The 230686-nt window shown below is 70.8% G+C and carries 191 protein-coding genes, 2 pseudogenes, 3 CRISPR repeat arrays and 2 riboswitches (1 of these 198 cut by a window edge); of the genes and pseudogenes, 104 read left to right on the forward strand and 89 right to left on the reverse strand.

Going from position 1 to position 230686, the window contains the following annotated elements; translation table 11 throughout:
• Positions 1-154: 154 nt before the first annotated feature.
• Positions 155-1501, forward strand: coding sequence for a hypothetical protein (locus ABZX96_RS02825; protein WP_355536721.1), 1347 nt, complete (start codon positions 155-157; stop codon positions 1499-1501).
• 171 nt (positions 1502-1672) lie between these two features.
• On the opposite strand, the gene ABZX96_RS02830 is transcribed toward ABZX96_RS02825, so the two are convergent.
• A complete protein-coding gene (locus ABZX96_RS02830) occupies positions 1673-2170 on the reverse strand; it encodes an acyl-CoA thioesterase (protein ID WP_355536724.1) in 498 nt (165 codons plus the stop codon).
• 449 nt (positions 2171-2619) lie between these two features.
• A riboswitch (cobalamin riboswitch) is annotated at positions 2620-2845 on the reverse strand.
• Positions 2846-3090: 245 nt separating this feature from the next.
• Positions 3091-3684, reverse strand: coding sequence for a TetR family transcriptional regulator (locus ABZX96_RS02835; RefSeq protein ID WP_355536727.1), 594 nt, complete (start codon positions 3682-3684; stop codon positions 3091-3093).
• A 98-nt stretch (positions 3685-3782) separates the two neighbouring features.
• Here ABZX96_RS02835 and ABZX96_RS02840 point away from each other — a divergent pair, with 98 nt between their 5' ends.
• The 6 genes from ABZX96_RS02840 to ABZX96_RS02865 all read left to right on the forward strand — a co-directional run bounded on the left by ABZX96_RS02840 (position 3783) and on the right by ABZX96_RS02865 (position 12783).
• Positions 3783-5999, forward strand: a complete 2217-nt coding sequence (locus ABZX96_RS02840; protein ID WP_355536730.1) for an MMPL family transporter — start codon at positions 3783-3785, stop codon at positions 5997-5999.
• A gap of 527 nt (positions 6000-6526) precedes the next feature.
• Positions 6527-6749, forward strand: a riboswitch (cobalamin riboswitch).
• Positions 6750-7174: 425 nt separating this feature from the next.
• Positions 7175-8053, forward strand: a complete 879-nt coding sequence (locus tag ABZX96_RS02845; RefSeq protein WP_355536733.1) for a hypothetical protein — start codon at positions 7175-7177, stop codon at positions 8051-8053.
• On the forward strand, positions 8050-9072 hold the full coding sequence (locus ABZX96_RS02850) for a cysteine synthase family protein (protein WP_355536736.1): 1023 nt from the start codon (positions 8050-8052) through the stop codon (positions 9070-9072). Before ABZX96_RS02845 ends, ABZX96_RS02850 begins: the two co-directional genes overlap by 4 nt.
• 133 nt (positions 9073-9205) lie before the next feature.
• Positions 9206-10516, forward strand: coding sequence for an ATP-grasp domain-containing protein (locus ABZX96_RS02855; protein ID WP_355536739.1), 1311 nt, complete (start codon positions 9206-9208; stop codon positions 10514-10516).
• Between the two features lie 148 nt (positions 10517-10664).
• Positions 10665-12065 carry an MFS transporter gene (locus ABZX96_RS02860; protein WP_355537386.1) on the forward strand — a complete coding sequence of 467 codons (1401 nt, stop codon included), beginning with the start codon at positions 10665-10667 and terminating at the stop codon, positions 12063-12065.
• Positions 12034-12783, forward strand: a complete 750-nt coding sequence (locus tag ABZX96_RS02865; protein WP_355536742.1) for a class I SAM-dependent methyltransferase — start codon at positions 12034-12036, stop codon at positions 12781-12783. The genes ABZX96_RS02860 and ABZX96_RS02865 overlap by 32 nt, the downstream gene beginning before the upstream one ends.
• Before the next feature lie 641 nt (positions 12784-13424).
• Here the strand turns inward: ABZX96_RS02865 and ABZX96_RS02870 are convergent.
• Both ABZX96_RS02870 and ABZX96_RS02875 read right to left on the reverse strand, forming a co-directional pair.
• Complete coding sequence (locus tag ABZX96_RS02870) at positions 13425-14420, reverse strand: ferric reductase-like transmembrane domain-containing protein (protein WP_355536745.1); 996 nt, start codon at positions 14418-14420, stop codon at positions 13425-13427.
• Positions 14421-15011: 591 nt separating this feature from the next.
• A complete protein-coding gene (locus tag ABZX96_RS02875) occupies positions 15012-16535 on the reverse strand; it encodes a nucleobase:cation symporter-2 family protein (RefSeq protein WP_355536748.1) in 1524 nt (507 codons plus the stop codon).
• A gap of 564 nt (positions 16536-17099) precedes the next feature.
• Here ABZX96_RS02875 and ABZX96_RS02880 point away from each other — a divergent pair.
• On the forward strand, positions 17100-17954 hold the full coding sequence (locus ABZX96_RS02880; protein WP_355536751.1) for an alpha/beta hydrolase: 855 nt from the start codon (positions 17100-17102) through the stop codon (positions 17952-17954).
• A 196-nt stretch (positions 17955-18150) separates the two neighbouring features.
• On the opposite strand, the gene ABZX96_RS02885 is transcribed toward ABZX96_RS02880, so the two are convergent.
• Positions 18151-18825 (reverse strand): pentapeptide repeat-containing protein, encoded by a 675-nt coding sequence (locus ABZX96_RS02885; protein WP_355536754.1) that lies wholly within the window; start codon positions 18823-18825, stop codon positions 18151-18153.
• Between the two features lie 237 nt (positions 18826-19062).
• Here ABZX96_RS02885 and ABZX96_RS02890 point away from each other — a divergent pair, with 237 nt between their 5' ends.
• Entirely contained in the window at positions 19063-20013 is a 951-nt protein-coding gene (locus tag ABZX96_RS02890) for a RimK family alpha-L-glutamate ligase (RefSeq protein WP_355536757.1), read from the forward strand.
• Between the two features lie 184 nt (positions 20014-20197).
• Here the strand turns inward: ABZX96_RS02890 and ABZX96_RS02895 are convergent, their stop codons facing one another.
• The 4 genes from ABZX96_RS02895 to ABZX96_RS02910 form a co-directional block, all read right to left on the reverse strand.
• A complete protein-coding gene (locus ABZX96_RS02895; protein WP_355536760.1) occupies positions 20198-21331 on the reverse strand; it encodes a methyltransferase domain-containing protein in 1134 nt (377 codons plus the stop codon).
• Complete coding sequence (locus ABZX96_RS02900; protein ID WP_355536763.1) at positions 21328-22212, reverse strand: radical SAM protein; 885 nt, start codon at positions 22210-22212, stop codon at positions 21328-21330. Before ABZX96_RS02900 ends, ABZX96_RS02895 begins: the two co-directional genes overlap by 4 nt.
• A gap of 136 nt (positions 22213-22348) precedes the next feature.
• Entirely contained in the window at positions 22349-22609 is a 261-nt protein-coding gene (locus ABZX96_RS02905; RefSeq protein WP_355536766.1) for a hypothetical protein, read from the reverse strand.
• A 17-nt stretch (positions 22610-22626) separates the two neighbouring features.
• Entirely contained in the window at positions 22627-22824 is a 198-nt protein-coding gene (locus tag ABZX96_RS02910) for a hypothetical protein (RefSeq protein WP_355536769.1), read from the reverse strand.
• Positions 22825-23238: 414 nt separating this feature from the next.
• Here ABZX96_RS02910 and ABZX96_RS02915 point away from each other — a divergent pair, with 414 nt between their 5' ends.
• From ABZX96_RS02915 to ABZX96_RS02930, 4 genes are all read left to right on the forward strand, one after another.
• Positions 23239-24066 carry a helix-turn-helix transcriptional regulator gene (locus ABZX96_RS02915; protein WP_355536772.1) on the forward strand — a complete coding sequence of 276 codons (828 nt, stop codon included), beginning with the start codon at positions 23239-23241 and terminating at the stop codon, positions 24064-24066.
• Positions 24063-24278 (forward strand): DUF397 domain-containing protein, encoded by a 216-nt coding sequence (locus tag ABZX96_RS02920; protein WP_355536775.1) that lies wholly within the window; start codon positions 24063-24065, stop codon positions 24276-24278. The genes ABZX96_RS02915 and ABZX96_RS02920 overlap by 4 nt, the downstream gene beginning before the upstream one ends.
• 59 nt (positions 24279-24337) lie before the next feature.
• Complete coding sequence (locus tag ABZX96_RS02925; RefSeq protein ID WP_355536778.1) at positions 24338-24556, forward strand: DUF397 domain-containing protein; 219 nt, start codon at positions 24338-24340, stop codon at positions 24554-24556.
• Positions 24557-24686: 130 nt separating this feature from the next.
• A complete protein-coding gene (locus ABZX96_RS02930) occupies positions 24687-25895 on the forward strand; it encodes a helix-turn-helix domain-containing protein (protein WP_355536781.1) in 1209 nt (402 codons plus the stop codon).
• Between the two features lie 394 nt (positions 25896-26289).
• On the opposite strand, the gene ABZX96_RS02935 is transcribed toward ABZX96_RS02930, so the two are convergent.
• Together ABZX96_RS02935 and ABZX96_RS02940 are read right to left on the reverse strand one after the other, a co-directional pair.
• Positions 26290-28317, reverse strand: a complete 2028-nt coding sequence (locus ABZX96_RS02935) for a non-reducing end alpha-L-arabinofuranosidase family hydrolase (RefSeq protein ID WP_355536784.1) — start codon at positions 28315-28317, stop codon at positions 26290-26292.
• 618 nt (positions 28318-28935) lie between these two features.
• The gene (locus tag ABZX96_RS02940; protein WP_355536787.1) at positions 28936-30534 is read right to left on the reverse strand and encodes a sigma-70 family RNA polymerase sigma factor; all 1599 of its coding nucleotides are present in this window, start codon (positions 30532-30534) and stop codon (positions 28936-28938) included.
• A 127-nt stretch (positions 30535-30661) separates the two neighbouring features.
• Here ABZX96_RS02940 and ABZX96_RS02945 point away from each other — a divergent pair.
• From ABZX96_RS02945 to ABZX96_RS02970, 6 genes and pseudogenes are all read left to right on the forward strand, one after another.
• Positions 30662-30850: pseudogene (locus tag ABZX96_RS02945) on the forward strand (hypothetical protein); the annotation flags it as partial.
• Between the two features lie 997 nt (positions 30851-31847).
• A complete protein-coding gene (locus ABZX96_RS02950; protein ID WP_355536790.1) occupies positions 31848-33821 on the forward strand; it encodes a fatty acyl-AMP ligase in 1974 nt (657 codons plus the stop codon).
• Entirely contained in the window at positions 33818-34819 is a 1002-nt protein-coding gene (locus ABZX96_RS02955; protein WP_355536792.1) for a beta-ketoacyl-ACP synthase 3, read from the forward strand. Before ABZX96_RS02950 ends, ABZX96_RS02955 begins: the two co-directional genes overlap by 4 nt.
• Positions 34820-35217: 398 nt before the next feature.
• The gene (locus ABZX96_RS02960; RefSeq protein ID WP_355536795.1) at positions 35218-36033 is read left to right on the forward strand and encodes a 3-oxoacyl-ACP reductase family protein; all 816 of its coding nucleotides are present in this window, start codon (positions 35218-35220) and stop codon (positions 36031-36033) included.
• Positions 36034-36142: 109 nt separating this feature from the next.
• Complete coding sequence (locus ABZX96_RS02965; RefSeq protein WP_355536798.1) at positions 36143-37873, forward strand: alpha/beta fold hydrolase; 1731 nt, start codon at positions 36143-36145, stop codon at positions 37871-37873.
• A gap of 270 nt (positions 37874-38143) precedes the next feature.
• A complete protein-coding gene (locus tag ABZX96_RS02970) occupies positions 38144-39073 on the forward strand; it encodes an alpha/beta fold hydrolase (RefSeq protein WP_355536801.1) in 930 nt (309 codons plus the stop codon).
• A gap of 540 nt (positions 39074-39613) precedes the next feature.
• Here ABZX96_RS02970 and ABZX96_RS02975 read toward each other — a convergent pair.
• The 3 genes from ABZX96_RS02975 to ABZX96_RS02985 form a co-directional block, all read right to left on the reverse strand.
• On the reverse strand, positions 39614-40018 hold the full coding sequence (locus ABZX96_RS02975; RefSeq protein WP_355536804.1) for a four-helix bundle copper-binding protein: 405 nt from the start codon (positions 40016-40018) through the stop codon (positions 39614-39616).
• A 131-nt stretch (positions 40019-40149) separates the two neighbouring features.
• Entirely contained in the window at positions 40150-40572 is a 423-nt protein-coding gene (locus tag ABZX96_RS02980) for a hypothetical protein (RefSeq protein WP_355536807.1), read from the reverse strand.
• A gap of 118 nt (positions 40573-40690) precedes the next feature.
• Complete coding sequence (locus ABZX96_RS02985; protein ID WP_355536810.1) at positions 40691-41323, reverse strand: molybdenum cofactor guanylyltransferase; 633 nt, start codon at positions 41321-41323, stop codon at positions 40691-40693.
• Between the two features lie 401 nt (positions 41324-41724).
• Here ABZX96_RS02985 and ABZX96_RS02990 point away from each other — a divergent pair, with 401 nt between their 5' ends.
• The 8 genes from ABZX96_RS02990 (at position 41725) to ABZX96_RS03025 (ending at position 49253) form a co-directional block, all read left to right on the forward strand.
• The gene (locus ABZX96_RS02990) at positions 41725-42198 is read left to right on the forward strand and encodes a diadenosine tetraphosphate hydrolase (RefSeq protein ID WP_355536813.1); all 474 of its coding nucleotides are present in this window, start codon (positions 41725-41727) and stop codon (positions 42196-42198) included.
• Positions 42199-42515: 317 nt separating this feature from the next.
• A complete protein-coding gene (locus ABZX96_RS02995) occupies positions 42516-43730 on the forward strand; it encodes a hypothetical protein (RefSeq protein ID WP_355536816.1) in 1215 nt (404 codons plus the stop codon).
• Positions 43731-43791: 61 nt separating this feature from the next.
• Entirely contained in the window at positions 43792-43923 is a 132-nt protein-coding gene (locus ABZX96_RS03000; protein ID WP_355536819.1) for a hypothetical protein, read from the forward strand.
• Between the two features lie 347 nt (positions 43924-44270).
• Positions 44271-45827: a glycoside hydrolase family 3 N-terminal domain-containing protein gene (locus ABZX96_RS03005; RefSeq protein ID WP_355536822.1), complete on the forward strand. Its 1557-nt coding sequence runs from the start codon at positions 44271-44273 to the stop codon at positions 45825-45827.
• Positions 45824-46579 (forward strand): DUF1796 family putative cysteine peptidase, encoded by a 756-nt coding sequence (locus ABZX96_RS03010; RefSeq protein ID WP_355536825.1) that lies wholly within the window; start codon positions 45824-45826, stop codon positions 46577-46579. The genes ABZX96_RS03005 and ABZX96_RS03010 overlap by 4 nt, the downstream gene beginning before the upstream one ends.
• A gap of 108 nt (positions 46580-46687) precedes the next feature.
• Positions 46688-47443 (forward strand): PIG-L family deacetylase, encoded by a 756-nt coding sequence (locus ABZX96_RS03015; protein ID WP_355536828.1) that lies wholly within the window; start codon positions 46688-46690, stop codon positions 47441-47443.
• Positions 47440-48258 (forward strand): ABC transporter ATP-binding protein, encoded by an 819-nt coding sequence (locus ABZX96_RS03020; protein ID WP_355536830.1) that lies wholly within the window; start codon positions 47440-47442, stop codon positions 48256-48258. Before ABZX96_RS03015 ends, ABZX96_RS03020 begins: the two co-directional genes overlap by 4 nt.
• Positions 48255-49253 (forward strand): ABC transporter permease, encoded by a 999-nt coding sequence (locus ABZX96_RS03025; protein WP_355536833.1) that lies wholly within the window; start codon positions 48255-48257, stop codon positions 49251-49253. Before ABZX96_RS03020 ends, ABZX96_RS03025 begins: the two co-directional genes overlap by 4 nt.
• A gap of 1564 nt (positions 49254-50817) precedes the next feature.
• On the opposite strand, the gene ABZX96_RS03030 is transcribed toward ABZX96_RS03025, so the two are convergent.
• Together ABZX96_RS03030 and ABZX96_RS03035 are read right to left on the reverse strand one after the other, a co-directional pair.
• Entirely contained in the window at positions 50818-52512 is a 1695-nt protein-coding gene (locus tag ABZX96_RS03030; protein ID WP_355536836.1) for a SpoIIE family protein phosphatase, read from the reverse strand.
• A 503-nt stretch (positions 52513-53015) separates the two neighbouring features.
• Positions 53016-53450 carry a thioesterase family protein gene (locus ABZX96_RS03035; protein WP_355536839.1) on the reverse strand — a complete coding sequence of 145 codons (435 nt, stop codon included), beginning with the start codon at positions 53448-53450 and terminating at the stop codon, positions 53016-53018.
• A gap of 238 nt (positions 53451-53688) precedes the next feature.
• Here ABZX96_RS03035 and ABZX96_RS03040 point away from each other — a divergent pair, with 238 nt between their 5' ends.
• From ABZX96_RS03040 to asnB, 4 genes are all read left to right on the forward strand, one after another.
• The gene (locus ABZX96_RS03040) at positions 53689-55176 is read left to right on the forward strand and encodes a cytochrome P450 (RefSeq protein ID WP_355536842.1); all 1488 of its coding nucleotides are present in this window, start codon (positions 53689-53691) and stop codon (positions 55174-55176) included.
• Between the two features lie 10 nt (positions 55177-55186).
• Entirely contained in the window at positions 55187-55606 is a 420-nt protein-coding gene (locus ABZX96_RS03045; protein ID WP_355536845.1) for an acyl carrier protein, read from the forward strand.
• The gene (locus tag ABZX96_RS03050; RefSeq protein ID WP_355536848.1) at positions 55603-56820 is read left to right on the forward strand and encodes a beta-ketoacyl-[acyl-carrier-protein] synthase family protein; all 1218 of its coding nucleotides are present in this window, start codon (positions 55603-55605) and stop codon (positions 56818-56820) included. Before ABZX96_RS03045 ends, ABZX96_RS03050 begins: the two co-directional genes overlap by 4 nt.
• Positions 56821-57044: 224 nt before the next feature.
• Complete coding sequence (asnB, locus tag ABZX96_RS03055) at positions 57045-59018, forward strand: asparagine synthase (glutamine-hydrolyzing) (protein ID WP_355536851.1); 1974 nt, start codon at positions 57045-57047, stop codon at positions 59016-59018.
• Positions 59019-59270: 252 nt separating this feature from the next.
• On the opposite strand, the gene ABZX96_RS03060 is transcribed toward asnB, so the two are convergent.
• The 7 genes from ABZX96_RS03060 to ABZX96_RS03090 form a co-directional block, all read right to left on the reverse strand.
• On the reverse strand, positions 59271-60380 hold the full coding sequence (locus ABZX96_RS03060; protein ID WP_355536854.1) for a hypothetical protein: 1110 nt from the start codon (positions 60378-60380) through the stop codon (positions 59271-59273).
• 152 nt (positions 60381-60532) lie between these two features.
• A complete protein-coding gene (locus tag ABZX96_RS03065) occupies positions 60533-61885 on the reverse strand; it encodes a methyltransferase domain-containing protein (protein WP_355536857.1) in 1353 nt (450 codons plus the stop codon).
• 594 nt (positions 61886-62479) lie between these two features.
• Positions 62480-63535: an ABC transporter substrate-binding protein gene (locus ABZX96_RS03070; RefSeq protein WP_355536860.1), complete on the reverse strand. Its 1056-nt coding sequence runs from the start codon at positions 63533-63535 to the stop codon at positions 62480-62482.
• Positions 63536-63537: 2 nt separating this feature from the next.
• A complete protein-coding gene (locus ABZX96_RS03075; RefSeq protein WP_355536863.1) occupies positions 63538-65505 on the reverse strand; it encodes an ABC transporter permease subunit in 1968 nt (655 codons plus the stop codon).
• Positions 65506-65827: 322 nt separating this feature from the next.
• The gene (locus ABZX96_RS03080; protein ID WP_355537389.1) at positions 65828-67087 is read right to left on the reverse strand and encodes a glycine betaine/L-proline ABC transporter ATP-binding protein; all 1260 of its coding nucleotides are present in this window, start codon (positions 67085-67087) and stop codon (positions 65828-65830) included.
• A 152-nt stretch (positions 67088-67239) separates the two neighbouring features.
• Positions 67240-68886 carry a GMC oxidoreductase gene (locus ABZX96_RS03085; RefSeq protein WP_355536866.1) on the reverse strand — a complete coding sequence of 549 codons (1647 nt, stop codon included), beginning with the start codon at positions 68884-68886 and terminating at the stop codon, positions 67240-67242.
• Positions 68887-69366: 480 nt separating this feature from the next.
• Positions 69367-70875, reverse strand: a complete 1509-nt coding sequence (locus ABZX96_RS03090; protein ID WP_355536869.1) for an aldehyde dehydrogenase family protein — start codon at positions 70873-70875, stop codon at positions 69367-69369.
• Between the two features lie 714 nt (positions 70876-71589).
• Here ABZX96_RS03090 and ABZX96_RS03095 point away from each other — a divergent pair.
• The gene (locus tag ABZX96_RS03095) at positions 71590-72498 is read left to right on the forward strand and encodes a zinc-binding dehydrogenase (protein WP_355536872.1); all 909 of its coding nucleotides are present in this window, start codon (positions 71590-71592) and stop codon (positions 72496-72498) included.
• A 415-nt stretch (positions 72499-72913) separates the two neighbouring features.
• Here the strand turns inward: ABZX96_RS03095 and ABZX96_RS03100 are convergent, their stop codons facing one another.
• Complete coding sequence (locus ABZX96_RS03100; RefSeq protein WP_355536875.1) at positions 72914-73087, reverse strand: CsbD family protein; 174 nt, start codon at positions 73085-73087, stop codon at positions 72914-72916.
• A gap of 340 nt (positions 73088-73427) precedes the next feature.
• Here ABZX96_RS03100 and ABZX96_RS03105 point away from each other — a divergent pair, with 340 nt between their 5' ends.
• Positions 73428-73628 carry an antitoxin gene (locus ABZX96_RS03105; protein WP_355536878.1) on the forward strand — a complete coding sequence of 67 codons (201 nt, stop codon included), beginning with the start codon at positions 73428-73430 and terminating at the stop codon, positions 73626-73628.
• 131 nt (positions 73629-73759) lie between these two features.
• Here the strand turns inward: ABZX96_RS03105 and ABZX96_RS03110 are convergent, their stop codons facing one another.
• Positions 73760-74713, reverse strand: a complete 954-nt coding sequence (locus ABZX96_RS03110) for an erythromycin esterase family protein (protein WP_355536881.1) — start codon at positions 74711-74713, stop codon at positions 73760-73762.
• Between the two features lie 343 nt (positions 74714-75056).
• Here ABZX96_RS03110 and ABZX96_RS03115 point away from each other — a divergent pair, with 343 nt between their 5' ends.
• The 5 genes from ABZX96_RS03115 to ABZX96_RS03135 all read left to right on the forward strand — a co-directional run bounded on the left by ABZX96_RS03115 (position 75057) and on the right by ABZX96_RS03135 (position 79332).
• On the forward strand, positions 75057-76637 hold the full coding sequence (locus tag ABZX96_RS03115; protein WP_355536884.1) for an AAA family ATPase: 1581 nt from the start codon (positions 75057-75059) through the stop codon (positions 76635-76637).
• Entirely contained in the window at positions 76634-77698 is a 1065-nt protein-coding gene (locus tag ABZX96_RS03120) for a tetratricopeptide repeat protein (RefSeq protein WP_355536887.1), read from the forward strand. Before ABZX96_RS03115 ends, ABZX96_RS03120 begins: the two co-directional genes overlap by 4 nt.
• 248 nt (positions 77699-77946) lie before the next feature.
• On the forward strand, positions 77947-78435 hold the full coding sequence (locus tag ABZX96_RS03125) for a glutathione peroxidase (RefSeq protein ID WP_355536891.1): 489 nt from the start codon (positions 77947-77949) through the stop codon (positions 78433-78435).
• A 130-nt stretch (positions 78436-78565) separates the two neighbouring features.
• Positions 78566-78757: a hypothetical protein gene (locus ABZX96_RS03130; protein WP_355536894.1), complete on the forward strand. Its 192-nt coding sequence runs from the start codon at positions 78566-78568 to the stop codon at positions 78755-78757.
• Positions 78758-79020: 263 nt separating this feature from the next.
• Positions 79021-79332 carry a hypothetical protein gene (locus ABZX96_RS03135; RefSeq protein ID WP_355537392.1) on the forward strand — a complete coding sequence of 104 codons (312 nt, stop codon included), beginning with the start codon at positions 79021-79023 and terminating at the stop codon, positions 79330-79332.
• Between the two features lie 248 nt (positions 79333-79580).
• Here the strand turns inward: ABZX96_RS03135 and ABZX96_RS03140 are convergent, their stop codons facing one another.
• The 3 genes from ABZX96_RS03140 to ABZX96_RS03150 all read right to left on the reverse strand — a co-directional run bounded on the left by ABZX96_RS03140 (position 79581) and on the right by ABZX96_RS03150 (position 82956).
• Complete coding sequence (locus ABZX96_RS03140; protein WP_355536897.1) at positions 79581-79967, reverse strand: hypothetical protein; 387 nt, start codon at positions 79965-79967, stop codon at positions 79581-79583.
• A gap of 520 nt (positions 79968-80487) precedes the next feature.
• Positions 80488-80752: a CRISPR direct-repeat array (repeat unit 21 nt; unit sequence CCCCGCATGCGCGGGGCCGAC).
• A 1162-nt stretch (positions 80753-81914) separates the two neighbouring features.
• Positions 81915-82400 (reverse strand): ATP-binding protein, encoded by a 486-nt coding sequence (locus tag ABZX96_RS03145; RefSeq protein ID WP_355536900.1) that lies wholly within the window; start codon positions 82398-82400, stop codon positions 81915-81917.
• Entirely contained in the window at positions 82393-82956 is a 564-nt protein-coding gene (locus tag ABZX96_RS03150; protein ID WP_355536903.1) for a hypothetical protein, read from the reverse strand. The genes ABZX96_RS03145 and ABZX96_RS03150 overlap by 8 nt, the downstream gene beginning before the upstream one ends.
• A 471-nt stretch (positions 82957-83427) precedes the next feature.
• On the opposite strand from ABZX96_RS03150, the gene ABZX96_RS03155 reads away from it, so the two are divergent.
• Together ABZX96_RS03155 and ABZX96_RS03160 are read left to right on the forward strand one after the other, a co-directional pair.
• Positions 83428-84423: a hypothetical protein gene (locus tag ABZX96_RS03155; RefSeq protein WP_355536906.1), complete on the forward strand. Its 996-nt coding sequence runs from the start codon at positions 83428-83430 to the stop codon at positions 84421-84423.
• Positions 84423-84989, forward strand: a complete 567-nt coding sequence (locus ABZX96_RS03160; RefSeq protein WP_355536909.1) for a GNAT family N-acetyltransferase — start codon at positions 84423-84425, stop codon at positions 84987-84989. The genes ABZX96_RS03155 and ABZX96_RS03160 overlap by 1 nt, the downstream gene beginning before the upstream one ends.
• A 119-nt stretch (positions 84990-85108) precedes the next feature.
• Positions 85109-85686: direct repeats of the CRISPR family, unit length 29 nt; unit sequence GGGACCACCCCCGCGTGCGCGGGGACGAC.
• A gap of 283 nt (positions 85687-85969) precedes the next feature.
• Here ABZX96_RS03160 and ABZX96_RS03165 read toward each other — a convergent pair.
• Complete coding sequence (locus tag ABZX96_RS03165) at positions 85970-86542, reverse strand: GntR family transcriptional regulator (RefSeq protein ID WP_355536912.1); 573 nt, start codon at positions 86540-86542, stop codon at positions 85970-85972.
• Between the two features lie 128 nt (positions 86543-86670).
• Here ABZX96_RS03165 and ABZX96_RS03170 point away from each other — a divergent pair, with 128 nt between their 5' ends.
• From ABZX96_RS03170 to ABZX96_RS03185, 4 genes are all read left to right on the forward strand, one after another.
• Complete coding sequence (locus ABZX96_RS03170) at positions 86671-87126, forward strand: NUDIX domain-containing protein (protein ID WP_355536915.1); 456 nt, start codon at positions 86671-86673, stop codon at positions 87124-87126.
• 346 nt (positions 87127-87472) lie between these two features.
• Positions 87473-88150 (forward strand): hypothetical protein, encoded by a 678-nt coding sequence (locus ABZX96_RS03175; protein ID WP_355536918.1) that lies wholly within the window; start codon positions 87473-87475, stop codon positions 88148-88150.
• A gap of 38 nt (positions 88151-88188) precedes the next feature.
• Positions 88189-89315: a CRISPR direct-repeat array (repeat unit 29 nt; unit sequence GGGACCACCCCCGCACGCGCGGGGACGAC).
• A gap of 514 nt (positions 89316-89829) precedes the next feature.
• The gene (locus ABZX96_RS03180) at positions 89830-90789 is read left to right on the forward strand and encodes an AraC family transcriptional regulator (protein ID WP_355536921.1); all 960 of its coding nucleotides are present in this window, start codon (positions 89830-89832) and stop codon (positions 90787-90789) included.
• Between the two features lie 124 nt (positions 90790-90913).
• On the forward strand, positions 90914-91363 hold the full coding sequence (locus ABZX96_RS03185; protein WP_355536924.1) for a GNAT family N-acetyltransferase: 450 nt from the start codon (positions 90914-90916) through the stop codon (positions 91361-91363).
• Positions 91364-91409: 46 nt separating this feature from the next.
• On the opposite strand, the gene ABZX96_RS03190 is transcribed toward ABZX96_RS03185, so the two are convergent.
• Positions 91410-92387 (reverse strand): alpha/beta hydrolase, encoded by a 978-nt coding sequence (locus tag ABZX96_RS03190; RefSeq protein WP_355536927.1) that lies wholly within the window; start codon positions 92385-92387, stop codon positions 91410-91412.
• Between the two features lie 506 nt (positions 92388-92893).
• On the opposite strand from ABZX96_RS03190, the gene ABZX96_RS03195 reads away from it, so the two are divergent.
• Complete coding sequence (locus ABZX96_RS03195; RefSeq protein ID WP_355536930.1) at positions 92894-93964, forward strand: helix-turn-helix domain-containing protein; 1071 nt, start codon at positions 92894-92896, stop codon at positions 93962-93964.
• Between the two features lie 35 nt (positions 93965-93999).
• Here ABZX96_RS03195 and ABZX96_RS03200 read toward each other — a convergent pair whose 3' ends face one another.
• Positions 94000-95343 carry a helix-turn-helix domain-containing protein gene (locus ABZX96_RS03200; protein ID WP_355536933.1) on the reverse strand — a complete coding sequence of 448 codons (1344 nt, stop codon included), beginning with the start codon at positions 95341-95343 and terminating at the stop codon, positions 94000-94002.
• 435 nt (positions 95344-95778) lie between these two features.
• On the opposite strand from ABZX96_RS03200, the gene ABZX96_RS03205 reads away from it, so the two are divergent.
• Positions 95779-98997 carry an AAA family ATPase gene (locus ABZX96_RS03205; RefSeq protein ID WP_355536936.1) on the forward strand — a complete coding sequence of 1073 codons (3219 nt, stop codon included), beginning with the start codon at positions 95779-95781 and terminating at the stop codon, positions 98995-98997.
• Between the two features lie 200 nt (positions 98998-99197).
• Here the strand turns inward: ABZX96_RS03205 and ABZX96_RS03210 are convergent, their stop codons facing one another.
• Complete coding sequence (locus ABZX96_RS03210; protein WP_355536939.1) at positions 99198-102773, reverse strand: AAA family ATPase; 3576 nt, start codon at positions 102771-102773, stop codon at positions 99198-99200.
• Positions 102774-103485: 712 nt separating this feature from the next.
• On the opposite strand from ABZX96_RS03210, the gene ABZX96_RS03215 reads away from it, so the two are divergent.
• Together ABZX96_RS03215 and ABZX96_RS03220 are read left to right on the forward strand one after the other, a co-directional pair.
• On the forward strand, positions 103486-104412 hold the full coding sequence (locus ABZX96_RS03215; protein ID WP_355536942.1) for a hypothetical protein: 927 nt from the start codon (positions 103486-103488) through the stop codon (positions 104410-104412).
• A gap of 264 nt (positions 104413-104676) precedes the next feature.
• Complete coding sequence (locus ABZX96_RS03220; RefSeq protein ID WP_355536945.1) at positions 104677-105840, forward strand: low temperature requirement protein A; 1164 nt, start codon at positions 104677-104679, stop codon at positions 105838-105840.
• A gap of 120 nt (positions 105841-105960) precedes the next feature.
• On the opposite strand, the gene ABZX96_RS03225 is transcribed toward ABZX96_RS03220, so the two are convergent.
• Positions 105961-106908, reverse strand: coding sequence for a helix-turn-helix domain-containing protein (locus ABZX96_RS03225; RefSeq protein WP_355536948.1), 948 nt, complete (start codon positions 106906-106908; stop codon positions 105961-105963).
• A gap of 70 nt (positions 106909-106978) precedes the next feature.
• On the opposite strand from ABZX96_RS03225, the gene ABZX96_RS03230 reads away from it, so the two are divergent.
• Complete coding sequence (locus tag ABZX96_RS03230; protein ID WP_355536951.1) at positions 106979-107317, forward strand: cupin domain-containing protein; 339 nt, start codon at positions 106979-106981, stop codon at positions 107315-107317.
• Positions 107318-107448: 131 nt separating this feature from the next.
• Here the strand turns inward: ABZX96_RS03230 and ABZX96_RS03235 are convergent, their stop codons facing one another.
• On the reverse strand, positions 107449-108168 hold the full coding sequence (locus ABZX96_RS03235) for a type 1 glutamine amidotransferase (protein ID WP_355536954.1): 720 nt from the start codon (positions 108166-108168) through the stop codon (positions 107449-107451).
• Positions 108169-108396: 228 nt separating this feature from the next.
• Complete coding sequence (locus ABZX96_RS03240) at positions 108397-109740, reverse strand: aminotransferase class I/II-fold pyridoxal phosphate-dependent enzyme (protein WP_355536957.1); 1344 nt, start codon at positions 109738-109740, stop codon at positions 108397-108399.
• Positions 109741-110061: 321 nt separating this feature from the next.
• Between ABZX96_RS03240 and ABZX96_RS03245 the strand changes: the two genes are divergently transcribed.
• Positions 110062-111060 carry an aminoglycoside phosphotransferase family protein gene (locus tag ABZX96_RS03245; RefSeq protein WP_355536960.1) on the forward strand — a complete coding sequence of 333 codons (999 nt, stop codon included), beginning with the start codon at positions 110062-110064 and terminating at the stop codon, positions 111058-111060.
• Between the two features lie 126 nt (positions 111061-111186).
• On the opposite strand, the gene ABZX96_RS03250 is transcribed toward ABZX96_RS03245, so the two are convergent.
• Positions 111187-111828, reverse strand: coding sequence for a hypothetical protein (locus ABZX96_RS03250; protein WP_355536963.1), 642 nt, complete (start codon positions 111826-111828; stop codon positions 111187-111189).
• 292 nt (positions 111829-112120) lie between these two features.
• Here ABZX96_RS03250 and ABZX96_RS03255 point away from each other — a divergent pair, with 292 nt between their 5' ends.
• Positions 112121-112444: a putative quinol monooxygenase gene (locus tag ABZX96_RS03255; RefSeq protein ID WP_355537395.1), complete on the forward strand. Its 324-nt coding sequence runs from the start codon at positions 112121-112123 to the stop codon at positions 112442-112444.
• A gap of 116 nt (positions 112445-112560) precedes the next feature.
• Here the strand turns inward: ABZX96_RS03255 and ABZX96_RS03260 are convergent, their stop codons facing one another.
• From ABZX96_RS03260 to ABZX96_RS03275, 4 genes are all read right to left on the reverse strand, one after another.
• Positions 112561-113310 (reverse strand): SDR family oxidoreductase, encoded by a 750-nt coding sequence (locus ABZX96_RS03260; protein WP_355536966.1) that lies wholly within the window; start codon positions 113308-113310, stop codon positions 112561-112563.
• A 196-nt stretch (positions 113311-113506) separates the two neighbouring features.
• Entirely contained in the window at positions 113507-113929 is a 423-nt protein-coding gene (locus tag ABZX96_RS03265) for a cupin domain-containing protein (protein WP_355536969.1), read from the reverse strand.
• A 471-nt stretch (positions 113930-114400) separates the two neighbouring features.
• Complete coding sequence (locus ABZX96_RS03270; RefSeq protein ID WP_355536972.1) at positions 114401-115963, reverse strand: hypothetical protein; 1563 nt, start codon at positions 115961-115963, stop codon at positions 114401-114403.
• Between the two features lie 346 nt (positions 115964-116309).
• Positions 116310-117467 carry an FAD-dependent monooxygenase gene (locus ABZX96_RS03275; protein WP_355536975.1) on the reverse strand — a complete coding sequence of 386 codons (1158 nt, stop codon included), beginning with the start codon at positions 117465-117467 and terminating at the stop codon, positions 116310-116312.
• 544 nt (positions 117468-118011) lie between these two features.
• Between ABZX96_RS03275 and ABZX96_RS03280 the strand changes: the two genes are divergently transcribed.
• Positions 118012-118761 (forward strand): dienelactone hydrolase family protein, encoded by a 750-nt coding sequence (locus tag ABZX96_RS03280; protein ID WP_355536978.1) that lies wholly within the window; start codon positions 118012-118014, stop codon positions 118759-118761.
• A 71-nt stretch (positions 118762-118832) separates the two neighbouring features.
• Here ABZX96_RS03280 and ABZX96_RS03285 read toward each other — a convergent pair whose 3' ends face one another.
• From ABZX96_RS03285 to ABZX96_RS03300, 4 genes are all read right to left on the reverse strand, one after another.
• Positions 118833-120200, reverse strand: a complete 1368-nt coding sequence (locus ABZX96_RS03285; protein ID WP_355536981.1) for a cation:proton antiporter — start codon at positions 120198-120200, stop codon at positions 118833-118835.
• Positions 120201-120645: 445 nt separating this feature from the next.
• Positions 120646-122133: a cytochrome P450 gene (locus ABZX96_RS03290; protein WP_355536984.1), complete on the reverse strand. Its 1488-nt coding sequence runs from the start codon at positions 122131-122133 to the stop codon at positions 120646-120648.
• Positions 122117-123475 carry an alpha-hydroxy acid oxidase gene (locus ABZX96_RS03295; protein WP_355536987.1) on the reverse strand — a complete coding sequence of 453 codons (1359 nt, stop codon included), beginning with the start codon at positions 123473-123475 and terminating at the stop codon, positions 122117-122119. The genes ABZX96_RS03290 and ABZX96_RS03295 overlap by 17 nt, the downstream gene beginning before the upstream one ends.
• Positions 123472-125103: an NAD(P)-binding domain-containing protein gene (locus ABZX96_RS03300; RefSeq protein WP_355536990.1), complete on the reverse strand. Its 1632-nt coding sequence runs from the start codon at positions 125101-125103 to the stop codon at positions 123472-123474. Before ABZX96_RS03300 ends, ABZX96_RS03295 begins: the two co-directional genes overlap by 4 nt.
• Positions 125104-125437: 334 nt before the next feature.
• On the opposite strand from ABZX96_RS03300, the gene ABZX96_RS03305 reads away from it, so the two are divergent.
• Positions 125438-127120: a fatty acid--CoA ligase family protein gene (locus tag ABZX96_RS03305; protein WP_355536993.1), complete on the forward strand. Its 1683-nt coding sequence runs from the start codon at positions 125438-125440 to the stop codon at positions 127118-127120.
• Positions 127121-127333: 213 nt separating this feature from the next.
• On the opposite strand, the gene ABZX96_RS03310 is transcribed toward ABZX96_RS03305, so the two are convergent.
• The 4 genes from ABZX96_RS03310 to ABZX96_RS03325 all read right to left on the reverse strand — a co-directional run bounded on the left by ABZX96_RS03310 (position 127334) and on the right by ABZX96_RS03325 (position 130959).
• The gene (locus ABZX96_RS03310; protein WP_355536996.1) at positions 127334-128656 is read right to left on the reverse strand and encodes a cytochrome P450; all 1323 of its coding nucleotides are present in this window, start codon (positions 128654-128656) and stop codon (positions 127334-127336) included.
• Positions 128657-128946: 290 nt separating this feature from the next.
• Complete coding sequence (locus tag ABZX96_RS03315) at positions 128947-129807, reverse strand: hypothetical protein (protein WP_355536999.1); 861 nt, start codon at positions 129805-129807, stop codon at positions 128947-128949.
• 25 nt (positions 129808-129832) lie between these two features.
• Positions 129833-130192, reverse strand: a complete 360-nt coding sequence (locus ABZX96_RS03320) for a peptidase inhibitor family I36 protein (protein ID WP_355537002.1) — start codon at positions 130190-130192, stop codon at positions 129833-129835.
• 407 nt (positions 130193-130599) lie between these two features.
• Positions 130600-130959: a peptidase inhibitor family I36 protein gene (locus ABZX96_RS03325; protein ID WP_355537005.1), complete on the reverse strand. Its 360-nt coding sequence runs from the start codon at positions 130957-130959 to the stop codon at positions 130600-130602.
• A gap of 630 nt (positions 130960-131589) precedes the next feature.
• Between ABZX96_RS03325 and ABZX96_RS03330 the strand changes: the two genes are divergently transcribed.
• From ABZX96_RS03330 to ABZX96_RS03340, 3 genes are all read left to right on the forward strand, one after another.
• A complete protein-coding gene (locus ABZX96_RS03330) occupies positions 131590-132303 on the forward strand; it encodes a DUF2993 domain-containing protein (protein WP_355537008.1) in 714 nt (237 codons plus the stop codon).
• Between the two features lie 599 nt (positions 132304-132902).
• On the forward strand, positions 132903-133352 hold the full coding sequence (locus tag ABZX96_RS03335; protein WP_355537011.1) for a hypothetical protein: 450 nt from the start codon (positions 132903-132905) through the stop codon (positions 133350-133352).
• 656 nt (positions 133353-134008) lie between these two features.
• Entirely contained in the window at positions 134009-134443 is a 435-nt protein-coding gene (locus ABZX96_RS03340) for a hypothetical protein (RefSeq protein ID WP_355537014.1), read from the forward strand.
• Between the two features lie 427 nt (positions 134444-134870).
• Here ABZX96_RS03340 and ABZX96_RS03345 read toward each other — a convergent pair whose 3' ends face one another.
• A complete protein-coding gene (locus tag ABZX96_RS03345) occupies positions 134871-135662 on the reverse strand; it encodes an SDR family NAD(P)-dependent oxidoreductase (protein WP_355537017.1) in 792 nt (263 codons plus the stop codon).
• A gap of 560 nt (positions 135663-136222) precedes the next feature.
• Here ABZX96_RS03345 and ABZX96_RS03350 point away from each other — a divergent pair.
• The gene (locus ABZX96_RS03350; protein WP_355537020.1) at positions 136223-137443 is read left to right on the forward strand and encodes a lactonase family protein; all 1221 of its coding nucleotides are present in this window, start codon (positions 136223-136225) and stop codon (positions 137441-137443) included.
• A 948-nt stretch (positions 137444-138391) separates the two neighbouring features.
• Here the strand turns inward: ABZX96_RS03350 and ABZX96_RS03355 are convergent.
• The 7 genes from ABZX96_RS03355 to tgmA form a co-directional block, all read right to left on the reverse strand.
• Complete coding sequence (locus ABZX96_RS03355; RefSeq protein WP_355537023.1) at positions 138392-139354, reverse strand: trypsin-like peptidase domain-containing protein; 963 nt, start codon at positions 139352-139354, stop codon at positions 138392-138394.
• 450 nt (positions 139355-139804) lie between these two features.
• On the reverse strand, positions 139805-140845 hold the full coding sequence (gene sph, locus ABZX96_RS03360; RefSeq protein WP_355537026.1) for a sphingomyelin phosphodiesterase: 1041 nt from the start codon (positions 140843-140845) through the stop codon (positions 139805-139807).
• Positions 140846-141208: 363 nt separating this feature from the next.
• A complete protein-coding gene (locus tag ABZX96_RS03365; protein WP_355537029.1) occupies positions 141209-141673 on the reverse strand; it encodes a cupin domain-containing protein in 465 nt (154 codons plus the stop codon).
• A gap of 540 nt (positions 141674-142213) precedes the next feature.
• Entirely contained in the window at positions 142214-143179 is a 966-nt protein-coding gene (locus tag ABZX96_RS03370; RefSeq protein WP_355537032.1) for a hypothetical protein, read from the reverse strand.
• 340 nt (positions 143180-143519) lie between these two features.
• Positions 143520-144737 carry an ATP-grasp peptide maturase system methyltransferase gene (gene tgmC, locus ABZX96_RS03375; protein WP_355537035.1) on the reverse strand — a complete coding sequence of 406 codons (1218 nt, stop codon included), beginning with the start codon at positions 144735-144737 and terminating at the stop codon, positions 143520-143522.
• Complete coding sequence (gene tgmB / locus ABZX96_RS03380; RefSeq protein WP_355537038.1) at positions 144727-145689, reverse strand: ATP-grasp ribosomal peptide maturase; 963 nt, start codon at positions 145687-145689, stop codon at positions 144727-144729. The genes tgmC and tgmB overlap by 11 nt, the downstream gene beginning before the upstream one ends.
• Positions 145686-146183 (reverse strand): putative ATP-grasp-modified RiPP, encoded by a 498-nt coding sequence (tgmA, locus tag ABZX96_RS03385; protein WP_355537041.1) that lies wholly within the window; start codon positions 146181-146183, stop codon positions 145686-145688. Before tgmA ends, tgmB begins: the two co-directional genes overlap by 4 nt.
• 478 nt (positions 146184-146661) lie before the next feature.
• Here tgmA and ABZX96_RS03390 point away from each other — a divergent pair, with 478 nt between their 5' ends.
• Positions 146662-147444 (forward strand): FAD-binding protein, encoded by a 783-nt coding sequence (locus ABZX96_RS03390; RefSeq protein ID WP_355537044.1) that lies wholly within the window; start codon positions 146662-146664, stop codon positions 147442-147444.
• 55 nt (positions 147445-147499) lie between these two features.
• On the opposite strand, the gene ABZX96_RS03395 is transcribed toward ABZX96_RS03390, so the two are convergent.
• From ABZX96_RS03395 to ABZX96_RS03415, 5 genes are all read right to left on the reverse strand, one after another.
• Entirely contained in the window at positions 147500-148981 is a 1482-nt protein-coding gene (locus ABZX96_RS03395; protein ID WP_355537047.1) for an alpha/beta fold hydrolase, read from the reverse strand.
• A 305-nt stretch (positions 148982-149286) separates the two neighbouring features.
• Positions 149287-149514 carry a DUF397 domain-containing protein gene (locus ABZX96_RS03400; protein WP_355537050.1) on the reverse strand — a complete coding sequence of 76 codons (228 nt, stop codon included), beginning with the start codon at positions 149512-149514 and terminating at the stop codon, positions 149287-149289.
• A gap of 18 nt (positions 149515-149532) precedes the next feature.
• On the reverse strand, positions 149533-149757 hold the full coding sequence (locus ABZX96_RS03405; RefSeq protein WP_355537053.1) for a DUF397 domain-containing protein: 225 nt from the start codon (positions 149755-149757) through the stop codon (positions 149533-149535).
• A gap of 229 nt (positions 149758-149986) precedes the next feature.
• Entirely contained in the window at positions 149987-150952 is a 966-nt protein-coding gene (locus tag ABZX96_RS03410) for a terpene synthase family protein (RefSeq protein WP_355537056.1), read from the reverse strand.
• Between the two features lie 485 nt (positions 150953-151437).
• Positions 151438-151659 (reverse strand): DUF397 domain-containing protein, encoded by a 222-nt coding sequence (locus ABZX96_RS03415; RefSeq protein ID WP_355537059.1) that lies wholly within the window; start codon positions 151657-151659, stop codon positions 151438-151440.
• Between ABZX96_RS03415 and ABZX96_RS03420 the strand changes: the two genes are divergently transcribed.
• A complete protein-coding gene (locus ABZX96_RS03420) occupies positions 151601-151798 on the forward strand; it encodes a hypothetical protein (RefSeq protein ID WP_355537412.1) in 198 nt (65 codons plus the stop codon). The two genes, ABZX96_RS03415 and ABZX96_RS03420, sit on opposite strands and share 59 nt — an antisense overlap.
• 98 nt (positions 151799-151896) lie before the next feature.
• Here the strand turns inward: ABZX96_RS03420 and ABZX96_RS03425 are convergent, their stop codons facing one another.
• Genes ABZX96_RS03425 through ABZX96_RS03435 form a run of 3 tightly spaced genes read right to left on the reverse strand, consistent with a single transcriptional unit; the run spans position 151897 to position 153249 of the window.
• On the reverse strand, positions 151897-152139 hold the full coding sequence (locus ABZX96_RS03425; RefSeq protein WP_355537062.1) for a DUF397 domain-containing protein: 243 nt from the start codon (positions 152137-152139) through the stop codon (positions 151897-151899).
• Positions 152139-152372 (reverse strand): DUF397 domain-containing protein, encoded by a 234-nt coding sequence (locus ABZX96_RS03430; protein WP_355537065.1) that lies wholly within the window; start codon positions 152370-152372, stop codon positions 152139-152141. Before ABZX96_RS03430 ends, ABZX96_RS03425 begins: the two co-directional genes overlap by 1 nt.
• A gap of 1 nt (position 152373) precedes the next feature.
• Positions 152374-153249 (reverse strand): helix-turn-helix transcriptional regulator, encoded by an 876-nt coding sequence (locus ABZX96_RS03435; RefSeq protein ID WP_355537068.1) that lies wholly within the window; start codon positions 153247-153249, stop codon positions 152374-152376.
• A 235-nt stretch (positions 153250-153484) separates the two neighbouring features.
• Between ABZX96_RS03435 and ABZX96_RS03440 the strand changes: the two genes are divergently transcribed.
• From ABZX96_RS03440 to ABZX96_RS03450, 3 genes are all read left to right on the forward strand, one after another.
• Positions 153485-153985 (forward strand): ATP-binding protein, encoded by a 501-nt coding sequence (locus ABZX96_RS03440; protein ID WP_355537071.1) that lies wholly within the window; start codon positions 153485-153487, stop codon positions 153983-153985.
• A gap of 331 nt (positions 153986-154316) precedes the next feature.
• Complete coding sequence (locus tag ABZX96_RS03445; RefSeq protein ID WP_355537074.1) at positions 154317-154514, forward strand: hypothetical protein; 198 nt, start codon at positions 154317-154319, stop codon at positions 154512-154514.
• A 207-nt stretch (positions 154515-154721) separates the two neighbouring features.
• Positions 154722-154910: a hypothetical protein gene (locus tag ABZX96_RS03450; RefSeq protein ID WP_355537077.1), complete on the forward strand. Its 189-nt coding sequence runs from the start codon at positions 154722-154724 to the stop codon at positions 154908-154910.
• Between the two features lie 501 nt (positions 154911-155411).
• Here ABZX96_RS03450 and ABZX96_RS03455 read toward each other — a convergent pair.
• Positions 155412-156893, reverse strand: coding sequence for an RICIN domain-containing protein (locus ABZX96_RS03455; protein ID WP_355537080.1), 1482 nt, complete (start codon positions 156891-156893; stop codon positions 155412-155414).
• Between the two features lie 648 nt (positions 156894-157541).
• Between ABZX96_RS03455 and ABZX96_RS03460 the strand changes: the two genes are divergently transcribed.
• Positions 157542-158198 (forward strand): hypothetical protein, encoded by a 657-nt coding sequence (locus ABZX96_RS03460; protein ID WP_355537083.1) that lies wholly within the window; start codon positions 157542-157544, stop codon positions 158196-158198.
• Between the two features lie 260 nt (positions 158199-158458).
• Here the strand turns inward: ABZX96_RS03460 and ABZX96_RS03465 are convergent, their stop codons facing one another.
• Positions 158459-158761, reverse strand: coding sequence for a hypothetical protein (locus ABZX96_RS03465; RefSeq protein WP_355537086.1), 303 nt, complete (start codon positions 158759-158761; stop codon positions 158459-158461).
• Between the two features lie 251 nt (positions 158762-159012).
• Here ABZX96_RS03465 and ABZX96_RS03470 point away from each other — a divergent pair, with 251 nt between their 5' ends.
• Positions 159013-162036 (forward strand): XRE family transcriptional regulator, encoded by a 3024-nt coding sequence (locus ABZX96_RS03470; protein ID WP_355537089.1) that lies wholly within the window; start codon positions 159013-159015, stop codon positions 162034-162036.
• Between the two features lie 104 nt (positions 162037-162140).
• Here ABZX96_RS03470 and ABZX96_RS03475 read toward each other — a convergent pair whose 3' ends face one another.
• Positions 162141-162458, reverse strand: coding sequence for a hypothetical protein (locus ABZX96_RS03475; protein ID WP_355537092.1), 318 nt, complete (start codon positions 162456-162458; stop codon positions 162141-162143).
• 274 nt (positions 162459-162732) lie between these two features.
• Entirely contained in the window at positions 162733-163275 is a 543-nt protein-coding gene (locus ABZX96_RS03480; RefSeq protein WP_355537095.1) for a helix-turn-helix domain-containing protein, read from the reverse strand.
• 70 nt (positions 163276-163345) lie between these two features.
• Here ABZX96_RS03480 and ABZX96_RS03485 point away from each other — a divergent pair, with 70 nt between their 5' ends.
• A complete protein-coding gene (locus tag ABZX96_RS03485; protein WP_355537098.1) occupies positions 163346-164281 on the forward strand; it encodes an alpha/beta hydrolase in 936 nt (311 codons plus the stop codon).
• 76 nt (positions 164282-164357) lie between these two features.
• On the opposite strand, the gene ABZX96_RS03490 is transcribed toward ABZX96_RS03485, so the two are convergent.
• The gene (locus tag ABZX96_RS03490) at positions 164358-164780 is read right to left on the reverse strand and encodes a hypothetical protein (RefSeq protein ID WP_355537101.1); all 423 of its coding nucleotides are present in this window, start codon (positions 164778-164780) and stop codon (positions 164358-164360) included.
• A 619-nt stretch (positions 164781-165399) separates the two neighbouring features.
• Here ABZX96_RS03490 and ABZX96_RS03495 point away from each other — a divergent pair.
• Positions 165400-165579, forward strand: a pseudogene (locus ABZX96_RS03495) (transposase family protein); the annotation flags it as partial.
• 20 nt (positions 165580-165599) lie between these two features.
• Complete coding sequence (locus ABZX96_RS03500; protein WP_355537104.1) at positions 165600-166313, forward strand: hypothetical protein; 714 nt, start codon at positions 165600-165602, stop codon at positions 166311-166313.
• A gap of 581 nt (positions 166314-166894) precedes the next feature.
• On the opposite strand, the gene ABZX96_RS03505 is transcribed toward ABZX96_RS03500, so the two are convergent.
• The 4 genes from ABZX96_RS03505 to ABZX96_RS03520 are packed head-to-tail and all read right to left on the reverse strand — an operon-like array spanning position 166895 to position 167865.
• A complete protein-coding gene (locus ABZX96_RS03505) occupies positions 166895-167305 on the reverse strand; it encodes a hypothetical protein (protein ID WP_355537106.1) in 411 nt (136 codons plus the stop codon).
• 16 nt (positions 167306-167321) lie between these two features.
• Positions 167322-167492: a hypothetical protein gene (locus ABZX96_RS03510; protein WP_355537109.1), complete on the reverse strand. Its 171-nt coding sequence runs from the start codon at positions 167490-167492 to the stop codon at positions 167322-167324.
• A gap of 8 nt (positions 167493-167500) precedes the next feature.
• On the reverse strand, positions 167501-167668 hold the full coding sequence (locus ABZX96_RS03515; RefSeq protein ID WP_355537112.1) for a hypothetical protein: 168 nt from the start codon (positions 167666-167668) through the stop codon (positions 167501-167503).
• A complete protein-coding gene (locus ABZX96_RS03520) occupies positions 167665-167865 on the reverse strand; it encodes a tyrosine-type recombinase/integrase (RefSeq protein ID WP_355537398.1) in 201 nt (66 codons plus the stop codon). Before ABZX96_RS03520 ends, ABZX96_RS03515 begins: the two co-directional genes overlap by 4 nt.
• Positions 167866-168865: 1000 nt before the next feature.
• On the opposite strand from ABZX96_RS03520, the gene ABZX96_RS03525 reads away from it, so the two are divergent.
• From ABZX96_RS03525 to ABZX96_RS03545, 5 genes are all read left to right on the forward strand, one after another.
• Positions 168866-170137 (forward strand): MFS transporter, encoded by a 1272-nt coding sequence (locus ABZX96_RS03525; RefSeq protein ID WP_355537115.1) that lies wholly within the window; start codon positions 168866-168868, stop codon positions 170135-170137.
• A complete protein-coding gene (locus ABZX96_RS03530; protein WP_355537118.1) occupies positions 170134-170436 on the forward strand; it encodes a sulfurtransferase TusA family protein in 303 nt (100 codons plus the stop codon). The genes ABZX96_RS03525 and ABZX96_RS03530 overlap by 4 nt, the downstream gene beginning before the upstream one ends.
• 361 nt (positions 170437-170797) lie before the next feature.
• Entirely contained in the window at positions 170798-172135 is a 1338-nt protein-coding gene (locus tag ABZX96_RS03535; protein ID WP_355537121.1) for a radical SAM protein, read from the forward strand.
• 71 nt (positions 172136-172206) lie between these two features.
• On the forward strand, positions 172207-173331 hold the full coding sequence (locus ABZX96_RS03540; protein WP_355537124.1) for a crosslink repair DNA glycosylase YcaQ family protein: 1125 nt from the start codon (positions 172207-172209) through the stop codon (positions 173329-173331).
• Positions 173332-173422: 91 nt separating this feature from the next.
• Positions 173423-173878 carry an NUDIX domain-containing protein gene (locus ABZX96_RS03545; RefSeq protein ID WP_355537127.1) on the forward strand — a complete coding sequence of 152 codons (456 nt, stop codon included), beginning with the start codon at positions 173423-173425 and terminating at the stop codon, positions 173876-173878.
• Between the two features lie 416 nt (positions 173879-174294).
• Here the strand turns inward: ABZX96_RS03545 and ABZX96_RS03550 are convergent, their stop codons facing one another.
• Positions 174295-175149: a methyltransferase domain-containing protein gene (locus ABZX96_RS03550; protein WP_355537130.1), complete on the reverse strand. Its 855-nt coding sequence runs from the start codon at positions 175147-175149 to the stop codon at positions 174295-174297.
• A 521-nt stretch (positions 175150-175670) separates the two neighbouring features.
• Positions 175671-176318: a TetR/AcrR family transcriptional regulator gene (locus ABZX96_RS03555; RefSeq protein WP_355537133.1), complete on the reverse strand. Its 648-nt coding sequence runs from the start codon at positions 176316-176318 to the stop codon at positions 175671-175673.
• A 192-nt stretch (positions 176319-176510) separates the two neighbouring features.
• Between ABZX96_RS03555 and ABZX96_RS03560 the strand changes: the two genes are divergently transcribed.
• The 7 genes from ABZX96_RS03560 to ABZX96_RS03590 all read left to right on the forward strand — a co-directional run bounded on the left by ABZX96_RS03560 (position 176511) and on the right by ABZX96_RS03590 (position 183295).
• A complete protein-coding gene (locus tag ABZX96_RS03560) occupies positions 176511-177974 on the forward strand; it encodes an MFS transporter (protein WP_355537401.1) in 1464 nt (487 codons plus the stop codon).
• Between the two features lie 181 nt (positions 177975-178155).
• A complete protein-coding gene (locus ABZX96_RS03565) occupies positions 178156-178650 on the forward strand; it encodes a GNAT family N-acetyltransferase (RefSeq protein WP_355537136.1) in 495 nt (164 codons plus the stop codon).
• 206 nt (positions 178651-178856) lie between these two features.
• The gene (locus ABZX96_RS03570; RefSeq protein ID WP_355537139.1) at positions 178857-179546 is read left to right on the forward strand and encodes a DUF6882 domain-containing protein; all 690 of its coding nucleotides are present in this window, start codon (positions 178857-178859) and stop codon (positions 179544-179546) included.
• A 574-nt stretch (positions 179547-180120) separates the two neighbouring features.
• Entirely contained in the window at positions 180121-180909 is a 789-nt protein-coding gene (locus ABZX96_RS03575) for a S1 family peptidase (RefSeq protein ID WP_355537142.1), read from the forward strand.
• Between the two features lie 425 nt (positions 180910-181334).
• Positions 181335-182075: a class I SAM-dependent methyltransferase gene (locus tag ABZX96_RS03580; protein WP_355537145.1), complete on the forward strand. Its 741-nt coding sequence runs from the start codon at positions 181335-181337 to the stop codon at positions 182073-182075.
• A gap of 183 nt (positions 182076-182258) precedes the next feature.
• Positions 182259-182405: a hypothetical protein gene (locus tag ABZX96_RS03585; RefSeq protein WP_355537148.1), complete on the forward strand. Its 147-nt coding sequence runs from the start codon at positions 182259-182261 to the stop codon at positions 182403-182405.
• 8 nt (positions 182406-182413) lie between these two features.
• Entirely contained in the window at positions 182414-183295 is an 882-nt protein-coding gene (locus tag ABZX96_RS03590; protein WP_355537151.1) for a methyltransferase domain-containing protein, read from the forward strand.
• Between the two features lie 324 nt (positions 183296-183619).
• On the opposite strand, the gene ABZX96_RS03595 is transcribed toward ABZX96_RS03590, so the two are convergent.
• A complete protein-coding gene (locus ABZX96_RS03595) occupies positions 183620-184345 on the reverse strand; it encodes a dienelactone hydrolase family protein (protein WP_355537154.1) in 726 nt (241 codons plus the stop codon).
• 1149 nt (positions 184346-185494) lie between these two features.
• Between ABZX96_RS03595 and ABZX96_RS03600 the strand changes: the two genes are divergently transcribed.
• Both ABZX96_RS03600 and ABZX96_RS03605 read left to right on the forward strand, forming a co-directional pair.
• Positions 185495-186508: a hypothetical protein gene (locus tag ABZX96_RS03600; RefSeq protein ID WP_355537157.1), complete on the forward strand. Its 1014-nt coding sequence runs from the start codon at positions 185495-185497 to the stop codon at positions 186506-186508.
• Between the two features lie 466 nt (positions 186509-186974).
• Entirely contained in the window at positions 186975-187964 is a 990-nt protein-coding gene (locus ABZX96_RS03605) for a terpene synthase family protein (protein WP_355537160.1), read from the forward strand.
• 126 nt (positions 187965-188090) lie between these two features.
• Here the strand turns inward: ABZX96_RS03605 and ABZX96_RS03610 are convergent, their stop codons facing one another.
• Positions 188091-189677 (reverse strand): methyltransferase domain-containing protein, encoded by a 1587-nt coding sequence (locus ABZX96_RS03610; RefSeq protein WP_355537164.1) that lies wholly within the window; start codon positions 189675-189677, stop codon positions 188091-188093.
• A gap of 94 nt (positions 189678-189771) precedes the next feature.
• On the opposite strand from ABZX96_RS03610, the gene ABZX96_RS03615 reads away from it, so the two are divergent.
• Positions 189772-190563 carry a hypothetical protein gene (locus tag ABZX96_RS03615; RefSeq protein WP_355537167.1) on the forward strand — a complete coding sequence of 264 codons (792 nt, stop codon included), beginning with the start codon at positions 189772-189774 and terminating at the stop codon, positions 190561-190563.
• A gap of 102 nt (positions 190564-190665) precedes the next feature.
• Here ABZX96_RS03615 and ABZX96_RS03620 read toward each other — a convergent pair whose 3' ends face one another.
• The gene (locus ABZX96_RS03620) at positions 190666-191466 is read right to left on the reverse strand and encodes a methyltransferase domain-containing protein (protein ID WP_355537170.1); all 801 of its coding nucleotides are present in this window, start codon (positions 191464-191466) and stop codon (positions 190666-190668) included.
• Positions 191467-191784: 318 nt separating this feature from the next.
• On the opposite strand from ABZX96_RS03620, the gene ABZX96_RS03625 reads away from it, so the two are divergent.
• Complete coding sequence (locus ABZX96_RS03625; protein WP_355537173.1) at positions 191785-193062, forward strand: glutamate--cysteine ligase; 1278 nt, start codon at positions 191785-191787, stop codon at positions 193060-193062.
• 148 nt (positions 193063-193210) lie between these two features.
• Here ABZX96_RS03625 and ABZX96_RS03630 read toward each other — a convergent pair whose 3' ends face one another.
• Positions 193211-194113 carry a LysR family transcriptional regulator gene (locus ABZX96_RS03630; RefSeq protein ID WP_355537176.1) on the reverse strand — a complete coding sequence of 301 codons (903 nt, stop codon included), beginning with the start codon at positions 194111-194113 and terminating at the stop codon, positions 193211-193213.
• Positions 194114-194287: 174 nt separating this feature from the next.
• Between ABZX96_RS03630 and ABZX96_RS03635 the strand changes: the two genes are divergently transcribed.
• On the forward strand, positions 194288-195289 hold the full coding sequence (locus tag ABZX96_RS03635) for an NADP-dependent oxidoreductase (RefSeq protein WP_355537179.1): 1002 nt from the start codon (positions 194288-194290) through the stop codon (positions 195287-195289).
• 80 nt (positions 195290-195369) lie between these two features.
• Here ABZX96_RS03635 and ABZX96_RS03640 read toward each other — a convergent pair whose 3' ends face one another.
• Positions 195370-196515, reverse strand: a complete 1146-nt coding sequence (locus ABZX96_RS03640; protein WP_355537182.1) for a hypothetical protein — start codon at positions 196513-196515, stop codon at positions 195370-195372.
• 300 nt (positions 196516-196815) lie between these two features.
• Positions 196816-198006 carry a cytochrome P450 gene (locus ABZX96_RS03645; RefSeq protein ID WP_355537185.1) on the reverse strand — a complete coding sequence of 397 codons (1191 nt, stop codon included), beginning with the start codon at positions 198004-198006 and terminating at the stop codon, positions 196816-196818.
• Positions 198007-198205: 199 nt separating this feature from the next.
• Here ABZX96_RS03645 and ABZX96_RS03650 point away from each other — a divergent pair, with 199 nt between their 5' ends.
• The 8 genes from ABZX96_RS03650 (at position 198206) to ABZX96_RS03685 (ending at position 206995) form a co-directional block, all read left to right on the forward strand.
• Positions 198206-198865, forward strand: a complete 660-nt coding sequence (locus ABZX96_RS03650) for a helix-turn-helix domain-containing protein (protein ID WP_355537188.1) — start codon at positions 198206-198208, stop codon at positions 198863-198865.
• Positions 198866-199031: 166 nt separating this feature from the next.
• Positions 199032-200006 carry a tetratricopeptide repeat protein gene (locus ABZX96_RS03655; protein ID WP_355537191.1) on the forward strand — a complete coding sequence of 325 codons (975 nt, stop codon included), beginning with the start codon at positions 199032-199034 and terminating at the stop codon, positions 200004-200006.
• Between the two features lie 350 nt (positions 200007-200356).
• Positions 200357-200629 (forward strand): 2Fe-2S iron-sulfur cluster binding domain-containing protein, encoded by a 273-nt coding sequence (locus tag ABZX96_RS03660; protein ID WP_355537194.1) that lies wholly within the window; start codon positions 200357-200359, stop codon positions 200627-200629.
• A gap of 504 nt (positions 200630-201133) precedes the next feature.
• Positions 201134-202429, forward strand: coding sequence for a cytochrome P450 (locus tag ABZX96_RS03665; RefSeq protein ID WP_355537197.1), 1296 nt, complete (start codon positions 201134-201136; stop codon positions 202427-202429).
• A gap of 201 nt (positions 202430-202630) precedes the next feature.
• Positions 202631-203857 carry a cytochrome P450 gene (locus tag ABZX96_RS03670; RefSeq protein ID WP_355537200.1) on the forward strand — a complete coding sequence of 409 codons (1227 nt, stop codon included), beginning with the start codon at positions 202631-202633 and terminating at the stop codon, positions 203855-203857.
• A gap of 470 nt (positions 203858-204327) precedes the next feature.
• Complete coding sequence (locus tag ABZX96_RS03675) at positions 204328-205041, forward strand: tRNA-dependent cyclodipeptide synthase (RefSeq protein ID WP_355537203.1); 714 nt, start codon at positions 204328-204330, stop codon at positions 205039-205041.
• Between the two features lie 41 nt (positions 205042-205082).
• Positions 205083-206333: a cytochrome P450 gene (locus ABZX96_RS03680; protein ID WP_355537206.1), complete on the forward strand. Its 1251-nt coding sequence runs from the start codon at positions 205083-205085 to the stop codon at positions 206331-206333.
• A complete protein-coding gene (locus ABZX96_RS03685) occupies positions 206330-206995 on the forward strand; it encodes a class I SAM-dependent methyltransferase (protein ID WP_355537209.1) in 666 nt (221 codons plus the stop codon). Before ABZX96_RS03680 ends, ABZX96_RS03685 begins: the two co-directional genes overlap by 4 nt.
• A gap of 296 nt (positions 206996-207291) precedes the next feature.
• Here ABZX96_RS03685 and ABZX96_RS03690 read toward each other — a convergent pair whose 3' ends face one another.
• Positions 207292-207630, reverse strand: coding sequence for a hypothetical protein (locus tag ABZX96_RS03690; RefSeq protein WP_355537212.1), 339 nt, complete (start codon positions 207628-207630; stop codon positions 207292-207294).
• 454 nt (positions 207631-208084) lie between these two features.
• Between ABZX96_RS03690 and ABZX96_RS03695 the strand changes: the two genes are divergently transcribed.
• Positions 208085-209029 carry a class I SAM-dependent methyltransferase gene (locus tag ABZX96_RS03695; RefSeq protein WP_355537215.1) on the forward strand — a complete coding sequence of 315 codons (945 nt, stop codon included), beginning with the start codon at positions 208085-208087 and terminating at the stop codon, positions 209027-209029.
• Positions 209030-209287: 258 nt separating this feature from the next.
• Here ABZX96_RS03695 and ABZX96_RS03700 read toward each other — a convergent pair whose 3' ends face one another.
• Complete coding sequence (locus tag ABZX96_RS03700; RefSeq protein ID WP_355537218.1) at positions 209288-210004, reverse strand: 5-formyltetrahydrofolate cyclo-ligase; 717 nt, start codon at positions 210002-210004, stop codon at positions 209288-209290.
• 159 nt (positions 210005-210163) lie between these two features.
• On the opposite strand from ABZX96_RS03700, the gene ABZX96_RS03705 reads away from it, so the two are divergent.
• The 3 genes from ABZX96_RS03705 (at position 210164) to ABZX96_RS03715 (ending at position 213204) form a co-directional block, all read left to right on the forward strand.
• Positions 210164-210304, forward strand: a complete 141-nt coding sequence (locus ABZX96_RS03705) for a hypothetical protein (protein WP_355537221.1) — start codon at positions 210164-210166, stop codon at positions 210302-210304.
• Positions 210305-210345: 41 nt separating this feature from the next.
• Positions 210346-211218: a methyltransferase domain-containing protein gene (locus ABZX96_RS03710; RefSeq protein ID WP_355537224.1), complete on the forward strand. Its 873-nt coding sequence runs from the start codon at positions 210346-210348 to the stop codon at positions 211216-211218.
• 459 nt (positions 211219-211677) lie between these two features.
• Positions 211678-213204: a chitinase gene (locus tag ABZX96_RS03715; protein ID WP_355537227.1), complete on the forward strand. Its 1527-nt coding sequence runs from the start codon at positions 211678-211680 to the stop codon at positions 213202-213204.
• A 544-nt stretch (positions 213205-213748) separates the two neighbouring features.
• Here ABZX96_RS03715 and ABZX96_RS03720 read toward each other — a convergent pair.
• Complete coding sequence (locus ABZX96_RS03720) at positions 213749-213940, reverse strand: (4Fe-4S)-binding protein (protein WP_355537231.1); 192 nt, start codon at positions 213938-213940, stop codon at positions 213749-213751.
• Positions 213941-213978: 38 nt separating this feature from the next.
• Entirely contained in the window at positions 213979-215199 is a 1221-nt protein-coding gene (locus ABZX96_RS03725) for a cytochrome P450 (protein ID WP_355537234.1), read from the reverse strand.
• A gap of 205 nt (positions 215200-215404) precedes the next feature.
• Between ABZX96_RS03725 and ABZX96_RS03730 the strand changes: the two genes are divergently transcribed.
• Positions 215405-215977, forward strand: coding sequence for a TetR/AcrR family transcriptional regulator (locus ABZX96_RS03730; protein WP_355537404.1), 573 nt, complete (start codon positions 215405-215407; stop codon positions 215975-215977).
• Here the strand turns inward: ABZX96_RS03730 and ABZX96_RS03735 are convergent.
• Positions 215974-216147 (reverse strand): hypothetical protein, encoded by a 174-nt coding sequence (locus tag ABZX96_RS03735; protein WP_355537237.1) that lies wholly within the window; start codon positions 216145-216147, stop codon positions 215974-215976. The two genes, ABZX96_RS03730 and ABZX96_RS03735, sit on opposite strands and share 4 nt — an antisense overlap.
• A 260-nt stretch (positions 216148-216407) precedes the next feature.
• Here ABZX96_RS03735 and ABZX96_RS03740 point away from each other — a divergent pair, with 260 nt between their 5' ends.
• The 3 genes from ABZX96_RS03740 (at position 216408) to ABZX96_RS03750 (ending at position 220920) form a co-directional block, all read left to right on the forward strand.
• A complete protein-coding gene (locus ABZX96_RS03740; protein ID WP_355537239.1) occupies positions 216408-216875 on the forward strand; it encodes a GNAT family N-acetyltransferase in 468 nt (155 codons plus the stop codon).
• Positions 216876-218203: 1328 nt separating this feature from the next.
• Positions 218204-219652, forward strand: coding sequence for an FG-GAP-like repeat-containing protein (locus tag ABZX96_RS03745; protein ID WP_355537242.1), 1449 nt, complete (start codon positions 218204-218206; stop codon positions 219650-219652).
• Between the two features lie 227 nt (positions 219653-219879).
• On the forward strand, positions 219880-220920 hold the full coding sequence (locus ABZX96_RS03750; protein ID WP_355537245.1) for an NAD(P)H-binding protein: 1041 nt from the start codon (positions 219880-219882) through the stop codon (positions 220918-220920).
• A gap of 431 nt (positions 220921-221351) precedes the next feature.
• Here the strand turns inward: ABZX96_RS03750 and ABZX96_RS03755 are convergent, their stop codons facing one another.
• The 3 genes from ABZX96_RS03755 to ABZX96_RS03765 form a co-directional block, all read right to left on the reverse strand.
• Positions 221352-222953: an FG-GAP-like repeat-containing protein gene (locus ABZX96_RS03755; protein ID WP_355537248.1), complete on the reverse strand. Its 1602-nt coding sequence runs from the start codon at positions 222951-222953 to the stop codon at positions 221352-221354.
• A 596-nt stretch (positions 222954-223549) separates the two neighbouring features.
• On the reverse strand, positions 223550-225523 hold the full coding sequence (locus ABZX96_RS03760; RefSeq protein ID WP_355537251.1) for a protein-arginine deiminase family protein: 1974 nt from the start codon (positions 225521-225523) through the stop codon (positions 223550-223552).
• Positions 225524-225957: 434 nt separating this feature from the next.
• On the reverse strand, positions 225958-227013 hold the full coding sequence (locus tag ABZX96_RS03765; RefSeq protein WP_355537254.1) for a protein kinase family protein: 1056 nt from the start codon (positions 227011-227013) through the stop codon (positions 225958-225960).
• A gap of 147 nt (positions 227014-227160) precedes the next feature.
• On the opposite strand from ABZX96_RS03765, the gene ABZX96_RS03770 reads away from it, so the two are divergent.
• The 4 genes from ABZX96_RS03770 to ABZX96_RS03785 form a co-directional block, all read left to right on the forward strand.
• Entirely contained in the window at positions 227161-227694 is a 534-nt protein-coding gene (locus ABZX96_RS03770) for a GNAT family N-acetyltransferase (protein WP_355537257.1), read from the forward strand.
• Between the two features lie 497 nt (positions 227695-228191).
• A complete protein-coding gene (locus ABZX96_RS03775) occupies positions 228192-228695 on the forward strand; it encodes a hypothetical protein (RefSeq protein WP_355537260.1) in 504 nt (167 codons plus the stop codon).
• Between the two features lie 86 nt (positions 228696-228781).
• Entirely contained in the window at positions 228782-229921 is a 1140-nt protein-coding gene (locus ABZX96_RS03780; protein WP_355537263.1) for a hypothetical protein, read from the forward strand.
• Positions 229918-230686 carry the 5' portion of a hypothetical protein gene (locus ABZX96_RS03785; protein WP_355537266.1) on the forward strand. It continues 488 nt past the right edge of the window, so only the first 769 of its 1257 coding nucleotides appear in the window; its start codon is at positions 229918-229920; its stop codon lies off the right edge, out of view. Before ABZX96_RS03780 ends, ABZX96_RS03785 begins: the two co-directional genes overlap by 4 nt.

Genomic DNA, 230686 nt, shown 5'->3' on the forward strand with positions numbered 1-230686 from the left:
CACCCCCACCCCGGGCCCCGCCGCCCTTCTACTCCTCCAAAAAAAACCCACCACATTTCGCCTTACATTTTAATTTTGTTTTTACCTTCCTGGCGGGGCCCGCCCCCCCCCCCCCACCACTTGGCCACCCGGCCACTTCCCCCTGGGAGAAGACATGAGACCCGTCTCCGTCCGGCGCTCGTTGCGCCTCGGAGCATGTGTCACCGCGGCGGCCGGCCTGCTCACGGCCGGTTTCGTCGCACCCGCGTCCGCGGCCACGTCGCAGACCGACCAGTTGTGGGTCGCCGCGCCGTCGGAGCTGGCGCTGCCGCTCGGTACGGACGGCGGCGAGCCGCGGAGCCGCACGCTCGCGGTCGGCCTGTACCACGACAACGGCAACTTCACGGTGACCGACGGCAAGGTCACCGTGGACATCTCCGGCGTCGCCGACATCGCCAAGGTGACCTGGCCGCGGAACTGCGCCCCGACCGGCACGACCGCGGTGTGCGACGTACCCGGGATCCCGCTGGGCGGCGGCGACCTCGGGGAGCAGGTCCCCCTGACGGTGCGCGCGGCCGACGGCGCCGCGTCCGGGGCCCAGGGCAGGATCACCTACGAGGCGACGGCCGTCGGCGGCCCCGACGGCACGCTCACCGCGCCCCGCGACAGCTTCTCCACCACGCTCACGGTCGGTTCCGGACCCGACCTGGCGATCGCCGACATCCCGCGGATCGAGCACGCCACCCCCGGCGACACCAGGACGATCCCCTTCAAGCTGACCAACAACGGCAACGAGAGCGCGCACGGCTTCACGGTGAAGCTGATGTCCACCTACGGCCTGCGGAAGCTGACCGAGTACGACGCGTGCACGTCCACGCCGCGTGACGGTGGCGACGTGTCGCCGATCTCGCACACCACCTGTTCCTTCGACCGGGAGCTGGCGCCGGGTGAGTCCTTCGAACTGCCCGCGCCCCTGCGGGTGGAACTCGCCCGGCACGCGCTGAACGAGCGGCTCGACATCAGCGTCGAGCCGGGCGCGGGCGCCCAGGACCTCAAGTCCGAGGACAACTACAGGTCGGTGCTGATCGACGCGGACAACACCGCGGACTTCTCCGTGACCGGCGCCCCGGTCTCCGGCGCGGCGGGCGAGACGGTCACGGCCCGGGTCACGTTCGCGAACAACGGCCCGGGGTGGGTGGGCAACCTCGGCTCCGGCGACGCGGTCGCCACCCTCAGCCTGATCGTTCCCAAGGGCACCACGGTCACCGGCGTCCCGGAGGGCTGCGAGCCGCGCACCCTCTCCGGCGGATTCCTGTCGCGGCCGACGGGCGCCCCGCGCTACGACTGCGACCTGCCGTACTGGGTGCTGGAGAACACGAAGCGTTCTTACGACTTCTCGTTGCGCGTCGACACCGTGGTGCCCGGCGCGACCGGTTCCGTCAGCCTCCTGCCGCCCTTCGGCGAGAAGCTCCCGCACGACCCGAATGCCGCGAACAACACGGCGGTTGTGACGGTCAACTGACCGCCTCTGAACGGCAGTAGATATGGCCGAGCCGTCAACTGGCGAGGCCGGGCCTCGTGTGAGTGCGGACGGGGCTTGAAGGCGGGGCGGGGCTTGGCAGCGGGCCGGGGCGGGATGGGCGGGGCGCACCACGAAGACCGAGCGCCCTGGAACGCGTCCCGCCCCATCCCCTCACCCCGCGGCCGTCCGCTGCTCCGTGCGGAGGGAGCGGCGCCGCACGGCCCGTAGGTACCGCTGGTGGTCCTCGGGGGTGACCGGGCGCAGTTCGGGTACCGGCCGGGGCGAACGGTCCTCGTCGATGGCGACGAACGTCAGGTGCGCGGTGACCACCTCCACGGTGGGCCCGGAGGCGTTCCACCGCTCGGCGGTCACCCGCACCCCGACGTCCATCGAGGTGCGCCCCGCGTACTCCACCGACGCGTGCGCGCTCAGCAGGTCGCCGGCGTGGACGGGGGCGAGGAAGGACATCCGGTCCACCGAGACCGTCACGGCGGGGCCGTCCGCGTGCCGTCCGGCCGCGGCAGCGGCGGCGTCGTCGATGAGCTTCATGATGACGCCACCGTGGATGGTGCCGTACAGGTTGGTGTCGTGCTCGCTCATGATGTGGGCGAGGGTGACGCGCGAGTCGGCCGGGGCCTTGTGGGCCGGGCCGGTGGTGATGCTGTCCACGGGTGACGTTCCCTCAGTTCTGGGCCGGGTGCGGCGTGCGGGCGGTCGTTCGGGAGGCCGCCGACGTTGGACGGGCCGTTGGACGGGCTGTCGGATGGGCCGCCGGGTGCGTCGTTGGCCGGGGCGCCCCGGCCAGTGTGGGCATATGCCAGCCCCCGGCGGTGGCCCGTTCCCGGCGCTGTACGGGCCCGAGGCGGACGGGCCCGGGGAGGACGAGCCCGAGGCGGACGAGCCCGGGACGGTCGGACACAGGCACTGTGCAGGGGGGAGTGAGGGGACGTTCGGCCACGAGACTCTCCTTCGCGCATCGCGGGGACGATCCCGGCGTGTGTCCGAGGACGAGGACGCGGACGCGAAGGAGCGGCGCACACGGGCGGACACATCGCCGCGCGCGTGTCCACCCGTCGTCGCCGGCCCTCCCGCGAGGCCGCCGAGATCACCGCACGCACCGGTGGCGTACGGGCAGTGGCAGGTCTTCGGACTCGCGGGCGTGCCTGCCGGTCTCCCGGCGGGCACCTACTGGCCGTCGCTTCCCGGGCCCGTCGCCGGGCCCAGTGCGTATGACGGCGGTCGTTCCCGCTCACCGCTGCGGGGCAGTCCCGGATTCCCACCGGGTTCCCTCTTGCGACGCATCCCGCCTGGTGGACGGGGCGAACCGCTGCGGAGCCAGCCTACCCGCCGATTCGAACACGACCGGTCCGGGACGGTGCGCCTCCGTGAATTCGGGACGGCGCGCTGCCGTGAGGCCGGGGGTGGTGCGCTTCCGCGAGGGCCCGGGACGGGCGCGCTTGCGCGAGGGCTGGGACGGCGCGCTGCCGTGAGGCCGGGGGTGGTCCGCTTGCGCGAGGGCGAGGGCGAGGGCGGGGGCGGCGCGCTTCCGTCAGCCCGGGGCGGCGCGCTTCAAAAGAGGCGAAGGCGCTTCAGCCGGTCTCGGTCCCGGTCCCGGTCGCGGAAGGAAGCGCCGCGACGCCGGCCCGCAGGAAGGCCATGGCCACATCGACGTCGGCCTCTGTCGGGCGGGGGCCCAGTTCGTAGATGACGGCCGCCGCGGCAGCCGCCGCCATGCGCGGGCCGAAGTCCCCCAGGGTGCCGCCCTTTTCCTCGGCGAGGATGCGGGCGCCTTCCTCAAGGACGTCGGCCATGCGGGCGAGGCAGGCGGACTTGAGCTGGGGGTTGAGGTCGAACATCCGGTCCATCAGGTCGTCGAGCGCGTCACGGCGGGCGAACTCGTCGCGCAGCCAGTCTTCGAGCGCGTCCACGGTGCTCCGTCCGGGCTCCCGTTCGCGCAGGGCGGTGGCGAGCCGGGCCGTGCAGGCGTCGAAGTGGGCCATCGCCAGGTCGAGCTTGGACGGGAAGTAGAGGGTGACGGTGCGCCGGGAGACCTCCGCGGCCTCGGCGATGTCCGTGATCGTCGTCGCCTCGAAACCGTGGTCGGCGAACAGCTCGTACGCGGCCCGCAGGATCGCCTCCCTGCGCCGGGCCTTGCTGCGTTCCCGCAGACCTTCCACCACCATGCGGGCAATCTAGCACCTGTAGCGAATTTACACTCGGGTGCAATAACGCCATAGAGTGTAAGCCCATACGATGGACGAGCTCTGGAAGGAAGGCGCACATGGCGTCACGCCTGTACGCATGGGCACGGTGGGTGGTGCGCCGCCGCGGCCTGGTCATAGGGGTCTGGCTGTTGCTGCTGGCCGTCATCGGCGGCCTCGGCATCACCCTGCACGGGAAGCCGACCACCGAGTACTCGGTCCCGGGGATCGAGTCGCAGCAGGCACAGGACCTGCTCAAGGAGAGGTTCCCGCAGGCGTCGGGCGGGGTGGCGCGCGTGGTGTTCGCCGCCCCCAAGGGCGACACGCTCACCGACCCCAAGGCCCAGCGGGTCATCGCCGCCGGCCTGAAGGAGGCCGCCGGCACCGAGGGCGTCGTGAACGTCTCCGACCCGCTCAAGACCGGCACCGTCTCCCGGGACCGGACGATCGGCTACGCCGACGTGTCCTTCAAGCAGGGCGCCTCCGACGTGCCGCAGTCGGCCAAGGACGCGCTGTCCCGCGCGATGGACCCGGCCCGCGACGCCGGTTTCCAGGTCGAGTTCGGCGGCTCGGTCATGACGCCGGAGATCGAGGTCGGCGGGCCGGCGGAGATCGTCGGCGTCGTGGTGGCCTTCGTCGTGCTGGCCCTGGCCCTGGGGTCGCTGGTCGCGGCCGGACTGCCGCTGATCACGGCGGCCGTGGGCGTGGCGATCGGCGTGCTCGGCGCGCAGTTCGTCTCCCGCTTCATGGAGATGACCGGCACCGCCACCGCGCTCGCCCTCATGATCGGGCTCGCCGTGGGCATCGACTACGCGCTGTTCATCATCGCCCGGCACCGCGAGCAACTCGCCGATCCGGACGCGGACGTGAACGACTCGATCGCCCGCGCCGTGGCGACCGCCGGCAGCGCCGTCGTCTTCGCCGGCGCCACGGTGATCATCGCGCTGGCCGCGCTGTCCGCGACCGGTATCCCGTTCCTGACGATCATGGGCCTGGCCGCCGCCGTCACCGTCCTGCTCGCCGTGCTCGTCGCCATCAGCCTGGTCCCGGCCGTGCTCAGCCTCTTCGGCGAGCGGCTGCGCCCGCGTCCGCGCCGGCGCTCGCGTCCGGGTCGCGCCGAGCGTGCGCCCGGCGCGTGGGGCATGGCCTGGGGGCGCGCCGTCACCCGCGCGCCGGTGGTCGTCCTGTTGGTCGGCGTCCTCGGCCTGCTGGCGCTCGCGCTGCCGGCCCGCGACCTGCGCCTGGGCCTGCCCGGCAACGCCGCGCAGCCGACCGACACCACCCAGCACAAGAGCTACGACCTGCTGAGCCAGGGCTTCGGCCCCGGCTTCAACGCCACGCTGACCGCCATCGTCGACACCGACGGCATCCCCGCCGAACGGCGCGCCCAGACGGTCAAGGAACTGGGCGCCGCCCTTTCCCACGACCGAGGCGTCGCCGCCGTCGCCCCGCCGATCGCCAACCCCGAAGGCACCCTCGCCGTGATCGGCGTGGTGCCCACCACCGGCCCCGACGACCAGGCCACCACCGACCTCGTCCACCGGCTCCGCGAGCACGCGCCCGACGTCGACCGGGCGGGCGGCACCCTGTACGTCGCCGGTGCGACGGCCGCCGCCATCGACGTGTCCGCCAAGCTCTCCGACGCGCTGCCGCTGTTCGTCGCCATCATCGTGATCCTGGCCCTGGTCCTGCTGGCCCTCGCCTTCCGGTCGCTGCTGGTGCCCCTCAAGGCCGTTCTCGGGTTCCTGCTGTCGATCGCCGCGGCGCTCGGCGCGACCACATGGGTCTTCCAGGACGGCCACCTGGCCGACGCCCTCCAGGTTCCGGCGGCCGGACCGGTCGTCGCCTTCCTGCCCGTCCTGCTCATCGGCGTGCTGTTCGGCCTGGCCATGGACTACGAGGTCTTCCTCGTCAGCCGCATGCGGGAACACTACGAGCACACCGGCGACGCGGCCGGGGCCATCACCCACGGCGTCGCCAGCAGCGGCCGGGTGGTCTGCGCCGCCGCCCTGATCATGGCCGCGGTCTTCGGCGGCTTCATCTTCAACCCCGACCCGATCCTGAAGTCCATCGGCTTCGCCCTGGCCATCGGCGTGGCCATCGACGCCTTCGTCGTACGGATGACGCTCGTCCCGGCGGCCCTGGCCCTCCTCGGCCGCCGCGCGTGGGCCCTGCCCCGCTGGCTGGACCGCGCCATCCCGCACATCGACATCGAAGGCGCCCGCCTGCCGCAGGCCGCTCCCGCCGGACGGGGCGAGGAGCAGGGGCAGGGGCAGAAGGTGGTGGCCGCTCGGTGACGCGGTGACGTGCGCTGACGCGGTGACGCACGCTGATCCGCCGATGACGCGGTGACGCACGCCGATACGGCGGCGGGGCGGGCGCGGGCGACCCCTGTACGGGGGCGCCGGGCGCTCGCCCTGTTGCTTTGCGCGGCTTCCGGCCGCGTGCGTTGCGGCTACGTGCGTTCTGGTGGTGCGCCTTCCGGTTACGCGCCTTGGCGGTTACGTGCCTTCCGGGCATATGGCTTCCTTACGTGCCTTCCGTGACGGTGGACGCGGTTCGGCCCGAGAACGGCAGGGTTGTCTTGATTCTTTCCCCAAGGAGGGGCAAAGTCGGAATCAGGTCCCGAAGTGCCGATGAAAGCCGGAATCGGGCCCCGGAGCGCCGACCAAAACCGGACACGCCCTTCGCAAGCCCGTCGGACATGCGCGTCACTGCCCCGGTCAGCCATCACCGTCCCGGCCGGGCGCCCCGTCTCCCCGAGCGAACGGTCATAACCGGACAACGGTTGGTGCTCATCTGTCGCATGGGGAGCGGTATCTCTACGCTGATGAGCGCAGTTGGTTCGCGCCACAGGGGGGTGGCGCGTCGTAAGAGGGAATCCGGTGCGAATCCGGGACTGCCCCGCAGCGGTGAGTGGGAACGACCGCCGTCAACGGCACTGGGCCCCATCCAGGGACCTGGGAAGCGACGGCCAGTAGGTGCGTGCCGGAGGCCCGGCACCGGGCCCGCGAGTCCGAAGACCTGCCATGCTGCGCGCGTGCGCGTCCGCACGCGCTGTTCACGGTGACCTTCGAGGGCTGGGTCGGCGGTGCTGGCGGAACGACGCGCGTACGCGGCGCGCCGTCCAGCCACGTCACGTCCCCGTCGTCCTCGGAAGTGGGATCGGGATGACGAGGGAGGACGCGTTCGTGACCAGAGGAGCGACCGGAGGAACGGCCGGAGAAGCGACCGGAGGAACGGCCGGAGGAACGGCCGGAGGAACGGCCGGAGGATTCCGGCGTCGTGGGGGAGGGTTCCGCTTCCGTACGGGAGGGCCCGGGCCCCGGCTTCGTACGGAAGGCCACCGGCTCCGTACGCGAGAGCCCCGCCCGCGTGCTACCGCCCCCGCCATTTCCTTCAGGGCCAGGGCCAGGGCCGAAGTCCAAGCCGGAACCGCCCGGTTACGCCCGTCGCCGGCCCTCCCGGCCTGATGTCCCCCCAAGACCGCGTGCCGCGCCCCGCCTGCGGCGTCTGCCACGGCACGTTGGGCGAGCTCTACCAGGGCCCGCTGCGGGCCGGGCCGCGCCCGGACATCGCCCTCGTCTCGTTCCCCGTGGACCGCCACTCCTGGGTCTACTTCACGCCCGGAACCGGCCCGCCCGATCCCCTTCCCCCCGGCGAGAAGTCGGCCACCGCCGCCCGCCTCTTCCTGGACCGTTACGGGCTCACGCTGCCGCCCGGCCGCTGGAGCACCCACTCGGACCTGCGGGTCGGGGTGGGCATGGCCAGCTCCACGGCGGACATCGTCGCCACCCTGCGCTGCCTCTTCCACGTCTTCTCCCTGCCGTACGACCCCCAGGCGGTCACCGGCATCCTGGCGGCGATCGAACGCGCGGACAGTGTCTTCCTCGACGAGTTCGCGCTCTACCTGAGCGCCCGGCACCGGGTGGTGCGCCGCCTGGGCACCGCCCTCGGCTTCCACACCGCCTACATCACCGAGCCCGGGACCGTGGACACCACCGCCGTCACCCCCCTGCTGCTGCGCCAGTACCGCCGGCGCGCGGAGGAGTACGAACGGTGCCTGACGGACCTCCTCAAGGGCTTCTCCGCCGCCGACCCGGCCGCCGTGGCCCGGGCCGCGACGACCAGCGCCGTCCTGTCCCAAGAGGTGCTGCCCAAGCGGACCTTCGACGCCGTCCTGGCGCACCGCGAGGAACTGGGGGCCGACGGCGTCTTCGTCGCCCACACCGGGTCCTTGGTCGGCTACCTCTTCGTCCGCCGTCCCACCCCGTCCGCCAAGGACGACATCTCCGCCTTCTTCCACTCGCTCGGCCACCAGTGCTCTTTCGCCCAGGGAGGCTACGGGTGATACACCCCCATATCGCCGACGCCCTCAAGATCCCGGATCTCGTCCGTCTGACCGACGGCATGGTCCTGGTCCGGTTCGAGTCCATGAAGATCTATTCCGCCCTCGCCGCCGTGCGCCACCTCCTCGCCCGAGGCACGGTCCGCCCCGGACAGACGCTCGTCGACAGTTCCAGCGGCATCTACGCGTACGCGCTGGCGCTGGCCTGCCACCGTTACGGAATGCGGTGCCACATCGTGGCGTCCACCACCGTGGACGCGACCACCCGCGCCCAGCTCGAAATCCTCGGCGCCACCGTCGAGCAGGTCAGGCCGTCCCGGAACCTCAAGCTCGACCAGGAGTTGCGGGTGCGGCGGGTCCGCGAATTCCTCGCCGGGCGGCCCGACGCCCACTGGATGCGCCAGTACCACGACGACGTCCATTACCTGGGCTACCGGGAGGTCGCCGACCTCATTGCCGCGCACGTGCCGGACCGTCCGCTGACCGTGGTCGGCGGTGTCGGCTCCGGGGCCTCGACGGGCGGGCTGGTGGAGCACCTGCGCCGCCGTGATCCGTCCGTGCGGCTGGTCGGCGTCCAGCCGTTCGGCAGCGTCACGTTCGGCAGCCAGGACCACCACGACCCCGAGGCGATCATCGCGGGCATCGGCTCGTCGATCGTCTTCGACAACGTCCGCCACCACCTGTACGACGCCATCCACTGGATGGACTTCACCCACGCCATGTCCGGAACGGTCGCCCTCCTGCGCGACCACGCCGTCTTCGCGGGCCTCTCCACCGGCGCCGCCTACCTCACCGCCACCCACGAGGCCCGGCGCCACCCCGACCGCCTCCACCTGGTGATCGGCGCCGACACCGGCCACCGCTACGTCGAGCGCGTCCACGCCCGGCACGCGGAGGCCCTGGACCCGGCGGCCCTCAAGCCGGTGGAGGTCGGCTCGCCGGAGGAGATGGCCATGCCCTGGTCGACGATGGCGTGGAACCGGAACCCTTGCCCGGCGGGCTGGAAGGAGTCCGTGGCGTGACGACGGCTTGCGGCCGGGCTGCTTGCTTGGTGGCGAGCGGCCGGGCTTCTCGCTTGGTGGCTTGCGGCCGGGCCCCCGGCGCGGCTGCCCGGAACCGGACTTCCCACCCTCTGCACTGGAAGGAACCCGCCGCGTGACCGTGGCCTGCCTGGAATCACTCACCTTCGGACTGGGACACCTGGCGCGCGCCGCCGACGCCCTCGGCGAGCGGCTGCTCCTGCTGACCCGCGACCCGTCCTACTACACCTACGAGTTGGAACGGCTCCCCGCGAACGCCGCCCTGGATGTCGTCGAGATCGACACCTTCGACACGGACGCGGTGACGGCCCGGCTCCGCCAGGTGCCGGACCTACGCGGACTGATCAGCTCGACCGACACCTGGACGCTGGTCGGCGCCGAGCTGACGGCCCGCTTCGGCCTGCCCGGCCTCGCCCCCGAGATCCTGCGCCTGACGCGCGACAAGGCCGCCGTACGCAACCGGCTGTACGCGACCGGGCTGACGCGGGCGGGCGCCGTCGAGGTCGCGGCCGGGGCGGCCGAGGCATCGGAACTCGTCCTCAAGGAGGCCGGCCTGCCCGCCATCCTCAAGGACACGGCGGGCACGGGCAGTCAGAACGTCTGGCTGGTCCGCGACGAGGCGGAACTGGACGCGGCGCTGCGCGAGGCCGCCGGGCGGCGGCTGACGGGCCGCCTGTTCGCCGAACCGTACTTCTCCGGCCCGGTCTACAGCGCCGAGACGCTCACTTGGGAGGGACGGACCCGGCTGCTGGGCGTCTCCAGCCGCCTGATGTCGCCGGAGCCGCACTTCCGCGAGGAGATCACCGCGTTCCCCGTCGCCTTCCCCGAGGCGCGGCGGGCGGCGCTGGAGGACTGGCTCGACCGGGTGCTCGCGGCCGTCGGGTACACCGACCGCTTCGCACACGTCGAGTTCGCCCTCACGGCGGCCGGTCCGGAGGTCGTGGAGATCAACCCGCGGATCGGCGGCGCCCTCGTCGGCGAGGGCCTGTGCCGGTCGCTCGGCGTCAACGTGTACGAAGCGATGATCGAGACCGCGCTCGGCCGCCGCCCCGGCCTCATGGACGCCGAGTTCCCCGGCGGACCGGCCGTCGCCTTCGTCCTCGGCTATCCGGAGCGCCCCGGCGCGTTCACCGGCGTCACCGGGCTCGACCGGCTCGCGGACATGCCCGGCGCCCCCGCCTGGTACCCCATCAAACGGACCGGCGACCCCATCGAGCACCTGGGGGACAGCCGGGGGTACGCGGGCATCGTCTACGCGGAGGCCGAGACCGCCGAGCTGGCCACCCATTGCGCGGTGGCCGCCGCGAACGCGGTGCGGGTGCTGACGGTGCCTTTCGAGGACGAGGGGAAACGGGCCGGCGAAGCCAAGCGTGCCGGCAACGGGCTAGGACAGGTCAACGGGACGGATCGGGCGGCCGGTGGCTGAGCGGACCACCGGTTCGAGCGCCAGCGGTCCGGACGGCGCCGGGCCGGGCACCAGCAGTCCGGACGGCGCCGGTCCGGGCGCCAGCGGTCCGGACGGCGCCGGCCCCGGCACCAGCAGCCCGGCCGCCCCCGCCCCTCGAACCCCCGGGCTGCGCACCGCCCTGGGATCGCTGAACGGTCCCCTGCGCTTCCTCCTCCTCAGCTCGTTCCTGATCCCGCTCGGCAGCTTCATGGTCCTGCCGTTCATGTCGGTGTTCCTGCACGAACGGCTGGGGATGGGGCTGGGCGCGGTCGGGGTGGTCCTGGCGGTGGCGTCGCTCGTCCAGTTCTCGGGCGGGATCGTCGGCGGGGCGCTCGCGGACCGCTTCGGGCTGCGGCGCACGATGGTGTGGGCGCTGGTCATCCGTACGGCGGGGTTCGTCGGGCTGCTGCTGGCGCTGCGCTGGCCGCCGCTCGCGGTCGGCGCCCTCGTCCTCACCTGCTGCGGCGCGGCCCTCTACCTCCCGGCCAACAAGGCGTACCTGGTGCACGGCGTGGACGAGGACCGGCGCCCGGCCTTCCTGTCCGCCGGGAACGCGGCGCTCAACGCGGGGATGGCGGTCGGCCCGCTCATCGCGGGCCCGTTCGTCCTGTCGTCGCCCGGCGCGCTGTTCGTCGCGGTGACGGCACTGTTCGTCATCGTCCTGGCGGGGCACGCCCGGTTGCCCGAGCTGGGACGACGCGAGGGGAACGAGGCGAACGAGGCGAACGGCGCGAACAACGCGAACGAGGCGAACGGTGAACAGCCGACCACCGGGGCCGCCCGTACCGGTACCGGCCTGCTGACCGGCGTGGCCGTCCTCCCGTTCGCCGCCAACGCCCTGGCCTTCTACCTCTACTTCCACTTCCAGCACTACCTGGCGGTGTACGCGGTGGAGCGGGCCTCCAGCGAGTTCTACAGCCTGGTCCTGCTCGTCTGCTTCGTCCTGGTCATCGTCCTCCAGCCGCCGGCGTCCGGGCTGATCCGGCGGCTGCCGTACGGGACGGCGCTCGCGGCCGGTTTCGCGGGGCTGGCCCTGGGGCTGGCGGTCCTGGCGATCGGCACCCGGTGGGCACTCCTGGTGGGCGGCGCGCTGATCACCCTCGGCGACATCGTGCTGTTCCTCAAGAACGACCTGGAGGCCCTGCGCCGCAGCCCGCGCTCCGACGCCGTGGTCTTCGGCCAGCAACGGCTCGCCGCGGGCCTGGGCGCCGGCGCGAGCGGCGTACTGGGCGGCCAGCTCTACGGATGGGGCGAACAGACCGGGAACACCGGCCTCTTCTGGCTACTGGCCGCCGCACAGTGCCTGCTCCTGCCGCCTCTCCTCCTCTTACTCCGCCGTAAGGCCGCGACGCACCTCCACGACGACGACACGAACGACATCAATGACACGAACGCGAACGAGCCGCACACGAACGAGTCGCACACGAACGAGTCGCACACCAACGGCATTGGCCAAAAGAAACACCCGAACCGCACAGAAAGGACACCGGCGCGCGATGACGCACACGGGCGGGTTCCAGGACGATGACTTCTGGAACGAGTTCTACGACTTCCTCTTCTCCGAACAGCGCTTCACCCAGGCCGAGGAATTGCTCAGCACCTCCCCCCTCCTGGACTTTCCGAGCGGCACGCGGGTACTGGACCTGTGCTGCGGCCCGGGCGTCTTCACCGTCCCGCTCGCCCGCCGCGGCCTGGAGGTCACCGGCGTCGACCGCAGCCCGGCCATGCTGGACCGCGCCCGCAAGCTGACGGCCGAGGCGGGCCAGACCGTGCGCTACGTGTACTCCGACGTGCTGGAGTACACGCAGCCGGAGTCCTTCGACACCGTCCTGAACATGTTCACGTCCTTCGGCTACTTCGAGGACCCGGCCGACAACCTCCGCGTCCTGCGGACCATGCACACCTGCCTGACGCCGGGCGGAACCCTGATCCTGGACGTGGCCGGAAAGGAACTGCTGGCCCGCAAGGTCGTCCCACCCAAGGTCGTACAACGCGGCGACGATCTCCTCGTCCAGACCGACACCGTGCTGGACGACTGGGCGCGGCTGCGCAGCGACTGGGTGCTGGTCCGGGGCGACCGGGTGACGCGGGCCTCGCTGGTGTGGTTCGTCTACAGCGCCGTCGAACTGCGGCGGATGGCCCAGGAGGCCGGGTTCGAACGCGTCGAGATCTTCGGCGGCTTCGACGGCCGCCCCTACGACCAGGACGCCGAACGGCTGGTGCTGCGGGCGGTCCGCAGGGAGTGAGTGGCGAGTGAGCGGAGGATGAGTGGGGGTGCGGGCGCGCGGCTCGTCCGCACGCCCCGCACATCAATGGGCGGCTGGTGATCCAGGGCGAGGAAGTGGGCGGGGTTCGCGAAATCGAGCCTGTCCGGCGTTTGAGGACAGTTGGTGACGGGTGGACCGTCTGACGTTCGGGGAAGGAGGCGGGTGGGTCTCGCGATATCCCGCCCGTCCGGCGTTTGAGGACAATCGGTAACCGGTGAACCGCCCCACGTTCGGGCAAGGAAGCGGGCGGGGCCCGCGAAATCGAGCCTGTCCGGCGTTTGAGGACGATCGGTAACGGATGGATCGCCCCACGTTCGGGCAAGGAAGCGGGCGGGGCCCGTGAATTCCAGCCTGTCCGGCGTTTGAGGACGATCGGTGGCGGGCGGATCGCCCCACATTCAGGCAAGAAAACGAGCAGGGCCCGCAAAATCCAGCCCGTCCGGCGCTTGAGGACAACGCCCCCGGCGTTCACCGGCACCCAGAAGCCCCCCGATGACCCCCGACGCGCCCCCGCCGCCCCCCGACACTCCCCCGCCCCCGGAAGCGAACGAGGCGCAGGGACGCTCAGCCCCGGCCGACGCCGCCGCCGACCAGCCCACCCGCGCCCATCCGCACCGAACTCACCCCGACTCCTCCGCATCCGCATCCGCATCCGCATGCGCATGCGGCGCCTTCGCCGGCGCCTCCGCCGGCCGGGCCCGTCCACCGTCATGCCCGGACAGCACCACCACGAGAAGGCCGACGACCACGGCCGCGGCGGCGAGCCGCCCCACGGCCCGTACGGACCAGCCCAGCAGCGGGCCCTCCCCCCGACCGGGCGCCCCCAGCCGCTCGGAGCGCCGCGCAGGCCGCAGCAGCCGGACCAGGAGCAGCACGGCGACGGGCAGTTGCAGCAGCCACAGCACGGTGCGGGGCCACTCCCCGTACCAGACGTTGGTGCCGTACAGCAGCGTGTGCCAGACGCTCAGGACGTACACGACGATGACGAACCGGTGCAGCCGCCGCCACATACGCGGACTGATGCGGTGCCGGACGTAAAAGAGCAACCCCAGGGGAATGGCCAGGTACAGGGCCCCCTGCCCGATCGGGATGGCCAGCTTGCCGGTCCCGGAGTCGTAACCGCCGGGCACGAACGTGTCCACGAACGCGGACCACCCGCGCGTCACCCACGGCTTGCCCGCCGCGTCCCGCACGAGTTCCGCGGCGAACATCAGCGCGTGGGCGAACATCAGGGCCATGGTCGTCAGGCTGGTGGTGCGATGCCAGCGCTCCAACACGACCCGGGAGACCGGCAGCCGCCCCGGCCGCGGCCCCGACAGCAGCAGCCCCAGCATCACCGTGCCCCACGCCCACAGCAGCCCCGACCAGCCGAACGCCTGGCTGAGCAGGTACATCCAGTACGTGTTCGGGTCGGACATGAACGGCATGACCGAGACCGTGGCGGAGTCGCCCGACCGCATGCGCGCGTAGAGGAACACGAACACGGCGGCCGTGACGCCCAGCGCCGCGGCGGCGTCGGGCAGCGCGGCGCGCAGGTCGGCACGGAGCGGGATCCGGCCGGCGGTGGGCTGGTCCCGAACGGGCGAGGGGCGCGTACCGTCCCGGTTCTGCGTCACGGTCGGATGCCTTCCTGGGCCTCGTCGGCATGGGTGACCGACGGCGGTGGTGCGGAGCACCAGCGTGACGGAAGAAAGGGAAGTTGCCGAGGGGGAATCCGGCCAGAAAGTCTGTACCAGGTTATGGACGGGTTACGAGCAGGCTGCGGCCGTGCGGAGCGGGCCGCCTGTCCCGCCGTCCAGCATCGCCACGGCAGGCACGCGAGCCGCAGCCGGAAACCGGGCCGGGAGGCGAGCCCGTCAGGAAGGAGTGCGGTCGATGTCGGTGGCCGGAGGGGTGCTTCTGGGTGCCGGTGAACGCCGGGGGCGTTGTCCTCAAACACCGGACGGGCTGGGTTTTGCGGGCTGTGCCTGTTTCTTCGTTTGGAGGTGGGGTGGTCCACCCGTCACCGATCGTCCTCAAACGCCGGACGGGCTGGAAATTGGGCGGCACCCCCGTCCACCACGTACGGGACCGGCGACCACACCCCACTCCAGCGCATCGCAGCGAGAGAGGAACGGGAGAAGATGGGAACGGCCTTGCACGGAGATCACCCCTAAAAGGGTTCGGGGGCGTCGCCCAAAGACAACGCCCCCTGGAATTCGCCGACATCAATGGGACAGCACCGGCTCCTCCTGCTCCCCGACCCGGGCACCCTTCCTGCCGAAATGATTGAAGACGAGATTCAGGGCGACCGCCAGAATGCAGCCAGTAGAGATACCGGACCCGAGGATGATCTGCGCCCAGTCCGGGAAAGCGGCGTAGAACCCGTCGGAGAGCGAGGGCGCGAGCCCGGCGCCGAGGGTGACGACGACGATCAGGGCGTTGTCGCCGCGGTGCAGGTCGGCCTGGAGCAGGGTCTGGATGCCGCTGACCGCGATGGAGCCGAAGAGGAACAGGCTCACGGCGGCGAGTACGGGCATCGGGACGACGGAGACGAGCGCCGCGGCGGCCGGGCTGAGGCCGATGAGGACGAGGATCGCGCCGCTGAGCGCGACGACGAACCGGCTGCGCACCTTGGAGATGACGACCAGTCCGATATTCTGCGCGAAGGCGCTGGCGTGGAAGGCGTTGAACAGGGGGCTGAGCGCCGATCCGAGGCTGTCGGCGCGCAGGCCGCGGGCGATGGTCTTCTCGTCGGCCTCACGCCCCACGATCTTCCCCAGCGCGATCATGTCGGCGGTCGACTCGGTGAGGATCACCAGCATCACCACGCACATCGAGACGATCGCCGGAAGCGAGAACTGCGGTGCGCCGAAATGCAGGGGATTCGGCACGCCGAAGAGATCCGCCCCGCGCAGCGCGGAGAAGTCGGCCAGCCCCATGGGCACGGCGAGCAGCGTCCCGCAGACCATGGCGATGAGCATGCTGACCTGCTTGAGGAAGCCGCGGGTGAACCGCTGGAGCAGCAGCATGATCAGGATGGTCGCCCCGGCGAGCCCGATGCTCCGTGGCTCGGCGGTGCCGCTGGGGGACTCGTCCACGATCCATCGGTAGGCGACGGGGACGAGGGACACCCCGATCAGCGTGATTACGGAACCGGTGACCACTGGCGGAAAGAACCGCACCAGACGGGAGAAATAAGAACTCACCAGGAAGCCGAAAAGACTCGACACGATGATCGCGCCGAAGACGACGGGCATGCCCGCCTCGATGCCGCCCTGCGTGGCGATGATCGTCAGCATCACGCCGACACCGGCGAAGGAGACGCCGTTGACGAACGGCAGCCGCGAACCGATGAAGTTGCCGATGCCCAGGGTCTGGAGCAGCGTGGCGATACCGGCCATGAGCAGGCTGCCGCCCATGAGGACGGCGGTGTCCCCGGGGGACATCTTCGTCGCGACGGCGACGACGAGGGGGACGGACACCGCGCCCGCGTACATGGACGCGACGTGCTGGAAGCTGGCGAGCAGCATCCGTCCCGGGGGGAGGATCTCGTCGACGGGGTGGACCTTGCCGGTGGTACGGGCCGCGTCGGTGGAGTGGACCTTCTCGGTGGTACGGGCCGCGTCGTCGGCGGGGCGGTGTGCGGGATCGCTCGGCGAGTGTCCGTCCTGGGCCGGTACGCCCGTGAGCGCGGCGGCCTCGCCCGGGGACTCGGACGGCGCTGCGGGGTCGTCGCGATCAGATTTCATGGTGGCGCTTCTTCCGTCTCGTGACGTCCGCGTGAGGTCCGCGTGACGTCGGTGGTTCACCCCACGGGCAGGGCAAGCCCAAGCCCAAGCCAGGAGCATTCGACCGGAAAATAACTTCCGCCATACGGATGACGGCGCTCGTGACGTTACGTCAGGACACCCCTGCCACGGAAGACCCGCGCCCCAAGACCGCTGAGGGTTCCGGCGGGGGAACCGGCTGTTGGGATCGCCCGCCACGGTTCGAATCGGAGCCGCGCCCCCGTGCCGGTGACGCGCGTTTCGGGGGAGTGAGATTTCGCGGGCCGTCGCATCACGGGTCACGCGCGGGGCCGGGGTGAGGCGGCATCACCTGGTTCCAGCTCAGATATCCGCAAAGGCGCGCGTTCGTGTGGCGGTAGCCCCTCTGGTGGCTTGTCCGGCCGAGGCCGAACATGGTGCGCTGTACCGGAACGTGCGCTCAGTTCGTCGCTCACGCACGGGGACAAGGCATCCGTCTACGACGTAGAGGTGCCCACCGCGAAAGGCCGGCTCGCGAAAGGGCCGCCCGAAAGGAAGGTGTCCGGAATGCAGACCCAGACCGCGCAGGTGGAAACGGCCGGAGGCCGCATCGACCTACGGCACATCGGGCAGGGCAAGACCTTGTTGTTCGTGCACGGCCTGATGGTCAACGGGCACCTCTGGGACCCGCTCGTCTCGGGACTGCGCGACCGATTCCACCTCGTGCTGCCCGACATGCCGTTAGGGGGCCACCGCACGCCGCTCGAACCGGACGCGGACTGTTCCCTGGAGGCGCACGCCGCGCGTGTCGTGGAATTGGCCCGGCAGCTTCCCGGGCCCGTCGTACTGGTGGGCAGCGACACGGGCGGTGCCATCTCCCAAATCGCGGTGGCGCGTTCCCCGGAACTGTTCGACCAACTGGTGCTCCTGCCTTCGGACGCTTTCGACAACTGCCCGCCGAAACTTCTTGTCCCGATGCGTGGCCTGATCCGCGTACCCGGGACTATGCGTGTCTTGGCACGGTTGCTGCGGGTGGGCCTTGTGAAGCGCGCGTTCATGACACTGGTGTCGCGCAGCAAGATACCGGTGGAGAGCATCACGAAAATGCTGGGTGAACTTCCGAGCAATAGTGGCGTGCAACGGGACTTCGCCAAGCTTATGAACGGTCTGCGGCCCGACGTCACCAGAGCGGTGGCGAAGGAGCTGCATCGGTTCAAGGGACGCGTACTCATCGTGTGGTCCCGAAAGGACCCCCTCTTTCCCTTCGACCACGCACGGAAACTGGCAGCGTGTTTCCCGAACGGCTCGGTCGCCATCGCGGAGCATTCACGTGCCTTCGTATCGCTCGACGAGCCGGACTGGCTCGTCGAGCGTCTTCTTGAATTCATCGGCGACGGTGAACCGTCGCAGGATGCCACGTGATAAGGAGGGATTCATCGCACCCGACAACTTCGTGGTAGAGGAACTATCCACTGCTGAGGGCTTGAGGGCTTGAGGGCTTGAGGGCTTGAGGGCTTGAGGGCTTGAGGGCTTGAGGGCTTGAGGGCTTGAGGGCTTGAGGGCTTGAGGGCTTGAGGTCCTAAGGGCCTGTGGGTCCGTGGCAGCCGCTCGCAGGAGTTCAGCCGTCGCCGAAGGTGACGCCGAGGTCTCCCACCAGGGCTTCCGCGAGTTCGGCCTGCTGCCCGTGATCGATCCGGATGCCCGAGAGATTCGCGACGCCACGGATCGCCGAGAGGCTGGTGCCGCGCAGGCTGGTGTTCTGGTAGCGGCCGGTACCGAACTCGGTGAGCCCGAGCTCGCACTCGGCAAACACCACGTTGCTCAAATCGCACCAGGTGAAAGTCGCTTCGTTGAGGACGCAGTTGGAAAACACGACGGGGCCGACGGCACGAATCTTCTCGAACGCCGAGTAGTCGAACTTGCAATTCTCGAAGAGGACATCGTCCAAGACGAGAACATGCAACGCAGCGCCCATCAGCTTGCTGTCACGGAATACGACTCGCCTCAGTTTGCTGTCGCTCCAGTGAGCCGACCCCAGGTCACACCTGGAGATTTCGACTCCGTGCAGGTTCAGTTCCTCGAACCGCACGCGCTTTGAGCTAATGCGGGCAATGCGGCCGGTGACGAGCCGAGTATCGGCGAGGTCCAGGGACCGAACTTCCTTATCTCCGTACGTGAAGTCCTGAACCATGCCACGGGGGCTGTCGAGAGTGTCCACATTCGACAGGTAAAGGCCCGGCTCATCGAGATCGGGGGTGGTGACGGTGACGCGGTCAAAAGTGCGGGTGCCCATAGGTCGCTCCGTTCTTGGTGGTGCCGGGTGGCCTTGCAGTCGACTGGGACGCCGTGTCCGTATGGGCTACCGCACCGCGCAGGATGCCCACGCCCACGGTCCATGAGGGTGAGGAGGAGCGCGGCCTTGAGGGATGTGCTGGCATCCGGGCGGTCCGTGAGGCACAGTCCGGTGGCAGCCGAAAGGCGCCGCCGGGGCCAGCCGTTCTGGAACGAGAATCCACGTAAGGAGCCCATTGTGACCGCTGATGTATGGCTGCTGTGGGGAACTGTTCCTCCATACGAACGGCCGGCTTCCGACGTGCGTGCTGCTTTGGCGGAGGCGTTCGCGGGGACCTTCGGTGATCGGTGCCGGATCGTCGAGTCGGCGGATCTGCGGATCGGCTTTCGCGCGGGGAGCCCGACCCTGCACGATCGGAGCGGCGAATCAGTGGAGCCACCGAAGGTTGTTCATCACCGGTTTCCGCGCATCGTCACCGATCAGTCCATCCTCCTTCACCACCTCCAGCTCATGGGCTCCGAACTCCTCAACGATGCCGCGGCCTCTGTCCTGGCCGAAAACAAATTCTGGCAACTCCAGCGCCTGGCGCTCGCCGGCCTGCCCTTTCCGGACACCGCCAGCTATGTCGATGCCGACGTGCGCGACGTCGTCGATGACCCACAGCTTCCCGAGCCGTGCGTGGTCAAAGAGGTGCGGAGCGCGAATGGGCGTGGAGTCTTCCTCGCCCCGGACCTTTCCGGCCTCAAAGACATGGCGGGCTGCCTGAGGGCAGATGCTCCCTACCTATTCCAGAACTACCTGGCCACCACGCGTGGCCGCCACTTGCGGGTGACGGTGCTCGACCACACCCCCATCGCCGCAGCCGTACGCACCTCAGCGGGTACTTTCAAATCGAATATCGCGCAGGGGGCGACTCAGCAACGCGTCCTCGGACGCTACCCGGCGGCCGAGGACATGGCGGTCCGCGCCACCGAAGCGGTCGGCCTCAATTGTGCCGGTGTCGATCTCCTGTTTGTTACCGACGAGGATTTCGTCATCTGCGAGGTCAACCAGCAGGGAGGGTGGGTGCCGAAAGAGTTCCCGGAGATCGGCCCCGCCATCGCAACGGCCTGTGCCAAACGCCTTGCCGCACAACAGCCGCGGCATGATGCCTCTACAGGCTCTGAGACCGGAGTCGCGAGTAGGTAAATAGGTTGGTTCGTCGTTTGCCCGGCTGCGTCAGTTTTCGCGGAGGGGCTCAAAGTTCGTCATCGGGAGAAGATCCGCGCCCGTTCCAAGACGGCCAGGGGCCCTGGCCCGCCCGACTCGCCGCCCCACGAAGAGGCCCCGCCCGCGCGCCACGGGAAACGCACGGGCGGGACGGTCGCGGGGGTCAGCGGATCGTCGCCGACCAGTGCCCCTGGGTCAGGTGGCAGGTGCCATCGGGTTCGATGCGGACGTCGGCGCCGTACAGGGCCACCGTTCCCTCCGTGTTCAGCCGGTGCCGGATGCGTTCCAGTCGGTCCCAGAGGCGTCGCGGTCCGCTCTGGTGGACGGTGGGCGGGTTCATCCAGTGGGCTTCGGCGCGGGCCCAGGAGCCGTCCTCGTGGAGGAGCCAGGAGCGGCGGTGGGTGCCGGCGCTTTCGAAATGGGACTGGATGCCGGGTACGGCCAGCGTCAGGCGCGTCATGACCTCCCACGCCTGCGACACGTCCAGAACGGGGTACCGGCCGGTGCCGACTTCTTCACCCTCCTGGTCTCGCGCATGGGGCATCTGGAGCATGAGACGCGGCGGGTAGTCCGGGCCGTGCCGGACGCCCATGAATCCGGCCCAGTCGCGTTCGACGCGCCCGACCGCACCGCCGTCGTCCTGCTTCTGAGCCCCGATGATCAGTGAGGTGCCGGTGATCGTGGTGACGAGTCGGCCACCCGGCCGCAAGGCGGTGAGCCACGACGCGGGGATGCGGGGGACGGAGACGGACGCGATGACGCGGTCGTACGTCGCGGGCAGCTCGCCCGTGGCGTCCAGGGTGAACACCTGGGGCCGGTACCCGGCCTGCTCCCATCGGCCCTGTGCCGCCTCGGTCAGGTACGGATCCACGTCCACGCTGGTGACGCGCCGGTCGCCGAAACGGTGGGCCAGCAGCGCCGCCGAGTAGCCGGACCCCGTGCCGACATCGAGCAGGTCCATACCCGCGTCCGGGCGCGCGTGGCGGAACATCTGTACGACCAGGGAGGGGAGGGTCGAGGACGACGTGGGGCACCACCCGGGGTGGTCATCCGGCCCGGCGTGGTCGGCGTGGAGTCCGGCCAGGCTCGTGACCATGGTGGTGTCGCTGTACGCGACGCGCAGCCACAGTTCCGGGTCCCCTTGTCCGTCCGCCAGGAGCGCCCCGTCCTTCTCGTTCCACCACCAGCGCGGGACGAACGAATGACGGGGGACGGACCGCACGGCGTCGCGCCACCGGGACTGCGGGTGGGTCACCTCGTCCGCGAGCCGTGCGGCGGAGTCCTGCCAGGCGATCACCGGGCGCCGCCCTGGGGCGTGTGAGGGAACTTGGGCAGACAAGCCGGTTGCCCGGGTTGGCAGCTCTGGTCATTGGGGTCGCACCCCCCGGCTTCGCGGGAGGGGACGAACCCGATGGCCGCTCGCCATGGCTCGCTGCCGATGAGGTCGGGGAGACGGCGTGTGTGAACGTTGCCGACCGGCATGAAGCGGGCCAGGACGCACAGTACGAGGTCGCCGTTCGGCAGGACGGCGGCGCGTTCGCGACCGCAGCGCCCGCACAGTTCGGATACGCCCGGGGGCATTCTCCCGGCCGCGCGGCCGACTGCTCGCACGCGATCGGTGGTGACGTGCCGGACGCCCAGAGCCGCGAGCTCGTCGCGGGCCTCCGCCGTGCGCTGCCCCTCGTGGGTGTGGACGATGCCGGCGCGGAGCGGAACGCCCAGCCGGACGGCCTTTTCGATGTTGGCGCGAGTGCGGTGGTAGCTGCCGATCCTCGTGGTGATGGCGTCGTGTTCCTCGGCCCGGTCGCTGTAGTAGCTCGTGGCCAGGCTGACGCCCTTCCGGCGGAAGACCTGCCACCAGGCGTCATGGACGCGGTAGAGGTTGCTGTACACCTCCACCGTCCGCCCCAGGTCAAGGGCCGTGTCCACCATCTGCCGCCACGCGGGGTGGAGTGTGGGCTCCCCGCCGATGAGCTGGACGCGCGGGATCTCCAGACGTGCCGCGTCGGAGATCACCTGGAGCCAGTCGGCCGTCTCCATGGTGCCGTGGGTGCCCTGCGGGCCGGAGTCCGCCAGGCAGTGGACGCACCGGAGCTGACAGCCTTCTGTGATCTCCAGCTCCAGCGACTGGAGCATTCCGACGGGTGGGCGTTGGGGGCTTTCGACGACTGCGGTCATAGCGGACCGCCTTTCTGTGTTTCCTGTGTTTTCTGTGGGGGGACGTGCGGTGGTTGCCCGTCCCTGCCGGGATTCCGGGAGGCCGTGGGGGACTCCTCGGGGCGTCCGGCAGGGACGGGGGTGGGAGGTGGGCCGGTCACAAGCACCGCAGGCGCTGCTTGTGGAGCCTGGCCAGGGCTACGAGTTGGCGTTCCTCGTAGTCGGTCGCGGGGCGCACGCGCCGGTAATGCGCCCGCCACTCGAAGCCGGTGGGGCGCCGCAGGAGAACGAAGATCCCTTCGGTCCCGGCGACGGTGGCCACCATCTCGTAATCCCGGTCGAACACGATCGCGTCCGGGACGACCTCCGCGACCGACTTGTAGAACGAGTTCCGACGCACCGCCCGTGGGCGTGCCATGGCGGGGACGCGCGAGGTCACCGGACCTCCCAGTACGGATGCGGGTGGTTCTGCAACTCGGCGTTGCACGAGCGCACCACGTCCAGGCGGCCGGTCTTGTGGGCTTGCTCGCGGTCGCGGACGAGTGCCCGGCACACGTCGCACCCGTCCATGGGGACGGGCTCCAGGGGCGGGTTTGCCAATGGCGGGACGAATCGGTCGTCGGGCAGGCTCATGCGGACAACCGCCTCAGTCCCGCTTCGACCCGGCGCAGGAGGTGGCGGGTCGGCCGGGCGTACGGACCGCGCGGGACGTCAGGGTGCGGGGGCATGTCCCGGGCCAGCCACGTATCCAAGGGGACGAGACGCGTGAAGCGTCGTCGTTCGATCGTCCGCCGGGCCGTCGCCAGGGCGATTACAACCGGATCACCCGGTGGTTTGCGTTTCGGTAGCGACCGCGCCGTGGGCTCCGGGGCGGCGAAAGTGAGCAGGACATCCGGGCTGCCCATATGCCAATACCTCCTGGGTGGTTCGGTTGAGCCGTGCGATCTGTAGCTCAATTACCGTGTGCGCCAACATGGTTGCTCTTTGGCGGTACGCTGGGCAGGCCAGGAGTCTTTAAGACCGAGATTTAAGAATCGGTGATCTTCCTTGGCAGGCAAGGAGCTGGATCCGTACGCGAGCCCGGAGGCGTTCTTCGGGGCCGAGGTACGGAATCGACGGGAAGCGCGCGGGTGGAGCCAGGCTAAATTGGCGAAGATCGCCAACATGTCTGAGAGCCGTATCGCTCAGATCGAGGGTGCGCACTTCCCCGCCACACTGGACAACGCGACCGCCTTGGATGTGGCGCTGGAGACGGGGGGCATGTTTGCGCGTCTATGGCGTTTCATCAACATGCTGCCGATCTTCCCGGACTGGGTGCAGCGGTATATGGCGCTGAAGATAGTCGCATCAGCCATCTCCTCGTACGCCCCGATCCTGATTCCGGGACTGCTGCAGACAGAGGAGTACGCCCGAGCCATCCTGCGAGCGGGCCGTCCGCGGGATACGGAGGAAGAGGTGGAGCGTCGGGTACAAGCGCGCATCGCGCTGCAGGAGATCATCAGCCGTAAGCGGCCTCCGGCCCTGTGGTTCATCTTGGAAGAGGAAGTGCTGTGCCGCCCGGTGGGTGGGCGAAAGGTCATGGTGGGCCAGCTTGAACGCTTGGCGGACCTGGCGAGCAATCCCTCCGTGGTGATCCAGATTCTCCCGACGAACGTTGGCGCTCACGCCGGATTGGGTGGAGTCATCGATATCCTCGATCGCGCCGACGGGCCTCAGGTGGCGTACGTCGAGGGTCCCTTTACGGGCCAGCTCTTCGAGGACACGGACAGGGTCACGGAATGCGCTGTGGTCTACGATCTGTTGCGAACCCGCGCTTCCAGTCGGGAAGAGTCGGTGCAAATGATCCATACCGCGTTGGAGTTCATGAAGCGATGACGGCGCACCGCCCCGAGCTGGGCCTCTCCCAGCGGCACAAGTCAAGTTACAGAAATGGCTGGGGCGGAGTTTGCCTGGAGATTGCCGATGGTTTTTCCGGCATCGTCCCCGTCCGCGACCCAAAAAACTCCGCAGGTCCTTCCGTGGTGTTTCCTTGGGATACTTGGTCGTCGTTCGTCACAGGAATCAGGTCAGGGAATCTCTCCGCCTGATCCCTCCAAGTCGGAGTCGGCACCGCTTGATCCGTACCGTGGTGGAGGAACGTGAAGAAATGAGCACTACCGTTCGCCCCGAGTTGGGCGTAGCCCAGTGGCGTAAGAGCACCTACAGCGACGGTAATGGGGGCGCCTGCCTAGAGGTGGCCGATAACTTCCCGGGCATCGTCCCCGTCCGGGACTCGAAGGTCCCGGACGGACCGGTCCTCATGCTGGGCTCAGCAGCCTGGACGGAGTTCGTCGCCGAAATCAAGGTGGACTGGTTCGCAGCCTGACCATTGAGGGTCGCCATCGACCGCCTTGGCCGTAACTGTCCTCCATAAAGCGACCGGCTTTCACCAACGTGCTGTTGGTGAGAGCCGGTCGCCGTTTCGGGGCCGCATAAAGTGGAAGAAAGTGAACCGTATGACCACCGCCCCACCCGACGGAGAGAACACCCCCGCCGCAGCAGGCGAGAACATCGCGGTGCTGCGCAAAGCTCGCGGCCTCGATCAGAGGAAGCTTGCGCGGCAGACGCAGATTTCCGTCTCATATCTGACGAAGATCGAAACAGGGCTGCGGCCGGCCACTCCACCGGTCGTGGCGGCCCTCGCCAAAGCTCTGCATGTGTCCACTGCTCGCATTTACGGGCAGCCGTTTCTCCACCCGTCCGAGCAGGCTGATCTGCTGAACGATCTCAGGGCCGCCGTCCGGCGCCACACCCTTCCCCAGGAGGACGTTCCGGAGCTGGCGGCTCTCCACGCGTCCCTGCGGAACGCAGCCGAGCTGCGAGCGGAAACGAAGTACCTGGAGCTGCTGCGGACCCTGCCCGCGCTTCTGGGGCAGGTCACCGCCGTGGCCCTTGCGGCAGACGGTGACGCGACCGCTTGGGGCAACGTGGCGGACGTGTACGGGTGCGCCTACGCGGTGGCGCACCGGGTCGGGCAGCCCGACCTTGCCGACATGATCGTCTCCCGGCAGCAGTGGGCCGCCCGGCAGACGTGGAACCCCGTCGCGGAGGTGGGGGCCGCTTGGAATCTCGCTGGGACGTTTCAGTCGGCGGGCCAATACGAAGAGGGCCTGGCCACCATCGACCAAGCCATTGTCCAGTTCGAGCGGGCCCGCACCGAGGGTGCCGACCGTGTCCTGGCTCTGGGCTCTTTGCATCTCCGTGGGGTCGTCCTGGCCTCTCGTCACAAGGACCGCAACGCCACGATCGCGCACGTCGAGAAGGCCAAGGCGTTGGCGGAGGAGCTACCGGTGTCCCATGACCTGCTGCGGCACAACCTGACCTTCGGCAAGGGGAACACGGCCCTGTACGAGCTGGCCGCGTTCGTCGAGCTCGAACAGCCGCGGAGGGCCGTCGAGATGGCCAACCCCTTGCTGGGTCGGCCGCCCGCGGGGCTGAAGGCGTCCCGGGTCGGACGCCTGTACATCGACACGGCGAGGGCCAAGCTGGCGGTGAACGATCACGTGGGTGCCGAAGAGGCTCTGAATCTGGCGTTCTCGGTGGCCCCTCAAATGGCGGAGATACACCCCATGTCTCGTGAGGTGCTGCGGGTGCTCTTCGTCAGCCATCAGAGGAGCAAGCCGGATTTGCTGAAGATGGCGAAGCGGTCCGGGTTGATTGACTAAGGGTTTGCAGGTCATCAACGTGTTGCTTCCCGTTCTGAGGCTCGTGCCCAACTGCCCGGGAGGTGCGCGGTGTTGTTCCCGCATCACGGAGAGCGGCGGCGACAGCGCCGCACCCCCGAGCCATCTTGAACAACCGCCCGAGAACGCCCCGCCGGAGCAAGCCGGCGGGGCGTCCTCGTATCAGGTCCCCGTCTACGCGGAATTCCCGTCGGAGCGCGGCGACAGAAGCACCTCATGTGTCACGGGTGTGTCACCAATCCTGTGGATGCTCTCGCGCCACAAGGCTCCATCCCGGACGTGCCCACTCATCCTGGACCACGTGGACGGACGCCCCTGGACGGCTTCTGCGACATGGGGTGGTGTTCTCCTTGCGTATCGCCGTGGGCCGGGCGGGTCAGCGCTGCAGAGTGAGGAGACCCGGCCGGTAGGGGAGTCGTTCGTAGGGGCCGCCCGCTGTGGGGGACTTGCCCTGGTAGAGGAATTGCAGGTTGCAGGGGTCGATGGTCATGGTCTGGTCGGGGTTGTTGCGGACCAGGTCACCGTGGCTGATGTCGTCGGTCCAGGTGGCACCGCTGTTGGCCTTGCCCGCGAAGGGGTGGCGTTCGTCGGCGGCCTGCGGGGTCCACGTACCGTTCAGGCTGGAGGCCGTGAACGAGCGGAAGTAGCGCGTCTGGTGCGCGCCCTTTGCCTCGACGATCATGAGGTACTGGTTCCGGCCTTGCACCTTGTAGACCTGCGGTGCCTCGAACAGGTTGTCCGGCGTGTCGCTCATGACCGTCGTGTACGAGGAGCCGAAGTTGCCCGGGAAGTTCCCGATCGGCATGCTCGCCCGGTAGATCTTGCCGTTGTCACCGGCGAAGAACAGGTACATGTTCTGTCCGTCGGCGATCAGGGTCTGGTCGATCGGGCCGGTGGGGGAGAGGGCGCGGGGGATGCTGCCGGTGAACAGCGGATGGGGCGCGGACCAGCCGTTCGGGTTGGTGGGGTCGCTCGACGTGCGGTAGATGAAGGGCCACGCACCCCACTGGTACGCCAGCACCCAGATCCTCTTGGGGGCGAAGTAGAACAGGGTGGGCGCCACCGCGGCCTGATTCATGCCGGTCTGGCGGGCCGACGCCATGTCCGACCAGTTCGTGAAGGGGCTGAAGGCCATCGAGCCGTACGAGGTCCCGGTCGCGCTCGTCCCGTAGACCACGTGCTTGCCGTTGTGCACCACGTTGGTGAAGTCCTTCACCGCGGCCCACCCGTTCGAGGGCTGCGCGAGAGGACCCGTCGATTTCCACTTGTACGTCGAGGGAAGAGCACACGCGCCGCCGCCCGCCCCGGACGGGGCGGGCCACTTCTGGCCGGTACCGCCGGCCGTCGTGGCCGGGGTGGTACCGGGACCGGAATGGAAAGCGTTCATGATGGCGGTGTACGCGGGCTTCGGCCTGCCGTTGTCGTCGAACAGCAGGGGGCGCTCGTCGCGGCGCCAGGAGTCGCTGTCACGGATTCCCCACACCGTGATGCCGGTGCACCGGGCCACGGGCAGGCAGGCCCTGACCGTGTTCGCGTAGTGGACGGGTGATGCCTGGGCGATGTCCAGCTCGGTGATCTGGACGTCGACGCCCAGGGCGGCGAAGGCGGCCAAGGTGGTCTTGAAGCTCGCCGGCGGGCCGCCCGTCCCGAAGTGGCTCTGGAACCCGACGCAGTCGATGGGCACGCCGCGGGACTTGAAGTCCTTGACCATGCGGTAGACGCCCTGGGTCTTGGCGTCCGGCCAGTTCTCGATGTTGTAGTCGTTGTAGCAGAGCTTGGCCGAGGGGTCGGCCGCACGGGCGGTGCGGAACGCTTCCTCGATGTGGCCGTCGCCCAGCAGGTCCTGGAACTTCGAACCGCGGTGCTGGGAGGAGCCGTCGGCGAAGGCTTCGTTGACCACGTCCCAGGCGTAGATCTTGCCCTTGAAGTGCTTCATCTCGGTGGTGATGTGGTTCTTCATCGCACTGCGCAGGGTGTTGGCGTCGGTGATGGACTTCACCCAGCCGGGCAGCTGTTTGTACCAGACCAGGGCGTGGCCGCGTATCCGCTGTCTGTGCGCGGTGGCGTGGCCGACGATCCGGTCGGCCGGGCCGAAGGTGAAGGTGCCGCGGGAGGGTTCGGTGGCGTCCCACTTCATCTCGTTCTCCGGGGTGATCATGTTGAATTCCCGGTCGAGAATCGTGGAGTACGTCGGGTCTCCGAGCCTTCCGGCAGCCACGGCCGTGCCGAAGTACCTGCCCGAGGGGGCCGCCTGCGTACTCAAGGGCGCGGCTCCGGCGGAGCTGGGGGCCGCGGCTCCGGCGGAGCTGGGGAGGAACGTCACGACTCCGGCCGTCATCACCGCGGCCGACAGTCCTGCCGTCAGTGTCCGGCGGCTCCGGCGGAGCCGGTGCAGGCGCTTCACGATTCTCCTCGGGGTTCGCGGGTCATCCGGGGGGCCGTGTTCGTGCGCGCACCGGCCGGTGCGGCCTGACCTGCCGCGGGGTGGGTGCGGTGCGGGACGTGGGGCCGTCCCTGCCTGTCGGCCACCCGGGGTTGGCGGGTGTGTCGCGTCATGAGGTCCGCTTTCTTCAGGGGATACGTCAACGGGATGTGGAGGAGACCTGCCACGCCGGCGCCTCATGGCGAGCGGCGGGAAGGGCACCCCTGAAGTGGAGGCTTTCGAACACGCGGCCCCGTAACAGAAAAGTCGCGCCGCCCGGACGATTGCCCAGTGATGCATCTCGCAGGCAGAAAGCGTTATGCCGAGCCCCGTGATCTGGTCGTCCCCGTAGAGAGGGCGTGGCGCGGTGATCAACGGCGAAGGTTGTGGAGTGACGGCGGTGGCGGTCAGGCCGGTCACGGCGGGGCAGCCGTCGATGAAACGCGGGCCGAAGCTGGACGCGGCGCAGGCCCCGGCTCACTACCGCGCAGTGCTCGGCTCACTGCGGAGGGGAGAGAGAAAGACGTGGCGCGGGCTCGTTGCCGAGGGCACACCGGCTGTCACCGAGTGACCCGGCCCAGGATGCTCAAGGAGCGGTTCTCAGGCCCGGGCCCCGCGCGTGATGAAGGAAGCCTGACCGGCGAAGGCCCGAGTGCCGTCGGAGCCGTCGAGCCAGATGCCGCCGTCGCGGTGGCGGAGGACCGACCCGGGATAGTTGTGCGCGTGCAGGGTCACCGACCCGGCGACCGCCCCGGGGCGCGGACAGAAGGTGGCGTCTTCACGGAACAGTCCGCTGCCGTCGTTGGTGCTCAGCCGTAGCCGCAGGTACTGGTGGCGAAGGTACCGGCCGTCCGCCGCGCGGAAGGTGACGCACCGTGTGTCGGCCAGTCCCCCGACGACCGTGAAGGTGACCCGTCGCGGTGCCTGCGCGCCGCTGGGCGCGGATTCTCGGCCGCCGAGTGTCGCGAAGTCCCCGGCATACGTGACGAACAGACCGGGTTGGTCCACGGACTCCAGCGATTGTGCGCCCAGCGGAATCGTGCCTGCTACGGCGGACGGACTCGCCGGGGAAGGTTGAGGTGACGTGGTGGTGTGCGACGGGGTCGGTTGGGGTGACGTGGTGGTGCGCGACGGGGGCGGCGTGGAGGTGCGGGACAGGGTCGGCGTGGGGGTGCCGACCGTGGAGGGGGCGATGGCGGCGGGCACCCGAGGCGCCGGTTCGGGCCAGGCCGCGTAGGTGGCGGTCCCGGCTATGAGCACCGCGCCGGTGGCGAGGCTCACCATCGGATGAGCGGTCACCACGTGCAGTTTCCCGATCAGCGAGCCGTGCAGACCGCTTCCCCCCGTCGCCGTGCCGACGGTGACGTGTGCCGCGGCCAGCCCGGCGCTGCCTGCGGCAGCCGCTCCCGACAGCAGACCCTTGGCGGCCAGCGCGGCGAGGAGCGCGGCCGGGACGGCCAGCGGCGCGATGTCGAGAAGCAGCAGTTCGGCCGGAACCCGTTCGGTCGTCGTGCAGACCGGGCAGTCGCGGGTGTGCCGCGCGATCCGCTTGCGCCACACAGACGTGGGGATCCCGTCCCAGCCGGCGACGGTCTCGTTCAGCCCCGGACAGCGCGGGTCCGCCTCCAGGGCGGCGACGATCGTCCGGCTCAGTTCCAGTTGCTCGCGCATACGCTGCAGGCGTACTCCGGCGTGGGCGGCGCTGAGCTCCATCGCGTCGGCGATGTCCTGACGGCTCAGCAAGCCGGCGCATTCCTGCCACCACAACGACAGCAGCACCCGATGGTCCGGGTCGAGCCACCGGCCGGCTTCGACCACCTGACGGCGCTCGTCCGACATGTGCAGACGCAGGATCGTCACGTCCTCAAGCGCGGCGCCGACGCGCGGTGTCCGGAGTGCCTCGTCGATGACCGTGGTCCGGTCGGCGAGAGTGCGTTGCCGGTGCCAGTGCGTATTGATCTGGCGGAGCGTGATCGAGACCAGCCAGGACCGGAAACTCTCCGGGGCACGCAGGTCCGGCAGGTCGCGCACCACGCGCAGCAGGGTCTCCTGGACGACGTCGTCCACGTCGGCATGTCCGCTCAGCGCCCGCCCGACGATGTTGTAGAGCAATGGCAGGTACGCGGCGATCAGCTTCTCGCGCGCCCGGTCGTCACCCGCCTGCGCCGCGACAACCAGCTCCGCGTGGCCCGCGTCCATGAGCCCCATCCCACCTTCATCAAGGGAGCGATCCGCCGAGTACGGCGGCATACATTAGCGTTGGCAAAGGTGAACGGCCAAAGCCTGCGCCTTGAGGGCTGTCCCGTGAGTGCTGGTCGCGGGTGAGATGAGCTTGTCGTGGCTGGCGTATCACGGTGTCGGAGCCGTCCCGTCCTTGGCAGCCCCGTTCGCCGGGCTGGGCCCCCGGCGGTTCGGCAAGCTGATCACCGCGCCGCAGCGTGAGGGGGCCGGTTCGGTGCGCAAGGGCCGGTTCTGGAGTCTGCTGCTGGGGGGCCGGGTCCTGCTGGTCGCGGCCCGGCTCATCGCCGCCGGTCGGCCGGTCCCCGGCAACCGCGACGACCGCACGGTGTGGGAACTGCCGGGGCGAAGGGCGCTGTGGGCCGCACCACCGTCATCGCCGACGGCGGGTGCCGGGGCGCCGGTCTGGCCATTGACATTCGCGGCCTGGCCATTGGCGATCGTATTCGTCCGCCCGGCCGCAACCGATCGCCATAAAGAACATAAGCAACCGGCGCTCACCAACACTCCGTTGGCGATGGCCGATTGCTTTCCCGGCACGCGGCGCTGGCGGTAGGTCTCGGATACGAGGGGTCGGCTCCCGTCGGCATTCCACCAGCGTGGCGCCGGTTTTCCCTCGGGCTGCCCCACCCCGAGGAGACGAGGAACCGTGGTGCCCTCCGCTCGGCGGCCCCTTCGCCGGGTCGGGCACTCGTCCAGTGCACTGCCTTTCGCCGGGCGGGGCAAGCCCGCAACACCGGCGTGCGGGAGCCCGGTTGGGACGGCTCGGTTGACGGCCGCCCCCTGTGCACGGCGCATGGGTCTGCTGGAGGCGGTTTCGGGGGCGGTGGAGCGCACGGGGCGCCGCCGCCCGTTCTCGGGAAAAGCCGAGAAAAAGGGCATGTTGGGCGGCGGTGGGGGAGGTGCGGGGCGGGCGTGAACGCGTGGAAGCTCTGCGATCCCAGTGCTTCGTCCGCCCCGATGGTGGCCGTTTGGCACCTCCGCCCAAAGACGCAAAAGTCCATAGAACGAGCATGAAAGCGGGCAGTCGTTGCCCCGCGGCACGGCCGCTTCGGAGGGCGGCCCAAAGAAATCCCCCGATTCTCGATCGCCCACCGCGCATGCCGACCAGGCCGGCGCGCTTCGGTCCGACAGGCCGATGTCGTCGTCGCTCGGCGCTACAGGGGCGGTCACCCACCCGCATCACCAGCCAAGCAAGGGCCGACGCGTTCCTCCGTGTCGCGTGGCCCCGGCGTGCACTGCGCCATTGCTCGACACCCTTCCAGGAGGGACCCGTGAATCTGCCGAGTGGAACTGAACTGCTGACCACCGTGCTGCGGCAGTTGACGAAACCATCCGCCGCGACGGCCGGCGGGACGATCGTGCGAGACATCCGGTCGGACGTGGCCGAGGCCCGGCAACAGGAGGAAACCGTGATGAGTGTCGGGACGTCCGGCGCGGCCCCGGAGGAGGTCGCGACAGTGCTGGAGGCCTTGGGCAGGCAGGTCGGTGAACAGCCCGACCGGACCGCCTACGTGTTCCTGCGCGATGGGGAGGAGGTGTCGGAGACGGTCACCTACCGGCAGCTCGACGAGGTGGCCCGGATGCGGGCCCGGCGGCTGCGCGCGGCCGGGTTGGGGGATCGCAGGGCGTTGCTTCTGTATCCGGCGGGCCTGGAATTCGTACGGACCTTGGTGGGCTGCATGTACGCCCGGGTGGCGGCCGTCCCCGTGCCGGTGCCGCACCGGCAGGAGGCCGTCCGGGCGCTGCGGTGCATCGCGCACGACGCCGGGACGACGACCGTACTGACGACGGCGGAGGTCAAAGCCGAGTTGGAAAATCGGTTCGCCCAACTCCCCGAGCTGCGCGGACTCACTCTGGTGGCCACGGACAACGGCGCCCCGGCCCTGCGGACGGCCGGGGAGCTGCCCGAGGTGAACGGCGGTGACCTGGCGCTGCTGCAGTACACCTCGGGCTCCACCGGCGTCCCCAAGGGGGTCATGGTCAGCCACGCGAACCTGCTGACCAGCGCCGCGCAGACCGAGCAGCGGCTGCCCCTGGCCGCGGACGGCGCGATGGTGAGCTGGCTGCCGCACTTCCACGACATGGGGATGATGTTCGGCATCGTCATGCCGCTGTACGCCGGGGTGCCCGCGTATCTCATGCCTCCGCAGGCGTTCATCCGCCGCCCGGCGCGCTGGCCCGAGGCCATGGCCCGCTTCGGCGCGACGCACAGCGCGGCACCGAGCTTCGCCTATGAACTGTGCGCCCGTGCCGCCGCCGTGGGGGAGATGAGCAAGGTCGGGGACCTGTCCCGGTGGCGGTACGCGGCCAATGGCGCCGAACCGGTGCGGCTGGCGGCGATCGACGCGTTCGCGGCGGCGTTCGCGCCCTACGGGTTCGACCGGCGGGCGATGTGCCCGGGCTACGGGCTGGCGGAGAACACCCTCACCGCGACCGTCACCGTGGGCGGCCGGGGCCCCGGGGTGCTGTGGCTGTCCGCCGCCGCCCTGTGCGAGGGCCGCGCCGAGCAGACCGCGCCGCACGCCGCCGACGCGACGGCCCTGGTCAGCAGCGGCCCACCGGTGCGCGGTACGGAGGTGCGCATCGTCGATCCGGTGACACGGCACCCGCTGCCGGAGGGGACGGTGGGTGAGATCTGGGTCAGCGGACCTTCGGTGACGGCCGGTTACTGGAACAAGCCGCTCGCCACCGAGGACACCTTCCGCGCCCGGCCGGCCGACCAGCGCCGGACGCCGCTGGGACGCAAGGACGCCGAGCACGCCCCCGTACGGGCCGCGTCCGCGTACCTGCGCACCGGTGACCTCGGCTTCCTGCACGCCGGAGAGCTGTACGTGGCCGGGCGGCTCAAGGACGTCATCATCCACCAGGGACGCAACCACTACCCGCAGGACATCGAGCTGTCGGCCGAGCGCGCCGTCCCCGGGCTGCACCCCAACGCGGCGGTCGCCTTCTCGGTGGACGACGGTGAACGGGAGCGCCTCGTCCTGGCGGTGGAGGCCGACGGCCGGGTGCTCAAGAGGATCGGCGCGCAGGGCGTGCGCGAACGGGTCAGCCGCGCCGTGCGCGACGGGCACCGGCTGTACGCCGACGAAGTCCTGGTCGTCCGGCGGGGGACGCTGTCGCGGACCACGAGCGGGAAGATCCAGCGCCAGGCGTGCCGACGCGCGTACGAGGCCGGGCTGTTCGCCGGCGCGGAGGACAAGCCCCGTACGGCGGCGGCTCCCAGGAGGGACGAGGCCTCATGACCGTGCCGCGCACTACCAGGCGCCGCGCCGGATCGCGGATCGTCGGCGTGGGGGCCTACCGGCCCACCCGCGTCGTCGACAACCACGAGATCGGCGCCCGCATCGGCGTCAGCCCGCAGTGGATCGAACGCCGCTCGGGCATCGTCACCCGCCGGTTCGCCGGGCCGCAGGAGACGGTCGTCAGCATGGCCGTCGACGCGGGACGCAAGGCGCTCGCCCAGGCCGGGATGAACCCGGCCGACGTGGACACGGTGCTGCTGGCCACCACCTCCTTCACCGGCCAACTCCCCACCGCCGCACCACGGGTGGCCAAAGGGCTGGGAGCCGCCCCCGCCGCGGCCTTCGCCGTGCACGCCGCCTGTGCCGGTTTCTGCTACGCCCTCGCCCAGGCGGACTGCCTGATCCGCTCCGGCGAGGCCGAGACCGTCCTCGTCATCGGCTCGGAGAAGATGACCGACATCGTCGATCCGCACGACAACAGCACCGCGTTCCTGTTCGCGGACGGCGCCGGCGCCGTCGTCGTCACGGCCGGTGACACCCCCGGCATCGGGCCGGTGGCCTGGGGGTCCGACGGCGCACGCCACCGCACCATCGGCATGGGTCCCCGGTCCGCGACCGTGGCCGGCGATCCCGGTACGGGGCCGCCCGTCCTGCGGATAGACGGGCTGGAGCTGTACCGGTGGGCTGTCACCACCCTGCCCGAGGTCGCCCGCGAGGCGGTGCGCACCGCCGGACTGCGCACCGAGGACCTGGCCGCCTTCATCCCGCACCAGGCCAACGCCCGCATCATCGACACCCTCACCGCCTCGCTCGCCCTGCCCCCGTACACCGTGGTGGCCAGGAACATCACCGAGGCGGGCAACACCTCGGCCGCCTCCATCCCTCTCGCCGTCGACGATCTCCTCGCCCGGGGGCTGGCCGCTCGCGGGGACCTGGCTCTGCTCGTGGGGTACGGGGCGGGGCTGGCCTACGCGGCGCAGGTCATCTCGTTGCCCTGAGGAGATCGGGGGCGTCCGCCCCTGCCGTGTCCTCTGCCCCATCCCGTGTCCTCTGTTCGACCTCGGCTGACTGTCCGCCCCCTGCTGACTGTCCGACCTCGGCTGACCGTTCCCTGTCGGCTGACGGTCCCTCCGTTGGCCGACAGGCCCCTTCGGCCGGCTGTCCCGTTTCGTCCTCTGTCCCCCTTCGTCCTCTGCCCCCTTCGTTCCGGATCCCGAGGCCCCGGGGCCCCAACCTCCCGGGGCCCAAGCCCCCTGGCCCCCAAGGCCCCTACCCCCAAGCCCCCAAGCTGCCTGGCCGCCAAGGCCCGAGCCTCGATCCCCCGAGGCCTCAAGTCCTTCGGCAAGCCGCCCGCACTGCCCCGCTCGTCCCACCTCCAGTCACCCAGGAGACCCCCATGCACACGCTCCAATCCGCTCAGCCGCCCGCCCGAACCGACCTCTCCGGCAAGGTCGCCCTGGTCACCGGCGGGGCGGGCGGTATCGGCCTCGCCATCTGCCGGGAACTGATCCGGGCGGGGGCCGCCGTCGCGGCGGGCTACCACTCGTCCGCGGAGGCGGCCGAGGTGGCCGCCGAGCGGTTCGCCCGGCTCGGCGCCGACTTCTCCCTCCACCGCGCCGACGTGTCCCGGGCCGAGGACTGCTACCGCCTGACCGCCGAAACCCTTGAGCGGCACGGCCGCGTCGACATCCTCGTCAACAACGCCGGCATGACCCGCCCGGCGATGGCCACGGACGTGCCCGACAAGGACTGGGACCAGATCCTCGCCACCAACCTCTCCGGCCCGTTCTACCTGGCCAAGCGCCTGCTGCCCGGGATGATCGAGCGCGGGTCGGGCCGGATCGTCAACCTGTCCTCCGTCGTCGGACAGACCGGGACCATCGGCCAGGCTCCCTACGCCAGCGCCAAGGCCGGTCTGATCGGCCTGACCACGTGCCTGGCCCGGGACGCGGCCGTCCTGGCCGCCAAGGCGGGCACCCTCAGCGACACCGGACCGGCCGTGACCGTCAACGCCGTGGCGCCCGGAATGATCGACACGCCGATGACGGACACCATCCCACCCCGCATCCGCACCCGCCTCCTCGCCGGCATCCCCCTCGGACGGGACGGGGCTCCGCACGAGGTCGCCCGCGTCGTCGTGTTCCTGTGCCAGGACGCGTCCTCGTACATCACCGGACAGGTGTGGTCCGTCAACGGCGGCATGCACATGTGAGCACGGGCCGGCGGTGGCGACCACCGTCACCGTCGGCCCCACCGCCCGCGCGTCCCGGGGCGGCGATCCCCTTCCGCCCCAGGCCCACCCCCGCCCGAAGGAGTCCGGCGTGACATCGACACCCCACCCCTTCTTCACGGCCGACGACCGGGAACTCCTCGCCCGGCCCGGCACGCACCTGTCGCGCACCGCACGCCAGGCCGCGCTCGCGGCACGCTGGTTCGCCACCTCCCTCGCGCCGGTCCGGCAGGGCCTGGCCGACCACTGGCCCCAGGCCGTCCACGCCGTCCTCCGAGCGGCGGGCGACAGCGCGACCGCCGCCTCCTCCACCCTCGCCTACGGCGTCGATCACCCGTCCGCCACGCTGGCCGTGCCCGACAAGGGCGACCGGCGCTTCCGCGACGAGGCCTGGCGCACCCACCGCTACTTCCACCTCTTGCAGCAGCTCTACCTGCTCGGTGACCGGCTGGCACACGACCTCGTGGACGTCGCGAACCTCTCCGGCCGGGAGCGCCACCGGGCCCACCTGGCCGTCCAGTTCCTGATGGAGGCCCTGTCCCCGACCAACACCGTGCCGGGCAACCCCGAGGTCCTGCGCCAGGCCGTGCGCAGCCGCGGCGCCAGCCTCGTACGCGGCGTCCGGACCGCCCTGGCCGACCTCGCGCACCACCACGGCCGCCCCCGCCAGGTCGAGCCGTCGGCCTTCACCGTGGGCCGCGACCTGGCCACCACTCCCGGCCGGGTGGTCCTGCGCACCCCCCTGATGGAGCTCATCCAGTACCAGCCGCAGACCCCCACCGTGCACGCCGTCCCGCTGGTGATCAGCCCACCGTGGATCAACAAGTACTACGTGCTGGACCTCGCCCCCGGCCGCAGCCTCGTCGAATGGGCCGTCCGCAACGGGCACACCGTCTTCTGCCCCAGCTACCGCAATCCCGACCGCGACCTCGGCCGCGTCACCTTGGGGGACTTCATGTGCGAGGGGCTGCTCACCGCCTGCCGGGTGACCCAGGAGATCACCGGGTCACCCCAGGTCAACCTCCTGGGCGTCTGCAACGGCGGCACGCTGGCGGTCATGCTCCAGGCCTGGCTCGCGGCCGGCAAGGACGACACCATCCGCAGCACCACCCTGCTCAACACCTACATCGACTTCGCGGACAAGGGCGTCTGGGGCGCCCTGTGCGACGAGGCCACCATCGCCGACGCGGAACGCCTCACCGGCGAACGCGGCCGGATCGACGGGCACGCCCTCGCCCTGCTCTTCGACCTGCTGCGCGGCAAGGACCTGTTCTGGCACCACTTCGTCCGCACCTGGCTGATGGGAGAACGACCCCCCGCCTTCGACCTGCTGTCGTGGAACAACGACGTCACCGACATCCCCGCCGACGCCCACCACGAGTACGTCCACGACCTCTTCCTCGGCAACAAACTGGCCGCGGGCACGCTCACCACCGAAGGGCGCCTCCTGCGCCTGGACCACTGCCACGAGGACGTCTTCGTGGTCGCCGCCCAGAACGACCACCTCGTCCCCTGGTGGTCCGCCTACCAGGGAGCCCGCAGGCTCGCCGGAGACGTCCGCTTCATCCTCTCCTCCGGAGGCCACGTTGCCGGAGTCGTCAACCCGCCGTGCCCCAAGGCGGCCCACTGGTCCCTCCCCGGCCCCCTCCCGTCCGACTCCGATCAGTGGCTCGCCTCCGCGCGGCACCACCGCCTGTCCTGGTGGCAGGCGTGGGCCGACTGGCTGGCCGAACGGTCCGGCGACCGCATCTCCCCGCCGCCCATGGGCAACGACCGCTACCCGGCCGGGGATCCGGCACCGGGGAGGTACGCCCGCCGCTGACGACGTCCCCGTCGGCCCGGGACGCGGGCCCGCCGCTGAGGACGTCCCTGTCCCTGTCCCCGTCCGTGTCCCCGTCCCTGTCCGTGTCCCCGTCTGTGTCCCTGTCCGTGTGCCCGTCCATGTCCCCGTCCCCGCGCCGAACTCCAAGCGGCCGGCCGTCCACCTTCGCCTTCCGCCGACAGCACGCCCCCCCGCGACTCCCGCGACCCCCGCACCCCCCCGCGACCCCGCACCGTGACCGAGGAAGAACCCAACCGAGAAGAGGAAGACATGTTCCCGTTCCCCACACCGACTCTCCCCATCCGCCGGCCCGAACGGGCCGGGCACCGGGTCACCGTGCAGGGCCACTCCACCCTCTACTTCGAGGCCGGCCAGGGGCCCGCCGTCCTCCTCATCCACGGCAACACCGCGACCCCCCGGACCTGGTGGCGGACCATGCACGACCTGTCCACCACCCACCGGGTCATCGCTCTGGCGCTGCCGGGTTACGGCGACACCAGCCCGCTGGAAGAGCCGGAGCACCACGCGATGGTGTCGTTCATCACCGCCTTCCTCGACGAACTGGAGGTGGAATGCGTCGCCGTGGTGGGCGACTCCCTCGGCGGCCTGTACGCCGGAGAACTCGCCCTGGCCCACCCGCACCGGGTCTCCCGCCTGGTGCTCATCGACTCCGCCGGGCTCGGACGCGCGATGAACCCGCTGCTCATCGCGGAGGCCCTGATCCCCCCGCCGATCGGCGAAGCGCTCGTCAACCTGCTCAGCCTGCCAGGCTGGGACATCGGCCGGGTCCTCACCTACGCGCTGATCACCCGGCAGCCCTGGCGGGTCCGGTGCCACATCTGGGCCACCCAGCTGCGGATGTCCCACTCCCGGACCTTCCTGCGGACCTCGCTGCGCGCCGTCCAGCTCAACGGCGGCCCGATGGGTCAACGCCACGTCCTGACCGGCAGGCTCCCGGACATCCGGGTGCCCACGCTGATCATCTGGGGCCTGACCGACTTCGAGTTCCCCGTGTACCAGGCGTTCCTGGCCGCGCGCCGGCTGCCGGACGGTCGCGTGGTCGTCATCCCCGGCGCCGGGCACGGCAGCGTCCTGGACTGCCACGAAGAAATCATGGACGCCCTCGGCCCGTTCATCCGCGACTGGCACCGGCAGGACGGACCTGCGCCGACCGACGAGGAGGGCGACGCCGCCGCCTAGAGACGGGGCACCGTCGCGTCGGATGAGGGCGCCGTCGCGTCGTTGAGGGGCGCTCGCGGTGCGCGGGTGACGATGGCTTCGGCCGGAGGTCGCCCGGTACGGCAGTCATGTCCCTGCGGTGCTGTCCCCGCGGTTCTGCACCTACGGTTCTGCACCTACGGTTCTGCACCTACGGTTCTGCACCTGCGGTTCTGTCCCTGCGGTTCCGCACCTGTTCCTGTCCCACCTGGGGTTCGCGGGTGGGACAGGGCTCGTGGGCGGGGGCGTGCCTCGGGTGGGGGACGTGCCTCGGGTGGGGTGACGGCGGGCCTGCGGGACGGGGGTGGGATCGGTGGTGGTGCCGGGTGGAGCGGGTGACTGGGGCCCCGCTCTGCCCGGCCTTTCGCTGCCGGGCGCGTTCCCCGGCCTTCCCCGGCCGGGCTTGTTCCCTGCCCTTCCTCCGGCCGGGCGCGTTTCCCTGGCCTTCCCCGGCCGGGCGCGTTCCCTGCCCTTCCCCGGTCAGGCGCGCGTCACGCACGGACAGCGCTGACGGGCAGGCAGTCAGCCCAGTGCCCGCAGCAGCTCCGCGCACGCCTGCGCGCAGCTCCGGCACGCCTCGGCGCAGACGGCACAGTGCTCGTGGGCCTGCGCATGCCGCCGGCACTCGTCCGCACAAGCACGGCACATCGCCGCGCACGCCTCCACGGCGGCCCGCCGGACCGGGCCGCCGACGGCTCCGCGGGACAGCACCCGGGCCGTCGCCTCGCAGACGTCCGCACAGTCCAGATCCGTCCGCACGCAGACGCGCAACTCCGCCACCCGCTCCTCGAACAGACAGGCATCCGCACACGCCGTACACGCCTGCGCACACACGAGACACCGCTCCACACAGGCGGCGATCAAACCCCGCTCGACGTGCCCCGGCTCTTCGGGGTGGGCGCGCAGCATCCGCTCGGCCGTGGACATCGTCACTCCGTTCCGGTGAGGACATGGGGCGGGGGTGGGGGAGAGGGGAAAAGCAAAGGGATCGGACCGGCGGGCCTCGGAGTCCGCCGCAACGGTTGCCGTGAAACTGGCACATATCCTTGCATTTATCGTCAACCGGGCATGCGTGCGACACGCCGCAACCAGCAGCTTCGTCGTATGAACGAGTTGCCGCACGGGTCGAACACGCCACAGGGGCTGACGCCGGACTGGTGGCGGGAGACGGGCGTGGTGGTCTCGATGCCGGTCTCCACGCCCCCGGCGGCTGGACGCGGCTGGAGGTGGCCAAGGAGACCGAAGCCGTCTTCCGGCTCGTCCGGATCATCGAGGACACTTTCGCCCAGCAGAGCCGCCACCTGCGGGTGCGATGTGTCACCGCCCTGGCCAATCAGGTCGTGGCCGGATCCAACTACGCTCTGGGGCTGCACGCCGAGGAGAACGGCACCACGGTGCGGCACGACGCGATCGTCTTCGACCAGCTCCGGACCGATGCCTCCGAGCTGACCGCCTTCGACGGGCGGCGGTTGAAGGGCCACTGGGACGGCACCACTTCGTCCCGGTCGTTGTTCGCGACCTTGGCCGACCAGCGGACGGCCTCGTCCCACGGGCGCGCGCTCAGGGGACGAGGGACCACCGGACCCGCCGGCCCGCCGGTCACCCGTCCGGCACCGCTGCCCACAGCTCCGCGCGGGAGCCGTTCGGTCCCGGGCCTTCGCACCGCCGCCCCGCGGCCAGGCAGGCCCGGGCCAGGGCGACCGCCTCCCACGTGTCGCAGTCGAACGACACGCCGTGGACGTCCGGCACGTACCGCAGTGCCAGACCGCCCGTCAGCGAGCGGATCGGCAGCCCGGTCAACGCCCCGTACCGCTCGGTCAGCGACGCGATCCCGCGACGGAGGGCGTCGGCGCGGTAGGCGGCGAACAGCGGGTTGTCCCGGCCCTGCGTCTCCCACATCACCACCCCGTCCGCGCCCGACTCCACCACCTGCGCCGGCAACTGCTCGACCGCCTCCCGCCGCACGAACGGCAGGTCCGCCGCCAGTACCACGACCAGCGGCGTGTCCACGGCGCGCATGCCGGCCGCCAGGGCCGCCAGCGGCCCGCCGTGAACCGGCTCCTCCCGTACGTGCCGCACCGGCCGGAGGGTGGGCCGGGGCGGCCCCACCACCACCGTCGTCCGCGCCCCGGAGCACGCCAGCACGGCGTGATCGAGCAGCGTTCTGCCGCCGACCGGGACCAGGGGCTTGTCCGCCCCGCCCAGCCGCCGCGCGCGCCCTCCGGCGAGCACGACGGCGTCGTAAGGCTCGGGACGGGTCTTCGCGCCCGGCCGCGCGGTGCGTTCCCTTCCGGCGGTTCCGACCCTTCCGGCGGTCTCGGGAACGGGGACAGGGACGGAAACGGGGACGGGGACGGGACCGGACGCCGACCACGCTCCCGCGCGCCGGCTGCGGTGCTGTCTGGCGTGCGCCTGCCTGGGAAACATGCGTCGACCTCCTGGGCCTTCGGTGAGGAGGGAGAGGAGGGAAGAGACATCGGTGCGGTGCGCGGGGAAAGAGCGACAGGAGTCCACACCGCGGAGTCCTTCCTATGGGGCTATTCCCTGAGGCCGGGGCACGGCACCCTGCCGTCGGTGACGAGCGCGGAATGCGCGCGGCCCGCCCTGACCGGGGGTGTGTACGGTCGTTGGCCATGACTGGTGACTGGCGCGAGGACCGGATCGGCAGTGCGCTCCGGGGCGAAAACCCGACGGTCCTCCGGAGGCTGGAGGCGGCGTTCGCGGTGATCGGGGACGTGCAGTTCCTGCCGGGGTACTCGGTGCTCCTGGTGGACGACCCTTCGGTGCAGCGGCTTTCGGAGCTCCCGAAGAGCAGGCGGCTGGCGTTCCTGTCCGTCATGGACGCGCTGGGGGAGGCCGTCGAACGCGCCTGTAGGCGGCTGGACCCGGCCTTCCGGCGGGTCAATCTGGAGATCCTGGGGAACACCGACCCCTTCCTCCACGCGCATGCGTGGCCGCGGTTCGACTGGGAGCCCGCCGATCTCGTGGGGCGGCCGGTGTGGTTGTACCCGCGCGCGCGGTGGAGCGACGAGGAGTACGCGCTCGGCCCGCGGCACGATGCGGTGCGTGCGGCGATCGGTGAGGAACTGGACCGCCTCGTCTCCTGACGCGTTCGGGGTGCTGAGCGGTAGCCGAGGGGAACCTACGGGCGGGAGCGAGGCGGGGATGGGGGCCCGTCCTCGCGCGGACGGCGGGTCCGTTCCCCGCACGGACCGATCGGCCGGGATCCGGCTTTCAGCAGGGCGGACGACCGTAAGTCGACGATCAACTGGTCTGGACCACGGCAGGTCTGACCGTTATGGTCCTCTCGGACGGGCGCACCGTGCGACGCCGTTCCGTCCACGGCCGGGCAGTGCTGCCCGGACCGCACGTTCGCCCCGCTCAGCCCCCCACCCCCTTGCCAGCTCTGCCCCTGGGACCGTCCGTGATCGATGTCGTGGTGGTACTCCGGGTCGAGGACGCCGTCCTCGACTTCCTCTCCGTCCTTCTCGACACCAGCGGTGACCGTGATGGTCATCTCGGTGACAACGATGTCCATGTAGTGATCGCCGAACGTGCCGAGACCTGCGTCCTGCCCGCAGGTGCCGACGCCGCCGAACGGCTCGCCCCGCTCGCGTCGCGGGTGGGCCCGATCGACGAACGCGCCGCCTCCCCAGGCCCGGCCGTGCTCGCCGACCTGATACGCCGGGCCGCGGCCGGGCGGCCCGCCCGCGTCTGGACCCACTCTCCCGCCGACAACCGCCGCAGCCGGGGCCGGGTCGGCCGGGACACCGCCCTCGCCTGCGCGCCACCGCAAGACCCGGATGCCGGCACGTCCGCGCCGTTCGAGGTGTGGCACGCCGTCGGGTACTCGCCCTACCTCCAGTTCGTCAGCGACCTGGACCGGCCGCTGGACCGCGCGCGGATCGCGGCGAAACTCGACTTCGTCAACGGCGCCTGCGAGCACCTGCTCACTGCCGCGTCGCCCGAGTTCGTGGTGCAGACGCCCCGTATTCCCGCCATCGAACGGTTCTTCGCCGCCGACGCCGAGGAACGGGAACGCCTCTTCGCCCTGCTCGCGAGTCTGGACGACGAGGCGGCGCTGGTCGCCGACCCGTGGGAGTTCCACGACTCCCCGTACGAAGCGCGGCGGCTGGACGCCACCGCCGCGTGGGTGCTGCGGCACTGCCCTCCCGCCACGGGGCCGGTGGTGGAAGTCGGCGCCTGCGAAGGGGCCTTGACGTCGCGGTTGGCGGCTCAGGGGCACCTTGTCCACGCCACCGAGCCCAACGCGCACTTCCGGTCCCGGCTGAGCGCCGCGCTGGGCGGCGCGGAAGGCGTGACGATCGGCTCCGAGGACCTTGCCGAGCTGGCGAAGGAATCCGGCTCCCGCGCCGCCGGCTACCTCCTGATCGAAATGCTGTATTACGACCAGGACCTGTCGCTGCTCGACGCCCTGCCCACCGATCTCCTCTTCCTCGCGCTGGAGCCGGAGGCACTGGAGAGCCGGGTGCGTCCCTGGCTGGCCGGGAGCGCGGTGTGGCGGGTCGCCGAGGAAGTGCCGCTGGTGGCCCCCTCGGTGGAGACGGTCTGCGGAGGCCGCGCCTATCTGAGCAAGCGGGGGAGCACCGGGGTGCTGCTGCGGCGTGCCGCTGCTTGAGCCGTGCGAGGCGTTGATCCGTACGAGGTGTTGAGCCGTACGAGGTGCCCGTTCCCACGCGGTGCCCGCGTCGGTGCCCGCGCCGGTGGGCGGGCCCGGCTTGATGGTGCGCGATGGTGACGAGTCGGTGGTGCCGGATGGTGACGAGCCGGTGGTGCCCGATGGTGACGAGTCGGTGGTGTCCGGGCGGTGAGACGGCCGGAGCTCCCGGATCCGACCCCCGTGCGGGCGCCGCCGACGGGCCTACCGGGCGGCCGTACGGTTCCCGTCCTCGTCCTCCGTCTTCGCCTCACGTCCTCGTCTGCCTTCCTCATTTCCCGTCCTCGTCCGCAGGTTTCCCCTTCTCTCCCTCTCCCTCTCCCTCCCCCTTTCCCGAGCTCCCGCCGTGCCGTTTCGCACGCGTCCCCGCTGCCCGGTCCGCCCCGCCCCGTCCCGCGCGTGAAACCCGTACGGAACGGGGGCGCGTACGGGGAAAGCGCTGATGAGCGCTTTCCCCGGCACGGCACCGCCCCACCCCCGCCCCCTCACGGAAGGCTGCCGATGCGTGCTGCCGTCTCTCTGGTGAACGCCTGTCTGATGCCTGCCTACGCGGGCCGGACGCCCCCCGAATGGATTCTGCGGGCCCTGGACCAGGGGCTGGCGGGAGTGGGGCTGTTCGGTACGAACTTCCCGGCCGCCTCGGGGTCGGTCCGTGAGGAGATCGCCGACCCGCTGCGCGCCGTCCGGCCCGACCTGCTGATCGCGCTGGACGAGGAGGGCGGGGACGTCACCCGCCTCGACTACCACCGCGGCAGCGTCTACCCGGGCAACCACGCGCTCGGCGCCGTGGACGACCCGGCGCTGACCCTGCGGGTCAACGCCGCCATCGCCCGCGACCTGCTGGCGGCGGGCGTCAACCTGTGCCTGGCGCCCTGCGCGGACGTCAACTCCCGTCCGGACAACCCGATCATCGGGGTCCGTTCCTTTGGCGACCGGCCCGACGTCGTCGCCCGGCACACCGCGGCGGCGGTGCGCGGGCTCCAGGAGTACGGCGTCGCGGCGACCCTCAAACACTTCCCCGGGCACGGTGACACCCGTACCGACTCGCACAGCGCTCTGCCGGACATCCCACGGGACCTGGCGGCGCTGTCCGCCGTCGAGCTGCCCCCGTTCGCGGCCGGGATCGCGGCCGGGGCGAAAGTGGTGATGACGGGACACATCCGGCTCGGCCTCCTCGACGACCTGCCCGCGACGCTCAGCCGCCGCGTCGTCACCGGACTGCTGCGCGAGGAGCTGGGCCACGAGGGCGTGGTGATGACCGACGCGCTGGAGATGGCGCCGATCGTGGACCGCTGGGGGTACGGCGGGGCCGCGGTCGCCGCGCTGGCCGCCGGGACCGACCTCGTCCTGCTCGGCGCGACCGACGGCGAGGAGCTGCTGCCACAGATCCACGAGGCGGTCGCCGCCGCGTTGCGCGACGGCACGCTCTCGGCGGACCGGCTGGAGGAGGCCGCGGCCCGGGTCGCCGCGCTGCGTGCCTGGGCCGATCCGACCGGGCGGCCGGTGCCGGGGCGCCTGCCGGTGCCGGGGCGCACGGGCGCGGCCAAGGACATGGACGCGGACGTGGACGCCGTCGGGCTCGTCGCGGCGCGCCGGGCGCTGCTGGCGCACGCGCTGCCGCCCGCCACCGGGCGCCCCGTGCACACGGTGCGGCTGGCGGCGCACGTCAACCTGGCGGTGGGGGAGGCTCCCTGGGGTCCGGCGGCGGCGCTGAAGGACCTGGACGCGCTCGCCTCCGCGCTGGACGTCGCACACGGCACCGACGCGGCGGACATTCCGCTGCCCTCCGGCGGGCCGCTCGCGGTGGTCGTCCGCGACGCCGCCCGCGATCCCTGGCAGCTCGCCACGCTGGAGGCGCTGCGCGCCCGCCGCCCGGACCTGATCACCGTCGAGATGGGCCTCGGCCTCCCGCTGCCGCCGGACGCGCCGCCGACGCTGCTCACCCGCGGCGCCGGGCTCGCCAACGCCACCGCCGCCGCGGAACTGCTCGCGGGCCGCGATCGGAGTGGTCGGAGTGGTCGGAGTGGTCGGCCGCGGGTGAGGGGAGTCGCGTCATGACCGGGCTCGTCACGAAAGGGCTCGTTACGAAAGGGCCGGTCACGACCGGGATCGTCAGGGCTGGTGACGGAGGAAGCCTCGGCGGTGGGTACGACGCCTGTGTCGGCCTGGGCTACCACTGCGAGTCCACCTACCAGATACGCCGCATCACCGGACGGGACCGCGCGCACTTCTTCGACTGGCTGGACCTGGACTTCGAGTCGGTGGTCGAGACCATCGAGGCGGACTTCGCCCAGGTGCTCCGCCCGGGCCTCGTCGAACCGTTCAGCGACGGCCTGTGCGCCCTCGACCGGGGCGCCGACATCCGCTTCTTCCACGACTTCCGTCCGGCCGTCCCGGGAACCCCGCTCACCCAGGCGGACATCGACGAGCAACTGCCCGCCGTGCGCGCCAAGTTCGCCGCGCTGGCCGACCGCTGGCGGGCGCTCGCCGGGTCCGGTGCGCGGGTCCTGTACGTGCACCACGACGCGTTCGACGAGCTGACCGCGCGGGACCTGCGCCGACTGCGCGCGGTGATCGCGGCCCAGCACCCGGGGCACCGCTTCGACCTGTACTGGCTGCGCCGCACGCCGCCGCCGGACGCCGACACCCTGCCGCCGGACATCGGTTGGGGCACCGTCGCCGCCGCCCCCGGCCGCTGGGAGGGCGACGACGCGGAGTGGGACGCGGCGCTCGGCCCGTATCTGGCCCCCGATGCGGTGGGCCGTCTTTCCGTTCCGGTCGGTCCGGTCCCTGCCGTTCCGATGCCTTGACGCACGTCCAGTGACGAACGTCCGGACGCCCCCTTATGAACGTCCGAATTCCCCCGATGCTCGCCCCTTACCTACCGCCCCTTGACGTACGTACGAGAGAAGCTCGCGATGTCTGATCCCACCCCGCCCCGCACCGTCATCCTCTCCCCGCATTTCGACGACGCCGCGCTTTCCCTGGGCGGCCTGATCCCCATCCTGCCCGGCCCCGTCACCGTCGTGACCGTGTACGGCGGCGCCCCCGCGCCCGGCCGCCCCGTCTCCTGGTGGGACAGCACCTGCGGCTTCTCCACCGCCGCCGAGGCGCACGGCGCCCGGCTGGCAGAGGACGCCCGGGCCTGCGAACTGCTCGGCGTCCGGCGGGTGGTGCTCGACCACCCCGACGGCCCGTACGGCGACGGCGAGGAACTGACCGGCATCGACGCCTACCTGCGCACGCTGCCGCCGGAGACCACCGTCCTGCTCCCCCTCGGCACCAACCAGCACGACCACGGGAAAGTGCGTGACCGGGCGCTGCGCGTGCTGGCCGAACTCGGCGCGCCGCTGCCGCTGATCTACGCCGACCTGCCCTACACCGGGCACCTGCCCGAGTGGGCCACCGACGGCGCCGACGACGCGCTGTGCGGCAACGAAACCTACGGCCTGGCCTACCAGGACGTACGCCACCGCTACCGCACCACCGTGGCGTACGAGCTGTCGCTGACGGACGAGCAGTGGGCCCGCAAGCGCGCGGCCGTCCTCAGCTACGCCTCCCAGCTCGCGCCGCTCGCCGCCGATCACGGCAGCCTGGCGGCGCGCTCCGGCCCGCTGCGTGCCGAGCGCGTCTGGTCCCTCGCGCCGCTCGCGTCCCCCGGGGATCCGTCGTGAGCCCCCGGCCGGTCCTCCAGGCTCGCGGCCTGGTGAAGGACTACCGGCGCGGCCGGGTCGTGGACGGTGTCGACCTCGTCGTCCACGAGGGCGAACGGGTGGGCCTGCTCGGGCCCAACGGCGCGGGCAAGACGACCACGCTGCTGATGTGCCTGGGCGCGGTCGAACCGGACGCCGGGGAGGTGACCGTCCTGGGCCACCGGCTGCCCGCGGCGCGCTCCGCCGCCATGCGGGGCGTGGGTTTCGTGGCGGGTTACCTGCCGCTGCCGGACCGGCTGAAGGTCCGCGAGTACCTGCGCCTGTACGCCGATCTGTACGGGCTGCGCGCGCCGAAGGCGTCGGTCGCGGCGGCCCTGGAACGGTTCGGGATCGGCCACCTCGCCGACGCCATCGGCACCGAACTCTCCAGCGGCCAGCGCACCCTCGTCGGCATCGCCAAGGCGACCCTGCACGCGCCCCGGCTGCTGGTCCTGGACGAACCGAGCGCCGCGCTGGACCCGGACGTCGCGCTGCGGGTGCGCACCGGACTGCTGGAACTGGCCGCGGAACAGGGCACCGCACTGCTGGTGACCAGCCACGACATGACCGAGGTGGAGCGGCTGTGCGCCCGGGTCGTCTTCCTGGCGGCCGGCCGGGTACGGGCCGACGGCACGCCGCGGGAGATCGCCGGGCGGTACCGGCAGCAGGACCTGGAAGGCGTCTTCCTGCACTTGGCGCGGGAGCGGGCCGGGGCCGGGACGGAGGCAGCCGGGGCCGGGACGGAGCGGGCTGGGTCTGGGACACAGCGGGCCCGATCCGGGACGGATGCGGCATGAGCGCTTCGGCTTCCGGTGATGGCCGGATCGTTTCCGCTGCCGGTGATGGCCGGGGCGCCTCCACTACCGGTGACGGCCTGGCCGCTTCGGCTACCGACGACGGCCGGATCGCGCCCGCCGGCGACGGCCGGGCCGTGCCCGCCGGGCCGCCGTCCTCGCCGCACGGCGGGCTGCGTGGCCCGGTGTCCGCGAGCGCGCACCGTGTCGGCGCGGTGGCGCGGCGGCACTGGCACGTTCTGCGCCGCAGTCCGCATCGTTTCTTCGACGTCCTGGTGTGGCCGGTCGTGGACACCCTCCTCTACGGCTCGATCGGCCTGTTCGCCGCGCAGGCCGCGGACGCGGCCGGGGCGCGGAGCACCGGTACGGCCGTCGCGGTGTTCCTGCTCAGTGGCACGGTCCTGTGGCACCTGGTGCATCAGACGCAGATCTCGCTGGCCACCGGGTTCCTGGAGGAGACCTGGTCGCGCAACCTGCTGGGGCTGCTCGCCACGCCGCTGCGGGGCTGGGAGTACCTGGCCGGGATCGGCCTGTTCGCCCTGGTTCGTACGGCGCTGAGCACCCTGGCGGTGGCCGCGCTCGCCTTCGCCGCGTACACCTTCGACGTGACGACGCTGGGCGTGGGGCTGCTGCCGGTCGCGGCGCTGCTGCTGGCGTGCGGCTGGGCGGTGGCGCTGGCGGTGGTCGGCCTGGTGCTGCGCTACGGCAGCGGGGCCGAGGCGCTGGCCTGGGGCGCGCTGTCGGTGGTGATGCCGCTGTCCGGGGTGTTCTATCCGGTGTCCACGCTGCCCGGTGTGCTGCGCCCGGTGGCGGAGGTGCTGCCCACCACCCACGCCTTCGCGGCGGGCCGCGCGCTGGCCTCCGGGCAGGGGATGCCGTGGCGTGAGCTGGGGCTGGCGGCCGGTGGCACGGCGGTGCTGCTGGTGCTGGCCCTGGTCTTCCTGGGCCGGATGCTGGCCGCCTTCCGTCGGCGGGGGCTGGTGACGCGGTACTCGTGACGCGCGGGGGCCGCGTCCGACGGGGGAGGGGACGGTCCGGGAGCCGTGGCCCGCGCCGTCGTGGGACGCTCGCGAAGCGGGGATGGGGCGGTGGGGCCGGACGCGCGGGTCCGTTCCGGGTCCGTTCTTCGGGGATGACTCTGACGAACGGGCCCGCGCGGCCGTCTCCTGTCCCGCTGTCACCGCTCATCGGTCGCGTCGGTGCGCCGATGTGACGACGATCATCGGTCGCGTCGGTGCGCCGATGTGACGACGATCATCGGTCGCGTCGGTGCGCCGACGTGACGACGATCATCTGTGAGCGGCCCGCAAGGTCACGATTGCGATCGCGTCTTTTCCTGGTCCCGTGCGAGAGACAAGATCACACAATGCGATGGATGAAGCGGCGCACGCCCGTCACCCCCTGCCCCCGCTGTGCCGAAGGCGTCCTCCGGTGGGAGGGCGACGAGGACGGCGTGCCCGCCGCGTACACGTATCCGGTGCTGCGCTGCACGGCCTGCCGCACGGAGTACGACCAGGACGAGGTGACCCCCGTGTACCCCGCTCCTGTCGGCGCTCCTGTCGGCCGGGAAGCGGACGACGCGTCCATACGGGCGGACGCGTCGGGTTCGGAGTCGATATCGGCGACTGTGCCGATACCCGCAGATATACCAGGACCTGTGCCGATACCGGCGGACGTGCCCGGCCCCGCCCCGACCTCACCGCCGGTGGTCCCGGCTCCGCCGGCACAGGCTCCGGCTCTGCCGCCAGAGCATCTTGTGCCCCCTTCAGGTGCACCCGTTCCAAGGCCGGAGGTTCCTGCCGCCCCGAGACCGGAGGCCCCGGCCCCGCCTTCGGGCGCTCCCGCCCTGCCCCCGGAGCCCCCGGCTCTGCCACCCGAGGCCCTGACGCCGCCACCCGAGGCCCCGGCGCCGCCTCCGAGCGCCCCCGTCCCGCGACCAGCTCCCCCGGCCTTGCCACCCGCGCCGCCGGCCCTCCCCCAGGCGGCCCCCGCCTTGCCGCCGGACGCGCCCGTCCTGCCACCGCCGCCGCGACCGGCGCAATGGCCGCCCCCGCCACCCGTCCCGGCCGCCGAGGCGCCCCGGGCCGCCGTCACCGCCGCCGAGCAGGTCATGCACGCCCGTGGGCTGGCCCCGCTCGTTCCCTGCCCGGGCCTCCACGAGCCGTGGCCCGCCATCTGCCGGCAATGCGGCCGGCAGGTGGCTCCCACCTACTACGCGATCAAGTCGGGGGCGCCCGCCGGGTGCGGCTGCACCGCGCCTCGCGGCCGTCGCCGCTGACTCCACCCGCACGTCCCCGTGGCGCCCCGCCGGTCGGTGAACCAAAGACCCGGCGGCGGGGCGCGACACCACCTGGCCGCGGGCACCCGGCGCGGCACCGTCCCAGCCGCAGGCACCCGCGCGGCCTCAGCGGCGCTAGTGAGCGCTCGCGGACGCTCGTCAGCACTCTGCGATGCCGACGGGAAGCACCGAAGCACACCGAAGCACAACGAAGCACACCGAAGCACACCGAAGCACACCGAAGCGCACCGAAGCACACCGAAGCCCCCACCCGGCCTTCGGACTCAGCCGGGCACGCGTATGGCCAAAAGGGCGACGTCATCCTCGTTGTCGGCCGGGCGGGTCCGCTCCAATAGGCGGTCGGTGAAGGATTCCAAGGGGCGGTGGGCCAGGGCCGCGGCGTGCTGGCGCAGTCGGTCCAGTCCTTTGTCGATGGAGTGGCCCGGGGATTCGACCAGGCCGTCGGTGTAGAGCAGGAGGGTGGACCCGGGCGGCAGGGTCAGGGTCGCGTTGGGGCGCGGCTCGTGGGTTGCGGTGCCGAGGAGGATGCCGTGGCCGTCGGTGAGGTAGTGGGTCACGCCTTCATGGGTGACGAGGAGGGGCGGCGGGTGGCCGGCGTTCGTCCAGGTCAGGGTGAACTGCCCGTCATCGTCCTCGGTCATCCGGGCGAAGACCATCGTGGCCATGGAGACCTCGGCGATGCGCAACGAGGTGTCGTCCAGCCACTCGACGATCTTGCTCGGGGACTCCTGCCGTGACCAGGCGTGGGCGCGGAGCATGTTGCGCAGCTGGGCCATGCCGGCCGCGGCGTCCAGGTCGTGGCCGACGACATCGCCGATGGCCAGGGCCGTGGTGCCGTCGGTGAGGGTGAAGGCGTCGTACCAGTCGCCGCCGACCTGCGAGGCGTCGGGCGCGGGGAGATAGCGGGCGGTCATGCCCAGCCCTGGGACGCGCGGCAACTGGGGCAGCAGATGACGCTGCATGGTCTCGGCGACCTTGCGTTGCTGCTGGTAGAGGCGGGCGTTGTCCAGGGCCAGCCCGGCCCGCCGCGTGATGTCCTCCAGCAGGGCGATGTCCTTCGCCGTGAAGCGTTCCGGTCGTTCGGCACGGCCCAGCGTCAGGGCCCCCAGCACGTCCCGCAGGCCGCGGATGGGGGCGATGGCCGCCGAGTGCATTCCGGTGGCCTTGAACAGATGGCGCTGCTCGACCGCGATCCCCGAGTCCGGTGGCCCTTGGTAGGTCTCGGGCCCGGCCAGCGAGGAGGCGGCGCCGCGCAGCGCGCGGGACAGGGGCATCGGGGACTCCTGAGGCACCGGCGGCATCGGCCCTTGAAGGTCTTCCCGTTCCACCAGTTTGTCGTTCTCCGCGTGGACGACGGCGGAGCGCACCACCTCGTCGCGCTCGGTGATCAGGTCGATGACGGCCCAGTCCGCGAGGCGCGGCACCACCAGGCTCACCAGTCGGCGCAGTGCCTCGTCGACGTCCAGGGTGGAGGTCAGCAGCGTGGTCGTCTCGGCCAGCAGCGCCAGCCGCTCCCGTTCGGAGAGGGCGGTGGTGGCCGGCTCGGCGTCGTCGATCGGGTGGAAGACCACGAGGGTGGCCATGGAACCGTCACCGGTGTCGCAGGTCGTGATCAGCCACGACACCGGCAACAGGGAGCCGTCGCCGCGCTCCATCCACTCGCCCGTCCCCTGGTCGGTACGTCTGGCCAGCGAGGTCTCCCGGATCCGGCACTGCGTCCGCGGGACGGGCTCCCCGCGGCGGTTGCGGTGCAGCAGATCGTGCGCGTCCCGGCCGACGAGTTCCGCGGCAGACCTGAGCAGCAGTTCCTCCGCCCGGGCGTTGACGGCGATGACGCAGCCCTGGTCGTCCGCCGCGTAGGCACCGGTGCCCAGGGTGGCCAGGGTCTTGGCGAGCGCCTCCGGAGCAGGGCGCACAGGCCGTTCGTCCACCGTGTCGGCCGCATCGGCCTCTGTCATTACCTGCCTCCCCTGGCCGCGGGCGCGCCTGCGGCCGGCTTCTGTTCCTGTCGACTTGCCGTTCCCCGATGTGGGGAACTGACACGTGCGGGGGCGCAGGATGACCGATTTTCTTCGAAAGGTGAAGATGAGGGGAGGGGTGGGCGAGGGCTGGGCGCCGCGCGCCGTGACCTGAGGGGCGGCCGGTCTGGATGCCTGCCCCCGAAGCTCGGCCTCGGACCGCCGAACGTCGAACTCCAGATCTAAACATCACTCGTTGTCATTACGCTGATTCCATTGGTCATGTTGATGCGAAAAATGGAAATGCTTTCTTTGGAGTGGATGTCGGTTCGGACGGATTCAGGGCGGATCGGAATCTTCTCCTTGATTTCCCTTCCTTGATTGTCGCTATTGTCGCGCGGCGATTTCTTGTTGCCGGCGGGCTGGGCGCGCCGGGGCGCGGTGCGGTTACCGCTGTGCGGTTATCGCCGTGCGGTTATCACCGTGTGGTTATCGCCGTGCGGTCATGGCGGTTCGGGCGCCAGGTATTCCATCAGCGAGTCACGCTGAAAGGGGGTGATCAAGTGGGGGCGTCGTCGCGAGTTGTGCCAGCAGACCGTCAAGACGCGTGCTCGGGCGAAGGGGCGGTCCACGGGGCCGACGGTGGCCAGCATTTCCAAGGCCGCGAGTCGTATGCGGAGCACGCTCAGGGACACCGTCAGAGGCCGCGCCTGCCATCGCAGGGGCTTGAGGTAGTCGATGCGCTGGCGGAGGGTCAGATGGACGAGCTGCGGCCCCGGGCCCTCCCGGTCTTCCCGCCCTTTCGTCGCTTCGTCGATGTGCCGGATGAAGGCGGCTCGCGCGTCTTCGACGTAGGACACCATGGCCGCATCGCCGACGATTCCGTAAGCGTTCATGTCGGCCCAGCGCATGGCCGCACCGTACATGAACGTTTTCATGGCGACATTCCTTTTCCTGGTTGATTCGGATCGGCTCCCCGGTCGCGGGGATTTCCCGGTCGAGTCGGGTTACCGGGCGAGTCGGATTCCCGGCCGAGCGGGTTCCCGACCGAGTGAGCGGGTTCCCGACCGAGCGGATTCCCCGGTCCCACCCGCTTTCCGACCGCCCTGATGCCGACTGCCCATGGCTACCCGTCGTACATCGGTCCATCCCGGATACGCGCCCGCTGGAGGCGACATGCCTGCACATGACGAGGGACGGATCCGCCTTGCGGTGCGGGAACTGGCGCGCTTCCTGGGGGCGGACATGGACGACCCGGAATTCCTCGCGGACCCCCACCGGTATCTCACCCCGGCGCACCGCCGGGCTCCACTGCACCGATTGCCGGGCGGAGCCGTGGCCGTTCTGGGCCACTCCGCCTGTACCCAAGTGCTGCGCGACCCGCGGTTCGGCCACGGCGCCGACGCGTTGTACGACCCGACCTTGCTGGGGGTGCCCGCGCGGTCCTTCCTCCAGTTGGACGGCCCGGAGCACACCCGGCTGCGCGGGCAGGTCGCGGGCCGCTTCGGCGCGCGCGGGGTCCAGGCGCTCGGCGAGGACGTCACCCGCTACAGCACCGGCCTGGCGCGCGGCTGCGCCGGGCGCCAAGGGGACTTCGTCGGTGACTTCGCCGAACCGTTGGCGATGGCGGTCATCAGCGACGTGCTGGGGGTGCCGGCCGAGGAACGTGCCGCCTTCCGGCACGACGCCCGGCTGGTCATCCACGGCCTGGACCAACCGGCGCGGAGCACGGGGGAACGGACCGTGGAGGAAGGAAGCACAGAGGAACAGGCCGTGGAGGACCAGGCCGCAGAGGAACAGGTCGTGGAGGACCAGGCCGGGGAGGAACGGACCACGGAGGAAGGAAGCGCAGAGGACCAGGCCGAGGAGGAACGGACCTCCGAGGACCGGGCCACGGAGGAAGCCACCGCCCGGGCCCGCTTCCGGCTCGTCCGCTTCTTCGGCCGCCAGGCGCGGGCGCGGCGCGGCACCGCGCGCGACGACCTGGTGAGCGCCCTGCTGCACCGGCCGGGTGACCGCCTGCCCGACATCCGGGAACTGGTGACCACGTGCAGCCTGCTGCTGAGCGCCGGGTTCGACACGACGGTCGGCCTCTTGTCGTACGCCGTCCAGGAACTGGGACGGCTCCCGGAGGCGGACGGGTGGGCCCTGGCCCGCGATCCGCGGACAGTGGGCGCGGTGGTGGAAGAGGCGCTGCGCTGCCAGCCACCCGTCCAGGTCGCGCCGCGCGCCGCGGTGTGCGACGCGGACGTGGCCGGGCTGCCGGTCCCGCGCGGCACCGTCGTGCTGCCGCTGCTCGGGGCGGCCAACCGTGACCCGGAGGTCTTCGACGACCCCGAGGCCTTCCGCCCCGGCCGCCACCTCGCCCGGCCGGGCCCGCCCCCGGCACCACCCCGCGTCCGGCACCTGTCCTTCGGGGCCGGGCCGCACTTCTGCCTGGGCGCGGCCCTGGCCCGGCTGACCGCGCACCGCGCGCTGACCGTCCTGGCCGCCTGCCCGCCACGGTTGCGCGCGGCACCACCGGCCCACCACAAGAGCCTCGTGGTCCGCGGACTGCGCCACCTGCCGGTCTCCTGGCCCCTCCCGCGCACCGACCCGGAGCCCGGGCTCCCGCACACGGCCGTCGCCCACAGTGCGTCGGCATGCCCCTTCTTCCACCCGTAAGGAGCGCCACATGACGAGCAGCCTCTTCCCACAGGTGGTCGGCGAACTGGAGCGGTCCTTCGACATCGACCCAGGCACCGCCACGCCCGACACGACGTTCGAAGCGCTGGGCCTGGACTCCCTGGCCCTGCTGGAGCTGGTGACCCGTTACGAGGACGAGCACGGGGCCGAACTGTCCGACGACGCGCAGGACCGGCTGAGCACCACCTCCACGCTCGCCGACGTCTGCGCCGTCCTCGAACAGTGCCTGCCCGGCAGCGGTGGAGCGGCCACGGGTGGCGGGTCCGCCGGTGGAGCGGCCACGGGTGACGCGCCCACCGGTGCTCCGGCCACGGGGGACGCGCCCACCGATGGAGCGTCCACGAGCGACGCGCCCACAGGCGAAGCATCCACCGCCCGCGCCGTCCCGCCCACAGGTCGGACCTCGTGACCGCCCCCGTGGCCGTCACCGGCCTGGGGCTGCTCACACCGGCGGGTACGGGGGAGCGGGCGATGTGGGACTGCCTGTGCCGGGCGCGCTCGACCGCGCTGCTCGACCCCGCCCTCACCGACATGCCGGTGGACTTCTCCTGCCGTGTGCCCGCCTTCGGCCTGGGCAGCGTCCAGAAGATCGCGTGGCGGACCAACCGCTTCATCCAGATGGCCGTGGTGGCGGCCCGGATGGCGGTCGTCGACGCCCACCTGACGCCCGGGCGGTGGGACCGCCGGCGCGTCGGCGTGGTGATGGGGGTGGGCGCCGCCAGCATGGAGCACTGGCCCGACGAGGTGGAGAAGCTGCTGCGCGGCCGGTTGCGCGCGGTCTCCCCGCTGTCCCTGCCGCGGTCCATCCCCAACATGGCGTCCGGCGAGATCGCCATGGACCTCGACGTCGCCGGCCCGAACCTGGTGGTGTCCACCGCCTGCGCTTCGGGGGCCAGCGCTCTGGGGGTGGCCAAGGACCTGCTGGCCGCCGACCGCTGTGACGTCGTACTGGCGGGCGGGGCCGAGTCACCGCGTGCCTCCGCGCTGGTGGCGCTGTGCTTCGCGCGGATGTCGGTGCTCTCCCGGCGGCGCCACGACCCGCCGGGCGCCTCGCGGCCCTTCGACGCCGACCGCGACGGTTTCGTGCTGGGCGAGGGCGCCGCCGTCCTCGTCCTGGAGAAAGCCGAGCACGCCCGGAGCCGCCGGGCCGCGGTGCGCGCCTGGCTGTCCGGCTACGGCGCTTCCGCCGACGCCTACCACCCCACCACCCCGGACCCGGAGGGGAAGGGCGCCATCGCCGCCGTCGGCGCCGCCCTGGACGACGCGGGACTGCGCCCCGACGACATCGACCACGTCAACGCCCACGGCTCCTCCACCCTCTTCAACGACCTCTACGAAGCCCGCGCCCTGAACCGGGCCTTCGCCCACCCCCCACCGGTGACCGCCAACAAAGGCGCGCTGGGACACGGGGTCGGCGCCGCCGGAGCCATCGAAGCCGCGTGCAGCGTCCTGGCGTTGCAGCACCAGCTCATCCCGCCCGTCGCCAACTTCGCCCGCCTCGATCCGCGGATCGACCTCGACGTCGTCGCCGGCACGCCCCGCGCGCACCGCATGGAGGCGGTCGTCAGCGATTCGTTCGGGTTCGGCGGGCAGAACGCCGTACTCGTCTTCACCCGGGCCTGACCCGTCCGCCGGTCCGCCGTCTCCCAGCGCCCTCGATCCCCTGCCCGCCGGGCGTCCCGGCCGTGGGCCACGTCCCGGCCGCGGGGCACGATCTCGCGTCGTCAAGCCGCCAACCGCCGTCAACTGCCACCAACAGCACTGCAACAGCACTGCAACAGCACTGACATGCCATCAACGCCCGCCCCCCACACCCCACACCCCCACCCCCCGACGGAGACAACACCATGTGCGGAATCACCGGCTGGGTCGCCTACGACCGCGACCTGACCGGCGGCGTGGAGCGCGCCGCCCTCGCCGCCATGACCGCCACCATGCGGTGCCGAGGCCCGGACGCCGAAGGCGAGTGGGTGAGCCCGCACGCGGCACTGGGCCACCGGCGCCTGGCCGTCATCGACATCCCGGGCGGCGGCCAGCCGATGAGCGTCACCGACGGCGACCGCACGCTCGCCGTCCTCACCTACAGCGGAGAGGTCTACAACCATCGCGAGCTGCGCCGCGAACTGGAAGCCCGCGGCCACCGGTTCCGCACCGCCAGTGACACCGAGGTCGTCCTGCGCGCCTACCTGGCCTGGGGCGAACGCTTCGTCACCCGCCTGAACGGCATGTACGCCCTGGCGCTGTGGGACCCGTCCGCCCAACAACTGCTCCTGGTGCGCGATCGCATCGGCATCAAACCCCTGTACTACTGCCGTACCGGCGCCGCCACGGTGCTGTTCGCCTCCGAACCCAAAGCGCTCCTGGCCCACCCGGCCGTCGCCCCGGCCGTCACCGCCGACGGGCTGCGCGAACTGCTCTCCCTGGTCAAGACCCCCGGTCACGCCGTCTACGCCGGTATGCGGGAGGTACGGCCCGGTCACCTCGTCAAGGTCGGCCGCGCGGGCGTCCGCGAGGAGCGCTACTGGGCCCTGCACGCCCGGGAACATCCCGACGACCTGCCCACGACCGTCTCCACCGTGCGCCGCATGCTGGAACACATCGTCACCCGGCAGACCGTCGCCGACGTCCCCCTGTGCTCCCTGCTGTCGGGCGGACTGGACTCCAGCGCCCTCACCGCCCTCGCCGCCCGCTCCCACGCGGAGGCGGCGGGGGACGGCACCCCGTCTCACCAGGGGTCGGCGGGGGACGGCACCCGGTCCCGTCCACGGTCGGCGGGGTTCCATCCACGGTCGGCGGGGGACGCCGTCCGCTCCTTCTCCGTCACCTTCGACCACCATGAACGGGACTTCGTCCCCGACCTCCTGCACGTCGACTCCGACCAGCCCTACGTGCGCGCCCTGGCCGAACACGTCGGCACCGACCACACGGACGTCACCCTGGCCACCGCCGGCCTGATGGACCAGGATCACCGCCGCGCCGCGCTGCGCGCCCGCGACCTGCCCTCCGGACTCGGCGACTTCGACATCTCCGCGCTCCTGCTGTTCCGGGCCGTCCGCGCGCACTCGACGGTCGCCCTGTCCGGGGAGGGCGCCGACGAACTCTTCGGCGGCTACTTCTGGTTCCACGACCCGCGGACCATTCGGGCCGACACCTTCCCCTGGCACGCGGCCATCGGCGTCTACGCCGAGGCCGGCCTCGGCGACGCCCCACTGTCCACCCGCCTGCTCGACCCCGCCCTGGTGACGAGCCTCGACCTACCCGGCTACCGGCACGAGCGGTACCGCGAGGCGCTCGCCGAAGTACCACACCCACAAGCACCGCGCCCGCAGGGCGTCGGCGATCCCGAACACCGCATGCGCGAGATCGGCTACCTCCACCTGACGCGTTTCCTGCCGATGCTGCTCGACCGCAAGGACCGCATGAGCATGGCCACCGGCCTCGAAGTCCGCGTGCCGTTCTGCGACCACGAACTGATCCAGTACGTCTACAACACCCCGTGGAACATGAAAACCTTCGGCGGACGGGAAAAGAGCCTGCTGCGCGCCGCCGTCGCCGACCTGCTGCCCGAAGCGGTCCTCAAACGCCCCAAGAACCCGTACCCCACCATCCAGGACCCGCACTACACCCGTTCCCTGCGCGCCGCCCTCGCCGCCGTCGCCGACGACACCGCGGCTCCCGCCCACGCCCTGCTGAACCCGGCCGCCGTCCGCACCGCCCTCGACGCCGGCACCCCCGCCCAGGACGTGCGCTACGCCGCCGAACTCGTCCTGGATCTGAACACATGGCTGCACGACTACGGCGTCCGCTTGGAGCTCCCGTGAGCGTCCCCTGCTCCCCTGCCCATCAGGACGGCGACGGGCCGGGCGCGCCGAGGGAGCGGTGGGGCCGCTTCGTCATCAGGCATCGCCGCTGGACCGGCGCCGCGCCGGGGAGCCGGTCAGGTACGAGATTCAGTGACTCACGGGTCCCGGTCACATCCGGCACCCGGTCATGAACGGGACTTGGTCACGTACGGGACTTGGTCACGTACAGGACTCGGTCACGTACGGGACTTGGTCACGAACGTGACCCGGTCACATCCGGGGCCCGGTCACGAACGGAGCCAAGGCCGTCTCATACGACGTCGGCTCGGTCGTGCGCTCACGTTCGTCCCCCTTGGCGATCCGCGCCATCTTGGGGCACTCGGGGCTGTCGTCGCCGGCGACCTCGACGCTGCCGACCTTGCGGTGGGTGCGGGACTCGTAGACGTCCACCCGGTAGCGGCCCTGGTAGTAGGCGAGCGTGACGCCGCCCGTGTACGTGCAGGTCTTGAAGGGGCTCTCCGACATCCGGCCGACGGGGTGGCGGCACGCCACGAGTTGCACCGCGCCCGGATCGGGGGCCGGGGCGTCCTTCTCCTGTGCGCTCGTCCGGGCCGCGCCGCTGGTGGAGAAGGACGTCATGTCGTACTTGACCTCGCCGTTCTCCTCGACGTCGAAGAGCACCAGAGGACGCGGCCCGTCGACGCGGTAGTAAGCCGCCCCGCTGAACCTGGCGCCGGCGCCCTCGCAGGCCCGGGCGAATCCGCCCAGCTCGTCCGGCCGGCCGTCCACCGTGGCGGTGACCACTTGCGGCACCACCACGACCCACGCCGACAGCGCGACGACCGCCACCACGACGCCGGACACCACCACCCGCCTGACCACCCGCACCGGCTGGGGCCCACGCGCCCGCACGGCCGAGAACAGGTCGCCACGGGCGCCGACCGTGGGGACGTACACCTCGCTGGGCACCCCGTCGTCGGCGGTGAACAGCAGCCTGGACTCCAGCCGCCCGCTGCCCCCGAAGCCCACCGGTTCGATGCCCTCGACCGCGTCCCAGGGGATCACGGCGAGCTCGCCGTTCCGCTCCGACCACAGCAGCAACCCGTTCTCGCAGACGACGAACCGCCAGCGGCCGTCGGGCGTCGCGATCGGCGCCCAGTAGGCCCACGCGAGTCCGGCGACCACGACGAGGAGGGGCACCAGCAGACAGAGCACCCAATGACCGGACGAGTACAGCCACCCGGCGCCGACGACGGTCGCGACGCCGACCAGCCCGGCCAACCTGGCATTCCAACTCCGCCACTGCCGGTGCACCCGCCGAACGCCCCCCAGCCCGGCACCCTGCGCCCGTTCCTCCAGAGTGCGCTGTAACCCCGGCATGCTCACCCGACCCCCCTGACTCGTGCGTCCCTCCAACATGCCGGATGGTACGGCGAGTTGATCGATTTGACGAGGTTCGCGCGGTGGTGAGGAAGTCGGAGGCGAGGGGCGTCGGTGGGGGAGTGGGGGAGTGGGGGAGCCTCAGTGCTCCCTCACGGGGAGGAAGGCGGGGAGGAAGGCGAGGACGGGGAAGGCGCTGATGACGGTACGGGCCGGGGATCAGCCGCCGCTCGCTGTGGCGGCAGGGGCCAGCGGGGGCCGGTGTCCGCGTTCCGGCACCAGACGTACTGGGAGTGCTCGGTGACGGTCATCCCGAAGTCGTACAGGGTGGGCGCGCCGTCGGTGAGCCACTGGTCCCAGGCGTCCTCCAGGGCGTCGGCCAGGCGGTGCGGGCCGCCTTGTTCGACCGTCGCGGGGCCGGTCCGCGGGGCGCGTAGCCGGGACCAGGAGGCGTCCCCGTCGTGGAGCCAGACGGTCAGCCCGTCCTCGTCCCCGTCCTGGGTGGTGACCTGTACGTCGGGGAGCGCCACCCGCAGCGCGAACAGCAGGTTGCCATCGGTGTGCAGCGGGCGCGGGTCGCGCTCCAGCCGACGCCGGGAGCGGGGCGGTCGGTCGCCGTGGACCTGGTGGAGCAGGCGGCCGGGGGAGGTGCCGCGGGCCGGCATGAACGTCGCCAGACCCTGTACCCAGCCGGTGGCCGAGCGGCCGTCGGCGGACACCGTCAGGGCCACGTGTCCCAACCGGCCCCAAGGGGTGACGATCCGGCCGCCCGGCCGGGTCTGCGCCACCCACGACCAGGGCACCGTCTCCACCGCGTATGTGCAGACCACCCGGTCGTACGGGGCGCGGGCGGGACAGCCGGCCGTGCCGTCCCCGACCACCACCGCGGCCTCGGCGCGGACCGCCGCCAGCCGCCCGCGCGCGGCAACGGCCAGCCCCGGATCCACTTCGACGCTGACCACCTGGCCGGCCCCCGCACGCCAGGCCAGCAGCGCCGCGTTCCAGCCCGTCCCGGCGCCCAGCTCCAGGACCCGGTGCCCCGGCTCCAGCATCAGCGCGTCCAGCATGTCCGCCACCACCGCCGGACAGGACAGGCTGGAGGACGGCCGCCCCTCGGCGAGCTGGGTGACGGCGGCCTCCCCGGGCCCGGCGTGGACCAGCTCCGCCCACCCGCGCGGGTCCGTACGGCGGTCCACGGCCGTGTACCGCCGGCCGTCCCAGTGCAGGACGAGATCGGGGGCGAAGAGGTGCCGGGGCAGTTCCTGCATGGCCTGCCGGGTCCAGGTGGAGCGCCGGGGCCACCAGCCGCCGGCGTCCATGGCCGCCGCCAGGGCCGCGCGGCACTCCGCCAGCGCGTCGGTCGGAGGGTCGGTGTTCGGAGAGTCGGTGTTCGGAAAGTCGGTGCTCGGAAAGTCGGTCGGAGGGTCGGTCGACGCGTCGTTCAGTGGAGCACCCAGCGGGGCGTTCAGAGGAACGTTCAGAGGAGCTTTCAGCGGGTCGTTCATTTGCGGTGGGTGCCCGACGGCGGGGGTGGGGGCGGTACCTGCCCGTCGGAGTTCCCCGGTGGGGGGTCGCCCTTGTCCAGATCCGGATCCGGCTTCTTGTGCTCGCCCATGGTGCACCCCTCTCGCGTGCCAACACCCCGCACCGAGTACCTGGCCCGCCCGCCGCCCCGGCACGCCGGCGCACGGGAGCACTCCGGTTTGCGAGCACGAGCCCCCTGGGGGCGGCCCCGAGTTTTACGGCCGTAAAACTCGGGGCTGGTTCGCGGGAACGGACGACGGGTGTTCACCGTGCGCGACGAGCTTGGACGGAGGAGCGGCACGGGGGTGCTGCTCGTGCGGTCGGAGCCAGGAAAGTGACATGACGACAGCCTAGGGAGCACCACTGACAGTGGCGCTCCCGTCGAACGGTCTCCACGCCACCGACGGCGAGGCGGCACAAAGCCGAAGCGGCATGAAGCCGAAGCGGCATGAAGCCGAAGCGGCACGGCAGCGCGGAGCCGAAGCGGCATGACGTCGCAGCCGCACGAGGACATGACGTCATGACGGCACGGCGACATGACGGCACGGCGTCACAGCGGCACGACGAAAAGACCGTCACTCGTGCTTCGGCAGCCACTTCCTCCACACGTCCGGATGCTTCTCCACCCAGCGCTTGCCCGCCTCGTCGGCGGACAGGCCCTGTGCGGCGATCATCTCGGACACCTCGTTCTGGTCCTCCTTCGACCAGGCGAAGTTCTTCAGGAAGGCCGAGGCCGTGGTGCCGCTCTTGGCGAACTCCGTGTTGAAGAACTTCTGGAGCGGAGTGGTGGGGTAGGCGCAGTCCACGGCCCCCGGGTCCGCCTCGCCCTTTTGCGCGCAGGCGTCGGTGTACGGGGGAAGGCGCACCTCGACCATCGGCACCTGATTGAACAGCCACTGCGGCTCGTACCAGTACGTCAGGAACGGCTTCTTCTGCTTGGCGAACTGCTGGATCTGGGTGATCTGCGCCGCCTCGGAACCGGCGAAGACCACCTCGTAGTCGAGCTTGAGGTTCTTCACCAGGGCCTTGTCGTGGGTGACGTAGGACGGGGAGCCGTCCAGGAGCTGGCCCTTGTTGCCGCTCTCGGAGGTGCGGAGCTGGTCGGCGTACTTGTTGAGATTCTTCCAGTCGGTGACGTCCGGGTGGCGGTCGGCCCAGTACTTGGGGACCCACCAGCCGATGTGGCCGGTGACGCCGTTGCCGCCGCCCGCCGTGATCGTCCCCTTGTCCCGGATGTAGCGCTGCTCCTGGTCGGGGTGGCCCCAGTCCTCCAGGATGGCGTCCACCCGGCCTTGGCTGAGCGCGTCCCAGGCGGGGATCTCGTCCACCTGGACGGTGTCGACGTGGTAGCCCAGCTCGTGTTCGAGCAGGTACTTGGCCACGGCCACGTTCGCCTGCGCGCCGACCCAGGTCTGTACGGAGAGGGTGACCGACTTGGTGGCCTTGGCCGCCGCGAAGGGGGAGGCCTGTTTGGTCATGTCGGCCTTGCCGCAGCCGGAGAGGGCGAACAGGGTCGCCCCGGCCAGCAGCGCCGCGCCGATGGATCGCGTGCGCCGCCGAGTACGGACACGGGCGTGCGTACGAGTACGGGTACGGGTTCGGGTACGAGTATGGGTACGCGTACGGGACATCGTCAGGCTCCCTTCCCTCCGGCGCGGCGTTCCGTCGGCTGGGTGATCCGGTCGAGCACCAGCCCCAGGCAGACGATGGCGACGCCCGCCACCAGTCCCAGCCCCAGATCGCCGGTGGCCAGGCCCGTCACCACGTCGTAACCGAGCGCGCCGCCGCCCACCAGGCCGCCGATGATGACGACCGACAGGACCAGGACGACGCCCTGATTGACGGCGAGCAGCAGCGCGGGACGGGCGAGGGGGAGTTGCACCTGGCGCAAGGTCTGCCACCGCGTGGCGCCCAGCGAACGGGCGGATTCCATCGCGGCCGGGTTCACTTCGCGCAGGCCCTGGGTGGTGATGCGGATGACGGCGGGCAGCGCGTAGACGACGGCCGCGGCGGCGGCCGGGGCGCGGCCGACCGCGAAGAGCGCGACCACCGGGATCAGGTACACGAACTGCGGCATGGTCTGGAGGACGTCCAGGACCGGGCGCAGGGCCTTCTCCAGGCGCGTGCTGCCCGCGGCCAGCACGCCGATGCCGACGCCCAGGACCAGGGTCACCACCAGGGCGGCGAGGACCTGGGAGAGGGTGTTCATGGAGGGCTTCCACACGCCGAGGACGCCGATGGCGGCGGTGGCCAGGCTCGCGGTGAGCGCGGTGCGCCAGGTGCCGATCAGCCAGGCCAGGGCGGCGACGATCAGCAGCGCGCCCCACCAGGGCAGCGCGGTCAGGCCGTCGCGCAGCGGGTCCAGCACCCAGGAGGTGAAGCGCGCCGCCCAGTCGGCGGTGCCGCCGACGACGGGCACGCCGGAGTAGAGGTGGTCCACCATCCACTCCTTGAAGTCGTTGACCGGGCGCGCGATGGCCACGGTCCACGAGGACGGCCACTCAGCGGCACCGGCCAGCCGCCCGATCACGGTGACGACGACGGTGGCGAGGGCCACGCCGGGCCAGATCCACCGCTCTCGCGGAGTTTTGGTCCCGCCCGCGCCCAGCCGTTCCCCGGCCGCCGCCGTCGTCCGGTCCATGACGATGGCCAGCAGCACGATCGGGATCGCGGCGGCCAGCGCGGCGCCCACGTCCACGGAGGCCAGCGCCTGGTAGACGCGGTCACCGAGACCGGCGGCGCCGATCATGGAGGCGATCACGGCCATCGACAGCGCCATCATGATCGTCTGGTTGAGGCCGAGCAGCAGCTCCTTACGGGCCAGCGGCAGCCGGGCGCTCAGCAACCGCTGCCGGCCGGTGGCGCCGAGCGACGTGACGGCCTCCAGGACGCCCGGATCGGCGCCGCGCAGCCCGAGGGCCGTCAGCCGGGCCATCGGCGGCGCCGCGTACACGACGGTGGCCAGCAGCGCGGCCGGCACCCCGATGCCGAAGACCAGCACCACCGGCAGCAGGTACGCGAAGGCCGGCAGCACCTGCATGGTGTCCAGGACCGGCCGCAGCAGCCGGAACAACCGCTCGGAGAGCCCGGCGGCCAGCCCCAGCAGCGCACCCACGACGACCGAGGCGAGCACCGCCACGATCATCAGCGCGAGCGTCTGCATCGTCGGCACCCACATCCCCAGCGCGCCGCTGACCAGGAACGACGCCAGCGCGACGACGGCGACGCGCGCCCCCGCGACACGCCAGGCGACAAGGGCGGCGCCCGCGGTCACCCCGGCCCAGCCGAGCGCGAGCAGCAGCAGGTAGACGCTGCGTACGGACAGGACCACGGCGTTGGAGAGGTGGCCGAGGACGTAGACGAACAGCGGGTGGCTGTCGCGGTTGTCGATGATCCAGTCGCTGGTGCGGTCCAGGGGGCCCGAGACGTCGACGGTCAGTTCGGCAGGCCAGGTGCCGCTGGACCACCGGGCGTGGGCCAGGGGGACGAGGACCGCCGCGGCGACGGCGAGCAGCGCGATCTTGCGCAGGGCGGGATGGCGCAGGGCGGTGTGCACGGGGCTCGGGGTGCTCGTAGCGGTGATGGGGGCGGTCGTGGTCATGCGCGCCCCCGCTTCGCCGTGCCGGCGGGTATCTGGGCGGCGGCGGCCCGTTGCGCCTCGCGCCAGCGCCGCAGTAGGGCGGTGCGCAGGCGGTGGGGGAGGGGGACGGGGGGTACGCGGACGAGTGATGTCCGCGGGGAACGCCGGTTCGCGGGGCGATGCCACGCGACGGTGAGGGTCGGGTGGGCGGTGTCGGGGGACGGTGGCCGATGCCGCGTCACCGTCGCGGACGGGGACGGGTGGGCGGTGCCGGGGGACGGTGGCCGGTGCCACGTCACCGTGGTGGACGGGCGGCCGGTGGCGGGATACGAGGACAGCGGCATCAGGCGGACACCTCTTCCTGGCCCGATTCCTGGCCTGGGTCCCGGCCCGTTCCTTGATTCGTTTTCTGGCCTGCTGTGCGGATCTTCTCCTGGCCCGTTTCCTGGCTTGCGTTCCGCCCCGTTTTCCGCCCCGTTTCCTGGCCCGCGCCTCGCCCCGAGCCCTGGCCTGCGCCTTGGCTCGTTTCCCGGCTTGGTCCTCGGCCCTCCTCCGGGCCCGCGTCCAGTTCCGTTTCCTCAAGTCTGGCGACGACTCGGAGCAGGCACGCGTGGTCCACGACGCCCAGGCAGCGACCGCCGTCCATGACGCGGGCCGCGCCGCCGCTGCGGGCCACGGCCTCGATCGCGTCCGCGATCAGTGTGTCCGGGGCCAGCACCGGACCGTTCGCGGCGCCTTCGGCCTCGTCACCCTCGGCGGCCGGACGCATCGCGCGCCGTACCGTCAGCACCTGTTCGCGCGGCACCTCGCGGACGAAGTCCCGTACGTAGGCGTCGGCGGGCGAGCCCACGATCTCCTCCGGCGTGCCGAGCTGGACGATCTTCCCGTCCCGCATCAGGGCGATCCGGTCGCCGATCCGCAGCGCTTCGGCGAGGTCGTGCGTGATGAAGACCATCGTGCGGCCCTCGTCGCGGTGCAGCCGAATGACCTCTTCCTGCATGTCGCGCCGGATGAGCGGGTCCAGGGCGCTGAACGGCTCGTCGAACAGCAGGACCTCGGGGTCCACGGCGAGCGCGCGAGCGAGCCCGACGCGCTGCTGCTGGCCGCCGGAGAGCTGGCCGGGCCGACGGTGTTCCAGGCCCGTCAGGCCCACCTTGGCGACCATCTCGGCGGCGCGGGCCCGGCGTGCGGCGCGGGGCACGCCCTGGATCTCCAGCCCGTAGGCAACGTTGTCCAGGACGGAACGGTGCGGCAGCAGGCCGAAGTGCTGGAAGACCATGGCGGCGCGGTGCCGGCGCAGCTCGCGCAGCGCGGCCCGGTCCATGCCGAGCACGTCCTCGCCGTCCATCTCCAGCACGCCGGCGGTCGGCTCGGCGAGCCGCGTCAGGCAGCGCACCAGCGTGGACTTGCCCGAGCCGGACAGGCCCATCACGACGAAGACCTCGCCCTTGCGCACGTCGAAGGACACGTCACGGACGGCGGCGGTGCAGCCGGTGCGCTCGCGCAGCTCCGGCGCGGACAGCGCGGCCAGTCCGGGATCGGCGGGCACGCGCTCGGGTTTGGGGCCGAAGACCTTCCACAGGTGGCGTACGGAGAAGACCACGTCCTGGTGGCCGTCTTCGGCGCCGGCCGACGGGTCGGTGGGCGGGGCGGCCGATGGGGTGGCCGGTGGGGTGGTCGGTGGGTCGATCGGTGGATCGGCCGGGATGCGGGGGCGGGGGATCGCCGGGGTGCCGGTGTCTGGTTCGGCGGCCATCAGGCGTCACCTCCCGGAGCCGGGGATTCCGCTCCCCGGGCCGGGGAACCTGCTCCCCGGGTCGGGGAATCCACCTCCCGGGCCGGGGAATCCGCTCCCCGGGCCGGGGAATCCACCTCCCGGGCCGGGGCATCCACAAGCAGCTCGGCGCACTTCTCCCCCACCATCAGGACGCCGATCATCGGGTTCACGGCGGGCATGGTCGGGAAGACGGAGGCGTCGGCGATGCGGATGCCGGACAGGCCGCGGATGCGCAACTCGGGGTCGACGACGGCGAGTTCGTCGTCGGCGGCGCCCATCTTGCAGGTGCCGGCCGGGTGGTAGACGGTGTGCGCGGCCTTGCGCGCCAGTTCGCCGATCTCCTCGTCGTCGGTGACGTGCGGGCCGGGGAAGACCTCGCGCTTGAGCCACTTGGCGAACGGCTCGGCCTGCGCGATCTTGCGGGCCAGCTTGATGCCGTCCACGAGGGTCCGGCCGTCGTAGTCGTCCTCGTCCTCGAAGTACCGGAAGTCGAGCGCGGGCTTGGCCTCGGGGTCGGCGGACGTGAGGTAGAGGCGGCCCCGGGCACGGGACTTGGGGATGTTCGGGGTCATCGACACGCCGTGCTCGGGGCGTTCGTAGCCCAGCCGCTCGGGGTTGTCGGTGAAGGGGATCTGGTAGAAGTGGAACATCAGATCGGGTCCCTTGTGCTCCGGGTCCCGCTTGACGAACAGGCCCGCGTCGGAATCCATCGCGGAGTTGCCCGGTATCGGACCGTTGGTCTCCCAGACGATGACGGACTCGGGGTGGTCGATCAGGTTCTCGCCGACGCCCGGCAGATCGAGCACGCACGGCAGGCCCAGCGCTTCGAGGTCCTTCTTCGGACCGATGCCGGAGTGCAGCAGCAGCCGGGGCGTGTCCACCGCGCCGGCGCACACCAGCACCTCGCGCGCGGCCTCGACGTAGATCTCCTCGCCGTCCTTGGTCCGGACGTGCACGCCCTTGGCCGTCGTCCCGTCCAGTTCCAGCCGGTACGCCCAGGTCTCCAGCATCAGGTGCAGGTTGGGGCGGTCGCCGGCCTCCATGTGGGGGTGCAGGTAGGCGACGGAGGCGGAGGAACGCTTGTTGTTCTCCGGGTGGTACGCGAGGTCGAAGAAGCCCACGCCCTCCTCGAACGGCTTGTCGTTGAAGCCGACGACCTCCGGGACGCCCAGCGCGCTCTTGGCGGCCTCGACCCAGTCGGTGGCGATCTGGTTCTGGTCCTTCTTGGCGACCCGCACGATGTTGTTGCGCAGCTTGCCGAAGTAGGGGTCCATGTCCTTGGCGCCCCAGCCGGTGGCGCCCGCCGCCTCCCACTCGTCCCAGTCGGACGGCAGCGGCTTGAAGGAGATCAGCGTGTTGTGCGACGAGCAGCCGCCGAGGACCTTGGCGCGGCTGTGCAGGATGTGCGAGTTGCCGCGCGGCTGCTCGGTGGTCGTGTAGCCGTAGTCCAGCTCACCGCCGAGCAGCCCGAGCCAGCGGCGCAGGGTGAGCACGTCCTCGCGGTCGATGTCGGAGGGGCCGCCCTCGATGACGGCGACGGTGACGTTCGGGTCCTCGGTGAGCCGGGAGGCGATCACGGAGCCGGCGGTGCCACCGCCGACGATGACGTAGTCGTAGACAGGCATGGGGTTGGTGCTCCTTTGTCGGATGTCAAGGTGCGTGCGCCGGGGTGTGGGCGCGTGATGGGGGGTGGGGGTGGTGCGCGTGTGCTGGTGCTTGCGCGTGCGGTGATGCGTGCGCGGTGGTGTGCGTGTGACGGGAATGTGTGCGCGTGCGGTCTTTCGGGTGCTCGGGTGCTCGGGTGCGGGGTGGTGCTTGGGCGCGGGCCGGTGCTTGGACGCGAACGGGTACTCGGACGCGAACGGGCGCCCGGGGTGCTTGGCTCCGGCCCATGAGCAAAACACGACAAAACGCGATAAGTCGTGCGTGGTGGTTCGTAGTTCGTAGCCCATGGCCCGTGGCCCGGTCAGCCCACGAACCGGCAGGCCGTCCCGATGCGGCGACCGGCTCCCGGGCCCTCCCGGAGCTCGGCCCCCGGGGCCCCGAGCAGGAGCCCCGGCCGCGTCGTCTTGCTCAGCCGCTCAGCCGCTCAGCTGCTCAGCCGCTCAGCCGGCGAACCAGCGGACCGCCTCGGGGCGGAGGTTCTCGTAAATGTGCTTGCTCTCGCGGTACTCGTCCAGACCCGCGGGACCCAGTTCCCGTCCGATGCCGGACTTCCCGAAACCGCCCCACTCCGCCTCGGGGAGGTAAGGGTGGAAATCGTTGATCCAGATGGTGCCGTGCCGCAGGCGGGCGGCGACGCGCCGCGCGCGGGCGGTGTCGGCGGACCACACGGCGCCCGCGAGGCCGTACTCGGTGTCGTTGGCCAGCGCCACGGCCTCGTCCTCGGTGGCGAAGGTCTCCACCGTCAGGATCGGGCCGAAGGTCTCCTCGCGGACCACCCTCATCCCGCGGTGGCAGCCGTCCAGAACGGTCGGCGCGTAGAAGTAGCCGGTGGCGGGCCGCACGTCGCTGGGCTCGGGACGCCGTCCACCGCAGCGCAACCGCGCGCCCTCTTCGAGCGCGGAGGCCACATACGCCTCGACCTTGTCGAGCTGCTGCTGGGAGACGAGCGGGCCGCACTCGACGCCCTCGGCAGTGCCCCGGCCGAGTTTGATCTTCTCGGCGCGGCGGGCCAGTTCCGTGACGAAGCGGTCGCGCACCGACTCCTCGACGATCAGGCGCGAGCCCGCCGAGCAGACCTGGCCGCTGTGGATGAAGGCGGCGTTCAGCGCCTGGTCCACGGCGGTGTCGAAGCCTTCCTCGGTGGCGCAGGCGTCGGCGAAGACCACGTTGGGGTTCTTGCCGCCCAGCTCCAACGCGATCTTCTTCGCGTCCGCGACGGCCGCCGAACCCGCCTTCGTCCCGCTGACCAGGCCACCCGTGAAGGAGAACATGTCCACGTCCGGGTGCTCGGCCAGCCGCTGCCCGACGGGTACTCCGGCGCCGGTCACCAGGTTGGCCACCCCGGCCGGCAGCCCGGCCTCCACGAGCAGCTTGATCAGGTGCACCGTGGAGAGCGGGGTGACCTCGCTGGGCTTGACAACGAAGGTGTTGCCGGCCGCGAGCGCCGGGGCGATCTTCCAACTGGCCTGGAGCAGCGGGTAGTTCCACGGCGTGACGAGAGCGCACACGCCCACCGGCTCGTGCACCACGACGCTGTGCACGTCCGGGCTGCCGGCGTCCACGACCCGGCCGCCGCTCTCGTTCCTCACCAGGTCGGCGAAGTAACGGAAGGCCCTGGTGACGTCGTCCACGTCGGCCCGGCCCTCTTCCAGCGTCTTGCCGGTGTCGCGGCTCTCGATGAGGGCGATCTCCTCGCGATCGCGCTGGAGCAGATCGGCGACCCGGCGCAGCAGCGCGGCGCGCTCGGCCACCGCCGTGCGGGGCCAGGCGCCCGCGCCACCGTCGAAGGCGCGACGCGCGGCCTCGACCGCGGCGTCCACATCCTCGGCACCGCCTTCGGCGACCACCTGGAGCGTCTTCGCATCGGCGGGGTCGAGGACTTCCCTCGTGGCGCCCGACATGGCGGCGCGCCACACCCCGTCTACGTGAATCGTCTCGCTTGCCGACACGTCTGCTCTGCCTTTCGGTCACCGATGTACTGCCGCTGGTCCGACGCTTGTCCCACGCTGATCCGCAGCGCTGTTCCGTAACGCCGCATCAGGGCGTCGGCGTGCGGCGCTCGTTCGCAGCGTTGGTCCACAGCACTGGTCCACCAGCATTGGTCCACAGCACTGGTCCACGGTGCTGATTCACAGCGCCGATTCACACCAGCAACGATGAGCCCTCCCCGGAACTCCTGTACCTATGCCGAAAACTTCACGGAAAGTGGTCTGTCTCACAAAACAGGGGGTTTGTGAGGGCGAAATCGGGTGGACGACCTTCCTCCCGATCGATGCGATGGGCCTTTGACCGCCGTGCTCGTCCGCTCGCGGGGAGAGTCGCGCGGCTTGTCCCTCGTCCGTCACATGACAGCCATGTGAACGCGGTGTCAACGGCCTCCCGGAACGGAATGCCCGCACCCGCGCGGAAGTTGGTGCCTTTTACCTGGCCTCGACTGGCCTCGACCGCACCCGGGGGGACCCTGGTCGAGCACGTGGACAGGCGCCGCGGGCGGGCACTGCGGACGGACAGCGAGAACTCCGATCCGACGGCACCAGAACCGACCGACCGACCGACCACCTTTGAGTGACTGGCCGACCAACCGACCAAATCTGACTGACTGACCGGCCGACCAAACGGCCAGCCAGCCGACCAGCCGACCAACCCTACGGAAGGACTTCCCCATGCGTGCTCTCGTTGTCGACCACTCCGTGCCGGGGCGCCTCGCGCTGGCCACCGTGCCCGACCCGGTCCCCGGACCGGATGACGTGCTCGTAGAAGTCGCCGCCGTCTCCCTCAACTTCGGCGAGCTGCCGAAGAATGACGGCGACGCGTCCACCGGCCCGGTCCCCGGCTGGGACGCCGCTGGCGTGGTCAAGCGCGCCGCCGCCTCGGGGGAGGGACCCCAGCCCGGTGACCGGGTGGTCACCTGGGGGTGGAACGGCGGCTGGGCCGAGCTGCGCGCCGTTCCGGTGGGGGAACTCGCCGTTCTCCCTGACGAGGTGGAGTTCCCCCAGGCGGCGGCCCTGCCGGTCGCCGGGCTCACCGCGCTGCGCGCGCTGCGCCGCGCAGGCGTCCGCCCCGGTCACCGGGTCGCCATCACCGGGGCGTCCGGTGGTGTGGGCCGCTTCGCCGTGCAGCTCGCGCATCTCGCGGGGGCCGAGGTGCACGCGCTCGTCGGCAGCCCGGAACGCGGCGAAGGCCTGACCGAACTCGGAGCGGCCTCCGTGATCACCAGCCCCGCCGACCTGGGGGCACCCGTCGACATCCTTCTGGACAACGTCGGGGGTCCGCTGCTCGCCGAACTCCTCGGTCATATCGCCGAGGGCGGGACGGCCGTGACGATTGGCGCCGCCTCGGGCGAGCCGACAGCGCTTGACCCATACCGCCTCGTCGCCAATCGGGTCACCCTGACCGGCTTCCTCGAAAGCGGCGATTCGGCCGCCGACCTGGCCTACCTCGCCCGCCTCGTCGCGGACGGCCGACTGAGCGCCAGCGTCGACCGCGTCGAAAGCTGGAAGAAGATCGGCGAGACGGCGGTGGCGCTGCTCGAACGCCGCATACGGGGGAAAGCCGTCTTGACGATTGACTGAGGGCGGTTGAGGCCCTTACCGAGGATCCCCGCGTGATGTCGCGTGGCGGTTGCTCTCCACCGCAGGTCAGGACGCGCGCAGCACACCGGGCGGCACCCACGCCGTGAGGCTCGGTAATGGGTGGGCGTCGGCCGTGCGCCGCTGCCGGGGCGCCGGGGCCGGGAGGCGGGATCGCGTCACGCCCGCCCCGGCCCCGGCCTCTTCGCCCCGGCTCTTCGCCCCGGCTCTTCCCGGAAAGAACATCGCGTTTCCGGGACGCGATCAGCGACTGCCGGTGGTCGGCGCTGTTGGTCGGCTGCCGGCGGTCGGCTGCCGCCGGTCAGGTGCCGCCGGTCAGGTGCCGGTGGTCGGCAGCCGGTGGTCGGGCGCCGACGCGCTCAGCCACTGACCGCACAGCGGCTGTGGGGCAACGAGGTCAGTGGCGGAAAGTGTCCTTGACCTTCTCGCCGGCCTGCTTGGCGTCCCCCGCTATCTGGTCGGCCTTGCCCTCCCGCTCCAGTTCCTTGTCGCGGGTGAGCTTGCCGGCGGCTTCCTTCGCCTTGCCCTTGATCTTGTCTCCGGTGTTGGTGGCCTTGTCCGAAGCACTCATGGCAACCTCCTTGAGATGACGGGGACCTGTATGGCCCCGAAGGTGTTACTCCTCCCGCTTACCCTGCGTTCCGCAAGTAATGCTCCTTTTATTCTCCGGGGCTGGCTGGCGGGCACGGGCAATGCCTGGCTCCTTACCGACGCCCCGCCCCCTCGGGGGCGACCTGGCACGCTCGGACGGACCCACGTCCGGGACGGCTTCGACTTCGTCCCGTCCCGTCCCCTCCCGGCTCGGTTCGATTCGGCTCGGCCTCGTCACTCGTCACCGTAAGATCATCTTTGTTGCGCAAGGCGGCAAGGGTTGCCGTCGTGCGGTGCCGTGAACGTTGGAGGAGTGCGGAGTGTTCGAGGCCCTGAAGAACCTCAAGGACAAGGCGGCCGAGATCGCCGATGCCCACGGGGAGGCGATCGGCGAAGGGTTGGAGAAGGTGGCCGACTTCATCGACGACAGGACCGACGGCAAGTACAGCGACAAGCTCGACACCGGAGTGGACAAGGCCCAGGACTTCATCGAGAAGCTGGGCGACCGCAAGTCCGACTGACGCCGCAAGTCCGACTGACGCCGCAAGTCCGACTGACGCCGCAAGTCCGACTGACACCGCAAGTCCGACGGACGCCGCCGCCCCGGGACGCCCCGCAGCCAAGAGGGCGGCGTCTCTGCTGGGACGCCGCCTCAGGCGAACGGGGCCACCGGCGCGACAGGAGTGATCGTCCGTACATGGATGAGCGCGTCGAACTGTGCGGCGAGGGAAGCGCCCGTGAGGTGGTGGGCGGCGTCCTGGCGCCGATCGTCACCAGGACCGAGGAACCGCAGGCGCGCCGGCGAGGTCAGCCAGTCGCGTACGGCCGTGGGAAGGGCCTCGGCGCCGGTGCCGGGCGCCCACGTCAGCGCGTACGCGTCCGGTTCGGCACCGTCCAGCACCACCTCTGCCGAACCGGCCGGCGGGGCGGGCACGGGGAGTGCGGCGGACCCGTGATGGAACGTCATCCCGACCGAGACGAGCCCGGCCCCGAAGCGTGCCCGGAGACGTGAACCGGCGTTGTGGTGCGTGATCGGAGACCCGGCGGGGGTGAGCGTGCGCGGATCGCGGACGGCGGTGTGCGCGATGCCGCCCCAGTAGACGATCCGATCCCCGGTGTGCTCGTGCCAACGGACGGTGTCCTCGGCCAGCCGCCGCTCGATGGCGGGGAGGCCGTCGGCGAGGGTGGGCACCGGGCCGAACGGTTCCGCGAACCGCACGGGATCGTCCGGGTGCCGGAGGTTGTACGCGCGCATCCACCGGACGATCGCCAGGGCCTCCTCCGTCCGCCAGAAGGAACGCGCGGCGCTCAGGAACGCCCTCGGATCGCCGTCCCCGGTGCGTACGTATGCCGCGAGTCCGAGGCGTACGGGGTCGTCGCCTTCCCATGCGAGGGAACGGAAGCCGTGCCGTTCCACCAGGTGACGGACCATCCGGAAGGCGAGCGCGGACAGCTCATGAGAGACCCGGGTCGTCGCCCCCAGGGTGACGACCGCCGCGTTCCGCACGGTGGTGTCCAGTGGCCGCAGGTCCGTGGTGTCCGCCTCCGGCGCGGTCGCCAGCGGGTGCGCGTGCTGCCGCAGCCAGGTGTTCAGAGTCCCGTTCATGTCCGCACCGTCCTCGGTCTTTTCTTGGCTTTTCGTGACATATGCTTAGCTTTTGCTGTATGTGCGCCGGGGTGGCGTCGGGCATTCCTTGCGGCCGCGAACGCCCTCGGGAGAAGCCTCGGACATCAACCAAGGTTGAGATCAAGCGGGCGGGGGAGCGGGACGGGCGGGCCGGGTTCCTTACGGCGCGGTCCGGCGCGGCGCGGTGCGATCCGGCTGGGCCCGGCGCGGCGCGGTGCGATCCGGCTGGGCCCGGCGCGGCTCGGTGCGGCCTGGCCCGGTGCGGTGCGCGTGCCCAGGGCCGTCTGCGGGCGCCGATTGACGCGTACATAAAGTAGGGCGCATGCCGGAGGAAACACCCCTGATCAAAAGCTTGCGGATCGCCGTCGCCGCGACTCCCGACGATGTGCCGTTGCGGCTGCACCTCGCGGAGCTCCTTCTGGAGGCCGGACAGCACGACGCGGCCGTCACCGAGGCCGCCGTGGCGCTCCAGCACGCGCCCGGCGACACACAGGCCCGGGAACTGATGACCCGCGCCATGGGCTTGCCGACGCGGCCGGAGCCCGCCCCGGGGCCCGCCCCGGGGCCCGGCGGCGGCACGCGGGAGCAGCCTTCCTCCCATCCGTACGAGGACCAGCCTTCGTCCCGTCCGCACGAGAACCAGCCTTCCCCGGCTCCCGAGTCGCCCGCATCTGCGCAGGTCGCGGCGTCTCCGCAGCTCGCGCCGTCTCCGCAGGCAACGACCCAGCAGACACCGCCGCCCTCCGGAGCCCCAGCGGCCGGCACCCCGTGGTCAGGGGCTCCCTCCCCCGGCACCCCGCCCCCCAACGCACCGTTCCCCGGCGCACCATCTCCCAACGCACCGTCCCCCGGCACCCCGTCCCCCGAAACACCCCCCGACGCTCCCTCCCCCGCAACACCACCCCCCAACGCCTTCGACTGGCAGGCAGCCGAAGGCCAGGTCAAAGACGTCCTCCCGCCCCGCTTCGTCGAGAGCCCGCTCACCGTCGACGGCAGCGGCGACCCGGGCGAGGCCGCGGCCTGGGACGTGGACGCGCCCGGCACCGTCCGACTGGCCGACGTCGGCGGCATGCAGCAGGTGAAGGACCGTCTGGAGGCCGCCTTCCTGGCCCCCATGCGCAACCCCGAACTGCGCCGGCTGTACGGCAAGAGCCTGCGCGGCGGTCTGCTGCTCTACGGGCCGCCGGGCTGCGGCAAGACCTTCATCGCCCGCGCCGTGGCCGGGGAACTGGGGGCCTCCTTCCTGTCCGTCTCGGTCAACGACGTGCTCGACATGTGGATCGGCAACTCCGAGCGCAACATGCACGAGATCTTCGCCACCGCCCGCCGCCAGGCCCCCTGCGTGGTCTTCCTGGACGAGCTGGACGCGCTCGGCGGCAAGCGCAGCCGCACCCAGAACAGCGGCATGCGCAACACCGTCAACCAGTTGCTGACGGAGCTGGACGGCATCGACGCCACCGCCAACGAGGGCGTCTTCGTGCTCGCGGCCACCAACGTCCCCTGGGACGTGGACATCGCCCTGCGCCGCCCCGGCCGCCTGGACCGCACCCTCCTCGTCCTGCCGCCCGACGCCCCGGCGCGCGAGGCGATCCTCCGCTACCACCTGCGCGGACGGCCCATCGAGAACGTCGACCTGGGCAAGCTCGCCAAGGTCACCGACGGCCTCTCCGGCGCCGACCTGGCCCACGTGTGCGAGTCGGCGGCCGAGACGGCACTGCTCGACTCGGCGCGCACCGGCACCGTCCGCATGATCGGGATGAAGGACCTGCTGGGCGCGGCCAAGGCCGTGGTGCCCTCCACCGAGGCGTGGTTCGCGTCCGCGCGCAACGTGGCGATGTTCGCCAACGAGGGAGGCATGTACGACGACCTGCTCGCGTACCTGAAGAAGAGGCGCAAGCTGTGAGCCAGCACCCCCAGGTCGCGCGGGCCGAGGCGCTGGTCGACCTCGGCCGGTACGACGAGGCCAAGGCCGTCCTCGCCGCCCGGCTCCAGGAGGACCCGACCGACCTGCCCGGCTGGCTCGAACTCACCCGCTGCCACCTGGCCGCCAAGGAGACCGACCAGGCCGTCGAGGCGTCCGAAGAGGCCCTGAAACTCGCCCCCGAGGAATACGCCGCCCTCCACATGCGCGCGCGGGCACTGCGCCAGGCGGGACGCATGGAGGAGACGGGCGCGGCGCTGCGCCAGGCGATCCGCGTGGACCCGCACCGCTGGACGGCGTACGCGACGCTGGCCGAGATCCAGCCGTGGCTGTCCGACGGCGACCGCCAGGAAGGGCTGCGCTTCGGCCGGGAAGCGGTGCGCCTGGCCCCCGAAGAACCCCTCGCCTACGAGTCCCTCTACAAGGCCGCGCTCATCGCCGGCGACCACGAAGTGGGCCGATGGACGCTGACGGAGCTGCGCCGGCTGGACCCCACCAACGCCCTCGCCGTCGTCATGCAGACCGACGACGCCGTGCGCTCCCCGGGCGTGAAGGCCGCCGCCGCGGCAGACCTGTACGCGGACGCGCTCACCACGGTCCCGGACTCGCCGTGGCTGCGCGGCGGTCTCGACGGGGCCACCTACCGGCTGCTGCGCGGTACCCGCTGGCTGGCACTCCTGTGCGTGGCCGCGGCGGGCGCCATGGTCGACGTCTTCCCCAAGGAAGGCGAGGTCCCCCGGGAGCTGCCGATCCCGCTCGGCAACCGGCTCTGGGTACTCGTCGTCATGGCCGCCATCTGGGCCTTCGGCGCCTGGCGCCGCTACCGCAAGCTCCGCGCCGGCGTCCAGCTCAACGTCCGCTCCCTGATCCGCCGAGGCCGCTGGTCCCGCATCGTCCTCGCCCAGGCGGCCTGGGCCATGCTCTGCGCCCTGCTGATATCCCAGGTCCCGTGGACGACGCGAACCCCATCCCAGGCGCTGTTCTGGGCGGGCATCGTGCCGACACTGGCCACCATCTGGTTCGACCGCAAGAAGAAACGGTGAGGTGAGGGGGCGGTCAGTGGGCCGGGGTCGGTCGGTGGCCGCGGCCGGTCGATGGCCGGCGCCGGTCAGCGGGCCCGGGCTGGTCAGCGGGCCGGAGGGTCGGGGGAAGCCCGCGCGGAACCGGGCGGTACGGTGCCTCATGCCCGGACGAGCCGGGTGCGTTCTGTAAGGCCCAGGCACCCCACAAGGGCCGTACGGGACGAGGAACGGTTGCCCTGATCACGCAGGAGCGAGGAACGAGGAGCAGCATGTCCATCCACGACGTGGAGATCGGCGCCCTGACCGGCGGCCCGGCGAACCTGGCCCAGTACCGCGGCAAGGCCGTCCTGATTGTCAACGTTGCCTCCAAATGCGGCCTGACCCCGCAGTACGCCGCCCTGGAAAAGCTGCACGAGCAGTACGCGCCGCGCGGCTTCACCGTGCTGGGCGTGCCGTGCAACCAGTTCATGGGCCAGGAACCCGGCACACCGGAAGAGATCGCCTCCTTCTGCTCGACCACCTACGGCGTGACCTTCCCCATGACGGAGAAGACCGACGTGAACGGCGACGACCGCCACCCCCTGTACAAGGAACTCGTCGAAACTCCGGACGCGGAAGGGTACACAGGCGACATCCGCTGGAATTTCGAGAAATTCCTGATTCATCCCGACGGAACCGTAGCCGCCCGCTTCAGCCCCCAGACCGAACCGGACTCCCCCGAGGTCACCGCGGCCATCGAGAAGGCCCTCGCGGCCTGACCGCCGCATAGCGTTGTCATGTCATGGGCCGGGCAGTGATTGTCCGGCCCATGGGATGTCCGGGGGCGCGCGGTCGGCTTGTGAGTTGTTCGGGGCCCCCGCGGACGGGCCGTCACCGACGATTATCGCTTTGTGCGTCTGCTTCCACCCCGCCGCCCAGCGGGCGCAACTGAATCCGGGCGCCGACGCGTTCCATGACGATCCGGACACCGGGGAAGCCGTCGTGCAGGGGCCACCGCTGACCGATCCCGCCAACCTCGCCCAGCTCCGGCACTTCGTCGCGGCGGAGGTGGCCGCCGCCGAGCAGAAAGGCGTGCGGTGAGCGCGGATTACGGATTGCCAGCAGGCACGGGCGGCCTCCGAAGCACCACTGCGGGAACTCCGCCTGTCCTGCCCCGACGGCCGGCTCACCGGCGTACACCTGGTCGGACTGCTCAGACTCAAACCCAGACTCAGCACGGTTTGGCAACTCGGACGATGCAGACGTTTGGAGCACATGATCCCGCGTGTGAAAATCAGGCCGCATATGCCTACGGACGGTGCTTGCACGCGAATCGCCCGCAGGGGCAAGGAGAAGCGTTGGAGATGTTCGCTGGGGGAACCGCGCGGCTACTCGTCGGAAACGACGGTGAAGCGCCGCTGCGGCTGACCGTGGAACCGTGGGCAGAGACCTACCGGATCCTGCCGGGTCAGACCTGCGTTGTCGTCACTCACTCGCCGACAGAAGACGGTTCTTGGTCCGGGACGACGCGTGCGCACGAGCCCTTCCAGGTCGGCCATCGGCGGGATTCGATCACGGTGTGGGCCAACGGCAATTGCTTCCACCTCAGTGATACGGCGGGCCATGCGATCGACGCGGCCGACTGGCAGTGCCCTGCCCAGGACCCGAATTCCTGAAGGCAGCTCCGAGCGGCGACCGATCACGTGCCGAACGGTTTCCCGACGCGGGACGGAGAGACGTAGAGGCGCTCGACCCCGGCCTGATGGCCCCAGCGGCATCGATGCCGAAGCCGCCCCCAAACGCCGGGCCCTGATCGGCAACGGTGCTCCCTATACCTGTCAGCCCCATCACGTGCGCCGCGAACGCCGTCGTCTCCTTTCCTTTCGCGGTCTCACCGCCTGATCAGAGCCTGCGCAGCATGAAATCACGACCGCTGCCGCCGAGGTGGCGACGCGGAAATGTCCTGCCCGATCGCCCGCAGGACGTCTGCGAGCCACACCAAGTGGTAACCCACAATGCGATCCTCATCGGCAAGCAGATTCCGCAAATGCTGCCAGGATTCAGAGAGTTGCCCGATCATCAGGTCGACCGGCTCCTTGGAAACGTCATACAGCTCATCGGCCGGGACAGACCAGAAATGGTCCTGGTTCATGACGACGGCATCGCCCGCTGCCACGGCTTCGACATGACGCAGCAGCAGGTCAACCGATCTGCGCAGTTCAGCCAGAGACACGCGCAAGGGCTCACCGGTCACGTCGGCATCCCGGTCTTTCGGAATACCGAATGTGGCTGACTTCTCTGCGCTGGACATAATTCACGATTTTATCCGAGAGGTTCCCAACGAGGGCTACCTCACCACCCCAGCGCTGTTCCGACGACCACAGCGCTGCCTCGACAACCCCAGCGCAAACCGTCGCCGCAGTCGTCCCGCACCCACTGGTATCGGCCGCCCAACTGGACCGGCTGGCCGGCGCGATCGGCCTGGACTCCGTCGAACCCGGCTTTGTTCCCTTGAACACCCCCTCGAAGACCCCGCAGCAAACGGCTTCTGGTTCCTGGACGACCGCCTGGTCATCACGGAGGAGCGGACTGGCACGCCGAACCGTATAGGTGGATGACGCGGAGACCATCGCGCTGTACCGGAGGGTCTCGATTACCTTGCGAGATTCCGCCGACTGGGGGCGAATGGGACCGATGCCCAGCACGTGCCTGATCAGCTGCGTTCGGCAGGCGCGCAGGTAGCTGTTTCTTTGCGTCGGAGCTGCCATTGACGGGGTTTCGGCGTGCACAGGGAGGACGAAACGCGGCTGCGGGCGAGTTCGGGGGAGGACCCCCGCGTGCGCGGGGCCGGCAGCGGCTACGGGATCAGTTTCGCGTTCGAGCCGGGACCACCCCCGCATGCGCGGGGCCGACCCGTCCGTGCCGAGCGTGAAGCCGTCGAGCGGGGGACCACCCCCGCATGCGCGGGGCCGACTTGCCTTCGGTGTACCTGGCGTTACCGGAGACGGGACCATCCCCGCATGCGCGGGGCCGACAGATCGTGGAGGCCACGGTCCGGCCTACGACGGGGACCATCCCCGCGTGCGCGGGGCCGACAGGCCGCGACCTGCCCCTTTAGCGCGGCAGGAAGCGGTTTTTACTTACTTCCAAGGAATTTCCCATAACGGTCACTCCGTAAGTTTCCAGGCCGCTATGCCGAATCAGCACTGCGGCTCAACCGTCGGCAGGAGCGGCACCCGATGCTGAGTATGCCGAACCAGCACGGAAGGTGATGCATGACCTGCTACCGCGTGGCTGCCAGAACGACGGAAGGGGCCCCGTCTCCGGCTTGGCCCTTGAGCTCTCGGTATCAAACGAGGGCGCCGCTGCGGTCCGCGAATGTGCGCACGCCGGGGAGGCTGCCGTAGTGACGTAGCAAACCTGCGGTCAGAACGCGCACCGATGGGCGGCGTACCTCCTGAGGGACGGCATTCTCGGCGGCCAGCAGGGCGCGTTGGGTGGGTTCGGGCTTGCCCCACTGGTCGAAGGTGCGGGCGATGTCGATCCAGTAGCGGCTCGGCGTTCAACGGTCGGCAGAGGCGGTGTCGGTGGCACGGGCGTAGTGGCCCGCGCCAGCCAGGCGCTGGAGACCATGCGATGGGCCTCGGCAGTGACCAGGGGATCGGGACCGGCCTGTGCGGTGGTCAGGGCGTGGCCCGCGGTTATGGCGGCCAGCGCGTTCCCGCCGAGCTTGGTGCACAGTCGGGTGGCCAGGCTGTACAGCTCGGCGGTCCGTGTGGCGGCCAGGCCAGGCCAGGCCAGGGTGCGTGCCGGCCGGAGCCTGCGCCAGCGCGAGGCGGGAAGGCAGGACGCGGGCCAGGGTGTCGTATCGACAGGTGCCGAATTCGCGGCGGCAGGCGCCCACCGCCACCGCGACCGTTGCGGGCGTGGGGTCGGGGCCATCTGCCAGAGCGGGCGGCTGATGGAGCAGGAGGTCTTCCAGGCCGGTGAGGCCGGGGTGGGCCGTGGCGGCGGGGAGGGGGCCGACGACGGTGTGGGCGGTGGCCCGACCAGACCGATCAGGAGCTTGCGGCGTCGCAACGAGACCTTCTCACCCCCTCGGGCATGCGCTTCCCACCCTGACGGCGGCGATGGAACGGGGCCGGAGAGTGAGAGCGGGGTGAAGGCGAGGGGTCATAAGCGGGAGGGGAAGCCGCACGACAGGAGGAGCGCCGCGCGGCGCGGACCACGGCGCACAGCACTTGTCCGTTACGGGTGTTCATCCGGTTTCGAGCTCGGACCAGACTCGTTTCCCCCAGCGCAGCACGTCGACGCCCCACCGAACCGACAGCGCGTCGACCATGCGCAGGCCACGGCCATTCGTGTCGTCCGGGCGGATGTCTCGGAGGACAGGCAGGACGGGGTCCTTGTCGACCACGGCGATGCGGACCCGTCGCTCCCCCACGCGCGTCACTGTTACCCGGATTACGGCACCACGGGCGTGGATGGCCGCGTTGCCCACCAGTTCGCTGACGACGGTGGCCGCCGCGTCATTCAGGACGGACAGGTCCCAGGTGCCCAGCGCGGTCGTCGTCAGCTGCCGGGCCGGGGCTGCCGCCTGTGGGGTGCGAAACAGCGTCTCTGTATACGCCGCCGCCCCGCGTGAGGATGGCTGCGTAGCGATCCTCACGCGGCGGCTCCCCACACCGGAGGTGTCGTCCACCTCACCGTCCGGCCGGAAGGTGCCGGGCCGCTCCTCACGCACGGGATTCCTCCAACGGAGTGAGCCGGGCCGACACCGTGGACCGCGCACCGAGGATCCCGCCCGCGATACCCAGGCGCACGACGAACTCGGGCCTGCACAGCGTCCCGGGGCTTTCCACGGGGACCACCCAGTGGGCCCGGGTTACTCCGGACTGGCGGATGCGGACGCTCGGCACACCCACGTAGCCCCCGAACCCCAGGCGCTCGGTGTTCGGCAGGCACCAGCCGAGGGTTCCGGCGCTCCTCGACGTGAGCAGGTAGTACCGCTTCGCGTAGCGGTCCAGAAAGGCCGGCTCTCCTTCGAGGGCCGCGTTCAGGCAGGCGGCGACAGCCTCCGGCGTCTCCGTGCCGGCCGCCTGGTGTACGACCGAGGCGGAGATGCGAATCGCCGAGAAGGTGCTCCCGCACCGCAGCAGCGCCACGCCGTGGGAAGCCCATTCGGCCCGGGCGGTCTCCGCGTCCCGTGCAGCCGACAGGAGCCAGTGTTCAACGGTGAGTTCCCGCTCTGCGTGCGCGGTCATCGTCCCGCTGACCTCGGATGCTCGTTCTCCGATCATGGCGCATTCCCTTCGCTGATCTCTCTTCACCCAGCCAACTCCCGGCGAATAGGACCCGCCGGACCTACCACCGGACTTTCCGCCGGACTTTTGGCCGGGACCGGTCTTTCCCTCACCCGGGGATCGCTACGGTCGGTACACGACACGGAGCACCGGAGGCGCGAAGTGGCCGACCCGACCCCCTTCGAGCGCGAGTGCCTGAACCGAGGCTGGGGCAAGCCGGGGCCTTTCCTCGCAGCGTTTGTGCAGGCCGCAGCAGTGATCGGCGAGGCTGTCACTCTCACGGACCGCCAATACAGGCGGTGGCGCCTTCCGTCACCGCCTGCTCCCCGGGCGGGCGCCTGGCGCGTCCTGCACGCGATGTTCGGCATGGATCCGGTCGATTTGGGATTCCCCGGGCCTCCACCAGGTGCCACCGTGGGGAGAGCATGGCCACTCCCCGCACCGGAAGGCATCAGCGTGGACCGACGGATGTTTCTCACCGATTCCCTCGGCGCAGCGGCAGCGACCGGTTTGCCCCCGGCGCACCGGTACACACCGACCGGTCCCCCGTCCACCGTCGGCACCGACCATCTGCGCGAACTGCGCGCCGGACTCCGGAGCCTCTACCACCTCGACGACGCCTATGGCGGGGACGACGTGCGCCCCCTGGCCCTACGGCATCTCCGCCGCGTCCGCCGCGTCATCAACGGGAGCGCCTACCCCCCAACGATCGGCCGACAGCTCCACCTCCTCGCCGGGGAGACGGCCGAGCACTGCGGGTGGCTCTACTTCGACGCGGACGACCAGGGCACCGCCCGCCGCTACTGGGGCGAGGCCCTCACCGCGGCGACCATGCTCCGCGACGACAGCCTCGAACTGCTCGTGCTTGCCTCGCTGAGCATGCAGGCGAGCCATGAGGGCCGACCTCGGGACGGATACGAACTCGCTCGCGCCGCCCAGGAGCGCGCCCGAAAGTATGGCTCGCCAACCATCCAGTCCCTCCTCGCCGTGCGGGAGGCGCGGGCCCTGTCCTTGATGCGGGACGAAGCGGGCGCGCGCAAACGCCTGACGAACGCCATGCACCTGGCCGACCGAGCGTGCCAGGGGCGCCCCTGCCCCGGGTGGGCCGCGTTCCACGGCCGAACCGAGCTGGACTATGCGCAAGGGCTGCTCTACACCGAGACCGGGCATCACCAGGCCGCGGTCACCTTCATGCGTGCCGCGCTTGCCCACCAGGACCGGACCTACGGCCGGAACCGTGCCCTGTACCGGCTCACACTCGCCCGCACCCTGGTCAGGGCCGGGGAGGCCGAAGAAGGCGCGGCCTACGCCGTAGACAGTCTGGAGCACCTGGCCGAGGTCGAATCCGGGCGCGTCACGAAGCGGTTGAACGAGGTGACTGCCCTGCTCCGCACACAGGACACCACCGCCGCCCGCGACGCGGCCGAGGAACTGACCTCGTACACACATCACCAAGGGATCTGATGTCCGACGTGGAGTTCAAGCGCTACGAGGGACGGGAGGCGGCCCACCGGCTCGACGCGTTCCTTGCGGCGTACGAAGAGATCTACGCCGAACCGCCGTACCGCGAAGGGCCGCGCGATGTCGCCGACTTCATCGACCGCTACCGGGTCCAGGCACAGCGCCCCGGCATGCGGCTCGTTCTGGCCCGCGATGCCGCTGACGGCAACGCGATCGGCTTCGCCTTCGGGTACCTTCTCTCTGCCGACACGCAGTGGTGGCAGAACATGCAAGAACCTTTGCCGGAGCACTTCACGAGCGAGGACGGCACACGCACCTTCGTCATCATCGAGCTCGCCGTACGGGCGGCCTGGCGGCGCCGCGGTGTCGCCACCGGCCTCCACACCACCCTCCTGGACGGCCTGACCGTCGAGCGGGTCACACTCACGATGCGGCCCGAGCCCGAAGCCGAACCCGCGCAGGCTGCCTACGCGGCTTGGGGATACGAAAAAGTCGGCGTTTCCCATCCGTGGGAAGAAGCGCCGTACTACGACGCGATGGTGCTCACTCTGCCCTCTGCCGCCCGCTAATCCGGGGGAATGAAGGGCGGCACTGTCGGGAGCTGTGAACCCGTTGGCGCTATGTCAAACCAAGGGGTCTGTACGCGTCTTCTTTTGGCTCCAGCAGGCGCACGTCTCCGTCTTTGGGGGCCACCACCCCCGGGTGCGCGGGGACGACCCGCCGCCGTCAACCTCGTTGTGGGTGTCGCGGGGACCACCCCCGCGTGCGCGGGGACGACGGAATCCTGACCGGCGTGACGTTCTGGGAAGAGGGACCACCCCCGCGTGCGCGGGGACGACCGGCTACGAAGCGGCCAAGGCGCACTGTGCCAGGGACCACCCCCGCGTGCGCGGGGACGACCGGCTACGAAGCGGCCAAGGCGCACTGTGCCAGGGACCACCCCCGCGTGCGCGGGGACGACGTGAGGAGGGGTTGGCCGTTGATGCGGACTTCGGGACCACCCCCGCGTGCGCGGGGACGACAAAGTGGCTGGGCTGGTGGGCTCCTGTGTGACGGGACCACCCCCGCGTGCGCGGGGACGACCAGGACACCACCTGTGCATCCACCTGTGCCCGGGGACCACCCCCGCGTGCGCGGGGACGACCTGCTCCTGGCGTGTACGACGTGCAACGGCTGGGGACCACCCCCGCGTGCGCGGGGACGACAACCGCGTGGCGTTCAGGGACAGCTCGGCGTTGGGACCACCCCCGCGTGCGCGGGGACGACAGGCCGCGACCTGCGCGTTTAGTGCGGCTGAAGGCGGATTTTACTTACTTCCGCGGACTCGCTCATAACGGTCACTCCGAATTTTCGTGTCGATAATGCCACACCGGGTCACTGGCCCCGCCGACGACAGGTGTACCTGGTGCCGAGTATGCCGAACCGGCACGGGGGTGACGCGCGGCCCGGCAACGGCGAGGTGCGTCCGACAGAACGCACCCGTCCCCGGCTGGGTTTGCCCGCCCGGTACCGTGCGCTGTCCGCGGATGCGGACGGTACCGGGCAGGTGTCAGTCCCGGGGCCGCCGGAAGGTGTACAGGGAGTACCGGTCGCCGGGACTGAGGTACTCGCCGTACTCGATCACCCTTCCCTCGGCGTCGAACAGGCTGTTGTAGCCGACGAGGTACCAGGACGTGGACGAGGAGACCGGGGTGTCGCCGTCGTAGGTCACCCGGTGCCGGCGGATGACCCGCTCGCCCTCTTTCGTGCCGAGGGCGAGGGCGAGGGCGACCCGGGCCGGGGCCGGGACCAGTCCGGCGGACAGGATCTCCGCGTGCTGGCCGGGCGGGTAGATGCGCCCGGTGGTCTCCATGCTGCGGAAACGGTCTGCCGGGGAGTGGTGCAGGCGGGCGCGGGCCCGGACCACGCTCCCTCGGCCCTGCTGGGACTCGATCAGATTTTCATGGCGCAGCTCGGAGAGCACCTTGGCCGCGGTGCCCCGGGAGATGCCCCAGTCGGCGGCGAGCTGGCGTTCGGAGGGAACGGTCTCGCCCTCGGCCAGACGGCCGCTGACGATCTCTTCGCGCAGATGGTTGAACACCTGCATGTAGGGCGGCAGGGAGCGGACGATCTCGGGAGCCATGGTGATTCCCTTCCACACGCTGGATTAGGCCACCTGGGGTATGTCAGGGATACGCTGCGCATTTGGCCGATTACCCGCGATGCGCCATTGTGATCCGCCTGACCCGACTTCCGGAAGGCAGGCATCCGTTGAAGAAGATCATTGCCCGGTTGTGGCGGGGCATCCGGGGCCCGATGCAGTGGCGCGTCCTGTGGCTGGCCCACGCGAAGTTCATGGTCGGCGTGACCGGCGTGGTCCGCGATGGGCAGGGGCGCGTGCTCCTGCTCAAGCACCGGATGTGGCCGCCGGAACGGCCCTGGGGGCTGCCCACCGGATACGCCGTCAAGGGCGAGGAGTTCCCGCACACCATCGCCCGCGAGGTGAAGGAGGAGACCGGCCTGGACGTGAAGGCCGGGCGCCTGGTGCACCTCAAGAGCGGCTACAAGCTCCGGCTGGAGGTGGCTTACGAGGCCGTCTGCACCGGAGGCACCCTCAAGATCGACACCTTCGAGATCCTGGAGGCACAATGGTTCTCTCCGGACGCTCTGCCCGACGGTGTTCAGGAGTCCCACCGGGCCCTGATCCATGGGAAACCGGCGGACTGACCGGTCAAGTGCTCGCCCCCCACGAGCACTTGGTGGAAATCGGACGCGAGCCCCCTGCTGGACGCGCTCACCCGCCTGCGCGGCGATGACGGGATCGACGATGTCACCGCGCAGCACCCCGACCACATCTTCCTGCCCCTGCCACAGGCACTGGCACGCTGGCGGGAAGCCGGAGTGGACGTCAGTCCCTTCGCCACGGGCATCGACCTGCTGCGGCCCCGGTACGCCGCCCTGGGCCTGTGGCCACCTGCTGCCCTGGGAACGAGTCCACGTCGCCGTACACTCGCGGCGGCCAGGCGCCTTCGGCGGCTTCCACCACCCCAACCAGGGATACCGCCACCTCCAGATGCGCGCCCTGGTCACCGCGTACGGTGACCTGAACCGGGACGCCCCGGCGCATCCGGCCCTGACGGTCCTGGACCTGCTGCGCGGATACGCCCACGACTGCCTGCACTACGGGTCCTACCGCAGCTACCAGCTCAGCGGGGGCGAGGTCGTCCGGACGCACTACGGCGTCAACTTCCGTCGCGGCACCGGCCGCAGCTACTCGCCTCCCGATGCCACGAACTCCCCCACCACCCACAACCTGGGCACGGTCATGGAGGGCGCGTGCGACCGGGAGGCCCGTTCACTCACCCGCCAGGCCGCCGCCCTCCACGGCATCACCGCCAGGACAGGCCGCGGAACCACCGACCGCTTCGCGTTCCGCGATGTCACCGGACAACTGAACGCCGTGGATACCGCGGCCCTGGGCTCCGCCTCCCCCGAGGCAGGCCCGGACTGTGCGGCGTATCTGGCCGCGATGGGCCGGTACGAGACCGGCGTGAACACCCGGTACGGCGCCTTCCTGGACGAGATCGGCCGGGCGGAAGCCACGGGCCTGCACGCGACGATCCTGCATTCCGTGATCAGCGGTGACACCGCGACCCTGTGCGCCTGGCTGAACCGGCGCCACGGACCGGGCGCGTTCACCGCACTGTTCCTGGCCCGAGACAGCTTCGGGCTCCCACAACCGGCGGCCTGACGCCGCGCGCCCGGGTTCCGCAGAACAGCGGCGGGACCCGGGCGCTCCCCGCGTGCGCGGGGACGACGAATCCCGCATGGCCAACAGCGCGGAAGTGAGGGGACCACCCCCGCGTGCGCGGGGACGACGGACCGGCAGGTTCGGAATGATGCTCATCCTGGGGACCACCCCCGCGTGCGCGGGGACGACATCGGCTACCTCGGCGGTGTGGACCCAGCCGCGGGACCACCCCCGCGTGCGCGGGGACGACCACCCCCGCAGCCTGCCCGAAATCCGGGAGCTGGGACCACCCCCGCGTGCGCGGGGACGACATGACGTCGAAGGGTGGGCCGATGCCCTGGCGGGGACCACCCCCGCGTGCGCGGGGACGACGCCGGTACGTCACTGAAAGTGATGTTGCAGCGGGGACCACCCCCGCGTGCGCGGGGACGACAACAAGGGAGATCGTTCCGAAAAACATCACAAGGGACCACCCCCGCGTGCGCGGGGACGACCGCCTGGCGCGCCTCATCAAGCGCGGGCAAGCCGGACCACCCCCGCACGCGCGGGGACGACGGTGCCGAGGCTGAGGGCGGTGGTGCCGTCGGGGGACCACCCCCGCACGCGCAGGGACGACCAGGTGATGGTGTACTCACGGCCGGTCGTCTGGGGACCACCCCCGCACGCGCGGGGACGACTCCAGCCGGGGAAGGGCGATAGGCGGGGCGGCGGGACCACCCCCGCACGCGCGGGGACGACCGCAAGGACAACGGGGGGCTGTAGGGCATGTAGGGACCACCCCCGCACGCGCGGGGACGACGAGGCGCAGGTCCTGCGGGATGCCGGTGAGGCGGGACCACCCCCGCACGCGCGGGGACGACACGAGGAGTTGGGCTAGTTGGCTTGTCAGCTAGGGACCACCCCCGCACGCGCGGGGACGACGGGGACGCAAGGGGGAACGCGCGGGTAGACCTGGGACCACCCCCGCACGCGCGGGGACGACGGCGTGGACGGTGCAGGTCAGGCGGGCGGCGAGGGACCACCCCCGCACGCGCGGGGACGACAGCCAGAGGCGCTCCTCCCGTTCCCCGTTCTCGGGACCACCCCCGCACGCGCGGGGACGACGAGGAGGAGGCCGCCGAAGAGGGCGGCCGGTGGGGACCACCCCCGCACGCGCGGGGACGACAGGCCGTGACCTGCGTGTTTAGCGTGGCAGGAAGCGGTTTTTACTCACTTCCAAGGAATTGCCCATAACGGCCACTCCGTAATTTTGCGGCAAACATGCTGAAACTGGACTTCGGCTCGGCTGTCGGCGTGAGCGCGTCCGGTGCCGAGTATGCCGAACCAGTATCGGAGGTGGTGCGCGGCCCCCTCGTGCGGGTGCTGGGACAATGGCACCGAGTCCGTCTCCCGTTGGCTCCTTGAACGCTGCGTTACCGGATGCAGGGCAGGCTCGGGACAGCGAACAGCGGAGAGCGGACAGCCCCAGGCTCCCGCACCCAGTGATCTGACGCCGCACCCGCCAAGATTCCGCAGCACCGCAACGAGTCCCGGCCGCGCCCCCATCCGCCTCGGACTCCTCTCCCCGCCCGCCCGAGCCCCCATCTCCGTCCCCGTCCCCGCCCCCACCCGACGCGGAAATCCGCCCCCGTCACCCATAAGGCAAAATGACGGCCCGTCAGTCCCCACAGGAGGCCCGTGTGCTGTTGCTCGATCTTGATTCCGTGGCGCCGCGTGAGCGGGCGGAGGCGTTTCACTACTCGTTGACGGATTCCTCGGTGCCGAATGATGTCGTTCACGAGGAGCCGGATTCGGGTATTCACGCGCGTATGGAGGGGTGGCGGGTGGGGGATCTGGATCTCTTTGCCACTCGGAATTCCGGTTTTCATGTGCGGCGGACGGAACGGCATGTGCGTCACCACAGGAGTCATCCTGTGGTCTCCGTCTCGCTTCAGCTTTATGGTGCGCACCGTGCCGAAGTCGCGGGGCGGCGGTATCTGCTCGGGCCGGACGATCTCTGCGTCTTTCACGAGTTGTCTCCCCGTGTGTACGGCTGGACCGGTGACGGGGCCTCGCAGGCGATGATGTTCGATATGGAACGCTTGGGTGTGCCGGTGGATGCGGTGGTGAAGGCTTCGTCTCGGTTGCGGGCCAGTCCGTTGCACGACCTGTTTCTTCGGCACCTGCGTGGGGTGTGGCGTGATCCGGAGCGGCTCGCGACCGATCCGGGGGCTGAGGCGCTCGCGAACGCCACCACGGAGCTGTTTCGCGCGCTGCTCTTGTCGGCCGCGCACGCGGAGGAGGACACCACGGTCCGGTCGGCCATGGACGAGACCCTGCTCGCGCGGGTCATGGCCTACGCGCGCCGTCACCTGGCGGACCGTGAGCTGACGCCCGAGCGGATCGCGGCCGAGCACGCGGTGTCGGTGCGTCGGCTCTACCTCCTGTTCAGTGAGGAGGGCATCAGCCTGGAGCAGTGGCTGATCACCGAGCGGATCGGGAAGGCGCGGCAGATGCTGGCCTCCTCCCGTTACGACCGCCTTACCATCGCGGCGATCGCCGCGCGGTGCGGGTTCGGCAGCCCGAGCCATTTCAGCCGCCGGTTCCAGGCGGCGTACGGCATGGCGCCGAGCGAGTGGCGGCGGAACAGGACTTGTTGAGTGGTGTGGCTTCCGGGGTGTGTCGGGGACGGGGCGGGGCGGGCCAGGCATGTTGTCCTGAGTATGGACAGGCGGTTTGTCCAACGGCGTTGACGTTCGGGCTGCCCTCGGGTCTTCTGCTGCGATGTCTGACCTTCGCTTCCGGCCGCCGGCCGATGACGACACGCTCAAGGACTGGCAGTATGTCCACAATGTGATCATTCCTACCCGCCCTCTCTCCTTGGACGAGGTACGAGAACGCGCCCGGCGCGATCACCTGGAGGTCGCGTATCTCGATGGCGCGCTCGTGGGCTGCAGCACGGTGCGTCCGCCGACGGACGAGTCGCGGGCGGCCACCGTCATCGTCCGGGTACTCGTCGCCTACCGCCGGCGGGGGTTCGGCGAGGAGCTTTACGTGCGGGGGCTCCATCGGGCGCGGGAGCTGGGTGCCGAAGTGATCGAGACCGTCGTTCTGTCCTCCAATGAGGACGGGCTGCGTTTCGCGTTGCGGCACGGGTTCGTCGAGACGGAGCGGTATCTGCTGCCCGGGGACACGATTCCTTGGATCGACTTGCGGCTTTTTCCTAAGCCTTGAGTGAGGATGCCGAAGACGGTGCGATTCAGGCGGCGCGAGGTGCGGTTCAGGCGGCGTGGAGGGCCGCGTGCAGGGTGTCCATGACCTGGATGCGGGCCGCCTTGGAGGCATCCGTGCCGCGGAGCAGGTCGAACAGGACGAAGGCGTGGATCGTCCCGTGGTAGCGGACCGAGACGACCGGCACGTCCGCTTCCCGCAGGCGCGCCGCGTACGCCTCGCCTTCGTCGCGGAGTACGTCGGCCTCGGCCGTCAGGATGAGCGCCGGTGGCAGGCCCCGGAGACCGCGGGTGGGGGCGCGCAGGGGGGACACGGTGCCGTGCGAGCGGGTTCGCGGGTCCGGTGCGTACTGCTGCCAGTAACCGTGCATCACGGACCGGCCCAGGAAGAACCCGTCCGCGAACTGGCGGTAGGACGGGGTGTCCATCGCGGCGTCGGTCACCGGGCAGACCAGCACCTGGTGGCGGAAGTGCGGCGCGCCGCGCTCCCGCGCCACGAGGGTGAGGGCGGCCACGTGATGGGCACCCGCGCTGGCGCCCACGACCGCGATCCTGGTGCCGTCCAGCCGGCAGTCCGTGCCGTGGCGGGCGATCCAGCAGGCGACGGTGTAGGCCCGCTCGACGGCGTCCGGGTGCCGCGCGTCGTCCGGCACGTCGTACTCGGGGATGACCACGGCGGCGTCCGCCCCCAGCACGAGGTCCGCCACCAGCTTGCGGTGCGCGTAGGCGTCGGTCAGCATCCAGCCCAGGCCGTGCAGGTACAGCACCACCGGGAGGGGTTCGTCGCTGCCGGCCGGGCGCAGGATGCGTACCCGGATCCGGTGGCCGTCGCCCGCGGGCAGGGCCAGCCACTCCTCCTCGACGTCGGGTTCGTCGCGGCCGTCGCCGTTCCAGAGGGACGCCATGCGCGCCCGGGAGCCCGTCACGTCGATGTCCCCGGAGGTGGGGCACGCGTACTGCCGGACGAAGGCCCGCGCCTTGCCTTCGAGGACAGGCGTCGCCCGAAGGGCCAGAACGTCTTCTTCCACGGGAACTCCTGCGCGAGGGGCGGGTCACGGGCCGTTCGAAAGAGCGGCCCCACACCCACGGTCGGGCAGACAGGCGCTCGGTGCCGGAAGCGGCTCTGCCGGCACCGGGTACTCACCCTATGGGTCCGGATGCCGGACGCGGACGGGGGCACCGTACTCAGCCATGCCGGTGCGTGCACAGTTCAGGCGTCGGCGGGTGTCGGCGGGGGTCGGTGGGGGTCGGTGGGTGTCGGTGGGGGTCGGTGGGTGTCGGTGGGTGTCGGTTGGGGTCTTCGGCGCTACTGGGGCGTTCGGGCCTGGAAACGCGTGTCCTGGAGTGCGTGCATGGGCGTGCGTGTCTGGGCGTGCGTGTCTGGGAGTGCGTGTCTGGGAGTGCGTGACGCGAAATGCAGTCATATGACTTAACTGTTTCGCGGCTCGTCCCCGCAGACTCGGTAACGGGTGAGTGAGGCGACGTCCCCCTCCCGCACCGTGCACTGATTCCGGGACGGCTGGAGGGAACCCTCGTGAGCGCTCGCCCCGGGACGGCCGTGACGCCGGGCATCGACGCGTCCACCGACGCGTCCACCGAGGTGGCGGACGCGGTCTCGCGATGGCTGGCGCCGGTCCGGGAGGCCATCCGGCAGGACGGCTCGGCGTCCGGGGTCGTGACGGCGCGGCATTTCGGCTACGTGCGCCTGGTGGCCTGCGAGACCGGGGCTCCGCTGCGCCTGAGGAGAGGCCCGCGCTCGATCGCCCAGGACCCCGCGGACGCCATCGCCCTGCTGGTGCCGCAGGAGGGGACCGTCCGGCTGGCCCAGGACGGCCGTGGCGCCTCCGTGGAGAGCGGGCAACTGGCCCTGGTCGACCTGCGCCGGGCGTTCTCGGTCGAGCAGCGGGGCCCAGCCCGGGTGCTCTTCTTGCGCCTGCCCGTCCACGCCCTGCGCCTCCCCGCGGCTCACCTGCGTTCCGTCACCGCGCGTGCCCTCGCCCCGGCGGGCGGGGTGGCCGCCTTGCTGGCGCCGTTCCTGCTGGACCTGGACGCGTCGGCCTCCCGGATGCCCGCGGCGGTGGGCGAACGGATCGGGGGCATCGTCACCGAGATGGTGGCCGCCCTGGTCGACGAGCTCACCGAGGACGTGCGCGGCACCGCGGAGGCGGAACGCCATCCGCTGGTCGTCACGATCCGCCAGTACATCGACCGGCACCTCGGCGACCCCGAACTGTCCGCGGAGCGCATCGCCGGGGCGCACCTCATCTCGGTCCGCTACCTGCATCGGCTCTTCGAAGGTGAGGGAATCACCGTCGGCAAACTCATCCAGCGGCGGCGGGTCGAGCAGTGTGCGCGGGAACTCTCCCGGCGCGGACGCGTGAGCCCGTCCATCTCCGTGGTGGCGTCCCGCTGGGGCTTCCGCAGCACCGCGCACTTCAGCCGCGCCTTCAAGGCCGCCTACGGGCACGCGCCGAGGCAGTGGCGGCGTGCGGTGACGGGAGCGGGGGAGGGCGGAGCGCAGGGAATCCACGGAGTCCACGGGGTTCATGGAGTCCCCGGAGACCACGGAGTCCCCGGAGACCATGGAGTGACTGACCCGGCTTGAGCAGGGGGAGCTGCCGGACCGGTTGGGCGGGCCGTTCACCTGCCCGGTGCCTGCGGTGCACGGGTCCGGCCGTCGCGCCAGTCGCTGGGTGACACGCCGTAGGCGGCGCGGAAGCTGCGGCTGAAGTGCGCCGCCCCGGCGAAGCCCCACCGGCCCGCGACCGTGGACACGGTGGTGTCGTCCCGCCCCGGCCGGGCCAGCTCCCGCCGTGCCTCCTCCAGGCGGCGGTGACGGATCCACCGGCCGACCGTGATGCCGTTGCTCTCGAACAGTTTGTGCAGGTAACGGATCGAGATGTGCTGGGCCGCGGCGACGGTCGCGGGCGTCAGCCCCCGGTCCCAGAGGTGCGCGTCGATGTGGGCGCGCAGCCGCCGGATCAGGGCCTGGCGGCCGGGTGCGCCGTCCTGCGGTTGTCCGTGCGCGTGGCGATGAGCGTCCTGCGGTTCGGGTTCGGCCTCGTCGACGGCCAGCAGGGCGACCAGTTCGGCGACGGTGCCGGCCAGGTGGAGCGCGGTCCGCGGCGCGTACTCGGGCGCCGCGCGGACGAGTTCCCGCAGGAGTGGGACGAGCAGCGGTGCCACCGGGCCGTCGGCGAACGGGGCCCGGCCGCTCAGCTCCCGCGCCTGGCGATCGGTGAGGGTGAGCGCGTAACGCGGGACCCGGATCAGGTGCAGGGTGAAGTCCTGGGCCTCGTGGAGGACGAAGGGCTCCGCGCCGTCCGAGACGAAGAGGTCGCCGGGGCCGCAGGCCGCGTCGGTGCCCTGGCGGACGAGGGTCGCTCGGCCGGAGGTGTGGAAGCCCAGCAGCAGGTGCGGGTCGGTGGGGTCGGGGGTGAGGCCGACGGGGTCGGCGGGGCTGGCGGGGTCGCGGGTGAAGGGCTGGGCCGTTCCGCGCACGGTGTGGATGTGTAGGAAGCCCAGGGATCGGGTCTGTATGTCCGCTGCCGGGGCGGTGGGGCGGGCGGTCGGACGGGTGGTGGACTGGGCGGTGGGCCGGGCGGTGGGACCGGTGTGGGTCGGGGGCGGGGGGAATGCCTCCGTCGGTGCGGTGCCGATCGTGGGTGGGGTGCTCGTGCGGCTGCTGGGCGCGTTCGCGTCCGTTGGCTGCTCGTCCGTTGGCTGCTCGTCCGTTGGGCGCTCGTTCGTCGGGTGCGCGTCTGTCGGGTGCGCGCCCGACGTGCGGTCGCGGGTGGCGGACCTGCTGGTTGTGGGCTCGTCGGTCGGCATGTGCTCGTTGGCCGGTGTGGGCTCGTCGGTCGGCATGTGCTCGTTGGCCGGTGTGGGCTCGTCAGTCGGCGTGGGCTCGTCGGTGTCGTCGGTAGCGCGGGTGCCGTCCGTGCCGGGGGTGCTGCCGGGTGCGGAGGTCGGGTTCAGGTTCATGCGGCCCCTTGGGCGTGGCGTTCGTTCGGGTGCCGGGACGGGACCGGCGTGGGGGCGTCACGCGGCGAGTGGGCCCACGGGGACCAGCCTGAGCGGTCCCGGCGGGGCTGGGGAGACGATCCGGCGATCTCTGCGCGGAGGGGCACGAACCCTGCACGGTGGGGCATCGCGGCGTCGCCAGGAACCCCCGGCGACGCGGGCCGACCGGCGCGGTGGATACGGTGAGGGCCGTTGACGGACAGTCGGCGGACGGTTGACGGGCGGACTGCGCCCCGAAGCCGCCGGGCGGGCGGTGGAGCGACCCGTGCTCCTCATACGGACACGCGGAAGCGTCGAATCACACGGACACGCGGAAGCGTCGAAACGGATACGCGGGGCGGAAGCGCCGAGACAGAACGCGGGCGGGACGAACCACCCGCCGGCACGGGGGGAGCCGTGGAGAACGGACTGGCCGGCGGCGTATACGGCGGCAGCGATCGCGTCGGCGACGAACACGGCGGCGGCGATCGCGGCGGCGACGAACACGGCGGCAGCGAACACGTCGGCAAGGAGCTCATCGGCAAGGAGCTCATCGGCCGCCAACGCGAACGCGCCCTCCTGGAACGCGTACTGGAAAGCGCCCGCGCCGGAGCCTGCGGCTCGGCGACGGTGCTGCGGGGCGAGGCCGGTATCGGGAAGACCGCGTTGCTGGACTGGGCGGCGGACCGGGCCGCGCGCGAGCGGTTCACCGTCCTGCGGGCCGGGGGGAGCGAGGCGGAGACCGGGCTGGCCTTCGGGGTGCTGCACCAGGTGCTCCGGCCGCTGCTGGCGCACTCGCGCGCGCTGCCCGCCCGGCAGCGGGCGGCGCTGGAGAGCGCCCTCGGACTGCGTGACCCCTCGCCCTCCGACGGCTTCCGGGTCGGCGCGTCCGCGCTGGCCCTGCTCGCGGAGGAGGCGCGTCACCGTCCGGTGCTCGTCCTCGTGGACGACCTGCACTGGGTGGACTCCTCAAGCGCCGCCGTCCTCGCCTTCCTCCGCCAGCGGATCGCCGATCTGCCCGTGGCCATGGTGTGCGCGAGCCGTCCCGTGGACTCGGCGCCGGAGGGATGGCCCGTGCACCCGGTGGACGTCGAGGCGCTGACGGGTGAGGACTCCCGCGCTCTGCTGCGCCGCTGGCACCCCGAACTGGCGGCCACCACGGCGCGGCGGGTGATGGACGAGGCCGCGGGCAATCCGCTGGCCCTGGCCGAGTTGCCGGGCCAGCTGGGGGACGAGCATCGCAGGGGCGTCCTGCCGCTGCCGGAGCGGCTGCCGTTGGGGCAGCGGCTGGAGGAAATCTTCGCCCGGCGGATCCGTTCCCTCCCCCCGGAGGTGACGAGGGCGCTGCTGCTCACCGCGCTGGACGGCGCCGGCGCGGCCCGGGGCGACGCCCTCGCCGGGCCGCTGCCCGGCCAGGACCGCGCCGAACGGATCCTCGTCCCCATCGAGGCCAGCGGACTGGCCCGCCTGGACCACGCCGGTTGCCTCGTCTTCCGGCACCCTCTGGTGCGCAGTGCCGTGATCGCGTCCGCCTCGGAGGCCGAGCGGCGGGCCGCGCACCGGACGCTGGCGGAGCGGCTGCGTGCGGACGACCCGCGTCGGCTGCTGCACGAGGCCTCCGCCGCCGAAGGACCGGACGAACGGCTCGCCGCGCGGCTACAGGAGGCCGGGACGCGCATGGCCCTGCGCGGCGGTGACGCCGAGGGGGCGTTGCTGCTGGTCCGCGCGGCGTCCCTCAGCGCCGGTGCCGACAACCGGGCGCGGCGGCTGACCTGGGCGGCCGTGATGTCGGCCCGCGGCGGGCGCCTCGCGTACGCGGCGAAGCTGGTCGCGGAGCTCCAGCGGGCGCGGGTGCCGGAGGACGTCGCCCCGTTGCTCGCCTACGCGGTCGTGTACGTCGACCAGAGCCACCACGTGGACTTCGGCTCGTCGTTCGCCCTGCTGCCTCCGGCCTTGGCCGCGCTGACGGCGTCCGAGGAAGCTGGTACCGAAGTCGCCGGGGCACCCAGTACCGACGCCTCAGATATCCCTGTCTCCGGCGTCCCTACCTCCGAGGCCCGTGCCTCCGGCGTTCCTGTCTCCGACGCCCGTGCCTTCGGCGTCCCTGTCTCCGGTGCTCCCGCTTCCGGCGTTCCTGCCTCCCACACCCTCGCCTCCGACATCCCTGTCTCCGGTGCTCCTGTCTCCGACGGCCCCGCCTCCCACGCCCCCGCCTCCCACACCCCCGCCTTCGAAGACCTCGTCGAGCAGATGTTCTTCAAGCTGCTGCTGGCCTCCACGTACACGGACGATCCCCGGGGATGGGAGACGCTGGAGCGGTACCGGGAGCACGTGTCTCCCATGGCCCGGCTGTGCCACCGCGCGTGGGCGGACCCGCCGCGCACGGCGCACGGCGCGGAGGACGAACTGCGCAGCCTGGTGGCGCACCGGGCGGCGCGGCAGGAGACGGGCCACGCCTGGTTGCTGCTGTGGGCCGCGTCGGCGGTGGACAGCGCGGACGCGGAGCTGTGGTGGCTCTCCGGAGGGGAGCACGCCTACGCCACCCAGGGTTCCGTCGCCAAGGCGCGGTGCCACCAGGACTTCCTGCGGGGCCGCTGGGACGCCGCGCGGGACTGCCTGCGCGAGGCGGACACCGCCGAAGAACTCGGCTACCACTGCAACGCCCTGCTGTTCCGCCACTACCACGCCCACTTCCTGGCGGGCCGCGGGGACGAGCGGGGACTGCGCGAGGCGCGGGCACGGATCGAGCCGGCGGCGCGGAAGGCCCGGATGCGCTTCGTCACCGACCACCTGGACCATCTCGGCGCGCTCGTCGCCCTCGCGCACGGTCGGTACGAGGACGCGTACGCACGCCTGCGCCAGATGATGACCCCCGGCGACCTGCCGCGTGGGCTGCCCTGGTTCCACCTCCCGTTCTTCGACTTCGTGTACGCGGCCCAGCACTGCGGCCGACGGGCGGAGGCGCGCGCCCACGTCGCCGCCGGGCGCGCGGCACGGATGGGGGACATCTCCGCGCACCACGCCTTCCTGCTGGCGGCGGCGCACGCGATGACGGCGGACGGCGACACGGTTGACGACGACGTGGCGGACGAGGAGACGGCCGAGGACGAAGCGGTCGGTGACGAAGCGGTCGGTGACGAGGTGGCGGACGACGACGCGCCCGATGACGACGCACCCGATGTGGACGCGCCCGATGACGACACGATGGACGCGGCCTATGAAGCCGCTTACGCCGTGCCGGGTGCGGACCGGTGGGTCTTCGACCTGGCCCGGCTCCGTCTGGCGCACGGTTCCTGGTTGCTCCGCCGGGGACGGCGTACCGAGGCGGCTGACGTGCTGCGGGCCGCGGGTCGCGCCTTCGGTGAACTGCGCGCCGAGCCCTGGGCGGAACAGTGCCGGTCAGCGCTGCGCGCCGCCGACCGCGCCCCGGACCTCGCGGTGGCCGGCCCCGGCGCGCTCACGCCCCAGGAAATGCGCATCGCCCGTCTCGTCGCCACCGGGCTGACGAACAAGGAGGTAGGTGCCGCGCTGCACCTGTCCCCCCGCACCATCGGGGCGCATCTCTACCGGATCTTCCCCAAACTGGGCATCACCTCCCGGGCGGCTCTGGCCAGGGCGCTGCCGGGTGACGGCTGAACTCCCGGTCGTACGTTACGTACGTTACGTGCGGTCGAGCCGCCCGGATCGATCGGAGCGTCAGAAATCGACCGGAGCCGTGAGGTACGGACCGGGGCCGTGAGGTACCGACTGAAACCGTGAGTTACGGACTGAAGCCGTGAGGTACGGATTGAAGCCGTGAGGTATGGACCGAAGCGGGGCCGGTCCTGATCGGCAGGTCACGCCCCCGAGCGTTCCTCGGCCGTTCGCGTCTCCTCCAGGGCCCGGGCCACTCCGGCGCGGGTCGTGATGCCCAGCTTCGGGAAGATCTTGTAGAGGTGCGTACCGATGGTGCGCGGTGAGAGCCCGAGCCGTTCGCCGACCTGGCGGTTGGTCAGGCCTTGCGCGACCAGTTCGGCGATGCGCGACTCCTGGGCCGACAACAGGGGGTGCCGCCCTCCCGTTCCCCCGCTGGGTTCGCCGGTGCCCCCGCCGGTTCCGCCGCTGCCTGCCGACAGGGCGTCGAGTTCCCGTGCGGCCTGCTCGGCCCAGGGCGCCGCGCCGAGCCGGGTGAAGACGGTCAGCGCGGCCCGGCAGTGGGCGGCGGCCGACTCGTTACGGGAGCGGCGCCGGAGCCACGCGCCGTGGGCCAGCCGGACCCGGGCGAGCGGAAAGGGCCACCTCTCCGCGTCCGGGAGGGCGTACACGGCCTCGTAACGCCGTTCCACCCGCTCGTCATCGTCTCCGTCGTCATCGTCCTCGTCATCAGCGCCGCCGTCGTCATCCATGTCCGTACCGCCGTACTTGGAGGCGAGCGCCCCAGCGGCAAGGGCGTTGGCCGCAATCGCCTCCGCCGCGGCGACGAGGAAGGCGTGGTGGGCCGACGCGTGGGCGATCCCGGAGGCCCGGATCGCCCGCAGCAGGCGCCGGGCCTCCGCCCGCCGACCGCTGCCGACCGCCGCCTGCACCCAGTCGAGGAGCGACAGGTGGAACCAGGGTGAGCGAGGGGGGACGGCGCCAGGAGGTATCAGGCGCCGCGCCAGTTCCCACGCCTCGTCGGTCCGGCCGTGGCCGAGCGCGCACAGCACTTCGAGGCCCCGCAGGCGCTCGGTGACCGAGCGCGGGAGCCGCGCGCCCGCCGAAGCGCGGAGGGCCGGTTCCAGTGCGGCGAGACCCGCGCGGTCCCCGCGGGCGGCGAGGACCTGCCCCACGTTGTGCAGGAACAGCCTCTCGTGGAAGGCGTAGCCGACGGCGGCCGAGGTCTCGGCGCCCTGGCGGGAGGCGGCGAGCGACGCGTCCCAACGGCCGTGCAGGAAGTCGTCGTGCGCGCGGACGAGGTCGATGAACGCCTGGGTGGCGTACGCGTGGCGGCGCGCGAAGCGGCTCCACAGCGCGTCGTGCTCGCCGACGGCGCCGATGGCGGCGGCCGTCCACAGCAGGAGCCAGGCGGCGGCCGTCTCCCGGTCCGCCGGGAGGGCCGCGACCGCCTCCCGCAGCCGACGGGACACGTCATGGCCGGGACGGAACGGACCGGCCCAGGCCCGCCAGGCCAGCGCCGCCAGTTCGGAGGCGCCCGCGGCGTGGCGCTCGGCGGCGGCCCACGCCCGCTCGTCCCCGGTGTGCACGGCGACGACGATGAGCAGGAAGAGCATCGGTTCGAGCAGGGCGGCGCGCTGGTCACCGGCCGTCGGCGACACCGGCGTGTCGGGTGCCGCGGGCAGGAGGCCGGTCGAGGGCGTGGGTTCGCCGTCGAACTCGTTCGAGGCCGTGGGTAGGAGGTCGGCCGAGGGAGCGGGATCGCTGACGAACTTTTCCGAGGCCCCGGGCCGCAGGTCGACCGCAGGTGTGGGATCGCCGACGAACTCGTCCAAGGCTGCGGGCAGCAGATCGACCGCGGATGTGGGATCGCCGACGAACTCGTCCAAGGCCGCGGGCAGCAGATCGACGGCGGGTGTGGGATCGCCGTCGAGCTGTAGCCGGGTGTAGGCGACGACGAAGGCGTACAGCGCGGCGGGTTCGGGTCTTCCCGGGCACACTTCCGCCTCGGCCGCGGCGACGAGTTCCACCGCCAGGCGCAGCCGGCCGCCCCGCGCCGCCATGGCCGCGGCGGTGACCAGGCGCGCGGCCCGGGTCGACGCCGCCGCACTCAGACCGGCGGCCCGCGCCATCATGCCCGCCGCCTCGGCGTCACCGCCCCGCGCGGCCACGTCCTCGGCCTCCGCGTGCAGGAGCGCGGCCAGTTCGTCGTCCGTACCGAGGGTGGCGGCGGCCCGGTGCATGATCCGTCGCGGGCTGCCGACGGGCAGGGCGTCCGCGAGCAGCCGGTGCGCCGCGCGGCGTTCCGCGGGCGAGGCGCTGTGCGTCAGAGAGGCGCGCACCAGCGGGTGACGGAACGTCAGGCGGTCGGTCTCCGGGTCGACGCGCGCGAGGCCGGAGGTTTCGATGTGGTGCCGGATCTTCGTCCAATTCATCCAGGGCGTGGGCGTCTCGGGCGGTTCGGTGCCGTGCTCCGGGATGTCCCGTAGGTCGGTGACGTGCTGCGCGATGTCCTGCAAGACGGTGACGTGCTCCGCGATGCCCTGCGGAACGGTGATGCGCTCCGCGATGCCCTCCAAGACGGTGACGCGCTGGGCGAACGAGCCGCCGAGTGCCGCCACCAGCAGGAGGTGCCGAGCGCCGTCCGGCAGGGCGCGCACCCTGTCCTCGTACAGGCGCCCGAGACGTTCGCCCAGGGGCAGCTCGTCAAACAGATCGGCGATCTCGGGGTCGCAGTCGTCGGGGTCGCAGTCGTCGGGGTCGCAGTCGTCAGGGTCGCAGACGTCGGAGTCGCAGTCGTCAGGGTCGCAGTCGTCAGGGTCGCAGTCGTCGGGGGTGGTGTTTCCGGGGGCGCGGTGGTCCGGGCTCGCGTTCTCCGGTTCGCGGTCGTCGGTGCCGACGTTCCCGGGTGCGCGATCGTCCGGGCCCGCGTTCTCGGTTGACGTGTGAGGGGTGGCGCCGAGAGCGTCCGTCGTACGGGGCTCCCCGGGGAATGCCGGGTGTTCCGCGGACGGGCAGCGCATCCGGGCCGGGAGTTCGCGCAGTGCGAGAGGGTTGCCGCCGGCGGCGCGCAGCACCCGGCGGCGCGCCCGTTCGGGAAGGCACGGGTGGAGAGCCCGGAGCAGCCGTTCGGCCTGCCGTTCGTCCAGGGGCTCCAGGTCGATCACCCGGCCCGGCAGGCCGTCGATGTCGTCGTCATCCCCCAGGACCGTGGCGGGTCCGCCCCGGCGAACGGTCCTCGCGTACCGCGTCGCGCCGATGACGACGACGGGCAGCGGGGCCAACCGCCGTTGCACGTACCCGAACACGTCGATGCTGGACGGGTCCGTCCACTGGAGATCGTCCAGGAGCACGACGACGGGCTGGCGCGCGGCGGCCTGGGCGAGGAGGGTGAGGGCGGCGCCCGCCACCGCGAACCCTTCGGGCGGCGTTCCGGCGCGTACGCCCAGCGCGCACTCCAAGGCGTCCCGCTGCCCGGCGGGCAGCGCCCGGGTGTCGTCGAGCAGCGGCCACAGCACCTGATGGAGGGCGGCGAACGCGAGACCCGACTCCGCCTCGGCGCCGGTCATCCGCAGGACGCGGAACCCGGCGCGACGGGCCATGGTCTCGGCCACCTTCAGCAGCGCGCTCTTGCCCATGCCGGGGTCACCGCGCAGGACGACGGACGTCCCCGTGGAAGCGATGCCCGCCAGCGCCGACTCGATGACCGCGATCTGCGCGTCCCGCCCCGCCAGGACCGGCACGGCCCACCGCCCCCCGGGCACGCCCACGCTGCTCATGACCTGCCCGCCCTTCCCGCCGTCCGACCCGAGCCGTTCGTTGCTCGGCCGCCTGCTCGTCCGCCCAGTAGATCAGACGCGGGTTCGAGGAGGAATTCGTCATCGCAGGTGAGCGGGGTTCTGCGGGGCGTCGGACGGGTCCGGGGAGGGGGGCGGGAGGGCGTCCGCTGAGGGGTGGTTTCCGGGGCGCGGCGCGAGGTCGTGGGGGAGGGCGGACGGGCGTCCGCTACCTCCCGCCGGACCGGCGCGGCCCCTGTGCACCTACGGGCAAAGGCTGTGCAGTCAGCCGCGACAACGGGCGTCCCGCGCCGCATAGCGTCACGCCGTACCCCTCCACCACAGGAGTGCTCCGATACAGGGTTCTCCACCTCACAGGGGCGCTCCTATACAGGGTTCTCCACGGCAGCGACGCTCCACGGCAGGGGCGCTCCGATGCAGGGGCGCTTCGACGCAGGGGTGCTCCGCCCCGACACACTCCACTCTCCACACGAACAGGCCTGACCATGACCGAGCGGACCCCCGCGAAAAAACCGCGCGCGGCAGGCGCCCCGGCGACCGCCGTGCGGCGCCAGGGCACCATCCATGACCTCGTGATACCCGACGGGGTGCGGGGGACGGCCCCCGCCCAGCCGCTCATCGAACCGGCCGTCGCGACGCCGCGTCGGTCCTTCACCTCGTGCCCGCCCGCGAGCCGCTCCCTGGGAGGCAAGCCGTGACCACAGCCGAACTCCCCGAGGCCGGACAGCGCTCCGAGCACCTTGAAGCCGGACAAGGCTCCGATCTTTCCCAGGTCGGGCCCCCCGAGGATCTTTCCCAGGTCGGGCCCCCCGAGGCCGGGCAGCCGGACGCACGGCACACCGAGCCTTCCGGCGCGGGGCAGCCGGGCACACGTCCCTCCGAACTCCCCGAGGCCGGGCAGCGCTCCGCGCTCTCCCAGGTCGGGCCCCCCGAGGCCGGGCAGCCGACCGGACGACATTCCGAGCCGGACCTGCGGCAGATGACCCGCATCCACCTGCGCCCCATCGCCTCGCCCATGCCCCTCGGTTTCTTCGCGGTGGCCATCGCCTCCGTCGTCGTCGGCTGTTCCCAAGTCGGGCTTTTCCCGGAGGGGGCGGGGCAGGCCGTGGCGCTGGCCATCGTGCCGGCCTTCCTCCTGCAATTCCTGGTGGCGGCGCTGGCGTTCGGCGCCCGGGACGTGCTCGCGGCCACGCTGATGGCCTGCTTCTCCGGTCTGTGGCTGGCGAGTGCGCTCGTCCTGGCGCTCCAGCCGACCGGCGGCGGCCGGGTCCTCGGGGTGCTGAACGCCGTCTTCGCGGCGTTCGCCCTCATGATGGCGAGCGTCGCGGGGCGCAAACGCGCCATGTGGCTCGTCCTGTGCGCGGCGGTGCCCCGCTTCACCGTCGGCGCCCTGGCCGGCCTCACCGACATCGCCTGGATCGGCCGGGTCTCCGGGTGCCTGGGCCTGCTGCTCGCGCTGGTCGCGGCGTACACGGCCTTCGCCCTGATGCTGGAGGACATGCGGGGCACGCAGGTCCTCCCCATCGGGCGCAGCGGGCCCGCCCTCCACGCGGTGGAGGGCAACCTCTCCGTCCAGCTACGGGACATCGAGCGTCAGGCGGGCGTGCGCCGCACCCTCTGAAGGCGTCCGGTGAAGGCGTCCGGCGTAGACATCGGATGTATGCCGTGACCGCGCATACATCCGACATCCGACATCCGATGTATGTCACGCCCCCGCCGATCACGTACCAGCCGCCCCTGCCCGGCACCAACCGGTCACCGAGACAACAAGAGGAGCCCCTGTGGCCGCCTTCCCCCTCGACAACGCCACGGCCGCCCCGGCCCGGCCTTGCCCACACCCGGCAACGCGATGACGCACACGGCCGGAAGACCGCTGAGGCGCGTCATGCGGGCCAGGGATCCCGAGGAGCCGCACCGGGCCGCCACACCGCTGGAACTGCTCTTCGACCTGTGCTTCGTCGTCGCGGTCGCCCAGGCGGGCGAGCACCTCCGCGACGCCCTGGCCGAGGCCCACTACGCCGTGGGGCTGCTGAAGTTCGCGATGGTCTTTTTCGCCATCTGGTGGGCCTGGATGAACTTCACTTGGCTGTCCTCCGCCTACGACACGGACGACCTCCCGTACCGGCTCGTGGTCTTCGTCCAGATCACCGGGTCCCTGATCCTCGCGGCGGGGGTGCCGCAGGCGTTCCGGGAGGACGACCTGAGCCTCGTCACCGCCGGTTACGTCGTGATGCGCACCGCGCTCGTCGCGCTGTGGCTGCGGGCCGCGCGGTCCGACCCGGCCCGACGGGGGACCGCCCTGCGCTTCGCCTGCGGGGTGATGGCCTGCCAGGCGGGCTGGGTGGCGCTGCTCTTCCTGCCGGAGGGGGCGCGGCTGCCGGGGTTCGCGGTCATGGTGCTGGCCGAGGTCTCCGTCCCCGTGTGGGCGCAGTCCGCCGGGATGACGACCTGGCACCCGCACCACATCGCCGAGCGCTACGAACTGTTCACGCTGATCGTGCTCGGCGAGTCCGTCGCGGCGGCCACGGTCGCGGTCCGCAACGCCTTCGACGAGGACGGCGGGGCCACCGTGTCGCTGTACGCGGTGGCTGCGGGCGGACTTTTGACGTGCTTCGCCATGTGGTGGCTGTACTTCGCCAAGCCCGCGCACACCTTGCTCGCCACCACACACCGGGCGCACGGCAAGCGGTTCGCCTGGGCCTACGGCCACTACCTGGTCTTCGCCTCGGCGACGGCCGCGGGAGCGGGGCTCGCGCTGAGCGCAGCCCGCGCCGCCCGTGACGACACCGGGATCCCCGCCGTGGCCGCCGGCTGCGCGGTCGCCGTCCCCGTGGCCGTCTTCCTGCTCACTGTGTGGCTGCTGCACATCCGCCCCCACCAGAAGGGGGCCGTGGAGCAAGCCCCGTTCCCGCTCACGGCCGCCCTCGTGCTCGGGTCCGCCTTCACTCCCGCTCCCGCCCTCGTCTCCGGGCTGCTGCTGGCGGCGCTGACCGGTGTCACGGTGGCCCGCGACGTGCGGGCGGGGGAGCGGTCGGCCGCCTCGCGGTGATGGCGTGGCAGGCCGCGTCGCGGTGAGCGGTGGACGGCTGGCGGTGAGCGGTGGACGGCCCGCGGGTCACTCTCGTCATGCGTCGTCACCTGGCGTGCGTCGTCACCTGTCATTGCGTCATCACGTCTCCGCCCGGAACGCCCGGCGGTAAGCGCCCGGCGTCGTGCCCAGTGCGCGGACGAAGCGCCGGCGGAGGTTGGTGGCCGAGGAGAGGCCGACGCGGCGGGCGATGGCGTCCAAGGAGAGGTCGGAGGTTTCCAGAAGTTCGCGGGTCGCGGCGATGCGTTGGGCGAGCAGCCACTGTCCCGGGCTGGTGCCGAGCTGCTGGGAGAACCGGCGGGCGAGTGTGCGCGGGGAGAGGCCGGCGTGCGCGGCCACGTCCTCGATCGCCAGCGGTTCGGCGAGGCGCCCGGTCATCCACTCCAGCAGCGGCGCGAGGGAACCCTCGATCTGGGCGGGGTGCGGCGGCGCCGCGTACTGCAACTGCCCGCCCTCGCGGTGGGGCGGCATGACCATGTGCCGGGCGACGTGCGCGGCGTACCCGGCGCCCTGGTCCGCGCGGACCAGGTGCAGGCACAGGTCGATGCCGGCCCCGGAACCCGCGCTGGTGGCCACGTCGCCCTCGTCCACGTACAGCACGTCCGGATCGACCCGGACGGCCGGGAACGCGGCGGCCAACTCGCCCACCCGCGCCCAGTGCGTGGTCGCGCGCCGCCCGTCCAGCAGCCCGGCGTGCGCCAGCGCGAAGGCGCCGGAGCAGATGCTGACGACCCGCGCTCCGCGCTGGTGCGCGCGGCGCAGCGCCCGGACGACCGTGGGGGAGGGCGGCTCCTCGATGGGCAACCACCCCGGGACGAGCACGGTGTCCGCCCGGTCGAGCGCGTCCAGTCCGTCCGCGACGAGCATGTTGTACCCCGCGAGCGTCGCGACCGGCCCCGGGTGTTCCGTGCACACGCTGAACGTGTACCGCGCGGGGATCCCTCCTCGCCGGGTCCCGAACACGTCGGCCGCACAACCGAGTTCGAAGGACGCCTGCGGCGGTCGGACCAGCGCTACCACACGATGCATGACAGGAAAGTACCTCAGGATGTCATTCCTGACACTCGGCCGGGCGTTCATGATCGGAGAGGCTGGCCTCATGACGACAGAGCAGAAGCAGAACATGTCCGGCTATGTCTGGTCCTCCGTGCAGGACGCTCCCGTCCGCGAGATCTTCCCCGGCATACGGTTGCGTTCGCTGTGGAGCGGGGACAACGGCGCGACGGCCCACGTCCTGGAGATGGACCCCCACACGTGCTGGGAGGGCATCGACGTCCACGAACCGGGCCCCGAGGAGGTCTTCGTGGTGTCCGGCACCTTCAACGACGGCGAACGGGACTATCCCGCCGGTTCCTTCATCCACGCCCCGGCGGGTTCGTCCCACGTCCCGCAGACGACGACGGGGTGCACCTTGTTCGTCTTCTATCCGGAGGGGTAGGGCGCGGTCGGCTGCGGGGTGGTGGTGGGTGACTGGACGTCCGGGGGCGGCGCCCGTCCGTGGTGCCCGTCCGTGGTGCCCTCGGCGCACGTGCGGGTTCGTGTGCGGATGCGTGCGCGGGTTGGTGCCGGTCAAGCCCCCAGGTAATCCGCCTGCAACCGGTCCAGGAACGTCCTGAGCGTCGCGTTCATCGCCTCGTAGGAATTGCGCCGCAGTTCCTCGGGCTGCTGGACGAACCGGTGGTCGGTCAGCGTGGCCAGCTCCTGTGCGGAGTGCTCGATCAGGGCGCCGACGAGCCGGTGGTTGAACTCCAGGTGGCACTGGAAGCCGTACAGGAACCTGCCGTAGGCGACGATCTGGCGCGGACAGCCCTCGCTGGTGGCGAGTACGGTCGCGTTTTCGGTGAGGCCGGGCATGTCGCCGTGCCAGTGGCCGACCTCCAGGGTTCGGCCGAAGTCGGCGAACAGGCCGTGTCGCAGGCCGTCTTCGGTGAGGGTGATCGGGAAAGATCCGATCTCTTTCTCGGGGCTGTGCTCGACGGGGGCACCGAGGGCTTCGCCCAGCAACTGCGCGCCCAGGCAGACGCCGATGACGGCCTTGCCCGCCTCGGCACACGCGCCGATGAGGGCCTTCTCCGCGGCGGCGTCGAAGTGGGGGCACTCCTCCTGAGTGGTAGCCGGGCTCTGGGGGCCGCCCATCACGATGAGCAGGTCGATGCCCTCGACGGTCTCGGGCAGGGCCTCGCCCGCGTACAGCCGCGTGGAGGTGACCTGGTGGCCGCGCTCGGCGGCCCATTCCTCATAGGCTCCGGGACCCTCGAAGGTCTCGTGTATGACGAAGTGCGTGCGCATGGGTGGGTGGTGCCTTTCGGGTGTTTCCAGGGGGGTGCGCCGGGTCGACGTCAGGGTCGGCGTTGGGGGCAACGTCCGGTTGGGCGTCCGGTTCGGCGTCGGGTTCGGCGTCGGGTTCGATGTCCGGTTTGGCGTCCGGTTCGGCGTCCGGCGCGATGGTCAGGGACGGTGGCTCACCGGCCGGTGGTGGAAGGGCCGGCTCACCGGCCGGAGCAATAGGACGGTGGCTCACCGACCAGCGCGCAGGACGGCCGCCACGGACCCCGCCACAGCCCCGGCGAGCCGTTCGATCTGCTCGTCATCGAGATCGCTCGGCGTCAGGCGCAGATGGCTCCGGCCGACGCCGGGGGACAGGGCGAAGACGTCGCCGGTCCGCGCCAGCCAGCCGCGGCGCATGAGCTGGGCGGAGACGGCACCGGCGTCGGCGCCGACGTCCACCCACAGGTTGAGCCCGTCCGCCGCCCGGGCTGCCAGGCCCTGCGCGCGCAGCGCCCGGGCCAGGGCGGCGTTGCGCTCCTGGTAGTGGGCGCGGGCGGCGGCGATCGTGGTCTCGCCGTCCGGTGCGGCGAGCAGTTGGTGGACGGTGTGCTGGAGCAGGTGGGACACCCAGGTGAGGCCGGGGCCGAGCCGGGTGTGCAGGCGCGCGGAGGTGGCGGGGTCCGAGGCGATGAAGGCCAGGCGCAGGTCGGGGCCGAGGAATTTCGAGACGGACCGCACCAGGGCCCAGCGCGGGTGCCCGGCCGGGATGATCGAGTGGTGGCGGACGGCCGACAGGACGGAGAAGTGGTCGTCCTCGATGACCAGCACGTCGGGGTGGTCCGCCAGGAGTTCCCGCAGGCTGCGGGCGCGTTCGGGGCTGAGGCTCGCGCCGGTGGGATTGTGGGCGCGCGGGGTGCAGACCACGGCGCGCGCCCCGGCCTTGAGCGCCGCGGCGAGTCCGTCCGCCGTCATGCCCTGGTCGTCGACCGGGACGGGGACGGGACGGTAGCCGGCCTGTCGGACGGTGTTGATGCTGGCGAGGAAGCACGGGTCCTCCAGCGCGACCGCGTCCCCTCCGATCAGCGAACCGGCCAGCAGCCGTTCCACGCCGTCGACCGCCCCGTTCGTCAGGGTCAGAGCCGTCTCGTTCGTGAGGGTCGGCGCCGTCGCGGGCGGCTGGTCGGGGAAGAGCCGGGTCCGCGCGAGCGCGGCGAGCGCCGGGGCGATCTGCGGTTGCCCGTACAGGCCCGGCGTGTGATCGGCGGGCGGGGCGACCGCGTAGGGGTTGGGCAGGAGCCGCGGGCAGGGGTTGCCGCTGCCGACGTCGATCAGCGCGCTGTCGGGGGTGAAGCCCTCCTGCTCGGCGATGCCGAACGGGTCGGCGACGACCGTCCCGGCCCGGCCCCTGGTGCGGGCGATACCGGAGGAGACGAGGTGCCGGTAGGCGGCGGCGACGGTGTTCCGGTTCACGCCGAGCTCGTCGGCGAGCTGCCGCATGGGGGGCAGGACGTCACCGGCGCGGAGGGTGCCGGAATCGACCAGCCCGCGGATGCTGGCGGCGATCTCCGTCGCGCCCTTGCCCTGAATGTTCATCCGTGTCTCCTCCCGGGGCCGTGCATCCGTTTCCGGGGGCCGTGTGTTTGTTGCCCGAATTCGCGCATTCGTTTCCGGGGTCGGCGCATCCGTTTCCGGGGTCCGTGCGTCCGTCGCCCGAATCCGCGCATCCGTCTCCCGGGTCCGTGCATCCGTTTCCGGGATCCGCGTGTCCGTCGCACGAACCCGTGTATCCGTCTCCCGGGTCTGCGCACCTGTCTCCCGAATCCGCGCCTCTTTTGGCATAGGACAAACATATCCTACGGGCCAGGCCAAAAAATTCGGCGCCCGGAGAGCCGGGCCGGGCTACGCTCCAGCGCCATGCCTCCCACCCCTGACGCCCACGCGGTCGCCGACGCCTTCGGTCTGGCGGCCCCCACGGGCCCCTTGGTCCCCGTCCGCCATGTCAGCAGCGAGACCTGGCGGCTCGACACGCTCCGGGGCCGGTACTTCGTCAAGCGTCTGGTCTTCGGCGACTGGCGCGACCAACTGGAAAAAGCCATGGCCGTCGAACTGCGGGCACGCGCCGCCGGGCTCCCGACCCCCCTCCCCGTCGCCCCGATCGATCCCGCCTGGGGCCTGGCCGCCGACCTCGGTGACGGGTGCGGTGTGCTCCGCGTGCACGCCTGGCTCGACGGCGCCCCGCTCGCGCCCGGGACCGACCTGAGCCACTGGTACGGCACCACCCTCGCCGCGCTGCACAGTCTGCAACCGGCCGGACCGCAGCGCATCGATTCCATGTGGCCCCTCTGGTACGGCGTGTACCCACCCGGTACCTGGGACGACTGGCTCGCCACCGGCCTGCGCCAGGAACGCCCCTGGGCGCCCCTCCTCAAAGAACGGCTGCCGCTGATCACGGACCTGGCCGCCCGCATCGAGGCCGCCTACGACGAGGTCGGCGACTACGTCCTGACCCACCGGGACGTGGTGCCGCACAACGTCCTCATGGCAACCGGCGGCGGCCCCGTCCTCATCGACTGGGACGGCGCCGGCCCCGACAGCGCCACCCTGGAGACCGCCGCCGCGGTCTTCGACCACGCGCGGCACACCACCACGGGGGACCCGGACCCCGCCCGCATCGCCTCCGCGCTCGCCACCTACCGCGACCACGGCGGAGACCTGCGCCCCTGCGGCTTCCTCCTCGCCCGACGGCTGGGTGTCCACCTCGCCCGCTGCGCCGAACGGATCCGGACCTCGCTGGGCCGCGAGACGGGCGGCTCCCCCGACCCCGCCGACGCGGACGCCCGCACCGCCCGCCAACTCGCCGCCCTGCCGGAATTCTCGTCCCTGCTGCTCGACTGGTCGCGGCGGATGGGGTGAGGGTGCCTTGCGTGGGTGGCGTGCGGACCGCACGTGTGAGGCCGCCCTGTGCCGGTGGCGTACGGGCGCACGCGTGGGGGCGTCCCGCGTGGGGGCGTTCCGCGTCGGTTGGGGATCAGTGGGCTCTCACCACGGTTCGCAGAAGGTGATGCCGAGGTGCCGGTACAGCCCTTCGCGCTGTTCGGCTGTGGCCAGGACCATGATGTCGTCGACGCTCCCGGGAGGATTCTCCGGGCCGTTGTCGACGCAGCGGAAGGAGCGCGGGTCGTCGTCGGGACTGAGCGCTTCGATGGCGGCCTGCGCGGCGCCCATGTCGAGGTAGTCGTTCGACTCCTGCTCTATGAGGAAGGAGAGTTCCTCGCCGTTGCGGTCGAAATACAGGACCCCGCGGCCGTCCTCCTCGTCCTCCTCGTCTTCCTCGGAGTCATCCTCGTCGCCCTCGCCATCCTCCGCTTCCTCCTCCTCGTCGTCCCTCACGAAGCGGAAGTTTCCGACGGTGACTTTTCCGCCGGTGAGAGCCGCGGCTTCGGTGAGCAGCCACGGGTAGTGCTCGTCGGCGAAATCGACGTCGTCGGCGTGGATACTGACGGCCACGCCGAAATCTTCGAGGGCGCCGGCTATGTGATGGGGCGGATCCAGTGCCTCGTGCGCGAGTGCGGGTTCATGGAACGAGTCCAGGACGCTTTGGGCTTTCTCCTGGGTGACCATTCCGAGTTCGGCGAGGACTTCCGCTATTCGTACGTACGTGATCGGTTGAGGCGTGGGCATGGCGTCATCCTGCCAGCCGGATGATCGGACTTGAGAGGCGACGGGAAGTGCCTCCCGACCTCCCGACCTTGCGCCTCCTGCCTCCTGCCTCCTGCCTCCTGCCTGGTCCGGGTCATCGACGTGGCGTCGCCCGCACCGAAGAGGCGGATCGCGGATGAGGCGGACCATTGCAGGAGGCGGACCACGGATGAGGCGGACCACGGATGAGGCGATACCGCCGCTCAAGAACTGCGCCGCGCCGAGCCGAAGGCCGGTTATGGAGGAACGTACCGGGGCGTCTAGGATGAAAAGCATGATTTTTATTGTCGTGAAATTTCCCGTGAAGCCCGAGTTTGCGGACGAGTGGCCGTCCCACGTCGATGCCTTCACCCGTGCCACCCGCGCCGAGCCCGGCAACCTGTGGTTCGAATGGTCGCGCAGTGTCGAGGACCCGAACACCTACGTTCTGGTCGAGGCATTCCAGGACGACGCCGCCGAGGCGCACGTCAATTCCGACCACTTCCGCGCCGCGATGGAGACCATGCGGCCTCTGGTGCGCCAGGCGCCGGACATCGTGAGCACCACCATCCCGGGCTCGACCGGGTGGGACAAGATGGGCGAGATCGGCCTCGACTGACGATCCGACCGGCGGGCCGAACGGCCTGCCGGGCATCGTTTACGAGGGTGGGTCGCCGACTCACCGCTTATGAGGGTGAGTCGCCGACTCACTGCTTTTGAGGGCGAGTCGCCGACTCACCGGGAGCGGCGCAGCCAGTCCTCGAAGCGGGTTTCGGCCAGTCGGGCGCGGCCTTCGTCGGGGACGAGGCTGCGCTCGTCCAGCTCGGAACCGAAGTAACGGGCGTGCGGATCGGCGATGACCGTGCGCGGGTCGCGCCACGCGCGCAGGGCCTCGGCGACGAGCTCGTCGAAGCGGAACAACTCGGGCCCGGCCACCTCGGTGGCGCCCTTCAGCGGGGCGTCCACGGCGGTCCGGGCCACCGCTTCGGCCACGTCGTCGGCCGCCATGGGCTGGAAGAGGACGGGCGGCACGCGCACGGTGCCGCCGTCGGTGGCGTTGTCGGCGATGCCCTTGACGAACTCGAAGAACTGCGTCGCCCGGACGATCGAGTAGGGAACCGGCCCCCGTTTGATGAGCTGCTCCTGAGCCGCCTTCGCCCGGAAGTAACCGTTGTCGGGCAGTCCGTCGATGCCGACGATCGACAGCGCCACATGGTGCGTCACACCCGCCGCCTCTTCGGCGGCCAGGAGGGTGCGGGTGGAGGTGGTGAAGAAGTCCAGGACCGCCGAGTCCTCGAAGGAGGGCGAGTTTGCCACGTCCACGACCACCTGAGCCTCGGCCAGCGCGGCGGCGAGGCCCTCGCCGGTGAGGGTGTTGACGCCCGTGCCGGGCGCGGCGGGCACGGCCTCGTGCCCACGGCGGTTGAGCTTGTCGACCACGTTGCGGCCGATGAGGCCGGTGCCTCCGATGACCACGATCTTCACGTCGCGTGCTCCTCGCTGGGGTGGGGGTGCCGGGGCGGTGATGCTGGGGTGGCGATGCTGAGGTGGCGATGCTGGGCTGGGGATGCTGAGGTGGCGATCTGACGCGGGGTTGGTGCGTTCCGAGGCGGGGTGGGGCTGGCGCGTTCTGAGGCGGCCGGGTGGGTTTCGGTGCTGTCGATCTGACGACGCGAACGCGTCAGGACGGCCGGGGCGCCCGCAGGTGCGCACGCTGCTTCAGCTCGTCGTCGTCGACCAGGACGAGCATGGGCTGTCCCGGCACGCAGACCATGGTGACGAGGAAGCGCACGGGCGTGTCGGTGCGGGCGTTGCCGTCCTGGTAGTGGATGACGTCGCCGCCGGGCTCCCAGAACGTCTCCCCGGCGCGGACGATCCGCTCCGGCTCGCCTTCCAGCTCGAAGCGCATCTCGCCCTCAAGCACGTAGCCGAAGGCGGGTCCGGAGTGGCGGTGCGGCGGGGCGCCCGGGTCGCCGGGCGGGTAGGCGACCTGGACGGTCATCACGTGCCCGCCTTCCGGGATCGCGGGCGGGGTGACCTCCTGGAGCACGGTCAGCGCGGTCTTCCAGGCCTCCGAACGCGGCTGTTGGTCAGGGACGGGCATGGCGGTCTCCTCCCGTGGTGCCGGTGCTGGTGCGGGTGCCGGTGTCGGTGTCGGTCGAGGTGTACGGGCTACGGGGCCGGCGCCCGTGTGCCGCCGTCCGTGCGCTGCCGAGGGCGGTGGGCATCTGCGCGGGCTGCTGCGGCACGGTCCCGTGGCCGCGCGGTCGAGCTGGGTCACTTGTTTCGTCCGGGCCGCTCGGACCGACACGTCGTTACGTCGTTCGCGGACGACGCGACCCGGCGGGCAAGGGAGCGTCCCCTCGGGACACGAGTCCTGGGGGGAGTCGACTCGATCGGCTCGGTTCCTCCCGCGCCGCCCCCGGGAGGAGTTCCATTGTTCAGAGCGCCCGGACGCGCGGTGAGCGGCAAACCGGACACATCCCGGGCACATCCCGCACATATCCCGGACGCATCCCGCACGCGCCCCGGACGCATCCCCGACGCGCCCCGGCCCTCGCGCGGGGACGGCCCGTCAGTCGTCCGCCCCCGCGCGAGGCTTCGCTCCCGCCCCCGCCCCCGGCTTCGCGCACAGATACGGACGTGCCAGCAGCAGGCCGGTCCCCGTCAGGACGATGCCGAAGTAGACGGGTGCGAGGTGCAGGAAGTCCGTGTAGTGGATCAGGCCGTGCACCACGACGGCCGGGAGGAACCCGGCGCACGCCGCCACGGCCAGGGACCAGAACACCCAGCTCTCACCACGCCGCCAGCCCCACATGCTGAGCAGGGTGATCGCCACCGCGGCGGCCATCAGGGCGCCGCCGAACCCCGCGCGGTCGTGGGCGATGAACGGCACCAGGTGGGAGTTCAGGCCTTCCAGCGTCTGCCGGTCGGTTCCCAGGAAGGTCAGGTCGGACGGGACGAAGACGCCGGTCAGGCCGACCACCGAGATCACCGTTCCGCCGACGAACAGCCCCGCTCCCGTCACGATCAGGAGCAGTTGGCCGACCAGCGCCCGCCGTCGCTCCGGCTCCGGCCCCTCGGGGGCCAGGTGCCACCGCGGGTCGTGCGGGGTCCGCCGGACCCCGGCCACGAACATGGGGAACAGCACGACGGCGGTGGCCGTGTGGAGGGGTTCCACGAAACCGGTGGCCAGGAAGTAGAAGAGGGTGGGGAAGCCGATCGCCCCCGAGAGCAGGTACACCTGGCGGGCCCATGGCCAGCCGCGTCTGATCCCGCCCACCGCGAGGCCCGTATAGAGAGCGCCTATCGCCACCATGGTGCCCGCCATGGTGATCCGGTCGTGTCGCAGGAAATGCACGAGGTGGTGGTTGAGGGCGTGCAGTTCGTGCAGCCCCATGCCCAGGTAGTCGCGGTCGTACCAGAGCAGCACCGGCCCGAGCGTGATCGCCGCCGCGCCGAGTCCGGCACCCGTCATACCGAGCCCGACGAGCAGCGCCCACCACCAGGCGGGCCAGCGCCGGGGATCGCGGCCGAGGTCCCGGAGCACCGGAGCGGGCGCGGTGGGCGTGGCCGCTTCGGTGACCCGCGCGAACCAGCCGGGACCGGCTTCGATCAGCACCCCGGGCCGGGCGAGCACGACGGCGTCCGGTTCCTCCAGCGCGGCAGCCGCGGCGGTGACCGACGGATCGGACACCTGGAGCACGTGCGGGTCGTCGCCGCTGGTGAAGCCGTCGACATGGGGTTTGAGGGATGCCTCGGCCTCCGGGTCGCCGGTGCGGACGACCAACGGGATCGAGCGGCCGGCGGCGGCCTCGCGCACGGTCTCCACGTCGGCCGCCGAGACGGGCGCCACCTCCACGACACCGGCCCCGAGCGGGTGCATGGCACGTACCGCTTCACGGGCGAGCGCGGGCGGGACCGATATGCCGAGGCGGACGGTCACGGGCACCCCGGCGATCTCACCGGCGAGCCGCTGTGGTGGGTGACGGTGCCCGAACCCCCGGGCGATCAGCCGCGCGCCGGACGGACGGGAGCCGATCGCGGCCAGCAGTCGCAGGGCGGTCCGCTGCGAACGGCGCCGACCGAGAACGGCGGCGGCGGTGCCGCGCAGCGGGTGATATGTCCAGTCCGGCATCGATGGTTCTCGCTCTCGCTCTCCGTGGCGGTCACCGGGGCGTCCGGGCCGCGTGGTCCCTGGGTGTTTGGGGTGTGGTCCCCGGTCGTCCTGGGCGGGGTCTCCGGGCGTCCCGGGCGGGGCCCTGGGGTATCCCGGGGGTAGTCACCGGGGCGTCCCGAGCATGGCCCCGGGCCTCAAGCGTGGTCACCCGGTTGTCACGGCCGCGGCCCCTGGTCGTCCGGGCCGCGCGGTCCCCGGTCGTCCCTAGCGTGGTCACCGGGTTGTCCCGGCCGTAGTCACCGGCGTATCCCGGCCGTGGTCACCGGCGCGTCCCGAGCCGTGGCCCCGGCCGCCCCAGGCGTGGTCACCCCGTCATCCCCGGCGCGTTCCAGCCGAGCACGGGCGTCATGGAACGCAGCGTCGCCCGCATCGGCGTCAGGCGGGCAGCCGTGTCCCGCAGCAGTACCGCGGGTGGCCACGACAGTTGGCCGACGGTGCCGAGGCGGGCCGAGCGGCGTGTGATGGCCTGGGCCCGGGGGCGGCGCAGCAGGTCGTAGGAACGCAGCGCGGCGGCCACGTCCGGGGAGCCGTCCAGGCAGTGGGCGAGGGTGACCGCGTCCTCCAGCGCCTGGCACGCGCCCTGGCCCAGGTTGGGGGTCATGGCGTGGGCCGCGTCGCCCAGCAGCGCGACCCGGCCGCGGACGAAGGAGGGCAGCGGCGGCAGGTCGTACAGGTCGTGCCGGAGCACCGCGTCCGCGGGGACGGCGGCCAGCAGGGCGGGGACGGGGTCCGGCCAGGAGCCGAACCGGCGCAGCAGTTCGGCGTACTCGGACGAGCGGGCGGGCGTGCCCGCCGGCAGCGAGACGGTCGCGAAGCAGTACATCCGCCCGCCCGGCAGCGCGGTGTAGCCGAACCGCGCCCCGCGGCCCCAGGTCGCCGCCCCCTCGGAGGGCGGCTCGGCGAGGGGTTCGGTGACCGCGCGCCAGGAGGTGTAACCGGCGTACCGGGGGCCGGCCGCGTCGGGCCACAAGGTGCGGCGCACCACACTGCGCAGCCCGTCCGCGCCGACCACGAGGTCGGGCCGAGACGCGCCCCCACGGTGTTCGACGATCAGACCGTCGCCGTCGTCGCGAACCGCGTGCACCTCGCTGCCCGGCCGCAGGCATTCGGCGGGCAGCGCCTCGGCGAGCACCCGCAGCAGGTCCGCGCGGTGCAGGAGCACCATCGGGTGGCCGAAGCGGCGCGCCAGCTCCGCGTTGTCCGTACGGGACAGCCAGCGGCCCCGGCGATCGCGCACGCCGCCGATGGCCTCGACGGCACCGAGCGCCCGGACGGCGTCGGCCAGACCGAGCGCCTCCAGTGCGCGCAGCGCGTTCGGCCACAGGGAGATGCCGGCGCCGATCTCGGTGAACTCCGGGGCGCGTTCCAGCACCTCGACGCGCCATCCCCGGCGGTGCAGGGCGATGGCCGCCGCGAGCCCGCCGATCCCACCGCCGATGATGGTCGCGGTGCGCTGCGGCATGGGTCCTCGCTTCGATTCGGGGGCACCGCCCGTGGTCATGTGGCCGTCGATGCGGTGCCCGAGCGGCATGTGACGTGGTGCGGGCCGGGCCGACCAGCGCCTCGTCGCCTCATGTTGACAGATGCCTGCCAACGGGCCGAGGGCGACCCGGGCAGCGGTGATCGGGCGGGATATGCCGTTGTGTCCATGGGGGCGGCGCCGTTGGATGGGGTGGGGGCGCCGGGGAGTCGTTCGTCTGGGGCTTGTGCGACTCGGGCGTCACAGGGATTCGCGCGGCTCTTCTCGTCACCATCGCTTGTTCCGGGACGGGACGGGACGGGACGGGACGAGTCGGGGCGGGGCGGGGTGGCCGGGACAGGCTGGGGCGGGACGAGGCCCCGCCGCGGGTCGGGTGCGAGCGATGCGGTGGCCATTGTGTTGGATGACGTCCGATCCGCTTCGATGATCGACTACGGAGCTGCTACGGAGTCGACCACGAGATCGACCACGACAGCAACCACGAGATCGACCACGAAAACGACCGCGCAAAGGAAGGAAGACCGCCATGCCCACCAAGACGTTGCAGATTCCCACCAAGGACGGCCAGGCCGACGCTTTCGCCGCGTTCCCCGACGGCGGCGGGCGGCACCCTGGCGTGCTGCTGTACCCGGACGCCTTCGGCGTGCGGCCCGTGCTGCGGGAGATGGCGCGCGAACTGGCCGGGCACGGGTACTACGTACTCGTCCCCAACGTCTTCTACCGGCACGGCCCGGCACCGGTGATCGATCTCCCCGAGTACATCGGGGAAGAGAACCGGTCCGCGATCTTCGCCCAGCTGATGCCCATGGTCGAGGGGTTCACCACCGAACGTGTCCTGGACGACGCCGACGCCTACCTCACGTTCCTGACCGCCCAGCCCGAGGTCACCGCCGGACCGGTCGGCGCGATCGGCTACTGCCTGGGCGCCGCCCTGGCGATGCGCGCCGCGACGGCCCACCCCGACCGGGTGGCCGCCCTCGCCGGATTCCACCCCGGCTTCCTGGTCACCGACGCGCCCGACAGCCCGCACCGCCTGGCCTCCCAGCTCACCGCCCGGGTACACCTCGGCCTCGCCGAGGGCGACCTGACGCCCGAAGCCCTCGACGAGCTCAACAAGGCCCTGGACGCCGCGGGTGTCGAGTACACCACCGAGGTCTACCCCGGCAGCATCCACGGCTTCACCATGTCCGACACCTCCGCCTTCAGTGCCTCGGCGTTCCAGCGCCACTGGGACCGCCTGCTCCCCCTCCTCGACCGCGCCTTGGGCGACCACTGAGGGTCCGGCCCGGGAACCCCGCCTGAAGTGCGCCGTTCGGTACGCGGCCTGCGGAGCCCTCACCCGCTGCCCTACCTGTCCGCCGTCCGATCCGCCGACCCGGGCTCCGGAACGTGGGCAGCGGGCGGGGTGGCGGTGGGGGCGCCGGACGTGGGTGTGGAGGTGTCGGACGTGGGTGTGAGGCGGGCGTCGGACGTGGTGGGGCTGGTGGCCGCCCTGCGGGCGTCCAGGCGGTCCCACAGGCTCAGCAGCGGGGTCGCCATCACCGTCGTCACCAGGGCGACCACCACCAGGACGGCGAACAGCGGGCGGGAGACGATGCCGGCCGCGAGGCCGACGTTGATCGCGATGAGCTGCATCAGGCCCCGGGCGTTCATCAGGGTGCCGACCCGCACCGCCACCGCCTTGCTCTCGCCCACCAGCCGCGCCGTCAGCCAGCACGCGCCGAGCTTGCCCACGATGGCCATGACCAGGCAGCCGACGGCGAACAGCAGCACGCCCGGGTCGGCCAGCAGCGCGAAGTCGGTGTTCAGGCCCGAGTAGGTGAAGAACAGCGGCAGGAAGACGATCCGGCTGATCGGCGCGATGGTCTCCACGGCGCGGTCGATCGGAGCGGAGCGCGGGAAGACCACCCCGAGGCTGAACGCGCCGAAGACGGCGTACAGGCCGATGGTGTCGGTGAACCACGCGGCCAGGAACAGCACCACGATGGTGATCAGCAGCAGGTCGTCGGGGGTGCGGCGGGCGGCCGTCGCCGCCAGCCGCCCGGAGGACCGGGCCAGGACCACCAGGACGGCGACCAGCACCAGCGTCCCGCCGAAGGCGAGCGCGAACGGGCCCGCGCCGCCGCCCGCCATGGACAGCACACCGGCGAGCAGCACCCAGGCCACCCCGTCGTCCACCGCCCCGGACGCCAGGGACAGGGAGCCGAACCGGGTGCCGGTCAGGCCGCGTTCGGTGATGATGCGGGCGAGCATCGGGAACGCCGTGATGGCGAGGGTGACGCCGACGAACAGGGCGGAGACCCCCAGCGGTACCCCCTCGGGCGAGATGGGGACCTGATCGTGCACGGCCAGTGTCAGGCCGATGCCCAGGGCCAGCGGCACGAGGATGCCGGCCACCGAGATCAGTGACGCGGGCCTCGCCACCTCCCGCAGGCGAGCGGTGCGCAGCTCGTACCCGGACTGGAACATGAACACCACCAGTCCGATCTGCCCGACGACATACAGCACCGGCCGGACCTCCTGCGGGAAGAGGGACTCCTCCAGGCCGGGTGCCAGCAGCCCCAGCACCGACGGGCCGAGCACGACGCCGGCCACCATCTCGCCGACGACGGGCGGCTGTCCGATGACGCGCAGGATCCTGGCCACCAATCGGCAGGTGAGCAGGATGACGACGACGGCCAGGAAGAAGACCGGTCCGAGCTCTGTGGCGGTCATGGGTGGGCTCTCCTTGCTGCGGGTCTTGTGGGCTTGGTGGGCTTGGTGTGTCTGGTGGACCTTGTGGAGGGGGAGGGGTTTTTGGGCATGGCGGGGTTTCCCTTGGCTCAAGGGCAGGGCGGCACCGGCGGCGTGGAGTAGGCATGACAACGGGCGGGTGCTCTCTGCGTGTCCGCGCCCGCGCGTTCCCGTCCTCGCGCTGCCGTCGTCCCCGTCCCCGCCCCCGCGTCCTCGTCCCCGCGTCCTCGTCCCCGTCCTCGTCCCCGTTCGCGATCGACGGCGTACGCGCGGGCGTACGGACGAACCGTGCGCCCGCGCGCGAGCGGACTGTTCCTGCCGTCCGGACATCGCCACCAGGTTGCTCGGACGCCGCCAGCAGGTAGTAAGGGCACCGCCACCACGTCCGTACGCGCCGCCCCGCGGTGGACGGGCGCCGGACCGGCGATCAGCCCGTGTGCCGCCCCGAGAACGGGCAACGCTCGGGGGCAGGGTTCTGCGGGCCGACGTGCTGCGGGCCGGCGTGCTGCCGCAGCGGACGGCCTTGGGTGTCGTGCGTGGCGAAGTAGGTCTCGGCCGGGCGGACGCGTCGGGCGTCCAGGACCATCCAGGTGCCGAAGACGAGCTGGGCCAGGCTGCGCCAGACGTCCTCCCAGCGGTCCCGCACCCGCAGGAAGGCGCGGGCGGCGAGGATCCGGTGCCGGGGCAGCGGGTGGGAGCGGCGTTCGAGCAGGCACGGGGCGCGGTGCGGGATGGACCGGGTGTGGGTGACGCCGGAGTGGAGCCGGAAGCGGCGCAGCACCTCCCCGGTCACCGCCCGCATGACCAAGGGGGACAGCCGCCAGGCGGGGCAGGGGCGGTTGGCGGCGATGCCGAAGGGGATGTGGTGCTGGTCCTTGGCCACCAGCCGGTCCCAGCGGGCGGGGTCGAAGGTGGTGGGGTCGGCGTAGCCGGTGGCGTGGTACTCGGGGTAGTTGAAGCACAGGACGGAGCCCGTGGGCAGCACGGTGTCCGGGCCGAGCCGGATCTCGTCCGTGCTGATGCGATGGGCCACGCCGAACAGCGGGTACAGCCGCAGGGTCTCGTTCAGGACGTGGGAGAAGTACCGCTCGTCGTCGGGGCGTTCGGCCAGGGTGTGCTGGACCTCCGGGTGCTCGGCCAGCGCGAGCAGGAGGTGCGCCATGCCCTCGGAGAGCTGCACCACCGCCGTGTTGAAGAACGTGCCCTGGAGGTAGTGGGCGTGCTCCCGGGGGGTCAGGCCCTCCGGCAGCTCGTGCGGGACGTCGCCGGCGGCCAGGCGGCGGCGGAGGTAGCGGGTGAGCCGGGCGCGGCGCCGCATGTGGCGCGGGCGGGTGCACTTCAGTGAGTTCACCACGTCCTCGGCGTTGTCCACGATGAGCCGCCGGGCCCCGGCCGGGCAGGGTTCGCGGAAGACCAGTTCGTAGAAGAACGCGGCCCACACCGGCATCATCAGGTCCCGCAGCCGGACCAGGGAGGCGGTGCCGGTGACCGTCTCGTCGAGCACCTTGGCGGCGCACCGCGCGGCGGCCTCCGCCAGCTCCCGGCTGCCGCCGGCCAGCACCGTGGCGGTGGTGCGCGCGACCGCGTCGTAGCGCGGCCCGGCCTCCAGGTGCTCCTGGTGGACCTCGGGGCCGGGCGAGAGCCAATACCAGAAGAGGTCCGAGAGGGCGGCGCCCTTGCTGCGACCGCCCGCCGCCGGGTGGGAGTAGACCTCCTGGAAGCGATCCGGCCCCACGGTGGCGTTGGGGAAGGAGATGCCCTCGTCCCCGTTGATGGCGGCGAACAGCTTCATGCGCAGCGCGACCACCGACCGGGGCAGCCAGTACGGCGTGCCGCCCACCGCCGCTGCCACGGCGAGGGCCTTGGCCGCCGTACGGACCGCCGACCCGGACCGCGGATTACGTGTCACGGTCATGATCGTTCCTTGTCTCTCCTGTCATCACGGATGTCGTGGCTTCGTGGGGCGCGGGGTCTCGGTCGGAGGCGGCGTCTCCGTAGGGCGCGGGGGCTCCGTCGGATGTGGTGTCTCCGTCGAACGTGGCGTCTCCGTAAGGCATCGCGTCTCCGTAAGGCATCGCGTCTCCGTAAGGCATCGCGTCCCCATAGAGCGCGGCGTGCCCGTCCGGCGCGGGTCCGCGAGCACCGACCCGCGCCGCCCCGACATCCCCCGCCCCGCCACCCCGCGGCACACCCCCGCGCACCACCACATGCCCCGGCCCCAGATCACCCGCCCGCCCGCAACAGCACATGGCCAACGCGTGATCGAACTCCTCCCGCAGCAGCTCCAGGACATGCCGCACCCCCGCCTCGCCACCCGCCGCCAGGCCCCACAGCACGGGCCGCCCGACGCCCACGGCCCGCGCGCCCAGCGCGAGGGCGAGCGCCGCGTCCGAGCCCCGGCGGATCCCGCCGTCCATGAGCACCGGTATCCGGCCGCGGACCGCGGCGGCGACGGCGGGCAGCGCCTCGATGGTGGCGGGCGCCGCGTCCAGTTGCCGGCCGCCGTGGTTGGAGACCAGGACGCCGTCCATTCCCTCGGCGACGGCCCGTTCGGCGTCGTCGGGGTGGAGCACGCCCTTGAGCACCACGGGCAGGTCGGTGCGCTCCCGCAACCGCCGCAGGTCGTCCCAGGACAGCGCGGGCCACATGGCGATGTCGCGCGGGCGGTCGTCCGGGGCGCCGGGCAGGCCGCGCATGTTCTCGGCGGCCAGGCCCTCGGGCAGGTCGTGGAAGCCGTTGCGGGCGTCGCGGACGCGCAGGCCCAGCAGCGGCGAGTCCACGGTCACCACCAGGGCCGTGCAGCCGGCCCGTTCGGCGCGGCGGATCAGGGCGGCGGTGACCTGCTCGTCGGGCTGCGGATAGAGCTGGAACCAGACGGGCGCGTCGGGACGCACCGCGCGGGCGGCGGCGGTGACCTCGGCCACCGCCACGGTCGAGGCCATCCCGGTGACGAGGACGGTGCCGGCCGCCGCCGTGGCACGGGCGGTGGCCAGCTCCCCCTCGGGGTGGGCGAGGCGATGGAACGCGGTCGGGGAGACCAGGACGGGCATCGACAGCCGGTCGCCGAACAGGGTGACGGCGCTGTCCCGCACCGCGGCGCCGCTCAGCACCCGGGGGAGCAGGGCGAGGCGGCGGAAGGCGTCCGTGTTCTCCCGGACCGCCGCCTCGTCCCCCGCGCCCCCGTCGATGAAGTCGCACGTCACGGGGTCCAGGCGGGCCCGCGCCCGCGCGTGGACCTCTGCGAGCGTGGGGATCACGGACGGCCCGCCGGCACCTGGTCGTGATCGTGGCCGCCGAGCCGGCCGTGCAGGAACCGCTGCTCACTCAGGAACCGCAGCAGCGGCTGCCGGTGCACCTCCTCGCTGTCCCACTCGTTTTCGAGGTTCTCGGTGATGTGGTGCTCCGCCTGCGCCTCCTCCCCTCCGCCCGGCGTGTGGAGGCGGACGACGGGGTGGAGGTAGCGGCCGTCGAGCCCGGCCGTGCTCTGCTGGGAGACGCGCCCGGCGGTGATGTCGAAGGGGTCGACCTTGTCGTGGTCGGCGCCGTATTCGAGGGTGACGGTCAGGTAGCGGGCGACGTCGCCGAACCGGCCGTCGGCCACCGCCGTGTGCAGGTGGTCCAGCGGGACCTCGTCGCAGTAGCGGACGCCGCCGTCCCCGTCGACGAGCACGGCGTCGCCGAGGAACCCGAACATCTGCCACAGCGCGGAGGTGCGGTTGACCCGTTCGATCACGGCCTCGGCGACGCCATCGGGCGTGGCGTCCAACGTGCGGGCCGGCCAGGGCGTTCCGTGGTAACGCCGCTCCAGGATGCGGTGCAGCGCCCGTACGCCGTAACGGAATCCGTGGATGAACCCGCTGGTGGACTTCTTGAAGTCGCGGACCTGGGTGATGGTTCCGGCGAAATACAGGTCCGGCACGTTCGTGGACTCCCAGGCGTCGGTCTGCGCCGGGAACCGGTCCTTGATGGTGAGTTCCGGACGGCATTCCGGCTCGAATATCGACGCGTCGAAGCGGAATCCGGTGGCCAGGATGACCCGGTCGTACCGTATTTCCTTGACCACCTCCTGAACCCGGGAGAAGGACACCGCGACAGAATAGGAGGAGTCGTCGTTCCGCCGGATGTACTCGATGTTCCCGTCCAGCAGCGCGTTCTGTGATTTCAGCTGGTAGGTGTCCAGGAAATTGTTGTTGACCGCCCGCAGATGGCCGACGAAATGCGTGCGCCAGGCCAGTTTCAGCGAACCGGGCCCGGCGACGTGAATGACCGACGCGGTTTCGATGAGGTTGTCGGCGGTTTCGAAGGCGGAGTTGCCGCGGCCGATGATCAGCACGCGCTGCCCGGTGAAGTCGGCCGGGTCGACGGACACCTCGTCGTACCGCGCGGCGTGCTCCACGCCCTCGATGGGGGGAATGTACGGCCGCGAGACGCCGGTGGCCACGATCATCCGCTTCGCGCGGAAGGTGCTCCCGTCCTCGGTGCGGGCCACGAAGTCGTTATCGGGACGCGAGATGGAGGTGATGCGGGTGTTATAGCGGACGTGCAGGTCGTGGGTGGTGGCGAAGTCGGAGAGGTAGCCCAGCATGTCCTCCGCCTCCGGGAAGTACCGGCTGCTGTGGTGGGAGAACAGGGGCGTGCTCTCGTCGGAGAGAAGGGAGTTCCAGTCGGTGCGGAGATTGAGTTCGGGATCGTCCCACCCGGTGTGCACCTTGTTGATCGAAATCAGCTTGCGGTGCCGGGGGAAGCGAGTGAAGAACGTTCCCGGGATCGATCCGGCTTCCACGATGACATAACTCCGACCGGCCTTCTGCAGGTAATAGCCGGCCTGTAATCCCGCCGGTCCGGCGCCGACGACGAGGTAATCGATCGATTCGTCACGAGCCATGGTTTTCTCCTGACTTGGGAGAGTGGGGGTCGCATGACATGGAGAAGGGGGATGGCACGACCTGAGATAGAGGGGGATCGCAGCGAAACGGTACTTGAGTATTGAAGAAGCGCACCATGGCAAGCCTAAGTGATCTAAATCACACAGGGTGGTGGATTGGTGGATGATTTTCCTGGCAAGATCTGGAAATCGAGCGAGCACATTGCCCGGAGCGCCCCCGCCGCATGGAGATCCGCACACCGCCGAGGCGGCGCGACGGTGCCCACCTCCGTATTCGCGGACGCATTCCCGCCGCACCCATCCCACCGTGCCCATCCACCGGAACGGATTTCACGTGGACGAACGAAACGGAACAGAATCCCCCTTCCCGCAGGCCCTCGTCGACGCCTTCCGCGCACACCCGGACGTACCGGCCTTCGAGTACCGCTCCCGGCCCGTCACCCGAGGCGAGGTACTGGACCTGATCGGCCGCTGCGTGACGGGCCTGCGGGCCGCGGGACTCGGCCCCGGATCCTCCGTGGCGCTGGCCACCGACGTCACGCCGGAGGGCTTCGCCGTGCAGCTCGCGGCCTTCGTCCTGGGCTGCCGGGTCACCGGCCTGCGGCCCGGCCTGACGCCCGAACACCTGGGCCAGGTGCTGGCGGACGACATCGACGCCGTGGTGACGGATGATCTGGCGGGGCGGCTGGGGGACGTGGTGGCCGGCGGGCTGGGGCCCGCTGTGACCGGTCGCGGCACCGGCCCCGGACGCGGCACCGAGCCCGGCCGCGCCACCGTGCCGCGGCCGGGCTCCGACTCGCCGGACGCGCCTGCGGCCACCGTCCTGCGTCTGCGCCCCGACCTCCCGGACGCGCCTCCCGTCACCGTGCTGCGCCTGGGTCCCGACCTGCTCGACGCGCACCCGGCCGCGGACGACCTCTCACCCCAGGGCCGCCCCGACGACATCGCCCTCGTCACGCTGACCAGCGGCAGCACCGGGCAGCCGAAGGGATGCGCGCAGACATACCGCAGCATGACCGCGCACTGGTCGTGGCAGCCGGCCCGCTGGACCGACCGCACCACCGCCCTCGCCACGGCCTACGCGCGCTACCTGCTCTTCGGCACCCTCACCAGCGCCGTGATATTCGAGCACCTCGGGCTGTGCCTGCTCGGCGGCGGCACCGCCGTCATCCCCGACCCGCCCCTGAACTTCCCGCACGTCTTTGCGCAACACCGCATCAGCGCCTGCCTGATGACGGTGCCCCGGCTCTACCGCGTTCTGGACACCCTGCGCGAAGAACGCGTCGACACCAGCAGCCTGCGCGCCCTGGTGGTGGCCGGTTCCCCGCTGCCCCCGCACCGGCTCGCGCTGGCCCGCGAACGGCTGGGGCCGGTGGTCTACCAGGGTTACGGGCAGACCGAGGCCGGCATGCTCGCCCTGCTCACCCCCGACGACCTGGCCCGGTGGCCCGAGGAGGCGCTCGACTCGGTCGGCCGTCCCTGGGTCGGCGTGGAGATGGAGATACGGGACGCCGAGGGCCGCCCGGTGCCCAGCGGGGCGAGCGGCGAGATATGGGTCCGCACCGCCACGGCGATGTCCGGCTACTGGAAGGACGAGGAGCGCACCCGCGAGGTGCTGCGGGACGGCTGGATACGCACCCGCGACATCGGCCGGCTGGACCGGCACGGCTTGCTGCGGCTGACCGGCCGGGCGCGCGACGTGATCATCATCAACGCCGTGGTGCACTACGCCGGCGCGATCGAGCGGGCGCTGACCGGACACCCGGACGTCGACGAGGCGTACGTGGTGGGCGCGCCGGACGAGCAGACCGGCGAGGCCGCGCACGCCTTCGTCGTCCCGGCACCGGGACGCACCCCCGACAGCGAGGTCCTGCGCGCCCACGTCACGGCACGGCTGGGCGCGGGGAGCGCTCCGGCCACGGTGACCGTGGTGCGGGATGTTCCGGTGGGGCAGACGGGGAAGCCGGACAAGGGGGCGCTGCGGGCTCGCCTTGACGGCGGGGGAAAACGGCGCTGAGGCTGCGTGGCTGGTGGTGTGCGTCCTGCGCGGAGGAAGGCGGACGCTGTGGGCGCGGACGACAAGTACGGCGAGTACGGAGGGCACGGCGAACATGCGGGCAAGCCGCTGAACCGCTATCCCAAGCCCCGCTGACAGCTCATGAACTGCTACCGCCGGACCCGCGAACAAGCCATACCGCTACCCCAACCCCCATAGCCAAGCCCCCAACCGCTACCCCCGCCCCCGCGAGCTCACGAACATCCGGATGTCCTCGGCCGCCCACATGACGAACCGCTCGATCGGCGTCACCCGATGCCCCGGCACGGCCCGGAACCGGAAGCGCTTGAGCAGGACGGCCAGGACGAGTTCGGCCTCGACCATGGCGAGAGTGGCGCCTTCGCAACTGCGCGGCCCGATCCCGAAGGGGATGTAGGCCAGTTTCGGCCGCTTGGCCACCTCGTCCGGGAGGAACCGTTCGGGGAGGAACTTCTCGGGTTCCGGCCAGTGGTCCGGGTTCATGTGGACGGCCCAGAACGGATAGAAGATCGTCGTCCCGACAGGGAGCTCGTAACCGCCCACGGTCAGGGCCTCGGTCGTCTCCCGCGCGCCGTACGGGCCGGGCGGGTACAGCCGCATCGATTCCTTCAGGACCATGTCCAGGTAGGCGAGCTGCCGCAGTTCGGCGTACTCGGGCGCCGGGCGGTCACCGAGCACACGGTCCAGCTCGTCGGCGACGCGTTCGGCCACCTCGGGATGGCGCCCCAGCAGGTGCAGGGTCCAGGAGACGGCCACTCCGGTGGTGTGGTGGGCGGCCAGCATCGTCACCATGACGGTGTCGCGGATCCGCGCGGGCCGCTCACCGGCTTCGACGAGCGCCCCGATCAGGTCGCTCCGGTCCGCGCGGCTGCCGGGGCGGTGCGCCGCGACCACGCGGTCGACCGTCGCGCGCAGGTAGGCGAGCGCCTCCGACGACCGCTCGGCACGTTCCTCGGGCGTGCCGGGGACCGGCACCTGGTAGAGCCGTCCCAGGTGTTCGGTCAGCACCTCCTCGAAGGCGGCGATGACGCCGTCCGGATCCGCGGCATCACCCCCCAGCGCGTACGCGCAGATCATCCGCAGCGACAGCGCGGTGAGATCCTTCTGCAACGCGACGGGCTCGTGGTCGGCCCGCGCGGCCCAACGGTCCGCGAGCGCCACCGCCAACTCGGTGAACCGCGCGAAGTGCCGCTCGTGGGACGGGCGCCCGGCCAGCACCGACAGCAGCACGCGCCGCCAGGGGACGTGCTCGTCGGCCGGCATCACCTGGAGGTTGCCGGCCTCGCACAGCGGGTCCAGAAACGCGAAAAGCCGCTCCGGGCGCTTGTCGATGTGCGCCGTGGCCTCCAGGAGCACGGGATCGGCGATCGACACGGCCGTCTCCGCGCCCGGGAGCTGGAACCGTACGACGGGCCCGTACTCCGCGTGCAGCCGCAACTGGTAACGGTGCAACCCGCCCGCCGCCGCGACAGCACCCACCCCACCGTCCGACCGGGGCTCGGGACCAGGGATTCGCATGGGCACGCCTCCTCGCCGACAGCCGAGGCACCCCATTTTCCCAGTCCGCTGCGGCCCGTCACCCTTCCCTGTCCGTCACCCTTCCCTGTCCGTCGGCCTTCTGTGCCCGTCGCCCGGCTTGTCCTCGTCCGTCGCCCTTCCCTGTCCGTCGCCTCGGCTCGTCCGCGTCCGTGGCCCTTCCCTTCCCATCGCCTCGGCTCGTCCGCGTCCGTTTTCCCTCCCCGCCCGTCGCCCCGGCTCGTCCTCGTCCGACCCGCTTCACCGCCTGTCACCCGGCTCGTCCGCGTCCGTCATCCCTCCAGCGCCCGGGCCCGCAGCGAGGTCAGCGTCGTGGCGTGCCGCCGGGAGCGTTCCGGCAGTGCGGCCTCGACGCGTTCCTGGGCCGCGCGACTGGCCTCGGCGAGGCGGCTCTCCCGCTGGCAGGTCGCGTCCCGGCCGGCGAGCTTCAGCTCCCGGAGCCCGATGCGCCGCAGGGCGGAACGGTCGCGGCCGGCCCGGTCGACGGCGTTCTGGATCTCGCCGCGTGCCTGCTGGGGGGTCGTGGCCTTCTCGCCCTTCCCGCGCATGCACGCCGCCCACGTCCGCTGTGCCGCGACGAACTCCTTGTCGGCGGTGACTCGCGTGATCACCGTGGCATTGAGGCCCTCCACGGTGAGTTCGGTCTGCTCCCACGCGCCGCCGTACAGGTCCCGCCGTGCGAGATAGACGCAGCCGTCCGTCTTGACGTGCAGGGACGGCATCCCCGGCGCCGTCAGCGTGCGCTCCTTGCGCCCGGTCCCGGTCAGGGCCTGCTGCCAGGCCGTACGGCGCGCGGCGTCCATCCGGTCGAGGAGCTGCCGGTTGGGGTCGGCGGGCGGGCCGGCCAGCGCCGCGGAGGTGAGGCCGTACCCGTCCGTGGCGGCCCGCGCCTCGGTGAGCAGCCCGTAGGGGTTCTCGGCTGCGGGGCGGTTCGCCGGGACGGGGCGATAGGGGAACCCGCGGCGCTTCATACAGGCGGCGACCGCCCGCTCCTCCGCGTCGTGGAGGGCCCGCGCCTGCACGGGGGAGGCGACCGCGGCGCCGCCGAACGGGGCGGGCAGCGCGTCGCCGTCCCGGCGAGCGGGTGCGTCGGCCGCGCACCCGCTCACCGCCAGCAGACACAGAGCGATCATGACCGCTGGTCGAGGACGCACCTGATCAGCACCAGTGGTTCGAGGCGACGTTCTTGTAGAACGCGGTGCCCGACAGGTCCCCGATGCCGTAGCCGCGCGGGATGTTCTGGGAGCTACCGGTGAGGTTCTTGCCGCTGTAGATCCGCACGCTGCACTGGGTCCCGGAGTTGGACACCGAGACCGCGTTGTTGAACTTGTTGTACTGGAGCAGGTTGTTGTTGTTGCCGTACACGGTGCCCGGGTCGCCCGAGTAGTTCTTGGACAGGTAGGCACACAGCGCGCCCGAGGGACAGGCGTCCGCCGCCGCGGGCGTGGCGGCGGTAGCCCCCAGGCCCAGGGCGACCACCGCGACGGTGGCTCCACCGGCGATCAGCTTCTTGAACATGTCGTTTCTTCCTCCCGTTGTGTGGCCGCCGGACGTACGGGACGCCGGCCCGTGGAAGCCGCCTCGCGTCGGCGGGGTCACGCCGTGGTGGTGGGCTTCCTCGTCTACGGCCCGTGCGCCCGGCTCTCCGTCCCCTTGGCCGGAGCGGGGACGATCCTTGAGGAAGTTACTGACGTGTACAAGTCAAAATCTGGCCACTCGGGTACGAGTGCGCTGTTCAGGGCCGTATGAGCTCCAAGCTCCTGTCGGGTACGGGGGCGTCGTTCGCAGCGGGATGGACTGGGGCGGCGCGGGGGGCAGAGGGTGCGGACGGGCGTATGAACGGGGGCCCGGGAGTTCCGGAACTGTGGACGGGTGCGGCGGCACGGGCCCTTGGACGGGGGCGTACGGCGCGGGAGTGCGTCCGCTCAGCAGAACCTGGCCGAGGCCACGTTCTTGTGGAAGGCGCTGCCCGTGAGGTCCGGGATGCCGGAGCTACGGGGGATGGTCGCCCGAGCGCCGGTGTAGCCCTTGCCGGTGTAGATGCTCACGGAGCACTGTGTCCCGGCGTTGAACACGGACACCGCGTTGTCGAACTCGTAAATCCGGAGCAGGTCCCACAGATCTCCCCGCGCCACGCCCGGCTCGCCCCCGTAATGGGGGAGGACGTACGCGCACAACGACCCGGTGGGACACGGCGTCGCGGCGGCGGTCGCCGTCGGGCTCACGGCGAGGGCCAGCCCCACCGCGACGGCCGCGGCCCCGCTCATGGCCTTTCTGTTCGGCATGCGGATTCCTCTCCTGGACTGTTGGTGGCGGCTCGGCGAGGTGCGTATGAGGCGTCGTACGGGTCGGACGGAGCGCGTTCCGGGGCCGGACGAAGTGCTTCCCGGGAGCGGACGATGTGCTTCCCGGGACCGGACGATGCGTGTCCCGGGACCGGACGAAGCGCCGGGAGGACAGTCAGTCGCAGCACCCGGGGATCGATCAGAGCGCTCGGACCGGGCGGCTCGTCACCCCCGCCCCTGGCGGCTCGTCACCCCCGCCCCTCCCGTCCGGTCGTGCCGCCGGACGGTTCCCAGCGGTCCCACGGCCAACGAGCGCAACGAGGCCAGCGAGAGCAACGGCGGCATCATCCGAGAAGCCACGGCACCGGAACAAGGCGCTATCGCGCCACTCGCAGCCGACGGGGGAGTCGTCGGGTAAGCCGACCGGAGAGCCGAGGGGGAGCTGATCGGAGAGCCGGCCGGTGGGGGCTTCGGTCGGCCGAGCACGCTGCCCTCCCTCCCTCCCTCTCCGAACCGCAGCTCCCGCACGCCCCCGCACGCACAACGCCTCGAAGCGGGAGCCCGGCTACGGACCGAGATGACATGGTTGGATCAACCAGCAAGATCACCCCACCCCCGGAAGGCCCCGTCGTGAACCGCAGTGCCCGCAGAATCCTCATCACCCTCGCCGTGCTCGCCGCTGTGGCGGTGGGCGCGGACGTGGGGGCGAGGTGGCTTGCCGAGGGCATGGCCGCCGACAAGATCGCCTCGCGCATCGTGTACGGCGCGGTGCTGACGAACGACACGAAGAAGGCCGAGGTGGACATCCGTGGTTTTCCGTTCCTCACCCAGGTGGCCGGCGGGCACATCGGCGAGGTCGGTGTGCGGCTGACCGACATAGTCAACCCGTACGGCGTTGGGAACTCCTATCTCACCCTCGACGCGATCGACTTCACCGCGTACGGCGTCACGCTGGAGGGCACGAGCCGCGCCGTCGCCGAACGCGTCGAGGGCACCGCCGCCGTCGACTACCCGACGCTGAGCAAGGTGCTGGGCGCGCAGACCCACACCGACCCCGCGACCGGGCGCGTGAGTACGGACCCGGTCACGGTCGCCCCGGCTCCCGGCGGGCGGGGCGACCGGGTGCGCATCACCCAGGGCAACGCGACGGTGGAGGCGAAGATGTCCGGTCGGGACGGGGAGTTGGTGTTCAGCCCCGTGGACGGGAAGGGGATCGGGGAGGTGGCGATCAAGGTGCCCACCGGCGGGGTTCCCGTCCAGGTCGCCGGCGCGTCCGCCGACGCGGACCACCTCAAGATCCATTTCGCCGGTCGCGGGGTGCGCCTGGTCGGGGCGCCGGACTAACGCCGCGCCGGACGGCGTCCGCCCGACCCGTCTCCCCGCCGTCCGGACCGGCCTTCTCATGATGCGGTCCGCTCGTTACGCTCCCGGCAACGCTGGCCCCGGCCCTTGAGGTCCACCGGCCCGCCATCATGGAGCGCGTCGAGCGCCCGCCGGTGCGCTCCACGCTGAGCAAGCCGTTGCTCTTCGAACCCGCCTGATCGTGAGCCGTGGCGCCGACAACACGAGCCGGACGAGCGGCAATTCCGCAATGCGAGCGACGCAACGTGAGCGACGCAATGCCAGCAATGCAATGCCAGCAAAGCAATGCGAAGAACCGGCTGCCGGCGAAATGGGACCGGTGCCGAAAAGCTCGACCCTTTCGAGCAGGGCTTCGTCGACACCCTCCGGGACCGCAGGGAAATGGGGACGCCTAACGCACCCCTGAGTCCCTTTACCAAGCGAACCACGACACATACCTCAAGGCGGCGCGCGCAAGGTCTGCGCAGCGCCGACAGATGGAGACGGCCCGCTCGGTGCCAATAGGCAGATACGGCCCGCTCGGTGCCAACAGGCTGACTCGGTCTGCTCGGCGTCAGCAGGTAGACAGGTAGAACTCCGGTATGAAAGAAGCTGCAGCCATAACCGTCGTAGTGATCCTGATCGCCTGGCTGGTCTGGAACCTGTGGAACCTCGTCCGCATGGCAGCCGACCTGCGCGACGGCTCCTGGCGACGCCCGATGTGGTGGACGCGCCTCTGTTCCGTCGCGCTCTTCGCCGGTCTCGCCTCCTGGACGTGGGGAGCTTTCAGAGGGGGCCTCGACGTCAGGAAAACCTGCCTCTTCGTCCATCATGAGCGCTACGACCAGGCTTATTGGAATTCCCACTTCGAGGAGTTCCAGAAGCTCTTTCCGCTGCACATCAAGTGCAACGCGGACTTCGACCTGGTTCCCGCCTGGGTCAACCCGACCGTCGTGGGCTGCGCCGTCATCGCGGCGATCGCCATCGCTGTCCTCCTGTGGTTCGGCATGACCCACCTCACCAGCGCGTACAGAAAGGAGAAACAGTCATGAGCCTGGCCGGTCTGCCACGGCGCCGGTTCGTCGGCGCCACTTCCGGTGACGCGGTCGCGGCGGCGCTGGTGGATTTCGTGGAGCTGGAGCCTCCTACGCCTTCGAAAGGCGCGCTTCGTAAAGGGCCGACCTCCCTGCGTCGGCTGCCCCGATCCCGTCGTGTCGGCCGCGCGCAACGCGGCGGCACGTCGCCACGAACCAGCCGATGCCGCACGGGCCTCATGCAGCCTCATACGGTCTCATGGCCTCATACGACCTCATGCGGCTCATGCGACCTCATACGGTCTCATGCGGCTCATGCGGCCGAGGGGGCGTGCGCGCCACAGGGATATGACGGGTGCGGAGCGGGCCCGAACAGCGGTGGGAAAGCGCCTCGTTCGGTGCTGTGGGGCTTGCCTCGGCAGGCGAGAAGTCGGGGCTACCGTGCGTACCACCTGGCTCGGTTCGTCGGCCACGGCACCCCCAGCCCAGGCGTGCGGTCCGGGTTCGCCCGGGGCCGGGATGTCAAGCGGTGGTTGGAGTCGTACCCGTACGCCCGGTTTCGTTCCTTGGGGGCGATCGCCCGCCTTTTCCGGGTGGAGGGTTCCGGTAGCTTCTTGCCCGCACGGATTCGTGGCACCTCCCACCAAACCATCCCGAAAGAGGAAGGCACGGACATGGCCAACGTTCCCGTGGAGCCCGGGGTCTACCTGCTCGGCGTGCACATCGGGTTCCGTACCGTCCTGACGCCCGCGCCGCACAGCGTCGACGAGGGCATTCCCGTCTTCGCGCAGCCGGAGCAGGTCCCGCCGCTCCGCCAGGCGATCATCATTCAGCCTGCTACCGGGCCGACCAGCTACTTCCTGAGTCTCTTCCTCAAGCCGCAGATCAAGCTCGCCTACGCCAACGAGCTGGTGTTCGCCCGCGAGGGCTCGCCGGTCCCGTGGACCTTCGACCCGTCCGTCCAGGGCCTGAACATCATCTCCGACAAGGGACTCGCCGTCCGCGCCGAGTTCCCCGGGGCGCAGCTCCGGCTGGCCGAGCAGGAGGACGTCCCGCAGGACACCTGGTCGCTGCACCGCCTGCACCTCCCGATTCCCCCCGGGGCGTAAGAGCCGACGGCCCTGGGACCCCGCAGCCTCTGGCGGGTCGGGGAACCGGAGCCGATGGCGTTCCGCAGCGCGGCCACCGTGCCGTGGGCGAACCGTGGTGGGCACGGCACGGAATTCTTACGGGCGTCGACATGTCGCCCAGGGCCGACCCACCGGCTCTCGCAGCCGGTGGGCCGGCCATCCGCGTTGCCACCCCACGGGAGCTTTCCGCCGTCCCACGGGGGCCTTCCGCCGCCTCACAGCAGCCTTCCGCCGGCGCTACCCCTCGATGACCGTGCAACTGAGCGACGCCGTGCAACTGAGCGACGCCGTGCAACTCAGGGGTGCCGTGCAACTGAGCGGCGCTGTGAAGCTCAGGGATTGCTGTGCAACTGAGCGGCGCTGTGAAGCTCAGGGATTGCCGTGCAACTGGGCGGTGCCGTGAAGCTCAGCGCTTGTGCCGCTGCCTCGCGGCGAGCTGTTCGTTGATCTTCTGGCCGCCCATGCGGCGTTGGACAGCGGCGGCCAGGCCGGGTGCGGCGCCGCTGAGCAGCGCCACGAAGCGCAGACCCAGCGGGGCCACGTCCACTTCGGCGCGGTCCTTCTCGATGGCCTCTATGGTCGCGCGCGCCACGTCCCGAGGCGCGCGGGTGCCCACTCCGCGGGGCAGGGACACACCGGAGTCGGCGAACATGCCCGCGTCGCTGATGAAACCGGGGCACACCGTCGAGACGCCGACGTTGTGGGGCCGCATGTCCTCGCGGAGCGCGAGGGCGAAGCCGCGCATCCCGAACTTGGTCGCGTTGTAGAGGGAGGACCGCCCCGACGCGGCCTTACCGGAGAGGGACGAAATGAAGACCAGGTGGCCGCGACGGCGGGCGGCCATCTCCTCCCCGGCCAGTTTCGCCATCACGATGGGCGCGCGGAGATTGACGTCGAGTGCGCGGTCGATCTCCTTGAGGGAGTAGTCGGCCAGCAGGCCCTGCGCGGGCAGTGCGGCGTTGGCGACGAGCACGTCGATCGGGCCGGCCGCCTCCAGCAGTTTCTCGGGCGCGTGCCGGTCGGCCAGGTCGGCGGGTATGGCCCGGCCGCCCAGCTTCTCGGCCAGCGGTTCAAGGATGTCCGCGCGGCGCCCGGTGAGCACCACCTCGCCACCACGGGCGGCCAGGGCCACGGCCAGCGCCCGCCCGATACCGCCGGTGGCGCCCGTCACCAGCACTTTCGCGCCGTGCAAATCCATGTTGTCCACTCCTGTCCGGGAAGCTGCTGCGGAGGATCTGAATGCCTTGAGCGTTCTTGGGACTCTGCGGGATCTGAGGTCTGCGAGATCTGTGAGGTATGTGAACTCGGCGGACTCTGGGGGGCTCTGAGAACTCCGGGAGCTGCGGGGCCCTGGACGACGGCCGCGTGCGCCCGCCGCTGACAGACCATCAGTAATGAACTCGTCGGCCGGGACGGAGGTTCCCGGTCGGACACGTCGACATCGAGCCGATCGCCGTCAGGCGTGCACGACGCGGCCCCGCGGAACGGCGCGAGCTCGCAGCAGCCAACGGGGCGGAAGAGCGGCCGACGAGGGCGAGGGCGCGGGAACCATTGAGGGCCCGCACCGATGGCGGCAATTGGTCTGGACCTGAGGGTGTCGCGTCGCCATGCTTTTGACGAAGTCATGTCAAGCAATGTGTTCCGAGCCAGCGTGCCAAGCAAGCGCGCAAGCCAGCGTGCCAAGCAATGCACGTCAAACCAACAGACCCAACAGACCCACCAGTCCCACCAGATCCTTCCAGCGACGAAAGGTTCCCCATGTCCCCACACTCCTTGGAGCCCCCCGAGCGCACTCCCCAGGGCTCCGGCTCCCCGCTCGGCCGTCGCTCGTTCATCGGCTCGCTGGGCGCCGGCCTGGTCGGCGTCGCCGTGCTCGGGGGCCACGCCTCCGCGGCGCGGGCCCTGCCCGCGCCCGCCCGCTCGGGGCACGGCGCCGCCGAATCGCGGCAGGTGTTCCTGGGCTCGTACGGCAACGGCATCATCTCCTGCGCGTACGACGCCGCGACCGGCGCACTGACGCGGCGGGGCGGGTTCCCGGCGGTGACCGACCCGTCCTTCCTCGCGGTGGCCCCCGGCGGCAGGGTGCTCTACTCGCTGGACAACGGCGGACGGCAGGGCGCGGTGCGGGCCTTCACCATCGGCGCGGGCGGCACGCTGACCCCGCTGGGCCAGGTGCGCTCCACCGGCGGCGCCAACGTCACCCACCTGTCGGTGCACCCCACCGGCCGTCACCTGCTGAGCGCCAACTACGGCGCCGGCAGCGTCGCCGCGCACGTCCTCAACGGTGACGGCAGCGTCGGCGCGCGGACGGCGCTGGTGCAGCACACCGGCTCCGGGCCCGACCCGACCCGGCAGGAGGGTCCGCACGCACACCAGATCCTCACCGACCCGCAGGGCGCCTACGTCTTCGCCGTCGATCTGGGCACCGACAAGGTCTACACCTATCGGCTCGACGCCGGGAGCGGGGCGCTGCGGCCGGTCTCCGAAGTCCGCTCGGTGCCGGGCGCCGGTCCCCGGCACATGGTCTTCCACCCCACGGCCCCGTACGCGTACGTGGCCAACGAGCTGAACAGCACGATCACCGTCTACTCCTACGACCCGGCGACCGGTGTGCTGACACGAGGCGAGAGCCGGCCCACCGTCCCCGGCGGTTCCGGGTCGGGGCCCCGCAACTACCCGGCCGAGGTGGTGATCTCGGCCGACGGCCGGTTCCTCTACCTCTCCAACCGGGGACACGAGAGCGTCGCCCGGTTCGCCGTCACCGAAGGCGGAGCCGGCCTGCGCCTGCTGGACACGGTGCCCAGCGGCGGCTCCTGGCCCCGGCACATCAGCCTCTCGCCAACGGGCACACTGCTCTTCGCGGCCAACCAGTACGGCAGGACGGTCGGCGTCTTCACGGTCAACCGGGACTCCGGCGCCCTGGCCCCCTCGGGGCAGCCGTTCGCGACCTCGTCCCTGGGATGCGTCCTGCCGCTCTGACGCCGCCCCACCACCACACCCTTGGCCTGACGGTGGAACTGCGCACGGACGGTCAACGACGTCGCCCCGCCGCTCTTGGCATGCTCCCCGGCACGTCCTCCACGGACGTGTCCGATCGAGACAAGGAGCTGAATGATGACCAAGAGGCTCGAACGGCTGGGCAGCCGCCTTCTTGAGCGGTCCGTCCCCAAGGTCGAGGCCGCCGCCTCGGCGATGGACCACTGCAACAGCTGGAGGCAGGCGAAAGCGGGCAGGCGAGAGCACTCCGGCACCCGGAACGGAAGGAAAGAAGGAGATAGGGAGGCGGCCCTATGGCGGCCCGATGGGCGAGCGCGGGACCGACGGGACCCGGCAGTCGACCGCTCGCCCCCGAGCCTGCGGTCAGGGTGGTCACCGGCGCAAGGACGTGAGCATGTCCCGGACAAGGCATCAGCGTCCGGGCCGGTCAGCGCCCTGTCCGAGTGCGCGTCCGGACGCGGGAGCGTCCGCCCCTGGTGGCGGAAGTGCGCTGTGGCTCGCGGTTGCGCGGATCGCACGTGGGTGGAGTCGCCCCCGCGAGGATCGCACGTGGGGAAGTCGCCCGTGATGGCGGCGCGCGCTGCCTCGTCCGCCTGCCGCCAGACGCGACCGAGCCCCGCGTGATGTGCCACGCGGGGCTCGGTTCGCACGATTCCGGAAGGCGGCCCGACAGCGACGCGCGGAGCGCTCGCGCGAGGCCCGGATGTCGCCGGGGACCCGCAGCCGGTCGTGCCGGGCGGCGGCTGGCCGGGACGGGCGGCGGACGGCTGGAGAGATCAGCCGTCAGGCGGACGGCCGCGGAGATCAGCCGTCAGGCGGACGGCGCAGTGCGCATCAGCACAGTACGCATCAGCGAGGTGCGCACCAGCGCAGTACGCATCAGCGGAGTGCGGCCGTCAGTACCTGATGGCCGGCAGGTTCGGCAGTACGTCACCGACGCTCGGCGAACGGCTTGGGCAGTTCGCAGCCCGGTCGGCTCAGGTCCAGCTTGTTGCCGGTGCCGAAGCACTTGTTGATGGTGTAGGTCTCCTGGGCGTAGCCGATGCCCCGGCGTACGGTGACCCGGCCGCTCTCATCGACCTCGCACGGGTTGTTCAAGGTGCACCGTTGGCCGCTCTCGTTGATCGTGTTGTTGACGGCCGTGACCTTGCCGGTGGCCACGTCGACCACCGGGGAGCCGGAGGTTCCGCCGATGACGTTGCAGGGGCTGGTGTAGCGGACGGAGTCCTTCCAGGTCCAGGAGCCTTCCTTGAGCTGGTAGGCGAACCCGTCCACGTTGCAGTTGTAAATCCTCTTCCAGTAACCGGAGACGACGCTGATGCTCGCGCCCTTGACGGGGTGGGTGGTGGCCAGTTCCAGCGCGTTGATGTTGTAGCGCTGACGTATCTGGGCGTAGGTGGAGGAGAGCTCGTAGAGCGAGACGTCCGTGTCGGTCATGGTGCCATACGCGATCTTGGTGGCGCGTACGGTGCCCAGGCTGCCGCCGGACGCGTTGAGCACGGTGAAGCTGCGGCTGGAGGGCCGGTCGACGATGACCTCGCCCGCGCCGGGCATGCCGGTCTCCAGGCAGTGCCCGTTGGACATGACCAGGGCCGGATCGTTGTCGCCCGAGGTGGGCAGGCGGACGATCGAGCCGGAACAGTTGCTGAGCGCCACGGTGCCCGCGAAGTTGACGGCCTTGGCCCGGAGGGCCGGGGCCTGCCGACCGGTGGCCGGGGCCTGCCGGTTCGCGGTCGGGATCTGCTGGAGTGGCCGCGGTGCGAACGCCGTACGAGTGCCCGGCTGTGCCACCGCGTCCGCCGTCGTGGTCGCGCCGGCTGTTCCGGCGGAGCCCACGAGGGCCGCGGCGCCCAGGACTGCCGTGACCAGGGCGCCGACGAGAGGTCTTTTCATGGGGGGTCCTCTCAGATTCCGTCACCGAAGTTCCTTCGGCTTTGTCATGCGCATTGTTGGTACGGATGTTGCCGGTGGCAAGAAATGTGCGGCGAACCCCGTGAAGTTGGCGGGAAATCCACCGTTGCGGTGTCTCGTCCGAGGCATGACAAGTCACAGCGCGGGCGTTGCCGCGAGCCTCGCACTTCACAGAGCCTCGCACCTCACAGAAGGCCGTACGCGGCCACCACCGAGACCGTCACGCGGCGGCCTGACTCACCGTCCTCGACCGCGCCCCCTCCCGGCGCCGGTCACCCCCTACGCCCGCGCCTCCCCCGACGCGGGCCACGGAACGGAACGGACCGGCACCGGCCCCGGCCCGGCCCCGGCCCGGCCCCGGCACCCAGAGCATCCGCGGACGTAGGTGGCGTGCGGGACCCGTTGCTGCCCTTCCCCCTCGCCGCGTCCGGCTCAGCGCGCCACGAGCGGATAGTGGTCGGAGAGGTTGGTATAGGTGTACTGCTTCCCCCAACTCGTCACCGACCACGGGGCGGAGCGCTCGGCGACGACCTCGTTGCGCCAACCGGCGGGCCGGGCGTGGCCGCGACGGTGCAGCACGTGGTCCAGGTCCTCGCGCGGGTCGTCGGGGTAACGGTCGCGCGCGATGGAGTTCTCCCGGGTGTCGAAGGAGTACGGGTGCCCCGTACGCGCGTCGGCCGCCACGAGATCGGCGTCGGCGAGGACCGAGGCGAACTCGGTGTCGCGCGAGTCCACGTTGAAGTCCCCGGCCACCATGACCTCTTCGTCCACCGGAATGTTCTTCGCGTCCAGGAACGCGTCCAGCTCCTTGAACTGCCGGGACCGGACCGCGACCGCCTCCCCCGCCGCGCACCCCGGATCGGTGGACTGGACGTGCGTACCGACCACGTGCACCTTGCTGCCGCCGACGTTCAGTACGGCGTAGGCGAAACCCTTGTTGGACCAGCGGTCGGACCCGCAGGCGTCCTTGTAGATGTACTGCTCCTTGCGCAGCACCGGCCACTTGCTCAGCAGCGTGACCCCGCCGTCCTCGGGCGAAGTGGCCGTATACGCGCCGCCGGTGGCGTCCCAGCCGCTCTTTCCGCGCCCCACGACCGGCGTTTGGTGGGGATACTGCGCCGCCGCGCTCGCCATTAGCGCGTCCGACGACGCGTTGTCGAAAGCCTCCTGGAGCACGACGACGTCCTTGTCCCGGAAGAAGTCCGCGGACGTGATGGCCTTGGCCCGGTGGTCCTGGCCCCAGTTCGGGTAGAGGTTCCGGCTCATCAGGAAGACGTTGTAGGAGAGCACCTTCAACGCGGGAGCCGCGACCGACGCGCTCGGTGCCGGGTTGCTCGGTGCCGGGGTGGCCGATGCCGGGGACGCGGCCGATGCCGGGTGGGCCGCGCCCAGGAGCGCGGTCGCGGCCAGGGCGGTGGCCAGCGCCGTGCCGCGAGCGGTTGCGCGGGGGCGGCGCGATGTGGAGCGGGGCATGCGGAACTCCTGGTGAAGGGTGGGGCGTTGTGTCGCCATCGAAGCAAGCCACACTACTTCCGCGTGATCACTGAGTGATGTCCGGGTGCACGCACCGTGGCGTGCCGGGTGCCTTGGACGATGCCGGCGGTCGCCGTCGACGGTCCCTGTGGCCCGTCCCTGTGGCCCGCCCCTGTGGCCCGTCCCTGTGGCCCATCCCTGTGGTCCGTTCCCTGTGGTCCGTCCATCCCCATGCGCCGACGCCCCGCCCCCACCCCCGTCACGGAGGGCGGGGCGCCGCGCCGCATCGAAGGCGCCCGTGCTCGGCGTTGCCGCCGGCCGGACGGCCTGCGCGGGATAGACGGCCTATGTGGGATGGACGACCTATGCCGAGGGAGGACTGTCCAAGAGCACCACGCCGTACTGCCCCAGGAGGTCGACGTGGTCGGTGTCGGCGCGCGCGTCGGCGGCTCCGACGGACTGGAAGTAGCCCTCGATCGCTCCGGGGTTGTTGATGACGAGGACTTCGGCGGTCGGCGTGATGGTCTGGAAGGTGTGGGGGACGTTCCGGGGCGCGAAGACGTAGGCGCCCGGCTCGGCGTCGCGCACCTCGCACGTGTCGAGCGAGGTCGATCCCACCCAGAACCGGACGCGGCCCGACAGGATCACCCAGCTCTCGTCCTCCCGGCTGTGGCTGTGCAGGGGAGGCGCGTCCTCACGATCGACGGTGAGGCGCATGACGCTGACCGCTCCGCTGGTCTCGGCGTTGGTCACGACCTGCTCGATCACGTTCCTGTAGTAGCGGAAATCAGGGCCGTCGCCTGGGTTCCGGATGAGGGCGATGCTCATGTGAGGTCCTCCTGACGCGTGGCCTCCGGGGTGGTGGTGGCCGGTTGGCGGAGTCGATTTGGTTTACGGTTCAATCATTGCGCGGGACGAGGGCCTCCGCCAGAGGTGAAAACAACTTGGCTTGTTCTGGAGCCGCCGGGGGCGGAGGCTCGTCGGCGCTCCGCCCCGTCATGCATCCATGGACGCACCACCCCGGCCCGGCACCCGCCCCCAGCCCCGACCTGGCCCTCGCCCCCGGCCGGGCTCGCCACCGTCAGCTCCGACTCGGGCTCAGGATCGGGCCGGATTCCGATTCCGACTCCGATTCCGGCTCCGACCCAGACCCAGCCCCAGCCCCAGCCCCAGCGAGGCGCCCGAGCCCTCAGCCTCTCCCCCCCGAGGACCAGATCCTGCGGAACCACCGGGGCCTCCAGGCGCAGCCGCGCGATCGGCCCGTATGCGAACGGTCATCGACGGGCCCGTGTACCTCTTCCGCGGAAGGGAGGGCGAGCGCCCCCGTCCAGCCGGGGGCGGCCTATGCGGCTATTCGGCGTATTCGACCTATTCGGCCGTGCAGTGCTTCTGGGCGTCGAGGCGTACCTTGCGGCCGGTGAACTCCTCCAGGACGGCGATGTTCTCCGGGGCGTAGTTCGTCGCCGTGATCTTGTCGGCGTCCCGGCTGCCCAGCTTGCCGGTGTAGGGCGCGGACTTCTCCAGCCAGTAGGCCGTCCGCAGGAACTGGGTCAGCACCAGGTCGCGCAGCTTGGGTTCGGCCTTGATCCGGGCCCAGTAGTCGGGGTGCTTGTCCTTGGCGACGCGCAGGTAGAGCAGCAGATAGCGCAGGTTGGTGGCAGCGATGTCCCGGGCGTTGCTCGCGCCGATGCCCTTGATGTGCTCCTGGAGCACCGTCACCGCCGGCAGGCCGGTCAGCCCGGCGTTCAGTTCCGCCAGCACCCCCTGGAGGAGGTATTCACCCTGCGTCCGGTCCCGCAGGTAGGTGTTGTCCATGGAGGAGGTGAGCCGGTCCTTGATCAGCGGCAGGATCTCCTTGCGGGGGAAGCCGCCGTGCACGGGCACCGTCAGCGCCTGCTGGTTTCCGTTGATCCACGCCGCGATGTGGACGTCCCACTTGGTCCGGGACGGGTCGAGGTCCCACATGTGGGTCTCCTCGTGGATCGCCACCATCATCGACTCGGCGAACCCCTCGAAGCTCCGCTTGTTCACGAACTGGTCCCAGTACGGGTCCCTGGCCTGGGCGATCGCCAGCGCCTCCCCGCTGGGCCAGCGCCGCTTGTACATGGCCTGGAGGGTGCGCATCCAGTTCGCGGAGGTGAAGGCCGCCTTGAGGTCGCTCAGGTCGGCGTTCGGCTGCGAGGGTTCGTCGTAGCAGTAGGGGGCGGCGGCTCGTCCGGGCGCGGTGGACGCGGACGGGCCGGCCGGCGCGGGACCGGACGCGGCGACGGTGCCCGAACCCAGGGTCAGGACAAGACACGCGGTCAGCAGGCGGGGGAAAAATCTTCGGCTCACGAGGACCTCGTCTCGAAGCGATCGTGTGAGGGAGTGTGCGGGTGCGGGTGCGGGTGCGGGTGCGGGTGCGGGTGCGGGGGTGTGCGGGTGTGCGGCGGGCCGGACGCCGCACCGTCCGCCACTTACCGAAGTTATGGACCCGTACGTCCCGTGCCTACTGTCATCGCGTCATAACGTCGGGATAGGGGTTCCGGGGCTGGGGACCTCGGTGGGGGCCGTCTTTCCGTACGGGAAGGGGCAATCACCGAGGAATTGCGGGAGGCGGCGGGCGCGATGTTGGCGCGCGGCCCCGGTACTCAGCGGAGTACTGGGGCCGTTCGGTCACTGCTGCCCGGCCTGGCTATACAAAACCGTCCGCGGTTTCCGCCGGTGCCGGCAGACGCCAGCTCGGCCCGTCCGGCGCGCCGAGCCATACCCGCTGGCTCTTTGCCGTGACAGTGACACCGAACTCTGTCGGTTCCGGGGAGCCGGCCGTACACCAGGTGTCGAGCGAGCTTTCCAGCACGTCCCATAGGGCGACCGGGCCGCCCTGGCGGACGTTCCACGCGTCATCGCTCTTGGACGTCAGGACGGCGAAGGACTCGTTCGTACCGTCGAGCACGTACGTGCACGGCGTGCCGTCGTCGTCCGGCATGGAGAAGAAGCGAACGCCGGGCATGGCGAGCTGTGCCACGAATCCGTGGCGGGCCGTGGTCAGCACGCCGGGCCCGTAGGGGGTGGTGCGCGAGGAGCCGTTGTCAGGTGCGGGGATCGTGCCGAGGCTCGCGGGTGCGTCCTGCTGCCGGGCGATCATGAAACTCGGGTCGCCGTCGATGAACCGGCCCTCGGCGCGTCCGTCGTGGCCGACGGTGAGACGGACCAGGCCGAGCGAGCGCATCCACCCGCGGAGGGTGGTGAGGACGAGCCCACCAGGGCGGGTCTGCCGAACCCACGCGTAGGGGACGTGGCGAACACCGCAGGTGGCGATCGTACGGTCGTAGGGGGCGCCCTCGGGGAATCCGGCGAGGCCGTCGCCGACGACGAGGCGCGGAGCGTATCCACAGCGCTTGAGCGCGTCGCGGGCGCGGGCGGCGACGTCGGGGTCGGTCTCGATGGAAGTGACTCGGCCCGGGCTGAGGCGGTGGCACATGAGGGCGGCCGAGTAGCCGGTGCCGGTGCCGATCTCCATCACGGACATTCCGTCGTGTAGCCGGAGTTCTTCCAGCATGTGCACGACGAGGGCCGGCAGTGTCGAGGACGACGTCGGGTGCGCGCCGACGACGGGCTCGGGGTCGGTCCAGTCGATCTCTTGGCCGTCGAATTGCGTGATGAGCGTGTCGTCGGCGTACGCCTGCCGCAGCCATTCCTCCACGCCGAGGAGATCGGCCGTGACGGGGGTCCACGTGGTCAGGCCGGGGGCGTCGGTTTGGCGGTAGAAGCACCGTACGAACTCGTGACGGGGGACAGCTTCGACGGCGGCGCGCCATGCCGGACTGCGCAGCCAACCGCCGTCGGCCAGGCGGGCCGCAAGCTGGTGCCGCAGCTTGGCCGCCGCGATGGGGATGACGTCAGGTGCCATGGGTGCCCTGTTCCAGAAGGTCGGCGAGGGTGGCGGTCATGGGCAGGCCCGTGGGGGGTTCCAGCCATGCCCACTGCCCGGAAGGGTTGCATTCGATGAACGTCCACTCGCCGGAGGCGGCGAGGGCGAAGTCGAATGCGCCGAAGACGAGCCCGAAGTGCCGAAGGTAGGCGAAGATCGCGCGCTCTACATCCGTCGGCGGGACGACGGGGGTGTACGCGTGGGTGCTGTAATCGGCGCGCCAGTCGAGTAGTCCGGAATCGATGCGCACCGCGAACACGCGGCTCCCCATCACCGTCACGCGGACGTCTGCGACCTTGTCCACCCGTGCTTGGAAGAGGTGCATGGTGCCGGCAATGGAATCGTCGATCTCGTCGGCCTCGACCGTGGTGACGGGCACGGTCTGCGCCTTGCCGTCGATGAGGTAGAGCGGTACGGAGATGGGTTTGAAGATGACGGGACCGTGCCGCTTGATGAAGGTGTGGGCGTCGTCGGGCCGGTTGGTGATCAACGTGGGCGGGACGGTGAAGCCGCACGCCGATGCGGCGGCGAGGCCGGCGGGCTTGTACTCGGCGTCGCCGATGCGGTGGGGATGGTTGACGTACAGGCAGTCGGGCAACGAGACGAGGACGCCGCCGAGGCCGTAGCGGGCCTGAGCGGCGGCGAACCGGGCGTCCTGGGGGCCGAGGTGGGGGAAGGCGAAGCCGGAGGGGCGCCGGTAGTACAGGGACCGGACGGCGCCCAATTCGGTGGTGCGGGTCGGGATCCGCACGCTTCCGCGCCACTGCTCCGCGTCGCCGCCGATGAGAGCGGAGCAGGTGAGGGTGGCGGGGAAGTCACCGGAGTCGAACCGCACGACCGGGGCTCCCCGGTCGCGCAGCTCGGCAATCACCAGATCGGCGGTCGGGTCGTCGAGGTTGGTGACGACCGCGACCGGGCGGGGGTCCGTCACTGGTCGGTGTCGTTCCCCGTGTCGCTGTCCGGCGCGTCTCCCTGGCGGTCGCCCTGCCCGGTGGTGCCGGTGGGCGGGTTGGTGCCGGATGACGTGCCGTGACCCGGCGCCATCACGACCGCACCGGTGGCGTCGAGGTAGCGGGCGGTCTGCGTCGCGGCGTCCAGTTCGACGCGTGCGTACGGGTGCTCCTCGAACGGCGGGTACGGGGCAATGCGGCGCAGAGCCCAGGGGCCGGGGTCGGGTGTCCCTGTGGGAGCGGTGTTCCGGTGGGGAACCGGTCGGCGTAACTGAACATCGCGAGCCTTTCCATTCGGAGACGGACAGGACGGATAGGTCTGTGGCGTAGTACGGCGCCCATGTAGAGGGCGGAGCGCGGGGGGCGGCTCAGGGGAGCCGAGGCGCCCGGGTGCTGCTTGCTGATTTGCCGGGAACCCGTTGCACCGGCCCAAAGCCCTCCTGTTGTCGGCGGGTGGGGTGGGTAACGGGGGCAACCGTCATACCGGGCCAGAGGCCAGGAGCCCCGTTTCAGGGCCACGAAAAAGGTAACGGGGGAGGCCGACGGCCGGGGGTCTCGTTCCACTTCGGGGCTGAGGCCACACGCGCATCTCCTCATGGACATGCCTTGACCGGCGCGCAGTCTCGTCATGCTAAGCGAGGTAGTGGGTACTTTCCATAGTCCGGATTGCTCTCCAATTGGCCTTATCCGCAAACGTTTTCGCGAAGTAATGAGAATCCTCAATTTGCCGCTGAGGGTGCTATGGCTCGTGGCGAGATGGCAGATGACAGATGACGGCTGACAGGTGACAGACATGGGTGTGCACGGCACACTGTCCGAAACGGCACCGACCAGGGAGGTCAGCGAGTGAGTACGCCGACCGTGCGCCAGTGCAGACCGGGCGGAAAGCTCCGTACCCTGCGAGGAAATCTCACCCTTCAAGAGATTGTTGAAAAGTCCGGCGGTGCCTTCGCATGCCACGGGGTGCGGCTGCTGTCCGGCCCTCGCCCCTGCGGCTGGACCCCACCGGCCGCCGCCTGCCCCCGCCCCTGTTTCCCAGCCACGCCAACCTCCAGACACTCGGGCACCTCGGCAGGGCCGGGCACGCCCACTCCTGGGTCGTCATGACCTGCTCCATGGCGGACAAGGAGTTCGCCCTCTCGGGCTCCGACCAGAACCCCGACCTGACCTGCAAGAACCCGGCCTTGATGGCACTCCAGGCGCACCGGACCGAGGCCGGATCGGTCCGCGCGTCCATCGAACACAGCGAGGACGTGGTGACGGGCAACCGGCTGCCCGCGCTGGTCGCCGCCATGAACGCGCTCACCCCCGCGACACCGCTCGACCCTGCGCGCGTCGAGCACGAAGTGCTCACCCGCGACCAACAGTTGCTCAACGACTACGGCAAAGACGCACAGTGGATGTCCGTCCGCAACGCCCGCGCATACGCGCCGGAACGCGCCTTGCGCATCGCACCCCCGCACCGCCTCCTCGACCCCGCCCACGGCCCCCTGATCGCCCTCCGCCTTCGCCCCCTGACCCGCAAGACCCTGGGCGGGGTGCAGACCACCCTCGACGCACAAGTGGTCCGGCCGGACGGCACCGCCTTCGACGGCCTGTACGCCGCCGGGGAGGCGGCCGGATTCGGCGGCGGGGGGATGCACGGCTACAACGCGCTGGAAGGCGGCTTCCTCGGCGGCTGCGTCTTCTCCGGCCACACCGCGGGACGGGCGCTCGCGGCGCGGGAGCTGGCATAGAAAAGAACTGTTCAAGCAGAAGGGCCCTCTCCTTCGAGAGGGCCCTCGGCATCTTCTACTTCAGGCGGAACACCCATTTCATGGCCTGTTGGTGGCTGTCACCGAGGACACGCAGACGGGTTCCGTCGGTGGACGCGTATTGGGCCGCATTGACGTGTCCTCCGCTCCCGACGTTCCTGATGCTGAATGACCCGCCATCGGCTGGAACCAGCTTCCACAGCAGTTGCGTGCCGCTCTCACCGCATTCACGGGTCCCGACGTAGGAGTCCGCTTCCTGGCTGAGACAGCGGTTGGTGCCCTTGCTGCTCAGCAGTTTGTAGTTTCCGTCGGAACCGCCGAGCAGCTTCCAGTCCTGGGCCGCCGTACCGTTGCTGTGCCACAGATGGACCAAGCTGGCGTCGGTCCCGGCGTCGATGTTCACATTGCCGAACTTCTTATTGGACACCCGGTAGGTGCTGCCCGACGCGATCGGATCGCTTCCCGGCCATTCACGGACCGTAGGGCTGGCGTTCTTGATGGTCGAGTCGCACTGCCACGTCCCCGCATCAAAGGTGACGCTGGAGTAGGCCGAGGTGTACCCGTTGTCCCGGGTCTCTTTGAAGCGGATGTTCATGGTGCCGTAAGGGAGCCGGTCCACGATGCCCTTGTCGCTCGCGGGCACCGTGCCCCACAACCGGCCGTCTTTCCAGACTTCGGCCTGCAAGTCGTCGGGGGCGTGCTGGGGAAGGTCCCAGCGCACCGTTCCATGCGTCCAGTGGTGAATGGTGCAGTCGGCGTTCCGCAGCGCCGGGCCGGAGCTGAGCCTGTGGTGGGCGCCGGGGTTGTTGCCCGTGTTGAGGAAGTCCAACGTGTCTTTGAGGACTTGCCTCTTGCGCGTGATCGATGTGTGAACGGCGCTGCCTCCCCGTACCGTCTCCGCGTCCTTGGCTACGTGCCGGTTGTCGGCGCCGCTCAGCTTCACCGAGAGGGCGGATACCTGCTCGTCCCCTTCGATCGAGTACGTGAGCGTGGTGTCCGGCGCGTATGCCGCCTTCTTCTCGGTGTCGCGGTTGAGAGCTTTGAGGAAGAGCGAGTCGGTTTTCATGTCCTGAACAGCCGCGTTGCAGTAGCCGGCGGCAATGTTCGGACACAGGTCTGCCTGATGCGAGCCGTGGTTCGGGGACGCCAAGGTGACCAGGGAGCCGACGGTGAAGCCTGCCGAGTGATCGAGCGCTGTTTTGCGGGCGACGAGACCGCCCATGGAATGGCCGACGAGATTCACCCTCTTCCCGGCGAGGCCGTTCTTCCTCATCCACTCCCAGAACCGGTCGGCGTTATCAGGGATGCGGTCGTGGGTCGTTCCGCTGTAATCGAACTTGTGGATCTTCCCGGCGTAGTGGTTGTCGTGGAAGTACTGTTCCGCGGCCTTCCACACGCCCGGGCCATCATTCAGTCCGTGGAGGAGGACGACGGGATCGCCAGTCGCCGCGGTGGCCTGAGTATCCGCTGTCAGCGTCACACCCGAGGCCAGGCTTGTGATCAACACGGTCACCGCCATGGGGCGCCCAATTCTGAAGCGAAGCCTGGCTGCGGTCATCATGTGCCTACCCGACCTTCGTCGATGTGCGTGACTGAAGAACCATGCGGACGTGTCGCTACAGAGCGTGAGCATTCGGTCACGGTTCCCCGGCATTTGCAGTATCGCCTCATGCCGTGAATGGCGCATGTCGATGAAGGCTCGCCCTCTGCGGTGCTCTTCGGGCGCGAGAGGCCGCGGAGGGAATGCGGGGGCGAGAAGATCGCGGAAGGGCCCCCTCCTTCGGTGAAGTCGAGGGGGCCCTTTGACCCTGGGTGGTGAGAAGGCTAGTCGAGGTTGTCGAAGTCGCCCTTGAGTACGCCGCCCTTGAAGGCTGCCCACTCGCCGGCGGTGAACGCCAGGTAGGGCCGCGAAGGGTTCTTTGAGTCTCGCACGGCAACACCTCCGTCAGGGAGTGCCGCCAGCTCAAAGCACTGACCGTCGTTGGCGGTGAGGCTGCTCTTCTGCCAGTTCAAACTCTCGGGTTCGGCCGAGTAGAGGTTCGCCTTTTCCATCATGTTTCCCTGTCGTTTTTACGGGAGCAGCAGATCCCGCTGGCCGTCCTGGATGCTCTTGACGAAGAGTCGGTAGTCTTGCTCCGAGATCACAGTCGGCCGAATTGTGGGGTCGTCAGCGTCGTTGGAGTCGCGGAAGGCCACAACACCGTTGTGGAAGCTGACCTCCAGACAGTTGTCGCCACCGTCGGAGTAGTCGGACCTGTTCCACACCGCGTCGGTGAAGTCGAGGTGATTCTTCATGTGTACAGTTCCTTGATCGTTCGGTGATTGGCTGGCGGGAGACGTCAGCGTTGAGCGCGTCAGTGCGCACGTAGTTGAAAGCGGTTTCGTAACGCTCTATGCCGCTACTGAGGTTCTCGCTTCAGGGTGACGCGTGATAGCGGCTGTTCTTTGCGCTGTGCCGTTGCCGTTGGCATGAGCGGTTAGGTCGGTACCTGAGGCCAGTAGATCCCTATCGGCATGGAAGGCGTCAGGTGATGCCTGGGACATACCGGTCGGTGAGCTGGTTCCAGCGCAGGAATCCGTAGGCCAGGTCCAAGGCGCTATTGCAGTAGGCGTCAACGCTGCCTTGATCTGCTTCCCAGGGATGCCCCAGGACGACACCCAAGCAGGTATAGGCGCGCGCCAGGTCCTCCCGATAGCGTCGATAGATCTGGTTAATACCCTCCTCCTGTGACAGATTGTGTTGGGCCATCAGCACGTTGACCGTATTGACTACTTCACCGCGGGCTTGTTCTGCATCGAGGGTGAGAATGTCGCTTTGCCAGGATGAGACCCTCACCAAGCACCCGAGGAAGGCATGCATGTCGTCGTGGTCAAGCACTGAATCGGGCAGGTCGACCCCGAGGCCGTACTGGCAAAGCACGGACAGAGCCACCATCACACCAATCGACTTATGACGGTCTTCCATAAAGTTCGGATGGGGCGTGTTGCCATAGTCGGCAACACGGATTTCACCTTCGAGCCAATCCTTCTTCCACACGCGATGACGTTCCCGGAGCCTGGGTGACAGACATAGATCTTCCACTGTCTGCGCATATGCCACCAGCCATGGGTCCGTGCTATCGGTCTCCCCGCTGTCAAGGTATGCGATCACGTCCTTGTAGAAGCGCCTGACGCCCCCCTGCTCCTGCCAGAGTTCCTCGTCTCTTTCTTCCATGGCGAACCAGAGAAGGTAATAGCGGGTCAGTTTCTCAAGTCGTTCTGCGTCGCATGCTGGATGGATCATTGCCGTGAGCTGTGTGTAGTCGCTATTGAGGAAGCGGGCCACTGAGTTATCAGGCACCACCCCCGCGGCAATGAACCAGTCATGGGCCCTTGCCCGGACCGCAAGATAATACGGGCTGAAGGAACTGGTGTGGGGGAAGCTGAGAAAGGGCATACGGCTTTGCCGCTGGCGATAGCCGTCCATGATGCTGGCGGATTCAGAGTGCATCTGCGCCCCTTGAGATCTCGCGCATTGTGATGGGTGGCCGACATGGGAGTGGAACCCCGACTCTTCTACGTCAGCACACTCAGGATGACGTGCGCGTAACAAAGACGTGAGGCGCAAACAGGGTGGTACAGGGAGCAAACCCCCGAGCTTCGCACGCCCTCAACAACACGCCCTGGATTCACATGCTGTGACGCTGACAGGACATGGTTGCTCCCGGGTGGTGGCCGCGCGGCATCCTCGTCTGACACCGCATCGGCCCTCTGCGCCCACCCGGCCACCGCGTGTCAATTCCCCCCACCGCCCGCGGGGCCGCCCCCGCAACGCTGCCGTTCTCCCGATCCAGGGCCTTGAAGTACCTCGCCTTCATACCCTGAAAATCCACGATCCCCGCAACTCCCTGATTCAAGAGAGTTGCGAGGGCCGCTAGAACCGGACCGGCCTCCGATTTCGCGGGGCCCTTGGCGTCCGTCTGAGCGGTGAGAAGGCTAGTCGAGGTTGTCGAAGTCGCCCTTGAGTACGCCGCCCTTGAAGGCTGCCCACTCGCCGGCGGTGAACGCCAGGTGGGGCCGCGAAGGGTTCTTTGAGTCTCGTACGGCAACACCTCCGTCAGGGAGGACCGCCAGCTCAAAGCACTGACTGTTGTTGGCGGTGAGGCTGCTTTTCTGCCAGTTCAGACTATCGGGTTCGATCGAGTGGCCGGACGGCACCCTCGTCGAGGGCTGTACGCGGCTGGGGAGGCGTCCGGATTCGGCGGCGGGGATGCACAGCTACAACGCGCTGGAAGGCGGCGGCTGCGTCTTCTCCGGCCGTACCGTGGGCCGGGTGCTCGCACGGAAGCTGGGGTAGGAAAGAACTGCTCAGGCAGAAGGGCCCCCTCGAATTCGCCTAAAGAGGGGGCCCAAGCTCTATGAAGTCGATGGGCTCCGGGTGGAGCCGACACTTGTCTATCGGGGTTGCAGATACTCGAATTCCCCATCCCGCGCGCCGCGAACGAAGGCTACCCACTCGGCAGCCGTGTAGCGGAGCACAGTGCCCTGCGGATCAGCTGGATTACGCAGAGCTACTGCACCTTCGGGGAGCCTGGCGATCTCGATGCGGTCGTTCTCTCCGGCGTTTGGGGCGCTCAGCCACGTAAGCCCGTCGAGGTCAAGAGCGTAGAGGTCACTTTTTTCCTGCGCCGACGCCATCACCGACTCTGCAAAGTGTCGCTGGTGACCGCAGCGAGGAAGGCACTCCAAGCAGACGTTGTCACCCGTGCTGCCGGGATGCCGCGGTTCTTCGAGTCACGGATAGCCACACCGAGTTCCTGCTGAGACGCATCTGTGATCGATGCAATCTCAACGCAGTTGCCCTCGCCGGCGGTGTACGAACTGACACGCCAGGCAGCCTCGGAAAGGTCGACCGCGTACAGGTTCTTCATCTCATACCAGCTCTTTCTGGATATCAGCGATGAGGTTGCGGCTCTCTTGCTCTGACAAGGCCGCAGCAGACAAGCTCCGGAAGCGTCGGTTGAGGCGCTGGAGCGTAATACCTTCGTCACGGAAGGCGGTTGTGTAGTCAGCGGACTCGGTGAAGGCTACGTCTGCATTCTCTTCCTTCCCCGTGGTGAACAGCGTGAAAGCACCCGTGCAGACGCCCTTCGCACCTGCTGCGAAGGGAACTATGCGTAGGGACACATTGTCGAGCCCAGACGTCTCTACCAGGTGCTTGAGTTGGGCCTTCATCACCTGAGAGCCGCCTACCCGAAGTCGGACTGCCGCTTCGGTGATGACGACCTGAAGTCGCAGCGCATCTTGCTCGAAGAGGCGCTGCTGACGGCGTAGCCGCACTTCGACCAGGCTCTCTACCTGGTCAGGCCCGAGGGCCGCGAAGCTCGACTCTGTCGTGACGGCCTGGGCATAGTCCTTGGTCTGTAGCAGCCCCGGGATGAGCAGCGTCTGGTGCTCGAAGCAGCGAGTTGCCTCTGCCTCGTAGGCCAAGAACTCAGAGTAATTGGCACTGATCACGTCACTGTAGGCGTGCCACCACGGAGCGACCCGCTGCCTGGCCCGCACCATGAGCGTGGTGAGTTCGGAAAGTTGGGGGCCCTTCACCCCGTACAGCTCCATCAGACGCTCGAAATCACGCTTTGTGCACGCCCTCTTTGCGTTCTCGAACCGGCTCACGGTGGAGTTGTGGCAGTCGAGGTACGCACCGACCTCTTCGGTCGTCATGCCGAGTTGATCTCGCAGCCGCCGCAGCTCCGCGCCAAGCCGTCGGCGGGCGGTGAGCGGGCTGACGTTTGTGGTACTTGCCATGGTCCCTCCAATCCCCGTCGTGACGTGTCTGGTTGGAGGGTACCTCCGCCGACCAGCCCTACCTTGCTGGAAGCGGAAGGCCGCATGGCAGAAGTTTGGCAATCTGCCACGCAGTTGCTTGACGCTCTGCCATAGTGACGCACATCATGTTTCTGCATGGCGGACTGCACGCTCTCAAGGGCGGGTCAGTAGCCAGTTCTGCGCATACCGGACACCGGGGCATGGAGGCGACCTGATGACTCCTGCGCACGACCGACTTCCTCTCCCCCCACGGACATATCAGCGGGCGTTCACGCCCACGCCGCACAGCCTGCGCGACGTGCGCCGCACTGTGCGGGAGTACCTGGACCGGTGGGGACTGGGCGACCTCACGCCCGAGGCTTGTCTCGTCGTCACCGAACTCCTGAGCAACGTGCACAAACATGCCGGTGGGAAAGAGGGCGCTCAGTGCACGCTGGCCCTCCGGGAAATGCCGGGCGGTGTGGAGATCGTCGTCAGTGACAGCTCATCCACGTTGCCGGAAATAAAGGAGCCGGAACTGTACTCGGACAGTGGCCGGGGCCTCGCTCTGATTCTGCACGTGGCGCGGCGCTTGGAGATCGTCCCGACCGATACCGGCAAGGACATCCGCGTCGTCCTGATCAGCGTTCCCTCCGAAGGCCCTGCGGCCGAGCAGGAGTTGCCGAGCCAAAAGCAGGTCGGCGCTGCTCCGGGTGTCTCCGAGCTGCTGCATTGAGAAGGCGTGTACGTGAAGTGGTGTGCGTGTGCCTCTTTCGCCGAGGCGCAAGGTCTTGAAAGGAGACGGCGTGGAATCCAATGAAGCGGTATACCCGTCAAACGAACTTCGCGGAGGAATATTCGGCCAGGCGGTCTGCGCGGTATTCACCTTGCGTCCGGCCCCCCGGATCAGCGCTGTCCATGGATGTCGTGTCGTGCAAAGCCGGTGCCTTGGGGAAAGGTCCCGGCGACCGCGCGAACGGACCCGGGGTGTGGCCAACCTGAGTGAGGCAGGTCGACATGCGAAAAGTCACTCTCTTCGGCCCCCACCGGGCAGGGGGTGCCGCGCGGTGACGTATCGCGAAGGCGCGGTGGTCAAGGACGCGGCCACGGGTCTCGTGGGGGTGGTCGTGCGGGCGGATCACGACACGGACCAGGCGCGGCTGAGGCGTCTGGGAAGCGAGTTCGAATGGGAGGCACCGGGAAGGGCACTCCGGTTGGCGACCGCCGAAGATCGGGCCCGGGCGATCCGCGAGGTGGCACCGTGATCGGCGGCTGGGTGATGGACACGGTCACGCGTGCCGTGGGGCGTGTTGTGGGCCGGACCGCCGGGGCGCTGCTGGTGGTTGAAGGGGCCACCCAGGCCGGCGCCAAGTCGCGGGGCTGGCAGTGGCTGGCGAATCCGTTCTCGTTGCGCCCGGCGACCCGGGACGAAGTCGAGACGGCGACCGCATCGCAGCACGAAGGAGAGTGTGATGGCGCACGCGTACGTACCGTTCAGCGGCAAGGATCTGGACGACTGGCTGTACGAGGCCCATCCGGTGCCCGACTGCGGGACCTGCGCGGAGCAGTGGGAACTGCGGCGGAGGGCGCTCACGAAACGCGATGGCTGGGGCGCATTCTGGGCGAGCCAGGCCATCCGCAGGCACCCGAACCACCGGTGAGGAGGCTGCGGTGGACAGGGCAGTCGGCCGTCAGGACCCGGTGACCGTCCCCGTGGTGGTCGGTCCCCCGTTCCCCGGCCCGGGTCCCGGTGCCGTGTACCGCGTGCCCGCCGGCCAGGCGGTGCCGCCCTGCCCCTACCCGTGCACCGTGTGCAAGAAGGCAGGCAGACAATGACCCGGTGCGGGGAGCCGAGCGAACCCGTCCACGAGCGAACCCGTCCACGAGCGAACCCGTCCACGAGCGAACCCGCCCACGAGCGAACCCGCCCCCGAGATCGCGCGGAGACTGCTCGAAGTCAGCGGGAGCGATCTCCGGGGTAAGACGTACCGGTGCGCCCGCGCGGTCGGCCACGAGGGCGATCACGTCGCCGTGTCGAGAGGCGCCTCGGGCCGGGCGAACAGCTACCACACCTGGTGGAACACCAGTAGCTGATCTTCCTTCCCGGCCGACCCGCGCGGGCTGTGTCCCACCAGGCCGGCTCCCAGCGGTTTCGGCCGGGATCATTCCATGGCCGTGCCGCCCATGCCGGGCGTGTCCCCGTGGTACGTGTAGGTGTTCAGCGCTCTGACGGCGGCCATCGGGTCGCCGTCCTTGTACTCGTCGACGGCCAGGAAGTTCGGCTTCTTGCGGGCGGCCGGGGCGCAGAAGCGCTCGGCGCGGTTCTGGAGCTTCTCGTTGTCGTTCCGGTATGTCGGATCCATCGGGACGTCCCGGAAGTGGTTCATGACGAACAGCCGGCGGAAGCCCTTCTCCTCCAGGCTGAGCGGGACCCGGTCCCAGCGGCTGTAACAGCTCCAGTCGGCCTTGCCGAGGCCGCTGCCCATGGACCAGTAGTTCTCGACGGTCCAGTCCGCCTGGCTCATGAAGCCGAGCCGGTGCTTGCCGTTGGCGGGGTCGGACGCGGCGGTGTCGGCCGTGAACAGCAGGAGGCGCTTGCCCGAGTCCACCATGGACTTCACCGTCGGCCAGCCGTTCTCCTTCACACCCTCCGCGTCGGGCCGGAAGACCTTCCCGGCCAGCGGCTTGCCCTCGCCGAGCAGGCTGCCGAGTTCCTGCTTGAGCTGGTCGGCGGTGGTGTAGTCCTCCAGGAAGACGGTCAGGATCGCCTCTTTGTCCTGTTCCAGGAAGTCGGCGATGTTCTGGAAGATCTTGGACGCCTCGACGTTCCCGTTACACGGGTTGAGGATCTTGATCTCGTGGCACAGCCGGACCCGCCCGTTGGAGAAGTGCGCGTCCAGCATCAGCGCCCGCACCCCGTCCTTGAGCTGCCGGCTGATGCTGTGCGGCTGGTTGGGGAACGGCGCACCCGAGGCGGACTGGTCCTCAGTGTTGTGCATCGCGTTGTGCGCCGTCAGGAACGTCATGTCGTCCAGCTTCGGCGCCGCCGGCATCGGCGTGCGCGCGGGAGCGATCGGCGTGACGTACCAGTCCTGGTTGGTGATGTTCCGATCGGTGATCTTCACCTGCATCGCCGAGTCGAGCACCGGCTCGCCCCACAGCCTGCGCTGCGTCCCGGGGACGAAGATGCGGTAGCGCTCACCGGCGTCGTGCCGGAACTCCCAGTCGGTCTTGGCGGCGTCACACGCGCCGAGCACGACCCGGGACTCGCCCTCGGGGTTGTTCTTCTCGGTCAGGCACTTCCCGTCGCGGTCCGGGTTCTTGATCTTGTACGTACCGTTCGCGTTCCGCGCGAACTCCCACTGCTGGCCGTCCTCGTCGCCCTTGGGCCGGTGGGTGGCGATCCACTCCTTCCCGGCCGACATGTTGTAGCCGCTGACCAGGTTCTGGACGAAGAACCTGCCGCTGGTGGGCGGGCCCTGGGCGTCGGCCGACGAGGATCGCGGCGCGGCCGGGGCGGGGGAGGGGGCGACGGGCGGACGGTCCGGCGCGGCGGCGACGGGGCTCGCGGTGCCGGCGATCACGGCCAGGGCCAGGAGAGCCGTACTCCAGGCCGCGGCCGTGGTGCTGCGTCTTGCACGCACGGGGACTCCTCATGCTCGGGGAAGGCGCTGATGCTCTCGGAGGGGTGGTGCGCGCGCACGCGTGTCGCAGGCACGCGGGCCGGGGCTCGTAGGCCACGGGCGTGCATGGCACGGGCAGGCATGGCACGGGAACGCGCACCATGCACCACGCGTGTCGCACGCACACCCTCGGCATCACGAATGCAGGACATACCCAAAAAGAGATGCGCGAATGCGATCAACGATCGGTCAACATTCGTCCTTCTTCCGCCCTTTCCTCGCCCGTTCCTCGCCCGTTTTCCGTCCGTTTTCTGCACTTCGTCCGGGCGTCGTTCGGGATTCGTCCGGGCTTCCGGCAGTCTGGCAATCCCGGCAATTCCGGCACCCGGGCCAGTACCTGACGCAAGGGCCGCTTGGCCCGACGGAGGAAGAAGGGGCCTCGCCGTGCGGACTCGCCCCTCGCCGGGCCGGAGGTCCGACGGTGCGTCTCGGTGGTGCGTCTCGCCGTGTGCCGTGTGCCGTGGACGTGGGCTTTGGCCGTGCGCCTCGGCCGTTAGCGAGACGTTAGTGAGGCGGCGGTGGTTCATCAGCAGGGGCGGACAGTCTTGTTCTCACGAACTGGTTCCCACGAACCGGAACACCACTCGACTCGCAGAGATCGGAACGAACATGTCGCACCGCACCGCACGTCACCACGTCCGCAAGACCGTCGCCGCCATGGCCCTCGCCGTCGCCGCGCTCGGGCTCACGGCCTGTGGCAATGGCACCGACACCGCGTCCGCGCCCGCCTCCGCCAGCGCGAGCGCCCAGCCATCCCAGGCATCCACGAACCCGGAGCAGTCCTCCGGCTCCACGAGCGCCCAGCCATCCTCCGCCACCGCGGGCAAGACCGCCAAGGGCACCGACGTGTCGTCGGGTACGCCCAAGAAGTCCGGAGCGCGGTGCACGGACCAGATCAATTACGCGGGTGACCCGCGCTCGAACGCCGAGATCAACTCCATCGGCGAGGAGACGGGCCACTGCCCGACGCCCAAGAAGGGCGGCGCGTCCTCGGGCACCCCGAAGAAGCCCGGGGTGAGCTGCACCAACCAGATCAACTACGCCGGTGACCCCCGTTCCAACGCCGAGATCAACTCCATCGGCGAGGACACCGGCTACTGCCCGACCCCGAAGAAGAAGGACGCCGCGTCGTCGTCCGGTACCCCGAAGAAGCCCGGGGTGAGCTGCACCAACCAGATCAACTACGCGGGCGACCCCCGTTCCAACGCCGAGATCAACACGATCGGCGAGGACACCGGCTACTGCCCGCCGGTCCAGCACCAGTGAGTTCCGTACTCCCACCGACGCCGGACCTACGGGTCACCTCTTACGACATCCGCGCACTGCCACGTCCCTTGCCGGGCCGGGTGCCCCGCCCGGGCGAGCGCGGGCCGGTCGCGCGGGCCCGGGACGCCGCGCGGGGTCCCGGGGCGGCACGTCCGTGGGCCGTCCGCGGTTCCTCCGGAGACCCCTCCGGCGCCTGGCGTCCGAGGACTGCCGCAGCTCACCGGCCGCGGCAGCGGGTCTCAGCGGTGGGTCCGTCGGATTCAGCGGTTGGTCCACAGGTTCCACAGCCAGTTCTTCGCGCACTGGTAGCGGTCCCAGTGCCCGCGGTCGATGCCCGCCTGACCGGCCTCCTGGCAGGCGCCCAGGCTGAAGAACTTGCCGCGGTGGACGTCCAGGCCGCCGTCCGCCATGGCGGCGGGCGCCTGCGGGGAAGAGACGGCGGGCGCCTGCGGAGCAACGGCGGCGGGCGCTTGCGGGGAAGCGGCGGCGGGCGCCGCCGCGCCCAGGCCGAGCCCGGCCACGGTGATCGTTGCGAGCACCGGCAGCATGATGCGAACACGCATGTCGGAATTCCTTTCCTTGATAAGTCGGTTACGACTCGATTTCCCTACGACTCGGACGGTGCTTCCATCCGACTCGGATGGTGCTTCCCTACGACTCGGACGGTGCTTTCCATCCGGCTCGGATGGTGTCCCGGCCTTCGGAAGCGGACCGGTCGCACCGTTTGTAGCCGTTGGGCGTTGTTCACGTTCGGCGGGCTGGCGCTGAACAAACGCCTGCTGAACAATTCGCACCACCTGGGGAGGTGCGTGCGATGCCACGAGGAGAGCGTCCGCTGGACGCGGGCGGCGGCCCACTGGTGGATTTCGCCGCGAAATTGCGGCGGCTGCGGGAACAGGCGGGCAGCCCCACCTATCGGGACCTCGCGCGTCGGGCGCACTATTCGATCGCGGCACTGTCCGGAGCCGCGGCCGGACGGCAGTTGCCCACGTTGGCCGTCACCCTCGCCTACGTCCGCGCCTGCGGCGGTGACGAGCGGGAATGGGAGCAGGCGTGGCGCGAGGCGGCGGCTGCCTGCGCTGCCGGATCCGCCGACGCGGGCCCGCGACGGGCGGAAGAGGGGGCGGCTGCGCCCTATGCCGGCCTGGCCCCTTTCCAGCAGTCCGATGCCGATTCCTTCTTCGGCCGCGAACACCTGACCGAAAATCTGGTCGAGCACTTACGGAAGAGAAGGCTTCTGGCTCTTTTTGGTGCTTCCGGCTCCGGAAAGTCCTCGGTGCTGCGCGCCGGACTCCTTCCCAAATTCCCCGCGACACCTTCCCTGGTTCTCACCCCCGGACCGCATCCCGTGGAGGAATGCGCGATCCAGCTCGCGGCCCGCGCCCACATCAGCCCGGGAACCCTGCGCTCCGAACTCGCCGCGGAGCCTCGCGCCCTGCACCGCGTCGTCCGGCAGATCCTGGCCCGTCCGCCGCATCCGACGAACAATCCGACGGTTGCCCCGAAGGGCGCCCCGGAGGATGCCCCGAAGAACGCCCCGGCGGACGCCCCGAAGGAGATCCCGGAGGAGACTCCTACGGGCGACTTCCTCCTCATCGTCGACCAGTTCGAGGAACTGTTCACGCTCTGCCACGACGCGGACGAACGCCACGCCTTCGTCACCTCGCTCCTGCACACCGCCCGGACGCCCGACAGCCGCTGCCGCGTCGTCGTCGCCGTACGGTCCGACTTCTACACGCACTGCACGCGGCTCCCCGGCCTCGTGGACGTCCTGGCCGACGCCCACGTCCCCGTCGGCCCGATGACCATTGACGAACTCCGCGCGGCCGTCGTCCGGCCCGCCGCCCGCGCCGGACTGACCGTCGAAGGGGCCCTCCTGGCAGCGCTCACGGCCGCCGCCCACGGCCGGCCCGGGACCCTGCCGCTGCTCTCCCACGCACTCCTGGAGACCTGGCACCGCCGACGGGGCAACGCCCTGACCCTGGCCGGATTCCAGGCGGCGGGCGGTTTCGAAGGCGCCCTCGCGCACACGGCGGAGGCGTTCCACTCCGGCCTGAGCGAGCCCCAGCAGCAGATCGCCCGGCAGCTCTTCCTGCGGCTCATCGCCCTGGGCGAGGGCACCGAGGACACCAAACGCCGCGTTCCGCGCCACGAAATCGACGACACCCCCGACACCGCGCAGGTCCTCGAACAGGCCACCCGCGCCCGCCTGCTGACGGCCGACCGGGACCGCGTCGAGATCACCCACGAGGCCCTGATCGGCTGCTGGCCCCGCCTCGGCCTCTGGCTCAGCGAGGACCGGGACCAGCTACGCCGGCACCGCGCGCTCACCGAGGCCACCGCCGTTTGGGAATCCCTGGGCCGCGACCCCGACACCCTCTACCGCGGGGTGCGCCTGGCCGCCGTCAAGGACCTGCCCCACCACGCGCTCACCACCCGGGAACGCGCCTTCCGTGAGGCGAGCGAGTCCGCGGAGAGGACGGAGGCCCGGCGCGTCCGCCGCCGGGTCCGCCGGCTGCGCCAACTCGTCGTGGCCCTCGTCGCCCTGCTCCTCTGCGCCACCGCCGCGATCGGCTTCGCCGTGCGCTCCCAGCAGATCGTCACCGCCCAGCGCAACCACGTCCTCGCCCTCAAGGCCATCGACACCTCGGCCGCACTGCGCCCCCGCGACCCCTCGCTCGCCACCCAGCTCGCCCTGGCCGCGCACCGACTGGAACCGAGCGATGCCACCCGTAACAACCTGCTCAGCGTGCTGTCGCGCACGCTGGACCGGCACAGCCACGCGCTGGCCGTCACCGGCGACGGCCGCACCCTGGCCACGGCACGCGACGACGGCGGCCTCCAGCTGTGGGACCTCACCGATCCCCGGCACCCCACCCGCCTCGGTTCCGTCGCCGACAACGCCGACAACACCGACAACGACGGCAACATCAACAACACCGGCAATGACGGCAACGCCGACAACGCCCTGTCCCTGGCTTTCGGCCCACGCGGGGACACCCTGGTCGGCATCGGCCGGGACCGCGCGATCCGCCTGTGGGATCTGACCGACCCACGGCACCCGCACCTGCTGTCCACGACCCCCACGCACCACACCGACCTCGTCTTCTCGCTGGCCGCGAGCCCGGACGGCCGGACGCTCGCCACCAGCAGCTACGACGACACCATCCGGTTGTGGGACGTACGGGACCCGGCCCGCCCCCACTTCCTGAACCGGCTGACGGGCCACTCCCTCAACGTCAAACCGGTCGCCTTCAGCCCCGACGGCACCACACTGGCCTCCGGCTCCGACGACCGCACCGTCCGCCTCTGGGACGTGACCGACCCCCTCGACACCCCCACCATCGCCCTCCTCAAGGGCCACGACGATTTCGTCGACACCCTTGCCTACAGCCGCGACGGCCACACCCTCCTCTCCGGCAGCGACGACCACACGGCGCGGTTGTGGGACGTCACCGACCCGCGCCACCCCCGGCGCTCGGGCCGCCTCGACGGCCATACCGGCACGGTTACCAGCGGGGAGTTCACCCCGGACGGCAGCACGGTCGTCACCACCAGCCAGGACGGAACCCTCCGCATCTGGGAGACGACCAGCCGCACGAGCCCTGTCGAACTGGCCTCGCTGACCGGCCTCTCAGGAGGACTCGCCATGGCGCGCGCCCTTTCCGCACCCGGTGCGATCGTCACCCTCAGCCACGACCACACGATCGACCTCTGGAACACCGACCCGTCCTGGGCGCTCGCCCACGCCTGCGAGCGCGTGCGCACGACCATCAGCCGTGCGCAGTGGGCTCGGCACTTTCCCGGGCTGGACTACCGGGCGCCGTGCGGCGGCTGAGGGGGCTTCGGCCCGGTTTTGTGACGGGTGGGCTGCCGTCGGCGTGGGCTGCCGTCGGCGGCTGCCGGATGGAGCCGCCGCGGCCCGGCAGCCCGTGATCCGCTTTACGCCCCTCCCGGAGTGACGGGCGTGGTCGTGGTCGTGGTTGCGTGGCGGCTTGCGAGGTGTCCGAAGAAGCCCTCCAACAGGGCGAAGAGCCCGGCGACGGCCTGACCGTGCTCGTCTTCCGACCACGGCTCGGCCGGCCGCCCCTCGGAAAAAACGACCCGAAGAACCTGGGCGGACCAGGTGAGGTTCCGGACGACCTTCTCCGTGTCCGCGAGCCACTCCCGGAATCCGCTCAGCAGCGCTCCGCCGCAGGCATGGTCGTAACCGTCGAGGTACGCCGTCACCCCCTCGTAGGTGATGCGGCCGACGTACATGCCCGTCCGCTTCCTGAAGTTCTCCCAGAACCGTTGATGTGATTCGGTCGGCCTGCCACCGTTCCGGCCCCAGGCAGCGGGCACCCGGGAAAGGTCTGTTCCTGTCCTCTGTCACCTATTCGGGGCTGTTGTATTTACGTCTCGACTCTCCGACGCGGGGTGTCCACGAGTGGGAGTAGCCTGCGGTGCCGGAAGAGGGTTGGAGATCGCTTCCCATCCGCAGTGTGATCCTTTCCCGTAGAGCAAAGAGGCCGCTGGCCAAGGGCCCTCTCTGTCAGTCCTGATGTGGCCGTTCCTCCATCGGGAACAAGATTGGGCTGAGCAGGTGAAGGCTGCGATCCGGCCTGGGTTGGTTTTCCATCCTGGAGACGATGGAGTTGCGCAGCTCGTCGATAAGTTCGGCGAGTTCGTCCTTGCTGAGCCAGAGCGGGACCTGGACGTAGCCCACCGAGTCGGCGGTCGGGTCGGCGTGATCCCGGTCGAGGTAGGCGTTGAATTCGGAGTGCAGCGCGGCAAGGGCTGCGGTGAATCCGTGACGGTGGTCGTCCAGTGACATCGACGCCGCGGCATCGGCATCGATCGTCGCCCGCTCGCGGCGGAGGCGGTAGTGGCGTTCGACGGCGCCATGCACCCGCTGCTCGCTGACGACTTCGAGCACTCCTGCCTCGGCCAGCAGACCGACGTGCCGGTACAGGGTGGTCTTGGGGACATCGGGCAGGCTTGCGCACAGGTCGGCGGTGGTGCGAGTGCGCCCGCCGGACATGGCGTGCACGATGCGCACCCTGACCGGGTGCAGGAGAAGCTCCAAGGTGTCCATAGAGCGACGATCCCACATCTGGTACCTTTCCCAAAACTGGGAACGCACGTCGATGGCAGGGGAAGCAGCGATGGCAGACCAACCTTCCGGAGCCCGATCCGTCGAGACAGCCGAGATGGCGCCTCCGCTCGGGCAGTACCACGAGGTAGAGGGCCGCAGGCTTTACCTGCACAGTTCTGGCAGCGGGGGCCCGTCCGTGGTGTTCCTCGCCGGCGGCGGCACGGTCGGCCTGGACTACTGGAACGTCCACGAGCAAGCTGCCCAGCTCACCACGAGCGTGGTCTACGACCGGGCCGGAACGGGCTGGAGCAGCGGAGTCGGACTGCCCCGCAGTTCCGCGGAGGTGACCGACGAGCTGCGTCAGCTGCTTCGGACCGCCGGCATTCCGGGGCCGTATCTGCTGGTCGGTCACTCACTCGGCGGCCTGTATGCCCGCCATTACGCGACACGCTTTGCGGACGAGGTGGCCGGCCTGGTCCTGCTCGATCCCGCGCACGAGGACTACAACGCGTACATGCCTCAGCAGCTGGTCGAGCAGTGGGAGGCATGGGATCCCGACCAGGCGATGCCCGAGGAGCTGCCCGACGAGGTCGTTCAGCTCTACCGCGGTCTGTTCGCCGAAGAGCTGGCCGACTGGCCGCAGCAGCTTCGTGACCTCCTCATCGACCGGCACGTCAGCCCGGGCTGGCTGCGGGTCGGCTTCCAGGAGGCCAAGAACGTGAAGGAGCTCTATGCCGAGATGCGGGACGCGGGGCCCCTGCCGGACGTGCCGTTGATCGTTCTGTCCTCCATGGCGGTCGATTCCTTCAAAGCGGCTGTCTCCCAGGGCACGCCCGAATCGCTGATGCGTGAGGAGATCGACGGCAAGCGGAAGCTCTACACGGCGCTGGCCGCGTCGGTTCCGCGCGGTGAGATCCGCCTCGTGGACGGCACCGGGCACGCCACGTTCCACTTCCGCCGTCCAGATGCCGTGCTCCAGGCGATCGAGGACCTGCTCGGCAGGTGACAGGCGGTTCAGTGCGCCCCAGGCCTGGCGGCCATCTCCAGGTTGGATTCGATCGCCCGCGCGGAGCGCCGGAGACTCAGGTCTGGGGCGATGCGGTGGTGTCGGTCGGGAGCCGCCGGACGTTGGAAGGGAGCGTCCGGACTCTGCGGAGCTCGGCGAGCTCGCTCGTGAGCGCGTGGATGACTTGGGGATAGATCTCGTTTCGTTCGGTCAGTTCGCTGTTGTGCTCGCGTAGCCGTTTGTTGGCGGCTTCGAGGTCGTCGACTTTGACCGGGAGGGTTTGGAACGCGGCAGGAATTCCGTTCACGGATTCCTGGGCTGCTTCAAATTCCTTGCGGAGGTCGGGGTGTTTGTGGGTGAGGACCCATTGCTTTACTCCGGCCTCGGCGGCGAGCTGGACGACGGTGAGGGCTCCGGTGGAGCGGGCCGGTGTGCCGGCCAGGAGGCGTTGCCTTGCCGCTTGGATGGCGTCGCGTTCGGCTATGCGGTTGGTGCTCATGGCCGGGGCTCCTGGTGGTTGGCGATGACCTGCTGGAGTCGGGCGAGTTCGTGTTGTTCGCGTGTGTGGCGGATGGGTGGGCGAGCGGGTCGTCGACGATGGTCTGCAGGGTGTCGGCGCGTGTGCGCAGGAAGTCGATGTCGCGATCGATGCGGGCGATGTTCACGCACGAGGGTCTGCAGTCGTCGATGTCGGGGGTGCGGCGACTGCTGCGTTCGTCGTCAGCCAGCCGGCAGGCGGCGCGGGGTCGAGGACGCAGGTCATGCCCTGGCCGGGGAAGATCTGCAGGTCAGGGCTGGTGAGTAGGGTGTGGGCTTCGCGGGTGGTGCGCAGGATGCGGCCGGCAAACTTGGTGAAGGCGGCGACGCGGTGGCGGTAGGTGTCGGCGGTGGGGCCGCTGACATGTTCGCCGGCCTGGAGTCGTTCGTGGGCTTCGGCGAGGTCTTCGAGGCGGGCGAGCCATTCCTCGAAGGCCAGGTCCTCGGGGAAACCGGAGGCGTAGTTGCCTAACGGTGGAGTCGGGTACTGCAACTCTCCGAATGCCTCACTGGTCACGTAGGCCAAGCTCTGTCCCGTAGTCGACAGAACCAGCAACAGCCCCACAGCGACGGCGCCGTCTCCCATGGAGGACCGTGTCCTGTTGGTGACGGCGTACTGGCGCACGAACTTGACGACGCGACAGCTTGCTCTGTTATGCGGAATCTCCAAGTCGGCCGCTGATTGGATCATTGACCGCATCGGTCCGTTGTTGGCGCTCCGACAGCGGAAGCAGTCCCGCAAAGACACCGTGCTCATCGTCTTACTGTCATCCTGGGTTCTATGACTTCGACGAACACCACGACGGTGGCGCAGATGTTCTTCAACTGTCGCCTGGGGCGTTCAGAGTTGGATCGCATGTATGCGGTGGCGCAGGAGGGAACTGTTCGGACCGCAGCTCGTTTTACTTTGCGTCACGATCTGGGCACCTTCGAAGGGGGGAGCTTACATGAAGTGCTTGCGACAAGGTCGGCGTCCAGCCTGTCTGTTCCTGACGCTAAGGCGGAATGGTTGGACTTCACCGCCGAGGATGAGGCGGCAGGGCGCAAAATCTATATTGGCTGCAGGAGTAGTGTGATCGGAGTCCGAGTGTCGGGTTCCGACGCCATGTGGGTTTATGGGCAATATGCTCGCGTCAAGATTCTTCTAGAGGGCGCCGGGGGTAGGGAAAAGAAGGTTACCTACATAAACCAGGGAGTTTATGAGCTAGCCTTCTTCGTGCTGGCGGCGAGCTTTGCCGTAAGTGCTGCTGTCGGGAGTCCTGGGTGGGTTGACGTGTTACTGAGCTGCGTTGCAGTCGCTGGTTCTGTATTTTTCTCTCTACGCAAGCTTGTTGCAGTGAAGATGCGTAGAGGGATGCTCCGTCTTGACGGTGAGCTGTCGATGGAAAGCGGCTGGCGCCGGATGAACGTCACGGATCGGATCGCCATGGGGGGCGTGGTATTCGCTGGCGTCTCTGCCATCGCGGCCGTGTTAGCGCTCTTCTACGCGATATGATCCCGGCCGACGGATGCATCCTCAGCCGCCTTTGCGTCGTGCGGTTGGATGCGGAGCGTGGAGCGCACTCAGGGCTGGTCCGCCTGCCCTGAGCTGAGCACGTCCCGAGCAGCCGGAAGATTATTTACGAGACAGTCCTTAAGCTTCGAGATCAAGGTCAGGCCATATCCCGCCGATCAGCCAAGGAATGACACAGGAGCAAGTCGGCCTGCGAAGGCATCTGGTCGGCCCGTGGCCCTGTGCATCGCCCATTGCCGGACGGCTCCGGCGGCCCAGTCGGCCAGTTGAAGCTGGGGAAACGCTGTGCTGTCGGAAAACTCAACCTCAGCAACGGGGGTGTCAACCGTACTTCGCCCCAGATCGGAGGGATCGGGCAGCGCGGGAAGCCTCATAAGGAACCGTGCGTGACGGTCAACTACTTTGGAGCTGTCATGCACGAGGCGAAACCGGCCAAGGCTGGCCCCGAAATCCGTGCAAAGACAGAAGATGGACGGGACTACAGGGTCCAATACGTCCGTCGAGCGCATGGATGCGATGAGACCGTGAGTCCACGCCTTATGAGACAGAGGCATCTCCAGAGTTCACATCAAGTCAGCAAACCAGGGGTTCGCGACACTTCTCCTATAGTCCGAGATTGTGTCGAACAATGATTCTGTATCCCGAAGCTGGCGGGCCCAATACACGAACGCCTGCAACATTTTTTCGTACTTCGCGGGGTCGCCCAAGGCTGGCCCGCCGAAGTGGAGTGTGCTAGCCAACCGATGTGCCTCGCCGCCCGTATAGAGATTGAACCCGTCGGCGTGAGCAAGCGGCTCAACCAGTAGGTCGACCATCTTCGTGACCACCATGAATCGCTTGTCCGCCACGTAGGAACGAGTGCTCGTCGGCGGCAGCTGGGTAAAGGCCCAAATGAGCACCTCGCGTCCCTTGCCCGTCTTCGACAGCGAGCTGTATTTCGGCTCACCCTGCGTCCTCGGCAGCCCCTTGCGCACCTCTCCTCGACACTTGTCACTGGTTGACTCCGCTGATGCGGGCCCGCCGGGGCCTCAGGTCGCCGACTCCTTCGGAGACCGAAGTCCCGCCTGCGGCGGCCTTCTTCAGCTTCGACGCGGAGCCGGCCACGGCGATGGGCTCGATGAGGTCGTCCATGGTGCAGTCGAGGATGTCGAGCAGAGCCATGAAGATCTTCAGGCTGAGCCGTTCGGCCCGCTCAACGACGAGCGGTAGACCTGGCTCGACGACAGGCTGATGCCGCGTTCCTGCAGCGGCGGGATGAGGTCGGTGGTGGAGAACATCCCGCGGTCCGCCATGACCTTGCGCAGGTGCCAGTGATAGTCGAGTTTGGGGGCCATCATCGGGTCCTTCCTTGTCGGACGCCGGCGAGCGCCGGGGACAGGGCCTTGCTCAAGGCAGTGTTCATGAAGTCGTCGCTGACGTGCGTGTAGATGGCCGTGGAGCTGTCGCACTCGTGACCGACTTGCTGCTGGATGAATCGCCTATCGACTCCGTCTTCGGTCAAATGTGTGACATATGAATGGCGGATTGAGTGCAGAACTGGGCATTTTGGGAGTTATAGGGCGTCACGGTATGCCTCGAACCGGTCGTTGATAGGGCCGGGCTAGGCGCCCGCCGCGTTCGGTGATCCAGAGAGCCGGATGGTCGGGGAGCCCGAAGCGCGGCCGGACGTTCTCGACGTAGTCCGCGACCGCCTCGACAGCCAGTCCATAACCGACAGCACATTCCGCCGCCGTGGAGGCTGGCCCTTCTTTGCCTTGCCGTAGCGGACGTTGAGCGTGCCGTACCGGCCGAACTGGCGGGCCTTCGGGTTTCGTCCGAAGTCGACCATGTCCAGCTTCGACGTCTCGGTCCGGCGGAGGCCCCAACCGTAGATGACCTTGAAGAGGGTGGCGTCGCGGTTCGTCCATGAGGCAGAGCCAGGCGAGCGCGGCGGGTATGCGGACGTCGGCGGGCTGTACGGGGTCGCGCCAGAGGGCATCGGCCCAGGCGGCGGCGCGGGGGTCGGCCATGGTCCTCCACCCCGCGACGCGCTTACGCTGTTCCGTGGATTTATGGAGGATGCGATGGTGGAGAGCGGATCGACGAGCTGTCCGAGGACGCGGAGGTCGTCGTGCACTGATGCGGTGAGTTCCGCGTACTGGCCTGTGACGCGGTGCGGCTGATGGCCGACCGTGGGCGACGCCGCGTGTTCCGGCTCAACGACGGCATGTTGGAGTGGCGGCTGTCCGGTATGCCGGTCGTTTCCGGTTCCCTCGTGTGACCGGTGCCCGTATCGAGGTGGGTTTGAGGAACGACCCACCGTCGTCAGGGCTTCCATCGCGGCGGCTCCCCGCAATGTCCCGCACCGTTCCGGCGCGGGCCGACGCTCCTCCAGTCGTAGTCCGTCCCGCATCGTCCGGGCGGCAGCTCGGCTATCGACCCTCTGCACCCCCACACCCACGCCCCCTCCGCACCGTCCGGGCGGCGGCCCGAGCCCGGCTCTCAGCGCCGAGCCCGGCCGCCCCACCCACCCTGCCCCTGTGAAAGAGCCATCCGTGACCACCATCGCCCCCGCCGGTACCACCGCAGGACCCGCCATGCCCGACATCGCCCCGGCGCAGCGCCGCGTCCTGCGTGTCCTGGTCGCCTCCCAGATCCTCAGCGGCGCCGGTCTCGCCGCCGGTGTAACCGTAGGTGCCCTGCTCGCCCAGGACATGCTCGGCTCGACCACTCTCGCCGGTCTGCCCAGCGCCCTGTTCACCGCCGGGTCCGCGCTCGCGGCCGTCGCCGTGGGCCGCCTCTCCCACACCCGCGGTCGCCGCCCCGGGCTGGCCGGTGGCTACCTCGCCGGTGCCCTCGGCAGCGCGGGCGTCATCGTCGCCGCCGTCCTGAACAGCCCCGTCCTGCTGTTCCTCGCCCTGTTCGTCTACGGCGCCGGATCCGCCACCAACCTCCAGGCCCGTTACGCGGGTGCCGACCTGGCCGCCCCCGACCGCCGGGGACGCGCCGTGTCCACCGTCCTGGTCGCCACCACCCTCGGCGGCGTCGTCGGCCCCAACCTCGCGGCCCCCACCGGGACCTTCGCCGAAACCCTCGGCATCCCCCACCTGGCCGGTCTCTTCCTGCTCTCCGGCACCGCCTACGCCCTGGCGGCCCTCGTCCTCGCCCTCTGGCTGCGCCCCGACCCGCTGCTCCTGGCCCGCGCCGCCGCGCAGCCGCAGACCAAGACCACCTCAGTCCAGACGCCGTCGGCCTCGGCCGAGAAGGCCGAGAAGGCTTCCGGGGGAGTGGTGCCGGGCGTGCTGGTCATGGTCCTCACTCAGCTCGTCATGGTCGCGATCATGACGATGACGCCCGTCCACATGCACGACCACGGCCACTCCACCGTCGCCTCCGGACTCGTCATAGCCGTCCACATCGGCGCGATGTACCTGCCGTCGCCGCTGACCGGCTGGCTCGTCGACCGCTGGGGCCGCATGAAGATCGCCGCCGCCTCCGGCCTCACCCTTCTGGCCGCCGGAGTCCTCGCCGCGCTCGCCCCCGGCGACTCTGTCGTCCTGCTCGCGCTCGCCCTGGCCCTGCTCGGGCTGGGCTGGAACTTCGGCCTCGTGGCCGGTACCGCGATCATCACCGACGCCGTGCCGCTGGCCACCCGCGCCAAGACCCAGGGCCTGGTCGACGTCGCCATCGCCATCGCCGGCGCCACCGGCGGCATGGCCTCCGGCATCATGGTCGCCGCCACCAGCTACCCCGTCCTCGCCCTCACCGGCGGCGCCCTCTCCCTCGCCCTTCTGCCCGCCATTGCCGCCACCGCCCACCGCCGATGAGGCCCACGCAGCCCGGCACTTCCGCGCCGGACATCACCATCGACGGCACCGGCCTGCTCTGCGTCACCCTTCTGCTCCGCCTCCGCAAGCAGATCAACGACGCCCCACCGGGCACGCTCGTCCACATCATCGCCACCGACCCGGCCGCCCCGCTCGACCTCCCCGCCTGGTGCCACATGACCGGCCACACCTACCTCGGCCCCGTACCCGGCACCGAACACCCCCGGTACGCCCTCCGGCTGGCCGCCGACGCGCTGCCCACCCGGCCGGACGCGCCATGGCACCGAGCCCCTTCGTAAAGCGCGTCCCCTGCTTGACCCACTTCTTGCTCTCGAAGGCCACTCCGTGACCACCTGACGCGAACACGGGCGAAGCTTCCTGGGGCGCCGCGCAAGACCCTTGGTGCTCCGCCCGACCTCGGAACAGGGAACCTGCCGTAAGGCTGACCTGTACTGCGGGCCGGCCCTGGGCGAGTGCCGCGAACTCGCCCAGGTGCCGGTCGTGCAGCAGCGCCGGGCGTGCGCCCGTTCATCGCGGATCACGTGCCGGCCGTCAGGGCGGTCGAGCCGCGGAGCGATCGCACCATCCAGGACTTCCGCTCCTGCTGTCCCCGCGCCACGCTCAGGGCAAGGGCACCTCAACCAAGCCGTGGAGCACGCCATGCGCGTAGCACTGGTTTACCCGGAAGTTCTCGATCTGGCCCGCTTCAAGGAACAGCGCAAGGAGTTCCCGCCCTTCGGGGTTCTCTACCTGGCCGCCGTCGCCGAGGAGGCCGGGTACGACGTGACGGTGGTCAAGGTGACCGTGGACGACCACGTGCGCGACTTCACCGCGTTCGACGTCGTGGCCTTCACCATCCCGTCGTCCGCAACCTACGGGCTCATCAGGGACTGCCGGCACCACAGCCGGTATGCGAACGACCCACTGGTCCTCGTCGGGGGAGTGCACCCCAACTTCTATCCCGAGCAGACGTTGCTCGACCTGGCCCCGCACGCCGTGGGTGTCGGCGAAGGCGAGGAGACCTTCCTCCACCTGCTGTCCCGAGCGGAAAGCCGACGCTTCGACGACATCGCAGGCATCTGCTTCCTGCACGAGGGCCGGCCCGTGCGCACACCGCCACGCGTGCTGATGAACAGCATCGACGAGCTGCCGCTGCCCGCGCGCCACCTTCTCCCTCAAGCAGATCTGGTGATGAGCGACAGGCTGAGCACCACGGACCTGCGCATGGCCCACGTCATGTTCAGCCGCGGCTGCCCCTTCCCATGTCGGTTCTGTGCCGCCGCTCAGACCCGCATCCAGTACCGGTCCGGAGCCAGCGCCCGCCGGGAACTGGTGGACATGATCGACCGGTACGGCATCGAGGGCTTCGCCGTCGTCGACGACAACTTCATCGTCAACAAGCACAAGGTCCGCGACATCTGCGCCCACATCGCCGACCTCGGTCTGAAGTGGTCCGCCCTGTCCCGCGTGGACACGGTCGACGCGCCGTTGCTCGCCGACATGGCTGCGTCCGGTTGCCTGGAGGTCAAGTACGGCATGGAGTCCGGCAGCCCGAAAATCCTCAAAGCCATGCGCAAACGGATTACCGAAGACCATATTCGCAACGCGGTCCGCTGGAGCCGCGAGGCGGGCATCAACGTCAAGCTGTTCCTCATCCACGGCTTCCCCGGCGAGGACCGGCACACCACCACGCAGACCATGGACCTCCTGGCACGGCTGGCCCCCGGCATCGATCGCGTCTCCCTGTTCCGGTTCGTGCCGCTACCCGGTACGTACGTCTACGACCACCCGGACGAGTTCGACCTGCACGGCACCAGCAACCAGCCCGGCTGGAAGGGCGACTGGAGCCAGTACCACATCCATCACAACGACAAGCACTGGTGGGGGACCGAGGAACAGTTCGTCGAAGTCCAAGCCGGGTATGAGCAACTGGCTGCCATGATCAGAGAGCTGTGGCCCGACCGCCACCAACGGCCGTCGGCCGCGCGCACCGCGTGACCCGCTAGTCTCGGACGCTCCTCGCGGCGCTGTACCCCACAACGCCCCACCGAGCCCAGAGGAGCATCCGCGTGGCCGTCACCGTGACCCTGCCGGCCGCCGTCGAACGTGCGGCGGTCGCCACCCGACACGGCTGGGGGACGCTTCCCGGGCCGCCTGACCTGGCGGCCCTCGCCGTCGCCCAGGCAGGACTGCATGCAGCCCGGCTTCTCACTCCCTACGTCACCGCCCACACCCGGCTGCCCGACTTCTCCGCCGACCACCTACGCACCGCCCTCGCACCCGGTGGCACCCTGGTCAAGGTCCGCTGCATGCGACGCACCCTGCACCTGTGGGCCCGAGAACACGTAGCCGACGCCCACGCGGCGACGCTCCGGCTGCGTCTGGGCGCCACCGCCGCCACCGCCCGCCGGCACGGACTCGGCCGAACGGACCTGGAACGGTGGGGCGTGCACTGCCGGGACGCCCTGACAGGCGGCCCACTCGCCTACCGCGACCTGCAAGAAAGGCTGATGAAGCACCACCTTGGCGCCTCGCCCGAAGCGGTCCGGCTGGGCATCAAATGGGCCTGGGAATCAGGCCACATTACCTGCCGCAACACCGCCTCCTCCCTCCACCGCGAACACCGCCACTTCTCCTTGCTCGAACATGCCCACCCCGGACTCCGGCTCGCCCCCACCGACCCCCTGACTGCCACCACCCGCTTGATCCGCCACTACCTGCGCGCCTACGGTCCGGCTTCAGAGGCCGATCTGCTGTGGTGGTCCGGGCTTCCCAGAACGCAGATCTCTCCGGCCCTGGCCGCCTTGCGCTCCGCCCTCACCACTGTGCGCGTCGAAGGGCTCCCCGGCGACCTCCTCACCCTCAGCGAAGACCTCCACGACCTCCGGGCCACGGACCCTCTCCCGGCGGACCACGTTCGCCTCCTTGCCTTCGAAGACCCCACCTTCAAGGGCTACTTCGCCACCCGCGACCGCTACCGCAGCCCGGACCACGACAGCCAGGTGTTCAACACCATCGGCGAAGTCCACGCCACCATCACCGTCGCCGGCCGCATCGTGGGCACCTGGGGTTGGGACAAGAAGACCCGAACGGTCCAGCACCGACTCCTCACCCGCCTCCCGGTCTCCGCCCGACGCCACCTGCGCGAACGCCTGGACCAAGTCGAAGCCTTCCTGCGGACCGAACCGAGCTGATCGCCCTCACCGAAGCGCGAAGAACCCAGCCTCCCCGCAAGCGCACGCCATAATCGGTGGCTCCACCGGCCTCACGAGGAACGCCACCACCGTGACCACATCACCCACCGTCCAGCGCCACCACCGCATCATCGACGTCCACCTGCTGCTCATCCGCGACGACCAGGTCCTGCTCAGCCTGCGCCAAGGCGGTTACGCCTCCGGGCAGTGGCAGGTTCCTTCCGGGCATCTGGAAGGTGACGAGCCCACCGATCACGGCACCATCCGGGAGGGCTGGGAAGAGATCGGCGTTCGCGTCGACCCCGCCGACCTGGAGCTGGCGCACGTCATCGACCACCGCGCTCCCGGGGAAGACCCCCGCTTCGGCGTCTTCTACCGTGCCCGGGCCTGGACCGGCACGCCGTACAACGCCGAACCCGACAAGTGCGGTGGTATCCGCTGGTTCCCCCTGATCAGCCCGCCCGCCAACACCGTGCCGTACCACGCGGTCGCCCTGCGGCACATCACCGCCGGCCGCATCAGCAGCAAGTACGGCTGGGATGCCTGACTTCTCCTGACGGCTCAGAACAACCGCCGACCAGCACGGTCGCGGTCGAAGACCTTCGGACGGTCGACACTGTCGTCCGGGGCAACGTTGCAGGCATCGTTCCGCAGCAGGCACGGGCGCGTCGCCTCAGCGGACCCCGCCCGCTGCCGGTGTTCAGGGCATCGGCAGCGGCATCGGCAGCGGACTGGGGCGAGTGGAGGGCTGCTCACCGCCGTGCTCGACGGCAACCGGCTTGCCTGAAGGGCCGCCGTCCGACCGTATGCGAGGGCCCCGTCCGACCGCACGCACGGGCCCCGGGCCGACCGCACGCACGGGCCGTGGGCCGACCGCACGCACGGGCCGTGGGCCTGGAGCGCCTTACGGAGGCTGCCGTTCTGCGCCGCTCCCTCGGTCTTCACGCCCGCGCGACCCGTGCCTCACTTCCCCTTCGTGGCCACATGAATGCCGTACCGCCACAGATCCTGGCGGCGGTAGGCCTCGACGAGGAACATCGCGTTGATCAGCGCGCTGCCGCGCCCCACGCTCCGGGCCAGGGCGTAGGGAACCCTGCAGAGCTTTGCCAGGGCGCGCACCATGGGCAGCATGTGCGGCGTGGCGTCGGTGACCGAATCGACGGTGAATCCGGCGTCGCGCAGGAGTTCCTCCAGACGCCCGTGAGGCAGGGTGCTGGGGACGCCGACCTTCTCGGCGACCGTCCGAAGGAGCGTGACGTCCTCCGGTGGCAGGGTGGAATCCGGTGCCCGTGAGGGGTCGAAGATCACGAGACGACCGCCGGGCTTCAGGACGCGGGAGAACTCCGCGAGCGCCTTCTCGGGGTGGGCGGAGTGACAGAAGGACTCCACGGCGTACAGGCCGTCGAAGAAGCCGTCGTCGAAGGGCAGGTCGTGGAAGTCGGCCGCGAGGAAACGGGTGGCGCGGGCGGGGCCGGAGGCCCGTGCGGTGCGGCGCCGGGCGCGGGAGATGTCCGCCGGGATGCAGTCGACGCCGGTGACCTCCGCGCCGGTTGCGCGCGCCACGGTCCGGGCGACGTCGCCGACGCCGCAGCCCACGTCGAGGATCTTGGACCCCGCCGGCAGCGCCAGCTTCCGCGCGAGGACGGTCTCCATCCGGCGCAGGGCGGCGGAGAAGCGCCAGGGTGACTGGCCGGGCTCGTACCAGCCGAAGTGCCGTGTCCGCCCGAGCAGGAGGACGAAGCCCAGACGGGACTCCAGCCGCCGGTAGTAGGGCAGCACGTGCTCACGGTGATGCAGGAGGCTGTCCGGTGGGGTCATGGCTTCCTCCTCGCATCGGTGGTCGGCGGCGGGGACGTCGGGAGGGCGGGCGCGTCAGGTCGGCCCGGCCCTCTTGGTCTTGGGTGGGCAACGGTTGGTCTTGGGTGGGCAATGGTTGGTCTTGGAGGAGCAACGGTTGGTCTTGGGGGAGCAACGGCCGATCTGGTCGGTCCGACCGACCCTGCCGATCCGCCTGATATCGGCATGCCCATGCCGATAAGCGCGCAACGCTCCCGTCCGGCCGGTCGACCCGAACGAGCGAGCCATGGAACATCAGTCGTAGTGATGTCCGTGCGAGCCGACGGCCGCCGGTCTGTTTCCGTGGTTCCTGAGGCTGTCTGTTCCCACCGTTCCTACCGTTCCCGCTGCTCCCCGGGTTCGCCTGTCGGGTCGCGAGCCCTGCGGCCGTTCGCCTGCCGGTCGGAGCCCGGGGTCGCCCGTCGTGGACGCCGCGGACCGTCTCACCCCACGTCAGCAGCACAGTGCCGGAGCAACGGCGAGCCCGCGGACGGGCCCGGGGCCTACCGCGGGCGGGTGGCGTACCCGGCCAGCCCGTTTTCGAGCAGTGCGAAGGCCCGCTCGGCGAGTGCCACGGCGGCCGGCTGGACGTCAGCCGCCGACTCGCCGGCCAGCAGCCGCCGGTGGTTGTGTGCCATGAGTGCCGAACGGACGCCCATGAGTTGGGCGGCGACGAAGGGGGCGAGGGGGGCTTCCTCCGGTGACGCCTGTTCGGTCAGTTCGGCGGTGAGGAGTTGCTGGGCGCGGTACACCACCTCGTGGGCGCGGGCGAGGAGCGCCGGGGTCTCGGCGATCAGCCGCCGCACCTGGAGGACGTACGGGTCGTCGCTCATGCCCACCGAAGCGTCGTAGGCCGCGAGCGCGTCGAGGAACTGGCGGCGGACGGCGGCCGGAGCGGACTCGCCGGGGGCGCGTTCGCGCACGGCGCGGGCCGTGTCGCCGACGTGCTCTTCCAAGGGGCCGACGACCAGGTCCTCCTTGGACGGGCAGTAGTTGAAGACGGTCATCTTGGAGACCTCGGCCGCTGCGGCGACTTCGGCGACCGAGACCTTGTCGTAGCCGCGCTCGATGAACAGCCGTGTGGCGACGCTCCACAGCTTGCGGCGGGTCTGGTCCTTCTTGCGTTCGCGCAGCCCCAACTCCCCGGTCATGGGATAACTGTACCAGGAAGAAGTTTGAGCCGGGATTAAATATTGACTCGGTATATGTTTTTCCGTCAGGGTGGGGCCATGACCTCACCCGCTTCCACCGCGTCCGCCGCTTCCACCGCCGATATGGCGGCACCGCCGGCCGGACCGCCACCGGCTCCCCGCACGCCGTCCGGCTCCGGCGCCCCGCCCCCGATGTCTGACGCCCGCCGCCGGATCGGCTTCGTGGTCTGCCTGGCCACGATGCTGCTCGCCGTCCTCGACCAGAACATCGTGTCGGCCGTCACCGTCCCCATCGCCCGCGATCTCGACCCCGCCCACGGCGTCGACCGCATCCCCTGGCTGATCAGCACGTTCGCCCTGGCGGCCACCGCCGCCCTGCCCCTGTACGGCAAACTCTGCGACTCCCTCGGCGCCAAACGGGTCTTCCTGGGGGCCGTCGGCACCTTCCTGCTCGGTTCCGTGCTGTGCGGCGCCGCGCGGTCGATGGACCAGCTCATCGCTTTCCGCGCGCTCCAAGGGCTGGGCGGTGGCGGGCTGATGAGCGTCACCATGGTCGTCATCGCGCAGCTCAAGGGGCCGGACGAGCGGGGCGCGGGCAAGGGTGCGGGCATCGGCGGCCTGGTCGCCGGGGCGGGCATGGCGCTGGGCCCGGTAGTCGGCGGAGTGCTCGCCGACCACGCCGACTGGCGCTGGATCTTCTACGTCAACCTGCCCGTCGGCCTCGCCGTGCTCATCGCCGCCGCCCTCGTGCTCCGGCTGCCGCGCCACGGCGTCCGGCACCGCATCGACTTCCTCGGCGCGGGGCTGGCGGCGGCGTTCTCCTCGGCGCTGCTGCTGGTCACCGAGTGGGGCGGCCGGGAGTACGGCTGGGGGTCGCCGACGATCCTCGGGCTGGCCGGTGCGGCCGTCCTGCTGCTGGTCCTGTTCCTGTGGCGGCAGGCCACCGCGGCCGAGCCGCTGCTGCCCCTGTCCCTGTTTCGCGACCGCACGCTCCGGACCGGCTTCGCCGTCCAAGGGCTGGTGGGCGTGGCCATGATGGGCTCGTTGATCTACGTGATCGTCTACCTCCAGCTCGTCCGCGGCATCGCTCCCACGGCGGCGAGCTTGTTCATGCTCCCGATGGCGGCCGGCATCGCCGCTTCCGGACTGGTGACGAGCCGCCTCGGTACGCGGGCGCCGTCGCAGAAGACGTCCATCGTCATCGGGACGGGGTGCGCCGCCGTGGCGATGGCCCTGCTGTCCACCAACGGACCCGACACCGACCTGTGGGCGCTGCGGGCCGAACTGCTCCTGCTCGGCATCGGCTTCGGCCAGACCCTGGGGCAGCTCATCGTGGTGGTGCAGCGGGCCGCGCCACCCCATCAGCTCGGCGTGGCCACCACCGGCGTCCGCTTCTTCCAGACCCTGGGCGGCTCCCTGGGCGCGGCGCTGTTCGGAACGATCCTGGCGCGCGTCTACGCGGCACACGGTCCCGGCGGTGCCACCAGCGCCATTCCGCGACTGACCGGGGCCACCCGTGCCCGTGCCGCCGAGGCGTTCAGCACGTCCGTGGGTGTGGTCTTCCTGTGTGCCGCCGCGCTTCTGGCCCTGGCGGCGGTGCTGGCGGCGCGGATCGGATCGGGTCGGGGGGTAGGGGAGGGGTGGGGCGGTAGGTGATGGGCGGGCGATCCTGTGCGGATTCCGTTCCGGTGCGCGGTCTACGGGTGGTTCTGTGGGGGATCCCGCGGGCTACCGGTGGTTTTGTGGGGGATCCCTCGGGCGACCGCCGTTCAGGTCCCGCGCTTCCGTGCCCGAAAAACGGTTGAGAGCGCTACCGCCGCCCGTTTATGCACTCCTCATGACTTCCTGGCAGCTGGCTCCCGAGGCCTTCGACACCCCGGACGCGACCGGTCTGCGGCGCGACTACTACGACGAGGTCGCCAGCCGGTACTGGCAGCGCCCGGCGACCCCGCAGGAGATCCACGACGGCCTGGACCAGGACGGCGCGCACCTGCTCACCCCGCCCACGGGCCGGTTCGTCGTGGGCCGCCACGACGGCGAGCCCGCCGCCTGCGGCGGGCTGCTGATGCTGGACTCCCGGCGCGCCGAACTCACCCGCGTCTACCTGCGCCCCGCCTTCCGCGGCAGAAAGGGCGCGGACCTGCTGCTGGAACTGCTGGAACACGAGGCACGCCTGCTCGGCGCCTCCACGATCGTCCTCAACACCCGTCTCGACCTGGTCGAGGCCCGCGCGCTGTACGTCCGGCACGGCTACCGCGAGATCCCGGCCTACTGCACGGGGCCGTACGTCGAGATTTGCTATGGCAAGGATCTCGGTCGGGTGGCCGGCTGACGCGGGGTGAGGGGCTGTTGGGCCGCTCAGGGGGAGTGGTGGCACGGCGTCCGGATTCCGGAGTTTGGCCCGCCGCCTTGTTCGCGGATGACGTCGGCTTGTTCGCGAATGACATCGGCTTGTTCTTGTTCGCGGATGGCGTCGGTGACGCTCCCGCCACGGGCCGGATGACAGGCGGGTCGGTCCGCCTCGTAGAGTCCTGGTCCATGATCACGCAATTCGGCGACGCGTTCTTGTACGAGGCGGAGCGCCACGCCGCATGGGGCGCCGCGCAGCTCGAAGCCCTGACCGACTTCCTGCCCGACGGTCCCTGGACGGCGGACCTGCCTGCCTGCGTCTACCGGCAGGGCGATCTGGAACTGCGCGTCGCCGTACTGGGCACGTACGACATGACCGAGCGGTCCTGGCTGTGGGGCTGGGCCAACCCCGGCCTGCGGGGCACGCCGGTCGTCGCCCTTGCCGAGCAGGTGGAACGCTTCGGGCGGGCGCGGGGGATCGACGAGTTCACCGAGGAACTGCTCGACCTGTCCGGGTTCCCCGACCCGCGGCTCGCGGCGGAGACCGTGGCCTTCGCCGGTATGGGGGTGGCCGGCGCTCCGGGGTACATCGGGGTGGCGGCCGGTCCGGACACACAGGTCTACTTCCTGCCCGACGACGCGCAGGTGCCCCGCGCCACGGTCGATCCGATCACGTTGCCCCGGATGCTGACGACGGGCGCCGGGCTGATCGGCCGATCGGCCCACCGGGTGGTGACCGGCTACTTCGAACACCACGGAGTGCCGTGGCAGGGGGATGCCCGCCAGGTCGTCGCCGAACTCCCCGGCGGCCTGCGCGCCGAGGTCGAGTTCGATGCGGAGGGGCGCATCGCGGCTGTTCGGCTGCCTGCTCTGAGCTGATACGCGTCGGTACGGGAACGTTGACGGGGGCGGGGCAGCCATGCGCGGGGGGAGCGCGCGGCTGCGCCGATGGAGGCGTGGGTGTGGTGTGGTGGTGTGGTGGTGTGGTGTGCGTCCGCGAATGCGGGGTCTGTGCCTGTGAGCGGCGGGCGTGCGTCCCGTCCCTCTCGCGGGTCACTCGTCGTCAGGAGCGGTTGTGCCTGCCGGTGACGAAGGGGCAGCCGCTGGGGTGAGGGCGGGCGTCTGACAAGGCGGCCGGTGTCGGTGGCCGACCCGTCGACTCGGGGCCTGTTGCGCATTAGTCTGGACCGCAGTGGATGACTGTACGCGATCAAAAGGCTGTGCCGGGGGGCCGCCCCTCGATGGCGGATGGGTCGATGGCTGACGGCGACCCGTTCTCCAACAGGCCACCGCCGACCTGCTCGACCTCGCGCCCTTCCGTTTCCCGTTTCTGCTTTTCCGCTTCCGCTTTTCCGCCTCGCCTTTCCACTTCCGCTTTTCCACTTCTCCGTTTCCGTGTTCCGCGTTTCCGTGTTCCCGTGTTCCGCGTTCCCGCGAGAGGAGACAGAAGAGCATGAGCACTCGCGAACCCCGTAGTCCCGTGCCACCCCCGGCACGACGGCGGACCACCATCGCCGCCCTCGCCGCCTCGATCCTCTGTGTCACGGCCGCCGTCGGTGCGCCCACCGCAAACGCCTCCGCAAACGCCTCCGAAAACGCTTCCGCAAACGCCTCCGAAGGGAGCGCCGAGAGGGCCGCAGAGGGGGCCGCCGTCCTCGCCATCCGGGGCGGCGCCACCCTTTACAGCGGCGCGGCGCGCTGCACCGTGGCCTTCAACGTCCGTGACCACGCGGGCGCCACCTACGGGCTCACCGACGGCCGGTGCGTCGCCTCGGCGAAGGCGACGACCTGGTACGCCGATCCCGGGCGGACCGTGCCCGTCGGAAGCACGGACCGGGTGAGCTTTCCCGCCCGCAACTTCGCCCTCATCCGCTACACCAACCCGGACGTGAGCTACCCCGGTGAGGTCGGCCCCGGTGGCGGCGGCGTCATCGATGTCGTCGGCGCCGCCTCGCCCGTCGTCGGCCAGTCGCTGTGCCGCGTCGGGGAGGTTGCGGGGTGGCACTGCGGCACCGTGCAGGCCGTCAACGTGTCGGTCGGTTACCCCGAGGGGGCGGTGACCGGGCTGTTCCGGGCGTCGCTGTGCCAGGAGGCCGGGTCCGCCGGGGGCGCCCCCGCCATCTCGGGCAACACCGCCCTCGGCATCACCGTCGGCGGCAGCGGGGACTGCCGCAGCGGCGGTACCACCTACCTCCAGCCGGTGATCACCGCCCTGGCGGAGACCGGAACCCGCGTGTACTGACGCACCACCGGCCGGGAGGCCCGGGTCCGCCCGGTCTCGTTCATCGTGGCTGGCCCGTCCGGCCCCGTTCGTCGTGGCTGGGCCCGTCCGGCCTCGTTCATCGCGGCCGGGCCCGCCCGGCCTCGTCCGTCGCGCCGGGCGCCCGGCGCCGTACCCGAGGCCGAAGGGCGTACCGAAATCGTCCGCCATCCCTGCGAACCGGATGCCCGCCCGTACAGGAGCCCGGGACGACATCCGCATCTTCGTGGCTTCTGCCAGTACGAGGCGCCGCCGTGGTGCGGGAAGACTGCCCGCCAGATGCCGCGGATCTCCGAAGACTCGGAGACCGAGGCCATGCATCCGAAGACTCGGAAACCGAGGCCATACATCCGAAGGCTCGGAGGCCGCGGCCATGCAGATGATGCGGCACAGGGGAGGACGGCACGGTGAGCGTGCAGCAGTATGACGAGATCGGTGAGGCGTACGAGGGGTTCAAGGCCCTCCCGCTGGAGCAGTACGCGGTGGTGCCCAGTTTCCTGGCCATGGTCGGGGACGTGCGCGGCAGGTCGGTCCTGGACCTGGCCTCCGGCACCGGCTTTTACAGCAGGGAGTTCAAGCGGCGCGGCGCCACTGAGGTTCTCGGCGTCGACATATCCAGCGAAATGATCGCCGTGTCCCAGGAATTGGAGGAACGCGACCCGCTGGGTGTGCGCTACGAGGTGGGCGATGTGTCGCAACTCCGGTTTTTTGAACGGCGCTTCGACATCGTTGTGGCGGCCCATTTGATCGGCTATGCGGAGGACGTCGCCGCCGCGGAGCGGATGTGCCGCAACGCGCACCGGAGCCTGAAGCCCGGCGGCGAGTTGTTCGGGATCTGCCAGTCGCCCGACTTCCGTTTCGACGGGCCGCCCCCGGACCGGTACGGCTTCCGCAACGAGCTCACCGGCGAGCAGACCGAGATCGGACCACAGACCCGGACCACGGCGCTGCTCGACCCACCCGTCTCGTTCGTCGCCAACCGCGCGCGCCGCGAGATCTTCGAGAACAGCCTGCGGAAGGCCGGATTCAGCGAGGTGACCTGGGTTCCGCTGACGGTGTCGGACGCCGGCGTGCGCGAGTTCGGCGCGGACTACTGGGCGGACCTCCGCGCCAACCCGCCCTTGGAGATGCTGCGCTGCCGCGCGTGACGACCGACCGGATATCCCGGTGGCCCGACTTTCGGGACGCGCCTCGTGTCTGGAGGCTCGCCACCGGAGGCCGGGCCGTCGGCGGTTGCTCGTCTGGCCTGGCCGCCCGGCGCTTGTAGGGCCGTCCGCGGCGGCGCGACAATGGCCCGTCGGTCGGACACGCTCCGGTGACGGGAGGACGCGATGGACGAGCGGACGAACGGCGCCGGCGGCGAACGGCCGCAGGAGGAAGAGGGCGACATCCCGCGCACCGGCCAATCGGACACCGGCGACGGCGATCCTGGCAGCAGCGACGAGGACGGGCTCGGCGGCGGTCCGCCGGGCCGGTAGGAGACGCCGTGTCCACGGCCGCGGAACTGCGCGCGCGGTGCGCCGCCGCCATCGACGCCTACGGCGGTCCGGGCCACTTCAACGACCGGCCCTGGCTGCGCGAGACGTTCCTGCGGGTGCCGCGCGAGCACTTCGCGCCGGAGCGGGTGTGGTGGCACAAGCGCGACGCGGACGGCCGCTACCCGGTCCTGGACCGCGCCACCGAACCCGGGCGGTGGCTGGAGGCCGTCTACACGCCCGACGCGCCCCTGATCACACAGATCGCCGACGGCGCGGTGCGCGTCGAGGACGGGCCGAGCGCCTCGAACGAGTTCACCAGCTCCCTGTCCGCGCCCTCGGTGGTGGTGGACATGCTGCACTACCTCGACCCGCGGCCCGGCGACCACATCCTGGAGATCGGCACCGGTACCGGCTACAGCACCGCCCTGCTCGCCGACCGCATCGGCCCCACCCGCACCACCACCGTGGAGATCGACGACCGGCTCGCCGCCGAGGCGGAGGAACGGCTGCGCGCCCTGGGCCACGACCTGCCCGTCCACGTCGCCGACGGCGAGCAGGGCTATGCCCCGCGCGCCCCGTACGACCGGCTGATCTCCACCGTCGGGGTGCGCCGCATCCCCCTGGCCTGGCTGGACCAGGTTCGCGCGGGCGGCGTCCTCGTCACGCCGCTGGACACCCCCTTCGGCCAGGACGCCCTGGCCTACCTGGAATGCGACGGTCACGGGGGCGCACAAGGCAACCTCGTCACGGCGTTGCTGTTCATGAAGGCACGGGGCCAGCGCCAACCGGTGCCCTGGCGCACGCTGGGCTGGCCCCGCCTGCCCGACTTCCACGTCACCGTGGGCCCCGCGGCGGGCCCGGCGGGACAGCGCATCCGGACGCGTCCTTGACGGCGCGGCTGAACTCGCTCGGGATCCGTGCCCTGTTGCCGGAACCGACCGCACAACTGATCCGGAGCCGACCGCACGACTGAACAGAGACGACCGCGCGACCGCACCAGTTGTCCTGGGGCCGTGCGGGTCCTCGGGGCTCCGTGCCGGTCCCTCCGCCGCCGTGTCAGGGCGGCGACAGCGTCGAGGGAGGTGACGAGGACGCTGCCGAGGGAGGCGACGAGGACGGTGACGAGGACGGTGACGAGGGAGGTGCCGAGGGAGGTGCCGAGGGAGGTGCCGAGGACTACGGCGACGATGGCAGCTCCGGCGCTCCGCCCTCGCTCACTCCGTCACGGGCAGGCACTCGGCCAGCAGGCCGACGATGTCGCGCCAGGCACGCTGCGCGTGCAGTGGGTGATAGCCGATACCGGAGCGCACGGTCTGGTCGACCGGTGGGTGGTGGAAGGCGTGCAGGGCGCCGCCGTAGACCACGAGGCGCCAGTCGACGCCCGCGGCCTGCATCTCGGCGGCGAAGGCGTCCCGTTGCTCGGCGGGCATGATCGGGTCCTCCGATCCGACCCCGGCCCACACGGGGCAACGGATGTGCGCCGCCTCGCCCGGTCGGCCCGTGGTCAGCGCGTTGATCGTCCCGATCGCCTGGAGGTTGACGCCGGCGCGCCCGAGTTCCAGCGCGATGGCGCCCCCGGTGCCGTAGCCGATGGCGGCGATCCGGTCGGGGTCGGTCCGCGGTTCGGCGCGCAGCACGTCGAGCGCGGCACCGCCTATGTCCCGCATCCGGTCGGGATCGGCGAGCAGTGGCATGCAGCGGGCCAGCATCTCCTGCGGGTCGGTGAACCAGCGTCCGCCGTGGAGATCGAAGGCAAGCGCCACATAGCCCAGTTCGGCGAGGGCATCGGCCCGGCGGCGCTGGAAGTCGTTCAGGCCCGGCCCCTCGGGCCCGATCAGGACTGCGGGCCGGCGGTCGGCACCGGCCGGGAGCGCGAGGTGCCCGATCATCGTGAGGCCGTCGGCCGGGTATTCGACCGTACGTGTGGTGACTGTCGTCATGAGACCGGACTGTAGTGACGGCCGGGCCCGGTCGGGCCGGTCTTCACTGTCGGCGGAACAGCGCGGGTGCGGGCCCATGGGCGGGCACTGGGACATCTGAAAGGCGTACGGGCCATGGGGCAGGGGCGCTGGTGCCCCTACGCGAAAGCGATGCCTCTGAGCGTGGTTTCCCTGTGGGCGGGGCGAATCGCGGAGGCTGTGGTGGAGGGCGTCCCATAATGACACCGGTCCTGGCGTTCTGCTGGGTGGTCCGCGGCCGGATCGAGGCGCGGATGTTCCGCGGCGCACCCAGGTACGGATTCCTGCGGTGGACGCGGAGTTCGGCACGCGCATGCGGATTTTTCCCAGCGGAATACGGTCCGGTCCGACCGGCGATCGGACGCGCGGGACACGCTGTGCCGGAATGCCGTGTGGACGGGGGACAGGGCCGATGCCGAAACGTGGCCGGGTGCCGGTTCGGGACATGCTGGTGGGCTTGGTGGTGGTATTCGGCGTCGTGGGGTGTGCCGGTTCCGGTGCGCACAGTAATCCCGGTGGTGATGAGACGGGGAATCATTCGCCGAGCGTCGCGTCCCACACGTCCGACACGTCCGACGCCGGGCGCACGCAGCCCGCCGGTGATCCCGGTGTGCCGCCGGTGGGCGGGTCGTCCGTTGGCGGTGGTGGAAAGGGCCAAGGCGCCGGTGCCGTGCCCGACCCCGCGTACAGCCCGACGTCGGAAAGCGGAATTCCCACCGGGTCACGGGCAGAGAACACGGGAAAGGACGGGCCGGGGCTCACTCCGGAAACGCCGGCCCTGCCGAATCCCACCTCTCCGTCTCCTTCCGAGCCCTCTACCGATCAGAGCACCCTTGGCGGCGGCCCGGGTCTCGTTCCCAAGCCGCCGAGCAGCACCGAACCGGCGCCTTCCTCTTCGTCCGGGTGAGGTGTGCGCGAGCCTTCTGCCGACTCGGTCGTTGTGTGCGGAATTCCTGCTCCGAAAGGGCCGTACGTCTTGCGGAAAAGGTCGTACGTCTTTCGGGAAAGGCCGTATGCCTTGCGAAAGGGCCGTACGCCCCCGGCCGTTCCGTCGGCGTCCGTTGACGTCATTCCTTCGCCGGCCGTCGCACCGCCGGTCGGCGACCACCGATCCGCAGGTCCGAGGCAGCCATGCCCGAAGCCGAGACGCCAGGCGTCCGCCCAGCCCGTCCGTGGTTCCGGCCGAGGCGCCCACGGCCGCGGAGCCGCGCGGGCGAGGCCCGTTCCCAGCATCCCCCGGCCGCCGCGGCCGAGAACGGCCGACCGGACGGCGCGACGCCCACGACGCCCCCTTCCCCCGCACCACCATCCTCTTCGGCGGGGCGTGGTCTGGAACTGGCCAACACGGTCTTCGGCGGGGGTTCCTTCGCGCTCGCCTTGATGCTCTACGCGGGGCTTCTCAACAGCGCCGCGTATTACGCGTACTTCCACATCGACACGCTCGCCATCGGATTCGACCCCATCGAATTGGCGTTGACGAGCCTGCGGTTGGTGACCCTCCCGGTGCTGACGATCCTGGCTCTGATCGTCTTCGTGGCGCAATTCCTCAGATTGCTGTCCTCGCTGAACGATTCGTCGTGGGTCGTGCGAAGTCTGTGGTGGACGTGGCGGACGATGACCAGGGCCCACCTCGTCATCGTGGGCGTGGGCACGATCCTCTTGCTGGAGTGGAACCGTATCCGTCCCTTCGAATGGTCCGCGCCTCTGCTGATCGCTTGCGGACTGTTTCTCGGGCAGAGCGCCGGGAACGCGCGGGCCGCGGCGCGAGGGAAATTCTGGGCGCGAACGGCGCCTCTCACGGTCGCGGGCCTCTTCCTGATCTGGATGATCGCTCTGTTGGCCGGTCAACTCGGACGGGAGCAGGCCGTCGAAGACGCCGCGCATCTCGACCGGCGTGTCGAAGTGGTCGTCCTGAGCACGGACCGGCTGAGCATCACCGGACCACCGGGATTGGGCACGGCGGAGGACCTCGGCAAGGGCAAGCATTACCGCTATCGCTACACCGGCCTGCGGCTCCTGGTGGAACGACAGGACCGGTATTTCCTGTTGCCGTCGGGCTTCAATCGTGACCGGGACCCCACTTATGTCGTCCAGGACGATGACAGCGTCCGTATCGAGTTGTATCCGGGGGCACGGGGGCGGTGAGGCGGAAAGGGTTAGAGAAAGAAGAGAAAGGGGGAAAGGGGCACGGCCTTTTCGGCTGGCTGTTGTGGGTGGGGGAGCGCAAACGGCCCGGAGCGGAATCGGGCCCCGAACGCGGACGGCCGGGTTCCCCCGCCCCGCTCGTCACCGCGTCGGACGTCCTCACCGTCGGCCGGAGCACCCCAGGCGCACCCGGGCCTCGGCGACGGCCTGGCCCCCGACCCGGCAGAGCACCCCAACCGCGTCGCACGCTCACGGACGCTCCGGCCGTCCCGGACGCCCCCGACCACCCCGGCCGCCCCGGCCACCCCGGCCACTGCGCGAAGCCCTCGCCCCCAGAGTGCAGGCGTCCCGGCATTGGGCTGGGTGACTCCTCGATGTGCGGGCCCGGCGGCATCACCCCATAGTGGGGCAGATCACCATGGGTCGTATCGATGCGGCCCCTGCGGCCCCCGAGGAGGAGAACGTGATGTCTTCTGGCTGTGCGGCATCGAGTGCGGTGCAGCAGGTCGAGCTGCGCCTGAACGACACGAAGCTGCCGATCGCCGTCCGGCATCCGGATTACGAGCGGCTGCACGCCGACTACGCCGATTGGTACGACGAGCAGGCGGCTCTGCTCGGGGGAGGAGCGGCCTTCGAGACCTCCAACCTCGGAGACCGGACGAACCTCACCGCTCGGCTCTTTCCCTATCCGTCCTACGCGCGGCTGAAGGATGTCTCCGTCTTCCTCTCCACGGCGGCTTGGTTCGATGACGCGTTCGATGACGCATCGAGTGAGGTGCTGTCCTCCTATGTGGCCGTGGCGCGTCAGGAGCAGGCCCCGGACGCCACCGCCGAGTTGCGGCTGTGGGACAACTGCATGACGCAGGCCCGGGAAGCGCTGCCGGTCAGGCTGTGGGGACGGGTGGCGGACGGGATCGCGGACTGGCTCGGGTGCATTGCCCAGCCTCCGGAGGAGAAGAAGTTCGGGGACCTGGAGGAATATCTCTCCTGGCGGCGGCCGGACCTCGCCTTCGGCTGCTGGGCGGCGTTGGTGGAGCATTCCGTCGGTGGCAACCTGTCGCGGCTGACCGGAACCGACGAGTTGGAGCGGTTCCACACCGCCTGTTTCGAATTCGCCGCGTTGGTCAACGACCTCGTTTCCTACCGCAAGGAACTCCTCGAAGGCGACGAGGTGAACGCCATCGCCGTGCTCAGACGCGGCGGCGCGGACCTCCAAGAGGCCGTGGACATGGTGTGCGAGCGGATCAACCGGGCCGAGAGCGCGTTCTGGGACCTCGGCCGCGACCTGCGCGCCCGATGGCCCGGCGCCGAAGACGTGCCCGCCTTCCTGGAGGCGTGGAAATACAACCTCGGCGGCTACCTGTCCTGGTGCCTGCACTCGCCCCGCTACCACGGGGAGGGCTACTACTGGGACGGATCCCTCCCCACCCGCATGGCCCTGCCCGTCACCACCTGACGACCCACCACGGAACCGGGGAACGCGCGGGACGGGCGGCGCCGACGGGCGTCAGCCCGCCCCGCGCGGACGAGTGTCAGCCCATCCCGCGCGGACGAGTGTCAGCCCATCCCGCGCGGACAAGCGTCAGCCCATCCCGCGCGGGCGGGCGACCAGGATCACCCCGTCATCGGTGAACCGGTCGCCGCCCTCGGCGAAGTGCTCCCGCAGGGCGGGCAGCAGTGCCTGGCGCAGCCCCGCCAGTCGGGGATGACCGGTGTCCCAGAAGCCGCTCAGCACCTCGGCGGCAGCCCGGGCCTTCGCCTCCGCGCCCTCCTCGGGGAAGAGCACGTCGATCCGGGCCCGGGTGAAGGAGACGTCCCGGAAACCGCGGCGCGCCAGGACGCGGGCGGCCCGGGTCAGGAGGTGGCCCTGGTGGTCGGGCGGTTCGCCGGTCAGTGCGGCGCAGTTCCGGTTCCACAGGGCGATGAGCTCGTTGTCGGGGGCGCCCTGGACGAGGACGACCTTCGCCTCCGGGTGCGTGGGATCGACGACGCGGGCCATCTCCGCCACCGCGGCGTCGGGGTCGTCGGTGTAGTGCAGCACCCATGTGGCCACCGCGGCGTCGAACGCGCCGTCCGCCACGGGCAGCCCCTCGGCGCGGCCGGGCAGCACGGTCACCCCGTGTCCGCGCAGGGATTGGAGCGTCGCGGCGCGTGCGGCGTCGGGCTCGACCGTGACGCACGCGCCCAGGCGGCCGGCGATGGCCCGGACGACGGCGCCGCTGCCCCCGCCGACGTCCAGGACCCGTTCGTTGCCGGTCAGCGCGTCGACGACCGGTGCGATGTCGTGCCGCTGGAAGCGGGCCTCCATGGCCGACCAGCCGGTGCCGGTCAGCTCGTGCCGCCCCCGGTACGCCTCGGGCTGGGGGTAGGGGCCGGTCAGGGCGTGGGCGGGCACGTCCGGCCCGCCCGGCTTCACGGCGTACAGGAAGAGATGCTTGGGCGCGTCCACGTCGGAAGCACTGGTCCGTTCGTGGACATGGATGACCTCCAGGCCCGCATCGCGCAGCAGACGGGGATAGGTGGCAGCCGGGTGGCCGGTGGCGGCCTGGGTTGCCTGCCCCGTCCAGGGGACCTCGGCCTCCTCCGCGTCGGGAGGCGCGGTGGCGAACGCGTCGGGAGGCGCGGTGGCGAACGCGTCGGGAGGCGCGGTGGCGAACGCGTCGGAAGGCGCGGTGGCGAACGCGTCGGAAGGCGCCGTGGCGAAGACGAACAGTCCCCCCGGCACCAGCCATTGGCCGATTCGGGCCAGGGTCGCCTCGATGTCCGCCCGCGTCATCCGCGACAGGGAGAAGAACGCCGTGACCGCGTCCCACGGACCAAGACCGTCGGCCAGCTCGCGGATACCGGCCGGCTCACGGATGTCCACCCGCTCGAACCGGGCCGCCGGGACCTGGGCGCGGGCCAGCCGCACCATCGTCTCCGACACATCGCAGCCCGTGACCCGGTGCCCGCCCGCGGCCAGCCGCTCCGCGGTCGGCCGCCCGGTGCCCGACCCCACGTCCAGCACCCTCGCCCCGTCCGGCAGGCGGGCCAGCAGCCAGTCGATCGCGGCGAGCTGTTCCGGCAGGTGCCCGTAGGCGTCCTCGTGTTTCTTCCCGAGGTTGTCGAACGGGCGGGCGGCTCGTGCGGTCTGATCGGCCGAGGAGGTGACATCGGTATGGGCGGCCATGGCGAACGGCTTCCCTTCGGGAAGGCGGAAATCCCACCAAAGGTTACATTGGACGGGTTTATGGCCATGTAAAGCGAAGGGAGAGTCGCCCGCCATGCCCGATTCCGACGAGCCGGGGCACGACGGCTACTTCGCCTTCCGCGACCGGCTCCTCGGCCCGCTGCGCACCACCATCCTCAGCGCGGAGCAGCTGTGCCAGGCCGGCCGCCTCATCTACGGCGACCCGCGCGGCCTGAGCCTGTACGGCGTCTGCGCCCCCGACATGGCCGCCGGAGGGATCACGCTGCTGGGGCGCACCGCCATCGAGTGCTCGGTCGACGCGTACACCGCCTCCGTCGCCGACGCCCTCGCCGGCCTGCGGACCGCCGAGGCCCCCGCAGGGCCGCAGCCGACGGAGCCGGTGATCGTGGACTTGTTCTGCGGCTCCGGCAACTTCGGCCACCACCTCGGCGTGCGCTTCTCCCATCCCGTCCACGCCGCCGAACTCGACCCCGCCGTCTACCGGACCGCCCGCAACAACCTCGACCGCGTCGGCTCCCCGGTCTCCCTCCACCTGGTCGACTACCGCGACCTCCTCGGCAAGCTCCCCGCCCGCAGCACCCACGACATCTACATCGTCGAACCGCCCTGGGGCCCCGCCTTCACCGCCCACGGCCTCGACCTGACGCGCACCTCACCGCCGGTGCCGGACATCCTCCGCGACATCCGCCGATCCCGCGACGGCCTCCCCTGCCACATCGTCATCAAGACCAACGACCACATCGCCCGGGACTCCCTCCACCGCACCTTCACCGACGCCACCCACCTGCACACCCACACTCCCGCGCCGTCCCTGCCCTACGGCGCCAACATGCGCTTTCACCTCTACCGCCTCGGTGACGGATGATCCGGGCGTCAGGTTCGACAGCCGCGCGAAGAGCACGGCATGGCGCGAAGAGCACGGTGTGGCGTGGTGGCGACGGCAGGCGAGCGAACCGTCGAGGTGGGTTCAGCGAGTGGCGAGGACGATCAGGAAGGGCGAGTCGTCGTGGTAGGGAAGCGTGTCGTCCCAGCCCCCGTACGAGCGCGCATCGGTGAAGCCGGCCGTCCGGCACAAGGCGGCGAACTCCTCGGCGTGATAGATCCGCACGTCGTAGGGGGTGGTGGTGCGCTGGTGGCCGCCGGCGTCGGTGAGCGTCCACTGCCCCTCCTCGCGCATCGTCCCCTCGTTCAGGCGACGGCGGATGGTCAGCGTCCCTCCGCCTGCCAGCGGCCGGGTCTCCTCGGCCGGGATGCGGCCGGTGAGCAGAGCGGGAACGGTGACCATGGTGTGCATCAGGAAACGACCGCCTGGCTTGAGACAGCGGACGAAACCACGCAGGACCTCCAAGTCCTCCTCGGGTGAGAAGAACCCGAAGGAGTAGAAGAGGTTGACCACGGCGTCCATGGGCTCCAGCGGCGGCAGGTCACGCATGTCGGCGTGCCGGAAGTCCAGCGAGGAGCACCCCCGACCGGCCGACCGGGCGGTCCGCAGGAACCGGCGGTTGATGTCCACCCCGGTCACCCGCAGGCCGTGCCGGGCCAGCGCGACGCTGTGGCGCCCGTAACCGCAGGGGCAGTCCAGTACGCGGTCCCCGGGGCTCAGTCCGCACAGCCGGATGACGCCGGACGCCTCCTGCTCGGTGCGGGCGTCGTTGCCGCGATCGCCGGCGAAGAACGTGTGCAAGGAGTGGTCGGCTTCCCGGTACAGGTCGCCGAAGAATCCGCCGTCCTCATGCCACCAGGGCACCTGCTGCCGCACGCTCGTCACAACCGACCCCTGCCCGCGCCGTCCCGGGTTCTGCCGCGACCACCATCCCCCACGCCGCGCGGGCTCGCCCGCCCCGCCACCTGCGACGCGGGATTGCCCACCCGAGTGGAGCAGCCCGGCGGGCCGGTCTCCCCGCGGCGGCGGACACTACCGACGAAGCCCCGCCCGCACGGCCCCGTCCGACGGAGAGAACACGGGCTCATCCGACCGGCAGAAACCGACCGGCAGAAACCGACGGACAATCCGACCGGCAGAAACCGACCGGAGATCCCGACCGACAGCATCCGACCGGCAGAAAAGGGAGGCAGCTCTCCTGTGATGTCCATCGGCGGTGAGGTGGCGACGGATGGGGGGTCGGCGGATCGGGGGTCGATGGGCGAGGTGTCGATGGGTGGGGCCTCGTCGGGTGGGCGGTCGACGGACGAGGTTTCGTCGGATGCGGTCTCGTCGGATGCGGCCTCGTCGGGTGAGGTCTCGACGCTCGGCGTGGAGGAGGAGTTCTTCCTCGTGGATCCGGACAGCGGTGCCGTGGTCGCGGCCGGTTCCCGCGTCGTCCGGCGGGCTCGGGAGGCGCTGGGTGATCTGGTCTCGGGGGAGTTCACCGAGTACCAGGTCGAAGGCAAGACACCACCGTGTGCCACTCCGGGCGAGGTCGAAGGGCATCTGCTCCGTGTCCGCACGCATCTGGCGGCGGCGGCACGCGAGGAGGGCCTGCGCATCGTCGCTTCGGGTACGCCGGTCATCGAACCCGGCGGCCCGGTACCCGTCCGGGACGACCCCCGGTACCGCCTCGGCACGCTCGCCTACCGAGCCATGGCCGACGACTTCGCGCTGTCCGCCCTCCACGTCCACGTGCACCTGCCCGACCGCGAGCACGCCATCCTCGTCGGCAACCATCTGCGCCCCTGGCTGCCCCTGCTGGTCGCCATCGCCGCCAATTCGCCCTTCTGGCGGCACCGCGACACGGGCTACGCCAGTTGGCGCACCGTCGTCGCCGCCCAGTGGCCGCAGGCCGGGCCGCCGCCCTACCTCGCGGGCGCCGACGCCTACGATGCCCTGGCGGCGGCGCTGCACGAAACCGGGGCCACCGTCGACGCGGGCACCTTGTTCTGGGACGTACGTCCCAGCGCGCACCTGCCCACCATCGAAATCCGGCTGATGGACGCCACCACCGATCCCCGCGACGCGGCGGCCTTCTCCGCTCTGGTCCGTGCGATGGTCCACACCGCCCATGCCCGTGTGCGGCGCGGCGACCCCGGACCGGCACTGTGCGACGGCCTGCTGCGCGCCGCCTACTGGCGAGCCGCGCGGGACGGCTTGAGCGGCCACATTCCGCACCCGGAAACCGGCCGCCTGATTCCCACCGGCCGTCTGGCCCGGGAGCTGGCCCACCGGTTGCGCCCCGCCCTGGAGCGGCACGGCGACTGGGCGACGGTCACGGCCGCGACGGACCGCCTGACCACCCACGGTGGCGGTGCCGAACGTCAACGCACCGCCTACGCCCGCCGCGGCAGCCTCCACGACGTCGTCCGTCACTTGTGCCGTCACACGATTCGGGCTCACGCCGACAACGGTCGGACCACCGTCTCACCCTGAACACGGACCGACAGACGGGCTTCCCGACCCGTCAACCGGGCTCCCCGACCCACCAACCGGGTCTGCCGACCCGTCAACCGGGCTTCCCGACCCGTCAACCGATGCGGCTCCCCCCTGTGCCGCGGCTCGGGAAGGGCCGCACAGCGGGTCAGCGCACGGCCTGTTCGGCGCCGGTCCACGCGGGGGCGGCCGACCGGAGTTCGCGGATCAGTGCCCGCACCGCCGCCGATTCGGCGGCCTCGGGCGTGGTCACGTAGCCGACGCCGCGCCGGGGCGGTTCCGGTGCCAGCGGGGTGACGGCGATACCGGCGGGCGCGCCGGCCAGCGTCAGCATGGGCATGATCGACATGCCCATGCCGCGGGCGATCATCGACAGCACCACGGTGTCGTCCTCGACCCGGATCGTGGCCGGTGGGATCCAGTCCTGGCCGGACCACCAGTCCCGGGTGTAGGAGCCGCAGTTCTCGTCCCAGTCGATCAACGGCAGCGTCCGCGGATCGACGTGGGCGGGGCCCACCGGATGCGCCAGCGCGTACGGCTCCTCGAAGAGCCGGGCGCCGACGAGGCCGGGCGGCGGGCCCGACGCGTCCAGCGTGGCGATGCCGAGATCGGCCCGCCCGTCGGCGACCTCCCCCGCGGTGCCCCGGTCGATCTCCCGTACGATCCGCACCTCGGGTGCCAGGCCCGGGTGCCGGCCCGTCAGCCGCTCCAGCACGGTGGGCAGCAGGTGGGCCGCGGCGCTGCGGAACGCCGCGATGCGCAGCGGGCCGGCGAGCACGCCGTCGTCCGCGCCGCGCACCTCGTTCCCCATCGTCTCCATCAGCCGGACGATCCGCCGCGCGTAGGCGACCGCCCGGGTGCCCGCGGCGGTCGGGCGGGCGCCGTGCCGTCCCCGGTCGAAGAGCACGGCGCCGAGCTTGCGTTCGCAGGTCCGTACGGCGTGGGAGACGGCGGACTGGGTCATGCCCAGGTTCACCGCCGCCGCGGTGAAGCCGCGCTCCCGCTCGACGGCGATCAGGATGCGCAGCTCATGGAGGGCGAGGTCGCTCATGCGGCGCAAGTATTCCATGAGCGAGATTCATGGAAAGCCCGCTTCCATCGATGGAAGCCCCTGCCCACGGCGACGACCGCTCTCTACGGTGAATACCGCGGCCGGTGATCACCCGCATACCGCCGCACCCGCACCCCTCCCTTCCCACCCCTCCCTTCCCACCCAGGAGTCCACGTGCCCGGCACGGCCGCCCGCCTCGTCCACCAGATCTCCCGCCCCGACGGCTTCCCGACCGCCGCGGACTTCGCCTACGTCGAGGAGACCGTCCCGGACCCCGCCCCGGGCCAGGCACTGGTGGAGAACCTCTACCTCTCCGTCGACCCGTACATGAGGGAACTGATGGACACCGGCTGGGAGCTGCGCGCGCCGCTGGAGGGCCGCTCGGTCGGCCGCGTCGTCGCCTCCCGCGCGCCGGGCCTGCCTGAAGGAGCCCTCGTCTTCCATCGCAAGGGGTGGCGCACCCATGCCCTTGTGACGCCGGACGAGGTCCGCGTGCTGCCCGACCACCGGGGCGTGCCCGCGCGCTCCTACCTCGGCGTCCTCGGCGGCACGGGCCTGACCGCCTACGTCGCGCTCACCCGCACGGCGCGCCTCCAACCAGGCGAGAGCGTCTTCATCTCCGCGGCGGCGGGCGGCGTGGGCACCGCGGCGGGCCAGTTCGCCCGGCTGCTGGGCGCGGGCCGCGTCGTCGGCAGCGCCGGTTCGCCGGCCAAGGTCCGGCGCCTGACCGAGGAGTGGGGCTTCGACGCGGCCTTCGACTACCACGACGGCCCGGTCGGCGACCTCCTGGCCAAGGCGGCCCCGGACGGCATCGACGTCTACCTCGACAACGTGGGCGGCGACCACCTGGAAGGCGCCATCCAAGGACTCCGCGAATTCGGCCGGATCGCCTGGATCGGCGCGATCGCGCAGTACAACAGCGCCCAGCCGCCCGCCGCGCCCCGCAACCTCTACGACATCGTCGAGAAGAGCCTGCGCCTGGAGGGCGTCCTCGTCCGCAACCACCGCGACGCGCAGAGCGAACTGGAGGACTTCCTCGTCCCCCACCTCCAGGCGGGCCGCGTCGTGGACGCGCAGACGGTGGTAGACGGCTTCGAAGGCGCGGTGGACGCGTTCCTCGGCATGCTGGGCGGCGCCAACAGCGGCAAGATGATCGTGCGGGTGGGGGCGGAGTAGCGGTCCGGGAGGGTGGCCGTATCTCGGACTGTGACCGGCACCGGGCGTACGGCGGTCCCGAAGCCTCGGCCGGTCCGCGCTCAGCCTCCGGAAGAGCGCTGCTCCCGGGCAGGCCGCCCGGTGGGGGCCGCGTGCACCCCCGGTGCCGGGACCCGCCACAAAGCCGTCGGCCGGTCCGCGCTCCCCGGGTGCGACTCGAAGGCGATCCAGCGGCCGTCGGGCGACCAGCTCGGCGCCCCGTCGTACGTACCGCGTTCGCGCGTCACCCGCACCGGCGCGCCGCCCCCGTCCACCGGCAGGACGAAGATCTTCGGCAGGTCGAGCCCGCCCGAGGTGGAGGAGAAGACCACCGACCTGCCGTCCGGCGACCAGCTCGCGTCCGTGTGCTCGCCCTCCACCGTGGTCAGCCTGCGGACGCCGCTGCCGTCGGCGTTCATCACGTACAGCGCCCAGGTTTCGCTGCCGAGTTCCCGCCGCTGGAAGACGAGCCGGTCGCCGCGCGGCGACCAGTTGGGTTCACGGTTGTCCGTACGGCCGGCGGGCCCGTCGACCAGCCGTACCTGCTCCGTGCCGTCCCGCCTGACCTTCCACAGGGAACCGAGCGCCGTACGGTCCGCGAGCGCCGCCCGCGCGTCCGGGTCCTCCCGCTGCACGCTCTCCTGGAAGACGATCCACTCCCCGTCGGGCGAGAAGCTCGGCTCCAAATACCCCGAATCCCCCTCGTGATCGGTCACCCGAAGCGGTCGGCCGCCCGGCGTGAGCACCCAGATCTCGTCCCGTCCCGCCCGGTCGGAGGCGAACGCCACCCCCGCCGACGGCCGCCAGCTCGAACCGGGCAGGTTCACCGCCGCCTGGTCGTCCTCGTCCAGCAAGTCACGGGGGCGGCCGGTCCGCCCTTCCAGCGGCAGTACGCGCAGTGCGGCGGCGCCCTCGTTGTAGCCGCCGTGGAAGGCCGTGAACAGCAGGGATTTCCCGTCGGGGGAGAAGGCCGGATTCTGCGCGCTGCCGGTGCCCCGCTCCCGGTGGAGCAGTTCGGCCCCGTCCGCCCGCACCTCCTGCGGCTTCGCGGGCGGCGGGGCGGCCGGGCTCGGTGACCCGGACGGGCGTGACGGACGGTTCGGCGGCTGCTTGTCCTCGTCGTTCCCACCACCGTCGGCACACGCCGTCAGCGCCAGGATTCCGGCAGCCAGCCCGCCCGCGAACTTTCCTCGTCTGCGCATTCGCATGGAGGCACGCTAAGTACGTCAACTGGCGCGCCTCAAGAGGGATTTGAGGCTGTGCGGTCGGGTGCTCGGCGGGCCCGGCCTCCCGCCGTCGGCCTTCTCGCGGTCGCCGGGAGGGGTGCGTCATCCTCCCTCCGCCCCCTCGGCGGACGATGTCGGTGGCGTCGGTGGCGTCGGTGGCGTCGGTGACACCAGCGGCGTCGGCGACACGGAGGCCTGAGCGGCCGTTGAGCGGAACGGGTCGCCGGCTGAGCGGCCGTTGAGCGGCCGGATCGCCGGCGACCGCACGTCACCGATGCGCGTTCACACGTCCCAGGTGACCGGGAGGCTCTTGACCCCGAAGATGTCCGCGCTCTCCGGGCGCAGGGCGACCTCTTCGGCCGGTACGGCCAGGCGCAGCGTCGGGAAGCGGCTGAGGAGTGCGGTGAACGCGACCCGCATCTCGACGCGGGCCAGTTGCTGGCCCAGGCACTGGTGGATGCCGTGGCCGAAGGCCAGGTGCCCGCCGTTCTGCCGTCGGATGTCGAGCGCGTGGGGGTCGGGGAAGCGCGCGGGGTCGTGGTTGGCGGCGTGCAACGACAGGGCGACCGTCGTGCCGGCCTTGATGGTCTGGCCGCCCAGCTCGACGTCCTCCAGCGCCGTCCTCCAGAACTGCTTGGCGACGCTCAGGTACCGCAGCAGCTCCTCCACGGCACGGTCGGCGAGCGCGGGTTCGGCACGCAGCGTGGCGAGCTGCTCCGGGTTCTGCAGCAGTGCGAAGGTGCCCAGCGCCAGCATGTTCGTGGTGGTGTCGAGCCCGGCCGCCAGCAGGACCAGGCTGATGCCCTTCAGCTCCTCGTCGGTCAGGTCGCTGTCGGTGAGTTCGCTGAGCACGTCGTCGGTGGGGTTCGCGCGCTTGGCGGCCACCAGCTCCGCGAGGTAGTTCTGGACCCCGGTGTAGGCCGCTATCAGGTCCTCGTCGCTCGTCTCCCCGCTCATGAACGAGTCGACCTGCTCCTGGAACGAGCCGCGGTCCTCGTACGGCACTCCCAGCAGCTCGCAGATGATGATGGCGGGGATGGGCCGGGCGAACGCGGTCACCAGGTCCGTCGGCGGCCCGGTCTTCTCCATGGCGTCCAGGCAGTCGGCGGTGACCTGCTCGACGCGCTCGGTGAGCAGACGCATCCGCCGCACGGTGAACTTGCCCATCAGCGGCTTCCGGTAGCGCCGGTGCTGGGGGTCGTCCATGAGGACGAACTCGCCGGGCGGCGCCGGGGGAATCTCGAAGTCGACCACGTTCATGAGCTCCTTGCGCGAGCTGAACCGCGGGTCGGCCAGGACCGACCTGACCAGGTCGAAGCCGGTGATCATCCATCCGGGTTTCCCGCCGGGGTGGATGTAGTGGCTGATGGAGCCGTGCCGGTGGGCGTCGAGGAGCTCTGCCGGCGGGTTGAAGGGGCAGCCGGACGGGCGCGTCGCGGGGAGGGCCGGGACGGTGTGGACGGACTCACTCATGGTCGCTTCCTCATCTCACGATATTACGCGTTCGGTTCTGCTTGAAAGCTACGTTGCGTTCAGGATCGCGTCAATCGTCTAAAGCCCATAACTGCTGGTCAGTTGCGGTAAATCGGTGCAATGACGCTGCGCTCAAATGCAATGTCGCGTTGCAATGAATGGCGGTGAAGGCAATACTGACGGCATGCCAGGAGGACGGTTGACCCAACAGGACCGCCAGCGCATCGCGACTGGACTCACCGAGGGACTTTCCTACGCCGAGATCGCCAGGCGGCTCGACCGGCCGACCTCGACGATCAGCCGGGAGATCGCACGCAACGGCGGCCCCGCCCGCTACCGGCCCAGGCGGGCACACCAGGCCACGGTCCAACGGGCGCGGCGCGGCACACCGGCGCCCCCACGCGCGGCCGGTACGCCGGGCAGCGCGATGGAAGACGAGATCGTCGAACTGGCGGTGATGTCGGGACTGCCGAGGATGACGGCGCGCGTGCACGTCGACCTGCTGCTGTCCGCGAACGGCAGGCGCACCGCGGCCGAGCTGACCCGCAGGCTGAAGGTCAGCCCGGCCTCCGTCTCGGTGGCCGTGAACTTCCTGGTCGAGCACGGGTATGTCCGGCGCGAGCGCGATCCGCGGCGGCGTCGGGACGTGTACGTCGTCGACGACGACGCCTGGTACCACTCGATCGTGATCAGCGGGCGGCAGACCCTCGCGTCGGCCCGGGCCGCGATGGCGGCGGCACAGACGCTCGGACCCGACAGCCCCGTGGGGCAACGGCTGGCCAGGGCGGGGACGTTCTTGGAGCGGGTCATCTCGGACATGGTGGAGTCGGCCGACCGCTGGCGGTCCCTGCTGAGGTGACGGGGTTCGGCTCTGAGGTGACGGGGTCCGGCCGCGTCATGGCGCTGCGTTGGGGCGACGCGTCGTCCGGCTGGGGGTGTGTGATCCGGCTGGGGGTGCGTGGTTCCTTGCTGTCCCCTGCGGTGTCCCGTGTGGTCTCTTGTAAGGAATGGGTGGAGTGTGTGGAGTGACAAGAAACCGACTGCGAAAAGCCGCCGCCAATGGTGACGGCAAGGCCGCACTGCAACTCGCCGACATGCTCGTGGACGACCACAGGGAAGAGGAGGCGGTCGGGATATTACGCTCCTGTGCCGCCGCCGGAGGAAAGGAAGTGGCTCTCGCCCTCGCCGACATCCTCGGCGTCAGCGGCGACGAGGACTACGAGAAGGAGGCGGAAACCTGGTATCGCGTCGCCGTCGAAGAGGGAATCGACGGCGCGTTGAACGACTACGGCGTCTTTCTGTCGATGCTGGACGACCGGAGCGAGGGCGCCGAACGCCTGCTGCTCCAGGCCGCTCATTCCGGTGACACGCTGGCATACGGCAACCTGGGCAAGCTGTATCAGGATCAGGAGCGGTACACCGAGGCATTGCCCTGGCTCCGCGAAAGCCTGGCCGCCGGACATGCCACCATCCTGCCTTTCCTCGCGCAGGTCGAGACCGAGCTGGGAGACGGCGAGTCCGCCTGGAAGCACGTGCGGGAGGCCATGCGGCATGACCGGGAGGGGGCCTCCCTCACCTGTGCCCGGTACCTGGTGAAATTCGGTGACCGCCATCCCGAGCTGAGCGCCGAGGAGATGTTTCGCCAGGCCGTCGAATGGGACGGTGACGCGCACTTCTTCTTCGCCAACTGGCTCGTGGACGAAGGGCGTTACGGAGAGGCGGAAATCCAGTACCGATTGACGATCGACCACGGCGAGGTCAACGCCCACCTGAATCTCGCCAATCTCTTGGAGGACACGGGCCGGTTGCTGGAAGCGCAGGTCGAGCTGCGCGCCGGTATAAAGGCCGGAGACGCGTGGTCGGCCGTCGCGCTCGCGTACATTCTGGCGGACGCGGGAATGCGGAACGATATGCCGGCCGTCATCAGGCAGGCCGAGCAACTCGGCTGCTCGCGGGAAGACCTGGCGAGTCTCTGGAGGGCGTATCACGCCCTCCCCTGAAAAGGCGGCACTTGGAGTGTTGTGAGCCATCGATTCCCGGCGTCTGTCTTCATCTCCGGGAACCGGGATGCCGTGCGTCGATGCCGGTGACCGGCCGAGGGCGGCCACCGCACGACCTTCGGAAGCCCACGCGACGACCCCGATGATCGCCCGGTGGCCGTAGCCGTTCCTGGCCGGGTCCGTCGGGAGACCTCGGAGTCGGGGCGGGCTCCCAACCGGCCGATCGGTTTCGAGAGCGACGACCGTCGAGGAGGACGGAGCGTTCCTCGGCACCGCCGTCATCCCACCCCACCGCCGTCATCCCACCCGGCGAGACGCTGCTCGGCGCCGGGCCGGAGGCGGGGCCGCCGATGCCGTACTCCCGCACCGTCGGCAACTGGGGCGAATGCCTGGTCCGCCTCCGCGCCGGACAGGTGCGGACGAGCCGACCGAACTGCCTGACGCAGCGACAGCGAGCCGACGGCTATGTCCTGGCGTGCGTCAGCGAGCCGACGGCTATGTCCTGGCGTGCGTCAGCGAGCCGACGGCCACGTCCTGGCATGCGTCAGTCGGCCGACTTCGGAGGTCACCGTCGACATCGCCGAGGAGTGACGCGCCCGGCAGCGGTGCTGGGTGGGCGCTAGTGGGCCCGTCACCGACCGACGGCCGGGGGCTGTGGCGGGGGCAGCCCGGTGCCGAACTCCACGGTCCGCCGGGCTCGTCACCGACCGACAGGCGGGGCGCCCGGCGAGACGGAGGCCCGGTGCGACCTCCACCCTCCCGAGTGCTCGACCAGCCAGGCCCCCCGCCCGTCCCCCGTGCTCGACCAGCCAGGCCCCTGCCGCCCGCCTGACCCGCGCGGGGGAGCGGAATCCCCTACGCCATCGGGGCGAGGCCGAGGTTTCCTCGCGCCGCAGGAAAGGACACCGTCCCGCGGGGCCGCGCCGTGCGGGCGGGGCGGGGGCGAGAGAGCTGGACCTGTGAGGCGACAGGCGCGGCCCCGATCAGGCCGCTGTCCGGGGTCGAGGCGTGACAGCGGGCGGGGGCGGGGGGACGCTGGCCTCATCGATCCGGGGCCGCGGAGGCACGCGCGGGAGAACGCGCTGTGGGCGGGGCCCGGACCGGTTAGGTACGGGGGAGGAACGACCATGGGGGCGTCGGCCGGCGGCATGGACGAACGGCCGCCCCGGCCGCGCGCAGGCGTCACAGCGCCGGACGAACGGCCGCCCCTGCCTCCCCATCCGCTTCAGCCGCGCCTCGACGCGACGGCGCGGCGCGGGCGGCGGCACCGGTCGCGCGCCGAGGCGGCGTGGCGCCGTGACCCGCTGGGGTGTCTGGAGGCGGAGTTCGACGCCGATCGGGACGTGTGGCGCTCCGCGTCGGGGCGCCTGTTCGTGACGGGGCCGGAGGCGGCGCGCGAGGTCATGGGCAACAGCCGGGGCCTGTTCGTCGAGACGTCCGACTTCTTCCACACCCGCTACGGGGTCTTCGGCCCCCGGACCGCGCAACGGGAGATCGGCCGCAACGCCCGCGAGCTGCTGCGCCGCCGCTTCGACGCCACCCGGGCCGACCTGCCGCGCCTGGTCGGGGACCGGCTGGTACCGGTGAGCGACTGGCCGGACGCGGGCAACCTGCTCGTCCGCGAACACCTCGGCGAGACGCTGCTGTGCCCTGACACGTCGGCGCGGCTGCGTCTGGCCGTCGACGGCGTCATCGACCGCGCGGTACGGGCGGGCGCGCGCGACCGGCACACGGCGCTCGCGCGGCTGCTGTTCCGCCACACCGTCATGCGCGCCCTGATCGCGGAGATCCGGGCGCGCCGCGCGGCCGGTACGGACGGTGCGCCGCGCGACCTGCTCGACGTGGTCGTCACCGGCGGCGGCCCGGCGGCGGATCCGGCCGAACTCGCCGAGGTCTACCTCTCCTTCCTCTTCGCCACCGTCGGCTCGATCGGCTTCGCCCTCGGCTGGTCGCTCTACCTCGTGGGCACGCACCCCGGCACCGAGGACGAGGAGCCGGAGCGGATCGTCCGGGAGGCGCTGCGGCTGTGGCCGGTCGCCTGGCTCTTCGCCCGTTCGCCGAACGCCGTGCACGACCTGGCCGGGGTCACGGTCGGCCCGCAGGACGAGATCGCGGTGTGTTCGTACCTCGTCCACCGTCATCCGCGCCACTGGGACCGGCCGGACGCGTTCGTGCCGTCCCGGTGGGCGGAGCCCGTTCACGACCCGGCGTTCCTGCCGTTCGGGTACGGGCCCCACACCTGCGCGGGCGCGACCGTGACCATGACGCTCCTCCAGGACCTGGTGCGGGTCCTCACCCGCGACTGGCACCTGTCGGTCGGCGGCGAGGGGTACGCCCCGCAGGTCGGCCCCGCGCTGGCTCCGCCACGGTTCACCGTGCGGCTGACGCGGCGCACCGATACGCCGAAGGGAGGTGAAGGGTGAACAGCATGAGGAAGATCTACCGTTCCGCGAAGTCGGCCCTCAACATCCGGGCCAGCTACGGCGGGCTGCACAACTTCTGGTACCTCTACCACCACATTTAAACCGTCCGGCCGGGGAGCCGCCCGCCACGGCCGGCTCCCCGCACGGCGTGAGGCGCGACACGCGGCGTAAGCGGCGACACACGGCGTGAGGGGCGACGCCATGACCACACCGGACCACCCCACCGACTTCCTGCACCACCTGCGGGAGCGCAGCGCGGCCGAGGGCGGGATCTTCTGGATCGAGGACGACCTGCTGGCCGTCTTCGAGCCGGACGCGGCCCGCCGGATCAGCGCCGAGAACTGGCACGGCTTCGTCATGCCCGACCGCTTCCTCGACACCGTCCGGCGGCGCCGCAGCGCGGAGGTGCCGTGGACCCGCGTCCGCACGGAGTGGCTCACCCAACTGCACGCCCTCGCCACCGCCGAGCACCACGCGGCCCTGATCACCCGCATGGAACGGATCATCGACGCGCGCCTCGGCGACGACGTCGATCTGGTCCTGCTCGCGCAGGACGTCTCCGTGCTGTCCCTGCTGCCCGTCGCCCTCGCGGGCCTCACCCCCCGCGAGACCTCCTGGATCGCCCAGGACCTCGACCAGAAACTGATGCGGCTGATCGACCGCCACCCCGGCGGCGGGCTGCGCCACCGCCTGCACTTCGCCGCCGTGCAGATGCGGGCCGGGTTCGTCGTGCGGCGGGTCCTGCGGCAGCGCGCCTCGGGCCGCCGGCCGCGCGAGAACGACCTCGCGGACCCCTTCGTGGACCTGCTGCCGGAGCTCGGCATGGACCGCGCGCTGGACGTGGTCACCACGGTCCTCACCGCGATCGGCGGCCCGCCCGGATCGGCGGTGGCGAGCGTGCTCTACGAACTCGTCCGCCGTCCGGAGTGGGCGGACCGGGTGGCCGCCGAACTGCGCGCCGTGGACGTGGAGGAGTTCCGCGCCGCCCCGGTCAAAGCGGCACCGCTCACGCACCGCTTCGTCAAAGAGGTGCTGCGGATGTGGAGCCCGCCGCTGCTGCTCATGCGCCGCTCGCGCGGCACGTTCGACCTGGGCGCCACCAGGCTGGAGGAAGGGTGCGGCTACCTCCTGAGCCCCCACATGATCCATCGCGATCAACGGTTCTGGCGCGACGCCGACACCTTCGACCCCGACCGCTTCCTGCCCGGCGCGCCGCACGGCCCCGCCGGCCGGGGCTCGTACGTACCGTTCGGCTGGGCCCCCAAACGGTGCGTCGGCGCCGACCTCGGCACCGTCCAACTGATGGCGCTGTGCCACCTGATGAGCACCCGCTACTGCCTCACCGTGCCGGACGCCGAGACGGTCACCATGGCCTGCCGTTTCGCACCCGTGCCGCAGGATTTCCACGGGCGGCTCGTTCTGCGGTAGCCGCGCCCGGGTCGGCCCGGCTCGCACCGGGCGGGCCCCAGCCGTCCGCCCTCCAGCCCCAGCCGTCCGCCGTCCAGCCCCAGCCTTCCGCCCCAGCCGCCCGGCAGCCGGGCCGAACCGCGCCGCACCGCGCCACGCCGCGCCCTCCGGGCCCCCGCCCCCGCCCCCGCCCCCGCCCTCGACCGGCCGGGTGATCCTCGGTAAGCCGGATGAACGGCGGCCGGACGCGGCGCGCGGCCTCGGCAGGGAGCGGTACCAGGGGGGCGGTACCAGGGGCGTCTTCGGGAGAGGCCCGTACCAGGCCGGGAGTGGCCCGTATCAGGCCGGGAGAGGCTCGTACCAGGCGAGGACAGCCCGAGTCCCCTTTCGGCAATTACCCGACATCACTCCATCCAGGGCATTGTTGATATTTACGTCACCCATCGTGGGATATCTGCAACGCACGTTCGTAGAGGTGACTGCGAGGAGCCATGGTTCCCCCCAGCGGGCTGCCGCCCCTGACCGAGCACGGTGTGGACGTCCTCCCTTTCGGGACACACAGCCCCGGCATTCTTCAGCGGGGGGATCACGCGCTGTTCGGAGTGAGTACGGGCAACAGCTATTTCAGCCGACGGCGTCTGGCCAGGGCGATGGCGTGGGCGGCAGAACGCTTTGGCGTCGTGGATCTCGTGCACGCCGATGTCGCCTTGGAGGCGACGCTGGAGGCCTTCGGTTACGAGCGCCCGGCGGCCCGCAAGAGCGCGACCAAGCAGCTCCGCGGGGTACGCCGACGCATCGAGGGCGCCCTTGAGGACATCGGCCCGGCCGCCGGGAGGGTACGGGTGCGGCCACTGTCCGCCTTCCTCGACCAGCCCGGATACCGGGAGGTGCGGGAACGGGCGCGGGCCGCCCTGCGGACCGACGCGGAACTGCGCTCCGTCCGGGACGGCATGGCCCACCAGTTCCTCGCCAAACGGCTGCGGCCCGGCGCCTCGCCCGCTCCCGCGCAGGTGCGGGCGGCGCTGGATTACGTCGACGCGGAGCTGCCGTTCTTCGTCGACACCCCGCACATCCTGGGCGTCGCCTCGTCCGTCCACTGCTACCACACCGTTCTCGCGCTGGGCCGGCTGCTGTTCGGCGAGCGCCCGGCGGGGCTGCGCCCGGCCGACACCCAGGGCTACGCCATCGTCGCCTGCCGCGACTGATCCCCCGTAGGGCCGAGAGGCCGCAGAAGAAAGCAGACGCCATGACCTTCACACCGTCCATGACCTCCACGACACCCGTTCCCGAACCCGACGTCGTCCCCTACGCGCCGGTGCGGTGGCCGCTGTCCCGGCGGGGCGACGTCGTGCCCGAGGAGTGCGCGTGGCTGCGCCGGGAGAGCCCGGTCGCCCGCATCCGGACGCTCACCGGCGACGACGCCTGGCTGGTCACCGGCTACGCGCCGGCCCGGCAGGTCCTGGAGGACGAGCGGTTCAGCCTGCGCGACACCGCGGCCCCCGACATGCCGCGCCAGTACGCCCTGACGATCCCGCCGGAGGTCGTCAACACCATGGGCAACGTCAACAGCGCCGGGCTCCACCAGGAGGTGCTGCGCGCCTTCGGGCCCCGGACCGGGCCGGCGTCCGCGGAGTGGATGTCCCGGCGGGCGCACGAACTGGTCGACGCCATGGTGGAGGAGGGCCCGCCGGTGGATCTGCGGGAGCGGTTCGCCGAGCCGTACTCCGCCGCCCTGGTCTGCGAGGTGCTCGGCCTGCCGTACCAGGAGGGGCTGCGGCTGATGTCGGGCCTGGACCTGGGCTTCGTCACCAGTCCCGTGGTGTACGAGGGCTGCACCGCCAACTGGGACAAGGACTACGCCTTCGTCCTCCGGCAGGTGCGCGCCGACCGGGACACCCAGCGCGGCCTGATCCGGCGGCTGTGCGAGCTGCGGGACGATCCGCGGCGCGACGGCGGCGGCCTGACCGACGAGATGATCGCCGCCACGGTCACCTCCCTGTTCGGGGCCGGTGCCATGAGTACCTACGTGTTCCTGTTGCACGCCGTGCTGACCCTGGTCCGGCACCCGGAGGCGATGGACCACCTGCGGGAACACCCCGAGGCGATGCCGCAGGCGGTGGAGGAGCTGATGCGCTGCACCCTGTCGATCGGCGACGGGCTGCCGCGCATCGCCCGGGCCGACGTCCAGGTCGGCGACATCCTGGTGCGGGCCGGGGAACTCGTCCTCGTCTGTGTGGAGGGCGCCAACTTCGACCCGGAACAGTTCCCCGACCCCGAGCGGTTCGACCTCGACCGCGCGCCCAACCCGCACCTGTCCTTCGGGGCCGGCCGCCACTTCTGCCCCGCCTCCGCGATCTCCCGCGTCCACGCGGCCGAAGCGCTTGCCGTCCTCGTCGAGCGGCTGCCAGGGCTGCGCCTGGCACTGCCCGTCGACCAGCTCTCCTGGCGCACGGGCAACATCAAGCGCGTCCCGGAAAGGCTCCCGGTCCTGTGGTGATCTCCCCGGAAAGCGTCGAGGTCGCCCGCTTCTTCGACTACCTCGGCATGAAGTACGAGCACGCCTTCGCCGACCGGAAACAGGACCAGATCGACGCCGTGGAGCACCTCGCGCGCCGCCTGGGCCCCGGCGCGCGCGTCCTGGACGTGGGGTGCGCGACCGGGCGGCCCACCGCCGAGCAACTGTGTGCCGCGGGCCTGGACGTCACCGGCATCGACGTCTCCGAGGTCATGCTGTCCCACGCACGGCGGCAGGTGCCCCAGGGGCGCTTCGTCCTGGCCGACCTCTTCGCCGACGACACCGACCTCGGGACGTACGACGCCGTCGTGTCCCTGTTCTGCCTCGTCAACCTGCCCGAACCCCGCTTCGTCGACGGCCTGCGCCGGCTCGCGGCCCACACCCGCCCCGGCGGCACCGTGCTGGTGGCCGTGCCGGAGTTCTCCGGCACCAAGGACGAACCGTTCATGCAACGGACCTACCGCCCGCTGCGCTGCCTCAGTGAGGACGTCCACCGGTACGGCCGACTGGCCGGCCTGCGGGTCGAAGACGTGCAGGTCCGCCCCGAGCCCGCCGCATCGCAACAGACACCGCGCAACAACCTGTTCCTGTGGGCGAGAACTCCGGCGTCCGCGCCCGACGCGGCCCCGGCCCCTGGAGGCTGAACCGGGCGGTGGGTGGCGCGGGCCGGAGGGGTGGCCGGGACTTTGGTCGTGGTGCAGACCGACCGCCAACGACGGGCGACGAACGACTGGTGACTGGTGACTGGTGACTGGTGACTGGTGACTGGTGACGAGCGAGTTGGCGACGAACGACGGGCGAGCGTTCGCGTTACGGGTGACGGGCAGCGGGTGCCGGGACCCGCTTTCCCCGACACGCGCACCGATGCGAACACGTGTCGGCGTGCCGACCCGCGATGGGCAGATCGGCACGCCGTGAGCGTCCTCGGCCGGCAGAGCGGTCAGGTCTGTGAAACCTGCTGGCAGTTGTCGCCCTTGACCCACAGGGAGCCTTCGGCCCAGCCGGACCGGCAGCGGTAGGCGGCCTTGGCCCCCTGGCCGGTGATCACGAAGTCGGACAGCGGACCCCAGTGCTGGGTGTTGCACTGTTGCCCGAAGACGCTGGACGACTCCCCGGACACCCGGGCGCACGCGATGACCTCGCCCGCCCGCGTCGCCGGTGCGTCGTGCGGTGCGGCGGTGGCGAGGGCCGCCGGTGCGGCGGCTACCAAGAGGGCCGCGAACGCGCCGACGATGACAGTCCTGACGGCCTTGCGGTGCGCTGGCCTGATTGCGGTCATGTCTCTCCTTGGAATCGATCGAATGCCGGAGACATCCGGATGTCTGAGTGCCGACGCCTGTGGCTGTCGGTGGTCCGGAGCGATGCCAACCCGGGATGGGTGCCAAGCCGGGCAAGCCGGGTTGGACGCCGACCCAGGTCGGATGACGGCCCAGGTCGGCCGTGCGTGATGATTCCCCGACAAATCACCTTGGAATGCGCACATCAACCGAACGAAGGAGTCATGGGACCTGAGGCTGATTACGGTTCGATGGCCGCCGCGACGCGCCGGGAGAGACAGCCGTCTCGTACGCGGGCGAGCCGCCTGAAGCTCCAGCAGCCCTGCGCGAATACGGGTGATTCAGAGACATTTTCTGCGATGTGGGGTGTCCGGTGTCCCGGAACCGGGGACGAACCGATCGGTGCGGACGCGCGGTTCCGGAACGCGCGGGGGCCGATCCACCAGGAAGGTGTTCATGACGCCGAAGACGATGCACGACGAGGTCCACACCTGGTACGGGCCCGGGGACCTGAGCTCGTTGCCCACGTTCGCCGGAGGATTCATCAATTTCGGCCGCTGGGAGGGCATCGACCTGGACCGGCCGCTGACGGTCGCGGACCGCGTCCACAGCCAGCGGGAGCTGTACCGCCACGTTCTGGGAACCCTGGGGGAGCCGGAAGCCCTAGGGGAGCCGGGAGGCTCGGGAGCCCTACTGGAGCCGGAAGCCCCGGAAGCCCTGGGAGCCCCGGGGGAGCCGTCCGGTGGCCGGGTGCTGGAGGTCGGCTGCGGCCTGGGGCTCGGGTGCGCGCTGGCGGCTGAGGAGTTCGGCTTCCGCGAGGTCACCGGCATGGACATCCACCCGCAGCAACTGGAGCGGGCCCGCCGGAGCAACGCCGCCCTGCTGGCCGCGCGGCCACCCCGGCTGCGCTTCGCGCCCGGCGCCGCCGAGCGGATGCCGTTCGCGAACGGGGAGTTCGACGGGCTCTACACCGTCGAGGCCGCGCAGCATTTCCGTGACCTGCCGGCGTTCGCCCGGGAAGCGGCGCGGGTGCTGCGGCCGGGCGGCCGGGCGGTGGTGACGAGTTTCTTCGTCCCCGACGGCCGACCGGACCCCGCCGCGCGACTGGCCGGGATGCTGGCCAGTTTCGCCTCCGGGCTCGACGTCGCCCACCCGATCGGGCACCTGACCGACGCCCTGGAAGGCGCGGGCCTGACCGCCGTACGGGTCACCTCGATCGGCGCGTCGGTATGGCCGGGCCTGGACCGCTGGCTCTCCGGCCTGCGCCCCGCCCCGACCTGGCCGCGCAACTTCCTGCGGGCCTACGAACTGGGACTGCTGGACTACTTCACGGTCACGGCCACCCGGCAGCCTTCTCCGGCCCGTCCTGCCGGGTCGCCCGGCCGCTACCCGTCCCGCTGACGCGGCACGACCGCGGGGCTCCGTCTTCGAAGGGCGCCGCCCGGGGGCGCGCTCAGGGGCGCGGTGCCGGGTGACCTCCGTGGGCGGTGGGCGGTAGCCGGGGTGGGTTCACAGATTGCCGGGGCCGGGGTTGTCCGGTGCGGTGCCGCCGCCGAGGGCGCGCAGGACGCCCCAGGACGGCGGTCGGTCACGGTGACGCCGTCCATGCCGGTGCTCTTCCAGAAGGGGGCGTCCAGGGGGCGTCCAGGACCGCACGAGCTACGCCGGGCGACGCCGCGCCAGCACCGGAATAGCCGCGATCTTCTCGGCAGTGAGGTCCTCCCAGACCAGGCCGCGCGGCCGTCGGCGGTCGGGGCAGGGGATCACCTCGTCCGGCGTGACGATGTAGTCCACGGAGAAATCGTGTTCCGTCTCGGGGATGTCCTCCTCGACGACCTGAAGCCGATGAACGGGCGCGACGATCACCGTCTTCTCGGTGACCAGACCGGCTTCGATCAGAAGCGCCACTTCGAGGTCCGAGTACCCGGCGCCCTTGCCGAGACGGGCACCGCCACGGTTCACGGCCACGCTGCCGCACACCACGACGTCAATGGGACGCATCGCCTCCACACCGACCCGGCGGGCAACCCGGGCCGCGCCCTTCTTCCCGGCGGCCTCGTCGGCGGGGAGGGTCAGCATCTCGGGGTCGAGCAGGAAGAAGGGCTGGAGGCCGGCCATCCTCGGCACCGCCATGTAGAGGAGCTTCCCGTCCTCCAGCGCCCGTGCCCGCACGGGAAGTTGCGCCCGGTCGGGGTTTGCCTTGATGGTCGTCGCCCGTTGCCACGCGTCGAGCGCGGCCAGCTTTTCAGCGGTCCCCTCCGTACCGTGGAAGCCGGGAATCTTCCCGTAGGAATCCGCGGCGGCCCCGCCGCCGTCGATGAGGCGACGCCACACCTGGTTGCGCAACGCCTGCTTGGCCTGGTCGATGTCGCTCATATGCGTCCCACCCATACTCGGATTGCCCCCATCCGGGCGAGGAGCCGGTCGTTGATTCCCGGGCCCATCCTCGCCCACCGGCGGGCGTGATGGCGATCAGCGCGCGGCGGCGCGCACACTGGCCCGAGCGCGTCCGCGACGGACGTAGAGGGGGCCGGCATGGCGGTGCATCGCGGGGACCAGGACGGGCAGGTGGGCGGCCCGCATTCAAGTCCGGGCGATCCGGGCAACCCGATGCCGCCAAGCGACGGCAGCGAGGACGTGGACGAGTCCGACGACGGTCCGGACGATGAGGACTGACGAGAGCTGACGAGGACTGACGAGGCCGGAGGGGCGGCGGTGTGGTGGACGCGGCCGAGTTGCGCCGTCGGTGTGCCGAGGAGATCGACGCGCTGCCGGGTGGCGGGTACTTCCAAGGCCGGTCCTGGCTGCGCGCGGCGTTCCTCGCGCTGCCCCGGGAGGCGTTCGTCCCGGACCTGGTGTGGTCGGGCACCGCGGGCAAGGACGGCAGTCACCCGGTGCTGGACCGTACGCGGCGCCCCGAGCGGTGGCTGAAGGCGGTCTACCGCCCGCTGACGGCCCTGATCACACAGGTGGCCGACGGCGCGGTGCGCCCGGAGGACGGCCCGACAACGGCGCCGTTCACCTCCTCCCTGTCGTGCGCGGCGGTGACGGTGGACATGCTGCACCACCTGGACCCGCGGCCGGGGGATCGGGTGCTGGAGATCGGGACCGGCACCGGGTACAGCACCGCTCTGCTCGCGGCCCGGGTCGGCGCCGGCAACGTCGTGAGCGTCGAGATCGACGAGGAGATCGCGGGCCGCGCCGCGGCGAACCTGCATGCCCTGGGGATCCGGCCACGGCTCGTGGTGGGGGACGGGGAACTCGGACACGCCGAAGGGGCGCCGTACGACCGGATCCTCTCCACCGTCGCCGTCCGCCGCGTTCCCCCGGCGTGGCCGGAGCAACTCCGCGCGGGCGGCGTGCTGTTGACACCACTGGACACGCCGTATGGGCACGCGGCGCTGTGCCGGATGGTGGGGGACGGGCGCGGGGGCGCGGCCGGGCGCCTCGTCAAAGGCGTGTTCTTCATGGTGGCGCGGGGGCAGCGGGAGCAGCCGACGTTCCGGGAGTCCGGCTGGCCGCTGTACCCCCAGCACGAGATCGCGGTCGATGCCGCGGGTCAGCGGGTACGCGTCCTGCCGGGCCCGTAGCCGGGACCAGCCCCGCACGGGGGGCTCACCTCGTTCGGTCCGGCATCCGCCTTCGCCCTCTCGGACCACCCCCGCACGCGCGGGGCTCACGCCCCGCAGGACCGGCTCAGCCTGGGCATGTTCGGACCACCCCCGCACGCGCGGGGCTCACTCAGTTCACGCAGCTCGGGCGACATGAGCGGGTGGACCACCCCCGCACGCGCGGGGCTCACCCTCGCCGACCTGCGGCTTTACGAACACAGCCCCCGGTTTTCGTCCCCCTGCGCCAATCCACTCCGGACGAATCCGCCCTCCCGCACCGAGTATCCACCCCCATCAATTGGTCTAGTCCTATTTTGGTCCAAACCATTGACATGACCCTGCCCGTAGGAGGAATTTCTCCCTGGTCCCGTGCCGCGCATCCACGCACCCACGCACGGGAATCCGTGGTCACTCCCTCATCGGTTGGACAGGACAGACATGAGACGGATCTCCTCCCTGCGCGCGGTCCTCACCGCCGCCGTCACCGCGGTCGCCACGCTCGGCCTCACCGTGACCGGCGCCGGCACCGCGTCGGCCGAAACACCGCTGCCGGCCCACGTCTTCGCCCCCTACTTCGAGTCGTGGACCGGTCAGAGCCCTGCCGCGATGTCGGCCGAGTCGGGTGCCAAGCACCTGACGATGGCGTTCATCCAGACGGCGACGAAGGGCTCCTGCACCCCGTTGTGGAACGGCAGTACCAGCATGCCGATCTCCCCGGCCACCTTCGGCAAGGACATCGAGACCATCCGGGCCAAGGGCGGTGACGTCATCCCCTCGTTCGGCGGGTACACCGCGGACACCACCGGGACCGAGATCGCCGACAGCTGCACCGACGTCAAGCAGGTCGCCGCCGCGTACGAGAAGGTCATCACGACCTACGACGTCAGCCGGCTCGACATGGACATCGAGGTCGACGCGCTGAACAACACCGCGGGCATCGACCGGCGCAACAAGGCCATCAAGCTCGTCCAGGACTGGGCCGCGGCCAACGGCCGGAAGCTGGAGATCTCCTACACCCTGCCGACGACCACGCGCGGCCCCGCCGCGAACGCGATCGCGCTGCTGCGGAACGCGGTGAGCAACGGCACCCGGGTCGACGTGGTCAACCTGATGACGTTCGACTACTACGACAACGCCACCCACAACATGGCGGACGACACCGAGACCGCCGCCCAGGGCCTGCGCGACCAGCTCGCGCGCCTCTACCCGGACAAGACCGACGCCCAGCTCTGGGGCATGATCGGCGTCACCGAGATGCCGGGCGTCGACGACTTCGGACCGGCCGAGACGTTCACCCTGGCCAACGCTCGCCAGGTCTACAACTGGGCCACCGCCAAGAAGATCAACACCCTGTCGTTCTGGGCGCTCCAACGCGACAACGGCGGCTGCCCCGGCGGCCCGGCCAGGGACAACTGCTCCGGCATCGAGCAGCAGACCTGGGACTTCACCCGCATCTTCGCCCCCTTCACCGGCGGCGGTCCCACGAACCCGCAGAACGACTTCTCGGTGACGGCGGCCCCGGCCGCCGGTTCCGTGACCGCCGGCGGAACGGCCACCACCACGGTGAAGACCGCGGTGACCGCGGGCGAGACGCAGAAGGTGGACCTGACCGTCAGCGGCGTACCCGCGGGCGTCACCGCCTCGCTCAGCCCGGACTCCGTCACGGCGGGCGGCTCGTCCACCCTGACCCTCACCACGACCGCCACGGCGGCGTCCGGCACCCACCACATCACCGTCACCGGCACCGGACCTTCCGGCAGCCACACCGCGACCTACGACCTGACCATCACCGGCGGGAGCGGCGACCAGTGCACGGCCGCCCCCTGGACCGCCACCACCGTCTACACCGCCGGCCAGCAGGTCTCGCACAAGGGCCACACCTGGAAGGCCAAGTGGTGGACGCGGGGCGAGGAGCCCGGCACCACCGGCCAGTGGGGGGTCTGGCAGGACCTCGGGAGCTGCTGAGCGGATATCGGGGGTCGGGGATCGGGGATCGGTGTAGTCCCATCACCTTCCGGTGGCCTTTCGGTCGCCTCCCAGTCGCCTTTCGGGCGATCGAAGTCCGGGAGGTGATGGCGCGGTCGCCGGGCCGCCGACCGGCGGCGAGCGCGGACACCGACCGGCGACATGCGAGGCCCGGCTCCGTCGGCGGAGCCGGGCTCGTCGCGCATGGGGCCTTCCCCTGGGCGACCGCGGCGCCCGGGTACGTACCGGTGGCGCGGACGGGCGGGCGCCTCGGCGAGCCCGACCCGTCCCGGCCGCACGAAATGAGGGAGCCCGGCCTCCTCCGGCCCGCCTTGACGGCCGATCAGCGCGTCCGGCCCCCGGCGTCCCGGGTCGAGCCCTCGACGAATCGGTTCCAGCCCTCAACGAGTCGGCTCCGGTCCCCGACGACCCGGCTCCAGCCCCCAGCACCCCCGTTCAGCACAGGATGCCCTGCGAACGCAGCCAGTCGCACTGCGTCCACGGCCGGAGCTTCAGCCTCGGCCGTGAACGCGTTCCGTACCCCCTACTCCACAACCCTGATGGCCCCGGACGGGCACAGGATGCCCGCCTCGCGCACCGCGTCCCGGTGGCTCTCCTCTATGTCGGAGGTGAGGACGGTGACGATCCCGTCGTCGTCCTGGTCGAAGACGCCGGGCGCGGTCAGGGCGCACATCCCGGCGCCGACGCAGACTCCGTGATCGGCGGTCACCCGCATGGTCGCTCCCTTCGCTCTGCCAATAGGTGACTCGGCCATCACCACGTGACGGGCAGTTCGTTGACGCCTTGGATCGTGCTGCCCGGCCGCAGGGTCAGGTTCTCGACCGGTGTGGCCAGCCGCAGTGTGGGGACGCGTTCGAGCAGCGCGGTGAGGATGATTTCGAGTTCGAGGCGGGCGAGGTTCTGGCCGAGGCACTGGTGGACGCCGTAGCCGAAGGAGAGGTGGTGGCGGGCCGGGCGGTGGATGTCGAAGGTGTCCGGGTCGTCGAAGACGGCGGCGTCGCGGTTGGCGATGGAGTGGACGATGATCACGCCTTCGCCGGCCCGGATGAGTTGCCCGTCGATCTCTATGTCGGCGGTGGCCAAGCGGGCGCCCGCGATGTCGGCGATGGCCAGGTAGCGCAGCAGTTCCTCGACCGCGCCGGGGATCAGGGCCGGGTCGTCGCGCAGGGCGGCGTACTGCTCGGGGTGTTCGAGCAGGGTGATGACGCCGAGGGAGGTCATGGAGGCGGTGGTCTCGTGACCGGCGACGAGCAGCAGCAGCGCGTTGGAGATCAGCTCCTCGCGGTCGATCGCGCCGTCCGCGAGCTGCCGGGCGACCAGCGCACCCAGGAGTCCGGGCCCGGGCTCGGACTCCAGGGTGGTGATCAGGCCGTCCATGTAGTGCTCCAGGTCGTCGCGTGCCGTGGTCGCCTCGGCAGCGCTCGTCGACTGCACCAGGCGCCTGCTGGCGTCCTGGAAGAAGTCGTGGTCGGCGTACGGAACGCCGAGCAGTTGGCAGATGACCATGGAGGGCACCGGCAGCGCGAAGTCGCTGACCAGGTCGGCGGGCGGTCCCGCGGCGAGCATGTCGTCGAGGAAGCCGTGCACGATCCGTTCGATGTCCGGCCGCATGCCCTTGATGCGCTTGACGGTGAACTCGCTGATCGTCATCCTGCGCCGGTGCCCGTGCTCGGGCGGATCCATGCTGATGAAGGCGGGGCGGCGGTCGCGCAGGTTCTCCAACCGCGGGGAGGTGAGCGGGAAGTGGGGGTGCGTACGGTCCGAGGACAGTCGCGGGTCGGCGAGGAGCTTGCGGGCGGTCGCGTACGTGGTCGCGACCCAGGCGGTGCGTCCGTCGTAGAGGGTCACCCGGCGCAGCGCGTCCTGCGCGTCGCGGAGGTGGGCGTACGTCTCGGGCAGCGCGTACGGGCAGGTGCGGTCGCTGGGGAAGGTGGGGGCGTCTGTGGTCGGAAGGGTGGTGAAGGTCTCGGTCATCGGTCCCCTCGAAGTCTCTGACGCTCACTTAAGGAACGGTGAGTTCTCTAACTGCGAGGCTAGACTGCCTACTTAGAGAACGCAACGTCCTCTCGTCACCCTTCGAGGAGCCACGCTGTCACCGCACGCCGAACGGACCGCCCCACCGGCCGCCGACCACCGCAAAGGACCCCGGCGCCGCGGCGAGGAACTGGAGAACGCGATCCTGACCGCGGCGCTGGAGGAACTGACGGAGGTCGGTTACGCCGCGCTGACCATGGAACGCGTTGCCGCCAGGGCCCGTACGAGCAAGGCCGCCCTCTACCGCCGCTGGACCGGCCGCGCCGAACTGGTCCTGGACGCCTGCAAGATCCGCGGCTTCTCCGACCTGGACATGCCCGACACCGGGACGCTGCGCGGCGACGTGATCGACCTGCTGCGGCTGATGTCGTCGAAGATGGCCTCGCCGATCGGGAGCATCATGCGCGGCCTGCTCACCGAGACGACCCGCGACCCCGACTTCGCCCGGCTGATACGCGAACGGATTCACACAGCCGGACCGGTCGGCATCCGGAGCATCCTGCAACGGGCCGTCGAACGGGGTGAGGTGGAGCCCTGGGTGGTCGGCTCGCGGCGGGCCACCGTCGCCACCGATCTGATGCGCAACGAGTTCCTGCTGTTCGGCACCCCCATCGACGACGAGACCATCATCGACATCGTTGACAATGTCTACCTGCCCCTGGTCCTGGCCCCGGCTCCGAAATCGGTACGGAGTATGGACGTGGATCGGGATTCTTAGTGCCGGGGGTGGGGAGACCGGGCCTGGTTGCCGTCGGGGGTGGGGAGCGCCGTCCTGGTCGTCGTCGGGAGCTGTGTGAGGGCTGCCGCGCCCGGCTCGGGGAAGCGGTCGTCCTTGTATAGGTCGTATAGGTCGTATAGGTCCGAGGCATCGTGGCTCGTTGGTTCCATCCGGTTGTCTCATGGGGGACGGAGGAGCGCTCGGTGTTTCGGGGAATCGGGGCACCGCAGGTCAGCTCCACGCTGCCTCGGCGTCAGTGAGACGGGGTGGACACCGGCCCCCGGGCGGCCCCCGGGGCCTATGGGCGACATCAGCGTTCTCCCGGGCCTATGGGCGACGCGCGAGCATCGGCCGTCTATGGGCGATGCGCGAGCATCGGTCGTCCGCCCGGCGCGGAAAACCGCTTGATCCACTGGCTTACGGTGCAGACATGACCACTGCGCTCCACCTGGAAGAGATCACGCCCGACAACTTCGACGCGGCCATCGGCCTGAAGGTACGCCCCGACCAGGAACACCTGGTCGCGCCGGTGGTGAAGTCGCTTGCGGAGGCGTACGTATATCCCGGCACAGCCTGGCCGCGCCTCATCGTCGACGGGGACCGGCCCGTCGGCTTCCTCATGGCCTTCTTCGACATCGACTTCGCCGGTGACGGCACGAACAACGACATCCGCTCGGGCCTGTGGCGGCTCAACATCGCGGCGGGCGAGCAAGGCCGCGGCTACGGCCGGTTCGCGGTCGAGTCCGTGGCCGCCGAGATACGCCGCCGCGGCGGCACCCGCCTGACCGCCAGCTGGCACCCCGGCGAGGACGGGCCCGAGAGCTTCTACCTGGGGCTCGGATTCCGGCTGACGGGGGAGATGAGCGGGGACCAGAGGGTCGGGGAGCTCGAACTGTAGGCCGGGGCTGATCGCGCCCGGACCGGCCGCGCCTGGACCGATCGCGCCTGGACCGATCGGGCCAGGCCGTCGGCACGCTGGCCGGGCGCGCCCAGCTCCGCCGCCGCCCTGGCCGAGTGCGCCCGGCTCCGCCGTCCGCTGCGGCGGAGCACGGCGGTGCCCCCTCGGCCGCGGCCCCGGAAGAGCGCGGCGCGTGGCTGGTCGGACGATCCCGGGCGCCTGCCCTTCCCGCGACCGGCCCCCGTCCGGATACGCCACGGTGGCCCGCTCACCCGGTGACACCTGCTCACGGACGGCTGCCTGGAGGTCAGGCGCCGGCCGTATACGCACGCCCAGCCCCTCCGCCCGGCCGACCACCGGGCCGACGGCTGGGCCGACCACCGGACCGACCACCGGACCGACCACCGGGCCGACCACCGGACCGACGACCGGGCCGACGATTGGCACGACCGGGCCGACGACTGGGAACGCCGTCCCGCTGCAACGGCATTCACGACGGCGGGGAGCTGGAGTCGCCCACGCGTGGCGAGTGCCGATCAGGTGGATCACGCGTGGACGGTATAGCCGTGCGCGCGTCACCCGCAATGGTTTAACCCGCAAGCTAAATCGGCGGCGCGCCGCTCCGGGACGTGGCGCGAAATCGCCCTATGGCGCAGCGCACGCCTTTCCGTGCCGCCGACCAGGAATCCCCGGCGGACGCCGAGCCACCGCATCGCGAAGGACACACATTCCGCTTCCCCGCCACGCGAGAGAAAGCCGCCCGACCAGGGAAAGGCGAGGCGGCCACTTCATCACTGGGTGACGGGACGCTCACGCGCGTGTTGCCGAAGTAGGAACGGAGGTTGAGAATCCGGTTCCGCTTGTGTGCCTTACGTGGCGTCACCTACCACGACTGGTGTATGCCGTGCAGCGCGCATCCATCTCAAGGAGGAGCCGCGATAGTCACCAAGAACTACACGGCATCCTTCTTGAGCAGGATGATCAACCCCGGCCGATCGCTGAGGCTATGGCCGTGACGACGACCGACTCACCGCTTCCGACGTAGGTATCCGACAGCAACGAAATGCCCCGTACGTCTTTCCCGAAGGTGCTTCTCGTCCTGCTGCCGGCGGGTCCTTCCCGATAGTTCGCACGGTCCTTTCCGTCCGATTTCGGAACGCGCTGAGGACGGTTTCCTCCCATCGTCCGACCGATGGCCGTCACCTCTCCGTCGATCCCATTCCTCGATTGATTCCCACATCGGCCGGTCCCCGGCCGATTCCTTCTCACGTCAAGTCGCAGAGCACCTGGGCACATTCGCCGTGCCCGAATTCACTCAGGGAGACTTCGTGTTCAAAAAGGCCGCACTCCGCAAGTCCGTCATATCCATCGCCGTGGTCTGCGCGGTTACGGGAGGCGGGATAACGGCATCCACGGCGATCGCCACCGCCGCCCCCACGGGCACCACGGCCTCGCCCGTCCCGGGTGACTACGGAAGCTCCGGCCAGGGCGCAGTCACCCCGGTGCACCCGGACAGACCCTCGCTGACCGCCTCCGCACTCGCCCCCAAGATCAGCCGGAGTGAGACCATCCGCCGTGCCCAGGGCTGGGTCGGCAAGGGCATCCGCTACGACTGGAACGGCAGCTACCAGGGCTACCGCACCGACTGTTCGGGCTATGTGTCCATGGCCTGGAATCTCGACGCATCGCTCACCACGGACACCTTCGGGTCCCGTGGGGTCACCGAGCGCATCAGCAAGAGCGAACTGAAGCCGGGTGACGCGCTGCTCAACAGCGCCGCGCTCGCCTCGGGCCACGTCGTGCTTTTCGAGAAGTGGGCCAATTCCGACAAGACGGCTTACGTGGGGTACGAGTTCAGCACCAGCGGTGTGCACCACCGTGAGATTCCCTATCCCTACTTCAGCGGTTACGGAACCTTCCTCCCGGTCCGCAACAAGTCCGTCGTGGACGACGCCCCCGTCGATCCGGGGATGACGGAGTTGACGGCGGGTGACTTCAACGGTGACGGGCGGAAGGACCTGGTCGCCGTCCAGGTTTCCACCGGCAAGCTGTTCCTCTACCCCAACACCGGTAAGAGCGGCCTGGACATGCTCGGCGACCGCGTCGAGATCGGTTCCGGCGGGTGGAACGGCATGAAGAACCTCACGGTTGGTGACTTCAACGGTGATGGTAAGGACGACCTTGTTGCCAGTAAGAAGGAGGACGGCAAGCTTTACCTTTACCCCGGGACGCACAAGGCCGGCCTCGGTGCTCTGGATGACCGTGTCGAGATCGGGTCCGGTGGTTGGAACGGCATGAAGGGTCTTTTCGCCGGTGACTTCGACGGCGACGGCAAGACCGACCTGGGTGCCGTCAAGACGGAAACCGGTGAGCTGTTCCTCTACCCGGGGACGCAGAAGAACGGCCTGGGCGCTCTCGGCGACCGCGTGCTGATCGGTACCGGTGGCTGGAACGGGATGAACAAGCTCGTCTCTCCCGGTGACTTCAACAAGGACGGCAAGCCGGACCTGATCGCCTCCAAGACCGAAACCGGTGAGCTGTTCCTCTACCCGGGAACGCAGAAGAACGGCCTGGCGGCTCTCGGCGACCGGGTGCTGATCGGTACCGGTGGCTGGAACGGTATTTCCGATTACGCCGGTGCGGACTTCACCGGTGACGGGATCGGTGACCTGGCGGCGGTCGCCTCCGACCCGAGGGAGACCGGGAAGCTCTATCTCTACAAGGGCAACGGCACGGGTCTGGACAGCCGCACCGAAATCGGTACCGGCGGCTGGTGACGTACTGAATCCTGATCCCTCTCCTTTCCGCGGGGCGTCCTTGTCGAGGGCGCCCCGCGTCCGTTGCCCGGTTTGCCGTGCGCTGCCGGAGCAATACCGGTGTCTGGCAGCTCGGCGGCCCGGTGGCCGGCAGTTCGGCAGTCCGGCAGCCGACTGGCCGGCAACGCCCCCGTGTCTACACAGTTCGGCCGTGTTCGAGGCGGCAAGGCCCCCTCTAGGATCCCAACATGCCTCGTGCACTGATCCTGGGCGGCACCGGTCCGATCGGGCGAGCCGCTGCCGGGCGGCTGCTGGCCGATGGGTGGCGGGTGGATGTCACCGGACGGGACCCGCGCCGCATGCCCGATGGCCTGCGCGCCGCCGGAGCCCGGTTTCTCGTGGCCGACCGGTCCGACCCTGCCCAGCTCAAGGGCGCGGTGAGAAGCGGTGCCGACCTGATCGTCGACTGCCTGTGCTACACCGCCGCCGATGCCCGCCTCCTGCTCCGGCTCGCCGAACACGCCACCTCCACCGTGCTGATCTCCAGCAGGGCCGTGTACGTAGACGCCCACGGCAACCACGCCAACTCCGCCATCCCGCCCCGCTTCGACGGCCCCGTCCGCGAGACGCAGCCCACCATGACTCCCGGCGACATGGACCACCGCTCGCCCGAGGGCTACGGCGCCAACAAGGCCGCGGCCGAGCGGACCGCGCTGGACAGCGGCCTGCCCGTCACCGTGATCCGTCCCGGACTCGTCCATGGCCCGGGCGCCGCCAACCCGCGCGAGTGGGTGCTCGTCAAAAGGATCCTGGACCGGCGCGCCACTGTGCTGCTCGCCGACGGTGGTCGCGGCGTCGTGCACACCACCGCCGCCGCGAACCTGGCCGCGCTCATCGCGACCGTGGCCGAACGGCCCGGCACCCGCATCCTCAACTGCGCCGACCCCGACGCCCCCAGCGCGTTGGAGATCTCCCGCACCGTCGCCGGGCACCTGGGGCACTCCTGGCGCGAGGTGCTGCTCGACGCGACGGCCCCCGAGTGGTTGGGGCGGACTCCCTGGGACGCCCCGCACCCGGTCGTGCTGGACATGTCCGCCGCGCACGACCTCGGCTACCGGCCGGCCGGCTCATACGCGCGGACCGTCGCCGCCGAACTGGACTGGCTCCTCCGCGCGGCCCGCACCGGCGATCCCGCCGGGATCCTTCCGGCCGCCGACGACCCGTCCTTCGCCCCGTTCCTCGACTACGCCGCCGAGGACGCCTACCTCGCCGGTTCCGCTCGCTCCTGAATGCCGGAACCGGTCGTGCCTGAGCACCGTCACTGCTCGTTCCTGAATGCCGGAACCGGTCGCGCCTGAAGACCGTCACTGCTCGTTCCTGAATGCCGGAACCGGTCGTGCCTGAAGACCGTCACTGCTCGTTCCTGGGCACCGGGCCGGTCGCGCCTGAGCACCGCCACTGCTCGCTCCTGAACACCGGGCCGGTCGCACCTGAACATCGCCACTGCTCGCTCCCGAGCACCGGGCCGGTCGGGGATGCCTGCGGCCAGGGGGTGGCCCGGCTCGGGGCGAGGACCCGCGCATGCCGGTGAGGTCGGAAGACGGCGGCGGGGCGCGTTCAGTAATGGCGCGGCCTCTCGCCGCCGGGCCCGCCCCCCCGGGTGGACCACGCCACTGTGACGACGAGACCCGGCGCCCGCGAGGCCGCGCCCACCTCCCGGTCAGCTGATGGCCTGGATCCGCTTCCAGCCCGTCGGGCCGATGACCGTGGCGTCGCCGTCCACCGGGTGACCGGCGGCGTTGGTGCCACCCTTGTAGTACAGCAGCGTGCCGCTGCCCTCGGCCGTCGTGGCCCACAGGTCCGCGACGCCGTCGCCGTTCGCGTCCGCCGCGCCGGTGACCAACGGCCGGTTGTGCGTGTCCCAGCCGCGCGCTCCGTACAGGGTGCGGTCACCGAAGGTGTGGTCGGGACGGCCGCGGTAGAGCCACACCTTGCCGTCACGGGTGTCCCGGGCGAACAGATCGGGCCGCCCGTCGCCGTCGGCGTCGCCGGCCGCCGACAGGGTCATCGCCGCCCAGCCCGCGTCGCCGATCTGGACCCTGGGCCTGAGCTGCGGCCGGGCTTCCGGGTCACCCGCGTACAGCCACAGCTTGTCCTCGTAACCCGCCACGAGATCGGGGTAGCCGTCACCGGTGACATCGCCCGCCGCGAGGATCTGAGCGTCGGTGGGCCAGCCCCGGCCGATCCGGACCCGGTCACCGAGCGAGCCCTCGCCGGTGTTGGGGTAGAGCCACACGTCGCTGCCGATGCGCGCGAGCAGGTCCTCGCGGCCGTCGCCGGTGAAGTCGCCGCGGTGGGTGATGGACGCGCCGGACCAGCCGCCCGTGCCGATGACGCGGTGGCCGCCGGTGACCCCGCCGTCGCCGAGCCCCTGGTAGAGCCGCAGCTTGCCCGCGTCGTCCACGGCCACCAGGTCCGGTTTGCCGTCGCCGCTCATGTCGCCGGGAACGGGGGCCCCACGCAGTCGGGCGAAGATCGGGGCGTGGTCGGAGTAACCGGTGGGCGGGCCGCTCGTGGGTTCGTTCTCCGACTGGTCCATCCGGGACGTGTCGATGCCGCAGTCCGCGAACCGGCTGCCGCCCGAGGCCCGGTCCCGGTCGGTGAAGAAATGATCCAGTTTGTGGAAGGAGTGCCGTTGCGCCTCGTGGTCCCACCCGTGGTAGGTGACGCCGTCTATGCATCGGTCGAAGGAATCGGTCAGGGGCTTCATGTGGGCCGCGTCCGCGTTGCGGTTGAAGTCCCCGCCGAGGACGAAGCCGGTGTTCGCGGCCGTGCCGAGGTACGCCTTCACGTTCTTGATCTGCTGGGCGGCGCGCTCGGAGTCGCCGACCGCGATGTGTGTGGTGCACACCCTGGTCGTCCAGCCCTGGACGGACGCACAGAGGATGGGCAGCGTCTGCTTGTCCTGGCCCGCCGGGTCCGCGGGCAGCATGTTGGCCGAGGAGCCGGCGGTGATGGTTCCCTTGATGGCCAGGGCGACGCCCAGCTCGCCCGTGAGGCTTCCGCGGCAGTCGGTACGGCCGTCCGGACGCGCGCCGGAGGCGTGCCGGACGTCCCAGCCGGGTCCCAACTTCGCGCGCAGCAGCTCCAGGTGGCTGCCCGGCGTGACGCCGCACACCTCTTGCAACATGACCACGTTGGCCTGCCGCTCGTCGACCAGTCGCCTGATCTGTTCGACCTTCTGCTCCGGCTCGTTGCGGTACGGGCAGTAGCCCGCCTCGCCCCGATTGCCGCCCGCTTCACCGCAGATGTTCCACGACACCACCCGAATCTCGGGCTGCACAGGACCGGTGGCGGCCACAGGGACCGACGTAGGGGCTGGAGCGGCAGCGGTGGCAGGAGTCGCCACGGTGGCAGGAGCCGCCACGGCCAAGGGAACGAAGGCAACGGACACGGCGACAGTGCTCGTGCCCGCGACCAGAGCCCGGACAAGACCGGGTATGTGTGAGTGACGTCTGTTCATAGCCCCTTCGCGATCATCATTGACCGCCGGGCGCGGCACCGGACCATACTCCAGGGCACGGGCCGACCTTCCCGGCACGGAGCGCACCGTGCGCCGGTGCGGAATTCTATGGCCAGGGCTGATGGCGGCGGATTTGGCGACGGGCTGGTCGTCGGTCGGGTTGGGCGACGGCGGCGGTGGGGCGTTCGTCGGGTAGCCGGGTAGCCGGGTAGCCGGGCGGGTGGTGGCCCGTCGGCGCGTCCTGGCCAACGAAACGAAGCGGCCACGCCGACGGACGACCGCCCAAGGCGGCCCGCCACCCGGGACCGAGACGCACCCCGGCCGTTCGGGGACCCATGATCGTCCGGCAGGTTCCGCGACCATCCGGCAGGCCCCGCGCCCGACAAAGACCCCCGTCACCTGGGCAATTCACGCAGCGCGTTGGTCGCGCAGTGCACCTCGCCGCCGCCGAGGTGGGCCCAGGAGAAGTTCTCCACCCAGTGGGTCCGGACGCCGTTGGCGGTCAGCCGCCGTTCCGTCTCCGCCCGGAACAGGTCCCGGCCACGCACGCGCGGGCCGTGCGGATCGGGCGCGGCGAAGTCCCGGGCGGTCAGCGACAGGCCGTTGACGATCGCGGGCGAGAAGGCGAGGTGCCGACGGGGCAGGCCGCCGCCCTGATCGACCCGGAGGTACAGCGTCGGCAGCCGGACGATCTCGTCGGCCCCCAACCCCGTCGCCCGCAGCAACACCTTGAGCTGGCGGTCGATGTGCCGGGCGGCGTCCTCGCTGTCGCCGGTCCGGGCGTCCAGGGCCAGGAACTCGTCGATGGTCGGCTTGAACTCCGACGCCGTGCCCGCGAACAGCCGCTGGCCACCCTGCCCCGCCTTCCGCGCCTGCCGGAGCAGGCCGACGGCCAGCCGGGGATCGGAGACGGCCAGGGTCCAGCCGCGGGCGTTGTCCGCCCGCACGACGTGCACGGTCTCGTCCGCGTGCCCGACCACCAGCCAGGACGTGTCCAGCACCACCGGCGGCTGCTGGCCCTGCGCGTGCAGCATGCGGACGAAGGACGGGTCGGGGCGGCGCTGCGCGCTGCTGCCGTAGACGATCCGGCCCTTCGGGAAGCCGGGGTACGGGGGCAGCGATTCGACGTTGCCGGTGTAGTTGAGCAGGTCGTCCACGGTGTGGTCGCGGTGCGGCGTGTACTGCTGGACGACGCCCACGCCCGGCCCGCGCAGGTCCCGGTACAGCAGCCGGCCCGCGCGGCGCAGGCTCTCCGCCTTGCCGTCCGCGGACCGCCAGTGGTTGGGGGAGCGCAGCAGGATGCGCATGGTGTGCGGGCCGGTGGGCGTGGGCCGGGTGACGTACGCGGGCTCGACGATGTCCTGACGCCAGACGTCCCGCCACCACTGCGAGGTACCGGGCTGGAAGCGCAACTCGCCGTCCTTGAGGCCGGCGGCCCGCGTCGCCGCGCGCAGGGAGTCGGCGAACTTCCGCCACTGGCCGGGTTTCCGGTCCGCCACCCGGACTTCGACCGGCTGCCCCTTGCCGGGGCCGGGCGCGGCGGCGAAGACGTGCCGGGCGCGCTGGAGGTCGTTCTGAAGGAGAACCGGCGCCACCCGCATGGCCAGGCGGGCCTCACCGCGACGGGCTCCGTCGGCCACGACCAGCGAGAACGTCACCCGGCCGTCCCAGCGCCGCGGGTCCCGTACGATGTGGCGGCCCTCGACGGCGAGCCGTACCCCGCGCCGCAGCTCCCGGGCGGTCAGCCGGTCGTCGTCACCGAGCGCCACCAGACGCCCGTCGCGTTCGACGAAGACGCGGACGTACAGCCGCTGCGCCCCGGGTACGACGATGCGTCCCGAGGCACTTTCTCCCACCCGCATCGGGGCGACCCGCAGCGGAGTGAGGTCCTTGACGTCCTCCGGCCCGTTGACGACCTCGTCCGCCGCGTCGTTGCACGCGGCCAGCCGCTCGTCCACGGCCACGTCCAGCCGGTCCAGATCGCCGGGGCGCAGCCGGCAGCGCCGGGCGTCGTCGTCCAGATTGGGCAGGAAGACCGTTCCCTGCGGCGCCAGCAGCTCCGGGCGCGGCGGCGCGGAGGCGCCCGCGACGGGAGCGGGGACGAGAACGGCGGCGATGACGGCGGCGCAGAGCGGGGCGACGAGAGCACTCCGGGGGACCCGCGGACGGGATCGGTGCGGGTGCGGATGGCTATGGGGTTGATGCTGGATATGGGGTTGATGCTGGGTATGGGGCTGATGTTGGCTTTGGGCCTGCGTCTGCTTCCGGCTGTACCTGTTGTCCCCACTGCCCCTGTTGTTCCCACCATCCCTGTTATTCCCACCGTCCCTGTTGTTTCCGATATCCCCGCTGTCCCTGACGTTCCGCATGGGCATCTCCCTTCTCTCCCTTGTCCTGCTTGTCTTGATTGCCGCGTTGCCGCGTTGCCGCCTGTTGTGACCTGGCCGCCTGTTGGCGCCCGCTGACGCCCGTCGGTGCGTGCATCGCGGCGGGAGGTGATCCGTTTGTTTACGGTCACCACCGTCCCGCGGCGGCCACTTCGGCGCGTCGTGCGCCGGGGCGAACGGCGGTGAACCTTTCGATGCAGCCCCGGTCGATGCCGCCTCCGCCCAGGGGAGTACCGGGGGCGGGGCTGTCGGGATCCGGGCTGTCGGGGTCGGGGACATTGGGGACGAGTGGACGCCGACGTGCGGGCCCGGCTGGAACCGCTGCGCGGGGAGCTGGTCGGACTCGTCGACCGCGGCTGGTTACGGAAGCCACCCGGCAGGCGGTTCACCACCCGCCTATGGCCGACAGACGCCGATCACATACTTCGCCCTGCATGGCAGATCGTTGCCAGTGGGTGGGGAGCGGTCCGACTCTCCTGCTGAAATGCGCGATAGAAGTTCCCCATCACCGCGGCAACCGGCGCGTGGCGGGCCAGGAGCGCCGCGACTGATGCCGGAACCTCCTCCGGTGGCAGTCCTTGGGCGCACGCCTGCACGAACGCCTTGCGTTCTTCCGGTTCGTGTCCGTAGAGAGCGACGGCCAGCCAGTTCACGAGGTGCGTGAGGGCGTAGCAGCGGTCGTAGGCGTGGTGCTGGTCGAAGAAGTCGGCCTCGTCCTGTGTGAGGTCGAAGCGGGAGGAGATCGCGAGGCCGTAGTCGGTGAAGAAGAGTTGCCGGCCGTCGGTGAGGATGTTCTCGAAGTGGGCGTCGAAGTGCAGAAGTCCGCGGTCGTTCATGAACGAGATGCCGGCTCTCAGCTCGTCGTCGACCATGTCGCAGGCCCGCTCGGCTGCCTCGTCGCCGGCCTCGATCTGGACGCTCAGCCAGTCGTGCAGGTTCTGCGGGATGTATTCCAGGAACAGCACGAGGCTTGCCGTGGACTGGCGGAGAGCTTCGATCCGCCGACGTATCGCTGATCCGCCTCCCCAGTAGGCGACGGCTCGGTCCACATCGGCCAGTTCCTCGGGCAGCGGCCGGCCGGAGTCCTGTATTACCCGCCAGTGGTACATCAGGGGAAAGCCCTCGTATTCTCCCGCGACCACCCAGTTCGTCGTCATGGTGTGCGCGGCCAGTTCCCGCCAGGCCCCGAACCCTGGGCTGCCGATGGCGCCGATGCCGTAGTGGCAGAAGGCCGGGAGTCCGAACAGATTCGCGGTGGAGTGAACATGCTCCGGCCGTCGCTCCAGATCGGTCAGCCGTACCTGCTTGACGAAGACCCGGGTTCCTTCGACCTCCAGCAGGACCGTCTTCCCTCCGATGCCGGACCTCAGCGGTGTGCCGGCGTCCACGAACTCGCCCAGACCGCGGTCACTGCGCAACGCCAGCGATGTGGAAACGGCGCCATGGGCGGCCAGACGAGCATCACGGGACATATGACGAGCATCGCGGGACATATCAGGACCCTTCACTTACGCCTCCAACCATGCCCCGCCTCGTATTCATGGGCTTCAGCAGACACCGGAACGGGGCCAGTAGCCACCCCTGCCCCACATCCCACCGACTCTGCCTAAGCTCCCGCCATGAACAACACCACCACCCCTGCCATACGCATCAGACCCGGCAGCCTGGACGACGCGCCGGCCGTGCTGGACCTGCTGGACTCCGCGGTGACCTGGATGAACAGTCGCGGCAACACCGAACAGTGGGGCACGACGCCGTACTCGCGGAAGCCCGGTGGGGTGGCGCGGATCGAGCGGTACATGACCGAGAACACCCCCTACATCGCGGAGTGGCACGGGGCGCCCGTCGGAGCCCTGGTCCTGGACTCCGGTCCCAGCCCCCAGATGCCGATCGCGCCCGCCGGGGAACCCGAGCGGTACGTCCGGCTCCTGGTCTCCGACCGGCGGCACGCCGGCCAGGGCATCGGGGCGGCGCTGCTGGCCCACGCCGCGGAAGAGACCCGGCGGGCCGGCGTGGAACTGCTGCGGGTGGACTGCTGGGCGGGCGGCGGGGGCGAACTCGTCGCGTTCTACGAGCGCAACGGTTTCACTCCCACCGATCGTTTCCTGTCCGGGACGTGGCCGGGGCAGGTGCTGGCCCGACGGGTCGGCTGATGACGAGGAGGGCGGGGTGGTCTTCGGCCACTCGCTCGTCGGTGTCCCCACCTCGTCCATGTCCCCACCTCATCCATGTCCCCACCTCGTCCGTGTCCCCACCTCGTCCATGTCCCCATCTCGTCCGTGTCTCCATCTCGTCCATGTCCCAGCGCCGTCTCTCCTGGGGGACCGTGCCCACGTGCGGAGGGGCGGTGCTGTCGCCCGCTCCTGGTCATGGGCGGGGACGCGTACATTGCTCATCAGAGTGCCTCGGCAAGGGCCTGAAGGCGCATGACGGATCTGTCGATGCGATGCCGGGTGCCGAGAGCTGGTGCCTGACGACCCCCGTAGCGGGTCGGTAATGAGCAGATGTGGCATCGAGCGGATGTGGCAGCGAGCGCGCGACTTCCGGGGGGTCCTGTAGTCGAAGTGGCGTCGTTCGACCGGTCCCGGTCGGCCGGCGTCACCCTGACGGCGGACAAGGGCCGGGGCGCATCGTCGGTGGGGAGGGCGCGATGAGCATCACCGGTGTCTTGAGTGTGGCCAGCGCGTTGGCGGCTGTCGTGGCGGTGGTGCTGTCCGTTCGGCAGGTGCGGCTGATGTCACGTCAGAGCCTGCTGCCCGTGGTCCTGGAAGCGTTCAGGGAGGCCCGCAGCCGCGAGTGGTTCGATGCCCGCGATTTCATCTACGAGCGGCTGGCCGCCGAGTGCTCGCCCGAACGGGGCGTGTCACAGCAACCGCCCGAAGCCCGCGTGGCCCTGCGCAAAGTCGGGTTCCTCTTCGACAACTTCGGCCTGCTCATCGCTCATGGCGTGGTACCGGAGGAAGTGGTCATCGGCTTCTTCGGTTCGCTCGACGAGATCTGGCACATCATGGAGCCCTACGTCCGCAAAGAGGCGGAGCTCCGGGGGATGGGCTACATGGTCTTCTTCGAGGATCTCGTCGTCCGTTCCCGGTCGCGCTCGACCAGGGATGTCCGCAAGGCGCTCGGTCTTCGCACCATCGGTACCGTCCGCTGACCTCTTCTCGTATGAGGGGTGACCGTGGACGGGGCTCGGGCAGCATTACGTGAGGACAGTTCGTGATGAGGCTCGGGGGTGGTGAAGTGGCCACAGGTTTGCCGGCCGCGGCAGGACAGGGTGATGCCGACCGGCCGGGCACCGAACCGGAGCTCCCTGTCGGCGACACGGCACGCGCGCGAGGCGCGACGAGCCCCCGTCCGGAGAACGGCCCGAGTCCTCGTCCGCAGAACGGCGCGAGCCCCCGCGCGGACGACGGCCCGAGCCCTCGTCCGCAGAACGGCGCGAGCCCTCGCCCGGACGACGGCACGACCGCCCACTCGGACGGGCCCGGGCCTGCGGCCGGCCACCCGTCCCCCGCACCACGGCACAGAGCGGGAAACGACGGCGAGGCGGCCCCACCCGACGACAACGACGCCCCACCCGACGACGCCGACCCCCCACCGACCACGACCGGTGGACGCCTCGCACGATGGCTGCGAACGGTTCCGGGGCTCGCCGCCTCCACCATCGTCACCACACTGGCGGCAGCCGCCACCACGGCGATGCTCACCGGGGCGTTGCACCTGTGGCCCGAATCGACGCAGGTCGCCCTGTCCGTGGAGACCGACCCCATGCGCCTGGACGCCGACGGGGACCGCGTCCAGCTGATTCCCGCCCGGCGATTCGACGGCAGCGCGCCGAAGGACGGGTGCGCCGGTTTGTGGGCCTGGGCGCGGGCGCGGGGAGGCGTGGACGAGGACCGGACGAGGATGCAGATGACGGTGACGAACAGTGGCGCGCACACGGTGCTGATCACCGGCATGCGGGCCGAGGTGGTCTCCCGTAAGCCCGTTCCCCCCGTCGTCGAGGCCGCCTGCCGCGCCCAGGGGATGGCGAAGGTGTACTCCGTGGACATCGATCTCGACAAGCCGCAGCCGCACGCCGTCTACGACAAGAACGGCAAGGCCCTCCGCCCCGACTTCACGGTGGCCGCCGGGGACCTGGAGACCTTCCTGATCACGGCCAGCGTCACCCGGGGCGCCGTCCAGTGGAAGCTCGCCGTCGATCTCGTCGAAGACGGTCACCGGCGCACGGTCGTCGCGGACGGTGACGGGAAGCCGTTCACCACCGTGTCCCGCCCCGCCGGTCTCACCACCTGGGAGCTGGATCCCCACGCGGGGGACTGGCAGAAGTCCGCCGATGGCGGCGGCACCCCCGCGGGCCGGCCGGGCGGTGCGTCATGACCGCGCGGGCGCCCCGGCGCACGCTGGGCAAACGCACCGTCGGCGCCGTCCTGGCCGCGGCCGTGGCGGTGGGCGCCCTGCTCTGCGTCGTCGTCCTGCGGCTCGGACAGGGAGACTCCGCCGCGCCGCCGCGGCAGAGCGCGCCTCCCCGTCCGCACGCGCTGCCGCGGGACGTGGCCGGCGAACGCGTCACCTCGGTGGCGGCGGGCAACGGCGGCGTGGTCTACGGGACCGAGGCCGGCAGCGTCTTCGTCACACCGGCGCACGACGGCCCGAATGACGGCCCGAATGACGGGCTGAACGACCGGACGCACGACGACCAGTACGACCGCACGCACGACGCCCCGCGCGACCGCCCGCGACGGATCACCGGCGTGGACGGACGCGTGGTGAACCTCGCCTTCGACCCCACCGGCCGGTGGCTCGCGGTCGCGGGCGCCCGCGACGAACTCGCCGTCGTGGACACGGCCCACCCGACCTCCCCCGTCATCCGCCGCCGCACCCGGACCATCTCGTCGCTGGCGCAGGGCATCGTCATGCCGGACCGGCTCGCCGTCGACCCCTCCGGCAGCCGCGTCGCGGCGCAAACGGACGGAATCGGCGTGTACGACCTGCGCGGCAGCCGTCCCCCGCGGTGGCTGGATCTGAGCTACGAGTGTTCCAGCGCGCACGACATGGCCTTCGTCGGCACCGAGTTCGTCGCGGCGTCCGGCACCTGCGCGCACGTCTGGGACGCCGCCACGCTGCGCATGCGGCGGCAGGTCG

The sequence above is a fragment of the Streptomyces sp. NPDC003077 genome, from assembly GCF_040611095.1.
Lineage (GTDB): Bacteria > Actinomycetota > Actinomycetes > Streptomycetales > Streptomycetaceae > Streptomyces.

Coding starts and splice junctions, on each gene's coding strand:
- ABZX96_RS03025 (WP_355536833.1), top strand. CDS start 48,255: ATGAGCGCTTCGGCTTCCGGTGATGGCCGGATCGTTTCCGCTGCCGGT.
- sph (WP_355537026.1), bottom strand. CDS start 140,845: ATGCCCCGCTCCACATCGCGCCGCCCCCGCGCAACCGCTCGCGGCACG.
- ABZX96_RS02925 (WP_355536778.1), top strand. CDS start 24,338: ATGAGCACTACCGTTCGCCCCGAGTTGGGCGTAGCCCAGTGGCGTAAG.
- ABZX96_RS03270 (WP_355536972.1), bottom strand. CDS start 115,963: ATGCCGGACTGGACATATCACCCGCTGCGCGGCACCGCCGCCGCCGTT.
- ABZX96_RS03660 (WP_355537194.1), top strand. CDS start 200,357: ATGCCGTACTCCCGCACCGTCGGCAACTGGGGCGAATGCCTGGTCCGC.
- ABZX96_RS03290 (WP_355536984.1), bottom strand. CDS start 122,133: ATGACCGTGACACGTAATCCGCGGTCCGGGTCGGCGGTCCGTACGGCG.
- ABZX96_RS03340 (WP_355537014.1), top strand. CDS start 134,009: ATGGCCAACGTTCCCGTGGAGCCCGGGGTCTACCTGCTCGGCGTGCAC.
- ABZX96_RS03600 (WP_355537157.1), top strand. CDS start 185,495: ATGCCCGAAGCCGAGACGCCAGGCGTCCGCCCAGCCCGTCCGTGGTTC.
- ABZX96_RS03255 (WP_355537395.1), top strand. CDS start 112,121: ATGATTTTTATTGTCGTGAAATTTCCCGTGAAGCCCGAGTTTGCGGAC.
- ABZX96_RS03315 (WP_355536999.1), bottom strand. CDS start 129,807: ATGATCGCTCTGTGTCTGCTGGCGGTGAGCGGGTGCGCGGCCGACGCA.
- ABZX96_RS03010 (WP_355536825.1), top strand. CDS start 45,824: ATGACCGGGCTCGTCACGAAAGGGCTCGTTACGAAAGGGCCGGTCACG.
- ABZX96_RS03695 (WP_355537215.1), top strand. CDS start 208,085: ATGACGCCGAAGACGATGCACGACGAGGTCCACACCTGGTACGGGCCC.
- ABZX96_RS02940 (WP_355536787.1), bottom strand. CDS start 30,534: ATGGACGCGGGCCACGCGGAGCTGGTTGTCGCGGCGCAGGCGGGTGAC.
- asnB (WP_355536851.1), top strand. CDS start 57,045: ATGTGCGGAATCACCGGCTGGGTCGCCTACGACCGCGACCTGACCGGC.
- ABZX96_RS03125 (WP_355536891.1), top strand. CDS start 77,947: ATGTCCATCCACGACGTGGAGATCGGCGCCCTGACCGGCGGCCCGGCG.
- ABZX96_RS03210 (WP_355536939.1), bottom strand. CDS start 102,773: ATGAGCAGCGTGGGCGTGCCCGGGGGGCGGTGGGCCGTGCCGGTCCTG.
- ABZX96_RS02920 (WP_355536775.1), top strand. CDS start 24,063: ATGACGGCGCACCGCCCCGAGCTGGGCCTCTCCCAGCGGCACAAGTCA.
- ABZX96_RS02885 (WP_355536754.1), bottom strand. CDS start 18,825: ATGGGCACCCGCACTTTTGACCGCGTCACCGTCACCACCCCCGATCTC.
- ABZX96_RS03740 (WP_355537239.1), top strand. CDS start 216,408: ATGACCACTGCGCTCCACCTGGAAGAGATCACGCCCGACAACTTCGAC.
- ABZX96_RS03150 (WP_355536903.1), bottom strand. CDS start 82,956: ATGATCGGAGAACGAGCATCCGAGGTCAGCGGGACGATGACCGCGCAC.
- ABZX96_RS03610 (WP_355537164.1), bottom strand. CDS start 189,677: ATGGCCGCCCATACCGATGTCACCTCCTCGGCCGATCAGACCGCACGA.
- ABZX96_RS03480 (WP_355537095.1), bottom strand. CDS start 163,275: ATGGACACCTTGGAGCTTCTCCTGCACCCGGTCAGGGTGCGCATCGTG.
- ABZX96_RS03235 (WP_355536954.1), bottom strand. CDS start 108,168: ATGCGCACGCACTTCGTCATACACGAGACCTTCGAGGGTCCCGGAGCC.
- ABZX96_RS03510 (WP_355537109.1), bottom strand. CDS start 167,492: ATGGCTCTGCTCGACATCCTCGACTGCACCATGGACGACCTCATCGAG.
- ABZX96_RS03530 (WP_355537118.1), top strand. CDS start 170,134: ATGAGGCCCACGCAGCCCGGCACTTCCGCGCCGGACATCACCATCGAC.
- ABZX96_RS03630 (WP_355537176.1), bottom strand. CDS start 194,113: ATGAGCGACCTCGCCCTCCATGAGCTGCGCATCCTGATCGCCGTCGAG.
- ABZX96_RS03275 (WP_355536975.1), bottom strand. CDS start 117,467: ATGCCGCAGCGCACCGCGACCATCATCGGCGGTGGGATCGGCGGGCTC.
- ABZX96_RS03680 (WP_355537206.1), top strand. CDS start 205,083: ATGACCTTCACACCGTCCATGACCTCCACGACACCCGTTCCCGAACCC.
- ABZX96_RS03690 (WP_355537212.1), bottom strand. CDS start 207,630: ATGACCGCAATCAGGCCAGCGCACCGCAAGGCCGTCAGGACTGTCATC.
- ABZX96_RS03220 (WP_355536945.1), top strand. CDS start 104,677: ATGCGGGCCAGGGATCCCGAGGAGCCGCACCGGGCCGCCACACCGCTG.
- ABZX96_RS03440 (WP_355537071.1), top strand. CDS start 153,485: ATGACTCCTGCGCACGACCGACTTCCTCTCCCCCCACGGACATATCAG.
- ABZX96_RS03140 (WP_355536897.1), bottom strand. CDS start 79,967: ATGTCCAGCGCAGAGAAGTCAGCCACATTCGGTATTCCGAAAGACCGG.
- ABZX96_RS02875 (WP_355536748.1), bottom strand. CDS start 16,535: ATGAAATCTGATCGCGACGACCCCGCAGCGCCGTCCGAGTCCCCGGGC.
- ABZX96_RS02900 (WP_355536763.1), bottom strand. CDS start 22,212: ATGACCGCAGTCGTCGAAAGCCCCCAACGCCCACCCGTCGGAATGCTC.
- ABZX96_RS03265 (WP_355536969.1), bottom strand. CDS start 113,929: ATGCCCGTCCCTGACCAACAGCCGCGTTCGGAGGCCTGGAAGACCGCG.
- ABZX96_RS03750 (WP_355537245.1), top strand. CDS start 219,880: ATGCCTCGTGCACTGATCCTGGGCGGCACCGGTCCGATCGGGCGAGCC.
- ABZX96_RS03185 (WP_355536924.1), top strand. CDS start 90,914: ATGTCTGACCTTCGCTTCCGGCCGCCGGCCGATGACGACACGCTCAAG.
- ABZX96_RS02865 (WP_355536742.1), top strand. CDS start 12,034: ATGACGCACACGGGCGGGTTCCAGGACGATGACTTCTGGAACGAGTTC.
- ABZX96_RS03490 (WP_355537101.1), bottom strand. CDS start 164,780: ATGAGCACCAACCGCATAGCCGAACGCGACGCCATCCAAGCGGCAAGG.
- ABZX96_RS03110 (WP_355536881.1), bottom strand. CDS start 74,713: ATGAACGGGACTCTGAACACCTGGCTGCGGCAGCACGCGCACCCGCTG.
- ABZX96_RS03735 (WP_355537237.1), bottom strand. CDS start 216,147: ATGGAACCAACGAGCCACGATGCCTCGGACCTATACGACCTATACGAC.
- ABZX96_RS03555 (WP_355537133.1), bottom strand. CDS start 176,318: ATGACCGGGGAGTTGGGGCTGCGCGAACGCAAGAAGGACCAGACCCGC.
- tgmC (WP_355537035.1), bottom strand. CDS start 144,737: ATGGCACCTGACGTCATCCCCATCGCGGCGGCCAAGCTGCGGCACCAG.
- ABZX96_RS03470 (WP_355537089.1), top strand. CDS start 159,013: ATGCCACGAGGAGAGCGTCCGCTGGACGCGGGCGGCGGCCCACTGGTG.
- ABZX96_RS03350 (WP_355537020.1), top strand. CDS start 136,223: ATGTCCCCACACTCCTTGGAGCCCCCCGAGCGCACTCCCCAGGGCTCC.
- ABZX96_RS02910 (WP_355536769.1), bottom strand. CDS start 22,824: ATGAGCCTGCCCGACGACCGATTCGTCCCGCCATTGGCAAACCCGCCC.
- ABZX96_RS03665 (WP_355537197.1), top strand. CDS start 201,134: ATGGGGGCGTCGGCCGGCGGCATGGACGAACGGCCGCCCCGGCCGCGC.
- ABZX96_RS03615 (WP_355537167.1), top strand. CDS start 189,772: ATGCCCGATTCCGACGAGCCGGGGCACGACGGCTACTTCGCCTTCCGC.
- ABZX96_RS03115 (WP_355536884.1), top strand. CDS start 75,057: ATGCCGGAGGAAACACCCCTGATCAAAAGCTTGCGGATCGCCGTCGCC.
- ABZX96_RS03230 (WP_355536951.1), top strand. CDS start 106,979: ATGACGACAGAGCAGAAGCAGAACATGTCCGGCTATGTCTGGTCCTCC.
- ABZX96_RS03175 (WP_355536918.1), top strand. CDS start 87,473: ATGCGCGCCCTGGTCACCGCGTACGGTGACCTGAACCGGGACGCCCCG.
- ABZX96_RS03160 (WP_355536909.1), top strand. CDS start 84,423: ATGTCCGACGTGGAGTTCAAGCGCTACGAGGGACGGGAGGCGGCCCAC.
- ABZX96_RS03365 (WP_355537029.1), bottom strand. CDS start 141,673: ATGAGCATCGCCCTCATCCGGAACCCAGGCGACGGCCCTGATTTCCGC.
- ABZX96_RS03335 (WP_355537011.1), top strand. CDS start 132,903: ATGAAAGAAGCTGCAGCCATAACCGTCGTAGTGATCCTGATCGCCTGG.
- ABZX96_RS03760 (WP_355537251.1), bottom strand. CDS start 225,523: ATGCGGAACGTCAGGGACAGCGGGGATATCGGAAACAACAGGGACGGT.
- ABZX96_RS02930 (WP_355536781.1), top strand. CDS start 24,687: ATGACCACCGCCCCACCCGACGGAGAGAACACCCCCGCCGCAGCAGGC.
- ABZX96_RS03625 (WP_355537173.1), top strand. CDS start 191,785: ATGTCCATCGGCGGTGAGGTGGCGACGGATGGGGGGTCGGCGGATCGG.
- ABZX96_RS03075 (WP_355536863.1), bottom strand. CDS start 65,505: ATGACCACGACCGCCCCCATCACCGCTACGAGCACCCCGAGCCCCGTG.
- ABZX96_RS03575 (WP_355537142.1), top strand. CDS start 180,121: ATGAGCACTCGCGAACCCCGTAGTCCCGTGCCACCCCCGGCACGACGG.
- ABZX96_RS03015 (WP_355536828.1), top strand. CDS start 46,688: ATGTCTGATCCCACCCCGCCCCGCACCGTCATCCTCTCCCCGCATTTC.
- ABZX96_RS02835 (WP_355536727.1), bottom strand. CDS start 3,684: ATGGTGGTGGAAGGTCTGCGGGAACGCAGCAAGGCCCGGCGCAGGGAG.
- ABZX96_RS03035 (WP_355536839.1), bottom strand. CDS start 53,450: ATGAAAACGTTCATGTACGGTGCGGCCATGCGCTGGGCCGACATGAAC.
- ABZX96_RS03700 (WP_355537218.1), bottom strand. CDS start 210,004: ATGAGCGACATCGACCAGGCCAAGCAGGCGTTGCGCAACCAGGTGTGG.
- ABZX96_RS03310 (WP_355536996.1), bottom strand. CDS start 128,656: ATGCGAATCCCTGGTCCCGAGCCCCGGTCGGACGGTGGGGTGGGTGCT.
- ABZX96_RS03460 (WP_355537083.1), top strand. CDS start 157,542: ATGTCGCACCGCACCGCACGTCACCACGTCCGCAAGACCGTCGCCGCC.
- ABZX96_RS03585 (WP_355537148.1), top strand. CDS start 182,259: ATGGACGAGCGGACGAACGGCGCCGGCGGCGAACGGCCGCAGGAGGAA.
- ABZX96_RS03030 (WP_355536836.1), bottom strand. CDS start 52,512: ATGACAGAGGCCGATGCGGCCGACACGGTGGACGAACGGCCTGTGCGC.
- ABZX96_RS03535 (WP_355537121.1), top strand. CDS start 170,798: ATGCGCGTAGCACTGGTTTACCCGGAAGTTCTCGATCTGGCCCGCTTC.
- ABZX96_RS03410 (WP_355537056.1), bottom strand. CDS start 150,952: ATGCACTCTGAATCCGCCAGCATCATGGACGGCTATCGCCAGCGGCAA.
- ABZX96_RS03325 (WP_355537005.1), bottom strand. CDS start 130,959: ATGCCGAACAGAAAGGCCATGAGCGGGGCCGCGGCCGTCGCGGTGGGG.
- ABZX96_RS03065 (WP_355536857.1), bottom strand. CDS start 61,885: ATGAACGACCCGCTGAAAGCTCCTCTGAACGTTCCTCTGAACGCCCCG.
- ABZX96_RS03200 (WP_355536933.1), bottom strand. CDS start 95,343: ATGAACCTGAACCCGACCTCCGCACCCGGCAGCACCCCCGGCACGGAC.
- ABZX96_RS02825 (WP_355536721.1), top strand. CDS start 155: ATGAGACCCGTCTCCGTCCGGCGCTCGTTGCGCCTCGGAGCATGTGTC.
- ABZX96_RS03560 (WP_355537401.1), top strand. CDS start 176,511: ATGTCTGACGCCCGCCGCCGGATCGGCTTCGTGGTCTGCCTGGCCACG.
- ABZX96_RS03060 (WP_355536854.1), bottom strand. CDS start 60,380: ATGCCGGGGTTACAGCGCACTCTGGAGGAACGGGCGCAGGGTGCCGGG.
- ABZX96_RS03475 (WP_355537092.1), bottom strand. CDS start 162,458: ATGTACGTCGGCCGCATCACCTACGAGGGGGTGACGGCGTACCTCGAC.
- ABZX96_RS03435 (WP_355537068.1), bottom strand. CDS start 153,249: ATGGCAAGTACCACAAACGTCAGCCCGCTCACCGCCCGCCGACGGCTT.
- ABZX96_RS03285 (WP_355536981.1), bottom strand. CDS start 120,200: ATGACCGCCACAGAGCTCGGACCGGTCTTCTTCCTGGCCGTCGTCGTC.
- ABZX96_RS03355 (WP_355537023.1), bottom strand. CDS start 139,354: ATGAAAAGACCTCTCGTCGGCGCCCTGGTCACGGCAGTCCTGGGCGCC.
- ABZX96_RS03405 (WP_355537053.1), bottom strand. CDS start 149,757: ATGAAGAATCACCTCGACTTCACCGACGCGGTGTGGAACAGGTCCGAC.
- ABZX96_RS03085 (WP_355536866.1), bottom strand. CDS start 68,886: ATGCCTGTCTACGACTACGTCATCGTCGGCGGTGGCACCGCCGGCTCC.
- ABZX96_RS03765 (WP_355537254.1), bottom strand. CDS start 227,013: ATGTCCCGTGATGCTCGTCTGGCCGCCCATGGCGCCGTTTCCACATCG.
- ABZX96_RS03500 (WP_355537104.1), top strand. CDS start 165,600: ATGACTTCGACGAACACCACGACGGTGGCGCAGATGTTCTTCAACTGT.
- ABZX96_RS03100 (WP_355536875.1), bottom strand. CDS start 73,087: ATGAGTGCTTCGGACAAGGCCACCAACACCGGAGACAAGATCAAGGGC.
- ABZX96_RS03430 (WP_355537065.1), bottom strand. CDS start 152,372: ATGAAGAACCTGTACGCGGTCGACCTTTCCGAGGCTGCCTGGCGTGTC.
- ABZX96_RS03720 (WP_355537231.1), bottom strand. CDS start 213,940: ATGCGGGTGACCGCCGATCACGGAGTCTGCGTCGGCGCCGGGATGTGC.
- ABZX96_RS03345 (WP_355537017.1), bottom strand. CDS start 135,662: ATGGATTTGCACGGCGCGAAAGTGCTGGTGACGGGCGCCACCGGCGGT.
- ABZX96_RS03005 (WP_355536822.1), top strand. CDS start 44,271: ATGCGTGCTGCCGTCTCTCTGGTGAACGCCTGTCTGATGCCTGCCTAC.
- ABZX96_RS03280 (WP_355536978.1), top strand. CDS start 118,012: ATGCCCACCAAGACGTTGCAGATTCCCACCAAGGACGGCCAGGCCGAC.
- ABZX96_RS03250 (WP_355536963.1), bottom strand. CDS start 111,828: ATGCCCACGCCTCAACCGATCACGTACGTACGAATAGCGGAAGTCCTC.
- ABZX96_RS03570 (WP_355537139.1), top strand. CDS start 178,857: ATGATCACGCAATTCGGCGACGCGTTCTTGTACGAGGCGGAGCGCCAC.
- ABZX96_RS03675 (WP_355537203.1), top strand. CDS start 204,328: ATGGTTCCCCCCAGCGGGCTGCCGCCCCTGACCGAGCACGGTGTGGAC.
- ABZX96_RS03040 (WP_355536842.1), top strand. CDS start 53,689: ATGCCTGCACATGACGAGGGACGGATCCGCCTTGCGGTGCGGGAACTG.
- ABZX96_RS03165 (WP_355536912.1), bottom strand. CDS start 86,542: ATGGCTCCCGAGATCGTCCGCTCCCTGCCGCCCTACATGCAGGTGTTC.
- ABZX96_RS03715 (WP_355537227.1), top strand. CDS start 211,678: ATGAGACGGATCTCCTCCCTGCGCGCGGTCCTCACCGCCGCCGTCACC.
- ABZX96_RS03300 (WP_355536990.1), bottom strand. CDS start 125,103: ATGGCTCGTGACGAATCGATCGATTACCTCGTCGTCGGCGCCGGACCG.
- ABZX96_RS02970 (WP_355536801.1), top strand. CDS start 38,144: ATGTTCCCGTTCCCCACACCGACTCTCCCCATCCGCCGGCCCGAACGG.
- ABZX96_RS03390 (WP_355537044.1), top strand. CDS start 146,662: ATGCCACGGGGTGCGGCTGCTGTCCGGCCCTCGCCCCTGCGGCTGGAC.
- ABZX96_RS02975 (WP_355536804.1), bottom strand. CDS start 40,018: ATGTCCACGGCCGAGCGGATGCTGCGCGCCCACCCCGAAGAGCCGGGG.
- ABZX96_RS03240 (WP_355536957.1), bottom strand. CDS start 109,740: ATGAACATTCAGGGCAAGGGCGCGACGGAGATCGCCGCCAGCATCCGC.
- ABZX96_RS03595 (WP_355537154.1), bottom strand. CDS start 184,345: ATGACGACAGTCACCACACGTACGGTCGAATACCCGGCCGACGGCCTC.
- ABZX96_RS02955 (WP_355536792.1), top strand. CDS start 33,818: ATGACCGTGCCGCGCACTACCAGGCGCCGCGCCGGATCGCGGATCGTC.
- ABZX96_RS03770 (WP_355537257.1), top strand. CDS start 227,161: ATGAACAACACCACCACCCCTGCCATACGCATCAGACCCGGCAGCCTG.
- ABZX96_RS03095 (WP_355536872.1), top strand. CDS start 71,590: ATGCGTGCTCTCGTTGTCGACCACTCCGTGCCGGGGCGCCTCGCGCTG.
- ABZX96_RS02840 (WP_355536730.1), top strand. CDS start 3,783: ATGGCGTCACGCCTGTACGCATGGGCACGGTGGGTGGTGCGCCGCCGC.
- ABZX96_RS03425 (WP_355537062.1), bottom strand. CDS start 152,139: ATGGCGTCGGCGCAGGAAAAAAGTGACCTCTACGCTCTTGACCTCGAC.
- ABZX96_RS02845 (WP_355536733.1), top strand. CDS start 7,175: ATGTCCCCCCAAGACCGCGTGCCGCGCCCCGCCTGCGGCGTCTGCCAC.
- ABZX96_RS03135 (WP_355537392.1), top strand. CDS start 79,021: ATGTTCGCTGGGGGAACCGCGCGGCTACTCGTCGGAAACGACGGTGAA.
- ABZX96_RS02880 (WP_355536751.1), top strand. CDS start 17,100: ATGCAGACCCAGACCGCGCAGGTGGAAACGGCCGGAGGCCGCATCGAC.
- ABZX96_RS02990 (WP_355536813.1), top strand. CDS start 41,725: ATGACTGGTGACTGGCGCGAGGACCGGATCGGCAGTGCGCTCCGGGGC.
- ABZX96_RS03245 (WP_355536960.1), top strand. CDS start 110,062: ATGCCTCCCACCCCTGACGCCCACGCGGTCGCCGACGCCTTCGGTCTG.
- ABZX96_RS03155 (WP_355536906.1), top strand. CDS start 83,428: ATGTTTCTCACCGATTCCCTCGGCGCAGCGGCAGCGACCGGTTTGCCC.
- ABZX96_RS03395 (WP_355537047.1), bottom strand. CDS start 148,981: ATGGCGGTGACCGTGTTGATCACAAGCCTGGCCTCGGGTGTGACGCTG.
- ABZX96_RS03605 (WP_355537160.1), top strand. CDS start 186,975: ATGTCTTCTGGCTGTGCGGCATCGAGTGCGGTGCAGCAGGTCGAGCTG.
- ABZX96_RS03705 (WP_355537221.1), top strand. CDS start 210,164: ATGGCGGTGCATCGCGGGGACCAGGACGGGCAGGTGGGCGGCCCGCAT.
- ABZX96_RS03725 (WP_355537234.1), bottom strand. CDS start 215,199: ATGACCGAGACCTTCACCACCCTTCCGACCACAGACGCCCCCACCTTC.
- ABZX96_RS03670 (WP_355537200.1), top strand. CDS start 202,631: ATGACCACACCGGACCACCCCACCGACTTCCTGCACCACCTGCGGGAG.
- ABZX96_RS03485 (WP_355537098.1), top strand. CDS start 163,346: ATGGCAGACCAACCTTCCGGAGCCCGATCCGTCGAGACAGCCGAGATG.
- ABZX96_RS03645 (WP_355537185.1), bottom strand. CDS start 198,006: ATGAGTGAGTCCGTCCACACCGTCCCGGCCCTCCCCGCGACGCGCCCG.
- ABZX96_RS03775 (WP_355537260.1), top strand. CDS start 228,192: ATGAGCATCACCGGTGTCTTGAGTGTGGCCAGCGCGTTGGCGGCTGTC.
- ABZX96_RS03070 (WP_355536860.1), bottom strand. CDS start 63,535: ATGTCCCGTACGCGTACCCATACTCGTACCCGAACCCGTACCCGTACT.
- ABZX96_RS03565 (WP_355537136.1), top strand. CDS start 178,156: ATGACTTCCTGGCAGCTGGCTCCCGAGGCCTTCGACACCCCGGACGCG.
- ABZX96_RS03320 (WP_355537002.1), bottom strand. CDS start 130,192: ATGTTCAAGAAGCTGATCGCCGGTGGAGCCACCGTCGCGGTGGTCGCC.
- ABZX96_RS02960 (WP_355536795.1), top strand. CDS start 35,218: ATGCACACGCTCCAATCCGCTCAGCCGCCCGCCCGAACCGACCTCTCC.
- ABZX96_RS03465 (WP_355537086.1), bottom strand. CDS start 158,761: ATGCGTGTTCGCATCATGCTGCCGGTGCTCGCAACGATCACCGTGGCC.
- ABZX96_RS03450 (WP_355537077.1), top strand. CDS start 154,722: ATGGCGCACGCGTACGTACCGTTCAGCGGCAAGGATCTGGACGACTGG.
- ABZX96_RS03045 (WP_355536845.1), top strand. CDS start 55,187: ATGACGAGCAGCCTCTTCCCACAGGTGGTCGGCGAACTGGAGCGGTCC.
- ABZX96_RS03225 (WP_355536948.1), bottom strand. CDS start 106,908: ATGCATCGTGTGGTAGCGCTGGTCCGACCGCCGCAGGCGTCCTTCGAA.
- ABZX96_RS03640 (WP_355537182.1), bottom strand. CDS start 196,515: ATGCGAATGCGCAGACGAGGAAAGTTCGCGGGCGGGCTGGCTGCCGGA.
- ABZX96_RS03515 (WP_355537112.1), bottom strand. CDS start 167,668: ATGATGGCCCCCAAACTCGACTATCACTGGCACCTGCGCAAGGTCATG.
- ABZX96_RS02905 (WP_355536766.1), bottom strand. CDS start 22,609: ATGGCACGCCCACGGGCGGTGCGTCGGAACTCGTTCTACAAGTCGGTC.
- ABZX96_RS03400 (WP_355537050.1), bottom strand. CDS start 149,514: ATGGAAAAGGCGAACCTCTACTCGGCCGAACCCGAGAGTTTGAACTGG.
- ABZX96_RS03550 (WP_355537130.1), bottom strand. CDS start 175,149: ATGACCCCACCGGACAGCCTCCTGCATCACCGTGAGCACGTGCTGCCC.